Source organism: Rhodococcus sp. 15-649-2-2 (genome assembly GCF_002258645.1).
GTDB lineage: Bacteria > Actinomycetota > Actinomycetes > Mycobacteriales > Mycobacteriaceae > Rhodococcoides.
Map to the genome: position 1 here is coordinate 1 of NZ_NPFM01000022.1, position 228,630 is coordinate 228,630.

Consider the following 228,630-nt stretch of genomic DNA (forward strand, 5'->3'; position numbering starts at 1 on the left):
CAGTCCGTCCTGCGGTAACCAACCCGCGTATATGAGAGTTGACGACGCGTCGAACACTACGACACGCTCACCTCCCACTCGCATCGATCACCATCCCGGCAACAGGAAGCGGTGGCACACACGACGGTGCGTGCCACCGCTTCACCATGCCGTCGTTGACAGGCCGACCTCCATATGAGAGCGGCTGCGTCGCACGTGCGCGGTCACTCGTACTCTGCTACGAGTTACCGCGCACATGGATTACGCGACGAGTGAGCAGCCCTCGGGGGTCTGCTGATTCTGGTTCTGTTGGGTCGCGGGAATCGTGTACTGCCCGCCTTCGAGTGTGAGCTCGATGCCGGAGTCGGTGACGGTCAGCGACGTCGGGGTCATGTCCAACGGATACGCCTGCAGGCTGTCGGTCAGCACTCCGACGACGGAGTCGACCAGGTCGGTGGGGATACCGAGACCCAGGATCGACGCGTCGACGGTCTGAAAGTCGACCCTGCCGTCGGCGACCTGCGGCTTGACGGTCAGCTTCGCCAGCGCACCGACGGCGAATTCGAGGGTGCCCGCCGATGCATCCGAGGTGACGCCCGAGACGATCGCGCCGATGCCCTGGCTCTGCAGGGTGCGGGTGATGCCGTCGGTGGACCACGAGATATCCGCACTCGAGCTGCCGATGGTGCCGCCGGAATCCGCGGACTGGGTGAGGTTCAGATCCCGTGCCTCGGCGTGGACGACCATGCCCTCGGCCGGCCCGAATCGCGCGTCGTCGCTGTCGACGGTGACCGACGAGACCTTCTTGTCCACCAAGGACAGCAGAACCGGCTTGAGGCCGAGACCGACCTCGACCTGGCTGCCGAGCTCGGATTCGAGCTGGCCGGCGAGGCACGATTTGATCTGTTGACGCACGAACAACTCGCCACCGATGACGGCGACGAGGAGGACTACAACGACGGAGACTGCAATCAACGGCACGCTGCTGCGCTTGGCTGTGGAGGACATTCCCGGCAGTCTTCCCGATGATTCTGAGCAAGCTCTGTGAAACTCGCCGAAGAGATGTCTCCGGTACCAAAGTTTGTGATCTGTAACACATTTTGCCGTACGCTTGCGGCATGGGTACGACAGGACCGAGTGTGCAGGAACTGCACTCGCTCGCCACTCGTCAAGACGGCTATTTCACCGCCGAGCAGGCCGGTGAGCTCGGCTTCGATTCGGCAATGGTGCGCGTCAACCTGGCGACGAACACGTGGACCCGCGTCGAGCGCAACTTGTTCCGACTGGGCCAATGGCCGCACAGCGAGCTCGAGGTGTTCGCGATGTGGTGCGCCTGGTTCGGAGGCGAGGCAGTGATCTCGCACCAGAGCGCCGCCGAGTTGCACGGATTCGGTCACCTGCACCCGCAGTTCGTGCACCTGTGCGCGTTCGGGGACCTACGCCTGAGCGATACCCGACTTGCGGTTCACCGTCTGCGGCTCGAGCCTCGTGACGTCGAATCGGCCGGCACGTTCAACATCACCACGCCGGTGCGGACGGTGCTCGATCTCGCTGCCGGCGGAATCTCGCAACTGACCCTCGACGAGGTGGTGTGCGACGCCGTGGCGATCGGTCGCGTCGACCCGCAAGCGCTGTACTCCGAGGCCGGCAGCAGCACCGATCGAGTGGCCGAACGCGTCGAACTGGCCTTGTCTGCCTGCACGTGATCACCGGCCCGCGTGCACGATCCGGGTACGGGTGACGGCAAAACCTGCGCGCTCGAAGGCAGAACGCATGGGGGCATTGACCACATCGGTTGTTCCGACGATGCGGGATTGCCCGTCGTCGTGGTGCATCCGGACCATCTGTGACAGCAGATCGTCGACATACCCCTGACCGCGATGCTCGGGAAGCACTCCGAGATAGCTGATGGCCGCGTCGTAGGCATTTCTCGTCGGCACCACGAAGCCCACAGTCGTGCCATCGGGTCGGCTCGCGATCTGCCAGGCCTCGCGTCGCCCCGGTAGGGAACCGTAGAAGGCGAGATCGTCTTCCGCGAGTGCGGCTACTCCGTGTTCGGCAACCATGGCGCGGGTATGGGAGTCGAGGCTTCCGGCTGCGACGGCCTCGAACACTGCGAGGAACTGCGCATCGGTGCCCGCCGAGAAGTGCAGACGAGTCGAGGCCTCGGGCACTGGATCGTCAGCGGTTCGGGCGAAGGAAACGCGTTCGGTCGTGCGGGTGAAACCACCCCGGTGCGCGGCTGATTTGCGCCACGCCAATGCCGACGGTAACGAGTCGGCTCTCCAATTGTTCACCGCCACATCGACATTGAATTCGAGATCGGCGGTGTGCTCGAAGGCCGCGCGAGCGCTGCTGATCAGGGCAGCGCCGACGTCGGCCGGTCGCTTCTCGGCACGCACGACCGACAAGCAGTCGAGGGTGACGGGGCTGCTTGCGCCCGGACGGCCCCACCACACAGCGCGCCCGACCGGACGTCCCGCGCGTTCGGCAAGCCAGGTCCACTCGTATCGGTAATTGCCCGACGCCATACCCTCGTGGAGACGAGCGCGATCGACCCAGTCGACCGGATCTGTGCTCGACCATTGCTCGAGCTTCGAAAGGTCTTCGGGCGCGCACGGTCTGACCGTGAGGGGTAGATCGTTCATCTCGGCGCAACCGTCGCCCAGGGCACCGTGAGCACGTTGTCTCGCATGCGGCGGCGGGGGAGAGTGATCGGAAGCCCCTGTTCGGCAAGTACTCTCAGAGCTGCGCGCCAGCGCAGGCGGGGGCCGAAAGGGGCCAGTGGCGCCGAGACCGACCACGCTCGATCGGCTCGCTGCAGCAGATCGTGGATCAGCTCGCCCTCGATGTTGCGGTGTATCAACACCTTCGGGAGTCGCTCCGCGATGTCCGACGGCATCTCGACATCGAACGGATCCCAGGCCAGAGTCAGAGACCGCGGGCCTTCGGCGTCGAGCAATACCCACGCGCAGCGTCGACCCAACTCGTCGCAGGTACCGTCCACCAGCAGGCCGCCGGGTGCCAGGCGAGACTGAATGCGTTGCCAGGCAGCAGGAACCGCGTCCTCGGGATATTGCCGCAGTACGTTGAACGCACGCACCAGGTTCGGGCGCAGACCGGCCAACTCGAATCCGCCACGGGCGAACTCCACGCCGTCGCTCCCCGGAACGACGCGGGCGGGGTCGATTTCCAGACCGGTGACTCGGAGATCGGGCCTGACGGTGCGCAGTCTGCCCGCGAGTTCGAGAGTCGTGTTCGGCATCGCCCCGTACCCGAGGTCGACGACGAGGGGATCCGGTGATTCGCGCAGGACGCGTCGAACATCGGCATCGTGCATGAGCCATCGGTCGCTGCGACGCAACCGATTGATGCCGGTGGTGCCGCGGGTGATGACGCCTTCAGGCCCCTTCAGTGGGCTAGGCGTTCTTTTCGAGCCAGTCGGCGGTCACTTCGCCTTCACCGCGCCACAGGTCGATGAGGTTGACCAGCATGAGCTGCTCGAGCTTGCCGCCGATGAACGGCAGGAACACCTTGGCCTCCGAGGAGGTGCGTAGGGTCGAACCGCCGTTGGTGGGGAAGAGCGACGTGGTGCCCTTCAACGAACCCGGACCGGCCGGAATCGACGCGTCGTAGTGGCCCGCGGTGACTTCCTCGTACGCGTCGAAGTGCACGTTGCGGGTGATGACCATGTCTTTCTTCATCACCGTCTGCGCGATGTCGGGCAGTTCGGTGCGCGGGATGACGTGGTGCATCACGATGTCGATTCCGGCGTCGGACACCTCGAAGCTCTTCAGCTCGTTCTCCGAGTACTTACGCATCTCCTCGATGCGCGCGTCCCAGTGATCGCGACTGGACAGCGCTGCATAGACCTGCTGCGTCGAGTGGGTGAACCGGGCGGAGTAGTTCATTCGGCGAGCCATAGTGCGCCAGGCTAGCTGTTCGCCTGTGCGGCGATCCAGTTACCGGTGAAGTCCTGCTCGTTGTCGATGAGCGAGAGCACCTGCTCGCTGATCATCGATTCGATCTTCCCGCCGAAGATGGGGACCTTGACCTCGGTGGTGCCGGCCAGTGCGACGGTCGTCGTATCGCCTTTACCGTCGAGAGTGGTGGTGCCGGTGATGCGAGCCGGTGCCCCCTCCACGGTGGCTCCGAACGTGCCCGCGGCGTGGGTGCCGTCGAACGGTCCCCAGCTCTCGGTGCGTTCGATGATGAGGTCGCCCTTCTTGAAGGCGGTCACCGCGGACGGCAACTCCTCTTCGGGGACGGACTGGGTCATGACGACGTCGATGGTGCCGTCGCCGACGGTGACGCTCTTCAGGCTGGCACCGGGGCCGCCGATCTGCTCGATGCGGTCCTTCCAGTACTGCTCGGATGTCAGTGCGGCGTGGACCTTGTCGGCGGAGGCGGGCACAGTCGAGCTGTGCTCAATGGGGCGAGGCATCCCCGCAGGTTACCGGGTGACTCCAGCGCTCGTGCGCGACCGGTAGCGTGAGAGTCCGTGCCTACTGCAATTTCGGAGCTCACCACTATTCGAGTGGGCGGCCCGGCCCGTGAATTCTGTGTCGCGACGACCGGTGACGAGTTGGTTTCGCTGGTGCGCGACGCGGATCGGGCCGGAACCGACGTGCTGGTCGTCGGCGGTGGATCCAACCTGGTCGTCGGAGATGACGGGTTCGACGGTCGGGTGATTCAGGTGACCGGCTCGCGGCTGGACATCGACGGCGAGATCGTGACCGTCGATGCGGGCGTCGAGTGGGATGCCGTCGTGCAGGCGACGATCGATGCAGGTCTGTCCGGGATGGAAGCGCTGTCGGGCATTCCCGGAACCACCGGCGCGACGCCGATCCAGAACGTCGGCGCATACGGCGCGTCGACGTCGGAGCTGTTGCACAGTCTCACCGTCTACGACCGGCAGACCGAGGAGACGGCGGTGTGGACGCCGGCGCAGTGCGGTTTCGGTACGCACCGGTCGTCGGTGTTCAAGCGATCCTCGCGGTACGTGATTCTGGACGTGACGTTCGCGCTGAAGAAGACGACCGAGTCTCTACCGGTGCGCTACGCGGCACTGTCGGAGCGTCTCGACGTGCAGATCGGCGACGTCGTACCGGTGCCGGACGTACGCGGCGCCGTACTGGCTCTGCGCGGCGAGCGGGGGATGGTGCTCGACGCGAGCGATCACGACACGTGGAGTGTCGGATCGTTCTTCCTCAACCCGGTACTGCCCGAGGTGCCCGAGGCCGCTGCGCACGCGCCCAGCTTTCCCGACCCAGCGGGAACCAAGATCCCGGCTGCCTGGCTGATCCAGAACGCAGGCTTCCCGCGCGGCTACGGCACCGCATTCGGGCGTGGCACCGCGGCATTGTCGTCGAAACACGTGTTGGCCATCACCAACAGAGGCGGGGCGACCGCGTCGGACATCATGGCGCTCGCCGCGCACGTGCGAGACGGTGTGCAGGAGAAGTTCGGCGTCACGCTCACTCCCGAGTGTGACCTCGTCAACTGCGCGCTGGGTTAGAGCCGCCCGAAACGGCGCATACGATGGAGCTTTGAAAAGCCCGGCTCGTAGGAGGTAAATCAGTGCAGGTCACCAGCGTGGGACATGCGGGATTCCATATTCGGACCGACGCCGGGAGCATCCTGTGCGATCCGTGGGTGAACCCGTCGTTCTACGCATCGTGGTTCCCGTTCCCCGACAACTCGGGCCTGGACTGGGACGAGTTGGGTGATTGCGATTACCTGTACGTCTCGCACCTGCACAAGGACCACTTCGATCCACGGAACCTGGCCGAGCACGTCAACAAGGACGCGACCGTGCTGCTGCCGGACTACCCGGTGCTCGACCTCAAGCACGAGCTCGAGAAGCTCGGCTTCCACAAGTTCTACGAGACGACGGACTCGGTCAAACACACGATCTCCGGCCCCAAGGGCGATCTCGACATCATGATCATCGCGCTGCGTGCACCAGCCGACGGTCCGATCGGCGACTCGGGCTTGGTCGTCTCCGACGGAAAGACCGTGGCGTTCAACATGAACGACGCACGGCCGGTGGACCTGGACGTGATGACCGAGAACTTCGGCCCCGTCGATGTGCACATGCTGCAGTACTCGGGCGCGATCTGGTACCCGATGGTCTACGACATGGTCTCGCGGGCGAAGAAGAACTTCGGCATCCAGAAGCGTCAGCGGCAGATGGATCGAGCGCGCCAGTACATCGAACAGGTCGGCTCCACCTGGGTGATTCCGTCGGCCGGCCCGCCGTGTTTCCTCGACGACGATCTGCGCTTCCTCAACGACGTCTACGGCGACCCGGCCAACGTGTTCCCGGACCAGATGGTGTTTCTCGAGCAGATGCGCCTGCACGGGCACGACAAGGGTCTGTTGATGATGCCGGGCACCGCCGCAACGTTCGACGGTTCCGAGCTGCTCTCGCACGAGCACCCCATTCCCACCGCCGAGGCGGAGGCCATCTTCACCACCGGCAAGGGCGAGTACATCGAGGCCTACGCCCAGCGTCAGGCATCGGTCATCGCGGCCGAGAAAGCCGGCTGGGCTCCGGCCGAGGGCGAGCCGCTGCTCGAGCCGTTGCGGGGGCTGTTCGAGCCGATCATGGCGCAGACGGACCTGATCTGCGACGGCATCGGCTACCCCGTCGGGATCACGATGGGCGACGAAACCGTCGTGCTGGACTTTCCGAAAAGAATTGTGCGAGAGCCGATCTCGGACGAGAAGTTCCGCTACAGCTTCACCATTCCGCCGGAACTGGTCCGCACCGCAGTGCGTGATGAGGAGCCCGATTGGGTGAACTCGATCTTCCTGTCCACCCGTTTCCGGGCCCGACGCGTCGGCGGTTACAACGAATTCCTGTACACGTTCTTCAAATGCCTCACCGACGAACGCATCGCCTATGCCGACGGCTGGTTCTCCGAGGCACACGACGACACCGCCACGATCACGATGGGCGGCTACGAGATCCAACGTCGCTGCCCACACCTGAAAGCGGACCTGACGAAGTTCGGCATCGTCGAGGGCAAGAAGCTCACCTGCAACCTGCACGGTTGGGACTGGAACCTCGAAACCGGCCGCTGCCTGACGTCGAAGGGCCACGAGCTCCGCACGCAGAAGCTCTGACTCTGCTGTGAGACTGCCCCCAAAATGACCCGGAAAAGTGGGGCAGTTCGCAGACGCAGGTACGTTGGATAACGTGCATGAGCAGGTAGAACAGACAAAACGGACGCGCGCGGTGTGGTTGATCGCCGTGCTCGTCGCCTTGGTGGCGTTGGTGGCAGGTTGCACCGTCGGATCCGGTGACGGAGGCTCGGGAGCTGCAGCCCCCACCACCGAGGCCGCGCCCGTTGCGAAGGTCACCGCGAACCCGGCCGACGGTGCCGTGGACATCAGCCCCGTCGCGCCCATCTCGGTCTCCGTGACCGACGGAACGCTCACCGAGGTTGCGCTGACGAACCCCGAGGGCAAGGTCGTCCAGGGCGCACTCTCACCGGACAAGACCTCGTACGCCGTCACCGAACCGTTGGGGTACGGCGTCGAGTACACGTGGTCCGGCTCGGCAGTCGGCGGCGACAACAAGACCGTGCCCATCGAGGGTGCGTTCACCACCGTCGAACCGGACAGCCGAACCTCGGTGAGCACCAACATCGGCGACGGCCAGGAAGTCGGCATCGCCGCGCCGATCATCCTGCAGTTCGACTCGGCGATCGAGGACAAGGCGGCCGTCGAGAAGGCGTTGACGGTGACCACCAACCCGCCGACTCCCGGCGCATGGGCATGGTTCCCCGACGACAACGGCTCGCGCGTCCACTGGCGTCCCACCAACTACTGGGCTCCCGGCACGACGGTGTCGGTGGTCGCGAAGCTCTACGGCGTGAACTACGGCGACGGCGCGTACGGAGCCGACGACGTCACCTTGAATTTCAGTATCGGACGCAGCCAGGTGGTCGTCGCCGACGCCACCAGCCACCGCATGCAGGTGGTCCGCGACGGCGCGACGATCATGGACATCCCCGTCAGCTACGGCGAGGGCAACGAGGACCGCAACGTCACTCGCAGCGGGATCCACGTCGTCACCGAGAAGCACGAGGATTTCCTGATGTCCAACCCGCCGTTCTACGAGAACGTGCGCGAACGCTGGGCCGTGCGCATCTCCAACAACGGTGAGTTCATCCACGCCAACCCGCTGACCACCGGCGTGCAGGGCGCGTCCAACGTCACCAACGGGTGTATCAACCTCTCCACCGAGGACGCGCAGCAGTACTTCGGGACAGCGATGTACGGCGATCCGGTGGAGGTCACCGGCACCCGTATCGACTTGTCCGCAGCCGACGGTGACCTGTACGACTGGGCCATCGACTGGCCGACCTGGGAGTCGATGTCGGCGCTTCCTGCCGGCGGAGCAGCCGCAACCACGACCCCCGCGACCACGGCACCTGCAACGACAACGGCACCCGCGCCCGCTGGGTAGAGCGCTACGCGCACGTGCATGGAAACTCGTAGCGCACTACGAGTTTCCATGCACATGGGCTACTTACGGGAGAAGCGCCCCGGGCCGGCCTGATCGCGCGGCTTGATGATGATCTGATCGAGGTTGACGTGCGACGGGCGCGAGGCCACGAAGCCGATCACCTCCGCGATGTCGCTCGCCACCAACGGCGTGATGCCCTGGTAGACGGCGTCGGCCTTGGCGGCGTCACCGTCGAAGCGGACGAGCGAGAATTCGGTCTCCACGGCGCCGGGCGCAACCTCGGTCAACCGCACCGGCTTACCCAGCAGTTCGCCGCGTAGCGTCCGATGCAGCACGGCCTGAGCGTGTTTGGCGGAGGTGTACCCCGAGCCGTTGTCGTACGCCTCGAACGCAGCAACCGAGGTGATCGTGACGATGAGGCCGTCGCCGGAGTCGATCAGCTTGGGCAGCAACGATTTCGTGACCCGTAGCGTGCCGAGGACGTTGGTCTCCCACATCCAGCGCCAGTCGTCGAGGTCGGCGTCGATCACCGGAGCCAATCCCTTTGCGCCGCCTGCATTGTTGACCAGGACGTCGACGCGGGGGATCACCGCGGCGAAGGCCGCAACCGAATCCTCGTCCGTGACATCGAGTTCCAGAGCCGTACCGCCGATGTCCGACGCCAACTCCTCGAGCCGGTCGAGTCTGCGGGCACCGATCACCACGTGGAATCCGTCGGCGGCGAGTTGGCGGGCGGTGGCCGCGCCGATGCCGGAACTCGCTCCGGTGACGACGGCGATTCGGGTATCGGGTGCGATGTGTTCGGGCGAGGTCATGGGGAAATTCTAGTTCGGGAGAAACAGCGCTTCTGGACGGGCCCGATTGGACAATCGGGCTTCGAGTGCTAATTTTGGACTCATGTCCGCCAGCGAGACCACCGCGATGCGGGTCACCTATGTGACCGCGTCCCTCGGTTCTCGCTTGCCGCTCCCTCGGGAACTGTGTTGTCTCGGCCAAGGAACCTGTCTCTAGCCTTTTTGCGCTACGGGCAGTCGATTCGCGTGTCGTGGTCTTTCGTGACCACCGTGCTCGCCCCTTGACCTGCATCACTTCGCACCGTCGTCGTTGTTCATTTCGCGACGACGGTCTCCACTGCTGAGGATCCACGACGGATGTCCGTAACCACGCTGCACCACCATCACGCTCGCCCCGCTCTGCGCTCGCCCGGACGGGTCACCGCTCCCGCATCGCGCGTCCAACTCGTCGCACCCGATCTGCGGATCGTCGACAGCCCCGTGGCGTCGGTGCTGCGAGTGGCCTGCGTCGAAGGGCCCATCTCGCGCGACAGCGCAGCTCGCACAACAGGATTGAGTATCGCCACCGTCAATCGGCAGGTATCGGCTCTGCTCGGTGCCGGGCTGTTGCGCGAGCGTGCGGACCTGACGGCATCGGGAGCGATCGGACGGCCCCGGGTGCCGTTCGAGGTCAACCACGAACCGTTTTCGACGATCGGCATCCACATCGGTGCCGTCGTCACCGGCATCACCGTCAGCGACTTGCGCGGGCGCATCCTCGGCGCCGTCGAAATCCCCACGCCAGGTGGATCCCCCGACGCGGCGCTGGCTTCCGTCACCCGCAGCGCCGGTGCCTTTGCCGGACGCTGGCACCGCCGCACACCGCTGTGGGTCGGCGTAGCCATCGGCGGCCGTGTCGACACCGCGAACGGCACCGTCGACCACCCGCGACTGGGGTGGGAGAACGGCCGCGTCGCCGGCATCATCGGCGGCGGACTCGGCCTTCCCATCTCGGTGTCCGGGCACGTCGAGGCGATGGCAGCCTCGGAATTGTTGCTAGCACCTCGACTGTCGGACACCGCGGCAGCGCAGAGCACGAGCGGAACCTCTCTTTACTTCTACGCTCGCGAGACCGCAGGCATGGCTCTGACGATCGACGGCCGCGTCCACACCCCGGCGAGCGGCCCCGGGTCCATCGCCCACCTGCCCACCGGGTCGTCGGCGCTGTGCGGATGCGGTAATCGAGGCTGCCTCGAGGCCTCCGTCAGTGATCGAGCGGTGGTCGCTGCTGCCGTCGACCGCAAAATCATTCCGAGCGTAGCCCGCGGAGCGACCGATGTCTCTGTGAGCGTAGCCCGCGGAGCGACCAATGTCGCTGCGCCGCAGCCACATCCGAGTATCGCCGCGGTGTACCAGGCAGCGCAGGGCGGTTCGGAGGCGGCGCGCGAACTGCTGGTCGAGCGCGCTCGAATACTGGGTCGGACGGTGGCGCTGCTGCGCGACATGTTCAATCCGGATCGCGTCGTACTCGGGGGCCAGGCGTTCACCGCGTACCCGGCCGGAATCCCGCACGTGGGCGAGGCATTCACCGCGCATTCGACGCTGGCACGCCGGGATATTCGCGTCACCGGATTCGGCGACCGGGTGCAGGAATACGCCGCGACGGTGGTCTCTCTCAGCTCCCTGTACTCCGATCCGCTCGCGTCGATGCGCAGAGCTGCCGCGTAGGTTCACCTACCATGAGCACCCCTGCAGCAGGACCGGTTCGCCAGGCCACCGGGATCGACGGAGCCAATATCGTCTACCGCGTCAGCGGTGACCCCGAGGCGAGACCACTGGTTCTGCTGCACGGGTGGGCGCAGAGCTCGGCGTGCTGGGGCGAGGGACTGTTGGCGAACTTGGCCGAGCGGTACCGCGTTGTCGCCGTCGACCTGCGGGGTCACGGCTACTCCGACGCCCCCGCGGCGGGGTACGACGACTCGAAGATCTGGGCCGGGGACGTCGAGGCGGTGCTTGCTGCAGAGGGCATCACCGCCGACGCAGTGCTCCTGGGCTGGTCCTACGGCGGTCTGGTCATCTGTGACTACCTCGCCGAACACGGCACGGGCGCGGTGGCGGGCATCGTGCTCGTCGGCGCGATCACCAGCATCGGCAGGGGAGAGGCAGGCGGACGCGTGGGGACGGCCATGCGGGCGGCGATCCCCGGTGCGATGGCCGAGGAGCCCCGCGTAGCCATCAAGGCGCTCGGTAGCTTCGGCAACGCATTGACCGGGCCGGTGGAAGGAAAGGGGACGGAAGCACAAGCGCTGTTCGGGTTGACCCTGTCCACCCGGCCGCGAGTGCGCGCCGCCCTGTTCGATCGTGCCGTCGGGCACGACGACCTGCTCCGCAGCCTCGATGTGCCGGCATTCGTGCTGCACGGCACCGCGGACACCGTCGTCGACGTCTCCGCCGGGCGTCATGCAGCGGAGCTGATACCCACGGCCGTGGCGTCGTACTGGGAGGGCGTGGATCACGGACCGTTCGTGGCCGATCCGCAGCGCTTCCTCACCGAGGTGACCGAGTTTCTCGACAGCCTGGGTCGTTCCGCAGGCTGCACTCCCGGATGGTCTGAGTCTGCCCGGTCGTCTGAAGGGGTAGTTATCGAGACGTAATGTGGAGGCGTGCACACTGAGGGAGTGACTGGACACCAGCTGAGCAGGGTCGCTGTGTTGTCCTTGCATACGTCCCCACTGGCGCAGCCCGGAACGGGTGACGCGGGTGGCATGAACGTCTACGTGTTGCAGAGCGCCAAAGAGCTGGCCAAGCGGGGTGTGGAGGTCGAGATCTTCACCCGGGCCACGGCGTCCACCGATGCTCCCGTCGTCGAGGCAGCACCCGGAGTGCTGGTCCGCAACATCGTCGCCGGCCCGTTCGAGGGGCTGGACAAACACGACCTGCCCACCCAGCTGTGCGCGTTCGCGGCCGGGGTTCTGCGTGAGGAAGCCCGGCACGAGCCCGGGTACTACGACCTGGTGCACTCGCACTACTGGCTCTCGGGTCAGGTGGGCTGGCTCGCGCGCGATCGCTGGGGAGTGCCGCTGGTACACACCGCGCACACCCTCGCCGCTGTCAAGAACGCCTCGTTGGCGCATGGTGACTCACCGGAGCCTGCGGCGCGCCAGATCGGCGAGCAGCAAGTGGTGGCCGAGGCAGACCGGCTGATCGCCAACACAACCGAGGAAGCGAAGTCCCTCGTCGAGATCTACGGGGCTTCGCAGGACTCGATCGACGTGGTTGCGCCGGGAGCCGATCTGGCGCAATACAATCCGGGGGACAAGCTCGCGGCCCGCACCGAGCTGGGTCTGAACCCCGACGAGTCGATCGTCGCATTCGTCGGACGCATCCAACCGCTCAAGGCTCCGGACGTGCTCATCGCCGCGGCCGCCGAAGTGCTGCAGCGAGATCCGTCGTCGCCACTACGGGTCCTCATCGTCGGCGGGCCGTCGGGCAGCGGGTTGGATCGACCCGACAGCCTCATCGATCTGGCCGAGAGTCTCGGGATCACCCCGCGGGTGACGTTCATGCCGCCGCAACCGTCGTCGCGTCTGGCCCAGATCTACCGCGCCGCGGATGTCGTTGCGGTGCCGAGTTACAACGAATCGTTCGGGCTGGTCGCGATCGAAGCCCAGGCGTGCGGAACGCCGGTGTTGGCAGCCGATGTGGGCGGTCTCGGCGTGGCCGTGCGATCGGGCGAGACCGGCCGTCTGGTGCAGGGCCACCGCACCGAGGACTGGGCCGATGCGCTCGCGTCCATGCTCTCGGATCGAACTGCATTGGCGGACATGGCAAGTGCGGCACCTCGGCATGCCGAAAACTTCTCGTGGGAGCACACCGCGGACGGTCTCATCGAGAGTTACCGTCAGGCCAAATTCCATTTCGACCGCGGTGAGGCACCGAGCGAGTTCTCGCCGCGACGGGTCCGAGGATTGTCGAAACTACGCAGATCAGGAGCTGTGACTGCATGAGCGAGACCGCCGAACTGATCGACCGGGTCCTGAAGGATCGCGAACTGGACTACACGCGGCGCGGCGAGGTGTTCACCGTCGAACTGCCCGGGGAACGCAAACTGAAGACGACGACGATGTTGACCGTCGGACATCACGGGGTGCGCATCGAGGCGTTCGTCTGCCGCAAGCCCGACGAGAACTTCGAGGGCGTCTACAAGTACCTGCTGCGTCGAAACCGTCGGCTGTACGGGGTGCACTACACCATCGACAAGGTCGGCGATATCTACCTCGTCGGCCGAATGTCGTTGCGGGCTGTCGACGGTGACGAACTCGATCGGATCTTCGGTCAGACCCTCGAGGCCGCCGACGGCGACTTCAACGTGCTGCTCGAACTGGGATTCGCGGAGTCCATCAAACGTGAATGGGCATGGCGGGTCTCGCGTGGCGAATCGTTGGCGAACCTGAAGGCGTTCGAGCATCTGGTGGGAGCAGACAAGGCCGAGCAAGCGTAACTCGCTCGAAATGGGTCGGTGTGGCTGCCCGTAACGTCCGGTTCATAGCCTGACTCTCATGACCAGGCCCGAGGACGCCCGCCCGCCGGTGCTGCAGATGTTCGGTTACGGTCTGCAACACATTCTCTCGATGTTCGGTGGCGTCATTGCCGTACCGATCATCGTCGGTGGAGCGGCCGGGCTGTCCGGTGCCGACCAAGCCCTGCTGATTTCGTGCGCGCTGTTCGTCAGTGGCGTGGCCACCGTGCTGCAGACCATCGGTATCCCGTTCTTCGGCTCGCAACTGCCGCTGGTGCAGGGCATTTCGTTTGCTTCGGTATCGACGGTGCTGACGATCATCGGCAGTGCGGAAGACGGCCGAACCGGATTGCGCACGGTCCTCGGTGCCGTGCTGGTGGCCGCGCTGATCGGGTTGGCCATCGCGCCGTTCTTCTCGAAGATCATTCGCTTCTTTCCGCCGCTGGTGACCGGCAGCATCATCACCGTCATCGGACTGTCGCTGATGCCGGTCGCCGCGCGGTGGATCACCGGCCAGGAGATGGTGGGCGGTGCCCCGAACCCGAACTACCTCGACCCCGCCAATATCGGGCTGGCGATGTTCACCCTCCTCGCCGTGCTGGTGATGACCAAGATTCCTGGCCTGTCGAGGCTGTCGATTCTGCTCGGACTCGTCGTCGGCACCATCGCAGCACTGATCGTCGGCAAGACCGACTTCGACGGTGTCGGTGACGCGTCCGTGGCGGCCGTACCGACGCCGTTCGCGTTCGGGTCACCGATCTTCGCCGTCGGTGCGATCGTCTCGATGACCATCGTGATCCTGGTGATCATGGTCGAGACCACGGCCGACATCCTCGCCGTCGGTGAGGTCGTCGGAACCGACGTCGACTCCAAGCGCGTCGGTGACGGACTGCGCGCCGACATGGTGTCCTCTGCCGTCGCCCCGATCTTCAACACGTTCCCGGCGACGGCCTTCGCGCAGAACGTGGGTCTGGTGGCGATGACCGGCATCAAGAGCCGCTTCGTCGTGGCGGTGGGTGGCGGCGTGCTTGCGCTGCTGGGCCTTTCGCCGGTTCTTGCCGCAGTCGTCGGTGTCGTCCCGCTGCCGGTACTCGGAGGGGCAGGCATCGCTCTGTTCGGAACCGTCGCCGCCAGCGGCATCCGGACCCTCGGCAAGGTGAACTACGACAACAACTCCAATGTGGTCATCGTGGCGGTGACCTTGGCGTTCGGCCTCATTCCCGTTGTCGCGAGCGACTTCTGGGACGAATTTCCGGACTGGTTCGTCACCATCTTCCATTCCGGAATCAGTGCCGCCAGCATCGTGGCGGTGGTCCTCAACGTATTCTTCAACGTATTCAGACCCGGTACGCCGCCGAACCCATCGGTGGTGGCAGCGGGGCCGGCAGTGATGGTGCGTGAGGACGAAGCACGAATACTCCGCGAAGGCGGCAGCTTGCCCGACAAGGCCGAGCCCAACAAGGCTGTGCCGAACAAGGCTGCATCCGATAAGGACACCTGAGTGAAATCCTGCGCACCCTCGCCCGCGCGAGTAGCGTCCCGAACCAGACGAAGCACATCTAAATTGGAGGACATCTTGTCATTCGTTACCCGCACGAGTACGCGGAAGGCAGCACTCGGCGGCGTCGCGTCGCTCGGTGCCATCGCCCTGATCGCAGGCTGTGGATCCGCTCCCGAGGACGAAGGATCGAGTGGAGGCGGATCCGGTGACTTCCTGCCCTGCATGGTTTCCGACAGCGGCGGATTCGACGACAAGTCGTTCAACCAGCTCGGGTTCGAGGGTTTGACCGAAGCCTCCCAGGAGCTCGGCGTCGAGCCGCGCACCGTCGAGTCCGCGTCGCCCACCGACTACGCCCCCAACATCAACAACCTCGTCGATCAGGGCTGCAACCTCATCGTCACCGTCGGATTCGATCTTGCCGACGCCACCAAGGTGGCAGCCGAGGCCAACTCCGACATCGACTTCGCGATCATCGACGACTCGACGATCGACCTGCCGAACGTCAAGCCGCTGACCTACGACGCCTCGCAGTCGGCTTTCCTCGCCGGATACGCGGCCGCGAGCTACAGCACCACCGGAGTGGTCGGCACGTTCGGCGGCTCCCAGCTGCCGACCGTCACCATCTTCATGGACGGCTTCGCCGACGGCGTGAACTACTTCAACGAGCAGAAGGGCAAGGCGGTCCGCGTCATCGGCTGGGACGTGCCCTCGCAGAACGGCTCGTTCACCGGTGGATTCACCGCCAACGAAGTTGCCAAGAACACCGCTCAGGGTCTGATCGACCAGAACGCCGACGTCATCTTCCCGGTCGGTGGACCCATCTATCAGAGTGCGGCGCAGGCCATTCGGGACTCCTCGCGTCCGGTTGCCCTCATCGGTGCCGACGCCGACGTCTTCGAATCCGACCCGTCGGTCGGCGACCTGTTGCTCACCTCTGTGACCAAGGGCCTCAAGACCAGCGTCGACGAGGTGGTGGCCAACTCCGGTGCAGACAAGTTCGACAACGCTCCCTACGTGGGCACCCTGGAGAACGACGGCGTCGGCATCGCACCGTTCCACGACTTCGAGTCCAAGGTCGACCCCGCACTGCAGGGCGAGCTGGATACGATCAAGGCCGGCATCGTCGACGGGTCCATCACCGTCGAGTCGCCGTCGGCACCCAAGTAGCAGCAAGCGGTCGTAAAGGGATATGAAGCTCGAACTTCGCGGTATCACCAAACGATTCGGCTCGTTGATCGCCAACGACCACATCGATCTGAGCGTCGAATCCGGCGAGATCCACTGTCTCCTCGGCGAGAACGGTGCAGGCAAGTCCACGTTGATGAACGTGCTCAGTGGCCTGTATCGCGCCGAGGAGGGCCAGATACTGCTCGACGACGTCGAGCAGAACTTCGCCGGTCCGGGCGAGGCGATGACTGCCGGGATCGGCATGGTGCATCAGCACTTCATGCTGATTCCGGTGTTCACCGTCGCCGAGAACATCGTGCTCGGCAACGAAACCACCTCGCTCGGTGGACGACTCGATCTCGTGGCAGCACGAAAGCTGGTACGAGAGATCTCCGCGAGGTTCGGCTTCGATCTCGATCCCGATGCTCTCGTCGACGACCTACCCGTCGGCGTGCAGCAGCGGGTGGAGATCGTCAAAGCGCTCTCTCGTGAGGCCAAGGTGCTCGTGTTCGACGAGCCGACGGCCGTCCTGACGCCACAGGAAACCGACGATCTGATGCGGATCATGAGGGAGCTCGCGGCGTCGGGCACCACCATCGTCTTCATCACCCACAAGTTGCGCGAAGTACGCGAAGTGGCAGACAAGATCACCGTCATCCGGCTCGGCAAGGTGGTCGGTGAAGCGAAACCGACCGCCTCCAACACCGAACTTGCGGCCATGATGGTGGGACGCGATGTGCAGCTGACGGTCTCGAAGGATCCGGCGTCTCCGGGAGAGCCGGCGCTGGTCATCGAGAATCTGTCGGTGTTCGACGCCCAGGGCAACAAGACCGTCGTCGACGTCAGCCTCGAGGTCGCGGCAGGGGAGATCCTCGCCGTCGCCGGAGTGCAGGGCAACGGGCAGACCGAATTCGTCGAGGCTCTACTCGGGTTGCAGGACAACGTGTCCGGAAAGATCAGTCTCGACGGTCGCTCGCTGGTCGGATCGACGGTGCAGGACGTGCTCGACGCCGGTGTCGGCTTCGTGCCGGAGGACCGTACCGTCGACGGTTTGGTGGGCGAGTTCTCGATTGCGGAGAATCTGATGCTCGACCGCTCGAACAGCATGCCGTTCGTGCGGCGCGGAGCGGTGCAGCGCGACTATCTGGAGAAGTTCGCATCGGAGAAGCTGAGCGAATTCGATGTGCGGGCACCGGGAATCGGGACCGCCGTCGGACGCCTGTCCGGTGGTAACCAGCAGAAGGTGGTGCTCGCACGCGAACTGAGCCGCGATCTGCGGCTGTTCGTCGCGGCCCAGCCGACTCGCGGAATCGACGTCGGATCCATCGAATTCGTGCACAAGCGCATCGTCGCCACTCGGGATTCGGGGATTCCGGTCATCGTGGTCTCGAGCGAACTGGATGAGGTCGCCGCACTGGCCGACCGCATCGCCGTCATGTATCGAGGAGCAATCGTGGGAATCGTCCCCGGGGATACGTCCCGCGAAACACTCGGATTGATGATGGGCGGTGAGCGTGGTGAGTGAGACCCAGCAGCCCCCGGCAGCTCCGCCGCCTCCGACACCTCCGCAGCCGTCCGCGTCACATGTAGTGCTCCGGCAGATCTTCACCGGCAGTGCCATCATCTCGGTTCTCGCCGTACTGCTCGCGCTGATCGTCGGTGCCGTGCTCATCGCCGCCACCAACACCGGCGTCCAGGAGTCGGCAGGCTACTTCTTCTCGCGTCCCTCGGACATGCTGAAGGCCATCTGGGATTCCGTTGCCGGCGCGTACTCATCGTTGTTCCAGGGCTCGGTGTACAACTTCCGTCGGCCCGGATTCGAGAACGGCATCCGGCCACTGACCGAGACTCTGACGTTCGCCACTCCTTTGATCGTCGCGGGACTCGGTGTGGCCCTTGCCTTCCGCGTCGGCATGTTCAACATCGGTGGACGAGGCCAGATGCTCATCGCCGCCGCGTGTGCGGGCTGGGTCGGATTCGGGGTGAGCCTGCCGGCCGGACTGCACCTGCTGGTCGCCGTCGTCGCGGGTGTACTCGGCGGCGCGGTATGGGGCGGAATCGCCGGATTCCTCAAGGCGCGCACCGGCGCTCACGAGGTGATCGTCACCATCATGCTCAACTACATCGCGTTCTACCTCGTCGCGTACCTACTTCGTACCCCCGGTGCCCTGCAGGCTCCGGGATCCAACAATCCCAAGACCGCTCCTATCGCGTCGACCGCGGTGTTCCCCAAGCTGTTCGGCGACCGATACAGCCTGCACCTCGGTTTCGTTCTGGTGATCCTCGTGACCGTTGCGGTGTGGTGGCTGCTCGAGCGATCCAGCCTCGGATTCCGCTTCCGGGCAGTGGGGGAGAACCCACACGCCTCACGGGTGGCCGGTATGAACGTCAACCGGATCTACCTCTACGCCATGATCATGTCCGGTGCGCTCGTCGGCCTTGCCGGAGTGGCCCAAGTGCTGGGCACCGTTACCACCGGCTTCAGCGCCGACATCGATGCCGGAATCGGATTCGACGCCATCACAGTCGCACTGCTCGGCCGATCGAAACCGTGGGGCGTGTTCTTCGCGGGAATCCTGTTCGGCGCGTTCAAAGCCGGCGGGTTCGCCATGCAGGCGGCCGAGGGCGTACCGATCGACATCGTGCTCGTCGTGCAATCGGTGATCGTGCTGTTCATCGCTGCGCCGCCACTGGTGCGAGCGGTGTTCCGATTGCCCAAACCAGGCGAAGAAAAACTGGCGAAGGCCGAGACCGCGAAGGTGGGTGCACTGTGACCGCCCCCGTCGTCGCCCCCGCCGAGGCAATACTCGGTCGCAGCTGGAAGGTGCCGTCGATCCTCGGGGTCGTGACGTTGCTCGCTCTGGTGCTGTTCGTTGTCAAGAAAGGTTCGGGCACAAGCACATTCGCATTGGCATCGGAGGGCGACTTCTTCGCACTGCCGGCCGTGGGTGTGCCGTCGTACGGCACCGGTCTGATCGTGGTCGTGTTGCTGGCCGTCATCACCGGCTACGCGGCGCTGCTGGCCTCGCGCTACCGCTCGACGCCTCTGTGGGTGCTCGCCGTGTTCGCGGTGTTGTTCGTGTTCGGCTTTCTCGCGTGGGCAGCCGACGGTGAGACCATTCCGGTGCCCGGATTGCTCATCGGCGCAGTCGCTCTGAGCACACCGCTGATCTTCGGCGCGATGGGCGGGGTGATCTCCGAGCGGGTCGGTGTCATCAACATCGCCATCGAAGGTCAGTTGCTTGCAGGCGCCTTCGTCAGTGCCGTCGTCGCGTCGATCACCGGATCGACCTACGTGGCGCTGCTCGCGGCTCTGGTGGCCGGCGCACTGACCGCCTCGCTGCTGGCAGTGTTCTCGATTCGCTACTTCGTCAATCAGGTCATCGTGGGTGTGGTGCTCAACGTCCTGGTCGTCGGACTGACCAGCTTCCTGTACTCGGTGGTTCTCACAAAGAACGCCGAGACGCTCAATTCGCCACCGCGCTTCGCGCGCATCGACATTCCGGTGCTCTCGCAGATTCCGATCGTCGGGCCGGTGCTGTTTCGACAGACGCTGATCGTGTACCTGATGTATATCGCCGTGGCGCTCGTGTTCTTCGGCCTGTTCCACACCAAGTGGGGTCTGCGACTGCGCGCCGTCGGTGAGCATCCGCAAGCCGCCGACACCGTCGGAATCAACGTTGCTCGAACGCGATTCTGGAACGTCTGCCTCGCCGGTGCCATTGCCGGACTCGGCGGTGCGTACTTCACGCTCGGTTCCGTCGGAGCCTTCGGCAAGGAAATGACTGCCGGTGCCGGCTACATCGCACTCGCCGCGGTCATCTTCGGGCGGTGGGATCCCGTGCGCGCGACGTTGGCCGCACTGCTGTTCGGATTCGCGTCGAATCTGCAGAACGTGCTGGGCATCATCGGGTCTCCGGTGCCGAGCGAATTCATGTTGATGCTGCCCTACGTGGTGACCATCTTCGCCGTCGCCGGGCTGGTGGGCCACGTGCGAGGACCGGCAGCAGCGGGCAAACCGTATGCGTCCCGAAGTTAGCGGACGCCCTACCTGACTCAGCGGTAGGGTCGCTGTCCGATGTGACCGCTTTCACTGTAAGGTTCGATCATTGTTGCCGCAGTTTTTCGAAGGAGAGCCATGAGCTTCCGCAGTCCCTTTCCCGACGTCGAGATCCCGAATCTGAGCGTCTACGACTTCCTGTTCGGGTCGATCGCCGAGTCCGATCTGGACAAGCCTGCTCTCATCGACGGCACGTCGGGTGACGTCACCACTTACAAGACCCTGATCGGCCAAGTCGACGCCATTGCAGGTGCGCTCGCTGCGCGCGGGCTCGAGGTCGGTGACGTCGTCGGACTGCATTCGCCGAACGTCCCCGCGTTCGCGTCGGTGCTGCACGGCATCCTGCGCGCAGGCGGAACGGCGACGACGATCAACGCTCTGTACACGGCCGAGGACATCGCCAAGCAGCTCACCGGATCCGGCGCGAAGTTCCTGTTCACCGTCTCGCCGCTGTACCCGCAGGCGAAGGCGGCCGCGGACAAGGTCGGCATCGATGCCGATCACGTCATCGTGCTGGACGGTGCCGAGGGGCATCCGAATCTGCGCGATCTGCTGACCCAGGGCGCGCCTGCCCCCGAGGTCTCGTTCGATCCGGCCACGCATGTTGCGGTGCTGCCGTACTCCTCCGGTACGACGGGTGTGCCGAAGGGCGTCATCCTCACGCACCGCAATCTTGTCGCGAACGTCGCACAGATGGAACCGCGGGTGGGCATCGACAGCGACGACGCGATCCTGGCGCTGCTGCCGTTCTTCCACATCTACGGCCTGACGGTATTGCTCAACATCGCGCTGAAGCTGCGCGCGCACCTGGTGACGATGCCGAAGTTCGACCTCGTCGAATTCCTGCGCATCATCCAGGATCAGAAGCTGACGTACCTGTTCATCGCACCGCCGGTGGCCGTCGCGCTCGCCAAGCACCCGATGATCGACCAGTACGACCTCTCCAGCGTCCACACCATCTTCTCGGGTGCCGCACCGCTGGACGAGGAGCTCGGCAAGGCCGTCGCCAAGCGCTTGAACACGCGGGTGCGCCAGGGCTACGGCATGAGTGAGCTCAGCCCAGTCAGCCACGCCATCCCGTTCGACCGCGACGACATGCCGCTGAGCTCGGTGGGCCAGCCCCTGGCCAACACCGAGAACAAGCTCGTCGACCCGGCCACGGGCGACGAAATCGAGCTTCCCACAGAGGGATTGAGCCAGCCGGGCGAGCTGTGGGTCAAGGGACCGAACGTGATGGTCGGGTACCTGAACAACCCCTCCGCCACCGCCGAGACCCTCGACTCCGACGGTTACCTGCACACCGGTGACATCGCTGTCGCGGACCACGAAGGCGTCGTCTACATCGTCGACCGCCTCAAGGAACTGATCAAGTACAAGGGTTACCAGGTGCCGCCGGCCGAGCTCGAGGCCCTGCTGCTCACGCACGAGGAAATCGCCGACGCTGCCGTCATCGGTGTGCTCGACGACGAGGGCGAGGAAATCCCCAAGGCGTTCGTCGTGCGCCAGCAGGGTGCCACGATCGATGAGGACGGCATCATCGCGTTCGTCGCCGAGCGCGTCTCCCCGCACAAGAAGGTTCGACGCGTCGAATTCATCGACACCGTTCCGAAGTCTGCGGCAGGCAAGATTCTCCGTAAGGACTTGCGGGCGTCGGAAGCTGCAGGCAAGTAGCTCGATCTTCTGCACGACCCAGCGCACCCTCCACCGTGTTCGACGGTGGAGGGTGCGTCTGTATTCGGGTCAGGCCGGCGCGCTCATCGAGTGCCGCCGGTTGGCACGTAGGTAGTCGTCGACGGTGATCAGCGGGGGACGGTCGACCGAGGACAGCGGTGCCACACTCATCGAGACCTGAGGTCCCGTGGTCGAAAAGGTGGTGAATCCGGCGCCGGAATCGCCGAGACCGAGCCGCGAGAACATCGTGGCGATGATCTGTCGACTCATGACGGCCAACTCGGAGGTCGGCCGATTTCGATGGCGGCGCGTTCCGAGTCCGATCTGCCCGATCGTGCCCGCACCCGAGCGGTGATACGTGTCGAGCAGCAGTCCGATCTCGACGCCGTAACCGGGGGCGAAGGGCAGAGTTTCCAGCAATCGGCGAGTGGCGGCGTACTCGCCGCCCAGCGGCTGGAAGACGCCGGCCAGTTCGGGACGAAGTGCGGTCAGCAGGGGCCGCACCGTCAACTGCGTGACGCGTCCGCCACCATCCTCGTCGGTGCTGTCACCGATCGTCAGAGGGCGACGGTAGAAGCCTTTGACCAGTTCGACACCCTCGTGCATGAGCAGCGGGCCGACGAGCGACGGCACGAAGTGCGAGCCCGGATCGACCAGATCCGAGTCGACGAACACCACGATGTCACCCGAGGTGGCCGCTACTCCTCGCCACAGGACTTCTCCCTTTCCGCCGGCGACGTGAAGGGCTGGGAGCACCTCTTCCCTGGAGACGACCGTGGCCCCGGCCGCGCGCGCCCGGACAGCCGTGCGGTCGGTCGAGCCCGAATCGAGCACGACCACTTCGTCGATGAGACTTCCCAGATGGGGAGTCATCGAGGCAATCACGTCCGCGACGGTGTCTTCCTCGTCGAGGGCAGGGAGGACGACCGAGACCGTTCGGCCGCGTTTGGCCGCGATGATGTCGGCGAGCGGCCAGGGTGAACGGGCCCAGGTGGCGGCAATAGCAGGAGTGCCCATGGTGTCGGTTCGGCTCATCGAGTTTCCTTCGTCATCGCTGGAAGTCACGGCTCAGGAGGTGGTCGGCAGTCCCATCGACGGCGCGATCACCGACCACGAGTCGTGTAGGTCTTGTTGCCAATAGGCCCACGAATGGGTTCCGTTGGGTCGGAAGTTGTAGGTGGCGGGGATGTTCAACTCCTGCAGGCGCTGCTGCATCTGGTGCGAGCACGAATCGGTGGTCGCCTCGATGACGGCACCGACGGCAAGCTGCTGGGCGAGCTTGCCGTAGTCACTACCGATGCCGGGTCCGCCGGGCACATCGAACGCGCCGGGCGCTCCCGTTCCGCTCGAGATGTACACCGCGACACCACGCAGGCCTTCGGCGTTGACGTACGGGTCGTTGGCAATCCAGTCGGCACTGCCTGCAGGCCCCCACATGTTCGCGGTGGATCCACCGCCGCGCGCTTCGACCACGGATCGGACGTACATCTCGCCCACCGGGTCGCTCGTACGGGCACATCCGCTGTACGAGGCCACGGATCGGTAGACGGAGGGATGGGCGATGGCCAGCTGCAGAACCGACGTCCCGGCCATCGAGATACCGGCGACGGAATTGACGCCGTTGCTGTCGAGCAGTGAGTTCATCAACGGCGGCAGTTCGACACCGAGAAACGTGGACCACTTGTTGCGGCCCAGCACCGGGTCGTCGTGCAACCAGTCGGTGTAGTAACTTGCAGCGCCACCCCGTGGGACCACCACGTTGACGTTCTTGTCACCGAAGAAACCGGCGATGTCGGTCTGATCGAACCAGCTGCTGCCGCCGTCTCCGCCGGCTGCACCGTTGAGCAGATAGAGGGTGGGCGCACCGGGTGTCTCCGCCCGAAAGATGTCGACGACGACGTCGCGGTCCATTGCCGCGGAATGCACGTGCACGACGTCCCGGCGTTCCCCGATGCCTTCTACTCCGACGACCGACGATGCTGTCTCGGCAGATGCCACTGCTGCTGTGCCCGACGTGAGAACAAGGACGGTCGCGAGCACACTCAGGGCCGAAACGGTCGCATCACGCAGGCGGTATCGGTCGATCATCTACCGTTCCTGACATCGTGGGGGCAGCGCGGAGCCTGGTTGTCGGTCAGCGCGATGAGTGTCCGACGTTAGATCGAATGTCTGGCCCCCACCACAATCTTGACGATCCTTCAGTTCTGACACAGATATCTCGCGCATCGTTGTCGATTTTCCAAAATGCCGGGCCGTGGGGTGTTCTCCGTCTCGCTCGAATGGTGCACTGGCTCCTCCGACGCACCGCACTGTGCTGCGTCGTATCTCTCCCCTTCGAAAGGTTGTGTCGTGGTTGCATTCGGACTCATCGACGAGTGGAAGCCCGCTCCAGGACCACTCACCACGTGGTCGCCTACCGACGCCTCACGGGACGCTGCCGCAGCGGCACCCGTCCATCCGGCACGTCCGTCCCACATCCAGCAGGCGTACCTCGAGGCCGCGTTCCGAAACCGAGGATCGTCCTTTCGCTTCTCCAGACTGTGCCTCGTCACGTTCCGCATCGAAGGAAAGTTGGACAGCGCAGCAATGGGGCAAGCGTTCAATACGTTTGTCAAGCGGCATGATTCGTTCTCGAGCTGGTTCGAGACCACGTCGGTCGGATCGGTGCGCCACGTCGTCGACGTCGACGACATCGTGCTCGAGCCGACTGCCTACGGTGTGCCCTCGAGTGCCGCCGATATCCGCACGCACGTGCAGGACACCACCCCGGGGCCGGAGAGTTGGAACTGCTTCTCCTTCGGGACGATCGAGCACGACGATCATTTTGTGGTGTACGCGGCGGTCGATCACCTCGACACCGACGGCATTTCGCAGGCGCTGACGTACTACGAGTTGCGACAGCTCTATCGCAACGCGGTGACGGGGGAGTCCGATGGACTGTTCACCCCGGGCAGCTACATCGAGTACTGCCGGCGCGAGCGCAGCGAGAGCGACACCACGACTCTGGAGTCCGCGGCCGTCCGGACCTGGATCGATCTGGTCACGGACAACGGCGGCGATCTTCCGACATTCCCACTTCCGCTGGGACGCAACAGTATCGACTACACGAGGACGTCGCACAATTCGTTTCCGCTGTTCGACGGTGCGAAGGCGCAGGCCGTCGACGACGCATGTGCCGGAGTGGGAGCAAAATTCATCGGAGGCATCTTCGCCGCGGCAGCCCTGGCGGAATACGAACTGGCCGGCCGAAGCAGCTACCTGGGCCTGACGCCCAAGAGCACTCGAACTCTGCCGGGCGAATTCGCCTCGATCGGTTGGTTCTCGAGCCTCGTTCCCGTGCAGTTCGAGTTGGGCACGCAGCCGACGTTTCTCACCTTGGCAGTCCTTGCTCAGCAGGCATTCGATTCCGGGAAGCTGCTGGCGAACACGTCCTACCATCGAGTCCTCGAACTGGTCGGCCCGGAACACGGAATCACCACACAACCGGGGTGGACCGCGCCGATGATCTCGTACGTCGACGTCCGAAAGCTGCCCGGTGAAGCCGAACTCGACGCGGCCGGGGCCGGGCTGTACGGCAACCGTGGAAGCTCGGAGGAAGTCTTCATGTGGGTCAACCGATTCGAAGATCACACCGGCGTGGAATTTCTGTACCCGGGAACGGACGAGGCCGATCGCTCGATCGATCTCTACTTCGCCAAGATCTCCGAGATCTTCACTGCTGTGGTCGAATCGGGCGACTACGTACCGCAGCTCCCCGATGCGAGTACGTTCGCGCACGAGCTTCCGGACGTCAGCAGGGTATGACACGCCGACGCAGCGGCTCGTGGATGACGCTGTGCGCCTGTTTGCTGGCGGTGACGATGCAGATGATCGACGTCACGGCCGTGACCGTTGCGCTGCCCACGATCGCCCTGGACCTCGACGGGACAGGTGCACAGCAAGTCTGGGTACCAGCGGCGTATCTACTGGCATTTGCGTGCGCGCTCCTCACGATGGCGAGAGCAGGTGAGGTATTCGGGCGTAGAAACACGTTCGTCGTCGGCACTGCGATGTTCGCGTCGACGTCGGTGTTGTGTGCGTACGCGCCCACCATCGAACTACTGATCCTCTGTCGCGTCCTGCAGGGAATTGCGGGTGCCGCCATGTCCGCTCAGACCGTGGCCATCGTGACCGCAACCTACTCCGGGGCGCGGCGCACCACTGCGTTCGCCTTGTACGGCGGCACGGCAGGGCTCGCAGGTCTGGCCGGACCGGTCATCGGCGCGGTCCTGCTTCACCTCGATATCCTCGGAACAGGTTGGCGCGCAATATTTTTGATCAACGTTCCGATCTCGGTGGCGGCAATCGTCCTCGCCCGGCGGTATGTCTCCGCCGGCTCGGGGCACGTGCTGTCGGGTGGCCTGTTCGATCCGATCGGGGTTGCCCTGTGGTCGATCGGTGCTGTGTCGATCGTGTACCCCATCATGACCAGCGCGAGTCCGATGGCCGCAGTACCCGCATTCGGCATCGGCCTGGTTCTGTTGGCCGTCTTCGCGATGTGGGAACGGCGCAGGAGCGCGGCGGGTGCACACGTCATGGTCGATACCCGCATTTTCGTCGAGCGTGGGTTCACCTGTGGGTGCGTCGTCTCGGCGCTGGTGTACGGCACCTTCACTGCATTCGTTCTGACGATGTCGGTGACGCTGCAGACCGGACTGGGCGACAGCGCGTCGACGGTGGGAGTGATCACGATCCCCTTCGCCATCGGGGCTGTTGTCGCGTCGCTGGCCGCGCCGATAGCGTTCCACCGCTGGGACTCTCGCGTAGTGGCGGTAGGTGCGGCCACGATGGGAGCGGCGCTGTTCGTCCTCGGTGCCGCCGTGGATCACTTCGATCGGCCCGGCTTTCCGTGGCCGATGACCATCCCACTGGTTCTGGTCGGGGTCGGCCTGGGATCGGTGATCGCGCCGCTGCAGAGCACCATCGTCGCCGGTGTGAGCCCGGATGCCATCGGCTCCGCGTCGGGGATCCTGCCGACGGTCCAACAAGTCGGGTCGGCGGTGGGTACCGCGGCCGCCGGTGCCGTGTATTTCGCGATGCTTCCCGCGCTGCCGGTGGCGTCGGATCATCTGGCCTCGCAGCAGAACGTGCTGTTCGGACTGGCAGCGACGATGGCCGTGGCCACCGCTGTCGCGATGGCACTGCCACGAGGCGATCGAGCGGCCGCCGAATGCGTGCGAGAGCCGTTGACGGCACCCCAGCGGTCACCATGACCGGCAGGCCCCGAACGACAAATGCCGATCCGAAAATCGACCTGAGACTTCCCCGGTCCGACGAATGGCCCGGGCCCAATGAAAATCGAGAAGAGCTTTCATCATGCGCCGCACCCTCTTGACCCTGACGACCGCCGTCGGGCTGATGTCGATGCTGTTCGTCACTGCACCACACGCGTCGGCCGCGCCGACCGATCCGACACCGGTGCCCGGCACGCTCTATGCGGCTGCGGCGGACCTGACCGGTAAGAACAACGGTGACGTCGTGGCGAACAGGCGGTTCTCGAGTCCTCTGTACCCGGGTGCCGACATCTGGCAGATCCAGTATCGATCGTCCGACTCCCGAGGAGACGCGATCGCTGCTGTGACAACCGTTCTCGCGCCGGCGAACCGCGCACCCGGTGGGCCACTGCTGTCGTATCAGCCGTTCGTCAACGCGCTCGGGTTGCAGTGCGCGCCGTCGGAATCGCTGTTCGGGGCCGATCCGACGACCGGTGTTCAGGAGCGTGAATTTCTCAACCTGGCCCTGATGCGTGGCTGGTCGGTCGCAGTCCCGGACCACCTCGGTCCCAAAAGTGCTTATGGCGCAGCCAAGCTCGGCGGTCAGATCACACTCGACGGAATTCGCGCCGCGCAGCGGGTTCCCGAGCTCGGACTGTCGGCCAGTCCGGTAGGAATGGCCGGGTATTCGGGTGGTGGAATGGCGACGGCGTGGGCTGCCGCGCTCGCTCCGAGCTATGCACCCGAGCTGAACATCGTCGGTGCCGCAGCCGGAGGGGTGCCGGCCGATCTGGACAACATCGCTCGCGCGTTGGGTTTCCAGCCGCATCAGGCATTCGGGCTCGCGTTTGCCGCGGCCATCGGACTCGAACGCGAGTACCCCGACCGTCTACCGATCACGGCTCAGCTCAATCCCACCGGTCTGGCGTTGAAGGATCAGGTCTCGAATGCGTGCACACCGGTGATCCTTGCTACCGGAGCCTTCAAGAGCGCACTGGCGGTCTCGACCACTACGTCCTTGGTGGACAGTCCGGAGGCGCAGCAGATCATCGACGAAAACAGTTTGGTGAAGTATGCGGGAGTTCCCACGGCACCCACGCTGCTGTGGGGAAGCGACAACGACCCCTTGATCCCCATCGGTGCTCTGCGCGACACTGCCGCACGGTACTGCGCGAACGGGGCGACTCTGCAGTTCGACGTCGTTCATGCCCCGCAGCACATTCAGGCGGCATTCGAGGGTCTTCCCGCTGCGCTCACATTCCTGGACAACAGGTTTCGAGGTGTCGCACCGCCGACGAACTGCGTCCGATGAAGCTGTTCTCGACCGTCGTCGGTGTCACCGCGACCGCTCTGGTCGTGGCCACGGCACCCGCTCATGCAGCGGACCTTCCGGTGCTGGCCCCGCAATCGTTCGGCGACTTCTCGGTGCAGACCCGATATTTCGACGTCGCGGTTGGTCCTGAGCGGGATCAGCACTGCACTGTCGTGGGCGACATCTATGTTCCAACTGGTCTCGGACCGGACAACCGGGCTCCGGCCATCCTGACCAGCAACGGTTTCGGCGGATCCAAGGACGATCAAGCGGGCGCCGCAGCGAGATTCGCGACCCACGGCTACGTAGTTCTGTCTTACTCCGCCTTGGGTTTCGGTGGCTCGACGTGCAAGATCTATTTCGCCGATCCCGATTACGACGGTATGGCGGCGTCGGACCTCATCGGCTACCTTGCCGGCGACAGCGAAGGCGTGTTCACCGACGCCGCTCTCTCTGTCGAAGCTCCCGTTCTGGACGTCGTTCGCCTCGATGCTCCGCAGGATCCCCGCGTCGGCTATCTCGGTGGTTCCTATGCCGGTGCAACGGGATTGGCGGCAGCATCGGTGGATTCGCGACTGGATACCGTCGCGTCGATGATCACGTGGAACGATCTGGCTCGCTCGCTGGCACCGGACGGAGCCGGACGCAGGTCGGTCGGCCCCGTCAAGAGCGTGTTCGGTTCGGCTTTTCTGGCGGCCGGTGCCGTCCTGACCGGTCCCGGAGGGTACGCAGCCGATCCGGCGCGGGCACAGGGATGCCCGAACTATGCCCAATGGGTGTGCGACGCCGCGTCCGCCTTCGCTGCCAATCGCGAACCGGACCCGGGAACTCTGGCGGCGATGCGTCACGTCTCACCCGTGGACTATCTCGATCGAGTCGATGTCCCGGTTCTGCTCACGCAAGGCCAGAAGGATTCACTGTTCAGCCTCGACGAGGCAGCAGCCACGTTCGAGACTCTGCGGGCGCGCGGAGTGGAAACGTCCATGGTCTGGCACTCGTGGGGACACAACGATCGGAAGGGCTATCCGGGGGAGTTCGACATCAAGGCCCCCGATCCGTTCAATCAGCACGAAGCGGCGCTGGTGGGCAATTGGCTCGACCGACACCTCAAGGATCGTGACGTCGACCCAGGGCCGGCATTCGCCTACTTCCGAGATTGGGTGCCCTACACCGGCGTCGCGTCGCCGGCCTACGAGGAATCGGACACATTTCCTGTCGGCACCAGGCGCACATTCGACGTGGTAGACGGCACGCTGTCCGAGAATGTTGCCTCGAACAATGCATGGACACAGACGATTCGGGATGCGGGATCGCCGATGCCCACCACGCTGGGGCTTCCGAACATCGCCGCGGAGGTTCCAGTGCCTCGGGTCTCGCTACCCGGTTCGGCCGTGACCTGGACAACCGCGCCGCTGGCCGAACCGGTCGACGTCGTCGGGCCACCGGAGCTGTCCATCAGTCCCACGGTGTCCGGGCCTGCGACGGTCTTCGTCACCGTGCTCGACGTCGCACCGAACGGTGTGCGGAGTCCGATTCACGGGCTCGTCGCACCCGCCGTCCTCACCGAATCCTCCGACCCGGTGACGATCTCGCTGCCCAGCATCGTCCATCGATTCGACCGCGGCCACCGCATCGGAGTCGACATCACCGCTTCCGACCCGTCCTTCGCCGGTGGACCCGGCCCGGCGGACGTCACCTTCTCCTCGACGGATCCGATCAACCAGTTCTCTCTACCCATAGTGCCCATGAAAACAGTGCCGTGACACTTCGATTTGCTTACTCCGAAAGGCTCACCGTGATCCGAAAATTCTTTGCCCTGGGGTCCATTCTGGTGGCACTCTGCGCTTCCTTGTTCGCCACGGGGACAACAGCTTCGGCGGCTCCTGCGCCGACGATCCCCGATCCGGACGTCTTCTACGCGGCACCGGCGGACATAGCCGATCACGCGCCGGGTGACATCCTCGCCAGCCGTCGGGCCGACGCATGGATGTATCCCAACACCGATATCTGGCAACTCAAGTACCGGTCGACCAACTCCGCAGGTGCTCCCGTCGCCGCGGTGACCACCGTGCTGATGCCCCGAGGTAGAGGTGCGGGCACGCCGCTCGTGTCGTATCAGGCAGTGATCAATGCTCTGGGTGTGAAATGTGCACCGTCGCATGGTCTTTTCACGTACGAGATCGGTGAAGCTCCGAGCCTGTACCTCGGGATGGTCGCCCGCGGTTGGGCGGTTGCGGTGCCGGATTACCTCGGACCGAACGGTGCTTACGGCGCTGCCGAATACGAAGGCCGTTTGACGCTGGACGGGGTTCGCGCCGTGCAGAACTTCGAGCAGCTGCCGTTGAAGGAGAGTCCGGTCGCTCTGCTGGGCTACTCCGGCGGTGCGCTGGCAACATCGTGGGCCGGTGCCATGGCACCCACCTACGCCCCCGAGCTGAACATCGTCGCCACCGTGCAGGGCGGTATTCCTGCCGACCTCGAACTGATCGCAAAGAACCTGGGTTACAGCCCGATTCCGCACCCCGCGTTCGGAATGGCGCTGGCCGCATCGCTCGGACTCGAACGTGAATACCCGACCGAGTTCCCCGTCTCGGAGAACCTGAATGCGGCAGGCCTGGCGTTGCGAGATCAGGTGAGTAACCAGTGCAGGCGTCCGATCATCATCGGCGGAGCGTTCAAGAGCGCGCGGGATCTGTCGAACGTCGACATCGCATCGCTGCCGTCCGCGCAGGCGGTGTTGAAGAAGAACAGTCTGGTCGACTACGAAGGCGTTCCGACGGCACCGGTGTACATGTGGCAGGGAATCAACGACTTCATCACCCCGTTCGCGCCGGTGAAAGAAACCGTCGATCGCTACTGCGCAGCCGGTGCGACCGTTCAGTTCCGGGCGTACCCGTTCGCGGAGCATTTCAGCGGATCGCTCGTCGGACTGCCCGAGGCCTACGCCTACGTGGACGCACGATTCCGAGGTGAGCCGGCACCGTCGAACTGCGCCTGATTCTTGTCTCGGTAGTGACCTCACACCTCTTTTGACGACCGCAGTCGTCAGTAGGGGTGTGAGGTCGTCGTGGAACCGAGCCGACGTTCGCCGCGTCCAAGGGGTGAGGTGGGTTCGACGAGGGGAGTGGCGGCGTGATGCGGTGGTGGGTGACAGGCGTGGTCGGGGTGATGGTTCTGGTCGCCGGATGTGGCAATTCGACGTCGGGAGCGCCGGTGGCGGATTCGCCGACGTCGGTGGTTGCTGCGCCTGTGTCGAGTGAGCCGTGGGATCCATGCACCATCCCGAACAGTGCCATCGTGGCCGCGGGATTGGATGTGGGGAGCAAGAGCACGAACCTGTTCGGGGATGCGCCGCTGTCCAACGACTGGAAGACGTGTATCTGGACGGACCCTGATCCTGGGTCGTGGTACTTCCTGGGCGTGTTTTCCTCGGCTCACAACCTCGGGTATGTAGAAGCGAACGACCAGTTCGGCAGCTTCACTGGTGCTGACGAAGACGGTTTCGTGCAATTTCGACGTACCGCGAAGTACGACGAGGTCAGTTGCGGCATCGCTTACGAAGTTACCGGGGGAATCGTGTACTTCATTCTCGACGGAAGGGCTGGGCGCGAGCCGATGGGTGATCCGTGTTCGGAAATCGGTCGGGTCACGAAATCGTTGCAGACCAGCCTGCCTACGCGGGCACGGTAGACAGAAAGGCTGCGGTTCGATGGCTTCTGGAAACGGCAATCTGTTCGAGTCGATGCAGTATTGGCGGGACCTCTCGGAGCGCGCTGAGGCAGGGTTGATGGAAATTCCTGCGGGCGTTGCATCTCGGTGCGACCAGGTCTGCGCGGACTACATCGACCACCTGGCAGGAATGCTGGGAAAAACGAAATTTCTTGTCGATCTGGACGCATATGGCACCCTTCCGTCGGCTCGATTGTTGGGTGCGAAGTTCAAGCGACTGGCCGATGGCGAACAAGGGTCGGCGGCTGCTGTGATCAGGCAGCACATCGAGGTCATCGAAGTGATGCGCTCGGTGTTTCGTCGCTATTTCGTCGACACCGAAGCGGTCGATCAGAGTGTGGGAGCTCGGATCGGCGGTATCGGAGCGGGTCTGGGGGAGTAGGTCCGCAACCTCACACCCTTTCTCTCGACCTCGCACCCCGGCTGTGCCCTGAATCCCGGCGCGCGGTCGGCAAAAAGGGTGTGAGGTCTCGCAAATAGTCGCGCCGTACCGTTGAACATGCCCGAAATGTCCGTAAAGGCAACCACAGCAACACAATCGAGACAACGTTCGCGAATGGGATGACTTAGTCTGCGAGCGTGAATCTCTCCACTGCACGTCTGGTGCCGATGCGACCGCGTGATCCCCAGGAGCCGCACCGGGCCGCGAGTCCGCTCGAATTGTTCTTCGACCTCGTGTTCGTGGTGGCCGTGAGTATCGCGGCAGTGCAGCTCCACCATGCACTCACCGAGAACCACCTTGCCGACGGTCTTCTGAGCTATGCGCTCGTGTTCTTCGCGATCTGGTGGGCATGGATGAACTTCACCTGGTTCGCCACGTCGTTCGACACCGACGACTGGCTGTATCGCGCGTTGACCGTCGTGCAGATGGCCGGCGTACTGGTGCTCGCCGCGGGGATCGAATCGGCGTTCGTGGACAAGAATTTCGCGATCGTGGTACTCGGCTACGTCGTGATGCGCGTGGCGATGGTGACCCAGTGGGTTCGAGCATCTCGGTCGAGTGAGTACAAGAAGACCGCACTGTCGTACGCGATAGGCATTGCGGGAGTGCAGGTTCTGTGGATTCTCTGGATGGTGCTGCTCGACGGTACGGCCGCTGTCATCATGTTCTTCGTGCTGGCGGCTGCCGAGATGTCGGTTCCGGTGATCGCCGAACGCAGCGGCTCGACGCCGTGGCATCCGCATCACATCACCGAGCGCTACGGGCTGTTCACGCTGATACTGCTCGGCGAAAGTCTGCTCGCATCGGCCAACGCCATCATCGAGGCGCTGCACGACGAGACTGCCCTGGCACCGTTGATCTCCATTTCCGTCCTCACACTCGTCGTCACCGCGAGTCTGTGGTGGATCTACTTCTGGCCGCCGCATCACCGGGCAATCGGAAAGTTCGGCAACTCGCTGATCTACGGCTACGCGCACTACTTCATCTTTGCGGCCGCCGGCGCGTTCTCGGCCGGCATCGAGGTCGAGATCGACGTGCTCACCGAACACAGCAAGCTCGGCGACGTCGCCGCGTCGTTCACCGTCACGGTGCCGATTGCGATATTCGTCCTCGGAGTGTGGCTGATCGCGATTCGTTCCAACGCGGATCGCGTCGTCAACATCGCGGTTCCGGTGGGCGCCCTACTCGTGTTGTTCGACCCGATCATTCCCATCCCGATCACCCTCACCGCCGCGGTCATGATCGTCGTCGTCGGCGTGCTCGTCGCACGCGGGCCACGACCCCCAGCGCTAGGTCGTTCCGCAGGCTCCACTCCCCAGCGTCCCGCATGAGAAACTGACCACATGAGTATCGGAACCCTGATTCTGCTCCGTCACGGCGAGAGCGAATGGAACGCGTCCAATCAGTTCACCGGTTGGGTCGACGTGCGACTGACCGAGAAGGGTGAGGCCGAGGGCAAGCGTGCCGGTCAGCTCCTTGCCGAGGCCGGAGTGCTGCCCGACCTGCTCTACACCTCGCTGCTGCGTCGCGCGATCAGCACCGCCAACCTCGCGCTCGACGCGGCCGACCGCCACTGGATTCCTGTCGTTCGCGACTGGCGACTGAACGAGCGGCACTACGGCGCGCTGCAGGGCTTGAACAAGGCCGAGACCAAGGACAAGTACGGCAACGAGCAGTTCATGCTGTGGCGTCGTAGCTACGACACCCCGCCGCCCGCCATCGAGGTCGGCAGCGAGTTCAGCCAGGATGCCGATCCCCGCTACGCCGATCTGGACAGCGTTCCGCTGACCGAATGCCTCGCAGATGTGGTCGAGCGGCTGATCCCGTACTTCGAGGAGACCATCGTCGCCGACCTGAAGGCAGGCAAGACCGTGCTCGTCGCCGCGCACGGCAACTCGCTGCGTGCGCTCGTGAAGTACCTCGACGAGATCTCCGACGCGGATATCGCCGAACTGAACATTCCCACCGGTATCCCGTTGCAGTACGACCTCACCGAGGTCGACGGCAAATTGAAGCCCACCAACCCCGGCGGCACCTACCTCGATCCGGAAGCAGCGGCCGCGGGTGCCGCCGCCGTGGCAAATCAGGGCGGTAAGTAACTCCATCGCGCACAAACCGGCAGTTTGTCGAAACTGCAGGTGAACGAACGAAGAACACTGCCGACGAGGACTATGACGACCAGGGAAATGCCTGCACCCTGCGTATGTGAGCTGTCCATCGAACGTACGATTCCGGTGTGAGTGTTGCATCGGCCGTACTACTGGCAATTGCCGCGGCCTTCGTGGGATACCTCGTCGGCGGTGTTCTCATCCCGTACCTCAACACTCGACACTCGGAGCGTCGCCGCGCCACGTCCGGCCTGACGATGTCGCAGGTACTGGACCTGATCGTGCTCGCGTCGGAGAGCGGCATCGCCGTCGTCGATCAGTTTCACGACGTCGTGCTGTCGAATCCACGGGCCGAGGAGCTCGGTTTGGTGCGTAACCGTTCGATCGACGAGCGCGCCTGGGCTGCGGCGACGAAAGTACTGTCCGACGGCCATCCCGTCGAAGTCGATCTCAGCTCCAAGGCTCCGCGACCGGGCCGCGACAAGATCGCCGTCCGATGCGTCGCGCGCCTGCTCAGCAAGGAAGACAAGCGCTTCGTCGTGCTCTTCGCCGACGACGATTCCGAGCAGGTGCGGATGGAAGCGACGCGTCGCGACTTCGTGGCCAACGTCAGTCACGAACTCAAGACACCCGTCGGTGCGATGAGCCTGCTGGCCGAGGCGCTGCTCGAGTCCGCGGACGATCCGGATTCCGTTCGGCATTTCGGCGGCAAGGTCGTCGCCGAATCCAAACGTCTGGGCAACATGGTGACCGAGCTGATCGCGCTCTCGCGATTGCAAGGGGCCGAGAAGCTACCCGACCTCGAGGTCGTCGACGTCGACACCGTCGTCAACGAGGCGATGGACCGCTCCAAGCTCGCCGCCGAGAACGCCGGCATTTCCGTCACCACCGATCACCCGAGCGGACTCGAAGTACTCGGCGACCAAGCTCTACTGGTGACGGCGCTCGCCAACCTCATCCAGAACGCGATCGCGTACTCGTCCAACGGATCGCCCGTCTCGGTCAGCCGGGCACTACGCGGCTCGCAGGTCGCATTCGCGGTCACCGACCGAGGCATCGGCATCGCCAAAGGCGACCAGGAACGCGTCTTCGAACGATTCTTCCGCGTCGACAAAGCTCGGTCGCGGGCCACCGGCGGCACAGGCCTCGGCCTGGCCATCGCCAAACACGTCGCAGCCAACCACAACGGCAGCATCTCGTTGTGGAGCAAGCTGGGCACCGGATCCACCTTCACCCTCCAGATCCCCGCGTACTTCGAAGAAGAAGACGACGCTGCGGTTACAGAAAGAGAGAATCAGTGACCAACGTCCTGATCGTGGAAGACGAAGAGTCGTTGGCCGATCCACTGGCCTTCCTGCTCCGCAAAGAAGGGTTCGAGGCCACCGTCGTGGGCGACGGACCGTCGGCTCTGGCCGAGTTCGATCGCGCCGGAGCGGACATCGTGCTGCTCGATCTCATGCTCCCCGGGATGAGCGGCACCGACGTGTGCAAGCAATTGCGTTCGCGCTCAGGTGTTCCCGTCATCATGGTGACCGCACGCGACAGCGAGATCGACAAGGTGGTCGGCCTCGAACTGGGAGCAGACGACTACGTCACCAAGCCCTATTCGGCACGCGAGCTCATCGCCCGCATCCGCGCGGTACTGCGTCGGGGCTCCGACGCCGAGGTCGACGGCGGAGTCGACACCGGAGTGCTCGAGGCCGGCCCGGTGCGCATGGACGTCGAACGCCATGTGGTGATGGTGGGATCCGAGCAGATCACGTTGCCGCTCAAGGAATTCGACCTGCTCGAGTACCTGCTGCGCAATTCCGGTCGAGTGCTCACCCGCGGACAGTTGATCGACCGGGTGTGGGGAGCCGACTACGTGGGCGACACCAAGACACTGGACGTGCACGTGAAGCGATTGCGCTCCAAGATCGAGGCGGACCCGGCCAAGCCGGAACACCTCGTGACCGTGCGCGGGTTGGGTTACAAGCTCGAGGGGTAGTGCCTGCGGCATGTGCGCGGAAACTCGTAGTGGGCTACGAGGTTCCGCTCACATGCGGCGCAGCAGCTCTATCGACGCTGAGCCTCACGAGTGGCCGGGTGTACGGCGATCAGACCAAGGCCACGGCGACGCTTGCACAGTGACGCCAATTCGTCGTACGCGGCTTTGCCGAGCAGCTCGGTCAATTCGGGCTTGTAGGACTCGAACACCTGCTTCGCGCCGACGTGGGCGTCGGGTGAGCCGGAGCAGTACCAGTGCAGATCGAGACCGCCTTCGCCCCAGCCGCGGCGGTCGTATTCGCCGATGGTGGTCTTGAGAATCTCCGAGCCGTCCGGCCGCGTCACCCAGTCCTGGGTGCGCCGGATCGGCAGCTGCCAGCACACATCGGGCTTGACCTCGAGCGGCTCGATGCCCTTGCGCAGCGCCATCGAGTGCAGCGCGCACCCGATGCCGCCCTCGAAGCCGGGACGGTTCTGGAAGATGCACGCACCCTTGTAGCGGCGCGTACGCAGCGACTGCTCGTCGTCGAGATCGTCGTATTCGACGTATCCCTTCTTGCCCAGACCCTTGTCCATGAGCTGCCAGTCCTGCGGGGTGAGCAACTTCACCGACTCGTCGAGCTTGCGCTTGTCGTCGTCGTCGGACAGGAATGCGCCGTGCGAGCAGCACCCGTCGTCGGGCCTGCCCTCGACGGTTCCCTGGCATGCCGGAGTGCCGAAGACGCAGGTCCAGTTGGACAGGAGCCACGTCAGATCGGCGGCGATGAGGTGTTCCGAATTGTCTGGATCTGGGAATTCGACCCATTCTCGTGGGAAATCCATCTCGACCTCTGCAGCGAACGGTGGCTGCTCACGACCTGCTGTCACAAACGACGACGCTAGACCCAGTACCGTGGACCTGTGCGATTAGGGGTGCTCGACGTCGGTAGCAACACGGTGCATCTACTTGTCGTGGACGCCCACCGCGGCGCTCACCCCACCCCGATGAGCTCGAGCAAAGCAACGTTGCGCCTCTCCGAGAACACCGATGCGCACGGAAACATCACCCCTGCGGGCGCGGATCGCCTCGTGAACGAGGTTCGTGAGTTCGCAGCCATCGCGAAACGTTCGGGTTGCAGTGAACTGATGGCATTTGCCACCTCGGCGGTGCGTGACGCTTACAACTCGGAGGACGTGCTCGCTCGAGTACTCACCGAAACCGGAGTTTCTCTGCAGACATTGTCCGGCGTCGACGAGGCGCGGCTGACATTTCTCGCGGTTCGACGCTGGTACGGCTGGAGCGCCGGGCGCATCCTCGGACTCGACATCGGCGGCGGATCGCTCGAACTGGCCAGCGGAAGCGACGAGAATCCGGACGTCGCATTCTCCCTGCAACTCGGTGCCGGTCGCCTCACCCGCGATTGGCTCGACGAGGATCCACCGGGCAAGCGTCGTATCGCGGTTCTCCGGGATTGGCTGGATGCGGAATTGGCGACCCCCGCCAAGGAGTTGCTCGCGGCCGGCGACGCCGACCGGGCCGTGGGAACGTCGAAGACATTCCGTTCGTTGGCTCGCTTGACCGGTGCCGCGCCCTCCGCGGCCGGTCCCAGAGTGACGCGGACGCTCACTGCGAGCGGCTTGAGGCAACTCATAGCCTTCATATCGCGGATGACGGCCGCCGACCGTGCAGAATTGGAAGGCGTCAGCGCCGACAGGTCGCCACAACTGGTGGCCGGGGCATTGGTAGCGGAGGCGAGCATGCGGGCATTGTCGGTGGAGTCACTCGAGATCTGCCCGTGGGCGCTGAGGGAAGGTTTGATTTTGAGGAAGCTGGACACCGAAACCGACGGCGATCTGGTGGGGAGTTCGAGATGAGCGAGAACAATCCAGAAGACACCGGGCAGATCTCGGTTGCCGAGCTGTTGGCCCGAAACGGCCAGCAGACGAACCTGAGCACCGGTGGACGCCGTCGCCGAGGCGTCAAGGGCGGTATCTCCGTCGCCGAGCTCACCGGTGAAATCCCGGTCGTCCGGGACGAGCCGGGCAGCCGTAGCGCCCCGGTGGTCGACGCGCCCGCCCCGCCTCCGGCCGACCGTGACACGCCGGCCACCGGCCGAGTCGAGGCCGACGACGATCGCGTGACGCCCGACGACGCGCCCGCATTCCTGTCCTCGCGGCCACAACCGGCCCGGCCGCAGAGCGCTCGCCCGACCGCGTTCCAGCCGGTGGCCAGGCGCGAGAAGCAGCAGCCCGAGCCCGAACTGCTGTCCGGCTCCACCACGGTGGCCGGTGACCTGCTCAACCGGTCGCACGACGACACCGAGCGCGGTCATCGTCCGGCTGCGCCGACGACGCCACCGGATCGTCAGCCGTATGGATCCACCGCGGCCGAACAGGGGCGGAACCGCAAGCCCGCAGGATTCACCGCGCCGCGCCAGGTCGAGGTGGCCGAGCCGAACACCGACGTCACTCCGCGAGCAGCGGTGATCGACGTCGACGACGTCGCCAAAACCGCGGTGTCTGCGCGCATTGCGCGCCCGGACGACACGGAATCCACCCCGACGGGCAAGGTCGCTTCGACCGAGGAACCTGCGACATCCGCTCCCACAAAGGCCGTCGATCTCGTCGAGCCGGATGCAGAGCGCGACGCCGAGGACAACACTGCTGCGGCACCGGAAACCGAGACCGACGCGAGCCCCGCGACCCGATCCGGCCGCCGTGCTTCGGCCGCCAAGGGCAAGGGCGGTGCCGTTCGGCAGTGGCTCGTGCTCGTGGGTCAGGCAGTGGTGGCCGTCGTCGTCGGCGCATTGCTGTTCAAGGGCTTCGAGCAACTGTGGGACGTGTTGCCATGGGTCGCCCTGGTGCTGTCGGTGCTGGTGATCGTCGGTCTCGTGGCAGTGGTGAGAATTCTCCGGCGCACCGATGATCTGATATCGATCGTCATCGCGATCGCCGTGGGTGTGTTCGTGACGCTCGGTCCGCTCGCCTTCCAGCTCAGTACCGGCTGAGCTGGAACCACGATGGCTGCGCAGCGAATACACGTCGGGCTGTCCACGGCATCGGTGTACCCGCAGAACACGGAGGCGGCGTTTCGTTACGCAGCCGAACTCGGGTACGACGGCGTGGAACTGATGGTGTGGGCCGAGTCGGTCAGCCAGGACGTCGACGCGGTGGCCGCGCTCTCTCGGGAGTACTCGATGCCGGTTCAGGCCATCCATGCGCCGTGTCTGCTGATCTCGCAGCGGGTGTGGGGATCGGATCCGATTGCCAAACTGGCCCGATCGGTCGAGGTGGCCGAGAAACTCGGGTCGGCTACGGTCGTCGTGCATCCGCCGTTCCGCTGGCAACGCAAGTACAGCGAGGGCTTCGCCGATCAGGTAGCGGAACTGGAAGCGAACTCGCACGTGGTGGTTGCAGTCGAGAACATGTTTCCGATGCGTGCCGACAGGTTCTTCGGACGCAAGGAGAAATCGGCGCAGCGACTGGAACGACGAGGCGGCCCGGGCGCCGCCCTGTCGGCGTTCTCCCCGTCGTACGACCCGACGGACGTCGGCCACGGTCATTACACCCTCGACCTCTCGCATACGGCCACCGCGGGCTCCGACGCCCTCGAGATGCTCGATCGGATGGGCGAGGGCATCGCGCACCTGCATTTGGCCGACGGCCGAGGCGCGTCCGTCGACGAGCATCTGATCCCCGGGCACGGCAGTCAGCCGTGCGTGGAGGTGTGCACCGAACTGGTGCGCCGCGGCTTCGACGGTCAGGCAGTGATCGAGATCAACACGCAGAACGCGCGGACGGTGCCCGAGCGTTCGTCCATGCTCGACCAAGCCCTGCAGTTCGCCCGCGCACACCTGTCCTGAGGCCGCCGGTAAGTTGTCGGGAATGAGTTCTGCCAGCCCCTTCAAGGCCGCCACCACCCTGACCGCGCTCGAGGTCGCCGCCGACACTGCGTCGTTCGCGGGCGCGATCGACTCCACCTGGACCATCGGTCCGAAGGTGCACGGCGGCGCGATGCTCGCCGTCTGCGCGGCAGCAGCGCGCAGGCATATCGTCCTGACCGACCCGGTGCAGGCCGAGATTCAGCCGCTCGCGGTGAGCGTCAGCTACCTGGCCGCTCCCGATCCCGGCGAGGTTGCGCTGTCGACAGTGGTGCGTAAACGTGGTCGGCAGGTCTCCCACGTCGACGTCGAACTCACCCAGGCCGGACGCGTTGCCGTGCGGGCGGTGGTGACCCTGGGTCGTCCCGACTCCGACGAACCCCACCACGAGACGCCGACGTCGCTGGCGTCGATGGCCGTCGAACCTCCCGCCGAGACGCTCGCGGTGGCTGGGGATCATCCGATGGCGTCCATCGTGCACGTCGCGAAGGGCTGCGAGATGCGTATCGACGAGTCCTCGGCGTCGTTCCTGACCGGCGCGCAGGGCGAGGCGGAGATCAGATTGTGGGTGCGTCCCTTCGCGGGCGACGAGGCCGACATCGACACCGCGGTGTTGTTCGCATTGATGACCGGAGACATCTCGGCTCCGGTGACCATGAACCGCGGAATGTTCGGTTGGGCACCGACCGTGCAGTTGACGACCTACCTGCGGCGCCGTCCGGCACCGGGGTGGCTGCGCGTGGCGGCGACCAGCACCGTCATCGGCAGCACCTGGTTCGAGGAGGACCACGTGGTGCTGGATTCGACCGGTGCCGTCGTGGTGCAGAGCAGACAGTTGGCGATGGTGCCGCGCTCGAACTGACATGGCAGGCTTGGCCGCATGACGAGAATTGCAGTGATCGGCGGCGGACGGATCGGCGAGGCGTTGATTGCGGGACTCCTCGAGTCCGGCCACGCAGTGCGCGATCTGGTGGTCGCCGAGAAGTCAGAGGCCCGTGCGAAGGAGATCGCGAAGGAATTCGGTGTCCTGACCACCACCGTCGGCGACGCGTCCGAGGGGGCCGACGTGATCGTGCTGGCGGTCAAGCCGGCCGACGTCGACACCGCACTGACCGAGATCACCAAGATCGAGCTCGACGGTGATCGGGAACAACTCATCGTCTCACTGGCCGCAGGCGTTCCCACCGCGAAGTTCGAGCCCAAGCTCCCCGCCGGTTTCCCTGTCGTTCGGGTCATGCCCAACACCCCGATGCTGGTGGGGGAGGGTGTCAGTGTGTTGGCTCCGGGCAAGTACGCCCGCGCCGAGCATCTCGAACTGGTGCGTTCCATCCTCTCGGCCGTCGGCAAGGTCGTGGTGGTCAAGGAACATCAGCTCGACGCCGTGACGGCCGTATCCGGGTCGGGTCCGGCCTATTTCTTCCTGGTGGCCGAGGCCATGATCGACGCGGGAGTGGGTCTGGGACTGACGCGCGACGTGGCGTCTGCGCTCGTGATTCAGACGATGGTGGGGGCCGGGGCGATGCTTGATCGCTCCGACGAGAGTGCGAACGAGCTCAGATACGCCGTGACCTCGCCGGGCGGTACGACGGCCGCAGCAGTGCGAGAATTGGAACGAAATGGCCTCCGAGCAGCGTTTTTCGATGCTCTCGGTGCCGCGAATGCCCGATCCATTGAGATGGGCATCACAGCAGATTGAAAAATCTTTTCCCCACTCCCGTCGCAGTAACCCCATCTGTCCCTATAGGCTCGGGGCAGCACGTGCGTGTCTGTTCGGCAGGAGGGGAAGCCTGCCGCATGAGACGTGCCGGAGGTATGTGGATTGATGGCGTCTATAAACAAGCCGTCCAAGGGTTCGTCCCCGGATGGTCAACCGGCTCTGGCCGGAACGCAGTTCCTCACTGTCGCTGAAGTGGCGACGCTGATGAGGGTTTCGAAAATGACCGTGTACCGGCTGGTACACGGCGGAGAATTGCCCGCTGTACGAGTGGGTCGATCTTTTCGTGTGCACGCCAAGGCGGTTCACGACTATCTCGAGACCTCGTACTTCGACGCAGGCTAGTAGTGCACGCGGGGCCGGTTTCGTAAGTGCCGGTTCGGACCGGTAGGATTGGCGCTCGTCGTGCCAGCCAGCCGGTGTGCAGCCGTGGGCGAGTACGTGGCCCCAGCGCCAGCTCGGTGACCAAGGCTTTTGGCTCGAAGCCCTCAGGGCTTGGTTGTCAGGTAGGCGTACGCAAACGGCGTGCGCGAAAACGCTAGAGAAGAACGTGAGGACACCCGCATGGGTTCAGTGATCAAGAAGCGTCGCAAGCGCATGTCGAAGAAGAAGCACCGCAAGCTGCTTCGTCGTACCCGCGTGCAGCGCAGGAAACTCGGCAAGTAGTTCTGCCGGCATAGCTTTCACCAGGAGGCCCGTCACCATCGGTGGCGGGCCTCCTGGCGTTCGAACGTTGGCTTCGCTTCTCACCCTCGCGTCTGCCCACCGATCCAGTAGGCTTTGGACCGGAGCCGATGTTGGGGGTGCGCAGTGAGTCCGAGCGATCGTGGTGTTGCCGCGCCCCGAGTGGTCCTGGTGACCGGAGCGAGTCGTTTTCTCGGCGGATACCTCGTCACCAGACTGGCCCAGAACCCGCAGATCGAACGGGTGATCGCCGTCGACGCGCTGTCGCCGAGCAAGGATCTGCTCCGACGCATGGGCCGCGCCGAGTTCGTCCGTGCCGACATCCGAAACCCGTTGATCGGCAAAGTGATCCGTAATGCCGGCGTGGATACCGTCGTGCATGCCGCCACCGTGGCCAAACCTCCCAAATCCGGCGGCCGCGCCACGATGAAAGACCTCAACGTCATCGGCGCGATGCAGCTGTTCGCGGTGTGCCAGAAATCTCCGACGGTGGAGAAGGTGGTGCTGCGTTCGTCCTCCTCGGTGTACGGCTGCAGCGCGAAGGACCCGGTGAAGTTCACCGAGGAGATGAGCGCCCGACGCCCACCGAGCGGTGCGTACGCGCGGGACACCATCGACATCGAGGGATACGTTCGCGGACTCGGCCGTCGACGACCCGACATCGCCGTGTCGATCCTCCGCATGGCACCGCTGATCGGTCCGCGATTGAACGGCACCATCTCGCGGTACATGACCTCGCCGCTGATCCCGAGCATCATCGGCCGCGATGCCCGTATGCAGTTGTTGCACGAGGAAGACGCCCTCGCCGCGCTCGAGCGCGCCACCATCGGTGGTCCGGCGGGCACGTTCAACATAGGGGCCGACGGCACGATCATGCTGTCGCAGGCGATCCGCCGTGCCGGGCGCGTCCAGGTGCCGGTTCCGTTTCCACTGTTCAAAAGTGTCGGCCGCGCTCTCATGGGCGGCATGATGCGGGAATTCACCACCGAACAACTCGACTACTTCCACTTCGGGTGCGGCCTCGACACCACCCGCATGCGTTCGGTCCTGGGCTTCGAGCCGCGGTGGACTACGGTTCAGGCATTCGACGACTTCGTCCGCGGTGCCGCGCTGCGCCCGGTCATCAGGACCGAGTGGGTGGACGGCATCGAGAATCGACTGCTCTCGGCTGTCGACACCGGAGCATCCACGGCGCGCGCACTGGCATCACTGCGTAGCTCGGAAACAGTGCGAAGTTCGGGAGGGACGGGTGAGTGAAGTGGCCAAAGTGATTCCATTGCACGGTGGCCGCTCGGTCCGCGCGTCGCAGGGTTCGCGCGAACGGCACCCCTCCGCCTACACCGAGCCGCGTGAGCCGACGCCGCTGCTCGACCCTACCCCCGCCGTCGCGCCCCCCTCGGCTGCGATCCCGACTCCGTTGCTCTCGATGATCGACGACACCAAGACCGCCGTCGTGGACCAGATCTCCTCGGTTGCCGAGTTCGTGCGCAGGCGTCTGGCCGGCGATTACAGCGTGGACGAGTTCGGTTACGACCCGCACTTCGCCGACGCCATCTGGCTTCCGTTGCTGCGGCCGCTGTTCGACAAGTGGTTCCGCGTCGAAGTCAAAGGCATCGAGAACATTCCGTCCGACGGCGGTGCCCTCGTCGTCGCCAACCACGCGGGTGTCATCCCGGTCGATGCGCTGATGGCGTCGGTCGCGGTGCGCGACCACCATCCGGCGCACCGTCCACTACGAATGTTGGCCGCCGACATGGCTTTCGAGATGCCCGGCGTCGGCACCATCGCCCGCAAGGCCGGGCACACGCTGGCGTGCAACCCCGATGCCGAGCGCCTGCTGCGCACCGGCGAACTCGCAGCGGTGTTCCCCGAGGGCTTCAAGGGCATCGGCAAGCCGTTCAGTGAGCGCTACAAGCTGCAGCGATTCGGCCGTGGCGGGTTCGTCTCGGCGGCTCTGCGAACGGGTGCACCGATCATCCCGTGCTCCATTGTCGGCTCGGAGGAGATCTACCCGAAGATCGGCGACATCGCGCCACTGGCTCGACTGATGGGCATGCCGTACTTTCCGGTCACGCCGTTCTTCCCGCACTTCGGCCCGCTCGGCCTGATCCCGCTGCCGTCCAAGTGGTACATCGAGTTCGGTAAGCCGATTCCTACCGACTCGTACGACGCCACCGCGTTCGAGGATCCGATGGTGCTCTTCGAGTTGACCGACCACGTCCGCGAAACCATTCAGCACACGCTGTACCGACTGCTGGCCAAGAGACGCAACGTCTTCCTGGGGTGAACGCACGGGTTATCCTGTGCCAGTGCACATTCGCGACACCACCACCGAAGATCTGCCCGAGATTCTCGACATCCACAACGATGCCGTCGCCAACACGACTGCCATCTGGGACGAGGAACAGGTCGACCTCGCCGATCGCACGGCCTGGTTCGACGGTCGCCTCGCCGCGGGATACCCCGTCCTCACCGCCGAGGTCGACGGCCGGGTGGCCGGATACGCGTCGTACGGGCAGTGGCGGGTCAAGAGCGGTTACCGGCACTCGGTGGAGCACTCGGTGTACATCCACCGGGATTTCTATCGCCGTGGCCTGGCCAGTGCGCTGCTGAGCGAGTTGATCGAGCGGGCCAGGGCAGGCGACGTGCACGTGCTGGTGGGGTTCATCGAGTCCGAGAACACCACCTCGATCGCGCTGCACCAGAAATTCGGCTTCGCGACCGTCGGGCAGATGCCGGAGGTGGGCGTCAAGTTCGGCCGATGGCTCGATCTGACCCTGATGCAGCTGACGCTCTGAGCGCCCTGCCCGGGTGGGTCAGCCCTTGCGACGGCCGACCACGGCAGCGAGTCCGCCGCCCACTGCGCCCAAGGCCAACGCTGTCGGGACGCCGATCTTGGCGGCCTTGCGTCCGGTGCGGTAGTCGCGAATTTCCCAGCCCCGGTTCTTGGCCAGCTCACGCAGGTCCGTATCAGGATTGATCGCCACGGCGGTCCCGACGAGCGAGAGCATCGGGACATCGTTGTGGCTGTCCGAGTACGCGGTGCACCGCTTGAGGTTGAGGCCTTCACGCACAGCCAGTGAGCGCACTGCGTGCGCCTTGCCGATGCCGTGCAGGATGTCTCCGACGAGGCGGCCGGTGAACACCCCGTCCTTGCTCTCGGCGACGGTTCCCAGTGCCCCGGTGAGCCCGAGCCGCTTGGCGATGATCTGAGCCAGTTCCAGGGGAGTGGCGGTGACCAGCCACACCTGCTGGCCGGCGTCGAGGTGCATCTGCGCGAGAGCACGAGTACCGGCCCAGATCTTGTCGGCAATGACCTCGTCGTAGATCTCTTCGCCGAGCATGGTCAGTTCGGAGGTGGGGCGGCCCTTGATGAACGAGAGCGCCTTTTCTCGGCCGCTGGCCACGTCCTCGCTGTTCTCCTTGCCGCTGACCCTGAATTTCACTTGCTGCCAAGCGAATTGAGCCAAGTCGCCACTGGTGAAGTATTTGCGAGCAGCCAGCCCGCGAGCGAAATGGATGATCGATGCGCCCTGGACCATGGTGTTGTCCACGTCGAAGAAGGCCGCAGCGGTGAGATCCCGCGGAATCGCGCCCTCGGACTCGATCTGCAACGCGAGCGCGGCGTCGGCGCTGGCCTGGCCGGCCACGTTGGCGCGGACTTCTGCATCGGACGGACCGAAGGGGTTGCGAATCCTGCGAATACGCCGCTTGAACTGTTTGTCCCCGCGCGGATCCTCGGTGTCGACCATGTCGATATCGGGCGTGGCCTCGATCGGCAGGTCGGTTCCCCCGTCACTCACTTCGGTCCTCCTCCCACTCGAGTACTCGATGCAGCCCAGTCGGTCTACCCGCGCAGCACGGTCGGTTACGCAAGCAGCCCACTCGGCTACCCACGCAGCCTAGTCGTGGGTCCGACAGGGCCGACGGGGGACAAGCGAAGCCGGCCGTGAGGGCGGGCCGGCGGGGTGGCTGTCTGTGACGTTCGTCTCCATTGCGGACGTGTCACAGTGGACGGATGCAGACGACTCCCCCCGGCGTGGCTCTTCTCACCCGTGCAGGCTGCCATTCGTGCACCCACGCGCTCGAGGTGTTGAGCGAGGTGTGCCGCGAGTTCGACGTGGCCGTCACGGTCGTCGACGTCGACGAGGCGGCGACGAAATCGCCTGACCTGCGTGCGGAGTACGGGGACCGAGTGCCGGTGGTGCTGCTCGACGGCATCGAGCACAGCTACTGGGAGGTGGACGTGCCCCGATTGCGGGCCGATCTGGCTCGGGCAGGGCACCCTAAGAACGTGTGATTCGTCTCCGTGTGCAGGTGAAGGCCGGTGTGCGCAACTTTGTTCATTCGTTCACAAGCAGTTACCGTGGTGTGAACAGCATTCGTGAAATAGACACGAACGCAGGATCAGCGTGAAGACCGGCATCGACGCCGTTCGGACGAGGAGCCCCAGACGTGACCGAAGAGCGCCCGTCGCCCAGCGGCGTAGAGCGGGTCATCCCTCAGGCTACGGTCACCCGTCTGGCGACCTACCTGCGGGTCCTCTCGATCCTCGCAGACGAGGGCGTTCTCATCGTCTCCAGTGAAGAACTGGCCACCGCAGCAGGTGTCGGATCGGCAAAACTGCGCAAGGATCTCTCCTTTCTCGGCCCCAACGGCGTTCGCGGTGTCGGCTACGACGTCGCACGGCTGCGCGCCAAGATCGAGAGCGCGCTCGGACTCGATCGCGGCCACCGCGTCGTACTGGCGGGAGTCGGCAATCTGGGACAGGCGCTGGCCGGGTACGGCGGATTCGCGCGGCGCGGCTTCACGATGGTCGGCCTCTTCGACCGCGACCCGGCGCGTGTGGGCACCGACGTCGACGGACTGACCGTCCGGCACGTCGACGAGCTCGACAAGGCCTGCCGTGAACTCGAGGCGACCATCGGCGTCATCGCCACCCCCGACGACGCCGTGCACGTCGTCGCCGAAAAGCTCGTAGCAGGCGGCGTCGAGTGCATTCTGAGCTTCTCGCCGATGGTGCTCGACGTTCCCGAACACGTCGAAGTGCGGCGCGTGGACCTGGCGGTGGAGATGCAGGTGCTCTCCTTCAACAGCTCCCGCAACGTGTCCGAACCGGCAGGCGTGACCTCGCCGACCGTCGTCACTGCGCCTCGGCCGCAGCCGGTCTCGCCGCCTCCACTCACGTCCACGGCACGTCTCGGCCGCAGTCACGGCCCACGCATCGCCGGTAATCCAAGCCCAGTCAACAGTTCGACAAGAAACGGATCGGTGATTGCACCGTGAGTGTCCTTCTCGTCGGGATATCGCACCGTAGCGCTCCCGTCGCAGTCCTCGAGCGTGTCGCCATCCCGGACACCGATCGCCCGAAACTGACCGACAAACTGATGGCCAGCGGAAGCATCTCCGAGGTCATGGTGGTGTCCACGTGCAATCGTGTCGAGATCTATGCCGTCGTCGACGCCTTCCACGGCGCACTGACCGCCGTCGGCGAGGTACTCGGTGAACATTCCGGACTCGAGATCGCGGACCTGACCAAGCACGCCTACGTGCGCTACAGCGAGGCCGCCGTCGAGCATCTGTTCGCAGTGGCCAGCGGCCTGGACTCGATGGTCATCGGCGAGCAGCAGATCCTCGGCCAGATCCGGTCGGCGTACGCCGCCTCGAACGGCCAGCAGGCCTCCGGCCGGGTGATGCACGAACTGGCTCAGCAGGCGCTGCGCGTCGGTAAGCGGGTACACAGCGAAACCGGGATCGACGCCGCCGGAGCCTCGGTGGTCTCGGTGGCCCTCGATCGCGCCGCCGAGACGTTCGGCGGTTCCCTCGCCGGTCGCAAGGCCGTCGTCCTCGGAGCCGGAGCCATGGGCGGCCTCGCCGTCGCACACCTCGGCCGCGCCGGAATCGGCGGCCTCACCGTCGTCAACCGCACCCGCGAGCGGGCCGACCACCTGGCCGAGAACGCCGTCTCGAACGGAATCCCGGCAACCTCGGTCGCCCTCGAGAATCTGCCCGCCGCGGTGGCCGAGGCCGACATCCTCATCACCTGTACCGGTGCGGTGGGGGCCGTGGTCTCCATCGCCGATGCTCACCTCGCCCTCGTCGGCCGCGACGCCGAGCACCCCCTGGTGATCTGCGACCTCGGACTGCCCCGCGACGTCGACGCCGCAGTGGCGCAGCTGCCGGGTATCACCGTCTTCGACATGGAGTCGCTTCAGCGCGATCCCGCAGCCGGTGCGGCGGCGAACGACGCGTCGGCGGCTCGCGAGATCGTCTCCAGTGAACTCTCGGGTTACCTTGCGGGACAACGGCTTGCCGAGGTCACCCCCACCGTCACCGCACTGCGTCAGCGCGCTGCCGAAGTGGTCGAGGGGGAGTTGTTGCGCCTCGAGTCGCGGCTGCCCGGGCTCGATTCGCCGCAGCGCGACGAGGTGGCCCGCACCGTGCGCCGTGTCGTCGACAAGTTGCTGCACTCGCCGACGGTGCGCGTCAAGCAGCTCGCCAGCACGCCGGGTGGGGATTCCTACGCCGCTGCGCTGCGGGAGTTGTTCGAGCTGAGCCCCGGTTCGGTCGACGCGGTGGCGACGCCGATGGAGATCGGCGCGCTGGAGCTGGTCGACGACTTCACCGCCAGCCGTACCGATCTGCGCTCGGACTCTCACCCCGGCGGCACCGCCGGTCAGGAGCGATCGGAGTGAACGACATCGTCAAGATCGGTACTCGCGGAAGCCTTCTCGCGACCACTCAGGCCGACACCGTGCGCGTGGCTCTCGCCGCGGCAGGGGTCGAGGCCGAACTGGTGATCGTCAAGACCGCGGGCGATCTGTCTGCTGCACCCGTACAGACGATCGGCGTCGGTGTCTTCACCGCAGCGCTGCGCGAGGCACTCGCCGACGGCACCGTCGACATCGCCGTGCACTCCTACAAGGATCTGCCGACAGCCGCCGACGACCGGTTCGTCATCGCGGCCATCCCGGCCCGTGAGGATCCCCGAGACGCCCTGGTGGCCCGCGACGGGCTGGTACTGGGTGAGCTGCCCGCAGACGCGAAGGTCGGTACCTCGGCACCCCGCCGGATTGCTCAATTGCGCGCTCTCGGACAGGGATTGGATGTCCGGCCACTGCGAGGCAATCTCGACACCAGGATCGGGAAGGTGGCCTCGGGCGAGCTCGACGCCGTCATCGTCGCCCGCGCCGGACTGGCTCGCATCGGCCGACTCGACGTCGTGACCGAAGCACTCGATCCGGTGCAGCTGCTGCCGGCACCCGCCCAAGGTGCACTGGCTGTCGAATGCCGCACCGGCGACACCGATCTCGCGGCGGCCATCGCCAAACTCGACGACGCACACGCGCGTGCCGCGGTGGCAGCCGAACGTGGACTGCTGGCCGAACTCGAAGCCGGCTGCACCGCTCCGGTCGGCGCGATCGCCGAGGTCGTCGAATCCATCGACGAGGACGGCCGCATCTTCGACGAACTGTCGTTGCGTGGCTGCGTGGCCGCGATCGACGGCAGCGACACCATCCGCGCGTCGATCGTCGGATCACCCGACCGCGCCGAGGAGCTGGGCCGAGAATTGGCCCGCGAACTGCTCGATCTCGGTGCCCGCGAACTCGTTTCAGTCACCGAACCAGCGCAGGCCGGTTCTCACGCACAGGGTGGATCTCATGTCTAGGGCCATAACGGCACCCGTCCGCGGACGCGCCAAACGCACGGCGACCCGTCCGGTCGTACGGAGAGAGTCGATCGCCACCGCTCGACTGATTCCGAAACGGGGCACGGCAACCCCGATAGAACTGCAGTACCCACACAAGACAGCACTGGAGAACAACCGATGAGCCCAGTCCGCAAGAACACCAACGGACGGATCCTGTTCGTGGGATCCGGGCCGGGTGACCCGGCTCTGCTCACGGTCCGGGCACGTGAAGTGCTCGGAGCGGCCGAGCTCGCATTCACCGATCCCGATGTCGACAAGGGCGTCACCGCGCTCGTCGGTGCCGATGTCCCTCGGGACGCGGAGACGGGCGAGAACGGTGTCGAGGTTCGTCCGGCGCTCGGCGAGCCCGCCGAGGTCGCCAAAACGCTTCTCGCCGAGGCCAAGAACGGCCACGACGTCGTTCGCCTGGTCTCCGGAGATCCGCTCACCACCGATTCGGTGATCGCCGAGGTCAGCGCCGTCGCTCGGACGCACGTGCCCTTCGAGGTGCTCCCCGGCCTGCCCGCCGGATCCGCGGTGCCCAGCTACGCCGGTATGGCACTGGGCTCGGGCCACACCGAGGCCGACGTCCGCGGTGAGGTCGACTGGGCAGCGCTCGCTGCTGCTCCCGGCCCGCTGGTGCTGCACGCGACGTCGGGTCACCTAGCCGAAACCGCCAGTGCCCTCGTAGAACACGGCCTGGCACCGCAGACGCCCGCGGCCATCACCGTTCGTGGCACCACCCGTCAGCAGCGCACCGTCGAGGCAACACTGGCGACTCTGAACGACGCCGGATCCGAGCTCGTCGGATCGCTCGTCGTCACCGTCGGCAAGGTCGTCTCCGGCCGAAACAAGATGTCCTGGTGGGAGTCTCGCGCACTGTACGGCTGGACCGTGCTGGTGCCGCGTACCAAGGACCAGGCCGGTGAAATGAGCGACCGCCTCGTCACGCACGGGGCCATCCCCATCGAAGTTCCGACCATCGCCGTCGAGCCCCCGCGCAGCCCGGCCCAGATGGAACGGTCCGTCAAGGGCCTGGTCGACGGCCGCTACCAGTGGGTCGTCTTCACCTCCACCAATGCCGTCCGGGCAGTGTGGGAGAAGTTCGAGGAGTTCGGGTTGGACGCCCGCGCGTTCTCCGGCGTCAAGATCGCGTGCGTCGGTGAGGCAACCGCGGCGAAGGTGCGCTCGTTCGGCATCAATCCCGAGCTCGTGCCGTCGGGGGAGCAGAGCTCGCTCGGACTGCTCGAGGACTTCCCGCCGTACGACGAGGTGTTCGACCCGGTCAACCGAGTTCTGTTGCCGCGTGCCGACATCGCGACCGAAACGCTCGCCGAAGGGTTGCGCGAACGCGGCTGGGAGATCGACGACGTCACCGCGTACCGCACTGTTCGGGCAGCGCCGCCCCCCGCCGAGACCCGCGAGATGATCAAGACCGGCGGATTCGACGCAGTGTGCTTCACGTCGAGCTCCACCGTCCGGAACCTGGTCGGCATCGCCGGAAAGCCGCACGCCCGCACACTCGTTGCGTGCATCGGCCCCAAGACCGCGGAGACGGCCGTCGAGTTCGGTCTGCGCGTGGACGTGCAGCCCGAGTCGGCTCAGGTCGGACCGCTGGTCGAGGCGCTCGCCGAGCACGCAGCTCGCCTGCGCGCCGAGGGTGCACTGCCCCCGCCGCGCAAGAAGTCACGTAGGCGCTGACGCGCCTGAAGTCCGCGCCTGTGCGTACTCGCCAGGAGTACGCACAGGCGCGCACGAGCCGGAACGAAGTGAGGCAGGTTCAGCTGTGTTCCCCACCGATCGTCCCCGACGCCTGCGCCGTACCCCGGCGCTGCGTCGGCTGGTAGCCGAAACGTCCTTGGAGCCACGGCATCTGATACTGCCGATGTTCGTGGCCGACGGCATCTCCGAGCCGCGGGAGATCAGCTCGATGCCCGGGGTGTTCCAGCACACGCTGGACTCGCTGAGCGCTGCAGCCGAGGATGCCGTGACGGCAGGCGTCGGTGGCGTCATGCTGTTCGGTGTGCCGAAAACCGAGGACAAGGACGAAACCGGCTCGGGGGCAATCGATCCGAACGGAATCCTGAACCGTGGACTGGCTCGACTCAAGACCGACCTCGGAGATTCGACGGTCATCATGGCCGACACGTGTCTTGACGAGTTCACGTCGCACGGCCACTGCGGGGTGCTGGGGGAGAACGGCTCGATCGACAACGACGCCACCCTGCTGCGCTACGTCGACATGGCCGTCGCGCAGGCGGATGCGGGTGCTCATTTGCTCGGACCCAGCGGAATGATGGACGGACAGGTCGGTGCGATCCGCGCCGGACTGGACGCGGCCGGTCACGTCGAGGTGGGGCAGCTGGCATATTCCGCGAAGTACGCTTCGGCCTTCTACGGACCCTTCCGGGAAGCCGTCGGCTCGTCGCTGCAGGGCGATCGTCGGACGTATCAGCAGGACGCGCGGAACCGCCGAGAGGCCACTCACGAGGTGGAGCTCGATCTTGCCGAGGGTGCCGACATGGTGATGGTCAAGCCGGCCATGTCGTACCTCGACATACTCCGCGATGTGGCCGAGATGTCGCCGGTTCCGGTTGCGGCGTATCAGATCTCGGGGGAATATGCCATGATCACCGCCGCTGCTCAGAACGGGTGGATCGATCGCGATGCGGCGGTGCTGGAATCGCTCGTCGGAATTCGGCGTGCGGGTGCCGATGTCGTACTGACCTACTGGGCAACCGAAGTGGCGGGCTGGCTGTGAACGATTTTCCACCGGGAAACAACCCCGACAGCAACACGCCCAACAATCCACCGTCGCAACCGGATTGGCAGCGCTGGGAGCTTGAGCACGGGTTCCCGCAATCGGCTCCGGAGCTGGAGCCGACTCCACGACCGGCACCGGTCGACGTGGAGACGGCTCGCCATCTGTGGTGGGGAGTGGCGCTGATCGGCGCTCTCTCGGCGCTGTACTCGGTATGGACGTTGTTCGGGGCGCGTGAGGAATTTGCGCAGTCTCTGCTCGACGAACTCGCGGCGCAGGACGCGGCAGCGGACATGACCGTCGAGTCCACGCAGTCGATGGTGACGGTGATGCTGGTCGTCACCATATTCGTCGTGATCGGTTTCGGGGCGCTGTTCCTGTTCTGGGTCAAGCGGATGCGCGCGGGCAAGATGTGGGCCCGGATGCTGCTGACCGTCATCGGATCGTTCATCGTGTTCACCACGATTCTCGATCTGTTCGCCATGGCATCGACGGCGGGGGCGATGAACATCGTGATGGGCGTGATCGGTATCGGCCAGGGTGTACTTGCCGCCGGGGCGATCTACCTGATGCATCGTCGTGAATCCAACGAATACTTCGTCGCGTCCAGACGGCGGTAGTTGCCGGAACTCGGAAGTTTCGGGCGTGTTCTCGGCTGTGATCTCTACTGTGTGACTAGCATCACTCTCGATATCTTTTCGAGTGATCGGATCCGACATGGCAGAGAACACCCCTGCAGTAGCGAGCGTGACCCAGCCGGCAGCCGACCGCGAGCCCTGTCCCCAGGAGAGCGGCCGTCCCGGTTGGGCGCTGCTGGGGTTGCTTCTCGCCGTCTCGGCCGCGATCGCAATCATGGCGCTGGGAATCTCTGCAGGCTGAGCGCGCTGGGCCCGTACGGAATTTCTGCCGCCGGAACCCTTTCCCACCCCTCGGTGGCAGGATGTCTGGCGTGAGCGCAGACACCGACGCATCGATCGTCCGTCCCCGGGTGGTCTCGGCCGCCTACTGGCTGTGGCTGGCCTCGGCTGTGTTGCTGATCGTCGTCTGCATGATCGCCCTGACGCTCCCCGCCGATCAGATTCGTGCCTCGTTCAGCTCGGAAGCACAGGGTAATTCGTTCCTCGCCGTCTTCCGCGGCCTCGGCGTGATCTCCGGAGTGGTCGGATTGGCCGTCGGGCTGATGTCGAGCCACGTCCGCGGCGGTGACCGCAGATTTCGACGCGCTCTGGTAGCGCTGTCGGGAGTTGCCGCTCTGCTGCTGATCTTCGCGGCACTGGTGTTCCCGTTCGTTCCGCTGGTGATCACCATCGGCCTTGTTCTCGCGGCCGTTCTCGTCTACCGACCGTCGGCGCGGGAGTGGTTTCATCGTGAGCAGTGAGATGTCGGCGGGCGAGACCGTGCTGTTCCACGAACCCGGTGGTCGATGGCGCATGTTGGCTTGGGGGCCTGCGTTCTGCCTCGTGGTACTCGCCGTCGAGCTCGCGTCCGGTCCGGTGATCCACTGGTTCGCACTCGTGCTGTTCTCGCTGATCCTCGTCGGTCTCACCTACGTTCAGCTGCGCGCCGCTCGCATGCACGTCAGCGTCGAACTCACCACCCGAGCGCTGCGTCAGGGCACGGAGACGGTGGACGTCGCCGATATCGAAGACATCTTTCCTCCGGCCGAGTACGCCGACGACGAGTACGAGCCCAAGAGGTGGGAGACAGCGCGAGTGCTCGGGGAGCTTTCGGGTGTGCCGCGGAAGCGCCACGGCATCGGGCTACGGCTGGTGGGCGGCGGGCTGGTTCAGGCCTGGGCCAAGGACGACGACGGGTTGCGTGCGGCCCTCGAAACGGCCAAACGGGAGTACCTGTGAGGAAGTCCGTCGGCTCGGTGGAGATCGTGGTTGCGCTGCTGGCGGGGATCGGAGCCGTGGCGTGCTGGAACATGGGTGTGCGGACCACCGAGTTCCCCGCGGTTCCCGACGTGTCTCCGGCATATCAGGGGACGTTCTACTCGGGGTCCTGGATCGCGCTGGCCGCCCTCGCCGTCATCGTCGCGGGGTTGCTGATCGTCGATGGTGTGCGCCGAGTCCGGACGGAGGAGCCACCCCCTACCCGGTAGGGGTATAGTGAACCTATGAGCAGCTACAGCGCCGAGCAGGACGACCTGCTGAAGCGATTGCGTCGTATAGAGGGTCAAGTGGCCGGGATATCCCGCATGGTCGCCGACGACCGATACTGCATCGACGTTCTCACCCAGGTCTCTGCCGTAACCAAAGCGCTGCAGTCGGTCTCGTTGAAGCTGCTCGATGCCCATCTCGCCGGCTGCGTCGTGGAGGCCGCGAGGCAGGGCGGGCCGGAAGCAGACGCGAAAGTGAAAGAAGCGTCCGAGGCCATCGCGCGCCTCGTGCGCTCCTGACGACAGAAGGGGAGTCGACGATGCAGACGACATATTCGGTCGAGGGCATGACGTGCGCACACTGTGCCGCGTCGGTGAAGGAAGAAGTCTCCGAGATCGCGGGGGTCACCGGTGTCGATGTCGACGTGGATTCCGGTGCGGTCGTGGTGAGCAGCGATTCGACGCTCGATACCGCGACCGTGGACGCCGCGGTCGTCGAAGCCGGGTATCGACTGGTGTCCTGAACACGACTGCGCTCCGTCGGTGGTTCGGAAGTCGCGAAAACGGTGATACCGGAAAAATGGGACTCATCGAAAATCGTCAGGAGGGCTCGTGAAGAAGCCCGTCACCGGCGCAGTGGTCACCGCCATGAGCATCGCCCTGATAGCGGCCTGTTCGGTGGACACCACCGAGCGGGACAGCACTGCAGAGTCGACCGAGTCGTCCGGGACTTCGTCGTCGCAGGGCTCTTCTTCCGAAGCTGCTCCCTCCCCGGCCGCGCCTGCCGGGCCGCTGCCGAACCTGTCGGTCACCACCGTGCTAGACGGCCTCGACAAACCATGGGACGTGGTGGTTGCTCCCGATGGCACGGTGCTGACCGGAGAGCGTTCCGGCCGGTTCGTCATCCGCGACTCCGGAGGAGTCCAGCGTGAACTGAACGCGGACCTCGGTGATCTCTACGCCGCCGGTGAGACCGGGCTGATGGGTATCGCACTGGCGGTGGATTTCGAGTCCTCTCGAACCGTGCTCACCTGCCAGGGGCTCCGAGGTAGCGGGGGGAACAGCATTGCCGTCGTGTCGTGGACCGTCGATCCGGGGTGGACAGCCCTGACGAGAACCGGCACTCTCGTCGACGACATTCCCGTCGCCGACGGCGGGCGTCACGGTGGCTGCCGCATCCTGGCTCATCCCGACGGCACGCTGTACATCGGCACCGGGGACACTGCGAGCCCCAGTGTTCCACAGGATCGAAACTCGCTGGGCGGCAAGGTGTTACACGTCAACGCAGACGGCGCCGCCGCAGCCGACGCACCGGATCGCATCTTCACTCTCGGTCATCGCAATGTGCAGGGACTGGCGATCCGTCCCGAAACCGATCAGATCTTCGAGGTCGAGCAGGGGACGAGCCGAGACGACGAGCTGAATCTGTTGGTGCCGGGCGGCAACTACGGTTATCGCCCCGATCGGCGCCCGTCGGTCTACGACGAATCGGTCCCCATGACCGACCCCGATCGGGTTCCCGGTGCCCTGCCCGCAGTGTGGAGTTCGGGTGATCCGACGATCGCGACCCCCGACGTCACGTTCACCGAGGGTGAGCAGTGGGGCTCGTGGAACGGTGCCGCGGTGATCTCGAGTCAGCAGGGCGAGAAGCTCGTTTTCCTTGCACTGTCGGAGGACGGAACCGAGTACGTCGCCGAGGCGGAGGCGCTGGACGGCAGCTACGGCAGGCTGCGTTCGCTCACCCCCTTCGGAAGCGACGGTGGTTTCCTGCTCACCACCGACAACGGATCCGACGATCAGGTACTGCTCGTCACGCCCGAGGTCGGCTGAACCGAGGTTGCCGTCACTGTGCGTGGCCTGGGATTGCTGTGGACTCTTGGTGCTGCAGGGAAACGAATTGCGTCGTGAGTCGGCAAGCATCCTGGCGAGTGTGTTTAAGATCATGTGATATCGGTCATATCGGGCCGGTCACCGATCGTCGTCAGGAGTGTGGATGAACAAGCTGGTGTCCAGTTCCGGAGTACTCGCCGCCAGCGTCGTCCTGACGCTTACCGGTTCGACGGTCGCAACGGCACAGGCCGATCCGCTGCCCGATCTGACGGTCACCGAGGTGCTCACTGGACTCGCGAAACCGTGGGATGCGGTGGTCGCGCCGGATGGGACGGTGCTGACCGGTGAGCGTGCCGGACGGTTCGTGATCCGCGACGTGGGCGGTGACACGCGCGAGCTCGCCGCGGACCTCGACGATCTGTACGCCTCCGGCGAGACCGGCCTTATGGGCATTGCTCTGGCGACAGATTTCGGGACTTCGAGAACCATCTACACGTGCCAGGGCGTACAGGGCGGCGGAAGCGGGACCGGTAGCGCCGGAACCGGCAGCTCGGGTGGTGGCAGCGACAACCACATCGCGGTGCTCTCGTGGACCGTCGACCCGGGGTGGACGGCGCTCACGCGCACCGGCACCCTCGTCGACGACATTCCCGTCGCCGACGGCGGTCGTCACGGCGGCTGCCGAATTCTGGCTCATCCCGACGGCACCCTGTACGTCGGCACCGGAGACACTGCAACGCCGACGGTTCCGCAGGATCGAAACTCGTTGGGCGGCAAGGTTCTGCACATCAACGCCGACGGTTCGGCAGCCGCGGGTTCGCCGGGTCGTATCTTCACTCTGGGGCATCGGAACGTGCAGGGGCTGGCGATTCGTCCCGGCACCGGTCAGCTCTACGAGGTCGAGCAGGGCACGACCCGAGACGACGAGCTGAACCTCCTGGTGCCCGGCGGCAACTACGGGTACCGCCCTGATCGACTCCCGTTCATCTACGACGAGTCGGTACCGATGACCGATCCGACCCGCGTGCCCGGTGCGCGCGCCGCAGTGTGGAGCTCGGGCAGCCCCACCATCGCGACGCCCGGTCTCACTTTCGCGAACGGTGCGGGATGGGGCTCCTGGAACGGTGCCGCGGTGGTGTCGAGTCAGCAGGGCGAGAAGCTCGTGTTCCTGAAGCTGTCCGAGGACGGCACCGAATACGTCGACGAGGCGGACGCGCTGGAGGGCGAGTACGGACGCCTGCGTTCGCTCACCAGCTTCGGCAACGACGGAGCTTTTCTGCTCACGACCGACAACGGGTCCGACGACAAGGTTCTGCTCGTCACTCCCGCTGCCGGCTGATGTGTGGCCCCGAGGTCGTCGAGACGGTTCACCGAAAACTAGGCCGTAGGGCGTTGTTCGGATCGTTGGGCGCGGCTGCACTGACGGTCGCGGCAAGCGGGGCGGTGCGTGCCGAACCCGTTGTCGCCGCGGCTGTTCCGGCCGGCCGACTGGTCGACCTGACGCATACCCTGAGCCCCACGTTTCCGGTGTGGCCGGGCAGCGAACCGTTCTCGATGCGCCCGGTCGCGGCCTACGAGCTCGGTGGGTTCCTGGTGAACAAACTCTCGTACTGGGAGCACACCGGCACGCACATCGATGCCCCTGCGCACCGTGTTCGCGGAGGGGCGACGGCCGACGTGCTGCCCTTGGACGATCTGATCGCCCCACTCGTCGTCGTGGACATTTCGGCGCGGGCCGAGGCCGATCCGGAAGCTGTGGTGACACCCGAGGACATCGACCGGTGGGAGCGTGAGCACGGCCGAATACCCGATCGAGCGTTGGTCGCGATGCACAGTCGGTGGCAGACCCGACTTGCCGAGCGTGCCGCGCCCGGCTTCGGCGCAGGCGCGGCACAGATGCTGGTGCGCGAGCGCAACATCGTCGGAATCGGGGTCGACACACTGAGCCTCGACCGGATGAACGACCGCGAATACCCCGCGCACACAGCCGTTCTCGGGGCGGGCCGGTATGGAGTCGAAGCGCTGGCGAATCTCGATGCGGTGCCCCCGGCAGGGGCGACGGTCGTCGTCGGCGCACCCAAGCACGCCGGCGCGACCGGTGGCCCCTGCCGAGTTTTCGCGATCGTCCCCTAGTCGGTTCGGTCTCCTGGCTCCGATCCCGTCATGCGTCAGTGCGCGTGACTGGGATTGGCCGCCGGCTCTTCCTCGGTTCCCGCTCCCGGCTCGCCGAGCATTGCCGCACCGACCAACGCGTCGGGCACACCGAAACCGTCGACGAGCAACTCCGCGTGCGGACGCAGTGTGCGGCAGCGCTCGTTGATGGCGCGGGTGACGGCCTTGGACCGCTCGGTGGACAGGTAGCGGTGCTCGATGAACCAGGCCTTGTCCTTCTCGATCACCGAGAGGGCATACAGATCGCATACCTCGTGCAGCAGATCCTGGGTGGCCGAGTCCTCACACGATTCGATGCCGGCGATGAAGGCCTCGAAGATGATGCGATCGATGTGCGCGCTCGCAGCGTGCAGCACGTGATCCTGCACCGCATTGAACGCCTCGAACGGGCTGGTCTCCTTGGACTTGGACTGCAACCGGCGAGCGACGGTGGAGAGCAGGTACTCCTCGCGATCCTCGAACATCTTGACCTGGGTGCCGCGGTTGAACAGCGAGCCCTCTTCCTCGTTGTCCTGGCGGCGGTCCAGGATGGTCTGCATGATCGCTTGCGCTGCAGTGCGTTTGACCACTCGGTCGCCGACCATATCGGCGGCGAACTTGACCCACTCGACCGGACTCATGGACTTGACGTCGTCGGCGTACGCGGTGAGCAGTTCCTTGGCCACCAGCTGGGTGAGCACATGGTTGTCGCCCTCGAACGTGGTGAACACGTCCGTGTCGGCCTTGAGCGAGATGAGCCGGTTCTCGGCGAGATAGCCTGCGCCGCCGCATGCTTCGCGGGCTTCCTGAATCGCGGCGGTCGCATGCCAGGTGTTCGCCGCCTTGAGGCCGGCTGCACGTGACTCGAGCTCGCGCTGCTCCTCGGCGTCGGGGCTGTCCGCGGTCTGCAACTCGTGCATCTTCGACACGAGTTCGTTCTGTGCGAATTGCAGGGCGTAGGACTTTGCGATGAGCGGGAACAGTCGACGCTGATGCACCAGGTAGTCCATGATCAGAACTTCCTGATCGGAATCGGGTGCAGCGAACTGCCTGCGCTGCAATGCGTATCGCGTCGCGATGTCGAGAGCGACCCGCGCGGCAGCGGCGGCACTGCCGCCGACCGTGACGCGGCCACGGATCAACGTGCCGAGCATCGTGAAGAACCGTCGGGACTTGTTCTCGATGGGGGAGGTGTACGTACCGTCGTCGGACACATCGGCGTACTTGTTGAGCAGGTTGTCTCGCGGGATCCGGACGTGATCGAACATGATGCGGCCGTTGTCCACTCCGGGCAGGCCGCCCTTGTACTGGCAGTCCGAAGTGGTGACACCGGGCAGGTCGTCGCCGTTCTCGTCACGCAGTGGCACGAAGAAGCAGTGCACACCATGGCTTTCGGGCTCCTGGCCCGGTCCGGCGGTGATGAGCTGGGCGAACACAGCGGCGACGGTCGCAGTCTCGGCGGCACCGCCGATGTAGTCCTTGCGTGAGGACGGCGTAGGGGAGTTGACGACGAATTCGTCCGTCTTCGGGTCGTAGGTGGCCGTGGTCTCGAGCGACTGCACGTCGCTGCCGTGTCCGGTCTCGGTCATGGCGAAACAACCGAGCAGTTCGAGGTTGATGATCTTCGGGACGTATGCCTCGTGGTGACGTTCGGTGCCGAGATTTTCGATGGCACCACCGAACAGTCCCCACTGGACGCCGGCCTTGACCATCAGAGACAAGTCGCTCATCGCGAGCATCTCGATCATCGTCACTGCAGCGCCGACATCCCCGGTACCGCCGTGTTCCTTCTTGAAGCCGTTGTCGGCCGCACCGGCGGCGGCGAGGAGCTTGAGTTGCTCGAGTGCTTTGGTGCGGGCGATGACGGTGTTCGGCGTGTAGTGCGGTCGGAACTCGTCGCGCGCGAGCTGCGTGCGCGCCTCGTTCTTCACATCTCGCCAGCGGCCGTCCAGAGTGTTCCGAAGGTGATCCGTTGTGGTTGCCATACTCGACGGTAACCTTTTGCCGCCGCGCGTGAGGGCCGGAAAGTCAGACCGGCCAGACGAATTCTCTGAACACCGCTCTGCAGGTGCGCCAGAAGCCCGTTTTCGCGTACGGACCGTCGTGGAACAGCGACGCACAGTTGTCCTCCAGAGCCCGGTTGACCAGGGGGCTGAAGTCGGTGAATTCGCTGACCAGGAACTCTTTGAAGCCCGTAGGCCACGCGTGCTGGGCTGGTTCGTGTTGTGCCTCCACGACCGCGAGTGTAATGCAGCAGTAACACCGATGTTACAAATCACACCTACTTGAGTAGCGCGAACGCCTCCTGAGCAACGAGGAACGCGTAGCTGGACGGGATCAGATCGATCGCACCCTCGGCCTGAAATTGTTCGGTGACGATCCAGTCCTGACCGGACGCATCGGTGGCCAGGAATGCGCCGGCGAGGTCACCGGGTGCACTGCCGCCCTTGAAGCCCGAATACGGCCACAGTGCGGCGTCGAGCTGCACACCCGGGGTGATCGCCAGGATCCGGCGGTTCTCCTCCGCTGCCGGACCCGATGCCAGGTAGCCCATTGCCGCACAGACGTCCTGCGCATTGGCGAACCACTCGACGCCGTCGGCCGACGCCGGATTGTCGAGGAAGTTCTCGAAGTCGATCTCGAGCGGCCGCGAGTCCGCTCGGGCTAGCAGCTCGACCCGGCCGTCCGGGTCCGCACCGGACCACTCGGCCCGCATGTTCGGATCGCCGAATCCGATGACGAAGAACTGCCGGGTGTCCATCATCGGCGTCATGACCGACGGATCGTGATGCCCCATGACAGCGAGCTGGCGTTCGACGCGGTCGCGGCCGAGTCGTTCCATCAACAGATCTGTTGCGGTGTTGTCGGACAACGAGATCATCTTCTCGGCGGCCTCCCGAACCGACACCGCGGTGCCGTCGGGCAGATTCTGCAACTCGCCGGACGGCGCGCTCTTGGTCGCATCGCGAACGGTGAGCTGTTCGTCCCATCGGACAGTGCCCGCCTCGATCTCGTCGGTGAGCGCGCCGAGGACGTACAACTTGAACACCGACCCCAGCGGCAGCACTGCGTCCGCGTTGGTGGAATAGACGGCCTCGCAGTCACCACCATTGAGACGAGACGCACTGTAGGAGTACTTCGGAGCCACCTTCGACAGCGCCGCATCGAGGTCGTCGAACGACGAGATCTCGGGGGTGTCGGGTCTGGCCAGGAATCCGTCGAGCTTGCCATCGGCACCGATCGAGGTGGAAATCGTGGCCGGGACGTCGGCGGTGGTGAAACGCAGGACGCCGGTATCAGGGCCGGCCTCGAAGCCCGTGGCCACGTTCGGTGCACCGGCGCGCAATTGTTCGAGTGGGGTGACGAGTCCGCCCAGCGGGGCCACGGCCTCGGCCAACTCGGGGCCGACGACGGCCTCCACTTCGGTGGGATCGGGTGCGTTCTCGCCGTTGATCCACTGCAGAATTCGGTCGTTGAGCGCACCGATGGGAGTCGAGGTGTCGACGACGAAGGCCGGTGCCGTTGTGGTGGAGGTGGCCGCAGGCGTTTCGGCCGTGCCGCCGCAGGCGGAGAGTGTCAGAGTCGACGCGAGGGCAACGACTGCAAGTCTCGTCGTGGTGCGCGGCATCATCATGCTGCGATGCTAACGGATTCGGACATTTCGCCTTCGGGGGCGACGCGGCCGTCGCTCGAGGAGCGCTGTGGCAGGGTGCTGTGGCGTGTTGACTTCCGAGGACGTTCGTCGAATCGATTCCGACCACCTGTGGCACCCCTACAGCCGGTTCCCGGCGACCGCGACACCGCTTGTGGTCGAGAGTGCGTCCGGGGTGCGGCTCAGCCTGGCCGACGGCCGGGAACTGATCGACGGGATGAGTTCGTGGTGGGCGGCGGTGCACGGCTACCGGCACCCGGTGCTCGACGCCGCCGCGCACGATCAGCTGGGCCGGATGAGTCACGTGATGTTCGGCGGACTGACGCACGCTCCGGCGGCGAGATTGGCCGAGCTGCTGGTCGAGATCACCCCCGCAGGGCTCGACAAGGTGTTCCTCGCGGATTCCGGATCGGTCTCGGTCGAGGTCGCGGTGAAGATGGCGTTGCAGTACTGGCGGGCCCGTGGAGAGGACGGGCGCACGCGGTTGTTGACCTGGCGCGGCGGCTATCACGGCGACACGTTCGCTCCGATGAGCGTGTGCGATCCGGACGGTGGGATGCACACGCTGTGGACCGACGTGCTCGCGAAACAGGTGTTCGCACCGGCTCCACCCACGGAGTTCGACGAGTCCTACGTCGCCGAGTTCGAGCAGGTGCTCTCGGTGCACGCGAGCGAGCTGGCGGCGATCATCGTCGAACCGATCGTGCAGGGTGCAGGCGGTATGCGATTCCACGACGCGCAATACCTGGTCGAGCTGCGTCGCCTCGCCGACGAGTACGGCGTACTGCTGATCTTCGACGAGATCGCGACCGGTTTCGGCCGGACCGGGGAGTTGTTCGCCGCCGATCATTCCGGTGTTGCGCCGGACATCATGTGTGTGGGAAAGGCCTTGACCGGCGGTTATCTGACCCTGGCGGCGACGCTGTGCACCACCGAGGTGGCCACGACGGTCTCGGGCGGTGAGGCCGGTGGCCTGATGCACGGGCCGACGTTCATGGGCAATCCGCTCGCGTGCGCGATCGCGGTGGCCTCGGTGGAACTGTTGCTCTCGCGCGATTGGCGCGCCGAGGTCGCGGGTGTGACATCGGGTCTGACAGAGGGGTTGGCACCTGCTCGTTCGCTGCCGGGCGTCGCCGACGTCCGGGTGCTGGGCGGGATCGGGGTGATCGAGATGCACACTCCGGTGGACATGGCACGGGCGACCGCTGCGGCCGTCGACGCGGGAGTGTGGCTGCGGCCGTTCGGTCGCCTCGTCTACGCGATGCCGCCGTACATCTGCACCGGCGAGGACGTCACGGCCATCGCCGGGGCCATGCTGGCGGTGGCCCGAAGCCATACTTGAACAGCGTTCAAGTATGGTGCTGCCATGACCGCACTGGAGTGGCTCGACGCCGCCGCGCGCATCCGACGCGAGGCCGGACTCGAGCGCGTCGTCGTTGCCCGCACAGCCGAGGACGTAGTTCTCGATCTGGCGTCGAACGACTATCTCGGTCTGGCCCGACATCCAGCTGTCATCGACGGTGCCTGCGCTGCCGTGCGCCGATGGGGCGGCGGATCCACCGGATCGCGGCTCGTGACCGGCACGACGACGGCACACGAGCAACTGGAGGACGAACTCGCCGATTTTGTCGGTGCCGACGCCGGGCTGGTGTTCTCCTCCGGCTACACCGCCAACCTGGGCGTCGTGACCGCGCTGGCGGGACGTGACGCGCTGGTGATCTCCGACGCCGCGTCGCACGCATCGCTGATCGACGCTTGTCGACTGTCCCGGGCACGGGTTGCTGTCGCGCACCACTGCGATCCCGAGCACGTCGACCGACTGCTGCGGGAGCGCACCGAGACGCGGGCTCTGGTGGTGACCGATTCGGTGTTCAGCGCCGACGGCGACCTCGCGCCGCTGGCCGAGTTGTACGCGGTGTGCAGGCGACGCGACGCCGTACTCGTCGTCGACGAGGCGCACGGGCTGGGCGTTCGTGGAGCCGGCGGACGCGGGGCCGTCCACGACGCCGGCCTGGCCGGTGCGCCCGATCTGGTCGTTACCGCGACGCTGTCCAAGGCACTCGGGTCGCAGGGTGGCGTCGTACTCGGCCCGGCCGCCGTCCGCAACGAGGTGCTGCACGGCGCGCGCACCTTCGTCTTCGACACCGGGCTCGCCCCGGCATCGGTGGGCGCAGCATCGGCCGCTCTGGAAATTCTGCGCACCGAACCCGATCGAGTGGCTGCGATCGGTGTTCGGGCAACACAACTGGCCTCTGCGGCAGGAGTGGAACCGACTGCATCGGCGGTCGTTCCGGTGATACTCGGTGATGCCGAGCGTGCCGTCCGCGCTGCCGGGGACTGTCTCGAGCTCGGCGTGCGCGTCGGGTGCTTTCGGCCGCCGTCGGTTCCTCCGAACGCATCTCGGCTGCGATTGACCGCCCGCGCTGACCTCACCGATGCCGACATCGACCGTGCCGCAGCGGTTCTGGCGACGGTATTGAATGCTGCAGTATTGAATTCGGGGCTCTCGAATGCGGCGGTGCCGGGATGACCGTGCTGCTCGTCACCGGAACGTCGACCGGCGTCGGCAAAACCGTGGTGACCGCAGCGCTCGCGGCCGCGGCTCGGGCGCACGGACGGACGGTGGCGGTATGCAAACCGGCGCAGACCGGAGTGGGGGACGACTGCCCGGAAGAGTCGGATATCGATGTGGTGGAGCGTCTTTCGGGAGTTCGCGGAATCGAGCTGGCGCGGTACCCCGAGCCACTCGCACCTGATGTCGCGGCCCGCCGGTCCGGTCGGCCGATGCTCGAACTCACCGCCGTTGTCGACGCGGTTCTCGCACTCGACGAGACCCACGACCTCGTCCTGGTCGAGGGTGCGGGCGGAGTAGCGGTGCGTTTGGGTGCCGCAGGGTTCACCGCGCTCGACATCGCCGCAGCCGTCGGCGCATCGGTGCTGATCGTGGCAGGGGCGGAGCTGGGGACGCTCAATCACAGCGCGCTGACCGTCGCAGCTGTGCATGCAGCGGGCGTGACGTGTTCCGGCCTGGTCATCGGGTCGTGGTCGACCGAACCGAGTCTGGCGGCGCGGGTCAACCTGGAGGAGTTGCCGCTCGTGACGGGTGTCGAGCTGATCGCATCAGTGCCCGGCGGTGCAGGCCTGTTGGACGAGAAGGAATTCGGTGCGCTCGCCCGCACGATGTTCGGCGAGTTTACTGATTCGTTACTCGGGTAACCGACGGGGAACGTCTGCCGTTTCGGCATTCGAAACAGATCGGGAGTTCCAATTATGAGTACCGCAGTGTGGATCATCGTTGCAGTAGTCGTCGTAGTGTTGGTCGTTGCCGTCGCCCTGGTCGTGGCGCGCAAAGGCAAGGAGCGAAAGAGGCTGGAAGCGAACGATATTCGCGAGAAGGCAGCCGATCAAGCGGCCATCGTCGAAGAGCGTGAACTGCTCGCTCGCGAAAGCGAGGCCAAGGCGCGTCGGGCGCAGGCCGAGGCCGACGTCAAAGCTGCCGAGGCGGAGAAACTTGCACAGCAGGCCCAGTCACACCAGGGAGTTGCGGCAGCATCGCGCGACGAGGTCGACTCGGAGTTCGAGCGCGCGAATCGGATCGACCCGGACGTGAAGAACGGCCGGACCATGACAAACGACCGCAACGTGCGAGATGACCGGACTCTCGCAGATGACCGTGACGCCGCGGGCGACCGCAATGCGACAGGCGATCGCAACATCGTCGGCGACCGCAATGGAACAGATGCCCGGGGCATAGCCGGCGACCGCAATGTGACGGACGACCGCAACGTCACAGACCACCGGAACTTCGTGGTCGATCCGGACGTGCCCCCGACGGCACCCCGGCACGAGCGGAACTAGTCGGTCGAATTGTGGGGTAGCTCGAGCTCGACGACCTCGTGCTCGCCGAGGTTCGGCCGCTCGTTGGTGATCTTGGCCTTGGCGTAAGCCATCAGATTCGAGACCTTCGACCCTGGGGTCGACCAGTACTCCGCACCCTCGGCGGCCACGTGTATCAGTGCCACCTCGCGTGAATCGGGATTCTTCTCGAACCACGTGGCCGCCCGGGTGTTCCACAGTTCCTCGGCCTTCGTTCGGTTCTCGACCACGGCCGCGGTGCCGGACAGGGACACCCAGCCTTCGCCGGACTGGAACGAAACGTTGACCGTCGGATTCGCCGCGATGTCGGCCACCTTGCGCGAGTCGTGTGCGGCGAAGAACCACAGGTCGCCGTCGAACTCGGCTTCCTGCAGCGCCATCGGACGCGAGATGAGGTGGCCGTCTCCACCGACGGTGGTGAACATGCAGAGTCCGGCGTCGGACATCAGTTCGGCGACTTTGGTGACCCCGTCCGCGGAGCTATCGGTGTGTGTTCTGTCGGTGTTCGTCATCGAAACCAACTACCCGGTGCGTAGCGCACTCAACCGTTAAGGTGACAAAACGGACACGAGTGTCGGGAGGCTGCGTATGGGAAAAAATGTCGACAAGAACGATCGGCTGGACCTGCGCGTGAGCAACGACGAACGTGAGGTCGTCGTGAACACACTCGGCCTGGCGATGGGCGAGGGCCGCTTGACCTTGGTCGAGTACGAACAACGCCTCGACGCGGTGTGGGCGTCGAGAACTCGCGGCGACTTGGCCGAGGTCGTTCGCGACTTGCCGGACGCAGAGAAATCGAAGGCACACGAATCGAAAGCAAGGGACGTCGCCCACACTACGAGCAAGTGGCGTGAGTATCTGGACGAGTGGCGATGGTGGTTCGGTGGTGCCGTCGTCATGAACGGAATCTGGGCCGTCCAGTGGATCTCCGACGGCGAGCCGACCGCTTATTGGCCTCTGTGGCCCCTCGGCATCTGGGGCATCATCCTGATTGCGATGGTGTTCGTGCCCGAGGACAACAAAACCGACGACTGAGGCTGTCAGGCGAGCTCATTATTACGCCCTGTAGTTGGTGATTTCGCCGAACCTGGGACACTGGAAGTCGTGACTGCTCCTCTCGGCGACGACGCCCCCGTATCGGCCCAACTTTTCGCTCGCGCGAGCACGGTGATTCCCGGTGGCGTCAACTCGCCGGTGCGGGCCTTCGCATCGGTCGGCGGAACCCCACGGTTCATCACGCAGGCCAGCGGATACACGATGACCGACGCCGACGGGAAGTCCTACGTGGACCTCATCTCGTCCTGGGGTCCGATGATCCACGGGCACGCTCACCCGGCCATCGTCGAAGCCGTCCAGAAGGCCGCGGCAACCGGCCTGTCGTTCGGCGCACCCACCGAGCGCGAAATCGAGCTCGCCGAAGAAATCGTCCGTCGAGTCGGCCCGGTCGACCAGGTTCGCCTTGTGAATTCGGGCACAGAGGCCACCATGAGCGCGGTGCGTCTGGCTCGCGGATTCACCGGCCGCACCAAGATCCTGAAGTTCTCCGGCTGCTACCACGGCCACGTCGATGCGCTGCTCGCCGACGCCGGTTCGGGTCTGGCGACCTTCGGGCTCCCGACTTCTCCGGGAGTCACCGGCGCACAGGCGTCGGACACCATCGTCGTTCCCTACAACGACCTCGCCGCCGTGTCCGCCGCTTTCGAGGCCAACGCCGGCCAGATCGCCTGCATCATCACCGAGGCCGCCGCAGGCAACATGGGCGCGATTGCCCCGGTCACCGGCTTCAACGAAGGTTTGCGCCGTCTTGCGACCGAGCACGGCGCGCTGCTGATCATGGACGAGGTGATGACCGGGTTCCGCGTCAGCGCCGCCGGTTGGTACGGCATCGACGGTGTCGCGGGCGATCTGTACACCTTCGGCAAGGTCATGTCCGGTGGACTGCCCGCTGCCGCATTCGGTGGCCGAGCAGACATCATGGCCTACCTCGCGCCGGCCGGACCGGTGTACCAGGCGGGCACGCTCAGCGGTAACCCCGTTGCCGTCGCCGCCGGCCTGACAAGCCTGCAATTGGCCGACGCAGCCGTCTACGAGAAGCTGCAGGCGAACTCGCAGCGGCTCGGAACGCTGCTCGGCGACGCCCTCACCGCCGAAGGCGTCACCCATCAGGTGCAGTTCGCGGGCACTATGGTGAGTGTGTTCTTCGCCGATGGACCCGTCACCGATTACGCGCAGGCCAAGGCCGCGCAGACATGGCGATACCCGGCGTTCTTCCACGCTTTCCTCTCGCGCGGTGTCTACCCGCCGCCGAGCGCATTCGAGGCCTGGTTCGTCTCGGCCGCGCTCGACGACCGAGCCTTCGAGATCATCGCCGACGCAGCCCCCGCCGCCGCGAAAGCCGCAGCAGCTGCTTCCGCACCACTGTGACGTCTACACAGAACTGACTCCCCACCCGACTAGCGAGAAACAGGACCCCGACGTGACCGAGGCCCCCGCAACACATCCGCACTCGACGACGCGCACCATCGTGCACGTCCTCCGGCACGGCGAGGTGCACAACCCCAAGGGCATCCTCTACGGGCGGCTGCCCGGCTTCAAGCTCTCGGTCACCGGTCAGGCACAGGCCAAGTCGGTGGCGGACGCTCTCGCCGGCCACGACATCACCCACGTCGTTGCATCGCCGCTCCTGCGCGCCCAGGAGACCGCCGGACCCATCGCGGCGGCTCACGGCCTTACCATCGCCGAGGACGAGAACCTCATCGAGGCCGGGAACGAATTCGAGGGGCTGCGCGTCGCCGTCGGTGACGGTGCGCTGCGTCGGCCACGACACTGGTGGAAACTGCGCGATCCGTTCACGCCGTCCTGGGGCGAGCCGTACCTGCAGATCGCGCACCGCATGCTCGCCGCCGTCAACGCAGCCCGCGTCGCGGCCGTCGGGCACGAGGCCGTCTGCGTCAGCCACCAACTCCCGGTGTGGACGCTTCGCCGCTTCCTGCAGGGCGACCGGCTCTGGCACGACCCGCGCAATCGCCAATGCGGACTCGCGTCGCTGACGTCGCTCGTCTACGAGGGCGATCAGCTCGTCGACCTCGTCTACTCCGAGCCAGCGGGAGCGTCCGACCCGAGGATCTCCGGTGCGTAGATTGGTGCTCGCGGTTGCCGCGGTGGCCCTCGTCGCCGGCTGTTCGACCGGCACCGACGCGGTTGCTCAGGGGGGTACCTTCCAATTCGTCTCGCCGGGCGGGAAGACCGACATCTTCTACGATCCGCCGTCCGAGCGCGGTGCCCTCGGCGAACTGTCCGGGCCCGACCTGATGACCGAGGGCAAGACGACCTCGCTGTCGGACTACGACGGTGACGTCGTCGTGCTCAACGTCTGGGGACAGTGGTGCGGTCCGTGCCGCGGTGAAGCCGACGATCTCGAGAAGGTCTACGAGGCCACCAAGGCCTCCGGTGTCGAATTCCTCGGCATCAACGTGCGCGACGAATCACAAACCGCCGCACAAGATTTCGTCGTCAGCAACAACGTCACCTACTCCTCGATCTACGACCCGCCGATGCGCACGCTCACTGCACTCGGCGGCGTTCCCACCTCCGTCATCCCGACCACCGTCGTGCTCGACCGGCAGCATCGTGTCGCCGCAGTGTTCCTGCGTGAACTGCTCGCCGAGGACCTGCAGCCCGTCGTCGAACGGATAGCAGCCGAGGAGCCAGTGCAGCCGTGACAGAGACGATGTATCTCGCCGGGATAGGCGCGAGTTTTCAGGAAGCTGCGGCCTCCGGGCCGCTGATCCTGGCTCTCGGTGCCTGCGTCCTGGCCGGACTCGTCTCCTTCGCATCACCGTGCGTCGTTCCACTGGTACCGGGATACCTGTCTTACCTCGCCGGAGTCGTCGGAGCCGACGCGCCGGCCGTGAGTGCCGACGAGGCCGCCGTCAAGACGAAGGTGCGGAGCGGACGGGTTCGAGTAGCCGGTGCGGCGGGGCTGTTCGTACTCGGGTTCACCGTGGTGTTCGTCCTCGCCACCGCGTCGGTGTTCGGCGCAATATCGGTGCTGGCGATCAACCGTGAGCTGCTCATGCGCATCGGCGGCGTCGTCACCATCGCCATGGGACTGGTATTCGTCGGCCTGATCCCCGCACTGCAGCGCGATGTGCGCTTCGAGCCGAAGCAGATCGGTTCACTGGCCGGCGCTCCGCTGCTAGGAGGCGTGTTCGCACTCGGGTGGACCCCGTGCCTCGGGCCGACACTCGCAGGCGTCATCTCGCTCGCCGCAGGCACCGACGGTGCGACGGCAGCGCGCGGCGTCACCCTCATCGTGGCGTACTGCCTCGGTCTGGGATTGCCGTTCGTGATCCTCGCGTTCGGTTCGGTCAGCGCGCTTCGAGGCGTCGGCTGGCTACGTACACACGCACGACAGATACAGGTGTTCGGCGGAATCATGTTGATAGCGGTAGGAATTGCACTGGTCACCGGTGCCTGGGATCAGTTCGTCGGTTGGGTACGCGACGCCTTCGTCTCCGATGTGGTGTTGCCGATATGACCACCGACGTCGAAGAGCGCACCGAGGCGTCGCCGCCCCACAAGCAGTCGGTGCTGGGCAGGGGAGTGGCCCTGATTCGCAACACCTGGCGCGGTCTGACCAGCATGCGCACCGCGCTGGTGCTGCTGTTCCTGCTGGCGTTCGCCGCAGTGCCCGGTGCCCTGGTGCCGCAGCGCAGCCTCAACGCGGGCAAGGTCGATCAATACATCGCCGACCGGCCGACCCTCGGCCCGATCATGGACAAGTTCGAGCTGTTCGACGTCTTCGGCAGCTTCTGGTTCACCGCCATCTACGCACTGTTGTTCGTCTCGTTGATCGGATGCATCCTGCCGCGGTGCATCGAGCACGCAAAGCAGTTGCGTACCAAGCCTGTTCGCGCTCCGCGCAACCTCTCGCGGCTGCCGCACCACAGTCGGTACGACGTCGACGGCACACCCGAGGACATTGCCGGGCAGGTGCGTGCTCAGCTGCGCGGCTGGCGCGTTGCTCAGCGAACCGAGGACGGCGGAGCAGTGACGCTCTCGGCGGAGAAGGGGTACGTCCGTGAACTCGGCAACCTCGTCTTCCACCTCTCTCTCGTCGGGCTGTTGGCCGCGATCGCCATGGGCAAACTGCTCGGCTACGAGGGCAACCGCATCGTGATCGCCGACGACGGCCCCGGGTTCTGCACCTCGACCCCCGCGAACTACGACTCGTTCCGCGCAGGCAATCTCGTCGACGGCACAGACCTCGAGCCACTGTGTGTGCGCGTCAAGGACTTTCAGGCCGACTACCTCGACAACGGCCAGGCCGAGATGTTCACCTCCAACATCGAATACCAGGCCGGCGACGACCTGACGAACAACGTGTGGCGCGACGATCAGCTTCAGGTCAACCACCCGTTGCGCGTCTCAGGCGACCGCGTCTACCTGCAGGGCCACGGCTATGCACCGACCTTCACCGTGACGTTCCCGAACGGTGAGACCCGTACCGACACCATCCAGTGGCAACCGACGGACGCCACGACCTTCCTGTCCAGTGGCGTGCTGCGAGTCGACCCGCCCGGCGGTTTGTATCCCGACGCACTGGACCGCCGGAAGAACCAGATCGCCATCGAGGGACTGTTCGCGCCGACGGCGTCGTTCCACGGCAGCCTGCTGTCGTCGAGCTTCCCTGCGATGAACGACCCCGCCGTCGCGATCGACATCTACAAGGGCGACACCGGCCTCGACACCGGATTGCCGCAGTCCATCTTCTCGCTCGACCAGGAAATGATCGCCCAGGGTCGGCTGGTCAAGCAGGATCGCGTCAACCTGATGCCGGGAGAATCCGCGACGCTCAGCGACGGCACCGTCGTCACGTTCGATGGGGCGAAGGAGTTCGTCAACCTTCAGGTCTCGCACGACCCGGCTCAGACCTGGGTGCTCGTCTTCGCACTCACGATGATGGGCGGGCTGCTCGTCTCACTGGTGATCAAGCGTCGCAGAATCTGGGTCCGGCTCACCGCCGACGCCCAGGCACGACGTACTGTAGTAGACCTCGGCGGACTTGCACGCACCGATCAGGCGGGGTGGGGCGAAGAGTTCGACCGCCTGTGCACCCGCCTGCTCGGCGACACCTCGAAACAGGAGAACTGACCGATGCCGATCAACGAGACCCTCTCGCAGTACAGCGACTGGTCGTTCGAATCAGCGTTCACCATCTACGTGCTCGCATTCGTTCTGCTCATCGCTCAGTACGCGTCGGCCAAGGCCACGGCTGCTCAGGCCAAGGAACTGGTCGGCGCAGGTGCCCCGGTGGTCGAGACCCGGCCGGGTCGCGTCGCGGAAGCGCCGAAGCGCCCGCTCTCCGACCGCCTGGCAGGCATGGGCTTCGCGTTGCTTGCGCCGGCCCTCATCCTGCACATCACCGCGGTGGTGCTGCGTGGGTTCGCCACGCACCGCTTCCCGCTCGGCAACATGTACGAGTTCGTCACCATGGCCACCGCAGCCGCGGCCTTGACCTCCGTCATCGTCCTGCGTAAGAAGACGATGCGTCCGATGCTGGTGTTCGTTCTCGCACCGATCATCGTGCTGATGTTCTTCGCCGCCACCAAGCTCTACGCCGACGCCGCCCCGGTCGTCCCGGCACTGCGGTCCTACTGGCTGCCCATTCACGTCACCATCGTCAGCGTCGGTAGCGGCATCCTGCTGGTTTCCGGCGTCGCTTCCCTGCTGTTCCTACTGCGAATCAAGCAGCCACTGGGAGAGGAAAGCATCGGGTTCTGGGGCAAGTTCGCCTCCAAGTTGCCCGACGCCCAAGCCCTCGACCGACTCGCATACAAGACGACCATCGTCGCCTTCCCGCTCTTCGGAGCAGGCGTCATCCTCGGCGCGATCTGGGCCGAGGCCGCATGGGGACGCTTCTGGGGCTGGGATCCCAAAGAAACGATGTCGTTCATCACCTGGATCATCTACGCCGCCTACCTGCACGCCCGCGCCACCTCCGGCTGGCGCAACACCCGCGCCGCGTGGATCAACGTGGCCGGATTCACCGCCATGCTGTTCAACCTCTTCATCATCAACATGGTGGTCTCGGGCCTGCACAGCTACGCGGGTCTGAACTAGCACTCGGCCGCTGCGCAGGCCGTTCAGCTGGTAGCGTCCGATCCGGCTCGATGGGGGAGACATCCGAGCCGGATCGAAGGATGTAGGACGCGAACTGGGGGGAATCGGTCATGGCCGATCGGCACGAGAACAATTGGCAACCCGTCCGACCATTGGACGACGACCCGCCGGACGACCGAGATCCGGAGCCTGCGGTTGCCGTCGAAACCACACCGGTGTCCGACGCGAAGCCTGCGGTTCCACGGGAACCATTCCGCTCGACCCCCATCACCATGCCGCCCGAAAGCGTGGACAACCTACCGGTAGCGCCACACGAGGTCACGCCCACGTCTGGTCCGCCACCGGTTTCGGTGGACCCTGCGATGGTGGCGCAAGACGCTCCCGAGTCGACCGACATCGGTGGTGAATCAGAGAGCGCGACAGTTGCTGCGGCCGATGGACCTGATGCGGTCAAGGATTCCGGTGGGGTGGCGGTGCTCGCCGATTCGGTGGCGGTGCTTGGCGATGAGGTGGACAGGGTCACTGCGAGCGGGACGTCTACGAAGACTCCCGTAGCCTCCGCTGAGCAGGCGACTTCTGCGCTGCAGAGCACCGTGGCCCCATCTCCCGAGGCGAAGCCGATCGAGAGTCCGCCTACGGCGCCGGTGCCATCGGGGCCACCGCCACCTCAGCAGTGGATGCCGCAGACTTATGGAGCGCCGCAGAACCCTTGGGCACCGCAGAACAACTGGGCACCGCAAAACAACTGGGCTCCGCAGAACAACGGGACGCAGCCCCATGGGCCGATGGTGCCTCCGGGTCAGGGTGCGCCGCAGGGTGAAAAGAATCCGCAGAACCAGTGGCCAGGTCCGGCCGGTCCGTGGCCCCACCTTCCGCATCCGCAATCCGTCGCACAGCACCAGCCGCAGCAGCGCGGCGCAGTCGACGCGCATGGTCTGGGTCCCCAGGCAGCGGCGGTCGGTCAGAGCCTGTCGGGTGATCGTCTGACCGTGCAGCCGGTCTCCTCGCACGATCTCGGCAACTCGTTGCTCGTTCGATCGGCGAATGTGCCACCGGTTTCCGGGTGGCGTCGGGCGCTGTACGTGATGTCCGGCGGCCACATCGATGTCGGTAACAGCGCCGCCCAGCAGCGTCGGCTCGAGCTGACCGCACAGGTGGATCGGACGCTCGTGGGGTGCTATCGCGTCGCGGTGCTCTCACTGAAGGGCGGTGTCGGCAAGACGACCACCACCGCCACGCTCGGGTCGACGTTCGCCGACATCCGAGGTGATCGAGTGATCGCGATCGATGCGAACCCCGACCGCGGAACTCTGGGGCAGAAGGTTCCTTGCGAAACAACTGCAACCGTTCGAAACTTGTTGCGTGACATGGATTCTCTGGATCGCTACAGCGACGTCCGTGCCTACACGTCGCAGAATGCCAACCGATTGGAGGTGTTGGCGTCCGATTCGGATCCGGCAGCGTCGGAGGCGTTCAGCGGCGAAGATTACGACCGCGCGGTCGACATGTTGGAGAAGTTCTACAGCATCGTGATCACGGATTGTGGAACCGGTTTGATGCATTCGGCCATGGAGAGCATTCTCGAAGGCACCGACACTCTGGTGGTCGTCAGCTCGGCGTCGGTAGACGGTGCACGGAGCGCGTCGGCGACGTTGGACTGGCTCGATGCTCACGGGTATCGATCATTGGTGGCCACGTCGGTGGCCGTGGTCAACGGGGTTCGGCCCAGAGCGGGAAAAGTCGATTTGCAGAAGGTCATCGAGCACTTCGAGCAACGATGCGCCCATGTACGGACGATTCCGTTCGACCCGCATCTCGAAGAAGGTGCGGAAATCGAGCTGGATCGTCTTCGTGGACGAACCCGCACCGCGCTTCTGGAAGTGGCGGCAGCGGTAGCGGCCGGATTTCCCGACTCGCCCACCGCTTCTCGCCCCGATTGAGAAGCTGCCGAACCCTACTCGGTCGGTTCGGTGCCGGCCTCGGTTCCGTCTTTCCCGCCGCGGCGAGCTTCACGATTGATTCGCCACAGAAAATCGGGATCGTCATCTGGTCCGACTGTGCGGGTGGGTGCAGCACCTGCGCTGGGTCCGAAGGCCTTCCAGAACAGAACCACCACTGCCACCAAGCCGATCAACGCCAATAGATAGATCACGACGCACCTCCTACTACGAGGGTAGCCGCGATGCAACAACCTCCGCACCCGTCGAGGGTCGAAGATTCCTGAGAATGTTCGATGAGTTCGTGCGGGTGCGGAGTCTGCGGGTACTTCGGTATCGCGTCCGATTCAGTGGTGTACGCCGGCTTCGGTCGTCAGAGAGGTCAGCAGCTGCATGACCTCGGTCTCACGGAACCGACGGTGTCCACCGGGAGTGCGGAGCGATCCGAGGCGTCCGGCGTGTGCCCAGCGAGTCACGGTCTTGGGGTCGACGTGAAAAAGCGCGGCTACCTGACCCGGCGTGAGCAGTGAGTCCTGAGCCTTCTGGAATGTGGGTGCGCTCATCTGTCGTGTCCTCCTACGATGCGGTTCGGTGCATTTGCGTCGAACCGGAGATATCGGTCTGCTGCGTTCGGAACCCATGGTTGCACTCGAACCCCTAGGTACTCGACTGATACAAGGTTGGTAAAGGGGAGGTAATGGACAAATCGGTCACTGCGGGGGCGGGTCGGAATGCCCGGTGAGACCGGTAACCTGGAGGCCGTGAGTGAAGCGACGAATGCCGACAGTAGCGAACCGACCAGCGGAAATGTCGTCCCGGGTAGGTCGGCCAAGAAGTCCCTCGCCGTGAACCTCGGCGTCTACACCTTTGCGCGACTGGCCCTCGTCATCGTGATCGCTGCCGTCATCGTGGGCGTCGGTTTACTGTTCGGCGTGGAGGTTCCGGTTCTCGTCGCCGCGATTTTCGCTGTGCTCATCTCATTGCCTCTGTCGCTGCTCCTGTTCAAGAAGATGCGGATCCGCGTCAATGAATCCATCGCGGCAGTCGACGAGGACCGGCGCACCGCGCGTGCGGACCTGCAGTCGAAACTGCGCGGTGAAGACGGCAAGAAGTGACTTCATCGGTCGATCACTCGGGATCACGGACCTGGGTCGACAATGCCGTCCGGCTGATCGAGGCCGATTCGCAGCGCAGCGCCGACACGCACCTGTTGCGTTACCCCCTTCCTGCAGCGTGGGGGATTTCGCTCTACCTCAAAGACGAGTCCACGCACATCACCGGCAGCTTGAAGCATCGGCTGGCTCGGTCGCTGTTCCTCTATGCGATCTGCAACGGGTGGGTCACCGAGCGTACGACGGTGATCGAGGCATCGTCGGGCTCCACCGCCGTCAGTGAGGCATATTTCGCTCGACTGCTGGGCCTGAAGTTCGTCGCAGTGATGCCGCGCAGCACCAGCCCGGCCAAGGTTGCGCTCATCGAGTCTCATGGTGGGAGTTGCCATTTCGTCGATCGGCCGGGCGAGATGTACACCGAGGCGCACAGGCTCGCAGCCGAACCCGACTGCCACTACATGGACCAGTTCACCCATGCCGAGCGAGCTACCGACTGGCGCGGCAACAACAACATCGCGGAGTCGATCTTCGATCAACTCCGGCTGGAGGAATGCCCCATTCCCGACTGGGTGGTGGTGGGCGCGGGGACCGGTGGAACCAGCGCCACGATCGGCCGGTACATCCGATATCGCAGGCACGCAACGCAACTGGCTGTGGTGGACCCAGAGAATTCGGCGTTCATCGGTGGCTACGAGACCGGGGACGCGGGATTCGAGACCGGCTTGTCCTCCCGCATCGAGGGCATCGGACGACCGCGCGTCGAACCGTCGTTCGTCGGCCAGGTGATCGACAGAATGATCGCTGTTCCCGATGCCGCGTCGGTCGCCGCCGCGAGATTCACCTCGGAGGCACTCGGAAAGCGGGTGGGCGGATCGACGGGCACCAACATCTGGGGAGCCTTCGGATTGATCTCGGAGATGATCGCCGCAGGCCGACGCGGCAGCGTGGTGACGTTGCTGTGTGACGGTGGAGATCGGTACTCGCAGACATACTTCGACGACACCTGGGTCGCGGACCAGGGCATGAATCTCGAAGAATCGACCGCCGCTCTCGAAAAGTTCATTCGTACCGGGGCATTCTGACTGGGCCCCGTTGGCCGACCTACCTGCTCACAATCAACGACGCCACCGCAGTTGCAGCGGCTACCGTGCCGACAGCCGGCCACGCACCGATTTTCTTCGCAAGCGGGTGCGAAGCGCCGAACGCGACGAGGTAGGTCCCGAGCAGTGCGCCGGCGCGAGCCGAGCCCGAGGATTTCTGCCACTGCGCTGTGCACGCCACGCCGACTGCCGCTAGGACTGCTCCGCCGAGTTGCCGATTGCCCGATTTCCGGGCAACAGCGAAGCCGCCGAGCAAGCCACCGGCGGCCAGGACGGAGGTGGTGATCGAGCGTCGAGCATCGTGGTCAGCCATGTTCGTCACCCTAGCCGGGCCTGGACTCGCAGACTCCGGGCCAGGTGGTCTCGCTGCTCGATCACCAAGCGCCGTAGCGCTGCCGGTGCCCACTCGTGGTCGGCGAGCCACGAGTCTGCGGTGTCGGTAGACGATTGCTGCGGAAAGAGGCGAACGACGATTCGCCGTGCGATCTCGATACTGCGTGAGGTCCACAACGACGAGATGGACTCGAAGTATCGGTCGTCGTAGGGCGCAGTGAGGTCCGGTCGGTGACCAGCCCCGAACCCGGTGATGAAGGCGTCGAGCACATCGTTGGAGATGTCCTCGCGTTCGGTGACGGCGGCCCACGCCCTCGCCTTGACGGCGGCGTCGGGGATCGCCGTCGACGCCGCAGTATGAGCGGTGCGTCCCGACAGGGTGTCGTCCGAGGCCAGTTCGCCATCGAGGTCGTGGGAAGTCGCGTGGCCGGTGGCGGCGAGTGCCAGCCAGAATGCCCAGCGGAGATCAGGATCGAGTCGCAGCCCCGCGATGGTGCGAGTGCCATCGAGCAGTGAGCGCAAATCCTCCGCCAGGAGGTCGTCCAGCTGCGCGGTCGATGCGACCGCACGCGCCCACACCAACTGTGCGTCGCTCCCGGGTTCGCTCGACTGCAGTTGCGTCCACGACGCATTCAGCCATTGCCGGGTGGGTTCGTCCCGCCGATCGTCACCGAGATAGTGCCCGAGCGTGAATGCCACGTTGGCCGTCACCGCGGAGAGAAGGCCGATCTTGGGCTCGTTGGGCGCAAATCTGGTTGCGACATCGATGTATTCGCGCGCAGAGAGCTCAGCGTCCCGGGTGGAGTTCCACAGCGCGGACCACACGAGCCCTCGCGCGAGCGGGTCGACGATGCGGTCGAGGTAAGCCTGCACGGTGGCGGTGGAGCGCTCGTCGAATCGGATCTTGGCGTAGGTCAGATCGTCGTCGTTGAGCAGGACCAGTGCGGCATCTTCGAAGTCGACCGGTGTTCGCGCTTCTGTGATGTCGAGTTCCCGGCGGTGGGTTCTCGTCAGATTCCCGTCCTCGTTCAGATCGTAGAGTCCGACGGCGATGCGGTGCGGCCGCGGATCCGTCTGCTCGATGGCATCACCTGTAAAGGACAGTGTGGACACGCCGGTGGTCTGCAGCCACGCGGCCGCCCAGGTGTCGAGATCGCGTCCGCTGGCGGTGGACATCTCGCTCAACAGGTCCGTCAGAGTCGTGTTACCGAAGGCATGGGTGCGAAAGTAGTTGCGGGAGGAAGCGAAGAAGGCGTCGGCCCCGACGAATGCCCCCAATTGCTTGAGCACGCTCGCGCCCTTGGCGTAGGTGATGCCGTCGAAGTTGAGCTTGGCGGCCTCGAGATCGGTGATGTCGGCAACGATCGGATGAGTGGTGGGGAGTTGATCCTGCAGATAGGCCCACGCTTTTCGGCGGTTCGCGAAACTGACCCAGGCATCGGTGAATCGGGTGGCCTCGGCCGATGCGTACGCACCCATGTAGTCCGCGAACGACTCCTTGAGCCACAGATCGTCCCACCACTGCATCGTGACGAGGTCGCCGAACCACATGTGTGCCATCTCGTGCAAGATCGTGTTGGCGCGAGCCTCGTACTGGGCTTCGGTTGCCGCCGAACGGAATACGTACGATTCGGTGAACGTGACGAGCCCGGGGTTCTCCATCGCACCGAGGTTGTACTCGGGGACGAAGATCTGGTCGTACTTACCGAACGGGTACGGATAGTCGAACTTGTCGTGGAAGAAGTCCAGGCCCCGCTTCGTGATGTCGAAGATGTCCTCGGCGTCGAAATGCTCGGCGAGTGAGGCTCGGCAATATGCGCCGAGAGGAACGGTCAGATCGCCTCGCGTCCATGATGATTCGACGCCGTGATACGGGCCGGCCGCAACCGCGGTGATGTAGGTCGATATGGGCAGGGTCGGGGCAAAGGTGGTGACTGTGTCGTCGGTGACCCCCGCGCGGTTGGACAAGACCGTCCACGCCGATGGTGCCGTGACCGTCAGCGTGAACGAGGCCTTGAGGTCCGGTTGCTCGAAGTTTGCGAACACCCGGCGAGCATCGGCCGGCTCGTACTGGGTGTAGAGGTAGACGCAGTCGTCTACCGGGTCGACGAAGCGGTGCAGTCCTTCCCCCGACCTGCTGTATCGCCCGCGTGCACGTATCCGAACGATGTTGTGCTCGGTGAGTCCGACCAGTTGGATGCGAGCGCCGTCGTAATCGACCTGAGCGTCGGTGCCGTTGACGGTGACCTCGTCGACAGCGGCACCGATGAAGTCGACCCATGTCGCTGCGGTGGTGGCGTCGAATTCGATGGTCGTGACCGTCTCGAAGGTATCGACATCCATGTCCTCGGCTCGCAGGAGATCCAGATGGACGAGATACTTCACCCCGTCGATGTGTCGCGATCGCCTGCGAGTTTCGGTCCGGGTCAGATTTGCGGTGCTCACCGAACCAACCCTAGGTGATTCGTTTTCACAGGGCGGGTGGGGTGAAGTAGTGATTTCCGAGTGGATCGACGATATGTAGGACTCCTTCCGGGAGTAGTTCGGTGCGCCACAGCTTCCGCGTTTTGAGGTTGTGGTGGAGCCGGCAGCGCGGACCGATGTTCGTGAGAATCGTCCAGCCGCCTTTCTCGGGTTGTTGTCGGTCGAATTCGACGATGTGGTCGAGGTCGCATCGTTCCGAAGGCACGTTGCAGCCAGGATGGAGGCAGTACGGCTGTTCGGCACGAACTCGCGCCGCGAGAGATCGACTGGGCGTGTAGCTCAGTGCACCCGGAGGCGGGAGTTTCATGCCCCCGTGGCCGTCGGGATACAAGGCGTGGACGCCGATGGGGTCGTGCCCGACGATGCCACGCCACCGTTCGATCAGCGTTCCTCCGCCCGGCCGCGATCGGGACACTGTGTCGGGCGGCACTGTGTCGGGCGGCGGTGTGTCGGGCACCGGTGTGCCTGGCGCGGGTGGTGGTGCGGCCGGTGGCATCGTGTCCGAAGTGGGACTCGAACTGTCGCTGGATGTTTCACCGGTTGCGTCGAAATTCGTGTCCGAGGGCTCGGTTGTCTCCGGACTCGGACCACCGGTCTCGTGGGTATCAGGGGCCTCCGGATCCGCCGCATCCCCGCGAGACACCTGGCATGTGGGGCACTCACACAGCAGTGCCTCGCTGCGCATCAATGCAGTCTGGGCGTCGCCTCGACGCTGGTCGTCCGAACGCGGATCCTCCGGGTGCAGACGCGTGACCTCGGCGTCGATCCGCGAAAGCTGTTCGTCGGCTTCGCCGTCGGTCATCATGGTGGTCAGGCTCGACAGTCCCCGTGCACGGCGACGAAGACGGATTCGCTTCTCGGTGCGAGCGGCACGCTTGCGCACCGCGCGGTCCCAGTCGGCGTCGGCCTCGATGAGCAGTCGGTCGATCTCGCGGCCCAAGGTGCTCGGAGCCATCTCCCGGGCGGCTTTGAGAATTTCGGGCTCGAGAGCGACGACCGTCTCCGGCCGAGCATGAAGCAGATGATCGTGGATCGTCCTGACTCGCTCCAGGTCGAGCGCACCGTCGATGAAACCCTGACGCACGAGAGGGCGCAGTTGACGCCACATCTGCAGCTTGTTGTTCACAGCGGCGAAGGTGGATGACAGAGCCGCCGCCAGTTCGCAGATCGCCGAGCTGAACAGATCTTTCTCGGTCACCCCGGTGTCCCACGGTGATGCGCATGCCGTTCGATTTCGGACATAGTGGTCCATGAGGGCGAGTTCCGACGCGACGGCAGCGTTGATCCTCCGACGCGCGCCCAGAACGTCGGCGAGCGCGGAATGTTCGTCCGTCGTCCACGCCGCTTTTCGTAGCCCCATGTCACCCCCCAGCGACCGAAGATCGAACACGTATTCGACCTCGTTGCCACGAGCGTAAACCAGGGCACCGACACATTCCCCGGCCCTGTTGGAAGGCCCTCAGAGCGCGCCGACGGCGCGAGTCACATCGAGTTCGAGGAGGTAGTGATTGATGGCGATCGCTGCCTTCGATCCTGCTGCTGCCGAATTGATCAGCTGGGCGGGAGAATCCGAGACGTTCCCTGCAGTCCACAGGCCGTCGACACTGGTGAGTCCGGTCGGGTCGGTAGCGACCCAGCCGTCGTCGAGGCGGGAGCATCCGATCGGAGTCAGCAGCATGTCGTTCGGGACGAACGTCGGGCCGACGAACACGACTGTTCGAGGAACGACGGTCCCGTCGGACAGCTCGATGCCGACGACGCGACCATCCCGCACGACGACTCGGGCAACGGGCGCGTCGACGATGTCGACGGACCGAGCGTCGAGTCGGAGGCGTTCGTCGTCGCTCAGTTCGATGCCGTTGGTGAAGAAGACGACGTCCTCCGACCACTGTCGAATCAAAGACGCCTGATGGACCGTGAACGGCCGGTTGGGACCGCCGACAACGGCAATGGGCTGATCCCGTACTTCGTAGCCGTGGCAGTACGGGCAATGCAGAACCCCCGAACCCCACTGCTCTCGGACGCCGGGGATGTCGGGTAGTTCGTCGCGAAGCCCGGTGGCCACCAATACCGATCGGGAAGTCAGGACCGTGCCATCACCGAGGTGAATCTCGAAGCCGTTCTCGATTCGAGTTACGTTGCCCTGCAGTATCTCTCCGTCGTACCGGAGAACCTCCTGGCGTCCGGCCTCACGCAAGTCCCCAGGTGAGGAACCGTCGCGGGAGAGAAAGTTGTGAACATGGTCGGCAGGAGCGTTGCGCGGCTCTCCGGCGTCGACGACGATCACCCGCCGGCGTGCCCGCGCCAAAAGGGTTGCGGCACTGAGCCCGGCCGGTCCGCCGCCTACGACTACGGTGTCGTATGTCAAGAGCACTCCTCGAAGTCGATGGGCTGGAGTGCGAACGTAGCAGAACTGTCAACTGGTTAACAATATTGGTGGTGACGATGACCGATGACTCGCTCCGCGAGCTGACCTGCGCACGGTGGACCGAGTTCAATCCGGAACTGGACACTTCGCCGATGCAGGTGGTGGCCCAGATCAAACGAATCGTCGCGCTGCTCGATCTGGCCGTCGAGCCGATATATGCCGCCGCCGATGTCTCCGTCGCCGAGGTGGAGTTGATGGTGCCCCTTCGTTATGCAGTCGAGCAGGTGACCGCGGTGCGGTTGGCGGAGTTGCTCGGAATGACTCGCGCCGGGGTGAGCAAGGCACTCGCCAAACTCGAACGCCGCGGATTCGTGGATCGAGTGCCCAGCGCCGAAGATCGACGGTCTGCTTCGATCACCCTGACCGATCGGGGAAAGGGCGTTGTCGACGAGGTCTTTCCTCGCGAACTCGATGCTCACGGACGTCTGTTCGACGCATTGGGTGCGCAGCGGACACTTGTTCTCGAGTCCCTGACCGCTCTCGCCGAGTCGATGGAGGACGGTGTGTCATCGCTGTGACGGCTCGGTCGACCTGCTCGAGGGCTACGCTCGCGGGCAGGTGCGGGAGCGAGCTCGGAGGAGCGCACGATGAATACATTTCAGAAGTCGGCGGCAGCGTTCAACAGGGTTTTCATGGTCGTGATGAAGGCACCCGTGCTCGACAGGGTGCTCGGACGGTCGATGGGCATCCTGACCTACACCGGCCGAAAGTCCGGCAAGAAGATCTCACTGCCGCTGGCTATCACCCGGAAAGGTGATCACCTGAAAGTCAGGGTGGCGATGCCGGACAAGAAGAACTGGTGGCGAAACTTCACGAACGACGGCGGTCGCGTCGACGTCGATCTCGGCGGCGTTCGGTACACAGGCCTCGCGACGGCGACTCGCGACGATCGCGGGCGAGTGTTCGTCGACATCGCCGTGGATCACTGAGCGCCGCCCGAACTCTGTGCCGGATCTGCCGGACTCCCCTGTCAATCAAGGTTGACAGAAGTCGGTCTGTCAACCTACATTGACGAGCATGACCGAAGCCACTGCACTTGCAGCCGCAGCCGCCAGTCCCGATCCGGGGGAGGGGCTGCGTGCGGTAGCGGCTCTTCGACGGTTGCTCGAGCGGCTGGAAGCCGTTCAGGTTCGCACCGCCCGCAATCAGGGATGGTCGTGGCAGGCGATAGCGGACTCGCTGGGCGTCAGTAGGCAGGCGGTCCACAAGAAGCACGGCGGAAAAGGAAGGTAGACAATCATGTTCGAGCGATTCACCACGTCCGCCAGAGCAGTCGTGCTGGGTGCCCAGGGGCAAGCGCGGGCACTGCACTCGCCACGTATCGAGCCCACCCATCTGTTCCTCGGTGCGCTCGCGGTCGCCGAAGAGCCGCTGAAGAACGCGCTCGCCGAGGCCGGATTCACCGTCGATGGCGTACGCGCGGACGCGCAGTCTCAGGATGCGCGTGCGCTGAGCTCACTCGGGATCGACCTGGACGCCGTCCTGACGACCGTCGACGCCGCCCTGGGTTCGCACGCCGTCGACGGGGCGCAAGCGGACGGCCTGAATCACATACCGTTCGCGCCGTCGGCCAAGGAAGTATTGAAGCTGTCGCTGAAGGAAGCCGTCGAACGACACGATCGCAAGATCGGCGTCGAACATGTACTTCTCGGTTTGGTTCGAGGTGCCGATCCATGGTTCACCGAACTGGTGCAGCGGCATTGTTCGCTCGATGAACTGCGATCGACGGTCCTGCTCGTTCGGACGCCGTAGCCGCCCGACGCCGCGAACCCTACGATGGCGGCCATGAACTTTCTGATTCGGCTCGTGATCAACGCTGTTGCCATTTGGGTCGCCAAGGAATTCGTCGACGGGATCACCGTCACCAGTTCGGGTCGCGGTGACGGGTGGGACATCGTGGTGCTGCTCGGTATCGCAGCCGTGCTCACGATCGTCAACGCGTTCATCAAGCCGATGGTCAAGCTGCTCTCGCTGCCGTTGCTGATTCTGACTCTCGGACTGTTCACTCTCGTGATCAATGCGCTGATGCTGCTGTTGACGGGCTGGTTGTCGTCGCAGACCGGCTACGGCCTCGAGATCGTGGGATTCGCCGCTGCGTTCTGGGGCGCGATCATCATCTCGATCGTGAACTTCCTGCTCGGCGCGTTCGTGCCCGACAAGCGTTAGGCGAAGGCCAACGCAACACCGGTGCTCGCGCCCCAGACGAGCATCGCCAAGCCCGAATCGCGCAGTGCGGGAATCAGTTCGAACCCGTGCGCACCCTTGCGTACCGGGGAGTTCGCGCGAGCAGCGAAGGGGAGCGCCAGCAGGCCCACCAGGGCCCACGGAGTTCGGGCAATCAGAACCACCGTCATCGCGAACGGCACCACCAGCAATGCGAGATGCAGGTAGCGAGTGCGGGTGTCGCCCAATCGCACTGCAAGCGTGAGCTTTCCGGATTCGGTATCGGTGGGGATGTCCCGCAGGTTGTTGGCGACGAGTACGGCGCTCGAGAACGATCCGACGGCCACCGCGGCCAACACTCCGGCCCAATCTATCTGCTCTGCCTGCACGAACTGCGTGCCGAGAACCGCGACGAGTCCGAAGAACACGAATACCGCGATCTCGCCGAATCCGCTGTAGCCGTACGGCTTCGAGCCGCCGGTGTAATACCAGGCACCGGCTATGCAGACCAGGCCTACGATGACCAACCACCAGGCACTGGTGGCAGCCAACGCCAATCCGGCCACGGCTCCGATGGCGAAACAGCCGATGGCGGCCCTCTTGACCGCGCCTGCGGAGGCCGCCTTGGAACCGACCAGGCGCAAGGGCCCGACTCGATCGTCGTCGGTGCCGCGGATTCCGTCCGAATAGTCGTTGGCGAAATTGACGCCGACGATCAGGGCCAGCGAGACGATCAAGGCCAGCAGCGCCTTCCACCACACCCCGGCGTCCAGGGACACGGCTGCACCGGTACCGACCAGGACGGGAGCGATCGCGTTCGGGAGTGTGCGCGGTCGCGCGCCTTCGATCCATTGCGCAGTGGTGGCCATGAGCGACGATCCTTCCGTATCCGCTCGACGGACGAGAACGCGGCCGGTCAGAACGGCAGGCGCGGCAACACCGGTAGTGGGATGACGGGCATCTGGACGCCGGGAATCTGTGGCAGCGGCACCGTCGGTGCCGGCGCAGGTACCGGTGGGTTGTAGTGCGGTTGGTACTGAACATAGGGTGCCGGGTCGGCAGCAGGCGGCGGCGCGGAAGTCGTCGTCGGGGCAGGCGGCGGGACGTCGGGTGTGGGTGCCGTCGTCGAGGTCGTCGTAGTGCCGGCCACAGGCGATGTGGTCTGCGAAACGCGCTCGCCCACGCTGGCGGGGGTACTCAGCGGTTGGTCTCCCTCGCTGGACCCGATAGCGGTGAACAGCCCGATGGCCGCGATGACGCCCGCGATCGGCAGCGCGATCATTCCCAGCCGGGTCAGTGCCGGTCGGTGTGAGACGAGGGGCGGCACATGGGCCGCGTCCACGTGGGTGGCGTGCACAGCCGCTCCGCCGGCGACCACCAGCTCCGGCCGATCCGGGACGATGACCGGCAGCTGCAGAAAGCGTTCCAGCGTGGCCCGGACCAACGGAACATTGGAGGTTCCACCGATGGCGACGACGGCATCGGGATAGAACTCGGCTTCGAGACCGAGTTGGCGTACCGTCGCGGCGGCCTGCTCGGTGGAGCGCGCAATCGACAACTCGAAGATGTGCCGCTCGAGGAGGACGTGCTCCCCGTCGGGTGTGCTGGTGGTCTGGTGCGTGGACAGCGCTTCCTTGATTCCTCGGCAGAAGGCCGTCAGTGCACTCTCTTCGTCGGGAGACTGCGGCGGTCGCACGATGCCGAGACCGAGGATGTGCTCGCGGACGACAGCGTCGAACGCGCTACCGCTGATGGCGGTGGTGCGCGTCGAACCGTAGGAGCGGCCGGATTCGACGTCCACGATGTCGATGCCGACGCCTGTGTCTCCGGCGTCGAACAGTGCGATCGTTCGGTGGTGTGACGGCAGTCCGGGCCGCAGGTATTCCAGTGCCGCGCCGGTTTCGTCGATGAGGTGCACGTCGGAGACGTACTCCTCGGCCAGGGCGGCGGCAATCTGTGCCCGCTCCACGGGGGTGCGGTGGGCGACGCCCAGGGACTGCGGTGCGTCGGGCCGATCGACGATGCCGCGGACCACGCGCGCGACGTCCTCGGCGGAGGGGGAGAGCTGCCAGTCGTCGAACGGGGTGCCGTCGCTCCAGGTGCCGTCTTCGGTGGTCCGGGCCGTGCGGATGCCGCACGTGCCCAGTGACACACCCACGGACGAACGCATCGCTTCTCCGGCCTCTCCGATTCGATGACGGGGATCAGGTGTAAATTGCGCGCCCTCGAGTCAGGCGACGAGGTCACTCTACCGTCTCACGGTTTGGTTAGGGTCTCAAAACAATCCAAACGTCAATTCGAAGCGTTCGGCCCAGCGGCCTACGATCTGAGGACAGTGCCCCACGACATCGCGTATCCCGAGACGACGCACCTCACGGCCGAACTTCCGGTGGTGGGGATCCTCGGCGTCGTGACGACCGTGGTCGACGGCAGTCCCGTGCCGGTATCGGGTACCCGGGCGCAGGCCCTGCTGGTGGCGTTGGCGCTGGATCCGGGGCGGGCGCGGTCCTCGCAGGGGCTCATCGAGGAGGTGTGGCCCGGCGAGCCTCCCCGATCACCGAAGAATGCTCTGCAGACACAGATCTCTCGACTGCGATCGGCGCTGCCCAGCGGCGCTCTCGAGAGTGGGCCCGGGGGATATCGGTTGGTTCTGAATGCCGAGGACATCGATCTCGGCCGGGCCCGTGCTCTGACCCGCGGCGCAGAGGGCCACCTCGCTCAGGGGCACTTCCAGGATGCACTCGACCTGGTCGTCGAAGCCCTCGGTCTGTGGCGCGGTGAGCCCATCGACTCCGTTCGGGTCGAGGCCGACGCGGTTGGGATGGCTCTGAAGTCGCTGCAGGTCGCGGCCCTCCTGGGTCTGAGAAGATACGGCGACGCTCTGCCGCATGCGCAGGCCCGCGCGGCCGAGGATCCAGCCGACGAGCGTGCTGCCGCCGACCTCATGCGCGCGCTGCACGGTGTGGGCCGACCCAACGACGCGCTGACGGTGTTCGCGGACTTGCGCAACTATCTGGCCCAGCGGTTGGGAACGGATCCCTCGCCCGCGACGACCGCACTGAATGCCGAAATTCTCGGTCACGACGCGCCGAAGGTGCTGCAGACCATCGGGCTTCGTGCCGCACCCAATGCCTTGATCGGTCGAGGTGACGACATCGTTGCGATCGAGGAGTTGCTGCACACTTCTCGCGTCACCACCGTCCTCGGTCCTGGCGGCGCGGGCAAGACGCGCATCGCACATGCCCTGGGTCATCGAGCTGCCGATTCGATGCCGGTGGCGTTCGTCGAATTGGCATCGCTGCGCAGTGGCGAGGACGTCGCCTCGGCGATCGGAGCCACCCTCGGATTGACCGAGGCGGATTACACTGTCGGCAGTCTTCAGGTCGCCCGGGTGCACTCGATTCACGAGCGTCTGGTCGACGTCTTCTCGACTCGCCGAGGTTTGTTGATCCTCGACAACTGCGAGCACGTGATCGGCGAGGTGGCTGCAGTCGTGGACGAGCTCGTGGCTGCGACGGATCTGGTGACGGTATTGGCGACCTCCCGTTCGCCGATGGGGTCGACGGCCGAATCGGTGTTTCCGCTGCCCTCTCTCGGCATGCTCGGCCCGAATTCGCCTGCTACAGAGCTCTTTTGCGTCAGAGCTCGTGCAGTTCGCCCGTCCGTGCGACTCGATCCCGGCGCTGTCGCGGCCCTGTGTCACACCTTGGACGGCCTGCCCCTTGCCATCGAGTTGGCCGCAGCGCGAGTGAAGTCGATGAGTGTGGAGGACATCGGCACGCGGTTGCACAAACGATTCGCGCTGCTGCGATCGACGGACCGAACCCGTCCGGAACGACATCGAACGTTGCACGCGGTCATCGACTGGAGTTGGAATCTGCTCGACGGCACAGAGCAGGCAACTCTTCGCCGGCTCTGTCGCTTTCCTGCGGGCTTCGATCTCGACGCCGCGCGAACGGTGGCGGAATGGTCCGAGGTCGAGGATGTTTCGTTTGCGCTCGACGGTCTGGTGAACCAGTCCATGCTCACCGTTGCCGAGACGTCTACGGGCGTGCGTTACCACATGCTCGAGACCGTCCGCGAGTACGGCGAGGAGCAATTGGACGCGAGCGGGGAGGAAGAGCAGGTCGCACTACGCCTGCGAGCCTGGTCGACTGCGGTGTCGACGAGGATTTCCGCAGGCTATGCCGGCGGGCGTCCGGCCGAGATGGTTCTGCTGCTCGAGGCGGAGCACGACAACCTGCTCTCCATGATGAGACATTCTTTCGCACATGATGTTTCGGGGCACGTCTGCACTCTCTTCTCGGTACTGGGCTACTTCTGGGCCATGCGCGGCGCGCATTCCGAGGTGCTGAACTGGGCCGACAGGGTGCAGAGCAGTATCCGCCGCGGGATCGCAGAAACACCCGACGACAACGCCGTCATGTGCATGCTGGTTCTGGCGGCGCATTTCGCCTACGGACGACAACTGCGCCGGGTAGCCCGAGTTCGAGTCGATCTACGAAATCTGTTGCGCCACAGAACCGACATCGCACCGGGGTTGCGGTTCAATGCCGAGGTGCTCGTGCACCACATCGGAGGGCGAGGGTTGGCCAGAAAACTGGCTCTTGCCACGCGCTCCGAATACGGCGACGTTCGCTGCAACGCGTACGTGGTTCGCGCGATGCTCGCTCAGAATTCGGGGCGATTGCACGAGTCGATTCGAGACGGTGAGCGCGCTCTCGGCATCGCGCGTAGTCGTGGTGATCTGTGGGCAGTGGGGTCCACCTCGCAAACACTTGCCAGCTCCTACGGTCTGGCAGGCGATCAAGCCACGGCCGCCGAGTACTACCGAACCTCCGCCGATGTCATGTGGACGATGCATGCCTACGAGGAGAGCATGCAAACCCGAACCTTCCTGGCAATGGCCCTGATCGGAGCGGGTCGGGTGGACGAGGGGCGGGCGCTGGTGGAGGAATTGGCGTCGGGAGGTATGGCGCAGGACTGGAGCCCGGGCAATTCCGGTGACACCGCTGATCCGGGGCCTGCCCACGATTCCGGCGCTCGGTGGGATCGTGCGCAGCAGCAGTCGACGTCCGCGTCGTTGACTGCGGCACGGGCAGCGGCGGACGTGGAAGACGGTCACGTCGAACGAGGTTTGGCGCAATTTCGGGAAGCATTGGCCATCGGGGGCTGGCCATCGCAGGACGCGAGCGATCCGTTCATGACGATTCTGGTGTGCGCGGCCGTCGGAGCGCATGTATTGCACGGTCGTGCGGCGGAGATGCGCGAAGCGGTGGGGGAGCTGGTGCGCACGCCGTGGAATGCGTTGGTGCCTGGCGGTTTCTACGATATTCCGATGCTCGGCGCTGTTGCGTGCGCAGTGGGTTCGTTCGAGGTGCAGTGCGGGGACCGCGAACGTGGAGTTCGGTTGCTGGCCGCGTCGGACCGGGCGGTGGGTCGCCAGGATTTTCCGTCGATGCGCATCGATCGGCACGTGGCCGCAGCCCGCGCGATTGTCGGTGACCCTACGGTCGACGCCGGTATCGCGCGGGCTGCTGGTATCACCAGACATGCTGCACTGCAGGAGATCTTGAGTTCGCTACCCGTGTCCTAGGCCTTGCGCATGTACGACTTGACGGTCAGTGGGGCGAAGACGGCGACGATGACCACGGCTCCGACGAGTGAGTACACGACGTGAATACCGAAGTGCCCGTTGTTCGCCAGCTCTCGGACCGCCGTCACCAGGTGTGAGACGGGGTTGACGTCGGCGAAAGCCCTCAGCCAGCTCGGCATCGTGGAGGTGTCGACGAAGGCGTTGGACAGGAACGTCAGCGGGAACAGCACCAGCATCGAGATGCCCTGGACCGAGGAGGCTTTGCTCATCAAGGTGCCCAGCAGTGCGAATATCCAGCTGATCGCCCAGGCGCAGAACATCACCAGCAGGACGGCTCCGGCGAGGCCGAGAAATCCTCCGGCCGGGTGGTAACCCATCGCGAACCCGGTGAGGAAACAGACGACCGCCGCGATGAGGTAGCGGATGACGTCGGCCATCAATGCTCCTGCAAGCGGCGAGATTCGGGCGATCGGCAGAGACCGGAATCGGTCGAAGACGCCCTTGTCCATATCTTCTCGCAGCTGTGTGCCGGTGACGACGGAACCGGTGATCACCGTTTGCACCAGGATTCCGGGCACGATCATCGGCAGGTAGGACGTGACGTCCCCGGCCACCGCGCCGCCGAAGATGTAGCTGAACATCAGGGTGAAGATCACCGGTAGCAGCACCACATCGGTGAGTTGTTCGGGATTGTGTCGGAGCTTGAGCAGCCCGCGATATCCCATGGTGGCGGACTGGGCGGCGGTACGGGCCAGGCCGATGTGGCGGACGACCGGACGGTCGGCGGGGTCGATGTACGTCGAAGTTTGCGGAGTGAGAGTGGTGGTCATGCTGCGTCCTCGTCTGCGCTCTTGCCGGTGAGGGTCAGGAATACCTCGTCCAGGCTGGGTTTGGTGACGGTGATTTCGCTGACGTCGATGCCGAAGTCGCGCAGTCGAATCAAGATGTCAGGGGTCATCGATGTGTCGGTCATGGGTGCAGTCAGACGAGCAGACGCGGGGCTGACCGACACGTCGGTGCCCAGTTGCCTCGCAACCAGAGCTCGGGCGTCGTCGATCTGGTTTCGGTCCGCGAGAGTCAGGGACAGCGCCGAGGTGCCCACTGAGGACTTGAGCCCGTCAGCGGTGTCGTCGGCGATCACGCGGCCGTGATCGATGACGGCGATGCGATCGCACAGTTGGTCGGCCTCGTCGAGGTACTGAGTTGTCAGTAGAACGGTCGAGCCCGCCGCGACGAGCCGACGAATGGTGTCCCACATCTGGGCTCGGGTGCGGGGGTCGAGCCCGGTGGTCGGCTCGTCGAGGAACAGCAGCGGCGGTGCCGAGATCAGGCTCGCGGCCAGATCGAGGCGCCGCCGCATGCCACCGGAGAACAACTTCAACGGTCGCGACGCTGCGTCCGTCAACTCGAATTCCTCGAGGAGTTCGACGGCTTTGGCTTTGCTGTCGCGTCGACTCAGGCCGAGAAGCCGGGAGAAGACGACGAGATTCTCGGTCGCGGTGAGATCCTCGTCCACCGATGCGTACTGACCGGTGACGCCGACGAGCGACCGGACCGCGGTGGCGTCGGCGACGACGTCTCGGCCGAAAACTCGGGCCGAGCCGCCGTCGGGTCGAAGGAGGGTGGCGAGCATGCGGACCGTTGTGGTCTTGCCCGCGCCGTTGGGGCCGAGGACTCCGTAGACCGCCCCGGTGGGGACGGTCAGGCTGACACCGTCGACCGCGCACTGCTTACCGAATGTCTTGACGAGGCCGTCGGCCTCGATAGCTGGTGTGGTCATGGGACAACAATCGCCCCGACCGCTTGCACGACGCGTACGTCGCGCTTGCGTCACCTTTCATGTGCCGCGTGGTGTCACCTCGTGCGTGGTGTCACCTCTTGCGGGGTGTCACAGTGGCAGCGAGGTCTCCGTCAGGCCGACGCCACCGGTCCCGCGCAACTTCCTGAACCATTCGGTGCCGAAGGCGGTGGTGAGTTGTTCGATGGGCATCTGCAGAAACGGACCGAAATCGCCGACCTGGGTCTCGTGCGCTTCCATGGCTGCTCGCTTCGCCGCGATCACGCTGGACACGTCGACCACCGTGGTGATCTCGGTTTCCGGCAGTCCGAACGTCTCCATGTCCGGCGGTGACGCCTCCTCGCCCCAGTGGGGATTTGCCTCCATCAGTCGGCGCATGTGATCGCGGTTGGTCGTGGTTTCGTACACGTACCTGGTCTCGGCGATCTCGGTGGCGCGCTTGCCGACCACGTGCACCTGGATGTGGTCCGGGTGGCCGTATCCACCGTTCGGGTCGTAGATGGTGACGACGTCGGCCTGCTCTTCGAGCAGCACGTCGGCCAATCGCCCAGCCGCGGTGTCGACGTCGACGTTGCAGAAGGCCTCCGGGTTGGCATTTTCCGGAGTGCCCGCCATGCCGGAATCGGCGTAGTGCAACCGAACGATGCGGTCCACTCCCAGGACGGCGGCCGAACGATCCAGCTCGATGCGTCGGCGCTCTGCCAGTGTCTCGCCGTCGGTGAGGATCCCGTCCGGAAACTCTCCGAGGGCACCGTCGGTTGCCGTGACGAGAACGACGCGATGGCCGGCATCGGCAGCCAGACGCATCACCCCGCCGGTGCCGAACACTTCGTCGTCGGGATGTGCATGGAAGCAGACCAGAACACTCATGCGTTGAATGCTTGCACGTCGAAGTGGGTGCAGCCCAGTCGGCGGGCCAATACGATCGTCGGGTGACCACACAGCGGTCGGCCGCGATACGTTCGTACTGGCGGGATTCACGAGCGGATCGGTACTGCCGCGCACTACATCCCGTCGGGATCTTCTTCGCGCTCGTGTTCTACGCGCTGTCGATGACTCCGTCCCTGCTGCCCCGTGCGTGGTACCTGCAGGCGGTGGCCACCGGTATCAGTGTCGCGATCGGTTACGGCGTGGGATGCCTCATTGCCTGGGTGATCCGGCTCTGCGGAGTGTCACCGGACTGGTCGCAGCAGTGGCGTCGACGTGGGTGGTGGGCGCTGGCCGTGGCTGCGGTGGTGGTGATTCCGCTGTTCCTGATCCTCGGATCCTGGTGGCAGCAGATCGTCCGCAAGCTGGTCGGCGTGGAAGACCCCGGCCGGCCGCTCTACGTTGCGGTGCTGCTGCTCTCGTTGCTGGTAGCGGTGGCGGTGCTTGCTCTCGGCCGCCTGCTGCGCAGAGCGACTCGTGCGTTGACGCGCTGGGGCAAGCAGTACGTTCCGAGGCCGGTGGCGAGGATCGCCAGCGTGATCGTGGTTGCGCTGCTGGTGGTCTTCGCTGTCAATGGCGCATTGATTCGGGGAATTGTGGCCGTCGCGGAGAAGTCCGCATCGACTGCCGATCGCGGCAACCACGATGGGGTGGAAAAGCCTACGGCCGCCGAACTTTCGGGTTCGGATGCCTCGAACGAGGAATGGGATTCGCTGGGGCAGGAGGGTCGACGGTTCGTCGTCTCGGGAGCATCGCCCGACGAGATCAGCGACTTCACCGGAAGACCTGCAGTGCAACCGATCCGCGCGTACGCCGGAGTCGAGTCGGCCGACACCGTCGAGGGCGTCGCAGAGCGCGTGGTGGCCGAACTCGAACGTACCGGCGCATTCTCGCGGGCCGTGCTCGGTGTAGCGACCACCACCGGACGTGGGTGGGTCAACGAATCCGTGGCCGGCCCCCTCGAGTATCTGTACGACGGTAATTCGGCAATTGCGTCCATGCAGTACTCGTTCCTGCCGAGCCCGATGGCATTTCTGGCCGACCGCCAGACCCCGCAGGATGCCGGACGAGCCCTCTTCGAGGCGATCTACGCGGTGTGGAGCGAACTTCCGGAAGATTCGCGCCCCAAGTTGGTGCTGTTCGGCGAGAGCCTCGGTGCCTACGGCGGGCAGGATGCATTCAGCGGTGCCCAGGACATGATCGCGCGCATCGACGGTGCCCTGTGGGTCGGCAACCCGAACTTCACACCTCAATGGGCCCGCATAACCGGTGGACGCGACGCCGGTTCCCGCGAGATCCTGCCTGTCATCGACAGCGGCGAACACGTCCGTTTCGCCGGGTCTTCCGGTGACCTCGACATCGGCGGGCCGTGGGAGGAGCCGCGAATCGTCTACTGGCAGCACGCATCCGACCCCATAGTGTGGTGGTCACCCGATCTGATCCTGGGCCGACCCGATTGGCTGAACGAACCGCGTGGCACCGACGTCGACCCTGGAGTGCAGTGGTTCCCGTTCGTCACGTTCTGGCAGTTGACCTTCGATCAGGTCTTCTCCACCGACGTCGACGACGGTCATGGCCACAGCTACGGAGCCGACGCGGTGCGGATGTGGGCCGACATCCTCGATCCGCCCGGCTGGACGGACGCAGACGTGGAGCGACTGTACGAGAAAATGGCGGGTTGAGCTGATCGTCCGCTGCCCCTGACCATGCCGCTGCCCCTGCCCCTGCCCCGGCCCCCGATCGAGCGCAAACGCGCGCGCGTTTGCCAGACGCGCGCGAGTTCGCTACCTCGGCGCCATCTATTTCGCGCGCACCTGGCGAATGCGCTCGCGTTCGTGCGTGAGACAGTGACTCATGTCGCCCAACGATGAGCCCTGTTCGGGCACCGACCTGTCGACAGTTCTCGAGCTCGAGCGAGAGTTGCAGACCCCAGAATGTCGACGCAACCGCGGGCGGCTGGTCAGTCTGCTCGCCGACGACTTCACCGAAGTGGGAGCCTCGGGCGCGGTGTGGGACAAGGCGTCGATCCTCGACCTGCTGGACACCGAAGATTCCGTCGAGATCGAGGTGCTCGAACCGGTTGGGCGATCAATCAGTACGGATTTGGTTCTGGTGCACTGGATTTCGCGACAGTCGGGCATGCGGACGCGTCGAACCTCGCTGTGGCGTCGCATCGAATCGGGATGGGAATTGGTGCACCATCAAGGCACGCCGCTGAACTGACCGCCGCAAACGCGCTCGCGTTTGCCGAACGCGCGCGGGTTTGCCGAATGCGCGCGGGTTCGCCAACTATCTCGCGCGCACCTGACAAACGCGCTCGCGTTTGCGCCCGAACGAGCCGAGCAGCGGCCCGCTCAGCGCTTCCCCAGCATTGCCCGCAATTCTGCGCGGTTCAATTTTCCCGGGCCTCGGGTCGGCAGTGATTCGACCAGAAACAATTCACGTGGCGCGGCCGTGATGTCCAACGTCGATGCGACGTGAGAGCGTAACTCCGCCAACGTGACCTGCGCTGAGGCGACCACCGCGACCACCACTTTCTGGCCGAGGCGCTCGTCCGGCAATCCGACGACCGCGCACTCTCGGACTGCGGGATGCGTTGCCAGCGCCGCTTCGACGACCTGCGGTACGACGGTCAAGCCACCCGTCGAGATGGCCTCGTCGAGTCGGCCGGTAATGCTCAATACCCCGTCGACCATTGTTCCCGCGTCGTCCGTGCGGAACCATCCCGGCTCGGCGAACGCCGGGTGATCGGGTAACCCGCGATATCCCGAGGCCAGGGTTCTTCCGCCCAACACGACCCTGCCCTCGTCGATGCGCACCACCGTGTTGCGTAACGGAACTCCGTCGTAGACGCAGCCGCCTGCGGTTTCGCTCATGCCGTACGTCCGAACCAAGCGGATCCCTGCGGCATGTGCCTTCTCCCGCAACGGAATCGGCGTTGCCGCGCCGCCCAGTAACACGGCATCGAGCGAGGCCAACGCAGCCACGGCCTCGGGGTTCTCGAATGCCTTCACCAACTGGCCGGGAACCAGTGACGTGTAGCGCAGGGGACCCGACATCCGGCCCACCGACTCGATCAGGGCGACCGGGTCGAATCCGTGGGACACATCCATGATCACCGGCGAGGTTCCGGCGAGCACGCTGCGCAGCAAGACCTGCATCCCGGCGATGTGGTGTGCGGGCAGCGCCAGCAGCCACGAGCCAGGCCCGCCGAGCCGCTCCTCGGTGGCCGTCGCCGACGCGACCAGAGCGGATGCAGACAGCATGGCGCCCTTGGGTATTCCCGTTGTGCCCGACGTTGCGACGACCAGTGCGACGCCGTCCTCGATAGGTGTGCCGGGTGCCAACGCGTCGTGCAGGCGTCGGATCTCGCGCGGGTCGTCGGCGGGGACGGGAAGTACGGCCGGTCCGTCACCGGCCAGCACACGGCTCAGCCGCGGCAGGATGTCTGCCGCGGCTGGTCCGGTCGGTATGGGAACGCTCTCGAGCACACGTGCGAGGTTAGTCCTCGCGGCGGAGCGTGAACGGGTCGGCCAGTGGCCAGCCACCGGCGGCGAGGTTCGCGCGTACCCGGTTGACGTCCTCTTCCCGGGGCATCTCGTTGGTGACCTTGGTGATGGTGACGGAAATACCTGCTTTGTCGGCAGGCAGCTGACCGTCGGCGATGAGGGCATCCATCACCGACTGCACTTCGTCATCGGACAGTCGCCGATTCAGAAGAGCAAGGAGGGGAACGTAATCCGCTTCGGGTACCCCGTCGGGATACCCACCGCGAAGCCACCCGACGATCGAGTGGAGGAACGACGGGACCGACATGGACTTACAGGGCCGCCGGATCCGCGAGCGGCCAGCCACCGGCTGCCAGCCGCGCCGAGACACGAGAGATGTCCTCGGCCGTCGGCTCGGCGTCGATCTGTTCGCGGATGTACGTCGCGATCTCGTCGTGCGAGATGGCACCGTCGTCGAGTGCGCCGTTGGCGGGAGAGACCAGTTCGAGAACGATCTCCTGCACCTGAACGTCGGTGAGTGCGGCGCGGCGCAGGAGCGCAACGAGCGGGAAGCGGTCCTTGGGCGGAACGCCCTCGGGATATCCGGCTCGGAGCCATTCGAGCACCGAGGCCGGAAATGCGGTCTTGGTGGAGTCGGTCATGAGAGCTGTACCCCTTCTCGGGTGTCAGAAGACGGAGATGCCGAATGTGCTGTCGAGGAAGTTCTTCATGATGAAGAGGATTCCGGCCACGATCGCGACGACGACCACTGCGAAACAGAGGACGGCCGCGGCAGTGGCGACGGCCGGCCGGGCCACCCGGGTGGTGCCTGCGGCGGTGGCCTCGTCCGAGGGCTCACCGACCGAGAGTGCCTTGAGTCCGAAAGCGAAGATCGCGGGCAGTCCGGCACCGAGCAGGAGTCCGACGAGAACTACCTGCCAGAGCGAATCGAGCGTGTGCTTGAGGGTTTCCATGGTGTCTTCAGACCTTCGCGGGGGAGTCGGCTTCGGTGGCGGCGGGAACGAGTCCGCCGTCCCACTCGGCGTTCACGTTGTCCGGATCGACGGGTTCGCGGCGCGAGCGGATGTACATGACAGTGGCCAGGCCGACGAGGATGGCGAAGACCACGAGGATGCCGGGCAGACCGCCGATCGTGTGTGCGAGCAGCCAGCATGCGGCACCGACCACTCCGGCGAGCGGAAGGGTGATGACCCAGGCGACGGCCATGCGGCCTGCGACGTTCCATCGCACTGCGGCACCGGGCTTGCCGAGTCCCGATCCGAGGATCGAGCCGGTGGCAACCTGGGTGGTCGAGAGCGGGAGGCCGAGGTGGCTCGACGTCAGAATGATTGCTGCAGAGGATGATTCGGCGGCCATGCCCTGCGGAGATGCGATCTCGACCAGGCCCTTGCCCAGGGTGCGGATGACGCGCCAGCCGCCGAGGTAGGTGCCCAACGCGATGGCGAGTGCACAGGTGACCTTGACCCACAGGGGCATCTCGGCATCGGGTGAGACGGTGCCGTAGGCAACGAGCGCCAGGAAGATCACGCCCATCGTCTTCTGGGCGTCGTTGGTGCCGTGCGCGAGCGAGACGAGCGAGGCCGAACCGATCTGGCCCCAGCGGAATCCGCGCTCCTTCGACTTCTCGGGAACTGCGTCGGTGATGCGGTAGATGACCCAGGTTCCGACGGTGGCCACGAGTCCGGCGACGATGGGGGCGAGCACGGCGGGCAAGACGATCTTGCTCCACACCCCGTCCCATACGACACCGCTGGTTCCCAGCCCCGCCATGGTGGCACCGATGAGGCCGCCGAACAGTGCGTGCGAGCTGCTCGACGGGATGCCGAGCAGCCAGGTGGCGAGGTTCCACAGGATGCCGCCGACGAGGCCGGCGAAGATGATGGTCAGCAGGGCTTGGCCGCCGGTGTCGCCGAGGTTGACGATGCCTTTCGCGACGGTGGCAGCCACCTCTACGGACAGGAAGGCGCCGACCAGGTTGAGGACGGCAGACAGGGTGACCGCGACTTTAGGCTTCAGTGCCCCCGTCGCGATCGACGTCGCCATGGCGTTGGCGGTGTCGTGGAAACCGTTGGTGAAGTCGAAGGCCAATGCCGTCACGACCACCACGAGAAGTACGAGGAATTCAGCGCTCACGGTGGAAAGTGTGGGACATGAACGTTGTTTCGCGGAAATTTCTTGCGAAGTGTTCTTCTTGGGCGCTGTGAAGTCGCCCGCAGTTCACCTCCCGTTCACCTTTTTGCCTTATATGTCCAATTTCGACGTGTCGCAGCACACGGCGGTCGTCGCCTCGAACCGAGCCGTTGTGGAACAGTGGAAACCGTGAAGGGATCGAGCATGGACGACGCGGTGTCGGCCGCTCTGTCGTATTTCGATTCCGTCGATCCCGCGCTCGCTGCCGATGCGCGTCTGGGGTGGGACGGTCTGGTCGGCGTGTCTCCGCCTGCGGGCCCGACTCAACATTCTGTGCAGTCCTTTCTCTGGGTCTATCTGCGGCACGCCGCGGAGGGTCCCGATCGCGGCGTCGACATCGCTCGCGCGCTCGGCGAGTTGCTCGACCGCCTCGGCCGCGTCGGATACGCAGACATCGCGCGCAGCGCGGTCACCGAGGAGCTCGTCCGAACACCCGACGACGCGGCCTGGTTGCAGAAGTACCGCGCGGCCACCGATCAGTCGGGCATCGGTGCCCTCGACACAGAACTGGTCACCTGGCAGGACGCCCCCACCGGCATCGAGCGGGTCATCGTCGAAAAGATCGGCGAGACACTGGAAGTGGCGACCATCGCCGGCGAGTTCGAACCGTCGAGGCCGGGTGGTAGACCACTCGGTGCCAACGCGCGGGCCATGCGGCGACGCGGCGTCACCGACGCGGTGTTGACCTCCGATCGCGGGAGGGACCACTCCGAGGCCGTTCTGCTGGAGCAACTGCTCGACCACCGCATCGAACTCTGGAGTGGTTACAGCGCACCGCGGGCAGAGCTCTATCTGGGGCTGCGCGACGCGCTGCACGATGCCGTCGAGCCGATGTACGGCTGCGTTCGCAGGCTGGAGACCTTCATCGGATGCATCGGCGACGGTGTCGCCTTGACCGATGCCGGCTACTTGCCCGACGAGTTGGTGGCAACCATCGCGAACACCGTTTTTCCTCCGAACGAGCGTCCCTCCCGTATCGGTCGTGAACTCGACACGGAGAAGATTCTCGTGCTCCGACGCCTGCTCATGCGGGTGCGTCTGCTGCGTCGATCCGCCGGACGGTTGGTGCCCACCGCCCGCACCCGGCAGCTCAGCTCCGACGGGCTGTGGCGTGTGCTCACCGGCGGCATCGTCGGCACTGGATATCACCCGGACACGATCGCCGCGGAGGTGATTCTTGCTCGCATGATCGTCGGTCAGGACGTCTCTGACGTGGAGACGAGCGCCGACGACCTGGCGCGACTGTTGCGTGCCGAAGGATGGACCCATGCAGGCGAGGCTCCGTCTCCCGAGCATGCCGAACCCCTGGCCAGGACCTTGGTGGCCGAGCTGAGCGCACTCGGAGCAGTCGAGTTCTCGGAAGGCGATCGTACGTCCGGATCGCACACTGCCGGATCGGTCGCGACCGAAGAAGGCAAGCGGCTCGCAGCTGCGGTACTGCGGCACCGTCTTCTTCACACGCGCTATCCGTCGTTGTGACCACTCCGAGTTGGGCTATCGGTCGAATCTGCCGAACTCGCCCGGTTAAGCTCACGTGGATCCGGTTCCAGAACGGGCCCGGTCTTGGGTGAGGAGATGCCGGTGGACGGTGAGGTCGCGGACACCGCGCGCTCCCAGTCTCGCCGACAGAGCGACTCCGCTCGTCGATATCTCGATTTCGAGGCGACCACTCCAGCGTTGCGTTCGACGGTCGAATTCGCCGCTCGCAGCGTCGGATTCGCCATCGCCCAGCTCAACGTGCTCGACGAAGACACTCAGTACACGCTGGTCAACGTGGGCGGGCCGCCGGTGTCCACCGTCGACCGAGCCGACACGCTGTGCGACGACGTGGTGCGAACCGGGGACCCCGCAGTCGTCGCGCTCGGGCGCGTGCACGCCACCACCCGGCAGCGCGCCATCCTCGACGACAACGGCATCGCGTCCTACGCCTCCGTTCCGTTGCGCGGTCGAGAAGGTCTGGTCATCGGCACCCTGTGCCTGCTCGATCGCACGCCGCGATCACTCTCGGGTGAGCAGATGCAGGAACTCGAACAGTTCGCGTCGGTGCTCGAGGAGCAACTCGATCTGCATCGCCGCGTCGGATCCGGCGTCATCCGCTTGGGCAGCGACAACGACATCGCCGACTCCATTGCCGACGGTCACATCGTGCCCTGGTTCCAGTCGATCGTGGATCTGCGGACCGAGGAGATCGTCGGCTTCGAGGCGTTGGCGCGCTGGCACCACCCCACCCGTGGGATGGTGGTACCGGCGGATTTCGTCCCGTTCGCCGAGGCCAGCGAACTGATCATCGACGTCGACCTCAGTGTGCTCACCCAGGCCGCCGCCGAGATGAAGAAGTGGCACGTCCACCGTCCCGACCTTCGGCTGACAGTCAACATTTCCGGACGCCACCTCGCCCACCCCGACGGCGTCAGCCACCTCGAACGCGCCATCGCGTCGTCCGGAGTGTCCCCGTCGTCGATCTCGCTCGAACTCACCGAAACCACCGCCGTGACACCGGGCCCGTTGCTGCGCCGGCACATCGACGACGTGCATCGGCTGGGCTTCCGGGTGCTGCTCGACGATTTCGGTTCGGGCTGGTCCTCGCTCGAACGGTTGGTGACATTGCAGCCCGACGGCATCAAGATCGACGGTCACCTGACACGGTTCGTCGATACCGTCGCCGGACGGGCGATGATCAGGTCGCTGGCCGGAGTCGCGAAGGACCTCGATCTGACGATGATCGTCGAAGGCATCGAAAGCCGCGAACAGGCCGACGCTGCACTCGAACTCGGGTGCACCCTGGCACAGGGGTACCTGTGGTCGCGGCCGCAGTCGGCGCAGTCGGTTCTTCGTACGATCGCCGACAGCGTGGGCAGCGGTTAGCGGTTGTCTCGTCGTAGCGGGTGATCCTGCGGGATCTGCACCAGCACGATTCGAATCCCGTCCGGATCCTCGATCCACATTTCGATCAGGCCCCACGGTTCCGTTCGCGCCTCGCGCACGATCGGAATCCCCGCTGATTCCAATTCCTCGGTTGCCGAATCGATGTCGCGTACTTGCAGCCACAGCGCGCCGGAGAACGTTCCTGGCTCGTCGCCGCGATGATGCGACGCGATCTCGAGCAAACCCTGGCCCACGAACAACACCGTGCCGCCGGGATACTCCCGAAACACGGCAAGAGAGAGGCCATCGCGATAGAACTCGAGGGTCTTCCGATAGTCGGCCGGCCGCAGAATTGTCCGAGAAGCGAGGATGTCCACCCCGCATGGATACCACGCTCACGTGTGGTCGTTCCGGATCATGGTCGTTCCGCGGGCTCCACTCGGCGGGTTCGACTCACAGCACGCTCTTGATCACCCGATCGCCGCCCGCAGCCTTGGCCTCGTACATCATCGAGTCCGCCACCCGTGTTGCGCGCGTGACGAGGTCGACGTCCTGATCCCACAGCGCCGAATCCCAGTACACGATGGCTGCCCCGATGCTGACGGTCACCGAGACGGAGTCGGCCGGGTCGCGTAGGGCTCGGCGCACTCCGTGGATCAGCGCGTCGATGTGCAATCGCGACGTCGACACCACGGCGAGGTACTCCTCACCGCCGGTGCGGGCGAGCACCCCGTACTCGCCGAGGTGGGATCCGAGCCGCTCGGCGACGCGCACGATGACCGCGTCTCCTTCCTCGTGCCCGTAGCGGTCGTTGACGGCTTTGAAGCGGTCGATGTCCACCACCAGCACGGCCACGCACCGATCCTGGTCCCGCCCGAGCAGCCACACGTCGTCCACCGCCGCATCGAGTCCGCGTCGATTGAGCAGCCCGGTGAGCGGATCGAGAAACGAACTTCGAGCGTCCTCGGTAAGGGCGGCCACCAGCAGATGCGAGGTCAGCGGAACCCCGGCGATCGCCAACAGCACCACGTTGGTGCGGAAGATCAACGATGCGATGTCCACGTCGTCGGCAGCGTGGGTCGCCACTGCAGCCGCGACAGTGCACGCCACTGCGAAGAACAAATGGGCCACCAGCCAGCGCGGGCTGAGGAAGAACGTGCAGAAGGTGCCGATCACGGCGAACAGTGCGCACGTGAGAATGGCGTCCACGATCGGGTTGATCAGGAGCGCGGACGCTGTGCCCAGGTCGGCGAATACGGCGAAGGCCACCACCCCCAATCGGCCGGGGAACGGCCTGGTGATCCACGCCGCCGCAACCACCACGACCAGGACGAGCAAGACGGCTTTCCAGCCGATCGCGACGACGCTCCGCGAGGTGCCGACGGAAAAGAGAGACACCACCGCAAGAGCGCCGTAGTTCAGCGTCAGGACGGCCATCACCCAGCGGATGAGTCGTCCGGTGGGACGCGAGTTCTGAAAATCCGCCATCCAGGCGTAGTCGAACGGCTGCAGAAACCAACGCACGAGTGCGTTCCGAGAGCCGCCTGGGGAGTTCACGAGCGGGTCAGAAATAACGAGGGAACGGTGACCAGTCGGGCTCGCGCTTCTCCAGGAACGAATCGCGCCCCTCCACGGCCTCGTCCGTCATGTACGCCAGGCGAGTCGCTTCACCGGCGAACAACTGCTGGCCCACCAGGCCGTCGTCCTGCAGGTTGAACGCATACTTGAGCATCCGTTGCGCCTGGGGGGACTTCGCGTTGATCTTCGCGGCCCACTCGATGGCCGTGTTCTCGAGCTCGGCGTGATCGACCACCTTGTTCACCGCGCCCATGCGGTGCATCTCCTCGGCCGAGTACGTCTCGCCGAGGAAGAATATCTCTCGGGCGAACTTCTGACCGACCATCTTGGCCAGGTACGCGCTGCCGTAGCCACCGTCGAAGCTGCCGACATCGGCGTCGGTCTGCTTGAACCGAGCGTGCTCGCGGCTCGCCAGCGTCAGATCGCACACCACGTGCAGGCTGTGGCCCCCGCCCGCTGCCCAGCCGTTGACCAGACAGATGACGACCTTGGGCATGAATCTGATCAACCGCTGTACTTCCAGGATGTGCAGGCGGCCGGCGCGAGCCTTGTCGACCGTCTCGGCCGTTTCACCGTCCGCATACTGGTAACCACTTCGTCCACGAATGCGCTGATCTCCGCCGGAGCAGAAGGCCCAGCCGCCGTCCTTGCTGCTCGGCCCGTTTCCGGTGAGCAGCACCGTTCCCACGTCGGAGCTCACCCGTGCGTGCTCGAGCGCGCGGTAGAGCTCGTCGACAGTGTGCGGCCGAAACGCGTTTCGAATCTCGGGACGATCGAACGCAACTCGCACGGTCGCATCCGACACGTGCCGGTGATACGTGATGTCGGTCAGATCTTCGAAACCGGGAACGGGGAGCCACAGCTCGGGAGTGAAGGTCACGGGCGTCAGCTTAACGGTGGCCGGGGTTGCATCCGTGCCGACCGGTCGGTGCAGCTAGCGTGCAGTCATGACCGATCCGAAGCAGCTCGACCGCGATTACGACCATCACGGAGGCTTCCCGCGTTTCGTGCCGGCGAAGGTGGGCCCGGAATACGGGCAGCTGCTCGAGGCCTTGCGCACGGTGCAGGACCTCGCGGTGTCCACCTCGCTGCCTGCCGAGGTCGCCGAGACAGCTGCAGGCAAGGCCCGAGAACTGATCGAACTATTGACGCCGCACGTGGTGGCCGAGGGCCGTCAGACGGCCGGGCGAGTTCCGCGTCTGCCGGGCCGAGGCTCGCTGTTGCTGATGCCCTGGATCATCGAAAAGATCGACGCCGACGGCGTCCGCAGCCGGGGCATGTTCCGGCGTTTCCATCTCGGTGGTAACTCCGCCGCGCACGGCGGCACGCTGCCACTGCTGTTCGACGACCTCTTCGGCCTGATCCAGCACGCCTACGGCAGACCCATCAGCCGGACGGCGTACCTGCACATCAACTACCGCAAGGTGACGCCGCTGAACACCGAGCTGGTCGTCGAGGGTGCAGTGGACAGGGTGGAGGGGCGTAAGACGTTCATCAACGCTCGGCTCACCGATCTGGACGGCAACCTGTTGGCCGACTGTGAGGCGTTGATGGTGCAGTTGCTTCCGGGGCAGCAATGATCCCGGCGGTCGACGATCTGCTCGACGGCGCACACGTGCTCTCGATGCCGATGCGGACGAAGTTCCGCGGCATCACCACCCGCGAGGTGATGTTGATTCAGGGGCCCGCCGGATGGGGTGAGTTCTCGCCGTTCACCGAGTACGACGACGGCGAATCGGCTCCGTGGTTGGCGTCGGCGATCGAGGCTGCGTGGGAGGGCCATCCGAGCCCGCTGCGTCGACGCATCCCGGTGAACGCGACGGTTCCTGCGGTGCCTGCCTCCGAGGTGGCGTCGGTGCTGAGTCGGTCTCCCGGGGCCGAGACGGCGAAGGTGAAGGTGGCCGAGAAAGGGCAGACCCTCGCCGACGACGTCGCTCGCGTCCGTGCAGTGCGCGAGCTGGTGCCGCGGGTCCGAATCGACGCCAACGGCGGCTGGACCGTCGACGAGGCGGTGACTGCGCTGGCGGCCCTGACAGCCGACGGTCCCCTCGAGTACGCCGAGCAACCGTGTGCCACCGTTGCCGAGCTCGTCGAACTGCGGCGTCGAACACCGGGGATACGGGTGGCCGCCGACGAGAGCATCCGCCGAGCCGAGGACCCGATGAGGGTCGTGCGGGCAGGCGGAGCCGACATCGCGGTGCTGAAGGTCGCTCCGCTGGGCGGGATGCGGGCGGTGCTCGAACTGGCCGGCGAACTGGGGGAGTACGGCGTGCCGGTGGTGGTGTCGAGTGCGCTCGATTCCGCGGTCGGTATCTCGGCCGGGTTGGCCGCAGCCGCTGCGCTGCCGCATCTCGAATTCGCGTGCGGATTGGGGACGGGCAGCCTGTTCGTCCGTGACGTCGCCCCGGCACCGGACGTGGTCGACGGAACGTATCCGGTGCGCAGCGCCGAACCGGATGCGCAGGCCCTGATCGAACTCGGTGCCGACGCCGAGCGCACGCAGTGGTGGATCGATCGAGTTCGGCGCTGCCACGCCCTTCTGCGGTAGTCTTGCGCCCGGTCCGCGTTGGGCCGCTACACATCTGGGAGGAACTTCGAAGTGGTTGCTGCACTGAAGGATTCGCTGCTCGACGAGTCGAAGGCCGACGCGCTGCGCGTCGATGTCCTGGCGCTGATCGACGCCGAGGTTGCGGACAAGAAGGGCGCGAGCGGGCTCGCGGTCAAGGGGGGATACGGCGCAGTGAAGAAGGTCGGGCCGTCGTACATCGACAGCGCGGTCTCGGCTCTGTGGCCCGATTTCGTGGACAAGCTCGACCCGTTCTGGCAGTCGTACAACGCTGCCCCGCAGGGCACGTTCGGTGAGTACCTCGCCGCGAACGGCGACGCCGCATCCGACGCATTGCTCTCGGTCACCGATGCGCGCATCGAGGAAACCGACAAGTCCGTCGTCAAGAAGTTCTACGGCAGCCTGCGTGGCTCGGCCAAGAAGAACGTCACCGAGGCACTGCCTCGGGTGGGTGACCTGGTCACCAAGCACGCCTGAGCGGCTTCGCCGCATGTGAGCGTGGAGCCCTCGGGTCGTTCCGCGGGCTCCACTCCCACCTCGTACCCTGCTACGAGTTTCTGATCACATGCGCGTAGCGCTCAACCGCTCCCAATCGGCCTCGGTCTGATCTGCATACAGCCGCGCGAATCGGCCGAGAGCGACGTCGAGCTCATCGGAATCGCCGGTGTATCCCGAGATCATCGACGCGCCGCTGGTGCGGGCATGTCCCTTGGCCAGGAGGCGCCCCACCACCCGCGCGTAGTCCACCAGGGCCGGTGCATCGATCGACGAGAGATCGATCGTCCCCTTCATGTTGCGGAACTGCCGCACGTAGTACTGCCGGCCGGCGATAGTGGTCCAGCCCAGCAGTGGATCGCTCACCGTCTGCAGATCCTGTTGGTACTCCACGACTCGTTGTCCCTGATGGTCGTGCCACGCCGATTCGCCGTGCACGTACGGTGCGAGCACCGACCGTCTGGCCTGCTTGAGCTGCAGAAACACCACATCGTCCTCGCTGGTGCCCTCGAGTAGCGCGACGTACGCCCGAAGCCCGACACTGCCGACTCCGACGACTCGGTGCGCGACGTCGATCAACGTGTATCCCCCCAGCACCCGACGCCAATGCGGGGTGAGGGTGAGCAGGTATTCGTCCAGCCCGACGGCGAGGAGCTCTTCGTCCTTCGCCGAGATGCGTGTGGTGATCGGCGGCTCCTCGACGATCCTGCGCTTGCCCTCGTGCTCCTCGGTGAATCGAGGTAACACGCGGTCACTGGTGCGCCGACGCGCTTTCTTGGTGGCGCGCTTGATCTCCTTGCGCAACGATCCGGCGGTGGCGTCCCGTTGCAGTTTCTCTGCCGTCAGACGCTGGAACGAGCGCGACATCAGCGGCTCGTCCGCCAGCCTGGCCACCTCGATCCGATACGAGGACACACAGGCGGTGACGGCATCGCGGCACTGATCCTCGCTGCGTCCGTTCTGCCGCCCGGCCACCCAGATGCTCGCGGCGAGGCGTCGTAGATCCCACTCCCAGGCTCCCGGATGCGCTTCGTCGAAATCGTTGAGGTCGATGACGAGGTCACGTTCCGGCGAGGCGTAGAAGCCGAAATTGCCGAGGTGGGCGTCGCCGCTGATCACCGGGTTGATTCCGGTCGAGGGCAGCATCGCGACGTCCCGAGCCATGACGATGGCCGTTCCGCGCAGAAATCCGTAGGGGGATTCGACCATCCGCTCGAGGCGGGTGGGAATCAACCATTCGATGCGGCCTTGGTGCGAGTATTCGATCTGCTTGACCGGGTCGGGGCGATCCGGCGGCGCTGTCCACTCCCCGAGTGAGGCGATCGGCACCTTCTCGCGCAGGCGTCGACCCAGCTCGTACCGCTCGGCCCGGGGGAGCGGCCGAGCGCGCAGTGATGCGTACGGTGCGCCGTCGACCCCTACCGAGTCGGTGACGACGGTGTGACCTTTTACGGAGCCGGACATGTGAGATCACACTAATCGAGCGCTACGGGGCGGCTTTACCGAACTTCCAGTATCCGGTGAAGCAGATCTGCGACTTGGGCACGGAACGCTCGTTCACCAGGTATCGGCGCAGGCCCGTCGCCAGTCCCTGTTCGCCTGCCACATAGACGACGGGATGTCCGTCGGGCAGCTCGGCCTTCTGCACCGCGGCCAACGCTGCGTCACCGGGCTTGGCGTGAGGATTGGGGCGCACGATCCATTGGATCTCGACGCCTGCCTGCATGTCCTGCTTCTGAATGTCGGCCTCGGTGGGAACTTCGATGAAGGCCTTGACCCGAACGTCCTCCGATGACGACCGCAGAATGCCGAGAACGGCCGGGGCCGCGCTCTCGTCGCCGACGAGCAACTGCCAGCTCGATCGTCCGTCGTCGGTGTAGATGCGACCTTCGTCGAGAATCGCGACCCGGTCGCCCGGAGCGGCCTTCTGCGCCCACACCGACGCCGGGCCACTGCCGCCACCAGATCCGCCGGCCCCACTCCCGTGCACCACGAAGTCCACATCCAGCTCCGGGCCGTCGCCGTGCTTGCCCTGTCCCGCAGCCCGGTACCGGCTGATGGTGTAGTTGCGAACCACCGGCTTGGTGTCCTTGGAGAACGCCAGATACTGCGCGTACCAGAGCATCGAGGTGGTGCTGGGGATGCGCGGCTCGTCCTGGCCCGGCTGCGGCAGAAACAGGCGAAACCAATGGTCGTAGCCCATGTATCGGAAGTTCGACAACGAATCGCCGCCGAGGGTGACCCGGATGAAGCTGGGGCTGATTCGGTCGCTCTCGAGCACGGTGAGGCGGTAGAAAGCGGGCTTGTCGGGCTTGAGGTACTTGCTCATGTCGCAGAGGTTAGCCGACCCTAATCACTGATGGGGTTGCGTCGATGTCTCAGTCGGGCCGGCCGCGCCGGTACCGCTGGACCACCTTGGCTCCGACGGGCACCGCGAACAACATCATGAACACCCGGATGACCTGGGCAGCCACGACGAACGTCACGTTCGCGCCGGTCGAGGCCGCGATGGCAAGTACCGCGTAGACCCCGCCCGGCGTGGTCGCGAGGTAGCCCTCGTACCCGCTCGTTCCGGTTGCCGACGCCAACCACAATCCGAGCATCGCGCAGCCGACCGTGACGGCGATGATCAACATCAGCGATGCGGGCAGCACCCGTGAGATCGACTTGAGGCTGGCGACGGTGAAGCGCAGCCCGGCCTGCCAGCCGATCACGATGTACGCCGCCCACAGCAACAGCGTCGGGACGGATGCGTCGAACGAGACGCCGAGTACATCGGCGAGCGTGGCCATGATCAGAGGGCCGAGCAGGGCGGGGGCGGGCAGCCGGATCGCGCGAGCCAGCACCACGCCGATGACGCCGCAGATCAGGACGAACGTGAGATCGATCCAGAGCGCCTCGTGCACGTCGGCGGTGACCGTCGATTGTCCGGGCTGGGCGCGAAACACCAGGGTTGCGACCAGCGGCAACGTAGTGGTCACCAGCACGACGCGGAGGTACTGCACCACCGCCACGACTCGTTCGTCGCCGCCGAGCTCCTGCGTGATCGCCACCAGTCCCGACGCTCCGCCCGCGACGAGGGCCAGAGAACCGGTCAGCGAATCGATATCTTTGCGAAGTCCGAGCAGCGCTCCTGCCGCGATCGACAGCAGCAGGGTGCCGATGCACGCCAGCAGTACCGGCAGCCACGTATCGCCCAGCGAGCTCAGGGTCTCACGCTGCACCAGTGTCCCGATTTCGACGCCGAGTATCGCCTGCGCCGCCATCCCGAGTCGGCGCGGCAGCGGGGCTCGTTCGGTGCCCGTTGTCGGAGCCCAACCGGCTAATGCGAACACCACGGCCACCAACAACGCAACGAACAATGCCGCCGACGGCACACCGAGTGCATCGGCTCCGACGGTCAGTCCGACCGTGACGGCTATCAGCAGCAGCCAGCGAATCAAGAAGGTCGCTCGATCTCACGAACCTCGGGCGGCAATCCCCACTCGGTACGGCCGAGGCGACTGAGCGGGGCAATGGTCTCGAACTCGGGGAGTCCGTCCTCGGCGAGGAATTCGGGTCGTACCGACAGCGCGACGACGGTGCCCATGACGACGAAGCAGTTGCCCACCTCGACGACGCGATGCAACGTCGCCTCGATGGCGATCGGTGCGGCCGCCACTCGCGGCGGCGTCACGATCGCACTGGGCTCGCTCTCGATGCCGACCGCCTCGAACTCGCTGACGCCGTGATCGAAGCTCGCCGAGCTGTCGTTGACCTGATCGACCAACGGTGCCGTCGCCAGATTGACGACGAACTCACCGGTGGCCTCGATGTTGCGCAGGCTGTCCTTTCGGCTCACCGACGTGAACTGCACGACCGGCGGCTCCACCGAGGAGACCGTGAAGAAGCTGTAGGGCGCGAGGTTCGCCACACCGTCGGCGGACACGGTGGACACCCACGCGATGGGCCTGGGCACCACCGATGCAGTCAGGAGCTGGTAGAAGCGACGTGGGGTGACCTCATCGGGTCGGAAGACTGTACGCACCCCTCAATACTGTCAAAGCCCGGTTGCGGCGGCCGACCGGAGCATCTGACACTCTGGAAACCGTGAACCCGTCCACTGCTCAGGCCACTGCTGTCGTCGACGAACTGGCGCGCAGCGGGATCGAAGACGTCGTGCTCTGCCCCGGCTCGCGGAACGCCCCGCTGGCGTTCGCGTTGCAGGAAGCCGACGTGGCCGGACGTCTGCGGTTGCACATGCGGATCGACGAGCGCACCGCCGGATTTCTGGCCATCGGATTGAGCCTGGGCAGCGGCCAGCCCGTCCCTGTGGTGATGACGTCGGGAACGGCGGTGGCGAACCTCGGACCCGCCGTACTCGAAGCGAACTACGCCCGCATCCCGTTGATCGTCATCAGTGCCAACCGGCCCTACGAGATGCTCGGTACCGGAGCCAACCAGACCATCGAGCAGCTCGGCCTGTTCGGATCCCAGGTTCGCGCGACCATCAGCCTCGGGCTCGCCGAGGAGGGGCCGAAACAGAACAGTCAGTGGCGCAGCGCGGTCTCGCGAGTCATCGCTGCGGCGCGCGGCGCTCGCTCGGGCAACGCCGGGCCCGTGCACTTCGATATTCCACTGCGTGAACCTCTGGTTCCCGCCCTCGGCGATCCGGGGGCGCGGCCCGAAGGGCGTCCCGACGGGATGCCGTGGACGTCGACCACCCAGGCGACGCTGGACGTGCCGGTCGAGCTGGACCTGACAATCGACACCGTGGTCGTATCCGGGCACGGCGGCGCCGTTCGTCCTGAGCTTGCCGGCTTGCCGACCGTCGCCGAGCCGACCGCGCCGCTGCACGGAATTGCGTTGCACCCCTTGGCTCTGGCGCAGTTGAAACCGCGTCAGGCCGTCATCACCGGTCGTCCGACACTGCACCGCCAGGTCTCGGCGCTGCTTGCCGACCCCGCCGTCGACGTCATCGCGCTCACCACCGGACCGCGTTGGCCCGACGTCTCGGGCAACGTGTTGGCCACCGGCACCCGAGCGGTCACCACCGGTGCGCCCGACCCCGCCTGGATCGCCCGTTGCGCCACCCTGTCCGACAGGGCCGAACTGGCTGTGCACGAACAACTTCGAGAGCATCCCAAGCCGACGGGGCTGCACGTGGCCGACGTCGTGATGTCTGCGCTGCAGCCCGGCGATCAGCTGGTGCTCGGAGCTTCCAACCCCGTGCGCGACGCAGCACTCGTCTCGACCCCGATCCCGGGCGTGAAGGTCCTCTCCAATCGTGGCGTTGCAGGCATCGACGGCACCGTCTCGACGGCCATCGGTGCCGCGATGGCCGGAAAGCGGCGCACCATAGCGCTTCTCGGGGACCTGACGTTTCTGCACGACGCAGCGGGCATGCTCATCGGAACCGGCGAGCCGCGTCCCGACGATCTGACGATCGTCGTCGCCAACGACGACGGCGGCGGTATCTTCGAGCTGCTCGAGCAGGGGGATCCGCAGTATGCGGGCGTGTTCGAGCGAGTATTCGGTACGCCACACGGAATGGATCTCGGAGCGTTGTGCGCGGCCTACCGTGTGGAGCATCGCTTGGTCGATTTGTCCGAGCTGGAAACCGAACTCACCGCGCACGCCGCGGGAGTCAGGGTGTTGGAAGTGACCACGGAGCGATCGGGATTGCGGGACCTGCACGCGGCAATTCGCGCCCGGTTGTAGTAGGGGCGAGAGAGCGTGCCCGATCGGATGTTCGAGCATCCCCGGCTGACGGCCATCTACGATGCGCTCGAAGGCGATCGCTCCGATCTGGACGTGTACGTGTCTGCGGCCCAGGATGTCGATGCTCGCGATGTGCTCGATATCGGTTGCGGAACAGGGGCTTTGGCGCTGCTCCTGGCCTCTCGTGGGATAGCGGTGACCGCACTCGATCCGGCGGCCGGATCACTGGAGGTGGCCCGACGCAAACCGGGTGCCGAACAGATTCGGTGGGTTCAGGGGTACGCCGGGGACCTACCGGCACTCCAGGTCGATCTGGTGACGATGACGGGCAACGTCGCGCAGGCCATCGTCGACGACGACGACTGGTCGCTCACGCTGGCGCGAATCCACGATGCACTGCGTCCGGACGGATGTCTGGTGTTCGAGACTCGCATACCTGTTCGCACGGCCTGGACCGAGTGGAACAGACGAGACTCCTTCGCAGTGCGCGAGATTCCGGGTGTGGGCCGGGTGGAGAGCTGGCTCGAGACCACCGAGGTGAACGGGCCTGTGGTGAGTTTTCGGTGGACGTACGTCTTCGTCAGTGACGGTGAAGTTCTGACGTCGGATTCGACGCTGCGGTTCCGCGAGCGCGACGAGGTGGAGAGCGCCCTCGTCGAGCACGGGTTCACGATCCGCGAGGTCCGCGATGCTCCCGACCGGCCGGGTCGAGAGATGATCTTCTACGCCCGCAAGGCATCGGCATCGGCTAGCTCTGTTGCGCCGCAACCCATTCGAGAGTTTCGCCGGTTTCCTGATCGATCATGTCCTTGATCATCTTGTTGATCAGGTCCTCGATCTTGCCGCCGACGAGTGGAATCTTCACCGTCGATTCGCCCTTGACGACCAACTTCGCACCGGTTCCGTCGGGTCGAAGAGACAGCGTGCCGTTCACCTTCGCCGGTAGACCGGTGGTGCCGCCGATCAGCGTTCCCTCGGCGTGGTCGCCCTCGAGCGGACCCCAATGATCGGTGCGGGAGACGATCAGCTTGCCCTTGATGACCTTCGTGACGAATCCGGGGAGTTCGGAGGTGCCGACCTCTTCGGTGATGTCGACCGTCAGACCGCCGTCGGGGTGCTTGGTCATCTCGTACCCGTCCGTCTTCTTCGCCTTGGCGAAGCGGGCTGCCCACTGGTCCTCGCTGGTGAGTGCGGCGTGCACTTCAGCGGGAGGATTGGGCGATTCGACGGTGAATTCGAAGCTGCGAGACATGAGAGCAGACGCTACCCGAGCCGAGCCCGATCGGCTGCGAAGTAATCTGTCGAAGTGACCGACACAGCCCGAGGCAGCCGAACCCTGCGCAGGACCCGGCTCGTCGTGCTCGTGGTCGCCACTTCGATTTCGGTGCTGGCGGTGTTGCTGGTGGTCGGAGCCTGGCGAAACGACGTCACCATCGATTCCGACAAGGGCACCGCCACCGCCGAAGTACTGTCGGCAGGCAAGCTGCGGTCCGCCGTCAGCTTCATCACTCCGGACGGCGTGACGCACAACCCGGCGCTCGGCGTCCTGTATCCCACCAACCTCGTCGCGGGCCAACGCATCGAGGTCGAGTACTACAAGGCCGATCCCGACGACGTCGAATTGCTGGTGCGGGTCGCAGGCCGTGACGCCACCGTCGCCATCGTTCCGGCCGGATCGGTCATCGTCGTCACATGGTTGATAGCCGGGCCTGTGTTGTTCTGGCTCCGTCGCAAGGAGGCAAAGTATGCGTAACGCCAAGCAGTGGGGCATCGCCGCTCTCGCCGCGGTGGCCGGGTTCGCGTTGGTGAATTTCGGCAACATCTCGTCGTCGATCGTCGTGATGGTGCTTGCCGTGGTGTTCCTACTCGTTCTGACGACTCCGGTGCTGTATCCGCGTTCTCTGTCCGACGACGCCTCGCGAGAGCTCGCGGCAGAGAAGTCGGTGCCGTTGATCTACTGGCGCCCGGGCTGCATCTTCTGCCTGCGACTGCGGGTGGCGCTGCTGCTACGCGGGAAGAAAGCAGTGTGGACGAGCATCCGCCAGGATCCTGCTGCGGCAGCGCGGGTTCGGTCGGTCAACGACGGCAACGAGACGGTCCCGACGGTGTTCGCCGCGTCCGAGCACCGCACCAACCCCGATCCGTCGTGGGTGCTCACGCAATTCGTGTGACGTTGGCCCACACGTAACGTTGTCCATACCTGGTCGACGGCGAGGCCGCCCACACTGAGGATCGTGCGAGTAGCCATCGTTGCGGAATCGTTCTTACCCAACATGAACGGCGTCACCCACTCGGTGATCCGTGTCCTCGAACACCTCGACAAGACCGGGCACGATGCCATCGTCATCGCCCCGGACAATCCGTCCGGCCCGAAGGCTGCGACGTGGCACGACAACGTTCCGGTGCATCGGGTGCCGTCCGTGATGGTTCCGAAGGTGAGCTCGTTGCCCGTCGGGGTCCCCGGACTCGGCATGGTGTCGGCATTGCGCGAGTTCGCCCCCGACGTCGTGCATCTGGCCTCGCCGTTCCTGCTCGGGGCCGGTGGCCTGGCCGCCGCCAACCGATTGGACGTGCCCGCAGTTGCCGTCTATCAGACCGATGTCGCCGGTTTCGCCGCGAGTTACGGCCTGGGCCTGACGTCCAAGGCGGCGTGGCGCTGGACCAGGAGACTGCACCGCGGGGCGGCCCGCACCCTGGCACCGTCCACCTCCGCCGTCGACGCTCTGGAGCTGCACGGCATCCCGCGCGTCCATCGTTGGGCCAGGGGAGTGGACGCCGTCCGCTTCGCACCCTCTGCCAAGTCGCAGACGCTCAGGAGCCAGTGGGGAGCAGGCGAGAAGCTGATCGTCGGCTTCGTCGGCAGGCTCGCCCCGGAGAAGCATGTCGAGCGGCTCGCCGTCCTCGCCGGAGACCCGTCGATCCAGCTGGTGATCGTCGGCGGCGGACCCGACACTGCAGCGCTGCAGAAATTGATGCCCACCGCGATCTTCACCGGTCAACTCGGTGGCGTCGAACTCGCGCAGGCGTACGCCAGTTTCGACGTCTTCGTGCATCCCGGCGAACACGAAACCTTCTGCCAGGCAGTGCAGGAAGCACTTGCCAGCGGAGTGCCCGTCATCGGACCCGACGCCGGCGGCCCGCGCGATCTGATCTCGCATTGCCGCAACGGCTATCTGCTGCCGGTCGAGAGGTTCACCGAGCTACTGCCCAGCGCCGTCGGAGCACTGGCCGAACCCGTCGCCCGCGCCCGCTTCGGCGACGCCGCTCGTAAATCGGTTCTGCACCGCACCTGGCCGGCCATCTGCGACGAGCTGATCTCTCATTACTACGACGTGCAAGGCATCACAGCGCCGCGGGTGCAGAAGATTGCTTGAGTAGTCTGGACCTCGTGGCCCAGACATCACGCGCAACCCTGGCAAAAGAGCCCCACGAGGTGGCGTCGATGTTCGACGGCGTCGCCCGTCGATACGACATCACCAACACGGTTCTGTCGTTCGGTCAGGACCGCAGTTGGCGCAAGCTCACGCGTCGAGCGTTGGCTCTCGAACCCGGAGAGCGGGTACTCGACCTTGCAGCAGGTACCGGGGTCTCGACCGTCGAGCTCGGCCGCAGTGGAGCGTGGTGCGTGGCCACCGACTTCTCCAAGGGCATGTTGCAGGCGGGATTGCAACGCGGCGTTCCGATGGTAGCGGGTGACGCGATGGCGCTGCCCTACGCCGACGCCAGCTTCGATGCGGCCACCATCTCGTTCGGCCTCCGCAATGTCTCGGACTTCGACGCCGGACTGCGCGAGATCGCCCGGGTCACCAAACCCGGTGGACGCCTTGTGGTGTCGGAGTTCTCCACCCCGGTGTTCGGCCCGTTCCGCACCGTGTACATGGAGTACCTGATGAAGGCGCTTCCGAAAGTCGCTCGTGCAGTGAGCAGTAACCCCGATGCCTACGTCTACCTGGCCGAGTCCATCCGTGCCTGGCCCACGCAGGAACAGTTGGCGCAGCGCATCGCCGATGCCGGGTGGACGGATGTGCAGTGGCGCAACCTCACCGGTGGAATCGTGGCGCTGCACAAGGCGACTCGACCGTAGAGCGGTTCACGAAAAGGGCGGTCGCGAATCGATTTTGAGTGAACCGGTTCCCGATGCCCGCCAGGTGCGGGCGACGAGGTCGCTGTCGGCCTCGGTGATCAGGTTGCCCATGCAGCGGACGGCAACTTTCATCAGTGCGCGCGACCGCATGCCCACCGGTCCCGCTGCGGGCAGGAACCTCGGCACGGTCAACAAACCGGCGAGGCGTCGCGCAATGGAGAACGCCTGTCCGTAGTGCTCGCGCAGCAGGCTCGGCCAGGCGTCGGTGAGGTCGGGGTGATCGAGCAGGTCGATCACCATGCGGCCGCCCTCGAGTCCGTAGTCGATGCCCTCGCCGTTGAGCGGGTTCACGCACGCTGCGGCGTCGCCGATGATGGCCCAGTTGGTGCCCGCGACTCCGGAGACGGCACCGCCCATCGGGAGCAGCGCCGACGCCACCGCACGCAGTTCGCCTGTCAACGCCCATTCCGGACGCCGCTGCTGGGTGTAGAGGTCGAGTAACGGGCGCAACGCGCCGGGTGCCGGTTTCTTGGCCGTGGCCAGGGTGCCGACGCCGATGTTGATGTTCCCGTCGTTCAGCGGGAAGACCCAGCCGTAGCCGGGCTGCAGAGTGCCTGCGGCATCACGTAATTCGAGGTGCGAGCTGATCCACTCGTCGTCGCTGCGTCCCGAGGTGATGTACGCGCGAGCCGCGACGCCGAAGGCGGTGTCCCGATGCCACTGCCGCCCGAGTTGCTTGCCCAGGGTGGAGCGGACGCCGTCGGCAACGATCAGTGTGCGGCAGGAGATCTCGTGGGTGCCTGTGGCGGTCTGCAACGTCACCGACCGGACGGAGTTTCCCTCTCGGGTGACGGCAACGGCCTTCGACCCCTCGGCCATGACCGCCCCGGATTCGACGGCAACCGCGCGAATTCGATCGTCCAATTCGGTTCGGGGAACGGCACTTCCGACAGTGGGCAGGGATTTGCTCGGCCACTCGAGCTGCAGTTCCTGGCCGAATCCGCTCAACCGCAGACCGCGATTGCGTGCCTTGCCGCGCACCCATTCGCCCAGGCCGAGCTGATCGAGTTCGGCGACGGCGCGAGGCGTCAGGCCGTCGCCGCAGGTCTTGTCGCGAGGAAAGACGGCTGCGTCGACGAGGACGACGTCGCGGCCGGATCGCGCTGCCCACGCCGCCGCGGACGATCCTGCAGGGCCCGCGCCCACGACCAGAACGTCGGTCGTGGTGGGTGGGGCCGGCTGGGGAGTGCTCACGTACTCCAGTATCCGGATTTACACGAACGGGTGCGTCGAGGGCCTCCGGTTAACGGCGTGTGAACGCTTGTTTCATAGATCCAGAATCTATGGACGGATCGTTCACGACGGGTCTAGCGTCTCTCACGTGCACCGACCGATCCTCCTACTCGACTTCGACGGCACCGTCTGCCTCGGCGACGACCCCGTGCGGGCGTACGCCGACGCTGTCGCCGACGGCCTCGACACGGCCTCTGCCGAAACACTGCGCGCCGGGTTGACGGCTTTCCTCGAGACCGGTGCGGGGGAGTACCTCGACGGCTACTCCGCCGTCCAGCACCTGTCGATGGGCGTCGATGCTGCCACCCTTGCCGCGGCGTACGCGCACTCCCGCGAACGCCTGGCGGCGGGCGAGCTCGAGGTGTGGGCTCCCGCCGGGCTCGCGGCATTCCTCGGCCGTGTGTCCGCCGAGGTCGTGCTGGCTACCAATGCCCCACAGCGCGGCGTGATGGAAACCCTCGAGCGTCTCGGTCTGACCGGGCGCATGGACCGTGTGTTCACCGATGCAGGTAAGCCCGAGAAAATGCCCGAGCTGGTGGAGTCGCTACTGGACACGCGGCCACCGCATCTACTGGCCAGCGTCGGCGACATCTGGCGCAACGATCTCGACGCGCCGCATCGTCGCGGCGCCGTCACCGCCTACATCGACCGTCACGGTCATCCTCGGCCGGAGGCGACGTTCTGCGCCTCGACGTTTCAGGCCATGTACGACGAACTCCTCGAATGGTCCACCGATCCAGCAGCATTCGCACTCACCCATGAAGGACAGTCATGAGAATTCGTACGCCCTTGCTCGCGGTGGTTGCCACCGGACTGCTCACTGCCTCGCTCGCCGGGTGCGGTGCCCGCGACGAGTCCACCACCGAGTCCTCGGCTGCGTCGCCCTGCACCGGGTCCAGCGCTGCAGACGCTGCCGACCCGTCCGAGCTGACGCTCGCACTCGTCCCCTCGGGGGATGCCGACAAGCTCGTCGAAACCGTCAAGCCACTGCAGGACGCACTGACCGAGCGCCTCGGCATCCCCGTCCGCGGCGTCATCACTCAGGACTACCAGGCGGCGGTGGAGGCCATCGGTGCGAACCAGGCGCAGATCGGCATGCTGCCACCGCTGCAGATGGTGCAGGCCTGCAACAAGTACGGTGCCGAGCCGGCTCTGCAGACGGTGCGTAAGGGCAAGACCACGTACGCGGCGCAGTTCTACACCAACAACCCCGACAAGTACTGCGACGACGCACCCGTCACGGGAGCCAACGGCCTGCTGTACTGCAACGGAACCGAAGGTGGCACGGGCCCAGCAGGACTCGACTCGCTGAGCAAGATGAAGGATGCCAAGACCGTCATGCTGCAGTCAGCGTCCTCGGCCGGATTCGTCTTCCCCTCCGCCGCGCTGAAGGCGGTGGGCATCGACTCCACCACCGACCTCGACCTGACGCAGGTCACCTCGCACCCGGCGGCGGTGCTGTCGGTGAACAACGGCGACGACGAGGTGGGTGTGTCGTTCTGGGACGCCCGCGAAACCGTCGTGAAGGACACCCCTGATGTGGCGAAGAATCTGGTGGTCTTCGCGCTGACCAACGAGATCCCCAACGACGGTGTCTCGATCAGCAGTTCGCTCAGCCCTGATCTACAGCAGCGCATCTCGGACGCGATGGAGGATTACGCGTCCACCCCCGAGGGCGTCGAGGCTCTGACGGCGATCTACCAGATCACCGGACTCGACAAGGCCGATCCCGCTGCGCTCCAGCAGGCGCAGACCGAGGCGGACTCCATCGGCCTGGGGAACTGATTCGGATGAGCGGCGACAGCATCGCATTCGACGACGTCTCGGTCACCTATGCGGGCGGCCACACCGCGCTCGACGGCGTGACGCTGGAGATTCCAGCGGGCCAGATGGTTGCTGTCGTCGGGTTGTCGGGCGCAGGAAAGTCCACGCTGATTCGCACCATCAACGGCCTCGTTCCAGCCACCTCCGGCACCGTGACCGTCGGTGATCGTGCTGTGAACAGCTTGAGCAACAAAGGTTTACGAGATCTGCGCGGCGACATCGGCATGATCTTCCAGGGCTTCAACCTCGCCAAGCGCACCAGCGTGTTGAACAACGTGATGATGGGCCGGCTGCACAGCTCGCCGATGTGGCGAACACTGCTCGGTGCGTGGTCCGCAGAAGACACCGAATTGGGAATGCAGGCGCTCGAACGAGTCGAGATCGTCGGCAAGGCTTATCAGAAGGCGTCGTCGCTCTCCGGCGGTCAGCAGCAACGGGTAGCCATCGCGCGAGCATTGGCGCAGCAGCCGCGGGTGATCCTCGCGGACGAACCGGTGGCCTCGCTCGATCCGCCGACCTCGCACGTCGTCATGCGGGATCTGCAGCGCATCAACGCCGAGCTCGGCATCACCGTCGTCGTCAACCTGCACTTCCTCGATCTGGCCAGGCGCTACGGCGACAGGTTGATCGGACTGCGCGACGGCAAGGTCGTGTTCGACGGCCATGGCCGGGACGCCGACGAAGCGGTGTTCGAGAGTATCTACGGTCGCTCGCTGACCGCCGAGGACGTGCTGGAAGCCAAGGCCGAACTGTGAGTGCGCCGCTGGCAACTCGCCCGGTCAAGCCGCGGTCGGCCTGGAAAACCGTTGTGGCATTCGCCATTATCGCTGTCATCACGGTCTGGGCCGGGATCGGTGTCGGTGCCGACCTCGGCGACATCATCGACAACTGGGGCAACGCGACCGGCAAACTCGTGCAGCTGATGCAGCCCGACTACTGGTTCTTCCCCGAAACCGTCGACGCGATCCTCGAGACGCTGCAGATGGCCGTCATCGCGACGGCGATCGGAGCCGCGATCTCCTTTCCGCTCAGTTTTGCGGCCTCACATGTCACCAACCCGAATCGACCGTTGCTGACGGTCGTGCGCGGAATCATGAATGTCGTTCGCGCCGTACCTGATCTGTTGTACGCGGCGGTGTTGGTCGCGGTGGTCGGGACCGGAGCGTTGTCGGGAATTCTGGCGCTGATCGTGTTCAACGTCGGCATCATCGTCAAGCTCGTCTCCGAGGCACTCGACTCCGTCGATCGCGGTCCGCAGGAAGCGGCCCTCGCTGCCGGAGGCACCTGGATTGCGGCCGATCGCAGTGCTGTTGCGCCGCAGATCTTTCCGGCGTTCGTCTCGCAGAGTCTCTACACGTTGGAGCTGAACGTCCGAGCCTCGGCGGTCATCGGACTCGTCGGCGCAGGTGGCCTCGGCATGCTCATCGACAACGTCCGTACCTTCTACAAGTACCACCAGCTCAGCCTCATCATCCTCGAGATTCTCGTCATCGTCCTGGCGCTGGAACTGATCTCGTCCTGGGCCCGTCGAAAGTTGGTCGGATGAGCGTCATCGACCGCACCACCCGCGTCACCCCGGCTCGGCCGCGCAAACCACGCAACCCCCTGCGCACCGCGGTGTGGGTCGGCATCGTCGCACTGTTCGCACTGTCGTTGTACGGCATCGAGATTCGCTGGGACAGGCTGCTGGAGCTACCGCAGAACCTGGTGCGCTACGCGGGGCTGATGTTCGTCCCGCCGGACGTCTCCGCGCTGGGCAAGGCCGTCTCGGCCACCATCGAGTCGGTGCAGATGGCGTGGTTCGGAACGGTGCTCGGCATAGTCGTGTCGTTTCCGCTGAGCTTCCTCGCGGCCGCGAACATCGGTCCGCTCTGGCTGCGATGGCCGCTGCGCGTGGTGTTCGCCGTCATCAGGGCGGTGCCCGAGGTGGTCATCGCGATTCTCATCCTCTCGGTCACCGGGCTCACCGCGTTCACCGGAGCCCTCGCCATTGCCATCGGCTCGGTGGGCACCCTCGGCAAATGGGGATACGAGGCCATCGAAGGTGCCGAGAAGGGGCCGATCGAAGCGGCTCGGGCCGCAGGTGGTTCGACGGCGCAGATCGTGCGGTGGGGACTGTGGACCGATGTCGCCCCCGAGGTGTTCGCGTTCTGGCTCTATCGCTTCGAGATCAATGTTCGTGCGTCGGCCATCCTGGGTTTGATCGGTGCAGGCGGTATCGGCAGCATGCTGGTCGACAATGTGCAGTACCGGCAGTGGGGTGCTGTGGGCATGCTGCTGATCGTCGTCGTGGTCATCACCGTGATCATCGATCAGATCTCCGGGCGGGTGCGTCGCCGCATTATCGACGGAGGCTGGGGCAGGAGCGCAGCCCGCGGAGCGACCATATCGGGCCGGCAGAGAAAAGGTACGAGCAAGATATGAGCATGGATCTCGCGCCGGGTGGAGTCGTCCCGCACATCAGATCGATCATTCCGTCGTTGCTGCCGGCCGAGCGGGCCGTCGCCGAAGTCTTTCTCGAACGTCCCGCCGATATCGTCGAGATGTCCTCGCAGCAGGTCGCCGATGCAGCAGGCGCGTCGCGGGCCTCGGTGGTGCGCACCTGTCAGAGTCTCGGCTTCGGCGGCTATCAGCAGTTGCGGGTGCTGCTCGCGCGTGACGCGGCGCGCGCGCTGCCCACCCAGGAGCGTTCGGCAGACGGTCCCTTCGCGATCGTCACCGAGACGTTCGCCCACGTCGGTGAGTCCATCGCGGCGATGACGGCTCTGCTCACCGCCGAGGACGTCACGCGCGCCGTGTCCACCCTCGCCGGTGCCGAGTCCATCGTGGTCATCGGGAACGGGCTCTCGGCTGCGCTGGCTGCCGATACCGATGCCCGGATGCGCTCGTTGGGTCTGCGCTCGCACGCTCCCACCGACTCCATCGCCCAGCAGGTTGCCGTTCGGCTTCTCACCGACCGTGATGTCGCCCTGATCATCAGTGGATCGGGCGCGACGAGCGCTTCGACCAAGGCCGCACAGGCTGCTGGGGAGCGAGGGGCAACCGTGGTGTCGGTGACCTCGTTCGCTCGCTCGACTCTCGCGGCCGCGTCGGACATCGCTCTGGTGGTGGGCATGCGAGATCTCAGTTTCCAGCGCGAACTCGCTGTCACCAGCCGGATTCCGCACGTGATCCTGCTGGAGGGACTGATGGCGGCGCTGACCGACGCGTTGGGGGACAGGGCGTCGGCAGCGATGGCCGCGACCCTCGAAGTCATTTCCGGCAACCTGGGTGAGTGAAGCGTCACCTGTGGTCGGTGACACCGTCGCACCGGTGTGCACGCTAGGTTCACTACGGTAGAAGGCGAGCAGCGGCGCTTGAGCTGCTCCCGCCGGCACGTCGACGACAGGACAGGGACCAACATCGTGAGTACAGACGACGCTGCCGTAGCAACGGTCGTTGCCGGAGTCGACCTGGGTGACCCGGAGCTCGCGCGATCCGTCGCCGACGGCCTCGCACGCGTCGAAGAGCTGATGATCAGCGAACTCTCCGATGGAGAAGAGTTCCTGACCGAGGCCGCGCTGCACCTGGCCAAGGCCGGCGGAAAGCGATTCCGGCCCCTGTTCACGGTGCTCACCGGCCAGCTGGGACCGTCACCGACAGACCCCGCGATCGTCACCGCCGCCACGGTCGTCGAACTGGTTCATCTCGCGACGCTCTATCACGACGACGTCATGGACGAGGCGTCGATGCGCCGCGGTGCGGAGAGCGCGAACTCACGCTGGGGCAACAGTGTGGCGATTCTCGCGGGCGACTACCTGTTCGCGCATGCGTCGCGGCTGGTGTCCACACTCGGTCCCGACGCCGTCCGCATCATTGCCGAGACCTTCGCCGAACTCGTCACCGGGCAGATGCGCGAGACGATCGGAGCCAAGGGCACCGAGGATCCCGTCGCGCACTACCTGAAGGTCGTGTGGGAGAAGACCGGATCGCTGATCGCGTCGTGCGGACGCTTCGGCGGAACGTTCAGTGGCGGCGACGCCGAGCACGTGGGACGCCTCGAGCGCCTCGGTGACGCCGTCGGCACCGCCTTCCAGATCTCCGACGACATCATCGACATCTCCTCGGCCACCGAGCAGTCCGGCAAGACCCCCGGCACCGATCTGAGGGAGGGCGTACACACTCTCCCGGTGCTCTTCGCGCTGCGCGAGGAGGGTGCGGACGGCGACCGGCTGCGCGAGATCCTGGCCGGCCCGGTCACCGAGGACGCCTTGGTCACCGAGGCCCTCGAGCTGTTGCAGCGCTCGCCGGGAATGGTCTCGGCCAAGAAGACGCTCGGTGAATACGCAGCTCGGGCCCACGCAGAGCTCGCGCAGCTGCCGCAGGGGCCGGCCAACGATGCACTCGGCCGGTTGGTGAACTACACCGTCGAACGCGTGGGCTGACGACCTGGGCAAGGCCCGGGAACCGCAGCTCGGGGTCTTTTCGTTGAAACGGGTAGTAACACCCGGTACGAGGAGGCACTTCGGACATGAACGGTTATGCGAACGGCGCGAAGACTTTCGGCCTGCTGGTCGGAATGTCTGCACTCATCGTCTTCATCGGATCGCTGTTCGGTAACGCGACCATTCTGGTCGGCTCGATCGTCTTGGCCGTCGGCGTCAACGGCTATGCGTATTTCAACAGCGCGAAGATGGCCTTGCGGTCGATGCATGCGGTGCCGGTGACCGAGATCGAGCAGCCGGCGATGTATCGGATCGTGCGCGAGTTGGCGACGGCCGCTCATCAGCCGATGCCCGCGTTGTACGTGAGCCCGACCAACAATCCCAACGCTTTCGCCACCGGGCGAAACCCGCGCAACGCGGCCGTGTGCTGCACCGAGGGCATTCTGCGGATCCTCGACGAGCGGGAACTACGCGCGGTGCTCGGCCACGAGCTGTCGCACGTCTACAACCGAGACATCCTGATCTCGTCGGTTGCCGGTGCGATGGCGTCGGTCATCTCGGGTCTGGCGAACCTGGCCTTCTTCGCCAACGTCTTCGGCGGACGCGGCAACGGGGGAGCGAACCCGCTCGCGCTGCTGCTGGTGTCGATGCTGGGGCCCATTGCGGCCAGCCTGGTTCGCCTGGCGGTCTCTCGCTCGCGTGAGTACCAGGCCGACCAGTCCGGCGCCGAGCTGACCGGCGATCCTCTGGCGCTGGCGTCGGCGCTCCGCAAGCTCGAGCAGGGTGTGCAGCTGGCCCCGCTGCCGCCCGAGCCGCGGCTGGCGGCGGAGTCACATCTGATGATCGCCAATCCGTTCCGGATCGGTGACAAGGCGGGTGCGCTCTTCGCCACCCACCCGCCGATGGCCGACCGCATCGAGCGACTCGAACGGATGGCCGGCCACCGGCCGTATTGAGCGGCTGCGCCGCATGTGAGCGAAACTTCGACCCCTGCTACGAAGGCCGGAGTGGAGCCTGCGGAACGACTCAGGTGAGAAGCCGCTCTATCGGTAGTTGACGAACTGCAGTGCGATTCCGAAATCCTCGTTCTTGAGCAACTGCTGGATGGCCTGCAGGTCGTCGCGCTTCTTGCTGCTCACGCGCAGCTCGTCGCCCTGGATCTGCGCTTTGACGCCCTTGGGACCGTCGTCGCGGATCTTCTTCGAGATCTTCTTGGCGTTCTCGGTGGTGATGCCCTGTACGAGCTTGCCGGTGACCTTGTAGACCTTGCCCGACGCGGCAGGATCGTTGGTCTCGAAGGCCTTGAGCGAGACGTCGCGTCGAATCAGTTTCTCCTTGAACACGTCCAGGGCAGCTTTGACCTTCTCCTCGGATTCGGACGTGATGACGATGGTCTCGGACTCGCCGCTGCCGGACCATTCGATGCTGGTGTCGGATCCGCGAAAGTCGAACCGGGTCGCCAGCTCCTTCGCGGCCTGTCCCAGAGCGTTGTCCACTTCCTGGCGGTCGACTTTGCTCACTACGTCGAAGGACGAATCAGCCACTTCTCACACTCTCCAGTCGAATCGAAATATTTGATGTGGCGAGGGGGTCGGCTCACATCCTGCAGGGACTTTATCGGCCCGCTACCGACCGTATCCACCCGGTTTGCGTTCCGGGGGGACGTTCGTTGTATTCTTCTCACCGCGCCGAAGAGCAGTACGAGCTTCGATCGCAGCACGGCAGATTGCCCGAGCGGCCAATGGGAGCGGACTGTAAATCCGTCGGCTTATGCCTACGTAGGTTCGAATCCTACATCTGCCACACCTGGAACCCCGGCGAGTGTTTCTCTCGCTGGGGTTTCCATGTGAAGAGGACAAGGATGGGTCGCTGACCACGCAATTTGGTACTGGGCGCTCGGAATGTGTAACCTCTTGAAGGCTTCAGCGCACGGCAACGTGAACTGATCCCGCCCCCTTAGCTCAGTCGGTAGAGCGTTTCCATGGTAAGGAAAAGGTCAACGGTTCGATTCCGTTAGGGGGCTCGCTGGATTGGATTGCTCGACGTCGCGTTCCTCACGTGGGATGGTAGACGATGAGCACCTGAGGCGGTGTAGCTCAGTTGGTAGAGCAAACGACTCATAATCGTTGCGTCGCCGGTTCAAGTCCGGTCACCGCTACACAGTAGGCAAGCACGACCAGTAGCACCCATGAACAGTCCTGATTGACCCAGATCAGATTTACCCGAAAGTAGGCGTCCAGTGGCCTCCTCCACCGATGTGCGGCCCAAGATCACCTTGGCCTGCGAGGTTTGCAAGCACCGCAACTACATCACCAAGAAGAACCGTCGGAACGATCCCGACCGTATCGAGCTGAAGAAGTTCTGCTCCAACTGCGGAACGCACCGGGCTCACCGCGAATCTCGCTAGATTGCACGGCTCGCTGGTTCGCAGTTCCGATCTCTAATCGGCGCCCGGCGTTAGGTCGCATTTTCTTCCCCTAACGGCTCTTGCGTCCAGGGAAGAAAAGGTCTCCACCGTGTCACAAGCTCCACATGACGTCCCGACCATGGATGCGTCCGCACACGCGGCGTCCATGGTCGGTTCTCATTTCCGCGTCGACGACTTCTACGAGGTCGGCCGCGAGAAGATTCGTGAGTATGCGCGTGCCGTCCAAGATTCTCATCCCGCGCACCACGACGAGGACGCAGCGAAGGGCCTCGGTTACGACGGTCTCCTCGCGCCCTTGACCTTCGTTTCGCTGCTCGGCATCATGTCGCAGACCCGGATGTTGCAAGAGGTCATCACCGGTTACGACCCCAGCCAGATTCTGCAGACCGATCAGCGGCTGGAATTCCATCGACCGCTCCAGGTCGGTGACCGGATCTTCTGCGACGTGTATCTCGAATCGTTCCGGCAGATGAGCGGCAGCGACATCATGACCACCAAGAACATCATCACCGACCAGAATGGCGACCTCGTGCAGACCACGTGGACGACCATTGTGGCTCGTACCGGTGGCGAGATCGACGAGAACATCGCTCACGCGGTCAAGGAAGTGATCAGGCATGGCGCTTCGTAGCTTCGACGACGTCTCGGTCGGCGACGACCTGCCCGAGCGGATCGTGTCTCTGACCCGCGGCGACCTGGTGAACTATGCCGGTGTGTCCGGCGATCCCAACCCGATCCACTGGAGCGACGAAGTAGTCGAGATGGCCGGACTGGACAACGTGATCGCGCACGGCATGCTCACGATGGGTCTCGGCGCAGGCTTCGTCACATCGTGGCTCGGCGATCCGGGTGCGGTCATCGAGTACAACGTGCGCTTCTCCACCCCGGTATACGTCTCGGCAGATTCCGCAGCGAAGGTCGAGTTCACCGGCAAGATCAAATCGATGGACGCCGACGCGCGAACTGCGACCGTTGCCATCGTCGCGAAGTCCGCGGGCAAGAAGATTTTCGGGCGAGCGACCGCAACGGTACGTTTGGCCTGAGCATGTCGATCCGGCTGAGGCAGTTCGTGGCCGGGACGACGGGATTTATCTGTTCCGAAGGGTGTGCAGTACACTGAGATTTCTGGGGTAATCCGGCGCTCTGCGCTGCCCGCGTCCTCTTCCTGAGGGTGCGTGGGTCTTCGCGTGAGTCGGATGGACACCAGAGCGGCCGAGAAGTTTCGGCCGAAGGGGCGTAGCTCAATTGGTAGAGCAACGGTCTCCAAAACCGTAGGTTGCAGGTTCAAGTCCTGTCGCCCCTGCCCAAGGTGTCAGCAACTGAGAGGAACGACGTGAGCGAGGAGCGCGGTAAGCGCGACGGTCGATCGGGGGAGTTCGAGGACTCTTCGACCCCAGACGACGTCGTACCTGGCTCCGAGGGCCGTCTCTCCGATGCTGATACGTCCGCCGGTGAAACCGCTGCAGATGCAGTAGTGCCCACCGGTAAACGATCGTCGAGCAGGTCACGCAGCAGTGCCGCGGTGTCGGTGACGAAGGCTCCCACCACGCCGGCGAAAGCCAAGTCCGGCAAGGGACGTTCGGGCAAGACCAAGGCGGACAAGCGTCCCAACGTTTTTCTTCGGCTGCTGCAGTTCTTCCGCGAGGTCGTTGCCGAGCTGCGCAAGGTCATCTGGCCGAACAAGAAGCAGATGGTCACGTACACCACCGTCGTGCTCGTCTTCCTGGCGTTCATGGTCGCGTACATCAGCGGTCTCGACGTGTTGTTCCTCAAGGGCGTCGGCTGGCTGTTCGGCTGACCGACACGGCTGACTTTTCGACGATCGAACCGAGCAGGAAACTAGAGAAAGGGTGCTGACGTGAGCACGCCGCACAACGACGCCACCGAAGTGGCCGCATTCGACGCCGATGTCGAGGCGACCAAGCAGGGCCTCGAAGCGGAGCAGGCCGCTCAGGACCGCGAGACCGACGAAGCAATCAAGGCCGACGTCGCAGCAGCGACCGGCGAGGAAGTTGCCGTCGACGGTGCCGACGCGGCCGATGCCGACGTCACTGCCGAACCCGAGGATCCCGTTGCCGAGATGAAGGCGGCTCTGCGCCGCGCTCCCGGCGACTGGTACGTCATCCACTCGTACGCCGGATACGAGAACAAGGTCAAGGCCAACCTCGAGACCCGTGTGCAGAACCTCGACGTCGGCGACTACATCTTCCAGGTGGAAGTTCCCACCGAAGAGGTCACCGAGATCAAGAACGGTCAGCGCAAGCAGGTCAACCGTAAGGTTCTGCCCGGCTACATCCTGGTCCGCATGGAACTCAACGACGAGTCCTGGGGCGCGGTGCGCAACACCCCCGGTGTCACCGGATTCGTCGGCGCGACGTCGCGTCCGTCACCGTTGACCATCAACGAGGTCGTCAAGTTCCTCATGCCGCAGGAAGGCGCCAAGAAGGACGCGAAAGCGACCGCGGGCGCAAGCGACCAGAGTGGCGACACCACGTCGAAGCCGACCATCGAGGTCGACTTCGAGGTCGGCGAGTCGGTCACCGTCATGGACGGCCCGTTCGCGACCCTCCCCGCCAGCATCAGCGAGGTCAACGCAGAGCAGCAGAAGCTCAAGGTGTTGGTATCGATCTTCGGCCGTGAAACCCCGGTCGAGCTCGGCTTCACCCAGGTCTCCAAGATCTAGAAGCCGCGCGCACAGACTTGCAGTAGCAACCGCAAGAAACCCGAGCGAATACAAGGAAAAAGAAATGCCCCCGAAGAAGAAGAAGCTAGCCGGGATCATCAAGCTTCAGATCCAGGCCGGTGCCGCCAACCCGGCACCGCCCGTCGGCCCCGCATTGGGCCAGCACGGCGTCAACATCATGGAGTTCTGCAAGGCGTACAACGCCGCGACGGAGTCGCAGCGCGGCAACGTCGTGCCGGTCGAGATCTCGGTCTACGAAGACCGCACGTTCGACTTCAAGCTCAAGACTCCTCCCGCTGCCAAGCTGCTGCTCAAGGCTGCAGGCGTGGCAAAGGGCTCCGGCGAGCCGCACAAGACCAAGGTCGCCAAGGTGACCATGGATCAGGTGCGCGAGATCGCCAAGACCAAGCAGGAAGACCTCAACGCCAACGACATCGATCAGGCCGCGAAGATCATCGCCGGCACTGCTCGCTCGATGGGCATCACGGTCGAAGGCTGATTTTCAGCCCTCAGCAGTACCAGCAATACACGTGGGAGAGCCGGCCAGGCTCGTCAACCACACTGAACTCGAACGAAGGACAGCAAGACATGGCAAAGCGCAGCAAGGCCTACCTCGAGCAGGCCGCAAAGATCGACCAGGACAACCTCTACTCGCCTCTCGAAGCCGCAAAGCTGGCCAAGGAGACCGCGTCGAGCAAGTTCGACCCCACCGTCGAGGTTGCAGTGCGACTCGGCGTCGATCCCCGCAAGGCGGATCAGATGGTGCGCGGCACCGTCAACCTTCCCCACGGCACCGGCAAGACCGCTCGGGTTATTGTTTTCGCCGCTGGTGAGAAGGCCGCAGAGGCCGAGGCAGCAGGAGCCGACGTCGTCGGAGCAGAAGATCTGATCGAGCGCATCCAGGGCGGATTCCTGGACTTCGACGCTGCGATCGCCACCCCTGATCAGATGGCCAAGGTCGGCCGCATCGCCCGTGTCCTCGGACCGCGTGGCCTGATGCCGAACCCGAAGACGGGCACGGTCACCAACGACGTGACCAAGGCTGTCAACGACATCAAGGGCGGCAAGATCAACTTCCGCGTCGACAAGCAGGCCAACCTGCACTTCGTCATCGGCAAGGCCTCGTTCGACGAGACCAAGCTGGTGGAGAACTACGGCGCAGCGCTGGACGAGATCCTGCGTGCGAAGCCGTCGTCGGCCAAGGGTCGTTACGTCAAGAAGGTCACCGTTTCGACCACCACCGGACCCGGCGTCCAGGTCGATCCGAACCGTACGCGCAACCTCCTCGAGGACGACGCGAACGCGTAATTCGACAGCTCCGAACCAAGGCCGGTCTCCCTGTGGGAGGCCGGCCTTGGTCGTATGTCTCGCCGAAGATCTAGGCCGCGTTCGCGCGAGCGAAGTTGGCCAGGATGATGCCGCTGATGCGGTCGAGCAACGCTGCCGGTAGATCGTGGGCCATGCCGTCGATCAGCGTCAGTTCGGCACCTGGGACGGCGCGGGCGATGGCCTTGCCGCAGGACGGTCGGACCAGTCTGTCGGCGGTGCCGTGGATGACGGTGGTCGGTGCGGTGATCTTCTTCGCGTAGGGCCGCAAACTTCCGGTGCCGGTGATCGCAGCCATCTGACGTACGACGCCCGACGGGTTGTAGTTGCGCTCGTACATCACCTGCGCGATCTCCAATTGCTCCTCGAGTGGAGTGCGGAATCCGGGAGAGCCGATGGTGGACAGCGTCTTCGCCGAATGCGCGATGATCTGTTCTTTCGTGGCGTCCTTCCCGACGCCACCGAGCAGGGGTAGCAGAGCGCGTGGGTCCGGCGGAGGCAGGAACGGCTCGTTGGTGCTCGAGAAGAGAATGCCAACCGATTCGGTTCGTTCGGGGTAGCTACCGGCGAAGACCTGAGTGATCATCCCGCCCATCGACGCACCGACGACGTGCACGGTGTCGATGCCGAGGTGATCGAGTACTCCGACGGCGTCGGAGGCCATGTCGACGATCGTGTACGGGACGTCCGAGGACATCCCGAGCTCGTGTCGGATCATCCGAAGGATCTGGGATCCCCGCACCTTCTGCCCGGTCATCTTCGTGGACAGTCCGATGTCGCGGTTGTCGATCCGGATCACTCGGTATCCTGCATCGACGAGGCGGGTACAGAAATCCATGGGCCACAACGTCAATTGGGCGGACAGGCCCATGATGAGCAGGACCGCGGGATCCTCGACGGAACCCATGTCCTCGTACGCGATCTCGACGGAGTTCGCCGGCGCGATGCCTTGTTCGATTCTCATGATGTCGTTCCTACCAGCCCGGCTCGCCGAGTATCGGCACCACCAGGTAGCTCGGACTCTCCGGGTCGATGCTGATGTCCTGTTTGCGCAGCCGCGTACGCAGTAGGTCCGGCAAGATCGGGATGAACCGTGGTGTGTCGGTGGCGAATACGTCGACTCGCAGTCGGTGCCGCGTCGCGATGACGGCCTCGGTGGTGAGGATGTCGATGTCGAGAACTATGGGTTCGCCGACGGGCACCGGAAGTAGCGCCGCCTCGGTGAGCGGGTGGTACGGCCGGGTGTAGTCGCCGTTCGGGGCGAACAGCGAACGCTCGTCGTCCACGGCCCGGCGCGAGGCGAGAAGTGCGCCGTTGCTGAGCACCGTCGAAGTCCCGTCCGGAGCGACGTCGCAGATCATGATGGCCCACAACTCTTCCCGAGCGTGGCAGACCACGCGTAGATGCAGGTTCATCGGACCGGACACGACGGCGTCCGACTCGGCCGGACCGGTGGTGAAGGTGACGGCGGCACCTTCGGCGAATCGGTTGTCGTAGGTGAATCCACCACCCAACACGGCCGTCACGCCGGCGAGCACCTGCGTGGTGTCACGCGAGACGACGGCCCGCAACGAGGGCCGCACCGTCACGACGTCGCGGGCTGTGGCCGGTGCGGCGGTGAGGCTGCCGTCGGCGACGGCATGGGCTGCGGTGCCCGAGGGCGCAGCCGACAGGTACAGCCTCCGGGGCTGCGCCTGCGGAGCCGGAAAGCGCCCGTGCGCAGTCCAATTGCCGCCCTGTTGACGCAGCGTGACGGGACCGTAGTTTTCGATCCCGTTGTCGACGTCGCGCAGCCACTTGTCGAACCAGGCTCGCTCGAGCACATCGAGCCGTGGTGGAAATCCGGGCTCGCCGAACCCGATGCCGGGGTTGCCGTGGTACCCGTCGCCGACGAGCAATTGCTTCGATCCACGTTCGAGTGGGAGCCTGTTGTAGATGTCGGGAGCGGATCCACCGAAGATGTCGTGCCAGCAGCCGTACAGGAAGGTCGGTACCGAGATGTCCTCGATGACGGCATCGATGGTGTCGTAGTACTCGTTGTCGTAGATTCGCGGATCCCGGCCTGTGACAAAGCCTTTGGCCAGATCGAACAGATTGGTGGCGGGGGATCGAGCGCGATCGCGGAGCCAGGTGAACGTATCGACTCCGCCGATGGCCGGTGCCCATTTCAACCCGTTGACGGCGGCGAGCCACAGCGGGATGAACGCCGAGGTGGACCCTCCGGTGGCGAAGATTTCACGCACGATGTCCACCGAGCCCTCGACGGCGAAGATCGCGTCGAGCCCGGCGGGTTGCTTGGCCGCGGCCTGCAGGGCATTGATCGCGGAGTACGAGATCCCGGCCATTCCCACCCTGCCGTTGCACCAATACTGGCGTCGGGCCCACTCGATCACCTCGAGCGAGTCGAGTTGTTCCCTGGTGCCCAGCACGTCCCAGGTGCCCGAGGAACTACCGGTGCCGCGGACGTCGACGATCATCTGCACGTACCCGCTGCGCACCAGGTGGCGGTTGACCGAGAGCAGATCGGCCGCCCCGCCTGCAACCACTCGGGTGATTTCGGTGATGCCGTCGAATCTCGTTCCGGTGAGATCGAATGCGGCCGAGAAGGCTCTGATGGAACGGCCGAGAACAGGCGTCTCGAGGATCGTGTCGATTCCCTTGATCAGCAGTTTGTTGTAGGGCGTGAGGTTCAGGACGGTGGGAAAACTGCCCTCCACCGCCTGACCCGCGGCGTCCGCGGGGCGGATGACGTACGCACGCAGCGCCGTGCCGTCGCTCATCGGGATGCGAACGTTCGCCGAGATCGAGACCTTCGGAAAGCGCGGTTGCTCGCGCACTATTTCCGCCCACGCCGCTGCTGCGTCGCCGCCGCTGGGATCGCGCACGGGTTGCAGGAGGGGGTGGGGCTGCACGGCAGTCATGACAGTCGATTAGACCCTCGAACGACCCCATTTGTCCTGAGGAACACCGATCGGTCGTCATCAGCTCCAACAAAACGAGCGTCGTCCTGTGTTTTGTTGGGAACCCTCTCAACATAAGTTGAGCGACGTTATGGGGCGTACCAGACTTTTCCGGTCAGCGAGTCTCGAGCCCGCGGGATTGCTACGTTCTGCCGGTCCGAAGTGACATGGGACACCGATCGTTGCAGGGGAGCACGAATGCACGTAGAAGCACTGTTCGGAGACGGTTCGTTGCGTCCGGTCTGGCCGCACGTGGACGCACTGATCACCAATGAATGCCCGGGGCTTCGCTTCGGCGGAAAGTACGCGGACGTCGTTGCCCTGAGCAACGGTGATCCTACTGCGCTGCGGCCTTACATCGACGAGGAAACCCGCCGCCGGGTAGCGGCGATGGCACCCCCGGTCACCGAGACCGCGCTGGTGTTCGGTGCCAACGGCTTTCTCGGTGCACATCTGATCGGTCGACTGACGCGTGATGCTGCGGTGGAGGTCGTGTACGCCATGGTGCGCCCCACCGAGGTGGAGTCTGCTCTCGAGCGTCTTCAGCGCACGTTCGACCAGTACGAGATCGCGGTGAACACCGACAAGATTCGCATCGTCGAAGGCACCCCGACGGCATTCCGCTTCGGTCTCGACAAGGGTGCCTACTTCGATCTGGCAGCGGGAGTGGGGCAGATCTTCAACTGCGCCAGCTCGACCGACTACACCGAGAGTTATGCCGATCTGCGCGACGACTGGTTCGTCAGCGTGCTGCGCATTCTCGAATTCAGCATCACCTCCACGCGCAAGCACCTCACCTACGTGGGCAGCATCGGCGCTCACCTCTACCAGAAGCCCGAGGATTTCCGCCGCCCGGATTCGTGGTGGTACTCCGGCTACGCGCAGATGAAGTGGGTCAACGCAACGCTTCTCGGGTGGCTCTCGATGTCGGACACCTACTCCGTCACCCTGTGCGAGGCCCCCTACATTCTCGGCAGTACCGAACTCGGCCGTGATCCCGGACGGGTGTACAGCTTCTGGCGCATCATCGAACTGGCCATCGCCGCCGGTGCCATCTGGGACGGCCCGGGAATGAACTACGTTCCGGTGGACGTGATGTGCGACGTCATGGCCGGCAATGCGCTGCGCAGTCATCCTCTGACACGGCTACTGCCGAGCAACCCCACCGGCTACGGACACGACCTCTACGCCGAGCTGCTCGGACTCGACCTGGTGAGCTGGGACGAATTCAAAGAGCGCGTCAGTTCTCGAATTTCGCCTCGATTCGCCGAGACGATGCTGGCCGACAACATCGATCAGCTGATGCGCCTGGTGCACAAGCCCGAGGCCATTCTGCCTGTCGATCACGACATCTCGTGGTGCGATCACCGCCGACTCTTCGAGCTGTACTTCGAGAAGGCGCAGCTCAAGACGCTCACGCCCGCTGTCGCTCACTGACGTGGCGGACGGATTCGAGCCGACTTCGGTACGTCTGCGAGACGTGTCGATGCACCGCGAGGTGACCAATGGTGTTCTCTCGCTCGGCTTCTACGTCGTCTGCGGTCTCATCGGACTCCTGCCCGGCGCAGCGAGAACGAGGGCGGCCGACGCGTTCGTGGGCTGGTCGGAGAGCATCGACGAACAGCGGCACACCTGATGTCGGTCGCTCGATGGGTCGGCGGTATCGCTACGGTGACGGCTCTTCCGTTCGCGACGTTCGTCTACTGGCGCACGCGGTTCTTCTTTCGCGATCCGCATCGCGTACCTCCCGCCGATCCGCGGGCGGTGGTCGCTCCTGCAGACGGCTTCGTCACGTACGTGAAACGGGTGGAGGCAGGCAGTACCGCGTTCGCAGTCAAGAAGGGGCGAACCATTGCCCTCGACGAGATCGCCGGTGTCGCTGCAGCCGACAGCGGATATCTCATCGGCATCTACATGTCCGAATACTCGGTACACCGCAATCGAATTCCCATCTCGGGCACCGTCGGGATGCGCCGGCACCGGTCTGCGGCACCGTTCAACAAATCGATGGCCCGGGTCGGGGCCAATCTGTTGACGCGGCGAACTCCGTACGACGAGGGCTGCGACTATTTGCTCACCAACGAGCGTCTCACCGTTGCGGTCGAGCATGCGTCCGGAGCCGTGGTGACGGTGACGCAGATAGCCGACCTGTGGGTCAACCGCATCGTCGCGCACATCGCGGTAGGCGACACGGTCGAACGCGGCGAGCAGTACGGGATGATCAAATTCGGTTCTCAGTGCGACGTGTTCGTGCCGGACGCACTCGTCGAGAGCATCTCCGCCAGGCCGGGGCAGTACGTGTTCGCGGGGGAGTCCGTCGTAGCTCGCTCGCCGATTTCCGTGTCCGACACACCATCTCGTGAGAAGGAACGATGATCACCGTCGAACAGGTCGTATCAGGAAAAGACTGGAAAGAATTCGAGGCCGTCGCCGATCTGGTGTACCGGGGCGACCCGCACCGACTGCCCGACGAGCCGATGGATCTCGATCGCATTCTGATCTCGCCGCCCGCCGCCATCGCACGAACGCGAGACACGTGTGCCTTCGTCGCCCGTGAGGACGGCGTCGCTGTCGGACGGGTGGTGGCCATTCACGACAAGAGCTTCACCGAGTACACGGGTGAGTCGATCGGATTCTTCGGGTTCTACGAGGCGATCGACGACCACGAGATCGCGGCAGGCCTGCTCGATGCGGCAGCGGCATGGTTGTCCGCGCGCGGGTTGGCCACCGTATCCGGGCCGTTCGGGCCGTCGATGTTCTACAGCGCGGGCATCGTCGTCGACGAAGTACCCGTCCTGCCGCTGGTGGGAATGCCGCACAACCCGCTGTACTACGCCGCTCACTTCGAGAAGTGGGGTCTGGTGGGCATCAAGGACTTCTACAGCTACCTGTTCGACGATCCGTGCGTCATCTACAACCGTCCCGAATACGCCCGGCACATGCAGATTTTCGAGAAGATCAAGGCGCGGTCCGAGGTCACGTTCCGGTCGATGAAGTATCGGACGCTGCGCCGCGACGCACGCATCGTGCGGGACCTCTACAACAAGACGTTCGTGAACTTCTGGGGCTACTCGCCGCTGTCGTTCGTCGAACTGTTCGAGCTGTTGAAGATGATGTTGCCCGTCCTCGATCGCCGCCTCACTCTCTTGGCGGAGTTGAACGGCAAGCCCGTCGGATTCCTGGTGGGAATTCCGGACGTGAATCAGGCCGCGGCCAAGGCGGCGCACCTGAAGTCCAGGTGGTTGCGAGACCTCGTGACGCTCTGGCACGTCAAACGGCCCGGTCGAACCGACGTGATCGACGGGGTCCGTGTGGACATGTTGTTCGTCGATCCCGATTGCCCCGACCGAGCCGTGTCGTCGCTGCTCATCATGGAGATGTCGGTGCGGATGCGCGATCTCGGATTCACCAGGGTCGAGGCCGCGCCGGTACTCGACGACAGTCCCTGGATGAAAGGTTCGGTGCTCACTCGGATGGAGCAATCACCGCACCGGACCTACCGAATCTTCAGCCGCGAGCTCCCGCAGACATGACCGGGTCGGCAGTGCTGGAATCCAGCCGACGCCGGCGCAGTATCGGCGACCGTTGGGGCCGAACGGTCGCGCGACATCGGTGGGCGGTGCTGGCCGTCTGGTTGCTGCTCGCAGTGGGGTCCGCAATTCTGTATCCCGCGCTGCAGAACTCGTTGGTGGGAGCCAACTTCTCCGTACCCGGAACCGAGTCCAGCCGCGCCGACCGACTCGTCGAACAGCACTTCGCGTCGTTCGGGTCCGAACAGCTCGTCGTCACGTTCACCTCCGATACTGTCGACAGCCGGAACCCGGCCTTTCGCGAACGGGTAGGGGAGGTCGTCTCCTCGCTGCGGCAGTCACCGGATGTACTGCGTGTCGTCGATCCTTACGAGAGCGCCGGATTCGTCCCGACGATCTCCGCGGACGGGACGTCGGCGCTGGCGTTCGTCGGCGTCGGCGGCGATCCGCGTGATCGCATCGCCGTGGCCGAACGAATCCAGGAGCTGATCGGTGGCGCATCCCGCGACGGCATCGAGGTGGCGGTCACCGGCTACTCCCCGATGACGGTGGACCTGACGAAGGTCGAATCCGACGACGCCGTGCGCGCGGAAAGCATCGGACTGCCCCTCGCATTCGTGTTGCTGGTCCTGGCCCTGGGTTCGGTGGTCGCCGGCATCGTTCCGCTCGTCACCACCGGAATCGGAGTGCTGGCCGCCTTCGGAGTTTTTGCACTCCTGTCCAACGTCATGACATTCGATGTGCTGGTGACGACGGTGGCGTCGATGTTCGGGCTCGGCCTCGGTATCGACTACGCGCTGTTCATCGTCAGCCGATTCCGCGAGGAGATGGACCGAGCAGTTCCGGGTGAGCCCGATGGCCGTGCCCGCACGGACGCGGCCGTCGGGGCCGCGATGGGAACGGCCGGGCACACGATCGTCATCTCCGGCTTGGTGGTTCTCATCGCCCTCGGTGCGTTGGCCATTGTCGATGTCCCTGCGGTGCAGAGTATTTCGTTCGTCGTCGCTCTGACGGTGGCGTGTGTCGTCATCGTGGCGTGGACTCTGCTGCCCGCCATCCTGGCGGTCCTGGGTTCGAGAATCTCCGGATTGTCGCTCCCACAGCGGTTTCAACCACCGTCGGTCGGCGAACACGCTGCAGCCGTCCCTACGTGGTGGTCGCGATGGGCTCGGCACGTCATCGAACGGCCCTGGCGCTACACCGCCGTCACCGCGGCCGTCTTGTTCGCCTGCCTCGCACCGATCGGTTCCATTCAGTACGGCGTCGATCTCGGAGCCGACGCGCTGAGCGCCGAACCGAGTGGCAGAGCCAACGCGGTACTGACCGACAAGTTCGCTCCCGGCACCATCTCGCCCATCACCATCGTGTTCACCGGCGAGGACGACAGCCCGCTCGATCCGGTCCAGACGGCAACGGTGGCGTCGTTCGCCGACGACGTTCGCTCCGATGGTCGCGTCGAATACGCACTCGCCCAGCAGGACGGTGGTCGAACGCTGCTGATCGTAGTTCCGTCGGTGCCGATCGATTCGACCGACGCTTCCGACCTGGTCACGTCGATCAGATCGCAGGCGCTGCTGGCGGCGGAACGTGACGGGACGAACGTGTCCGTCGGTGGGACCACCGCGTTGGTGGTCGACGCTTCTGCGGAGATATCGAGCAAATTCCTCTGGGTCGTCGCCGCAGTCCTGGCCTTCTCTCTGGTGTATCTGGGCATCGTCTTCCGAAGCGTGGTGATTCCGGTGAAGGCAGTGGCCATGAACGTGCTGGTGACCGGCGCCGCGTTGGGAGCCACGGTGGCGGTGTTCCAGTGGGGGTGGGGTTCGTCGCTGCTCGGATTCGAGAGCCCGGGCTACATTCAGGTGTACCTGCCGGTCACCGTCTTCGCAGTCGTCTTCGGGCTCTCGATGGACTACGAGGTGTTCCTCATCGGACGCATGCGAGAAGTGTTCGTGCGCAACGACGTAACCGGCACCGACACCGACAGGGCCAACGACACTGCGATCGTCGACGGGCTGGAACACACTGCCCGGCCGATCACCGCGGCAGCCGCGATCATGATCGCGGTGTTCGCGAGCTTCCTCACCGCCGACGTACTCGAGCTGCAACAGTTCGGCTTCGCGCTCGCCGTGGCTGTGCTCTTCGATGCCGTGTTGGTTCGGATGATGATGGTGCCCGCGATGATGAAGCTGTTCGGCGCGCGAAACTGGTGGCCCGGTTCGCGGGATCGTCAGGTGGTCGGCAACTGAGCCGACGCCAGCACGGAGCCGTCGGAACTGCGGATCTCGATCTCGGTGACGTCGCCGCGAAGAACGGCTGCATTCATGCGGCACTCGATGGTGACGTCGCTACCGAGAAACGTGCCGGACGTCAGTTCGGTGCCCGACCGATCGACGAGAACGACCTCGTACGGGCCCCGATCGGAGATGCCGTCCATGTCGAGGACGGTCTCGGTGCCCCACGTGTGGGCGACGAGGCCGCCCTCGATGTCCACGTTCGGCACGCTCGTGATGAAGGCGACCTGCTCGTAGGCACCGAGGGTGCCCGGTGGGCCGGTGATCGCCGCAGACGGCTCCGCGGGTTTCGGTCGGAAGGCGTCGACGCCGAGTACGACGCCACTGCCGACCACCAGTCCCACCAGTGCGGCTGCAGCCACCAGAGCGGCAGACCTACGTCGCCCACCGAATCGCGGCGCGTCCTGTTCACGAGGTGACCGCCACGCCGAGTCGCCCGTCGTACCCGTAACTCGCTCGCGCAGGTCGGGCGACGTCGAAAATTCGAGCCACGGTCCGGTCGGACCGCGAGAACCGAGAGTCCCGGTCAGCGCGCGTAGTTCGGCGATGTCGGTGTCGACGGTGGGATCCGACGCTGCGAGCTCGCGCAGTTCTGCGGTCTCGGTGTCGTCGAGGTCGTCGGCGACGGCGGCGGCGATCAGCTCGGCTCGGCGATCGTCTCGGGCGTTCATGCTTCCTCCTGTCCGTCGAGATGGTCTCGGAGCGCCCTCAATGCGTAGAAGGCGCGGGTGCGCAGTGTTCGTACGGCCACTCCCGTCGACTCGGAGAGCTCCGCGTAGGTCGTTCCGGCCAGGTGCACGGCGACGACGACCTGTCGGTGGTCGGGAGAGAGCAGCGCCAGCGCAGCGATGATGCGTAGCCGCTCGTCGACGTCGGGGCTGGTGTCCCGCGAGATCGCAACCGATTGCCGATCGACGTCCTCGATCCGTTCCGACGCCGACTTGGGCATTCTGCGAAGCGACCGTTGGACGTCGACGATGACGTTGCGTTCGATGGCGAACAACCATGTGCGCAGCGATCCTCGACCTGGCTCGAAGCGGGATCGCGCTCGCCACGCGCGAAGGAACGTCTCCTGGACGCAATCCTCGGCGAGCGTTCGGTCGCGTAGTGCATTGACGGCGAAACCGAGCATGGCCGACGCGTGCTCGTCGTACGCGGCAGCGACGTCGAAGTCCAGTTCGATCACGCTCCCGATGCTCATGACAGTGACTACGTCGACGGACGCCCAGGTGTTCATATCCGGGACTGGGATATTTCTTTACCGAGCGTTGAACATCGTGGCATCGACGGTCGTACACCTTTGCACGGGCTCGCCTGCCCGATACTCCCACGGAAGGCACACGAGATGACCACACGCTCGATCACCCGCCCGGCAATGTCCGTCCGCGGCACCGCCGCTGCAGTCGTCGGTGGCACGGCCGCTGCTCTGATGCTGTTCACCGCCGCCCCCGCCGGGGCCGATACCCCTGTTGCCGAACCGGATTCGTTCACCAGCGCCTTCACTGCAATGGCAACCCCCGACCAGGTGCTCAACGGCGAGGGTGTGGCCACTCCAGGTCAGCCGGGCGCAACGGGAACCTTCACGCTGCGTATCAATTCCGACCTCGACATCGTGTGTTACGACATCGCGCTCGACGGCGTCACCGGCGACTACATGAGCCCGGCCAAGACCGCCACGCACCTCCACCAGGCGGCGGCGGGTGCGGCAGGGCCGCCGCGGTTGGCATTCCCGAACCCGACTCCGATCGGTGACGGCCCACGTACCAGTAGTGGCTGCATGCAGGGACCGTTCACCACCGGCCTGACGCCGGCCGGGGCCAGCGCCGACAGCGGTACCGGATTCACCTTGGACCAGATCGAAGCCAACCCGGCCGGCTTCGCGGCCGACACCCACACCGTCGACTTCTCGGCCGGTGCGGTGCGTGGGCAGCTGACCCAGATTCCGGTCGGATCAGTGGCAACCGGAGGTGGCGGCGCGGCACTCGCCGCGGCATCCGATTCGGCGTCCAGTTCGGCAGTCCCCCTTGTCGGCGCGGTAGCCCTCGGCGCAATGGCGATCGCGGGAGTGACATTGGTTGCTCGCCGCAGCGGAACGGCACGCAGCTGAGATACCGGCTTCTGGTTGCCGTGACGGCAGTGGTGGTGGTGACGGGCTGTACCGCCGCACCATCACCACCTGCCGCACCACCACCTGCCGCACCATCACCACCTACCGAGTCGTCGGTACCGGCTGGGCCCGCGCTGGACGCGCCGCCGAGTTCGAGCAACGCACCGGAATCTGGCCCGACGACGGACTCCGTGGGGCAGGCGCCGACGCGGCTCAGCGTCGACGCTATCGATCTCGACGAGCCACTGATCGGCCTCGGTCTCACCGAAGACGGGCAGATGCAGGTGCCGAGCGACTACGACGACGTCGGATGGTTCACCGGCGGCGGCCGACCGGGCGCGATCGGTAGTCCGACGGTGCTTGCCGGGCACGTCGATTCCACGACCGGTCCCGCGGTGTTCGATCGGCTGTCCGAGCTGCGACCGGGAGATGTCGTCACGGTGGCGGACGGGACGGGTGGCCGAGCCGACTACCGCGTCGATCGGATCGGCGACTACGGAAAAGCAGAGTTCCCGACGGCGCTGGTCTTCGGGGCGGTGCCTGCCGACGAGATCCGGCTGATCACGTGCTCGGGTGATTTCGATACGTCCGTGGGGAGCTACGAGCGCAATCTCGTCGTCTACGGTATTCGGCAGTAGGAGGGGTACGGCAGTAGCTCGGCGTTTTGGAGTTGTCGTCGAGGGTGTTGTAGTCTGGTCCACGGTTCGGATCACGAGTGATCGCACTCGAATCCAGATCGCCCAATCAAGTTCTACCCAAGACCGTTGGTCACCGCCTTCTCGAGGATTCGCTTCCGGGAGTTGCGCGGTTGAAGGTCCGAGATCGCTTCGGACGGCCCACGCAGGAGAACGAGGTAGGGAACCTGTATGCAGCCCCCGCGGCTGCCCGCTCGTTCACGCCCCGTGTGCTTCTTGCGCCGGGGCGTTCGTCGTTTTCCGGCCCTCTCGCGATCGACACAACTTCCCACGAGAGGAGGCGAAGTATGGCAAAGCCCGAAAAGGTCTCAGCAGTATCGGAGATCACCGAACAGTTCAAGGGTTCGACGGCTGCCGTCGTCACGGAATACCGTGGCCTGTCGGTGTCCGGTCTGACTCAGCTCCGGCGTGCGCTCGGCGAAGGTGCCACGTACTCCGTCGCCAAGAACACCCTGGTCAAGCGCGCAGCTGCCGAAGCCGGTATCACCGGCCTCGACGATTTGTTCGTCGGACCGACCGCCATTGCATTCATCAAGGGCGAGCCGGTCGACGCTGCGAAGGCCATCAAGGCCTTCGCGAAGGACAACAAGGCCTTGATCGTCAAGGGCGGCTACATGGACGGCGCAACGCTGTCCGTGGACGAGATCAACAAGATCGCAGACCTCGAGTCGCGCGAAATCCTGTTGGCCAAGCTCGCCGGCGCCATGAAGGGCAACTTGTCGAAGGCTGCAGGCCTGTTCAACGCTCCCGCATCGCAGTTCGCGCGTTTGGCGTTCGCGTTGCAGGAGAAGAAGGCTGCCGGCGCACCCGCCGCAGCCGAGGCACCTGCAGAAGCAGAAGCACCGGCGGAAGCTCCCGCCGAAAGCTGATCCGCTGGTATTGGCGAACAGCTCAGCTCCACACCACCAACACCAAGTCGCGGATCAGCGACCAGGTACTTACAGGAAGGACCCGCCACCATGGCGAAGCTCAGCACCGAAGAATTGCTCGACCAGTTCAAGGAGCTCACCCTCCTCGAGCTCAGCGAGTTCGTGAAGGCATTCGAGGAGACCTTCGAGGTCACCGCAGCCGCTCCCGTCGCCGTCGCAGCAGCAGGCGCAGCCGGTGCTCCGGCTGAGGCTGCCGAAGAGCAGGACGAGTTCGACGTCGTCCTCGAGTCGGCCGGCGACAAGAAGATCCAGGTCATCAAGGTCGTCCGTGAGGTCGTCTCCGGCCTCGGCTTGAAGGAAGCCAAGGACCTCGTCGAGAGCGCTCCGAAGGCCATCCTGGAGAAGGTCGCCAAGGACGCAGCCGAGGCTGCCAAGGAGAAGCTGGAAGCTGCCGGCGCAAAGATCTCCGTCAAGTAAGACCACTTCGTTGCAGTCGTACTTCGTGCTCTGATCGCACGAGCGCAGAAGGGGCCGTTCTCACCTCGGTGGGAGCGGCCCCTTTTCTGTGTTTCGAGCCCTGCCCTCTTCTGTGTTCCAGGCGTTGTATCGGGTGCATCGTTGTGATCGATCACTGACTCTGCCGGAACGCGTGACACCCCGATTCGGCCCCTGTTTACTCGACCTCGCCGAAGTCTGAAGCACGTCGAAGGGTTTCGGTTGGGTTCACTTGTGGTGTGTCACAGCATTTCGCCACTGGTACTTGTCACAGTTCTGGCGAGTCGCCGACCGTGCCGCGTGAGATGAGCCACACTGATGCAAGCTCTACAGCCTGACTCGGGGAAGTTCTTACTGGGCGGTAAGCTCCTGTGTCGGTGCGGACACCTGCATGGGATACAGTGACGCAACCCACATCCGGGTCGATGTGTACGAATTGTGGAGGTCAGCGTGGGAGTCGAGGTTTCGGTCGAAGGATTGACCAAGTCTTTCGGGGTACAGAAGATCTGGCAGGACGTGACGTTGACCCTGCCGAAGGGTGAAGTCAGTGCGCTCCTCGGTCCTTCCGGTACCGGCAAGTCGGTCTTCCTGAAGTCCTTGATCGGCCTGCTGCGTCCCGAACAGGGCAAGATTTTCATCGACGGAACCGACATCCTGCAGTGCTCCTCCCGTGAGCTCTACGAGATCAGGAAGCTGTTCGGGGTGCTGTTCCAGGACGGCGCGCTGTTCGGCTCGATGAACCTCTACGACAACGTCGCGTTCCCGCTTCGCGAGCACACGAAGAAGTCCGAGTCCGACATCCGCAAGATCGTCATGGAGAAGCTCGAGCTGACGGGTCTGCTCGGCGCAGAAGACAAGCTGCCCGGCGAGATTTCCGGTGGTATGCGCAAGCGCGCCGGCCTTGCCCGCGCTCTTGTGCTCGATCCCGAGATCATTCTGGTCGACGAGCCCGACTCCGGACTCGATCCCGTTCGTACCACGTACATTTCGCAGACTCTGATCGACATCAACGCCAACATCGATGCCACGATCCTGATCGTCTCGCACAACATCAACCTCGCTCGAACGGTGCCCGACAACATCGGCATGCTCTTTCGTCGTCAGCTGGTCATGTTCGGCCCACGCGAGGTGCTTCTCACCAGTGACGAGCCGGTGGTCAAGCAGTTCCTCAACGGAACGATGATCGGTCCGATCGGCATGTCGGAGGAGAAGGACGAGGCGCAGATGGCGCACGAGCAGGCCCTCGTCGACGCCGGGCACCACGCCGGTGGCGTCGACGACGTGGAAGGCATCGTGCCGCAGATGAAGGCCACCCCCGGCACTCCGGTGCGGCAGGCTGTCGGACGCAGGCAGGAGCGGGTCCGTCAGATCATGCACACGTTGCCGCACAACGCGCAGGTCGCCATCCAGGAGAGCCTCGATACCACCGACCCCGGGCAGCAGTACCCCGCCTACGCCGGGCAGCAGGGGTACGACCAGCAAGGCTACGACCAGCAGGGTTACGACCAGCAGGGCTACAACCAGCAGGGCTACGACCAGCAGGGGTACGACCAGCAGGGGTACGACCAGCAGGGATACGGCGGTCAAGGTCATGATCAACAGGGCTACCAAGCTCCTACGCAAGGTCGGGGTCAATAGCAGACATGGCGGGATCGAAGAAGTCCGCGTTCGCTCCGGCGAACGCCGCTCTGACACAAGCCGGCAATATCGTCGAACTTCTGGTCGAGGTCGTTCGGAACACCTTTCGTAGGCCGTTCCAGTTCCGCGAGTTCATCGAGCAGGCCTGGTTCATCGCCAGCGTGACGATTTTGCCGACTGCGCTCGTCGCCATTCCTTTCGGCGCTGTGGTCTCGCTGCAGACCGGATCGCTCATCAAGCAGCTCGGTGCCGAATCGTTCACCGGTGCAGCCAGCGTGCTCGCGGTCATCCAGCAGGGTTCGCCCCTGGTCACGGCCCTCCTCGTTGCCGGTGCCGCAGGCTCGGCCGTCACCGCCGACCTGGGCTCTCGGACAATTCGCGAGGAGATCGACGCGATGCGTGTTCTGGGTATCGATCCGGTGCATCGCTTGATCGTTCCGCGTGTGCTGGCCATGATCCTCATCGCGCTGTTGCTCAACGGCCTGGTTTCGGTCGTCGGCATCGCGGGTGGCTACTTCTTCAACGTGATCCTGCAGGGCGGTACCCCCGGTGCGTACCTGGCATCGTTCTCGGCGCTGGCGCAGCTTCCGGATCTCTATGTCGCAGAAGCGAAAGCGGCGATCTTCGGTCTCATTGCGGGCATCATCGCCTCGTACAAGGGTCTCAACCCCAATCCCGGACCCAAGGGCGTCGGTGAGGCAGTGAATCAGACCGTGGTCATCACGTTCCTGCTGCTCTTCTTCGCCAACCTCATTCTGACCCTGGTGTACCTCCAGGTCGTTCCAGCGAAGGGAGCGTAACCGCGATGACTATCGCAAGAGGTCGCGGTGACCGCACACTGATGCGCGTCAAGCGCGTCGGCAATGCTCCGCTCAACGTGCTCGATCGCGCAGGCGAGCAGATGTCGTTCTACCTGCGGGCGATCGGGTGGATCCCCAAGACTGCAGTGCATTACAAGAAGGAGGTGCTCCGCCTGCTGGCGGAGGTCACCTTCGGCAGCGGCGCGCTGGCCGTCATCGGTGGCACCATCGGCGTGATCGTGATGATGTCGGGCTTCACCGGCATCGTCGTCGGCCTGCAGGGCTACGCAGCGCTCGAACAGCTCGGTAGCTCCGTGCTCACCGGGTTCCTCTCCGCGTACGTCAACACCCGTGAAATCGCCCCGATCGTCGCGGGCCTGGCGCTCTCGGCAACCGTCGGCTGTGGCTTCACCGCACAGCTCGGTGCCATGCGGATCTCCGAGGAGATCGATGCGCTCGAGGTCATGGCCGTGCCGAGTGTGCCGTTCCTCGTCACCACCCGCATGATCGCCGGCTTCGTCGCGGTCATCCCGCTCTACATCGTCGGTCTGCTTGCGTCCTATGTCGCGTCCAGAGGGATCAGCACGATCTTCAACGGACAGTCCTCGGGGTCGTACGACCACTACTTCAACCTGTTCCTGCCTCCGGAAGATGTGCTGTATTCCTTCCTCAAGGTGCTCATCTTCGCTTTCGTGCTGATCATGATCCACTGCTATTACGGCTATCACGCCTCGGGCGGACCGGCTGGCGTCGGCGTCGCAGTGGGCCGCGCCGTACGTACGGCCATCGTCACGATCGCCGTACTGGACTTCTTCCTGAGCCTCGCCATCTGGGGCACGACCACCACAGTGAGGGTTGCCGGATGATCGACTCGCCGTCGCGACTGCAGCGAGTACTGCTCGGACTTGCATTCTTCCTGGTGCTCATCCTGTTTCTCGGATGGAGCATCACCTCCTACAACAAGACGTTCAAGAGTGTGGTGAACGTGAGCCTCGAAACCGACTCGGTGGGCAACGCCCTGCCGATGAACGCGGACGTCAAGGTGCGCGGAATGATCGTGGGCGAGGTGCGTTCTGCGGCCACCGTCGACGGTGTCGTCACCTCGCAGCTGGCCATCGATCCGGACAAGGCACCGCTGATCCCGTCGAACGCGACGGCTCGGCTGCTTCCGAAGACATTGTTCGGCGAGCGTTACGTCTCGCTGATTGTGCCCGAGAACGATTCGGCGTCGCCGATCACCGACGGCACGGTTCTGCGTCAGGACACGAGCGGAAACGCGATCGAGGTCGGGCAGCTGCTCGACGGCTTGCTCCCGCTGCTGCAGGCGATTCCGCCGCAGGATCTGGCCAATACCCTCGGGTCACTGGCGCAGGGTCTCAGCGGGCGCGGCGAGCAACTGGGGCAGACCATCGACAATCTGACGAACATCGTGTCGGGTCTGAACACGGAGTTGCCGAACATCCAGCAGACCCTCGTCGGTCTCGCAGATTTCTCCCAGACCTATGCCGACGCGGCACCGGAGCTGATCTCGGCTCTGGACAACCTGCGCACGACGGGCAACACCGTCGTCGAGCGTCAGTCCGGTCTCGAAACGCTGTACGGCTCGCTGACGTCGGCCTCGAACGTCACCGCGGACTTCCTGCAGGCGAACTCCGAGAACTTGATCAGCCTGGCGTCGAATTCCCGTGAGGCACTCGAATTGCTTGCCGAGTTCTCACCGACGTTCGGCTGCACGTTCAGCCAGTTCGCCGAAGGAGCCAGGCGCGGCGCGATCGTGCTCGGCGAGGGCGACCCATACCCCGGCATCAACGTCTCCGCATCGTTCGTCAACCCGAAGGGCCGTTACTTGCCGAACCAGGACGAGCCGCGCTTGTTCGACGATCGCGGAGCTACGTGCTTCGAGCCTGCAGCACCCGGCGAGTTCTTCCCGCAGTACCCGGGAGGCTCGATCAACGACGGTTCGTACCAGGTCCCGACTCGTAACCCGGGCCCGCAGGTCATCCCCGGACAGGGCCCACCCAAGTCGGCTCAGAGTTCCATCGTTCCGGCCATCGCGGAATCCGCGGAGCCGGCGAGCTACGAGGGCTCGGACTTCGAACGCGACACTCTCGCCGTGATCTACGGTCAGGCGAGTGGCGTTGCACCGGACAGTATTCCGTCGTGGGCAGCCGCTATCGGCGCTCCGGCATTGAGGGGAGCGGAGGTGAGCGTGAAATGAGAGGCCTTCTCGCGCCGATCATCAAGTTGGTCGTGTTCGCGGTGGTCACGATCATCGCCACGGCCACCCTTGCTTTCACCATCGCCAATTCGAGTGGCGGCGGCGGCACCACGTTCTCGGCAATGTTCACCGACGTCACGTCCCTCAACAAGGGCGACGAAGTGCGTATCGCAGGCGTTCGCGTCGGCCAGGTGGACAACATCGAGATCGCCAACGAGCGCGAAGCGAAAGTGGACTTCACTCTCAGTAGCCGCGACTGGCTGCCGGCAAGCTCGACGGCGACCATCCGTTTCCGAAACCTGGTGGGCCAGCGCTACATCGCCATCGAGCAGGGCTCGGGGGACCAAGGTCAGAAGATCAACGGGGGTGCGACGATCCCGCTGGAGCGGACCAAGCCTGCGGTCAATCTGACTACGCTGTTCGACGGCTTCCGGCCGCTGTTCACCACGCTCAGTGCAGACGACGTCAACAAGCTGTCCTACCAGATCATTCAGGTGTTCCAGGGGGAGTCGGGCACCATCAACGAGCTGGTGACCAACACGGCGAGTCTGACGAACACGGTCGCAGACAAGGATCAGGTCATCGGCCAGGTCATCACCAATCTCAACAACGTTCTGGCGACGGTCAATCAGAACGACGGTCAGCTCGACAGTCTCATCGTCAACACCCAGAAGCTGGTCTCCGGACTGTCGGCCGATCGTGATGTCGTGGGTTCGGCGGTCACGTCGTTGGCCGGTCTGACCAACGCAACGGCCGATCTGCTCGAGCCGACGAGGCCGTCGATCCAGGGATCGGTGACGGCACTGAACACGTTGTCGGAGACCGTCAACCGCCGCAGCGACGACGTCGACAAGGTCCTGGGAATTCTGCCGAACAAGCTGGACAAGCTCATCCGCACGGCCCAGCAGGGATCCTGGTTCACGTTCTACCTCTGCGGCATCGACATCGTTGCCGGACCGGGGTCTTCGCCGAACCTGAACTTGCCGACCGGGCTTCCGACCGTAAACCAGCCGCTTTACACGAACTCGGCAGAGCGCTGCAAAGCTGGGGGGATCAAGCAATGAAATCTCGTCGTAGTCCGGCAACCATCGGTGCGCTGGGAATCGCAATCATCCTGCTCGCCACGATGTCGGTCTTCTTTCTCGACCGACTTCCGATCATCGGTGCAGGCTCGGTGTACACCGCAGAGTTCAGCGAAGCAGCAGGTCTCAAGCCGTCCAACGAGGTCCGTATCGCGGGCGTCAAGGTCGGCAAGGTGACCGATGTGCGTCTCGAGGGCGATCGAGTACTCGTGGACTTCACGGTGCAGGACGCCTGGGTCGGCAACGAGTCACGGGCGGCCATCGCCATCAAGACGCTGCTGGGTCAGAAATACCTGGCCCTCGACCCCAGTGGCCCGGACACGCTGAGCCCCAAGGACACGATTCCACTCGATCGCACCACGTCTCCGTACGACGTCATCGATGCGTTCTCAGCGGCGGCATCGACCATCAACGACATCGACACCGATCAGCTCGCCAACAGCATGCGAACCCTGTCCGAAGCGTTCTCGGAGACTCCCGCGAACATTCGTGCATCCTTGGACGGCGTGACTCGGCTGTCTCAGACGGTGGCAAGCCGCGACGAGGAACTGAAGAAGCTGTTCGCTGCTACCGGTGAGACATCGAAGGTGCTGGCCGACCGCAACGAGCAGTTCAACAAGCTGATCACCGATGCAGGCCCGTTGCTCGAAGAGCTCAACAACCGTCAGCAGGCCATCTCGCAGCTCCTCACCGGCACTCAGCGGGTATCTCAGGAGCTGACCGGTCTGGTCCGCGACAACGAGGCCACCATCAACCCGATGCTGCAGCAGCTCAACGGTGTCATCGAGATCCTGCAGCGCAACAACGACAATCTCGACCGGGCGCTGAAACTGTACGAGCCGTTCATTCGCCTCTACACCAACGTGACCGGTAACGGCCGGTGGCTCGACATCGTCCTGGCCAACCTCACACCCCCCGGAGTTCCGTTGATACCTGGTTACCGCGAGCCCTCGGTCGACAAGTTGGCGGGGAACTGATGACAGACACTCAGGCAGCGCCGCGAAACAAGAACAAGCTCGCGATCATCGCCGTCGTGGTGGTGGTGGCCCTGGTCGTAGCTGTCGCAGGCTGGTGGCTGTTCACCAGGGCCGGAACGACCAAGATCACCGCCTACTTCGACAAGTCGGTCGGCATCTATTCCGGCTCCGAGGTGCGTGTGCTCGGCGTCAAGGTCGGCACCGTCGACTCCGTCACCCCGATGGGCGACGATGTCGAGGTCGTCCTCCGCGTCGACCGGGGCATCGACATTCCGGCCGATGCGAAGGCCGTCCAGGTCACCCCGTCACTCGTCGCCGATCGCTATGTTCAGCTCGCACCCGCGTACACGGGCGGCGACACCATGGCCAGCGGAACGACCATCGGTCGCGATCGCACGGCCACACCTGTCGAGGTCGACGAGCTCTACTCGTCGATCAACGACCTGTCCAAAGCTCTCGGACCCGACGGGGCCAACAAGGACGGCGCGCTCACGGACTTCGTGAACACCGGTGCCGCCAACCTCGAGGGCAACGGTGAAGCGCTGGGCAACAGCATCACTCAGCTCTCGGCGGCCGGTCGGACCCTGAGCGACTCGCGTACCGATGTGTTCGACACGATCAAGAATCTGCAGACCTTCGTCAGTGCTCTGTCCGTGAACGATCAACAGGTGCGCAACTTCAACACCCAGTTGGCCGACCTGACCGGTTTCCTGTCCGGTCAGCGTGAGGATCTCGGTGCTGCGCTGCAGCAACTCTCGGTGTCGCTCGGTGACGTCGCCACGTTCGTCGCGGACAACCGAACCGAACTGACCGACGCGGCCAACGGGCTCGTACAGCCCACTCAAACCCTGGCCGACAACCGTGAGCAGCTGGTGCAGACCTTGACGTTGCTGCCACTGGCGATCAGCAACCTGGTCAATGCGTACGACGCCGAGTCGGGCACGCTCGCCTCGCGCGCCAATCTGCAGAACGAGACCCAGGATCCTCTCGGCACTGTCTGCCGGTTGATCGACCTGGGCAAGTTGGTACCCGGTGATCCTCGCTTCGAGGCTCTGGGAGCGCAGATTCAACCGATCATCGATCAGTGCGCCAACATCACCACCATGATTCAGGCCCCTCTCGCCGACCAGAACCGGATTGTGCTGCCGTTCGGTGTTCTCACCAACGACATCCAGCAGAACCAGTCCGTGCCGGGCACGGTCCCGGGCGTGGTCTCGCCCAAGCTCGGAACCAGCTCGATGCCGGGTCTGGAGCAGTCGTACATCGGAGGTGGGGGACAGTGAGTACCTCTGTGAAGCGGAATCGAGCTCGCGTGAAGCGTTCGTTGTCCCTCGGCGCAGGACTGTGCGTGGTGGCCCTGTCTGCCGGTGCGTGCTCGTCGGCGGGCATCTACGCCATCCCGCTACCGGGTGGTGCCGATGTCGGAGACAACCCGTTCAACCTGACGGTGCAATTCGACGATGTGCTGGACCTCGTCCCGCAGTCGACCGTCAAGGTCGACGGTGTGGCCGTCGGCCGCGTCGACACGATCACGGTTCCGAACGACGGTTGGACCGCCGACGTCAACGTCATCCTGAACTCCGACGTCGACCTGCCGGCCAACGCGATCGCGTCGGTCCAGCAGACCAACCTGCTCGGCGAGAAGTTCGTGCAGCTGTCCGCGCCTCCGGGTGACGAGGAAGCCGCGCGTTTGCAGGACGGTGCCACGATCCCGCTCGATCGAACTCGCCACGCCACCGATATCGAACAGGTCCTCGGTGCGCTCTCGCTGCTGCTCAACGGCGGAGGCGTCGGTCAGCTCTCGCCCATCGTCAAGGAACTGAGTACGGCGTTCGACGGTCGGGAAGGTAAGACCAAAGAGCTTCTGCAGCAGGCGAACACGCTGATCGATGGACTCAATCAGCAGCGTGACGACATCACCCGTGCCATCGACGGTCTCGACACGCTCAGCGGGCGCGTCAACTCGCAGACCGACAAGATCGACGGGGTGCTCAAGGACCTGCCGATCGCCACCGATGTACTCGAGCAGCAGCGACCGCAGCTGACGGAGATGCTCGGTGCGCTCGATCGTCTCGGCTCGGTCGGCACCGACGTGATCAACCGATCCAAGGACGATCTGATCGCAGACCTGCGGGCGCTACGTCCCACGCTGCAGGCACTGGCCGATTCGGCGGACGACGTGGTGACGTCGCTGTCGGTGATCCCCACACTGCCGTTCGCCGACGGCACGGAGAAGATCATCGAGGGCAACTCGGCCAACCTGTTCCTGTCGCTGGACCTGTCGATCGGAACGGCGCTTCGCAACTTCGGTGTGGGCGAGGGAGATCCGGTCTACGTCCAGCCGAAGTACGGCAACACGCTCCCCGTCGTCGATCCGTCCAATCCGTACTACAACGGAAACGGACCGCGTCCGGGCTGGCCCACGATCTCGTTGCTGCCGTTGCCGCCGATCATCCCGTCACCGGTTCCCGGACCGGGTGCACCGAGCGGTCAGGCCGCCGGGGCAGAGCCTGCGCCGCTGACCCCGTTGGCCCCGTTGAATGATCTGCTCGAACAGTTCGGAGTTGGCCAGTGAGATCGAAGCTCGTTCGGTACCAGTTGGTGGTATTCGTCGTGATCGCCCTCGTCGGGTTGATCTTCGTCGGCGGAAAGTACGTTCGTCTGGACAACATGCTCGGGTTCGGGCAGTACAAGGTGGCGCTCAATCTCGCCGATTCCGGTGGAATCTTCACCAACGCGGAGGTCACGTACCGCGGGGTGCCGGTGGGTACCGTCGGTGGCTTGCAGTTGACACCGGACGGTGTCCAGGTGGAGCTCAAGCTCGACAACGGCGGTCCCGACATCCCGTCCGACACGAAGGCCGTCGTGGCGAACAGGTCCGCGATCGGCGAGCAATACGTCGACCTTCAGCCGCAGACCGATCAGGGACCGTTCCTGGTCGACGGTTCTCAGATCGCGGCCGCCGACACCTCGACACCCGTTCCGGTGGAGGACGTGCTGGCCAACACCAACACGTTGGTGAGGTCGGTACCGCTGGAGAACTTGACCAAGGTCGTCAACGAGCTCGGCGTGGCGTTCGACGGCAAGGGCAACGATCTGCAATCGCTCGTCGACTCGCTCGGCAACATCTCCGAGGCGGGCAACGAGGCACTCCCGCAGACGCTGGCATTGGTGCGCGACGCGGTGCCGGTGCTCGACACACAGTCCGAGCAGTCGGATCTGATCCGCGAGTTCAGTACCAGCTTGGATCAGGTGACGGCTCAGCTGAAGTCCAGCGATCCCGACATCCGTCGGCTCATCGACACCGGAACCGCTGCGGGTGATCAGCTCGGTGGTCTGATCACCGATGCCGGTCCGGCCTTGACGACCGACATCAACAACCTTGCGCTGGTCGCCGCTCAGGCCGAGCCGCGGTATCTCGCTCTTCGGCCGTTCCTGACATTCCTGCCTGCGCTCGGTGCCGGCATCTCCACCATCGTCCCGAACGACGGCACGATCCATCAGGGTCTGCTGCTCGAGGTCAACAACCCGCCGCCCTGCACGGTCGGCTACGAGGGCTCGCAGGCGATCCTGGACGAGGAGAAGCGGAAGAACCCGAACTTCGACCCGACCCGAGAGAACTACCCGCTGAACCTCGACGCGAACTGTGCAACGCCACAGGGCAGCGTGACGGGCGTTCGCAGCGCGAACCGAATCGTCTTTGCCGATCCGGACGTGCCGCAGCCGTGGGACCTCAACCCCAAGGTCGATCCCGAGAAGCTCAACCTCAACCCCATCGCCACCCAGTTGGCACCGCTCATCGGCGTCACGCCGAAGTAGCGACATCGGAAGAACTGCTGCTCAGCACTATCGTCGGGCCGAGAGTGGTTCGGCCGGATATTACCGAGTAGTAGGGTGAAATTGTGAACTCGAGCACCGAAGCCCTGGAGTCCCCAGCGACTCCAGGGCAGAACAAGACAGCGAAAATTCTTCTTGCCGTCGTCACGGTGATCGCCGTGGCTGCTCTCGCAGCGGCAGTGTTCTTCGGCTACGGCTGGGGCACGGCGTTGTTCAGCCAGAAGCCGACGGAAGATACTCGCGACTCTGCCCTCACCGGTGCCCAGCAGGCGGCGGTCAACCTGAACACGGTCGACGCCGCCAACATCGATCAGTCGTTCGACAACATGAAGTCGTCCATCACCGGTGACTTGATGCTCAACGACCTCGAGCAGACGCGTTCGGGTATCACCGATCAGGTCCGTCAGTCCGGTGCCAAGAGTGAGGCCGAGGTATTGCATGCCGCGGTGACCGAGCTCAGTACCGACGAGAACACCGCCGAGGCTCTCGTAGTCATCAAGACGACCACGACGTGGCCCGACCGCGTCGAGCGAAGCAAGCTCACGATGCGACTGGCCATGGAAGAGGTCGACGGGGTGTGGAAGACCAACAAGGTCGACCCCATCGGTTCGCGGATCTCGTTGGACAACCCCAACACCAATCCCGTCATCCCGAGCGAACCGGGTGCTACCGACCCGAATGCAGCCGACCCGAATGCGGCTACCCCCAGCGCGGAAGCGACGCCGGCCCCACAGCCGGATTCCGGTGGCAACTGACGTTCCCCGGGCAGTGTCTTTTCCGTCTGTAGTGCAGTGAGTTTCAGTGCAGTGAGTTTCGAAGGAGTTCTGTAGTGCCTCCCCAGCGTCGCAAGATCGTCCCACCCACCACCACCAGCAAGGTGCGCCGCAAGGTGGCCGGCACCGGTAAGCCCGCAGCGTCCGACGCGGGTTCGACCACCGCGGAGGGTTCGGACACGACCGAGACGACCGCGATCACAACGCCGGCACCCAGCACCCCTGCGCCCGACAAGACGGTTGCCGACAAGACGGTCGCCGACAAGACGGTCGCCGACGAGACTGCGGCCGACAAGACCGTTGCCGACAAGACCGTTGCCGACAAGAGCGCGACTTCGAGGCCCTCATTGGCCAAGGCTGCCACCAAGTCCGACGCCACCAAGTCCGACGCCACCGAGAAGGCCGCCACTCCGCTCGACTCAGTGACGTCAGGGGCTTCCGACGCGGACGCGGACCAGGCTGTCACCTCGCGCAAGGCGTCGGGTATCGGTTACAAGCACGTGATCGTCGTCGCGATCATCGCCGTGGTGCTCGGTGCATTCGCTGCTGTTGCGGCGTTCAAGCCGTTCGCCACGATCGACAATGCTGCCTGGGTCGATTCTGCAGCCACCCAGGAAGTCACCTCGGCGGCGACCGACGCGCTTCAGACTCTGTACACGTACAAGGCCGATACGATCGATGCCGATTTCGATGCTGCCCGTGCGGTGCTCAATCAGTCGATGCTAGATGAGTTCAACTCCACCGCGGACACCACCAAATCCGCTGTGGTGCAAACGAAGACGGGAACCGAAGCCATGGTTACCGACATCGGCGTCTCGCGGCTGGAGGACGACAAGGCCGAGTTGATCGCCAACGTGAACATCAGCGCCACGCAGGACGGTGTGGCGTCGGGTAGTGCCGAGGGCCCGCTGACGGTCAACATGGAGAAGGTCGACGGCACCTGGAAGCTGTCGGCCATCGACGACCAGTAGTACCGGTACCCGCTGGCCCCGCTCAGGGATTCGGCCCCGCTCTTCGATTAAGCCCCGTTCGACGCAGAAACTCTGCTCGAGCGGGGCTTTTTCGTGCGTTGTGTACTCATCTGTCGCATGCGCACGACCGGATTACCATCGCGTTTGCGTCCTGGCTTGGGACGAGCCCTGGTTGTTCGGGACAACCATTTCGACGCTCGACAGCCAGGGATGGATCCGATGAAAACGGAGCATGCTGGTCATGACTGACACAACTATCGATCTATCCGTGCTGGAATCGAGGTCCGGTCGCTCGGGCTTCGCCGAGAACGTCAATCCCGAACTGTACCGATTGTTGTCCGCCCTCGATCTGGATCGCGAGTACGTGCGCGGCGACGGGACCGTCTTGTTCGACGCCTCGGGCCGACGTTATCTCGATTTCGCCGGTGCGTACGGGGCACTTCCGTTCGGGCACGGCCCCACGCCGATCTGGCAGGCGATCAACGATGTTCGGTGCAGTGGAGAGGCAATTTTCGTGCAGCCCTCGGTGCTGACGGCAGCAGGCGAACTGGCAGATCGGTTGGGGCGGATCGCACCCGACGGGTTGACGCGAACGACGTTCGTCAACAGTGGTGCCGAGGCCACCGAGGTTGCGCTCAAGCTCGCGCGAGCGCACACCGGACGACTGGGAGTGTTGACCACCGGCAACAGTTTCCACGGCAAGACGCTCGGCGCGCTGTCTGCGACCGGAAACATCAAGTACCAGAGTGGATTCGGGGCACCGGTGGCCGGGTTCGATCACATCGCCTTCGGCGACGCGGATGCACTCGATGCGGCCCTGACGGCCGCGCCGAATCACTATGCGGTCTTTCTCGTGGAACCGATTCAGGGTGAGGGCGGAGTGGTGTGTCCGCCCGACGGCTATCTGCGGCGTGTGCGGGATGTCTGTGATCGGCACGGTGTGCTCCTCGCGTTCGACGAGGTGCAGACCGGGCTCGGCCGGACCGGGCGGATGTTCGCCGCGGAACACGAGGGGGTGGTGCCCGACATTCTGACCGTGGCGAAGGCGCTCGGTGGCGGCATCGTGCCGGTGGGTGCGGTGTTGTGTGCGCCGAAGCTGGTGGACGAGAGCTTCGCACTTCGTCACACGTCGACGTTCGCGGGCAACGCGCTGGCGGCTCGGGTGGGTATCGCAGTCATCGACGAGCTCACCAGGGACGACTGCGCGGTGGTGACGAACGCGGCCGTGCTCGGTCGGGAGTTGACGAAGGATCTCGGTGCGTTGGCCGAGAAGTATCCGTCCGTGGTCACCGACGTTCGCGGACGCGGCTTGTTGCTCGGAATCGAGCTGACTGCGGACGTGAACTTCGTGGGGCGTCAGTCGCTACTGGGTTCGATTGCCGAGCAACACAATCTGACTGCGGTGATCTGCTCCTACCTGCTCAATGTCGAAGGGATCCGGGTTGCTCCTACGCTGTTCGGTACCAGGGTGATTCGGATCGAGCCACCGCTGACGGTGTCGGCGGCGCAGTGTGCACGTCTGGTGGCCGCGTTGGATCGGGCGCTGGGCTACGCGGCGGTAGGGGACCTGGACGGATTGTTCGGGCACCTGCTGGGTCGCCCGACCGTCGGCACCCCACCCTCGCTCACCGCACTACGTCCGGGCCGCACCCCCGATATCGCCGTGCGCTCCACGGATCGCCGGTTCGCGTTCATCGCGCACCCTTTGGATCTGGGGTTCTTCGCCGCCTTCGATCCTGCGCTCGAGGTGTTCGATCATTCCGAACGACAGGATCTGCTTCGCCGGTTCGCTGCATCGACGTCCGAGCTCGACCCCGCGTCGTTCGTCATCGGCAGTGGCCGGGTCGTCGGGGGAGGGGACGCGACGGCACACGGTGACCTGATCGGGATGCCCTACACCTCGGAGCAGTTGCTGCATCTGCCGACCGAGCAGGCGCTGCGGGTGGTGGGCGGTGCCGTCGAACTCGCGATCTCGCGCGGCGCGACGGTAGTGGGGTTGGGCGGCTACTCGTCGGTGATCACCGGGAACGGGTTGGGTCTCGGGGCAACGTCTCGGCCTATCACCACCGGCAACACGTTCACCGCCGCGGCGAGTCTGCGGGCTGTCCGACGCGTGTGCCGCGAACGAGGAATCGACGTCGCGCAGGCCCGGGTGACGATTCTCGGTGCTGCCGGTGCCATCGGGCGCACTATCGGCAAGCAGCTGGCCGGCGAGGTCGGCAGTATCGCTCTGGTCGGTCGGCAGGGTGAGAGCTCGGTCATCGCGCCGAAGTTGTGGGCGGCGGCGCAGGAGATGGTGGCGAGTGCGACGGGCGGATCCGGCTCAGGGGATCTCGCCGGTGCTGCACTCGAGATGCATGGTGACCTGGATGATCTGATCAGGTCCGGGCACATCGAGTTCTTCACCGATCCCGTTGCTGCGGTGCAGGATTCGTTGATCGTGATTGCGGCGACGTCGGCACCGCACGCACTGATCGACCCGACCGATCTGATGGACGGTGCCATCGTCTGCGATGTTGCGCAGCCGCCGAACATCGGCCGCGATGTGCGCGGTGAGCGGCCGGACGTGACGGTGTTCGACGGCGGCATCGTGCGGGTGCCGTCGGGTTCGGATTTCGGTCTGACCTACGGGTTGGCTCCGGGCCTGACGTATGCCTGCATGGCCGAGACGATGCTGATCGCGTTGTCGGGTGAGTTCGACCTCCGCAGCATCGGCACCAGTCTCGACGGAGACAGCGTCGAACGGTTGGGTGAGCTGGCCGACGTCCACGGGTTCGCGCTCGCCGAGGCCACCCGATGGCGCGAAGGTAGTCAGTAGTCGGCTGGGGCCGGAGTTCCCGGAAGTTCGTGGACTCCGGCCCCGTCCTGCCCAGCCCCGTCCTGCCCAGTCCCACTCGGTCGTTTCGGGGTGGGATGGAGCCACCAGTTCGCATTTCCCATCAGCGTGACGAGGGCGGGCACGAGCATCATCCGCACGATGGTGGCGTCGATGACGAGACCGACGATGATGCCGATGCCCACGAGTCGCATCATCGACAATTCGGACAACGAGAAGAACGCGGTGACGCTGATGAGCAGCAGCGCAGCGGCCGTCACGATGCGTCCGGTGCGAGCGGCCCCGATGCGGACTGCGTCTGCGGTGGTGGCTCCGTTGTCGTGTGCCTCGACGATGCGTGAGAGCAGGAAGATCTCGTAGTCGGTGGAGAGGCCGAATACGACGGCCATGACGAGGATGCTCATCGTGGACTGCAAAGGGCCGGCAGTGACGCCGATCGGCCCGCTGCCGTGGCCGTCGTGAAAGATCCAGGTGAGCACACCGAAAGTGGCCGCCAGGCTGACCATCGCCATGGCAATTGCCTTGAGGCTGAGCACGATCGAGCGAAATGCCAGTGTCGTCATCGTGAAAGTGGCCAGCACCATGATGGCCAACATCCACGGAATGGTGGCGTAGATCGCGTCTATGCCGTCCTCGCTCTGCGCGGTGGTGCCGCCCACTCTCAGCGTGGTCCCGGCCGGAGCGGGGATCGATCGAATCGCATCGACTGTCGCCAGTGCGGCCGGGGTGCGATCGGCCGAGGTCATGATGGCATCGACGACGGTCAGATTGTCGGCGCTGCCGCTGGGAAACGCTGCCGCGACTCCGTCCGCGCGGCCGATGGCGTCCGTGACTTCTGCGACCGCGGCAGGACTCGGCGGTGCATCGGTGACCGATTCGACGACGACGGTGACGCCGCTGTTGGCGAGCGTGAATTCGGTGATCAGCTTCTGCGTGGCGATCCGGGCCGGCGAGTCCGGGGGCAGACCGGTGTGGTCGAGGTCGCCCAGAGCTACGCCGGAGATGGGCGCGCTGAGCACGGCCAGCACTCCGATGATGGCACCGGCGACGAGGATGGGCCTGCGCATCACGCGGTCTGCCACCGTGCCCCAGAACTTCTGCGCCCGTGCCTCGCCGCGGTCGATTGCACCCTTGCGCCAGCTCAGCGAATCGATGCGGGGGCCGAGGAGGACGAGTGCGGCGGGGAGGGCGGTCAGCGAGATCACGGCGGCGACGGCCACTGCTGCCATGCCGCCGAAGCCCAGCGAGCGGATCATCGCCTGCGGGAAGATGAGCATTCCGACGAACCCGCAGATCAACAGCAGTGCCGAGAACGCCACGGTTCGGCCGGCGGTGGACATCGTGCGGCGTACCGCGTCCGCCGTTCCGCGCCCGTTGCGCAACTCCTCGCGGAACCGGGTGATCACGAACAGGCTGTAGTCGACGGCCATTCCGAGTCCGACGAGGGACGCGATATTGGTCGCGAACACCGACACTTCGGAGACACTGTTCACTGCTCGCAGCACGGCCAGGGACGCCAGCACGCTCAGTCCGCCGATCACCAACGGAGTTCCTGCGGCGACGAGTCCGCCGAAGACGATCAGGAGCAGAACCAGCAGAATCGGGAAGGTGATGGTCTCGGCTCGCATCAGATCTGCGCGCGCCTGTTCGTTGTACGCGTCGACGACGGCCGAGAATCCACCGAACTGCACGGTCACGCCATCGATCGTCAACTCCTCGCGCAGGTCCTGGTAGGACTTGACGCGCTTGTCCTCGTTGCCGGTCAGCGTCAGCACCGCGAGGGCAGAGTTCCCGTTCGACGATCGCAGGCCCGAAGCAAAGGCGTCGGGCACCGTCCAATAGGTGACGGGATCGCGGGCCAGCACTCCGGCGTCGATACCGGCGAGGCTCGCGCCCACGGTATCGGCTATCTCGTCGACCGTTCGTCCGTCCGTCGGGGTGTAGACCACCGCGATGTCCGCAACGTCGCGGCCGAACCGGGATTCGACGAGAGCGTCGACCTTCGCCGACTCGCTGCCGGGGTCGCTGTACCCACCGAGGCTGAGTTCGTCGACGACGCCCAGGCCCCAGGTTCCGGCGAGCAGAACGGTCGTAATTACGACGGCCAGGACCCAGCGAGCACGGGCAACGAGGAAGTCGACGACGGGCGAACCCCTGGTCACGCGGGACTACCGAAGGCTCGACACCTGCATCCGGCGTCGACCATTACCACCGTAATCATGTTGTCCCCCCGCGAGACGTGATGTGAGTGCTCCGTGAATATGCCTGTGGCACAGAGGAGATCTGTCACGCGGCGAACCCGATCACCTGATGACGCCACCCCCGGTTGCGACAGAAGAAATACAAGCAGAAGCCGCGCTCGATTGCCATAGCGGCGGCGGATTCACTCGGACCTCTTGACGAAGGAAGACGCAGGGTTCACTCTTGTCGTGAAGGAGCACCCCCGTGGTGGCGACCGCACACGATCGTTCACCACAGCTTTCTGTTCGCCGCAGCTGTTCGTCATCGGTTGCAGGCCCGTATGTCGTCCGCTCAGCGGGCGCTCTCGATCGGGTCGCGGCGAGGAAGGTCGACACGCTGCTGCCGACTCGGCGCGCGAACGGACCTCGGGTGCTACTTTTGATGCCCCCGTTGCGCTGTGCGCACATTTGGGGTACCTTTGGACGTTGCGCTGGCTGCCTCCTGTCCACCTCTCGATCGCTGTTACCCGAAAGCACGTTTTCGGGCCGCTGTGATGGGGATTCGGTCTGGTTGCGACCAGCCGAAATTCGCCCCACATATAGCAAACAGATACAGCGGCGGTCGCCATGTCGTGTCAGCTGACAGGTCCTGTCAGTCGACGGAACGGCGCGACCCGCGTGAGGTGCTGGAAGGACGCATCTTGGCAGTCTCTAGCCAGACCAAGGCAGTTGTCGGAACACCGGGAGCCCCGAGGAGGGTTTCGTTCGCGAACATTCGCGAGCCGTTGGAGGTACCCGGTCTCCTCGATGTACAGACGGATTCGTTCGAATGGCTGGTAGGTGCGCAGAGTTGGCGCGACCGTGCCGCCGCCCGCGGAGACAGTGGTGTCTCCGGCGGACTCGAGGACATCCTGACCGAGCTCTCTCCGATCGAGGACTTCTCGGGCTCGATGTCGCTTTCCTTCTCCGACCCACGATTCGACGAGGTCAAGGCCTCGACCGATGAGTGCAAGGACAAGGACATGACGTACGCAGCTCCGCTGTTCGTCACCGCCGAGTTCATCAACAACAACACCGGCGAGATCAAGAGCCAGACGGTCTTCATGGGTGATTTCCCGATGATGACCGACAAGGGCACCTTCATCATCAACGGCACCGAGCGTGTCGTCGTCTCGCAGCTGGTGCGTTCTCCGGGCGTCTACTTCGACCATTCGATCGACAAGACCACCGAGAAGGACCTGCACAGCGTCAAGGTCATTCCCGGCCGTGGTGCTTGGCTCGAGTTCGACGTCGACAAGCGCGACACCGTCGGTGTCCGCATCGACCGCAAGCGTCGCCAGCCCGTCACGGTGCTGCTGAAGGCTCTCGGCTGGTCCACCGAGCAGATCACGGAGCGCTTCGGCTTCTCCGAGATCCTCATGGCCACGCTGGAGAAGGACAACACCGCCGGTACCGACGAGGCTCTCCTCGACATCTACCGCAAGCTGCGTCCGGGCGAGCCGCCGACCAAGGAGTCGGCGCAGACCCTGCTGGAGAACCTGTTCTTCAAGGACAAGCGTTACGACCTCGCTCGCGTGGGTCGCTACAAGATCAACAAGAAGCTCGGCCTCAACTCGGGTCAGCCCATCGTGGCGTCGACCCTCACCGAGGAAGACATCGTCGCGACCATCGAGTACCTGGTGCGTCTGCACGCAGGTGAGACTTCGATGACCGCACCCGAGGGCGTCGAGGTTCCCGTCGAGGTCGACGACATCGACCACTTCGGCAACCGTCGTCTGCGTACCGTGGGCGAGCTCATCCAGAACCAGATCCGCGTGGGCCTGTCCCGCATGGAGCGCGTCGTGCGCGAACGTATGACGACTCAGGACGTCGAGGCGATCACGCCGCAGACCCTGATCAACATCCGTCCCGTCGTCGCTGCGATCAAGGAGTTCTTCGGAACCTCCCAGCTCTCGCAGTTCATGGACCAGAACAACCCGCTGTCGGGTCTGACGCACAAGCGTCGCCTGTCGGCACTGGGACCCGGCGGTCTCTCTCGTGAGCGCGCCGGCCTCGAGGTCCGCGACGTGCACCCCTCGCACTACGGCCGCATGTGCCCCATCGAGACCCCGGAAGGCCCGAACATCGGCCTGATCGGATCGCTCTCGGTGTACGCACGCGTCAACCCGTTCGGCTTCATCGAGACCCCGTACCGCAAGGTCGTCGACGGCAAGGTGACCGACGATGTCGATTACCTGACCGCCGACGAAGAGGATCGCCACACGCTCGCGCAGGCGAACTCTCCGGTCGACGATTCGGGTCACTTCATCGAAGAGAAGATTCTCGTCCGTCGTAAGGGTGGAGAGGTCGAGTTCGTCTCGTCCGACGACATCGACTACATGGACGTCTCGCCTCGTCAGATGGTGTCCGTCGCCACCGCGATGATTCCGTTCCTCGAGCACGACGATGCAAACCGTGCCCTGATGGGCGCGAACATGCAGCGTCAGGCTGTCCCGCTGGTTCGCAGCGAGGCTCCGATCGTCGGTACCGGCATGGAGTTGCGTGCCGCTGTCGACGCCGGTGACGTCGTCATCACCGAGAAGACCGGTGTGGTCGAAGAGGTCTCCGCCGACTACGTCACGGTCATGGCCGACGACGGATCGCGCAAGACCTACCGGATGCGCAAGTTCGCGCGTTCCAACCAGGGCACCTGCGCCAACCAGCGTCCGATCGTGGACGAGGGACAGCGCGTGGAGTCCGGCCAGGTCCTCGCCGACGGCCCCTGCACCGAGAACGGTGAGATGGCACTCGGCAAGAACCTGCTGCTGGCGATCATGCCGTGGGAGGGCCACAACTACGAGGACGCGATCATCCTGTCGCAGCGCCTCGTGGAAGAGGACGTTCTCACCTCGATCCACATCGAGGAGCACGAGATCGATGCTCGCGACACCAAGCTCGGTGCCGAAGAGATCACTCGCGACATCCCGAACGTCTCCGACGAGGTCCTCGCAGACCTCGACGAGCGCGGCATCATCCGTATCGGTGCCGAGGTTCGTGACGGCGACGTGCTGGTCGGAAAGGTCACGCCGAAGGGCGAGACCGAGCTGACCCCCGAAGAGCGCCTGCTGCGCGCCATCTTCGGTGAGAAGGCTCGCGAAGTTCGCGACACCTCGCTCAAGGTTCCGCACGGCGAGAACGGAAAGGTCATCGGCATCCGCGTCTTCTCGCGCGACGACGACGACGATCTGCCTCCCGGCGTCAACGAGCTGGTCCGCGTCTACGTGGCTCAGAAGCGAAAGATCCAGGACGGCGACAAGCTCGCCGGCCGTCACGGCAACAAGGGCGTCATCGGCAAGATCCTCCCGCAGGAGGACATGCCGTTCCTGCCCGACGGCACCCCGATCGACATCATCCTCAACACCCACGGTGTTCCGCGTCGTATGAACATCGGTCAGGTCCTCGAGACCCACCTGGGTTGGATCGGCAAGACCGGTTGGAACGTGCAGATCGCCGCGGACGGCAGCAAGCCCGATTGGGCCGAACGCCTGCCCGAGGAGATGCTGGCGGCTCCGGCCGACAGCAACATCGCCACCCCGGTGTTCGACGGTGCCAAGGAGAATCAGCTCGCCGGCTTGCTGGAGAGCACGATTCCGAACCGCGACGGCGAGCAGATGGTCGGATCCGACGGAAAGGCCACGTTGTTCGACGGCCGCTCCGGCGAGCCGTTCCCGTACCCGGTGTCGGTGGGCTACATGTACATCATCAAGCTGCACCACTTGGTCGACGACAAGATCCACGCTCGTTCGACCGGGCCGTACTCGATGATCACGCAGCAGCCCCTCGGTGGTAAGGCTCAGTTCGGTGGACAGCGCTTCGGTGAGATGGAGTGCTGGGCCATGCAGGCCTACGGTGCCGCGTACACGCTGCAGGAGCTTCTCACCATCAAGTCGGACGACGTTGTCGGCCGCGTGAAGGTGTACGAGGCGATCGTCAAGGGCGAGAACATCCCGGAGCCCGGTATCCCCGAGTCCTTCAAGGTGCTCCTCAAGGAGCTCCAGTCGCTGTGCCTCAACGTGGAGGTGCTGTCCTCGGACGGTGCTGCCATCACGATGGCCGACGGTGACGACGAAGACCTCGAGCGTGCCGCAGCCAACCTGGGAATCAACCTCTCCCGCAACGAAGCTGCCACGGTCGACGACCTCGCTCAGTAGTTCTGTGGTCTGCCGGATCCGCCCAGTGCGGATCCGGCAGGCGTTTCTCTCATTTGCTCTTCCAGCACAACACCCATAACGGGGAAAGGAAGTTACGTGCTCGACGTCAACTTCTTCGATGAACTTCGCATTGGCCTTGCCACTGCGGACGACATCCGTCAGTGGTCCTACGGCGAGGTCAAGAAGCCGGAGACCATCAACTACCGCACGCTCAAGCCCGAGAAGGACGGCCTCTTCTGCGAGAAGATCTTCGGCCCCACTCGGGACTGGGAGTGCTACTGCGGCAAGTACAAGCGCGTCCGCTTCAAGGGCATCATCTGTGAGCGCTGTGGCGTCGAGGTCACTCGCGCCAAGGTGCGTCGTGAGCGCATGGGCCACATCGAACTGGCCGCTCCGGTCACGCACATCTGGTACTTCAAGGGTGTGCCGTCGCGTCTGGGCTACCTGCTCGACCTGGCTCCGAAGGATCTCGAGAAGATCATCTACTTCGCTGCCTACGTCATCACCACGGTCGACGACGAGCTCCGTCACAACGAGCTCTCGACGCTCGAGGCCGAGATGGAGGTCGAGAAGAAGGCCGTCGCAGATCAGCGTGACGCCGATCTCGAGGCTCGTGCGCAGAAGCTCGAAGCCGACATCGCCGAGCTCGAAGCCGAGGGTGCCAAGTCCGACGTGCGTCGCAAGGTCAAGGACGGCGGCGAGCGCGAGATGCGTCAGCTCCGTGACCGCGCGCAGCGTGAGCTCGATCGTCTCGAAGAGATCTGGACCACGTTCACCAAGCTTGCTCCCAAGCAGCTCATCGTCGACGAGCTCATCTACCGCGAGCTCATCGACCGGTACGGCGAGTACTTCACCGGTGCCATGGGTGCCGAGTCGATCCAAAAGCTCATGCAGACCTTCGACATCGATGCCGAGGCGGAATCTCTTCGCGAGACCATCCGCAGTGGCAAGGGTCAGAAGAAGCTGCGCGCGCTCAAGCGTCTGAAGGTCGTCGCTGCATTCCAGGCGGGCCGTAACTCGCCGATGGGCATGGTCCTGGACGCTGTCCCGGTCATCCCACCGGAGCTTCGTCCGATGGTGCAGCTCGACGGTGGCCGTTTCGCGACGTCCGACCTCAACGACCTGTACCGCCGCGTCATCAACCGCAACAACCGCCTCAAGCGTCTGATCGATCTCGGTGCACCCGAGATCATCGTCAACAACGAGAAGCGGATGCTGCAGGAGTCGGTCGACGCCCTGTTCGACAACGGTCGTCGTGGACGTCCGGTCACCGGACCGGGCAACCGTCCGCTGAAGTCGCTCTCCGACTTGCTCAAGGGCAAGCAGGGTCGATTCCGTCAGAACCTCCTCGGCAAGCGCGTCGACTACTCGGGCCGTTCGGTCATCGTCGTCGGCCCGCAGCTCAAGCTGCACCAGTGCGGTCTGCCGAAGCTGATGGCTCTCGAGCTGTTCAAGCCGTTCGTGATGAAGCGTCTGGTGGATCTGAACCACGCGCAGAACATCAAGTCGGCCAAGCGCATGGTCGAGCGTCAGCGTCCGCAGGTGTGGGACGTTCTCGAAGAGGTCATCGCCGAGCATCCCGTGCTGCTGAACCGTGCACCCACCCTGCACCGGTTGGGCATCCAGGCGTTCGAGCCGCAGCTCGTCGAGGGCAAGGCCATCCAGCTGCACCCGCTCGTGTGTGAGGCGTTCAACGCCGACTTCGACGGTGACCAGATGGCTGTCCACCTCCCGCTGTCCGCCGAGGCTCAGGCCGAGGCACGCGTGTTGATGCTGTCGTCGAACAACATCCTCTCGCCGGCATCGGGCCGTCCGCTCGCCATGCCGCGTCTGGACATGGTGACGGGTCTTTACCACCTGACGCGTCTCGATGCCGGTGCTGTCGGCGAGCGCGCCGACGCCAAGACCGATCACGCAGAGTTCGGGGCGTACTCCTCCCCGGCCGAGGCGCAGATGGCCGTCGACCGTGGATCGCTCACGGTGCAGTCGCAGATTCGGGTTCGTCTCACCACGCAGCGCCCGCCGCGTGAGATCGAGAACGAGCTGTTCCCCGAGGGCTGGAACCGCGGCGAGGCATGGACCGCGGAAACCACTCTGGGACGCGTGCTCTTCAACGAGCTGCTTCCGGCGGACTACCCGTTCGTCAACGAGCAGATGCCGAAGAAGCGTCAGTCGACCATCATCAACGATCTCGCCGAGCGTTACCCGATGATCGTCGTCGCGCAGACCGTCGACAAGCTCAAGGACGCAGGCTTCTACTGGGCCACGCGTTCGGGTGTCACCATCTCGATCTCCGACGTCCTCGTGCCGCCGGAGAAGCCGCAGATCATGGAGACCTTCGAGGCTCAGGCCGATCAGATCGAGAAGAAGTACCAGCGTGGCGCACTCGACAAGGTCGAGCGCAACTCCGCACTGGTCAAGATCTGGCAGGACGCAACCGAGCAGGTCGGTAAGGCCATGGAGGCCCACTTCCCCGACGACAACCCGATCCCGATGATCGTGAAGTCCGGCGCAGCCGGAAACATGACTCAGGTTCGCTCGCTCGCCGGCATGAAGGGCTTGGTGACCAACCCGAAGGGTGAGTTCATCCCGCGTCCGATCAAGTCTTCCTTCAAGGAAGGCCTTACGGTCCTCGAGTACTTCATCAACACGCACGGTGCTCGTAAGGGTCTGGCCGACACGGCGCTTCGTACCGCCGACTCGGGCTACCTGACGCGTCGTCTGGTCGACGTCTCGCAGGACGTCATCGTTCGGGAAACCGACTGTGGCACCGAGCGCGGCATCGTCACGACGATCGCCGAGAAGACCGCCGACGGCAAGATGATCCGCGACGCTCACGTCGAGACCAGCACGTACGCCCGCACCTTGGCGAACGACGCTGTCGACGAGAACGGCACGGTCATCGTCGCTCGCGGACACGATCTCGGTGACCCGGCCATCGACGCGCTGCTCGCTGCGGGCATCACGTCGGTCAAGGTTCGCTCGGTGCTCACCTGCACCACCGGAACCGGCGTCTGCGCCACTTGCTACGGCCGCTCGATGGCCACCGGCAAGCTGGTCGACATCGGTGAGGCCGTCGGTATCGTTGCCGCACAGTCCATCGGTGAGCCCGGAACCCAGCTGACCATGCGTACCTTCCACCAGGGTGGTGTCGCCGGAGATGACATCACCGGTGGTCTGCCTCGCGTGCAGGAGCTGTTCGAGGCACGTGTGCCGAAGGGCAAGGCTCCGATCGCGGACGTGTCGGGACGCATCCAGCTCGAGGACGGCGATCGTTTCTACAAGATCACCATCGTCCCGGACGATGGCGGCGAAGAGGTTGTCTACGACAAGCTCTCCAAGCGTCAGCGTCTGCGCGTTTTCAAGCACGACGACGGCACCGAGCGCCTTCTGGCGGACGGTGACCACGTCGAGGTCGGCCAGCAGCTCATGGAAGGTGCTGCCGATCCGCACGAGGTTCTGCGTGTGATGGGTCCCCGTCAGGTGCAGATCCACCTCGTCAACGAGGTCCAGGAGGTGTACCGGTCGCAGGGTGTGTCGATTCACGACAAGCACATCGAGACGATCGTGCGCCAGATGCTCCGTCGCGTGACGATCATCGACAGCGGCTCCACCGAATTCCTGCCCGGTTCACTCACCGAGCGCAGCGAATTCGAGTCGAGCAACCGTCGTGTCGTCTCCGAGGGTGGCGAGCCCGCAGCCGGACGTCCGGTCTTGATGGGTATCACCAAGGCGTCGCTGGCCACCGACTCGTGGCTGTCGGCAGCGTCCTTCCAGGAGACCACTCGTGTGCTCACCGATGCGGCGATCAACTGCCGCAGCGACAAGCTCATAGGTCTCAAGGAGAACGTCATCATCGGTAAGCTCATCCCGGCTGGTACCGGCATCAACCGGTACCGGAACATCACGGTGCAGCCGACCGAAGAGGCGCGTGCCGCGGCATACGCGGTGCCGTCGTACGACGATCAGTACTACAGCCCGGACGGCTTCGGCCAGGGAACCGGCGCTGCAGTGCCGCTCGACGACTACGGATTCTCCAACGAATACCGCTAGAGCGACTTCGTCGCACGTGAGCGGCTGAGTTGTGGGTCGTTCCGCAGGCTCCACTCCTGCCTCGTAGCCCACTACGAGTTTCCGCTCACGACGACGTAGCCAGCAGACAAAGCCCCGCATCGACTTCGGTCGGTGCGGGGCTTTGTTGTTGTGACTCTGGGAGCGATGAGTTTTCGATGCGCCTCGAGTCGTTACCGGTATGACCAACCAAACATCCAGCTCTATCGTGAACATCGGCGTGGCCATGTTCTCCGTGGCCGATCAGGATGCGGCTCTCGATTTCTACTCACGTGTGCTCGGGTTCGAGGTCCGCGGTGATTCGCGTTTCGGCCCCGAGGGCGAGTACCGGTGGCTGGAGGTGGCACCGCCCGGTTCGACCGCGCGGCTCGCCCTCAACCCGCCGATGGGAGGCACGCCCGGCGGTGGGTCCATCGGTGTCGAGACAGCTGATGTCGCGTCCGAGCATGCGCGGCTCAGCGCACTCGGCGGCGTCGATCTCGACGACTTGATGGAAGAAGTGGACGGCGTACCGCCCATGTTTGCGCTGCGAGATCCCGACGGCAACTCGGTGTGGGTCGTACAAGCCTGACGGGTCAGCCGGGCTGTTTCTGATCAACGAACGTGTACAGCTCGGCGATCGTGCCGTCCTTGACGACGGCGAAGTCCTGGCCGGTGACGACGGCCGGGGCGTCGGGTGGTGAGAGTGCCCAGGAGATGCGGGCAACGTCGCCCAGCGCGGCGGGTTCGACGGTGACGGAGAAGGACAGGCCTGCGGAGTCCGCGAGGAGTGCGGTGATCGCGTCGATGACGGCTTCGCGTCCGGTCGCGGTGTTCTCGGCGTCGTAGAACACCGCGTCCGGGTGGTACATAGCTTCGATCAGCTCGCGTCGTCGTACGGCGTCGGTGGCGTTGAACACCTCGACGACGTTGCGACGTACCAACTCGGTATGAGACGTGCGATCCATTTGTGCCCCTAAGGTTGGTTATCGGGGTCTACTGCGTCTGCACCCCGGATCAAGCATCTCAGAAAGAACATGACATGTCACGTAATCGTTCGACGGCCGACTCTCCCTGGCTGACGCCGTCCCAGGAATCGGCGTGGCGCGCCTACATGGGGCTGTCGCTGCAGATGACCTTCGAGATGAACCGCCAGCTGACCGAGGATCACGGTCTATCCCTGGCCGACTACTCGGTGCTCGTCGCGCTGGCGGACAGTCCCGATGGACGTCGCCGGGTGACCGACCTGGCCGCCGAGATCGGCTGGGAGCGCAGCAGGGCCTCTCACCACCTCGCCCGGATGTCCGCACGAGGGCTGACCGATCGCACGGTCTCGACTACCGACGCGCGCGCCACCGATGCAGTTCTCACCGAAGCAGGCAGGGCAGCTCTGGACGCGTCGGCAGCGGGTCACGTCGACGTGGTGCGTCGATTGTTCTTCGACGGGCTTGCACCCGACGAAGTCTCCACTCTCGAATCGATTCTCACGCGTCTGCGTGACCACATCCGAATCAACGGGACACTGCCTCAACCGCAGTGACTGCCCCGACCGCAGCGACGACCTCCACCTCGGACTACGACAACGTCGTTCATCCGTGGTGACAGACAGCCTCGAGGTCTATGCCGTTGAGGTCCCGCACGAAAGATCCGTAGTACGTCGCGTGGTATTCGGGCTGTAGTCCTGGAGGTCGGAGTTCGATCGCTCCTGCCGACAGCGCTGCGGTGTGGAAGGCATCGACCGTCGCGCGGTCCGGGGCACTGAACGCGAGATGGGTGTGCGGTCCGACAGCCGACCCCGGGGCGTCGACGATCCAGAAGAAGGGCTTCACTTCCTCCCAACCGAAGGCGATCATGGCGAGCTGGTTCGCCTCGGGGGTGTGCGGTACTCGCATGATCTCGGTGATCCCGAGCGGTGCGAGTGCAGCGCCGTAGAACTCGGCGCTGGCGGCGAGATCGGCGACGCCGATGTTGAGGTGGTCGATTTGGGATCCTGTGCGGTCGGTGTTCGTCATGACTGTGAGCTTCGTCGAGATCGCGGACGGCTTCGGTCCTGAATCGGATGGATCCGCCCCGCACCTATGCCCGCTGCGATCGCGCCGCCGCTGCCACGCCGATCAGTGCCACGGCTGCGAAGGTGAACAGCAGCAACTGAGCCGATCGCAGCGTCGACGATTCCCCGAGGTTCACCAGCACTCCCGCAAGGGCTGCGCCGAAAGCGTTGGCTATCAGTTGGACGGTATTGATGGCGGCCGAGGCTCGTGCGCCTTCGCCCGGTTCGGTGACCGATGTCATGGCACCCACCGCCAGGTGCGGCCATGCGATTCCTATTCCTACTCCCGCAATGATCAGGCCCACCACCCACACGGTGATCAGGCCGGTACCTGCTCGATCGGTGAGAAACGTTGCCATGGTGCACAATCCGACAGCGACGAGTATCGGTCCGCCGATGACGATGCGTCGTACGATGTGCGGAGCCGTGGCCGACGCGCTCGGTATCTCGCCGAGAGTCCAGCCCAATGCCAGTGCGGCTCCGAGGAATCCGGCCGCCAACGGTGCCAATCCGGCAAGTCGTTGGCCGAACAGTGGGATGAACGTTTCCACTGTCGATGCAACGGCGAGGACGACGATGGTCAGGTACACCCATTTCAGGGACGACGCGCTGAAGGTCGACGGCGGGAGGACGCCGTACCGTGCGCGACGGTCCGCTGCGACGAAGGCGATCAGCAGCAGCACTCCTGCCGCAACCATGGCTGCAGTGATCGCGAGACTCGGCATCACGCCGGCCACGCTCACCAGCAGTGCGGCCGTGGTCAGCAGGGTCAGCGACCATGTCGGTACCGGGCTGGAGTCGGTGGGCTCGCTGGTGTGGGCGGGAAGCGCCTTGGGGACGAGGGTGGCCACCGCGAGTGCTGCGACGACGAGCACCCCGAAAGCCCACCGCCAGGCTTCGAATTGAGCGAATATGCCACCGATCGCCGGGCCTGCGAACGTTCCCACGCCCCACATGGCGGAGACCAGCGCAGCTCCGCGAGTCCAGAGATGCTGCGGCAGAGCTGCATTGATGACGGCGTAACCGAGTCCGGCCAGTAGTCCACCTCCCGAACCCTGGATCGTACGGCCCACCAGTAGGAGTTCCATCGTGGGGCTGACGGCGCACACAACGGTTCCGAGAGCGAAGATCGTCAGGCCGATGAGGTATGCACCGCGAGGTCCGCGGGCAGCCAGAACATTGCTGACCAGCATCGAGGAGATGACCGACGCAATCAGGAAAACCGTTGCGGTCCAGGCGTAGTAGCGTTGGCCGCCGATCTCGTCGATGGCCGTGGGCAGCAGGCTCGTGGTGAGATAGACGTTCGTGGCGTACAGCGCTACGCCGCCGGCGAGGACAGTTGCGGTGCCGACGTAGCGGGCGCTGAGCAACTGTCGCCAGGTTCCGGTCGTGGGTTCGGTGGAGGGGTACATGATGACGAAGGTTAGAATCTGAAGTGCACTTCAGGTCAAATCGATGGACTCGCTGGGAGGCAGCATGATCCGGATCAGCGATGAGTTGCTCTCGATCGGTGAGGTCGCGGCCAGAACCGGTGCCGCGGTGTCCGCGGTCCGGTACTACGAGACCCTCGGGCTCGTTCCCGCCGAGCGGACGGCCGGCAACGTACGAAAGTTCCCCCGTCACGCGATTCGGCGGATCTCGCTGATTCAGGTGGCGGTGCGGTTCGGAATACCGCTTTCCGAGGTGGCCGAGGTCTTTGCGTCCCTGCCGTCGGGCCGCACCCCGAACAAACGTGACTGGGCAAAGATCTCGGCGGCATGGAACCAGAGGCTGGAGGATCGCAAGCAGTCGATTGCGCGGATGCAGGAGGAACTGACCGGCTGCATCGGTTGTGGATGTCTTTCGCTCAGCAAGTGCACCTTGCTCAACCCCGGCGACGAGCTGGGCAAGGCGGGCCCAGGAGCTCGACGCATCTGAAGGCCGCATCGTGTTCACCTCTGTGTCGAGTCGATGACGGGCGCAGTTTGCCCGGGCACGACAGTCTCGACCAATGGTGAGACGGGGTAATGAGATTCGGATCGGTCAGGACATCTCCTTGCGGGCGGGGGCCACGCGCCGACAGTTTCTGACGTGGAGTGCGTTGGTAGGGGCGCTCGCCTTCACTCCTGGACTCGCGGGAACCACGGCGCACGCACAGTCCGTCGTGACCCCCGACTACCCCTTCCGTCTCGGCGTGGCCTCCGGGGATCCATTGCCCGATTCGGTGGTGCTGTGGACCAGGCTCGCCACCGATCCCTTTGCGCCGGTGGGCGGAATGACGCCTGGCGTGGTGCCGGTGCGGTGGCAGATTGCGGCCGACGAGCAATTCGCACACATGAGCCGTGAGGGCATCGAGCTCGCCACCGAGTTCGACGGCTGGTCGATTCACGTCGACGTCCGCGGGCTGGAGCCGGCCCGCGAATACTTCTATCGCTTCCTCGTCGGCCCACACGCGAGCCCGGTCGGACGTACCAAAACTGCGCCGGCAGTGGGTCAGTCGCTGAGCAAGCTCGATTTCGCCTGGGCGTCGTGCCAGAAATGGGAGGACGGGTTCTTCGGCGCTTACCAGGACTTGGCGGCCTCGAATCTCGACGTGGTGTTCTTTCTGGGCGACTACATATACGAGTACGCGATCAAGGACGAGGGTGCACGAAAGGGCGAGCCACGTACCGAGTCGGCGGCTCGAGAAACCATGGTGCTCAGCGACTATCGCGACCGATACGCGATGTACAAGGCAGACCAGAACCTGGCTGCCGCGCATGCGTCGGCACCGTTCGTCTCGACGTTCGACGACCATGAAGTGGACAACAACTGGGCCTCGCAGATCAGTCAGGACGACGACGATCCGCGAGAGTTCCTGTTGCGCAGAGCCGATGCGTTCAAGGCGTGGTGGGAGAACACTCCGGTGCGCGCAAATCTGAAGCCCGTCGGCCCGGACATGAAGGTCTATCGACGGTTCTCGTTCGGTGATCTGGTGGACTTCTCGGTACTGGACACCCGGCAGTACCGCAGCGATCAGGCGCACGGAGACGGCGAGCATGCTCAGGATGCCGAGACGGCCGATCCGTCGCGCACCATCACCGGTGCGGCACAGGAACAATGGATCCTCGACGGGTTCGCGTCACCGTCGAAGTGGAACTTTCTGGCGCACCAGACTGTTATCGCCGACCTTGCTCGGGGACAGGGCAACGATCGCAAGGTCGGCATGGATCCATGGAGCGGGTACGAGGCCTCGCGTCATCGCATTCTCGACGGAGCCAGGGATCGCGGCACGAAGAACGTGGCGTCGATCGTCGGTGACATTCACCGCACGATCGTGTCGGAACTGCGTCGCGATTACCAGGATCAAGTGTCGCCGATCCAAGGTGTCGAGATCGCGACCACATCCATAGCGTCGGGCAAGGACGGTGCCGATGTCGACTCCACCGGAGCCGCCATCGCCGACGGTTCGCCGCATGTGAAGTACGGCAACGCTCGTCGGGGCTATCTTCGCAGCACGCTGACCAACACCGAATGGCGTTCGGAGGTAAGGGTTCTCGACCGCGTTACCGAACCGGGCGCATCGGTGCGAACCGCAGCAACGGTCACCGTCCCCGAAGGCCGCCCCGACATTCAGCTGAGCTAGCGCCCGTTCTCAGCGCCCGTCGGCGATGATCTGTGCGACGTTGCGTTCGGCCAGTGCGGTGATGGTCAATGACGGGTTGGCCGCTCCGGTGCTTCCCGGGATCAGTGCACCGTCGACGACGTAGAGACCGGGGTGACCCTTCACGCGGCCGTAGTCGTCGGTGGCGTCGCCCAGTACCGCGCCGCCGAGGGGATGGGCGGTGAAGGTGTCGTCGACGTCACGGGTGAACGGTTCGGCTGCGACGATGGTGCCGCCGGCCTGCGCCATCCGATTCTGCACTGCGCGTAGGGCTTCGACGGTGTCGCGGCTGCCACCCTTGGGCCAGTTCAGGGTCAATTTGTTTGCGGCGGAATCGAATCCGAAGTTTCCGCGCAGTGGGTCGATGGTCATGCCGAGGGATCCGATGAATCCGAGGTTCACGGGAACGCCCGGCACGTACCAGTTCTCGACGGTCAGGGGCAGCCCGGAGTCGTCGACGATGCGGGATGCGCAGGGCGCACCCTGCGGTCCGGCGGACATCGGCCCGAGCGACCGCGTCATCGAGGCGTCGCCGTTGGTACCCCAGCCGGTGCCGACGAACTCGTTGAGATTCGCCAGTGCTCCGGTGGTGCGGGCGCGCATCAGCAGTTCGGTGGTACCGATGGATCCGGCCCCGAGAACGAGGGTGTCGCATGTGACGGTGCGAGTCTCGACGACGTTGCCGAACGGGTCGAGGCGTTCGATCTCGACGCGGTAGCGGCCGCCGGATTCGGTGCCGATCGCCGCGACGCGGTGGCTGTGACAGACGGCCGCGCGTCCGGTGGCCTCTGCCTGGGGGATGTAGTTCTGCGTCAGGTCGTGCTTGGCACCGTTGGAGTTGCCGAACGTGCTCGCGCCGACGGTCGCGGACGGCCGAGACCGGCCGGCGATCTCGTCGCGCACGATGTTCCAGTTCCAGTTGCCGTCGACCGCTTCCGGGGTGAATCCTGCCCGTCGGGCGTGGTCGTCCCAGGTGCGCGAGTGCGCGAAGTTCGGGCTGTTGTACACGTCCTCGGGCATCGCCGACGGCCGGAGCATCGAACGGGCCTTGGGGTACCAGGTGGCGGCCATCTCGTCGTAGCTCAGGCGTCCGCCGAAGGAGAGGTCGAAGAATTTCTTGTCCGGTGCGATGGTCACACCGGTGTACACGATCGAGCCGCCGCCGACGGCCGCTCCGCGCCACACCGAGAGGTTCTCGTAGCGGGTGGTGTCGAGGACTCCGCCGAAGAGGTCGACCGGTCCGACGGGCATGCCGGTGATGTTGGTGAACGAGCTCTGCTGCCACAGACCGCGTCCGTCGGCGGTCATGTCGGCGGTGAAGATCTCGCGCCAGGGGTCTCGTGGCCAGCGCAGTCCGCGCTCGAGCACGGTCACCTGGGTGCCGGCCTGGGCCATACGCAGCGCGGCGGCGCTGGCACCGAATCCGGAGCCGACCACGATGACGGACGAGTGGTCCGGTGGGCGCGGCGGGTCCGCGAACAGTTCGGGAACGAGTGACCGGATTCGGTCGGCACCGAGGGGGAGTGCGCCGGCGGGGGCGGAACCCGGCAGGCCGGCGGAGCTCAGGGCCGGAGCGGCGGCAGCGCCGAGCATTCCGGCAGCGGCCAACCGCAGCAATTGCCTTCGGTTCACGGAAAGTCCCCCTACTTGACTCACGGACAGCGTTGTCGATTCTGTCGTGTTTGCCGCGAGAAAGCGAACGGTTCGGTCGGTCTCGAGGATGCTTCCCAGCTCGGCCTCAGGTTTGCCTGTCAGACTTCCGCTCATGGTTTCGGCTTCGGTGGCTCTGTTGTTGCTTGTCACGGCGGTGGTCGGCATCGCGGCGCACCTCCTCGACTCGCGAGGACAGGGGATGCTCGTGGCCGCTGCGTTGGCACATGTCCTCATGCTCGCCGCCGTGCCCGGCACCGTGGTCGCAGGTTTCGCGTTCGGTTGGTGGGGTGTGGCGGCCGGCGCGGCGATAATGGCGAGCGCCGCCGCAACGCAGATGCCCCTACTGCGGCGAAGATCGACAACGAACTCCGACGCCTCGATTCTGACAGTGCTGCATGCCAACATCTGGCTGGGGCAGGCCGATCTCGACGCGGTGGTCGCGCTGGTCGACGAGCACCGCCCCGATGTGTACACCCTCGTCGAGTTGACGCCCGAGGCGGACGCGCAACTTCGCCCCAGGCTCGCGGGGTCGTTGCCGCATGCGTACGTGAGCGCTGCCGCGGGCGGCGACGGAACCGGCATCTACAGCCGGTTCCCGCTCGTGGACCAGCAGCGCCACGACGGCTTCGTGACCGAGTTGCTCTCGGCGCGAGTGGAGATGCCGGGCCGCCCGCTCGTGTTCGCGGTGCATCCCGTGCCGCCGTGGCCGCGGGAACCGTCCGAATGGGTCCGCGAGCTGGGGCTGCTGCGGCAATTGCTGGCCAAGATTCCCGCAGACGACGGTCCCGTGGTGGTGGCGGGCGATTTCAATGCGACGCAGGATCATCGGCGATATCGAGACCTGCAGGACGGGCGTTTCGTCGATGCCGCGGTGGCCACCGGAGCCGGCATGCTCAGGACGTACCCGGCGCACACCTGGCACCCGTCAGTCATTGCCATCGATCACGTTCTGGTGGCCGACATGGCGGTGCGTTCGGTCGAGGCCGTGACGATTCCCGGCTCCGACCACCGCGGCATCCTGGCTCGGCTGGCCTTCGGTCCCAGTCAGCCCTGATCAGGGCTGCGCGGGCAACTGCTGCACCGACCACTTGTTGCCGTCGGGGTCGGCGAAGTACACGAACGTGCCCCAGCCCTCGTCCTTGGGCGGGTCGATGGTCAGTCCGGCCGTGGTGAGGTGTTCGTAGGCGTCCTGGACGCTCTCCACGACCATCAGGATTCCGGCTCCCTTGCCCGGTTCGGCATCGGTGATGTTCTCGCCGATCGCGATGGAACACGCCGAGCCCGGGGGAGTGAGCTGGACGTACCGGATGCCGTCCCAGGGCCGAGCATCGTGGTCGGCGTTGAAGCCGATCGAGACGTAGAAGTCCTTGGCGCGGTCCACGTCGGTGACGGCGAGGGTGACGAGTTCGATCTTCATGGTGAGGTTCATGAAGCAATGATGAGCGCCATTGCGGACATGTTCGGTCCGCTATGTCGCCTCGTCGAAGAATGTTCCGAGAATTCTTCGTCCGTCCTCGGCGACGCGACCGAGGACCTGTGCGTTCGGTGCCGTTCCCGCAGGCATGTGTGCGTCGAGCATCGTTTGTTCGGCAGGTGTGAGCTCGACGTGGAACTGCAGGCCGAGACCGCTGCCGAACCGGAACGCCTGATTGCGGTAGAGATTCGAGCTCGCGAGGAGCACCGCCCCGGCGGGCAGGTCGAACGTATCGGTATGCCAGTGCACCACCGAGACCGAATCTGCTCCGAAGAGCGATACACCGGCATCGGTAGCGGTGACCTCTCCGGCACCCAGCTCCGCCACAGGACCCCGGTACACCGCACATCCCTGCGAGGCCGCGAGTAGTTGCGCACCGAGACACACCCCGAGCACGGGAATGTTCCGGCGCAGACACTCGGCAATCAGTTCCCGTTCGGTCCGCACGTGAGGGTGAGCGACATCGCCCCACGCGTCCATGGGTCCGCCCATCACGATCAACCCCGTGACCGCATCGGCTGTGGGCAACGAGTCCCCACTTCCCACCGCGGCCACCGTGTACTCGATTCCGCGCTCGGCCATGATCGTCCCGATCAGCGCCGGACCCTCGACATCGACGTGCGTCAACACCCACCAACTCATGACGAGAAATATGCCCGACGCCCCGGCGGTTGTCCTAGCTGTGCTGCTTTCCCTTCTCGACAGATCCCGCACTCGATCCGGTACGGACGACGCCTCGGCGCTGCGTCATACCATCGAACGGGCGGTGCACGCGGAGAAGACAGGGCTGCATCGGTTCTGGGTGGCCGAGCATCACGGTGTACCCGGCATCGCGTCCGGCGCTCCGGCGGTACTGGCTGCGGCGGTGGCGTCGCACACCTCACGCATCCGCGTCGGATCCGGGGGAGTGATGCTGCCCAACCATCAGCCTCTGATCGTTGCCGAGCAATTCCTGATGTTGGAGTCCCTCTTTCCCGGCCGGATCGATCTCGGCGTCGGCCGTTCGCTCGGGTTCACCGAACCGGTACGCGCAGCTCTACGCAGCGCGCACGCCGATACCTTCGATACCGACATCGCCGAATTGCGTTCGTATCTGGACGGTTCGGCATCGGTGACCGCGCGCCCCGTCGCCGCGCCTCCGCCGGTGTTCGTTCTCGCGACCGGTGCCGGCCTCGAGGTTGCCGCCCGCGCCGGTCTTCCGGTCGTCGTCGGTGGACCGGTGTTGCACAAGACCGACCCATTGGCGATGTATCGCAAGAGTTTTCGACCCTCGCCCGCCAATCCTGAACCGTATGTGATCATCTCGCTCGACGTGACGATCACAGCCGATACCGCCGACGCGCGCAGGCTCGCGTTGCCGGAGGCGTGGGCCATGGCCAGGTCGCGGCGAGAGGGTGAATTTCCGGCTCTGGAGCCGGCGTCGGCCATCGACGACTCGCAGTGGACGCCGCGGACGAGGGGCCGCATCGAGGACTCGCTCGCGTCGACGATTCTCGGCACCGCGGGGGAGGTGCGTCCGCGGCTGGAGGAGTTGATCGATCGCACGGGCGCGAACGAGATCATGGCTTCGACATCGACGTACGATCGCGCCGAGTTGTTCGACGCGGACGCCGCTTTCGCTCAGCTCGCCGCTGTCTTGGGTTCAACAGGTGTCGTGGGTTCAACAGGTGCCGTCGGCTGAACCGGTGCCGTCGCCGCCAGGGCTGCCACGAGGTCGCGTTGGACGTCGGTGACTGGCTCGGTGGCGTCGACCACCGCCGAGACCGGTAGTTGCAGTCTTCGGTCGGCCTCGGTGCGGAAGACGAGACCGGTCTTGGGAGTGCTGTCGGCGGTGCTGGCGTACAGAATCGTCCAACACTGCGGATGGTTGAGCAGTTCGGCGCTTGCGGTGTGATCCGATGCGACAGGCGGCCCGAACGTCAGTGGAAGCCCGCTGCGTTTCATCTCGCGTTCGATCACCCGGTGCAGCAGGATCTGTTCGCTGCGTTTGGGCAGCAGTAGCGGGTAGTCGGCGAGTTGGCTCAGGCTCGGATTGTCCTCGCCGGCCAGCGGATGACCCTCGGCGAGCGCAACGACGAGGTCCTCGGTCCACAGTTCGGTCACGTGCAGTCCCGAACGTTCGACGCTGCCGCGGATGAGCGCCACCTGACAGTCTCCGGACGTCACCGCTTCGATCTGTTCTGCGAATCGTTTCAGCACGAAGTCGATCTCGGCGTCGGGATGGTGTTCGCGTACCGAGACGATGGCGGCGATGGCGTTCGCGGCGAAGGTCATGTTTCCGGTGAGGCGTAGTTGGTTTCGGCGGCGCGCCGTCAATGCCAGGGCGGCTTGCTCGAGCTCCACCATGTGCCGCGCGATGGAGACCAATTGTGCTCCCACAACGGTCAATCGAACGACGCGTGAGGTTCGCTCGAACAGCGGCTCGCCGATTTCTCGTTCCAGCTTGCCGATCTGCAGACTGATCGCGGACTGCGAGACGTAGCAGCGCTCGGCGGCACGCGAGAAGTTCAGTTCTTCCCCGACCGCGAGGAAGTACTTCAGCTGTCGCAGTTCCACGCGCGTCTCCAATCATGAGTTCTACTCATGGATGCTATTCCAACTTTCGCGTTGATAGACCACCGAGGTCGGAGTTTCATGGAGGTAGTTCTTCGTTTGGGAAAGGACTTGGGCTCAGAAAGGGATGTGCTGTGAAAACGTACGACGTCGTCATCGTGGGATCGGGATTCGGAGCGTTGGCTGCTGCCAAGTCTCTGGGCAAGGCCGGTGTGACGTTCTCGCTCATCTCCAGCACCACCGAGCACCTCTTTCAGCCGCTGCTCTACCAGGCCGCAACCGGAATGCTCTCGACGGGTGAGATCGCCCCGCCGATCCGACGCATCCTCGCGCAGTACGACTCCGCCGACGTTCGTCTGGGTCGCGTCGTCGACGTCGATCCCGAGGCGCACCAGGTCACCTACATCGGTGCCGGGCAGAGCCACACCATCGGCTTCGGTCGGCTCATCGTCGCAACGGGTGCCACGCAGGCGTACTTCGGTCGCGACGAATTCAAGGACCGCACGTTCGCGCTCAAGACCGTGGACGACGCGATAGCGCTCCGTGAGCAGATCCTGAGCTGCTACGAGACTGCGCACATGACGACCGATCCCGCCGCCCGCAAGGAGCTGTTGAGCTTCGTCGTCGTCGGTGCAGGCGCGACGGGCGTCGAATTGGCCGGCCAGATCAGGGATCTCGCGCACCGCTACTTCGCCGGCTCGTTCCCCGACATCGAACCGGGCGACGTCACGGTCACCCTCGTCGACGGTGTGAAGGAAGTATTGCCCGCATTCGGCGGCAAGCTCAGCGCGTACGCCCGCACGAAGCTCGAGAGGTCGGGCGTCGACGTCGTCACCGGGGCCATGGTCACCGACATCGCCGACGACGTCGTGACGGTGCAGGACGTCGACACCAAGACGTCGCGTACCTACCCGGCCAAGACCGTCATCTGGTCGGCCGGCGTTCAGGCGAGCGAGTTGGCGGCCACGATCGCCGAGCGGACCGGATGCGAAACCGACCGTGCCGGACGCCTTCTCGTACACGAGGATCTGACGGTCGGCTCCGCGAAGGACATCTACGCGATCGGCGACGTGACGTCGTTGAACAAGCTCCCCGGACAGTCACCCGTGGCGATGCAGCAGGGCAGGCACGTCGCGAAGATGATCATCGGGAAGGTCGACGCCGGGACGCCGTTCAAATACACCGACAAGGGCAGCATGTCGATCGTCGGCCGATTCAGTGCTGTGGCACGGCTGTTCGGCAAGGTCGACATGTCCGGGCCCATCGCCTGGCTCATGTGGCTCGCGGTGCACCTGATGTACCTGGTCGGCTTCCGAAACCGCTACGTTGCAGTGGTGTCGTGGATGACCTCGTACATCGGCGACAAGCGACCACACTTCCAGTACACCGACCACTCGGCCTCGCTGGTCGAGCGCGCCGGTGAGGCTGCGGATGACGAGGAACGAAAGGCAGCCTAGCTGTTCACCAGGCCGTTGCGGTAGGCCCAGATAACCACGTGGACTCGGGTGTTGACGTCGAGTTTGCGACAGATGTTCCCGACGTGAGTTTTCACCGTGCTCTGTTCGAGGTGCAGGGCCCGGGCAATCTCGTTGTTGCCCAGGCCCTGCGCCAACAGTTGCACCACTTCCATTTCGCGCAGACTCAGATCATGTTGCGGTGCAACGGAAGTAGGTGGACGCGGGGTGCCCCGGCGGGCGAACTCCGTCATCAGACGCGGAGTCAGGCGGGGTGAGAGCACCGCACCGCCGCCGGCCACGGTGACCACCGCGTCGGCGAGCTCGTCCGGATCGGTGTCCTTGAGCAGAAAGCCGGATGCACCGCTGTCGAGCGCCGCGAACACGTACTCGTCGAGGTCGAACGTGGTGACGACGATGATTCGGATGGTGTCGAACCGCGCCAGAATCTCCCGTGTTGCGGTCAGTCCGTCTCCGTTCGGCATCCTGATGTCCATCAGTACGACGTCGGGGCGAAGGTCCGTAACCTGTTGCACGGCATGCTTTCCCGAGGTTGCGTGTCCGACGACGTGGATGTCGGGATGGCCGGCCAGGAACAGCTCGAATCCCTGTCGAACCACGGGCTGATCGTCGGCGATCAGGACGGTGATCATGCCGGCACCTCGAGCGGCCGGGAGATCTTTCCGTTGACAGGCAGCCGAGCGCGTACGGACCATGCCGTTCCGTCGGCCGACAATCCGGCGTCGAGGGTTCCTCCGAGCAGTGCGGCTCGCTCCTGCATTCCCGGGATGCCGAAACCCTGCCCCGCCGATTCACGCCGGCCGGAGGCGTCCGAGGTGATCGTGTTGCTGACGGTCACCTCGATGACCGACGAACGATCGGATACCTGCACGGTCACATCGCAGTTGGGCGCATGGCGTCGGGCATTGGACAACGCCTCCTGAACGATGCGGTAGCACGTCAATTGCACAGCGCTGTCGGTGTCGCCTGTGTCTCCGGCGGTGTTTACCCCGATGTCTACCGCGATGGACGCGAACGACATTCGTGATTGCTCGATCAGACCGGGGATGTCGGCGATCATCGGCTGCGGTGCGCTGTTGTTCCCATGTCCGTCGTCGGTGGTGCTCGGGCGCAGGATGCCGACGATCTGGCGCAGGCTGTCGAGGGTGCGCTGGCCGTGTCCGATTGCACCGGTGAGCAGTTTGCGTGCCTGCTCGGGGTCGCTCGTGATGAGAGTCTTGGAAGCCTTGGCTTGGATGAGCATTCCGGTCAGGTGGTGGGCAGCGACGTCATGGAGCTCGCGAGCCATGGTTCTTCGTTCGTTGTCGAGTGCCGCATCCAGTTGTTGCCGGTGTTCGAGTTCGGCTCGGTCCAGTGCCGCCTCGTTCTCGAGTTCCTGGGTCCGGTTGCGCGCGATGTACTTTCCGAGGGCGATGAGCACCGTGTAGTTGATGATCAGATTCGCCACCTGCTCGGCCACCACGCCGATCGTTCCACCGGGGCCTGCTGTGGCATCCGGAAAGGACAGACGGGTGTCGACGCTGACGGCGATTTCGAGGATCAGCCCGACTGTGAGGGGTGCGAACAGGCGTAGCCCGGTCACCCGAATTGCCAACGCGGCGATGGCAAACCAGTACAGCGGGGTGAATCCGAGAGTGCGGTCGGGCAGAACCAGAATCAGCGCCACACTGATGGCTACCACCGTCAGATAGGACGTGACGGGAAACGACCGGCGTGCACACGTCACAGCAGTCATAGCGATGATGGCAACGACACTCACCGCGATCAGGGCTGGGCTGCCGACGAGTTCGTCCCTGGTGTCACCGACCATGCCCGTGGAGAGCTGAAACCCGGCATAGACAACGGTGGCAAGCAGCATTTCGATCGGCAGTACGGCGGGATTGAGCGGCCGCCACGCGGGTCTGAACCTGCGCAGCATCGTGGAACCAGCTAGCATCGTGGAACCAGCCGGCACCCGCGAACCTCCCAGCATCAGTGTCGACTCCGTTCTCCTGCAGTATCTTTCGAGCTCGCATCTTTCGAGTCTGTGTTCTTGGAACCCAGCACCCACAGTGGTCCGGTCACGAACCAGAAGAACGTGATGACGCCGAGTGGTTGGATCACGGTCTTCAACGCTGCTGCCTGCTCCGAGTCTGCCACGGTGTATGCGAGTCCGTAGGTGATCGCCAGAGCGATCGCCGCTGCGCACAGCCACTTCACGAATCCTCGGATCTCGTTGCGGTAGGCCTGTGGGCCGCTCTTGGGAGGCTTCACCGGTGCGGGGCCGCCGGCGAATCGGTGCGCGAATCGCACATCGAGCCAAGCCACGGTGGAGTGTGCAAATACGACGGTCCAGCCGAGGTAGATGCCGGCGAGACGGTGGGCGAATTCGACCTCGCCGCCGCGATGTAGATCCAGGGCCACCGCCGCGACGAGGACAAGATCGAGTACCGGGAGGAGGGCGAGCGTGATCGTGCTGGCGCGTCTCATGCGTGCCAGGTAGCGCAGGCACAGTCCGCCGATCACCAGCACCCAGAAGCCGACCTCGCAGACCGCGATCGTGAGCAGAATCGGATTGTTCATGGCCCGATTTCACCGCAGCCGACGTGCGCGCGATACCCCCGCAGTGGCGTCGTAGCTGGTGGTTCGGCCGAAGGTACGACGCTGCGCTCCACCGAAAGTCGTAGCCGAACGCGCTACTGTGGAATCACGCATACAGGACACGTAGGCAATACCAGGGAGTCCGCCATGGCAGGCAAGAAGATCGACAGAGTGCACGCACAGTCCGCGTTGGAGACGGTTCGTGAGAATCCCGGCATCGCATTGATCGCCGCGGCACCTGCACTGGTGGTGCTGGCAGTGGTGTGGTGGCTGCTCGGGTTCCCCGCCGCGTTGATTCTGCTGATCGCAGCAGGCGGTGCCGGCTACCTGTACCTCAGGAACCGCTGACTACCGAAAAACACTGACTTCCGATAAACACTGACTACTGATCAGCGCGCGGGATGCAGAACTCGGTGATCGTGGCCGAGCTTGCTGAGATCCCTGCCCACGTTTTTTCGGTGGTGAGCACTGCTATCGCAGAAGTGGGGAAGCGGTGCCGAACCTCGCGGGCGACGTCGGTGTCGTCGTCTGCTGCCAATTCGAGTGCAGTCCAAGGGATTCCGGGCTCGTGCCCGACGACCAGCAAGGTCGATACCGTCACGTCGTCGAAGTACGTGTCGGCGAGACGGATTTCGTCGATGATCTCGTCTGCGGATCCGCCGTAGATGTCGCGCTCGAAGCGGGTGGGAGCGTCGCCCAGACCGGTGGCGGCCAGGGTTTCGCGAGTGCGCAGGGCCGTCGAACACAGCACTGCGTCGACGCGGCCGACGTGCTCGGCAATCCAGGCTCCGGCAAGTCCCGCCTCGCGTTCGCCGCGCGGTGCCAATGGTCGCTCGTGGTCGGGAACGCCGTCGGGGTAGCCGGATTTGCCGTGCCGCATCAGCACGAGGGTCCTAGAGGTCGCCATGCCGTCCACCGTAAACGGTCAGAGGCGCAGAATCGGGGACAACATTCACCGGTTCTGGGAAGACGAACTTGCGCATTGCCCACCATCGGAACGCGGTCGCCAGCAGTGTGCCGATGATCGAGCCGCTGACGAAGTCGGCGATGTTTTCGGTGAGGAAGGACACGTTCGGGGCGCGCAGATCCAGCATGTAACTGGACACCCACAGCGGTAGCTGGTTGATTGCCAGGCCGGTTCCGGCGACGGCGAAGAACAGCGCCGCCTCGTGGTGCCGGCGACGTCCGCCGCGGGCGGTGAAGGACCATTCCCGGTTGAGGATGTACGACACGATCGTCGCGATCAGCACCGCCAGAACGTTCGCTGTCACCGGCTTGTCCTGCAGAATCGTCCACTTCAGGCCGAAGAACAGTACGACGGTGACGACGAAGGTGATCGCTCCGACGATGAGGAACTTGAGAGCCTCGGCGTGCTTGACGAGGGGCTCGAGCCATCGCTCGGGAACGTGGTCGGTGAGACGGTCGGACACATGCATCCCATCGACGTTACCTCGAGTAACGGATCTGGCCGGATTCGTCGCGGCTGCGAAGACCGGCTAGAGCCGCGTCGTCAGGTAGTACCGCAGCAGTCGGCGCACCTCGTCGGATGGGAGTTGTTCGGGATACGTCACTGCGTGCAGCGTGAGCCCGTCGACGTAGATGTGTAGTTCGGCGACGGCGTTCTCGTCTGCGTCGCTTCCGAACGAGAATTGCGGCGAGTTCGGCAGATCCAGATGGCGTAGGTGCGCCCACGCGAGTCGGCACAGGTACCGGCTCCCGAACCATCCCGCGGTCTTGAGGGCGGCCAACCGGTCGTCGAATCGGGCTCGGGCGATCGCCTCGAGCCATACCGACGCCTCGACGCGGCGGTTCTCGTCGAGTGGGAGCATTTCTTCGAGGACTCGCACAGCGCGCGCCAGTCCGTCACCCTCGGTGGGGTGTGCTTCCAAGCGATGCACGATGCGCTGCGTCATGGCCTCGGCTGCGAACAGCACCAGTTCTCCTTGGTCGGAGAAGTAGTACCGCAGTGATCCGGGGGAGACGCCGGCCTCCGCGGCGACGCTGCGCACGGTCGCCCCGTTCATCCCCGCTCGCTCGATCACGCGCCAGACGGCGGCGACGATCTCCGCTCGGCGAGCTTCGTGGTCGACGATCTTCGGCATCGGTCTGTTCTAGCACGTGTGGATTTTTCCGACACGGATGTGTGAAATAGATGTTATGGTACAGCTGTGTTTTTTAACGTGATCGGGCTGGCGCTGGTGGACAGCATCGGTGTCGGCACGCTCGTCGTCCCGCTGTTGATGATGGTGCGGCCGTCGTTCCGGGTTCGAGGGGTTTTGTTGCACCTGAGCGTGCTGGGGCTGCTGTATCTCGGAGTCGGGATCGCTCTGCTGACGGTGTCCGAGGATCTGAATTTTGGCTTTATGACCCATGCCGTACCCGGAAATGCGTGGGTGCGGATCACTGTGGGTGGTGTCGTTCTGCTCGCGGGGCTCGTCTGCGACCGACGGCGTCGACGCCCGAGTGGTGCGTGGTGGATGCGGGCACCGGCGAGTGCTCGAGGTGTGGTCCTCCTCGCTGTTGCAGTGGGCGCGGTCGAGGTGTCGACGATGCTGCCTTATTCAGCCGCGATCGACGCGGTGGCCGCGTCCGGACGGGGATGGGCATTCTCGGTCTCGATTCTGGCGGTCTACGTACTCATCACCCTGCTACCGGCTCTGGTTCTGCTCACCGTCAGAGTCGCTGCATCGCAAATCGTTTCGTCACTTCTCTGGCGTCTGATGCACCGCGCCGAACGCTGGAGCCAGGACGTGGTGGGAACGGTACTGATCGTCGTGGGTGCGCTGCTGGTCGCAGATGCGGCCGTCGAGATGAACCTGGTGTGACGTCGGCCCCGGTCGACCCGAGGAAAGGATGCGTGATGAGGGCAGGAAAATTTCGGGCAACCGATGCGCGCAGCATCGTCATGATTGTCGTCGGCGCAGTGTTGGCGCTGTTCTTCTGGGACCTGCGGGTGTTCTGGTTCCAGGGCGGCCCACTCGGCTGTGTCCTGATGGTCCTCGCTGTGGTGGACGTATGGGACTCACGGCGCGCCACCGACAGGCGCGGAATTGTCGGGGAGTTACGCGACGACATTTTCGGACGCGAGGATTCGACCGACACGCCGGATCACGATGGTCGACGGTGACCGACGTCGCTGCGACGGTACTGAATTTTCGGCCTCCGCATGATAAACAAGTCCGGGGGTCGACAGCTGTTCGATGACAGGCGATGCGGTGCTGAGTGGATGGTGGTGACCTGGTGGCGAGCAGTCTGAGTGCGAATGCCGCGGCTCATTCGCGTCGACGTGGCTTGACCGCAGTCGGCACGGCCGTGTCGATTCTGGCTCTGGTAGCCGGTTGGGGCGTCGTCTACTTCATCGGTCTGGTGGGTGCGCTGTGGCGTTTCCGCGAGCCGAATGCGCCTGCGCCCGTACTCACACTGTCGGATCAATGGATGGACCTTGCGGTCGGCGTGCTTCAGGTGGCGATTGGGGCGGCGGCGATCGCTGCGGTGTATTTCGTTCGGCGTCGCACGTTGCCCGCGGTATGGCCGATGCGTCGCGGTACTGCGCTCGAGGCGGCGATCACCTGGTGCGCTGCGATCGGTGCTGCGTCGGCATTGCTGCTCGTGCTGTCTCGGATGGATGTGCTCCGCTTCAGCTTCTCGGTTCCGGCGTCGGTCGAATCCGATTGGCTTGCAGTGGTTTCCGCGCTGGCCGTCGGTCTGCGTGAGGAGCCGATCCTGGTGGCGCTTCCGGTGTTGCTGCTCGTGGGCAGGTTGCCGATCTGGGCAATCATGGCGTTGTCGGCGACGATGCGGGGCTTCCTCTATCTGTACTTCGGCGGTGGCGGTTTTCTCTGGGCGCTGTGCTGGGGTGCGGCGGCGGTGTGGGTGTTCTATCGCTACCGACGGCTGTGGGTGTTGATCGCAGTGCACGGTCTGGTGATGAATGTTCAGGTGTTCGATCGAGTGATTCCGTCCGACAATGCCGCAACGATCATGCAGTGGGTCAACATCCTGATCCTGTTCACCGCGCTGTTGTGGTGGCTGACCCCGAGGGCTCTGGAGGCGTTTCTGCCGAACACGGTGGCCGTTCGTTACGGCGATTCGACTGTCGAGACAACGCCGATGGTGGCCGAGGTCGTGCTCAATCCCGAGAAGCTCGATCCGGATACACCCAGAAGAAACCCGCCCGTCAAGCCCTGACCCGTACAACCTTGACCCGTACGAACTAGGTATCCGCGTGCACAGCGGCGCGCGTTCGATCCTGGACGGCCAGGCCGGCGGCGATCATCGGTTCTGTGGACCGCAAGCTGCGGCACAACACGAAGGCACCTTCGAGGCTCGTCAGGCATCCCAGTGCCAGGCTCCGACATACTTCGTTCGGCAAGCCGGTTGCGGTGAACCACTGTGTGAGGCTGTCGATCCAGCCGGTGAACACGGCTTCGGTTGCGAGACGCAATCGTTCGTTGGTACTGGCCACCTCGAGTGCGATGGTCTCGATGGAGCACGCCTCGGTGTAGTCGAGTTCGACCAACATCGTTGCTGCCGAGGCGAAGATCTCGGGTATCCCGTCCACCACATCGGTGACGGCGGCCAACTGACGGCCGACAAGGAGGCCATAGCGCACGCCCTCGGCATGGATGACTTCTTCGCTGATCTGTTCTTTGCCACCGGGGAAGTGGTGATAGATGGACCCGAATGGGGCGTTGGCCGCCGCGGCGATCTGTTTGAGTCCGGTCGCGGTCATCCCTTGACGCCGGTACAGCTCGGCGGTGGCTTCGAGTATTCGCGCGCGAGTGTCGTTGGCCATGAATTGTCCTTGCATCCGAGAAAGGCCCAGAGTACCTTCCGATTCACTAGAACGATCTATCCAGTGGAGGATCTGTGAAGCGAATCGACCTGGCGGCCGGACCGATCGACTACCTCGACACCGGCGGTGACGGTCCGGTGCTCGTCTTCGGGCACGGTCTACTCATGAACGAGACGCAGTGGCGCAAAGTGATCCCACTCCTCGGGGGATATCGCTGCATCGCTCCGACGCTGCCGTTGGGCGGACATCGGAGCGCGATGAAACCGGAGGCCGACCTCACGCAGCGCGGCATCGCCAGGATCATCGCCGACTTCCTCGAGGCGCTGGACCTCGCCGATGTCACGTTGGTGCTCAACGACAGCGGCGGCGGACAATTCATCGTCTCCGACGGTCGCGCCGATCGAGTCGGACGTTTGGTCCTCGCGTCATGTGAGGCCTTCGACAATTTTCCGCCGCTGCCTGCCCGGCCCGCAGCGGCGCTGTGCCGAGTGCCCGGGGGCACTTCGCTGTTCATGCGACTGCTGGCCACGAAGTTCGTTCGACACAACAAGCGCGCATGGGGCGGGCTCAGCAAGCACGGGATCCCCGACGAGGTGCTCGACGACTGGTTCGCGCCTGCAACGCGCAACGCGGAGATCCGCCGCGATTTGCGGAAGTTCGCCACCGGCACACCATCGCGAAAGACGTTGCTGACGTGGGCCTCTCGGCTCTCTGAGTTCGATCGCCCGGTCCTCGTGATCTGGGCGACAGAGGACACGATGATGCCGCTCATCCATGCCTATCGGCTGCGAGAGTTGTTTGCCGATGCACGTCAGGTGCTCATCGACGACTCGTGGACACTCATTCCGGAAGACCAGCCCGAACGGTTCGCGGCTGCCCTGCGAGAGTTCGTCCCGGCCGACCCGACACACGTGACTTCTCGGTGACTCCATGATTGCCGAGGCTGGGATTACGTTGTAGTCGTACCGATCCTGAGCCCGAATGCGCGTGACATTTTCTTGTCGGACCCCTCTCGTAAGATCGAATACATGTTCGATACCGGGGGGTGGGGCGTGGCGGAAACGCCACCGGTCGATGACTGTATTGCGGGGTTTCTCGACGTCATCGCGCTCAACCGCGTCCACGAGAACCTTGCCAGGGCAGGGACCGTACTCGCGTACTGCGACGTACTCGAGATGCGACTGGAGGCTGCCGAAGCCGCCGGTGGCGATCCGGGCGAGACGGTCCGCGGCGCGTTGTGCGACTTGGCCGTGACGATGACCGGCACGCGTCGCGATGCGTCGGTGGTGCACGACGTCGCGGAGCGTCTACATCGAATGCCGTTGACGGCCTTGCGTTTCGTGACCGGAAGCTTCGACTGGTCGACGGTGGTCACCATCACCTCGGTGTTGCATCGCGCCACTGACGAGACCATCTCGAAAATCGAATACGAGGTCTGCGCGGCAGGGGGCAGAATGCGTCCGCAGGCGCTGCGGAACCGAATCTGGCGGTTGTGGATGAAGGCCGATCCGGACGGCGCTGCGCAGGCTCGCGAGACGGCGAAGTCGGAGGAAGTCGGAGTGCGGATCGTGCGAACCGGTCCTGGCGGTATTTCATCGCTCATCGCGAAGATCACGGATCTGGAATCGGCCGAAGCAGATGCACTCATCGTCGAGATCGTCGGCACGGTCTGCAAGGACGATCCGCGGTCGACGGGGATGCTGCGGGCCGCCGGACTGATGGCGTTGCTGCACGGCGAGCATTCGCTCGTCTGTCAGTGCGATCTCGGTGACGAGTGCCCGGTCGCCGGTGCCGCCGACGATCTCCCACCGAGGCGCGGACATCTCCTGCAGATCGTGGTGGCGGTGGAGACGCTGCTGGGACTGTCCGCGGAGCCCGCGACCTTGGCGGACGGCACTCCGATCGATCCCGAGGTGGCGCGCATCGTCGCTGCCGATGCGAAATGGCAGGCAATGCTGACCGAGCTGGTCGACATGCTGAAGCCCGAGCACGGCAGCCCCGACGAGCGCTGCGCGAAGGATAAGAGCCCGAAGGGCGAGAGCCCGAACGACGACGATCCGGATGAAGACACCCCGGATGACGACAGTCCGGACGATGACGGCCGGGACGGCGATGGCCCGGACGCCGATGGCCCGGACGACTACAACCTGGACGACGACGGCCCGAATGATGACGGCCCGGACGACGACGGCGGTTCTGGCGACGATGGGCCCGGCGGTTCTGGCGACGATGGGCCCGGCGGTTCTGGCGACGATGGGCCTGGCGGTTCTGGCGACGATGGGCCTGGCGGTTCTGGCGACGATGGGCCTGGCGGTTCTGGCGACGATGGACCCGGCGGTCCCGACGATGAGGGCGGTGGTTCAACCGGAGGCAACGACTCGGTCGGTCCGTCTCCACCCGGCTTCCGTCTGTTGCGCACAGTGCTGGGCATCGGCCGGGTGCGCAGTGCCGCTCAGCTTCCGCCGATGCGCGGCGTATGCGCCCAAGGTTGTCCGCCGGCCGATCGGATTCTGGGGGAGGAGTCTGTCCGCGATGGGCTTGTCGCACGCTGGCTCGGTTGGATTGCCGAACAGCCCGAGCGTGCGCGCGGGATTTTTCCCGACGGTCATGGCGACGAATGCGTTCCGTCGCGAGCCGCGGTGACCTATCGGCCGAGCGCGCGCGTTGCCGCTGTCGTGCGGGCGGCCTATCGCACGTGCACGTTCCCCAATTGTGACGTGCCCTCGGCCCGGTGCCAGATCGATCATGTGGTCCCGTTCGACAAGGACGATCCGGGGCGTGGCGGCTGGACGATCGTGACCAATCTTCAACCGGTGTGCGTATTTCACCATCAGGCGAAGACCTCGAAAGCGTGGTCGGCCGTGATGCTCGCCGGAGGGGCAATTCTGTGGTCGAACTCTCTCGGTCTACGCGCGGTCACGTTGCCGGAGTTCTCGATCGCGTCGCCTCCTCGACGCCGCCGTCGGCGGAAGAAGTCGGCCGACAATGCGCTGTCCCCGTTCCAACCCACCCGATGGGAGCTCGAATACAGCAGCTCTGCACCGCCGACACTCGCGGATTTCCGTTCCGCGTCATCGGACATTGCACGGAAGAAATTGGCAGAGAAGAGACGTGCCTACCTCGACCACTGCCGCGTCGTACACGTGCGCATTCGACTCGACCGGAGCAGATACGATCCCGCTCCCTTTTGAACAAAAGACCGTCCAGGGTGTGGTCAGAACCGCACACCTGCTACCTTGAACGCCGTTCAAGTCTCTGGGGCAGGTGACCGCCCCACTCCTCGAGGAGCCACCCGTGTCAGATGTCGACAGCAGTACCCGTCCGCCGAGCCGTAAGGTCAGCCGAATGAACGTCTCCGCCCGCGACATGGCGCAGATCGCAGTGTTCGCAGCGCTCATCGCTGCGCTCGGCCTGCCGGGATCGATCACGGTCGGCTTCTCCGGCGTCCCCATCACCTTGCAGACCCTCGGCATCATTCTGTCCGGCGCGATCCTCGGTGCCAGGAAAGGCACTGCTGCGGTCCTGGTGTTTCTCGCGCTGACGATGATCGGCCTCCCATTGCTGGCGGGTGGACGTACCGGTCTGTCTGCGATGGCCGGGCCCACCGTCGGGTACCTCATCGGCTGGACACCGGCAGCATTGCTGATCGGCTGGCTCACCGCCCGCATCCTGCCGAAGTACTCGATCGCGCTCGGTCTTGCGATCAATGCCGTCGGCGGCATCGTGGTGGTGTACGTCTTCGGGATCATCGGCCTGATCCTGCGTACCGACGTCGGAGTCTGGGCTGCGATCACGTCCAACGGCCCGTTCCTGCCCGGTGACATCGCCAAGGTCGTCGTCGCGACCGTGGTCGCCAAGAGCGTGCACCGTGCATACCCGGGCCTGATCAAGGCGTGACTCTCGAGCTGGGAGGTCGAGGCGGCGACAACGGCAGCGTAAATGACCGGGCCGACAACCCGGCCATCGTCTGGTCGGGTCGTACGCTCACCTACGCCGACCTCGACGCAGCCGTCGAGCAATGGCCTCACCTCCCGGTGCACGACGCCTCAGCGCTCGAGCTACCCGAGGCGCTGATCTGCGTTTTTGCGGCGGCGCGGCAGGGAAGTGCGGTGCGAGTCGAGGATCCGGCCACCAGGCCGGATCGTGCGGAGGGGCCGAGTCCCGACGCTTTCCTGCTGGTCGCGACCTCCGGCTCCACCGGACGCCCCAAGCCGCTCGAACGCACTGCCGCGTCGTGGGTCGACAGCTTTCCCGAGTTCACCGAGATCACCGACATCCGCCCCACCGATTCGGTGCTGATCACCGGACCACTGCACGCCACGATGCACCTGTTCGCCGCCGTGCACGCACTGTGGCTGGGGGCCTGCGTCACCGACGACCCGGCCGAGGCCACGGCGGTGCATGCGGTACCTGCGGTGCTTCGCGACACGGTCTGTCGGATGCCCGGTGCGCGGGTGGCGGTCGCAGCTGGTGCCGGACTCGATCTCGCAGCAGCGCAGACGATCTCGGCCATGGGTGTCAGGTTGGTGGAGTACTACGGATCGGCGGAACTGTCGTTGGTGGCGGCACGGGTGACAGGCGAGCACGCGGCACTGCGATTGCTCCGCGATGTCGAGGCGCGTACCGAAGACGGGTATCTGGTCGTCCGTTCGCCGTACTCGGCACTCGGCACCACTGGCTGGTGCGGCGTCGGCGATCTGGCCGAGCTCAGCGGCCGCGAACTGCTCGTCCACGGTCGGGGGGATGCGGCGATCAATGTCGGCGGCACCACCGTCGTCGCAGAGGACGTCGAGCGAATCCTGACCGCACTCGACGGTGTTCGAGCCGCGGCTGCCATCGGATCTCCCCATGCGGTGTTGGGTGAAACGGTCTCTGCCGTAATCGAACTCGACGGATCCCGCGATCTCGACCGCATCCGCGCCGACGCCCGCTCGATCATGACCAAGGAGGCACTGCCGCGACGGTGGACGGTGGTGCAGCAGCTGCCCCGTACCTCGAGCGGCAAAATCGCCCGGAAAGCCCTGCTATGAGTACTCCCGTGATCGTTGCGGCCAAACGAACCGCGATCGGTATCGCTGGTCACGGCTTCGCCGATGTGACCGCCCCGAACCTCGCTGCACCGGTGCTGAAAGCTGTTGCAGCAGAAGTTAGTTCGCTCGGACTCCCGATCGACGACGTGATCCTCGGCAACTGTCTCGGCCCCGGCGGCGACGTTGCGCGTGTGTCGGCCCTGCTCGCGGGACTCGGTGTCGACGTCCCCGGCGTTACCGTCGACCGCCAGTGTGGATCCGGACTCGACGCCGTCATGCAGGCTGCGTCGCGCATCCGCAGTGGCGACGAGACGTTGATTCTCGCTGGTGGCGTCGAATCGGCCAGTACGAGTCCGTGGCGGTTCTGGCCGCCGGTCGACGGCGGCGAACCGGTTCGATACACCCGAGCGCCGTTCGCTCCCGAGGGTTTCGCCGATCCTGACATGGGCGTTGCGGCAGACGATCTCGCGCGAATGCGTGGAATCGACCGGCAGCGGCAGGACGAGTACGCCGCACGGTCCTTCGCACGAGCTGCGGCACACGACTTCTCCGCCGAAATCGTCCCGATCGGAGAGCTGAGCGCAGACGAACGCATCCGCCCCAACATGAGTGCCCAGCGCCTGGGCAGACTGCGTCCCACGTTCACGTCCGACGGCACCGTCACCGCCGGCAATTCCTGCGGAATCTCCGACGGTGCCGCAGTTCTGGCGGTCACCACGGCCGAACGTGCTGCCGGTATGCCGGCACTGCGCATTCTCGGCAGCGCGGTGGCCGGGTCCGATCCGGCACTTCCCGGTCTGGGCCCGGTGCCTGCGATCGAGAAGCTACTCGGGCGCACCGGGGTGTCACTCGACGACATCGGGGTCATCGAGATCACCGAGGCGTTCGCATCGGTGGTGCTCGCGGTCTCGGATGCACTGGGCATCGACGAAGCGCGCATCTGCCCGGACGGTGGGGCCATCGCGATGGGTCACCCGTGGGGCGCATCGGGCGCAATTCTGCTGGTGCGCTTGGCGTCTCGAATGCTGCAACCGAGTGGTCCGGCACTGGGATTGGCGGCCTGCGCCATCGGCGGCGGGCAAGGAATAGCGATGTTGGTGGAGCGAGTGACATGAGCAGCATCAAGTTCGAGAACATTTCCCACTCCTTCGGGGAGCGGCAGGTACTGCATGGCATCGACCTGGAATTCGACGAGCGACGCATCGGCATCATCGGATCGAACGGGTCGGGGAAGTCGACGCTGGCTCGGATGATCAACGGTCTGATCAAGCCCGACTCCGGCCGCGTCACGGTCGACGGCGTCGACGCCGCGAAGAAGGGTGCGCAGGTTCGTAAGAAGGTCGGGTTCGTCTTCACCGACCCCGATTCGCAGATCGTCATGCCGACTGTCGCCGAGGATCTCGCGTTCTCTCTGCGTAAGTCCGGGCTGAGCAAAAAAGAGGTGGCCGACCGCGTCGACGAAATCCTCGTCCGCTTTCGACTGGATCAGCACCGCGATCACCCGGCGCATCTGCTTTCCGGTGGGCAGAAGCAATTGCTCGCGATCGGTGCCGTACTGATCAGGCGGCCGGAGGTGGTTGTTGCGGACGAGCCGACCACGTTGCTCGATCTGCGTAACGGACGCGTCGTCGCTCAGGCTCTGGATTCGATGGATCAGCAAGTCGTCGTTGTGACTCATCAGCTCGCTCTGCTGGACAGCTTCGAGCGTGTCATCGTCATCGATGACGGCCGCGTGGCGTTCGACGGTGCCCCCGCCGCAGCGGTTCCGGCGTATCGGGAGCTGATCGGGTGATCGGTCTCTACCGCCCCGGTACATCGCTGCTGCACCGAATGAGCCCGGGCTGGAAACTGTTGTCGCTCATAGTTGCAATTCTGGCGACCGTGATCTTCGCGCGCACCCCGCTCGAGGTCGGCGTGGTGGCTCTGGTGGTCGCCGCCCTGTTCGCTGTGGCCGGTATTCCGGCAAGAGTCGCTCTGGCGCAACTTCGTCCGGTGCTCTGGATGTTGCTGATCATCGGTGTGTTCCAGATACTGATCACCACGTGGCAACGCGCGGTGGTGGTGTGCGGGGTGCTGGTGATCTCCGTTGCCCTGGCGGCACTGGTCACGCTGACCACCCGGGTGACCGACATGCTCGACACCGTCACGAGAGCACTCGGGCCGATCCGCCGCTTCGGCGTCGACCCGGATCGCATCGGACTGCTCCTGGCCCTTGCCATTCGGTGCATCCCGCTGCTGGCGTCCATCGTCCAAGAGGTGTCCCAGGCTCGCAAAGCCCGCGGATTGCAGTGGTCCATGACGGCTCTGGCAACCCCGGTTCTGGTGCGCGCCCTCCGCACTGCGGATGCGATGGGTGATGCCCTCGTCGCGCGCGGTGTGGACGACGACGGTGAAGACGATGGTGAAGACGAACCACGCGATGACCAGTGAGCTTCTTGCCGCCCGAACAGCGCGGCATTCCGACCGCGAAGACATCGCAATCGTCGATGCGACCGACCGAATCACGTACCGTGAATTCTGGGATCGGGTGACATGCGCGGCGACCGCATTGGCAGGGAAGCGTCGCATCGCGGTACTGCCGACGTCGGACATCGGGTCGCTGGTCGTGGTTCTGGCGGCAATGCATGCCGGTGTGAGTGTCGTTCTGCTGCATCGACATCTGTTGGCTCGAGAATTCGCCGATGTCACGGCGGTGTGTGAGCCCTCGCTGGTTGTCGCGCATCCGCGCCAGCACGCACGAGTGCATCGTTGGGGTGCCGACACAGTGCTGGCACCCGAGGAGCTCACCACCGGCCGTGCCGCGCCGCTCGATCCACCCGCACGCACCGCTGAACTCCTGGTCGGCATCACCTCGGGGACGACCGGACCACCCAAATTGTTCGTTCGAGATCAGGCGTCCTGGGCTGCCACGCTGGACCGGTCCGATGCACTGTTCGAGCTCGGGCCGGGCGATCGAGTGTCTGCATCCGGCACCCTTGATCACACGCACTTTCTCTACGGTGCGTTGCACGGGCTCACCCGCGGTGCGACGGTGGATCTACGGAAGGCGGCGGTCGCTCTCGAAGATGATCCGACACATCTCTATTCGGTACCGACCATTGCCTGGGACATCGCTCGCTCCAACGCCCGGTATCCCTGCGTCCGCGAGGTGCTCTCGTCTGCGGCGCGATGGCCGCAGTCTGCCCGCACGGCATTGGCGACAGTGTTCCCGAACGCAACCATGACGCACTTCTACGGTGCATCGGAACTGAGCTTCGTCTCGTACGACCGTCGAACTCCTGGCGGCACGGGCGTCGAGGCAGCGAGTGTGGAGGGCGCGTTGTTCGGCGGGGTGGAGGTGGAGACCAGGAACGAACTGCTGCACGTGCGCAGCGACATGCTGTTCGACGGTTACCTGAGCCGAGTCGGCGACCACACCACCCTGACGAACGGGCCCGTCGACGGGTGGATGACGGTCGGCGATCGCGGCAGTGTCGACGAGGGTCGACTGACGTTGCTCGGCCGCGGCAGCGAGACGATCGTTCGAGCCGGGCTCACGGTCGAGCTGGCCCCGATCGAGGCGGCACTGTTGTCGATCCCTGGTGTTCTCGATGCCGGAGTTGTCGGCGTTCCCGACGATCGCACCGGCGAGGTGCCGGCAGCGGGAGTGGTTGTAGCCCAGCAGAACTCACCCACAGTGGCGCAGATACGTCGGCGCGTTCGCTCGATGTTGCCGAGCCCGAGCCTGCCCGTGGTGATCGCCGTCGTGGACGCCTTACCGCGCACCCCCCGCGGCAAGCTCGATCATCAGGCCTTGGGTGCCACCTTGGCCACGGTACGCACCGTCGGCTCGCCCGATGCGCCGGTGACAACGAACCAGACGGTCAACGCGCCGCCTTCGTAGCGGTGGCGCAGAGTCACGCGTTCGCCTGCCAGCACAGGGCTCAGGTACTCGATCACGGCGCGGTGCGGCGATGCGGCCAGCGCGGGTACGTCGACCAACAACTCCTCGATCGCATGCCAGTAGGCCGCATTGTTGAGGTGGTTGAAGGGGTCGATATCGGTTGCGCGCAAAGGGAACTGAAGGTCGGTGTGCGATTCCGCGGGCACCGGCTCGGTGAGCCATGCCTTCCATCGCAACCGGTGTTGATCGGTGGTTCGGGCCAGCATTTCCAGTGCGCCGTCGCTGATGCGGGTCGGCATTCCGGTGTCCTTGCTGATGTTGATCCAGAAGCCCTCGGTTTCGATGCGACCACCCTTCGGGGTCGTCAGTGCCACGCGCATGTTCGACCACCGCGTCGACATCGACGAACACCACCGACGCATGTGCACATGGTCCGGAAAGTGGATGGGCTCGAAGACGTCGATGACGGTGCGCCGCACGATCCACATCGGATCGGTCTTGCCCAGCGGCGTGGCATCGAGGTTGTCGGTACCGATGTCCTGCAGGTAGCGGGCGACTCCGTCGAACCGCAGTCGGTTGGTCGGATCGATGTCGCCCGTCCGCACCGGCCAGTTGTTCTCGAAGCCCTCACCGGGCGGCGGCTCCGGTGCCAGCTCGTCGTCGAAGCCGGCCGGTTCCACGCGTGCATTGGTCACGTTCGCACTGTACGCGCGCACCTAGACGATGTGACGGGCGCGCATACCGTCGAACACCGGTGCCACTCGAACCACGTCACCGGTGGTGGGAGCATGCACCATCTGGCCGTTCCCCATGTAGATCGCCACGTGCCCGGGTCCAGCAGGTCCCCAGTTCCCGAACAGCAGATCGCCGGGCTGCGCCAGTTCCATCGGAACCTCGGTGCCGACGTTCCATTGTGTTTCGGAGGTCCGGGGCAGCGTCACCTTCCCGCCCGAGGCCTTGAACAGGGCGTACGACGTCAGACCGGAGCAATCGAATCCACCACCGGACGGACCGTTGATGTTTCCGCCACCCCACACGTAGGGCAGCCCCAGGTAGTCCATCGCCAATTGCACTGCCCGGCCGCCCATTCCGGTGAGGTCGAGCCCCGCGAACGGGGTCAGTATCGAGGCGAACTGCGCCTCGGTCGCCCTGATGCGGGCCACGTACGGCTTGGTCTGTGTCTCGTAATCGACTGTGCCCGAGGGCATACCGCCTGATCGCAGCACCGCTCCCGCGCCCGCGTTGTATCCGGCGAGGGTCAGGTCGAGTGTGTCACCGGAGACCTTGCCCTCTCGCTTCCAGCCGTCGACCTGCCCGTAGATGTCGCACAGCATCGTGCCCGACGCCATTACTGCGTCTCCGACGCTGTTGACGTCGACCACGCCGTTGCCGTCGTAGTCCTTGCCGTAGGTCGCCCACGTGCCCGGCATGAATTGCCCCGGTCCCTGTGCGCCGGTGCTCGAGACAGGCGCCGTCGGACCGTACCGAAAGCCGTTCTCGGCGGCATAGAGTGCGGCGATCGTGGTGCCTTCGACGCCTCCGCAGATGTTGCCTGCTTTCTGCAGCCACGGCACGAAGGCGGTGATGGCTCCCACCGCCCCCAAGCCGATCGGGCCCACATTGATACCGGTGAACGTCACGGGCAGCCCGGGAAAGAGTGCGCGCCGAATGGCCTCGGCCGACGCCATGAACGCCGTCTGGGTGGCGATATCGGCTGCGGTGTACGTGCGGCCGGCGAACTGGACTGCACCGGCACCGAGTGCGGCTGCGGTTGACGAGAGAGCAGTTGACGAGAGAGCAGTTGACGAGAGAGCACTCGGCGAGAAGACGCTGAACGGAAGTGGGGCAGACGGGGAGCCGGCAGCAGGTACAGCCGCAGCGGCAGTGGGGAGGGCAGCCAGTGCATCTTCCGCCGCGGTCGGCACCGCTACATCCTCGGCCGCTTCGATGTCTTCCACCGTTGGAAGGTTCGGGAGCATCGGCTCGACGGCAGTGTGCAGGCCGTCCGCGGCGTCGGACAACGTGCGATCGGCGATGTCGGCGGCAGGCTCGGGCATGGTGCCCAGGAGTTCGGTCCACTGATCGCTCATCGTCTTCGCCTGATCCTCGGCGTTGGCGGCAATTTCTGCGGCCTGATCCGTCACTGCCTGATCGGGAATCGGAGCCGGGGCGTCGGTTCCGGCGACAACACCGGCGGCGGACACGATGACGGCAACGATGACTGCGAATGGATCACCTGCCATGTATCGACTCCTGCTACTCGAACGATCTTCCCCGAGCCAGGAGCTGTGATCAGTCTCACTCGGGTGCTGTACCCATCATGCACGGTGCAGTCGATCGACTCATGAGTTTTGCGAAACTGTCGGAGCGGTGAAACTCAGAGCTGCGAAACTGTCAGAGCAGCGAAACTCAGAGCAACGAGGTCCAGTAGTCCGAGAAGCGGATTCCGATGAGCGCGATGACGATTGCGTACCACACGGCGAGCAGCGTCCACCGCCATTCGAGGAAAAGACGGCCGATCGTGCCACCGTTGTTCGGGCCGGTGCTGATCAGGCGGCTCAGAGCCAGCACGAACAGCGGCATCGTCACGGCCCACACCACCATGCAGTAAGGGCACAGTGCGCCGATCTCGTACAGGCTCTGGACTATCAGCCAATGCACGAACACTTCACCGAGCAGCAGGCCGCCACTCATGCCGAGCCAGAACCAGTGCGGCAGTTCGACGCGGCCGAGCCACAGCACCCCGGCGACGAGCGCAACCGAGAACGCGACGATGCCCAGGATGGGGTTCGGGAAGCCGAAGAGCGCAGCCTGTTTCGTCACCATCACCGATCCGCACGAGAGCACCGGATTCAGGCTGCACGACGGTACGTACGACGCGTCCTCGAGCAACTTGAATCGCTCGATCGTCAGGGTCAGCGCAGCGAGTAGCCCGATCGCGCTGAAGACGGTGAAGACTGCGGCACCGACGCGGGTCCTCATGCTCTGGTACCGGCTGCCGCTCAGTTACCGGCTGCTGCAGCGGCGGAGAGGATGTTCTCCGGAGTCGGGTTGGAGACGTCGGTACCGTTGACGCGCACGCTCGGCGTCCCGTTGATGCCTTCGCCTATGACGGACTGCGTCTGGCTGGTGACCCAATCGGTGTAGCTGCCGTCGGTGATGCACGACGCGGTGGCGGGGGAGTCGGCACCGGCGGAGGTGGCGATCTCGACGAGCTTGTCGTCGGTCAATCCGGTGCCGTTTTCCGCGGGCTGCTCCGCGAACATGGAGTTGTGCCAGTCCATCCAGCTGTCCCGGTCGTTTTCGGCGACGCAGATCGAGGCGCTCGCGGCACGCGTCGAGTACATCGTGCCGTTCGAGAAGCGGTCGAGAATGGAGATGGGTCGGTAGTCCACCGCGACGTTGCCCGCGTCGGCCAGCTGCTGCAACGTCGACCCGCTGATGGACTCGAAGTTCTTGCACGCCGGGCACTGGAAGTCCTCGACGACACTGATGACGGTGGTGGCGTCGGGATTACCGAAGCGGATGGCACCGGTGTCGGTCAACGACGTGGGCGTCAGCTGCTGGCCCGGTGACGAGCTCGTGGCGGGAGATGCCTCACCCGACGTCGAGTTCCTGTTGACGATGAACAAGGCAATTGCTGCAACGAGCGCGATGAGAACCACAGCCACGACGATCTGGATCAGCGTTCGGCGATTCTTGTCGCCGTTCTGCATAGCCCTGATGTCTTTCGATGCCTTGTTGCTGGTGTTCACGGCGACCAGTTTATGCAGGGCAACCTGAGCGTCAGATGAGAGCAGCCAGTCGTTCGATGGCGAAGCGGTATCCGTCGATGCCGAGTCCGGCGATGACGCCACTGGCGATAGGCGACACGAAGGAGTGGTGTCGAAACTCCTCACGGGCGTGCACGTTGGAAATGTGCACCTCGATGATCGGGACCTCCGGGATGACGAGTGCGTCGCGCAGCGCCACCGAGGTGTGCGTCAGTCCACCGGGGTTGATGACGATGCCCGACGCCACCCCGCGGGCCTCGTGGATCCAGTCGATGATGTGACCCTCGTGGTTGGACTGTTCAGCTTTCACGGTGAGTCCGAGGTCGGCGGCGGTCTTCTCGCACAGGGCGACGACATCGGCGAGGGTGGCGTGGCCGTACACCTCGGGCTGCCTGGTGCCGAGCATGTTGAGATTCGGACCGTTGAGTACCAACAGCTGCTTGGCCATGACGTCACTCACTTTCTTGCTCCACGAACTACCGGGTCTGATCATTCCACAGCGTGGTTGACACAATCGTCTCGTGACTACAGGGAGAACCGTGTGGGTGGTGTGGGGCATCGGTGTCTTCGCCTACATCATCGGGGTGCTGCATCGCACGTCGTTCGGAGTCGCTGGTCTCAGTGCGGCGGATCGGTTCTCGGTGTCGCCGTCTCTGCTGTCGTCGTTCGTGGTGTTGCAGGTGATCGTGTATGCGGCGATGCAGATCCCGGCCGGCGTGCTGTTGGATCGGATCGGTTCGCGCAGGATGATCGCCGCGGGCGCGCTGATCATGGCGTCGGCTCAGATCACCCTCGCACTCACCGAGTCGCTCCCGGTCGCGGTGGCCGCTCGCGCGTTCGTCGGCGTGGGCGATGCTCTCACCTTCATTTCGGTCTTGCGGTTGGTGCCGCGCTGGTTCTCCCCGCGGCGGGTGCCGATCGTCTCGCAGCTGACAGGTCTGCTCGGCCAACTCGGTCAGGTGCTCTCGGCGGTCCCGTTCCTGATTCTGTTGAACGGGCCGGGTTGGACGGTCGCATTCGGCAGCGCGGCGGCATTGGGGCTGCTTGCTGTTGTGCTCGTGATCGCGCTGGTTCGAGATCGCCCCGGTGACAGCATCACTCCCGATACCGAGCCCACGTCGCTGCGGCAGACCATCGCGTCCATCGCGGAGGTGTGGCGACGCCCCGGCACCCGCCTCGGCTTCTTCTCCCACATGGGCACCCAGTTCTCGATCACGGTGTTCGCGTTGCTGTGGGGTGTGCCGTATCTGACGTCGGCGCAGGGCCTGTCCGCGTCGACGGCCGGAGCGTTGTTGACGGTGTCGGTTGCGGCCGCGGTGGTGTCGGGCATCGTGGTCGGTCTCCTCACCGGGCGCTACCCGATGCGACGGTCGTGGCTGGTGCTGGCGATCATGATCAGCAATGCCACGATGTGGGCCGTCGTGCTGTCGCTTCCCGGGCCTGCGCCGCTGTGGTTGCTGGTGCTGCTCGTGGTGGTGATCTCGGTGGGAGGTCCGGGTTCGGTGATCGGTTTCGATCTCGCCCGCACGTTCAATCCGAGCGCAAATCTGGGGACGGCTCAGGGGATGGTGAACATCGGCGGGTTCCTGGCGTCGCTGTTGGTGATAGCGGGGATCGGTTGGATTCTCGACGCAATGGGCGGCTACACGTTCGACGGTTTCCGGGTTGCCTTGCTCGTGCAGTTCCCGGTGTGGATCGTCGCGATCACCGGCGTTCTGCTGACGCGCCGCAAGACCAGACGAGTGCTCGCGGCGGAGGGAATTCATCCGCACACGATGCGTGAGGTGCGAGACAGGATTCGTCGCAAATAAACCTTTGCTTAGACAGCTTTCTGCGAGCATGCTGGTGGTCCGAATATCGTTGTAGGACACAAGCAAACGCTACGTAAAGGTGCACTAAAGAGATGGTAACCGAGCGAGAAGTGACTCCCGCCAGCGGCGAGTATTCGCACCGCGAGATCATGACCATTCTGTCGGGCCTGATGATGGGCATGTTCCTTGCTGCCCTCGACCAGACCATCGTGTCGACGTCTGTGCGTACCATCGCCGACGATCTCAACGGGTTCTCGGTTCTGGCCTGGGTGACAACGGCCTACCTCATCACCTCCACGGTCTCGACCCCGCTCTACGGCAAGCTCTCCGATCTGTACGGGCGCAAGCCGTTCTTCATGACGGCCATCTCGATCTTCGTCGTCGGGTCCATGCTGTGCGGCATCGCGACGTCGATGTACGAGCTCGCTGCCTTCCGCGCTATCCAGGGCCTGGGTGCGGGTGGTCTGATGTCGATGGCGCTGGCCATCATCGGGGATATCGTGCCGCCGCGTGAGCGCGCCAAGTACCAGGGCTACTTCCTGGCCGTCTTCGGTACCTCGAGTGTGCTCGGGCCGGTCATCGGTGGGCTGCTCGCCGGGCAGTCGTCGATCCTCGGAATCACCGGCTGGCGTTGGGTTTTCTACATCAACGTGCCGCTCGGCATCATCGCACTCGTCGTCGTGTGGCGGGTGCTGAACCTGCCGGTGTACCGACGCGAAGCGCGCGTCGACTGGTGGGGCGCAGTGCTTCTCAGCGTAGGCCTCGTGCCGCTGCTCATCATCGCCGAGCAGGGTCGTGTGTGGGGCTGGAGCTCGCCACGCGCGTTGCTGTGCTTCGGAATCGGCATCGTCGGCGTCATCGCCTTCGTGCTCGCCGAGATCAAGATGGGCGACGACGCCCTGATCCCCATGCGATTCTTCCGAAACCCGTTGTTCTCGTTGTGTATTGCCGTCAGCGTCATCGCCGGCGCAGCAATGTTCGGTGGCATCTCGCTGCTGCCGCAGTACCTGCAGGTGGTCAAGGGATCCTCGCCCACTCTGGCCGGCTACCAAACCCTGCCGCTCGTGGGTGCACTGATGATCGCGTCGATCGTCTCGGGCCGGATGATCTCGAAGACGGGGCGCTACAAGATCTTTCCGATCGTCGGTACCGCGTTGATGGCGATCGCGATGTTCACGTTCCACTACGTGCACGCCGATACTCCGCTGTGGCAGACCATGGTCGTGATGGGCGTGTTCGGTCTCGGTCTCGGTTCGATGATGCAGCCGCTGACGCTCGCCATCCAGAACGCGATGCCGCCCAAGGACATGGGTGTATCGACCTCTGCCGCAACGTTCTTCCGCCAGATCGGTGCGACGGTGGGTGTGGCGGTGTTCCTGTCGATGCTCTTCACTCAGCTGACCCCGAAGACAGGCGATGCACTGATCGCCGCGAGCTCGACGCCGGCCTTCCAGCAAGCGGTGCAGACCGCGGCAAGCAGTTCCGATCCACTGGAATCCGGGTTCGCCCGGGCCATTGCGTCGGGTGACGCCTCGGTCGCCGGGAGTGCGCTGCAGGACAGCTCGTTCATTCAGAAGCTCGAACCCGCACTTGCCGAACCGTTCCGGATCGGCTTCTCGGATGCCATGGACTACGTGTTCCTGGCCGTGTCGATCCTGATGGTCATCGGGTTCGTGCTGGTGCTGTTCCTGAAAGAGGTGCCGTTGCGCACGATGTCGGGGCTGGCCGCAGCTCAGCAGCAGCGAGACGAGGAGAAGGCGAACGAGACCGGGCCTGTGCTGTAAGTGCGGTGACTTCGGATGCGGTGAACTTGCGTGCCCGTCGCCGAACTGGCCATCGGGCCGGAAACCACGCATGGGTTGTGGGTGGAGAAGTCCGCGCTGTGCAACGCGATCCTGCTCGACCTATTCACCAGCGACGCGGCGCAGACCTTCGCGTCGATGCGGCGGCGTGACAGGGAGGGTTCACAGCAACCTCGCAGGCTGCTCCCAGCCGGGCCGACGGTCCATCGCACACTCTCGTAGTCGACAACTTCGACGAACAGGATTTGCGATGACTGCCCAAATCGACCGACCGGCCGCGATACCCCCGTCGCACGCCCGCCAGCCGTCCTGGCAGGACACGTGGTGGTATCGCCGCCGGCACCTGCTCGGGCTGCTGATTCTGCTCGCGGCCACCGCAACCCTGTATTTGTGGAACCTGACCGCAAGTGGTTACGCGAACACGTTCTACGCCGCGGCGGTGCAGGCAGGCACCAAGGACTGGACGGCGTGGTTCTTCGGATCACTCGATTCCGAGAACTTCATTACCGTGGACAAGCCACCGGCCGCACTGTGGGTGATGGGACTGTCGGCCCGTCTGTTCGGGTTCTCGAGCTTCAGCTTGCTTCTTCCACAAGCCTTGATGGGTGTCGCCGCAGTGGCGACGGTGTATGCCGCGGTCAAGCGGGTCGCGAATCCCACTGCCGGCTTGCTCGCCGGCTTCACTCTGGCGTCCGTTCCTGCCGCCGCGCTGATGTTCGACTTCGACAATCCCGACGCGTTGCTGGTGCTGCTCATGACTCTCGGCGGCTACTTCGTCGTGCGCTCTCTGCAGACATCGGCCGGTCGACGGGCCGCGGTGTGGCTGGCCATCGCCGGCGTGGCGCTCGGGTTCGCGTTCCTGACGAAGATGTTGCAGGGGCTGCTGGTGTTGCCGGCGTTCGGTCTCACATATCTGGTTGCTGGACAGGCACAATTGCGAGCAAGACTGCTGCATCTGGTCGGTGCGTTCGCGGCATTGGTCGCCGCCGCCGGCTGGTGGGTGGTGACGGTTCAGCTGTGGCCGGAAAGTGCGCGCCCGTACATCGGCGGGTCCACCGACAACACCGTGATGGATCTGGTGCTCGGCTACAACGGGCTCGGTCGTATCTTCGGTAACACCGGTGGAGGCGGCATGGAGGCTCCAGCCGGAATGAGCGCGGGGGCAGCGGGATCGAGCTTCGGAGGGTCGACCGGCCTGGACCGCCTGTTCGGCAGTGAAATGGGAATCCAGATTTCGTGGCTGATCCCTGCTGCTCTGGTGGCGCTGGTCTTCGGTCTGATTGCTCGTGGTCGAGCGCCGCGGACCGACCTGCTGCGTGCGTCCCTGATTCTGTGGGGCGGTTGGTTCTTGGTGACGGCGCTGATCTTCAGCTATATGTCCGGCACAATCCACCCGTACTACACGGTCGCGCTCGCCCCTGCACTTGCGGGCATGATCGGAACCGGCGGCTACGCACTGTGGCTTCGACGCGAATCCATTTGGGGCAGAGCGGGTATGGCGGCGATGATGATTGCGGCCAGCACCTGGAGTTGGGTGCTGCTGCACCGCAACGCGGATTGGCTGCCGGCGTTGAAGTGGATTCTGTTGACGGGAACCATCGTTGCGGCCGTGATGATTCTGCTCGCCGGGCGGTACCGAAAGCTCACTGCCGCTGCGTTGATCCTCGGAGCCGTGGCCGGTCTCGGCGGTGGCGCTTCCTATGCGATCGCCACGACGACGAATGCGCACAGTGGATCGGTTCCGACCGCGGGCCCGACAGGTGCTGTCGCCGACGGCGGTATGGGGGGCATGGATGGCGGAATGCCGCCCGGCGGAATGCCGGACGGTGCTGCGGCTGACGGTGCTGCGGCTGACGGTGCTGCGGCTGACGGTGCTGCGATGCCGGACGGTGCTGCGGCTGATGGTGCGATGCCGGGTGCTCCTGCAGCTGATGGTGCAGCGGACGCGCCTGCCGGTGCGGCGGATCTGCCGGCCGGATTCGGCGCCGGTGATGCCGGCACAGGTGGCACGGGCAGCACGGGCGGTATGGCCGGTATGGGCGGCATGGGCGGTGAGTCCAACGAGGAGTTGACGGCTCTGCTCGAGTCCACGACCACGAGGTGGTCCGCTGCGGTGAACGGTTCGATGTCTGCAGCCGGATACGAGCTGGCGTCGGATACGGCAGTGATGGCGATCGGTGGATGGAGCGGCGATCCTGCCCCGACTCTCGACGAGTTCATCGACTACGTGTCCAACCACGAAGTGGCGTACTATGTCTCGGGCGGAATGGGTCGTGGGGGAATGGGCGGCGACTCGGAGAGTACGTCCTCGCAGATCCAGGAATGGGTCGAGGCGAACTTCACCGCCAGCACCGTCGGTAGCGCGACGGTGTACGACCTCAGTACTTACACGGGCTGACGCCGCGACACCCGACAGAGAAGGCGCACAGTCGTTCCACCGCAGACATATCGACTGCGGTGGAACTTCTGTATGCGATCCTCTGGTACCCGTCAAAAGGGTGGAGAATCGTCGTCGGGTGCTGCCATCGGTACCGGATTCGGTTGCGGTTCGGCACGTTCGAGGGTGGCTGTATCAGGCTCGAGCGCTTGGCCTTTGGGTCTGCGATGGACGGACGGCAGGTGGCTCAGGTCTGCGAGTTGGGTGGTGCCGGGAACCGTGATCGCTGTGGTGCCGCCGTTCGAGACCCAGAACTCGACGCCGTCGGCGAGCATCACCGGTGTCCACAGCCCCATGGTCTTGAGGCTGTGATGGTAGCGGCACAGACAGTGCAGGTTGGTGTCGATGGTCCAGCCACCGGTCGCAGGATCGCGATGAAAATACGGCACGACGTGGTCGATCTCGCACTGCTGAGCCGCGACATCGCAGCCCGGGTGCCGACAAGTGCGGTCGCGGTATCGAACACGTTCTGCGAGTGCGGTACTGGGCCGATAGACGAGCGCTCCGGGTGGCGGCAGCACGAGACCGCCGTGACCGTCCGGATGCAGCGCGAGCCCGAGGGTGGGATTGGCGGCGATTGCCGCTTCGAGTTCTGCAACAAAGGTGTATGTGCCGCGATACGGAGTGGCGACACAGCTGTTCCGCGGTGGACGCGCGGAAGTCTGGGATCTGGGCGGGCAAGGAATTGCGGCTCCGTCTCGGCGACGTCCGCGCCCCAGCGGATGAAACACTACATGCGACTTGCTGCCCTCGGAACTGCTGCTTCTCGTTTTGCCTACCTTGGATCCTCGGGGCTTCTTCTGGCCATTTTTCGATCCGCTGTCGGCGCTGCTTTCGGCACCCTTGTCTTCGGTACCTGCGCCACTCTCGGAGTCGAGGTCGATCGATGACTCCAGATCTTCGCCGTAACCAAGCTTCTCCGCCAGATTGCGGGCTTCGGTGAGGAGGATCTGCCAGTGCGCGTTGTCGGCGAGCTCTCGGGCGTACTCGGCATCGATGGTGCCGTGGCCGGCCAGGTGAGCAGGATTGGAGAGCAGACCTGCGAGAGTGGCGAGGTCGACCGTGATCACCGTCAGTGGTGTGCGTCGATCGCGACGCACGGTATCGGCCGTGCACGGATTGTCGTCATCGGGTTCGCACAGGCACGCCATCGACGACTCCTGCTGTAGTAAAGCGACATACGCTGCGGCACGCTTCTGCCCTCGGTTTCGCGGATCACGTCGGCACACGGTCGCAGCCATCTCGTTGATCAACTGCCAGGCGGCCGCGGCGTCGGCGGCGGTGAGATCGGCTTTGAGCGTCGAGAGCACGTCCTTGTCGGTGTAGGTGACGTTGGTATGCCGTTCCAGGTCCTTGCGTAAAGCGGCCGCTTGCTCGGGTGCGATGCGGTACATGATCGACCAGGTCTCGGTCGCGAGCGGTCCGGGCGACAGGCGTCGGGCAGCCAGTAGAACCTCGCCTTGGACGGCGGCAGCCGCGTCCTGTGTCAGGTTGTGGGTACAGCGGTAGATCGCGCGGACGCGAGGCAGATCGAGTTCGCCGGCCTCGAACGCAGCTGCGACCGCAGGAAGCCGGAGCCGCAGGTCCATGCCGATCTCGGCGTACGTGTTCGCGACGGACTTCGAGCAACCCAGAACGTGCGCGATCTCGGAAGCCGCATAGTTGCCCGCGTCCTGAACGACATCACCGACGAGCACGTTCTGGTGGATGCACGAATCCCAGATGGCTGCGGCCACAGCTACTTTCCGTGCACATGCCTGATTCTCCAGCGTCGCGACATCTCGAATCTCGGTGAGAGAAACAGCCTCGATGTACGGCTTCGATTGCGGCCCGAGATAAGCCGCGAATCGACTGCGCGTAGATGTGGTCACTGTGTTTTCGCCCCCCCCGGCGGATCGTCCAACAAGACATAGAACGTATGTTCGATGTTACCGATACGCGGACTGGCCGTCAACCCCAATCAGGTTGCAGTGAATAAGAATTGGACATCGAATGTCCATACACCCGCCCACCGACAATACTGTTTGACCCTGACGCCGCGTCAGGCTTCAGGATGGTTGACATGACCGAGAACCACCCCGCCTTCGATGTGAGCCCCGTGCCGATTCCGGGCCCGGACGCCACCGCACCCCCACTGTTTCGTGGCCTGTACGGAATGCCCATGTTCGTCACCATCCCCACCGCAAATCTCGCGCAGTCAACCGAATTCTGGATCGAAGCCCTGGGCTTCTTCGAGCTCTTCGCGATCCCAGGTCGATTGGTTCACCTGCGCCGCTGGGCGTTCCAAGATGTTCTGCTTGTACCCGCGGACCGATCGGTCCCTCTGCCCGAGATGACTGTGAGCTTCGCCTGTGTTCTCGACCAGCTCGACGCCGTATTCGAAGCCTGCACACAAATTCGACCCGGCTCGGTTACCGGGCCGCACACTCGACCATGGAATTCCGTCGAGCTCGAGATCCACACTCCGGAGAATGTGCGGGTCATCATGACAGCGGCACGGCCGTACGATCCGGACAGCGCAGAAGCTGCAACCCTCCGAGCAGTAGGCATCGAACCGACGGAACACAGCGGGTCATGAGTTCACACGAGTACGAATCGCTCCAGTACCACCTGAGTGTCGTTGTTCACCGAGAAATGTGGATCGCCCAGTTCCTCGCGGACCTCGGCCGAGTGCCAGAATTTTTCGTGTCCTGCTCGCCACTGCGCCACATCGGCGTAACCCTCACCCTCGTCGAGGGCGTGTTGCAGCGAAACATCCTTCAGTGCAACGACATCGACGGCAATGGTTTCGATGGTTCCGACCACGACTCCCGCCGAATCCACCACCGCGCCGCGTTCGCCGACTCGCGGCAGCTCTTCGTCGGTGTACTGCACCAGCAGGCTTGCCGTGCTGGTCTTCGCACCGGACAGCACGGCTGCAACCAGCTTGTCCCGAAGGGGACCCGGGTAGGCGAACTCGACAATCGGTAGATCGGTCACACACCCATCATATTTCGAGGTCGGCCCACACCAGTCGGTGGTCCGAGGGGTGCTCGGCCTGATTGGGCCAGTACACCTGCGAATCGACCACCGTCAGATCGTCCGACGGCAGTACGTAGTCCACCCGAAGGTCACCGGGAGTCGGGTCGGCGAAATCGGCTGTGTCCGTACCGTGTTCAGCCGAGGTAGGTGCAGGATCCTGGACCCGCGGAAGGTCGAGTACCTGCGCGATGGCACCCGCAACCGAATCTCCGTCGACCGGATCGCTGTTCTGGTCACCCAGCATGACGAACGACGCTCCTTCTTCGAGTCCGCCGCGCACGCCCTTGTCGTCGTACAGGTAATCCGCGCCCGAGATGTAGTCGGCACTGAGCCGGATCTCGTCGTGATTGCGTTTGCCGTTGCGGTTCTCGGGACCATCGAAGGACGGGGGAGTGGGGTGCGAGGCCAGTACGTGCAGCGTCTTGCCGTTCACGTCGATCGGCACGTCCCAATGCGATTTGCTGGACAGCCGCAGAGCGTCGGACACCTCTCCGTAGTAGTCGCGCGGCAGTAGTGAATCCGGCATGTCCTTCCACAGGAAGTTCTGGAACGTGCGTACCGATTCGGTGTCGATCGGATACTTCGAGTACACGACCATGCCGTACTGACCTGGGAATTGCCCGAAACCCCAGGCATCGCCCGGACCGCCGAGCGCGCCGTCCATGTCCAGGTCGAGTCCCGAGTCGACGCCGGTGTTCACGGGCGCAGTGAAGGAGTACGGGTACTGCTTGTCCAGATAGTTGTCGTTGAACAGCCTCACCGCATCGTCACCCGAGTAATCGAACTCGTTGACCAACAACATATCCGGCGAGTTCGCGGAGATCACATCGGCCGCCGCGCGGGCCTGAGCATTCTCGCCCTGCAGGTCGGTCACCAATTGCCCGGCCGCGGATCGATTGAGACTGGCGTTGAACGTCGCGACCCGAATGCTCGACGGTTCCTCGGGGGCCGGGTCCGCAGCGGTTGGATTCACAGAGGAGCAACCCGCGGCCATGAAAGCGAGGGTAACGGTGACGGCTGCGAGTCTCGACATTTTCACAGTCGTCACCGTAGGGACGGCAAGCGAACGTAAGGTTACGAATTAACAAGCAAGCGTGCTTGCTTTTTTCTCGTGCCTTTGTGAAGCTGGACCCATGGCAGACCTCGACACACTCGTCGGCGACCTCCGTGCCGAGGGCGACGACCTCGATGCGCTCGTCGCAGAATTGACATCAGAGCAGTGGGCGGCACCGACACCGGCCGAGGGCTGGACGATCGCACACCAGATCGCACATCTGTCCTGGACCGACCACGTGGCCGAGCGCACCACGTCCGCGGCATCGGGCGATACCGCGGCCAAGGAGGAGTTCGCTCTCACTCTGAAGACAGCGTGGGAGAACCCCACCGGTTTCGTCGACGAGGCTGCGGAGGAAGAAGCCCGCAATCCCGAACTACTGAGCATTTGGCGTACCCGACGCCACGCCATGACCGATGCTCTGGTCCAGGTGCCGCCCGGAATCAAGATCGACTGGTTCGGACCGCCGATGAGTGCCGCGTCCATGGCGACCGCGCGGCTGATGGAGACCTGGGCCCACGGCCAGGATGTCGCCGACGCACTGGGCGTCTCCCGCCTGCCCACCGACCGAATCCGCGGCGTCGCTCATATCGGTGTGCGTACGAGAGATTTCGCCTACGCGGTCAATGAGCAGACCCCTCCTGCCGATCCGTTCCGCATCGAGCTCACCGCGCCCTCGGGTGAGCTGTGGTCCTGGGGCCCCGAAGACGCCGCCCAACGCGTGAGCGGATCGGCGCTCGACTTCTGCCTCCTCGTGACCCAGCGCGCTCATCGCGACAACCTCGACATCAGTGCCGAGGGACCAGACGCCGCGCACTGGCTCACCATCGCCCAAGCCTTCGCAGGCCCTCCAGGATCGGGACGAGAGAAAGCATGACCGTACGAATCGGCAACTGTTCGGGCTTCTACGGAGACCGCCTGTCGGCCATGCGCGAGATGCTCGAGGGCGGCGAACTCGACTACCTCACCGGTGATTACCTCGCCGAGCTCACGATGCTCATCCTCGGCCGCGACCGGATGAAGGATGCGACCCGTGGCTACGCCAAAACCTTTCTGCGCCAGGCCGAGGACTGCCTGGGGCTGGCACTGGACAAAGGTGTCAAGATCGTCGCCAACGCCGGTGGTCTGAATCCACGTGGCTTGGCCGAGGCGCTGGAGAAGCTCGACTCCGGCGCCAAAATCGCGTACGTCGATGGCGACGACCTTCTCGGCAGGGCGGCCGAACTAGGCCTCGGCAACCCGCTGACCGCAAATGCCTACCTCGGCGCGTGGGGCATCGTGGAATGCCTGAACTCCGGTGCCGACGTCGTGGTCACCGGGCGCGTCACCGATGCCAGCGTGATCGTGGGACCCGCTGCGGCGCACTTCGGTTGGACGCCGACCGATTTCGACGCCCTGGCCGGTGCCGTGATCGCCGGACATGTCATCGAGTGCGGAACTCAGGCGACGGGCGGGAACTACTCGTTCTTCACCGAAATCGCAGACATGTCTCGTCCCGGATTCCCCATCGCCGAGATCGAGTCCGACGGGTCGTCCGTCATCACCAAGCACGAGGGCACCGGTGGGGCTGTCAGCGTCGGCACAGTGACCGCTCAGCTGCTGTACGAAATCACCGGCGGCCGCTACGCGAACCCCGACGTCACCGCACGGATCGACTCAGCGATCCTCACGCAGGAATCCAGCGATCGGGTGTCCATCACCGGCGTGACCGGCGAAGCGCCGCCGCCCACCTACAAGGTCTCGCTCAATGCGCTCGGCGGCTTCCGCAACGAATTCACGATGGTGCTCACCGGCCTCGACATCGAGGCCAAAGCGGCACTGGCACAACGTCAATTCGAGTCCTGGCTCGCGGCCCGTCCCACCGAGTTGGACTGGACCCTGGTACGTACCGACAAGCCGGACGCCGAGACGGAAGAGACGGCCAGCGCCTTGCTGCGCTGCGTGGCCCGCGACAGCAACCCCGACGCCGTCGGACGTCAGTTCTCTGCGGTTGCAGTCGAACTCGCACTGGCCAGCTACCCCGGATTCTCGGTGACCGCACCGCCGGGAAACGGAGCGCCGTACGGAGTGTTCACGGCAGGTTTCGTCGACGCGGCCCAGGTGCCGCACCTTGCGCATCTCGCCGACGGCACCGAAAGCGCCATCGCACCGTCGACGGACACGCGGGCGCTGGAACCCCTCGATGAACCGACGCTCCCGGCACCGAGAGCCGACGAAGCGACCATCCGGCTACCACTCGGAACCATCGCCGCGGCCCGGAGCGGCGACAAGGGCGGCAATGCCAACGTCGGAGTCTGGGTCCGCACCGACGACGAATTCTCCTGGCTCGTCCACACATTGACGGTCGAGGCCCTGAAGAAGATGTTGCCCGAGGCCGACAAGCTCACCGTCACCCGGCACGTGCTGCCGAATCTGCGGGCAGTGAACTTCGTCATCGAGGGCATCCTCGGCCGAGGCGTGGCATCGCAGGCCAGGTTCGATCCACAGGCCAAGGGGCTCGGTGAATGGCTGCGGTCGCGGCACATCGACATTCCCGAAACGATTGCTTACAAAGGAGAACTCGGATGAGTATCTGGACGACGCCCGAGCGTCAGCAGCTTCGCAAGACCGTCCGTAGCTTCGTCGAGCAGGACATTGCGCCGCACATGAATCAGTGGGAGACCGACGGCGAGATCCCGCGCGATCTGCACAAGAAGGCGGCAGCTCTCGGTTTGATCGGTGCCGGCTTTCCCGAGGAGGTCGGCGGGGACGGTGGAGATCTGGCCGACGCGGTCGTGATCTGCGAGGAGATGCATCAGGCCGGTGCGTCCGGCGGGCTCTTCGCGTCGCTGTTCACCAGCGGAATCGCGTTGCCCCACTTGGTGGCAGCCGGCGACGCCGACCAGATCGAGAAGTGGGTGCGGCCCACGCTGGCCGGGGAGAAGATCGGATCGCTCGCGATCACCGAGCCGGGCGGTGGTTCCGACGTCGGCCACCTCAGGACGAAGGCTGTGAGGGATGGCGAGCACTACGTCGTCAACGGATCGAAGACGTACATCACCTCGGGGTGCCGAGCCGATTTTGTCGTCACTGCGGTTCGCACCGGTGGCGACGGTGCCGCCGGCGTCTCGCTGCTCGTCATCGAGAAGGGCACACCCGGGTTCGAGGTCACCAGCAAGCTCGACAAGATGGGATGGCGCGCATCCGATACCGCTGAGCTCTCGTTCGTCGACGCTCGCGTGCCGATGAGCAACCTGGTCGGTGCCGAGAACAGTGGCTTCGCGCAGATCGCGCAGGCGTTTCTCACCGAGCGCATCGCCCTCGCCGCCCAGGCCTACGCCAGTGCCCAACGGTGCCTCGATCTGACTCTGCAGTGGGTCCGCGATCGAGAGACGTTCGGAAAGCCGCTCATCGCACGGCAATCCGTACAGAACACCGTCACCGAGATGGCACGGAAGATCGATATCGCCCGCGTATACACCCGCTCCCTCGTCGAGCGGTCCATGCAGGAGAACCAGGACTTCATCGCCGAGGTCTGCTTCGCGAAGAACACCGCCGTCGAATCCGGAGAGTGGGTCGCCAATCAGGCGGTACAACTCTTCGGTGGACTCGGCTACATGCGCGAGAGCGAAGTCGAGCGGCAGTACCGCGACATGCGCATCCTCGGTATCGGCGGCGGGACCACCGAGATTCTCACCGGACTGGCAGCAAAACGATTGGGGTATCAGGCATGAGCGTGCTCAAGTCCACCCTCGACACCGCATCGCAACAGTTCACCGGTGCCACCGAGGCCATGAACACCAAACTCGCCGAGATCGACGCCGAACACGGCAAGGCTCTCCTCGGCGGCGGCGAAAAGTACGTGGCGCGGCACAAGAAGCGCGGCAAGCTACTTGCCCGCGAGCGTATCGAGCTGTTGATCGACGAGGACTCCGCGTTTCTCGAACTCTGCCCACTTGCAGCCTGGGGCAGCGACTTTCCTGTCGGGGCCAGCACCGTCATGGGCATCGGCGTCGTGTGCGGAGTCGAGTGCCTCATCGTCGCCAACGATCCGACGGTCCGCGGTGGAGCCAGCAACCCGTGGACTCTGAAGAAGGGGTTCCGCGGTAACGACATTGCGACCCAGAACCGACTGCCCGTGATCTCCCTGGTCGAATCCGGCGGTGCCGATCTGCCGACCCAGAAGGAGGTGTTCATCCCCGGCGGACGCATGTTCCGCGATCTGACGCAGCTGTCGGCGGCGGGCATTCCCACGATCGCGTTGGTGTTCGGTAACTCCACTGCCGGCGGCGCATACATTCCCGGGATGTCCGATCACGTGGTCATGATCAAGGAACAATCCAAAGTGTTCCTCGCCGGCCCGCCGCTGGTGAAGATGGCCACCGGCGAGGACTCGGACGACGAGTCGCTCGGCGGGGCCGAGATGCACGCCCGAAAGTCCGGTCTCGCAGACTATTTCGCCGTCGACGAACAGGATGCCATCCGTATCGGACGCAGCATCGTCTCCCGGTTGAACTGGAAGAAGAAGGGCCCGGAGCCGCGCGCCGAGATCATCGAGCCGCTGGCCGACCCCGAGGATCTGCTCGGCATCGTCCCCACCGACCTGAAGATCCCGTTCGACCCCCGCGAGGTGATCGCCCGCATCGTCGACGGCTCCGATTTCGACGAGTTCAAGCCCATGTACGGCGGCTCGCTCGTCACCGGATGGGCCGAGCTGCACGGTTATCCCATCGGCATCCTGGCCAATGCACGCGGTGTGCTGTTCAGCGAGGAATCGCAGAAGGCGACGCAGTTCATCCAGCTCGCCAACCGGTCGAACACGCCACTGTTGTTCCTGCACAACACCACCGGTTACATGGTCGGCAAGGAATACGAGGAAGGCGGGATGATCAAGCACGGCTCGATGATGATCAACGCCGTCTCCAACTCGACGGTTCCACACATCTCGATCCTGCTCGGTGCGTCCTACGGTGCCGGTCACTACGGAATGTGCGGCCGCGCCTTCGACCCGCGATTCCTGTTCGCCTGGCCGTCGAGCAAATCCGCCGTCATGGGCGGTGCCCAACTCGCCGGTGTCATCTCCATCGTCGGACGCGCCGCCGCCGAGGCCCGGGGCCAGGCTTTCGACGCGGAGGCCGATGCCGGAATGCGCGCGATGATCGAGGCGCAGATCGAAGCCGAGTCGCTACCCATGTTCCTCTCCGGACGCCTGTACGACGACGGCGTCATCGACCCTCGTGATACCCGCACGGTAGTGGGAATGTGCCTGTCGGCCATCGCCTCTGCCCCGATCGAAGGCACCGCCAACTTCGGTGTCTTCCGGATGTGAAGCCATGACCGTATCGTCCGTCCTCGTAGCCAACCGCGGCGAGATCGCCCGCCGCGTCTTCACCACCTGCCGCGCCGAAGGCATCGACACCGTCGCGGTGTTCTCCGACGCAGACGCCAATTCCCCGCACGTGCGCGAGGCGGACTCCGCTGTGCGCCTACCCGGCAACAGCTCGTCCGAGACCTATCTTCGTGGCGAGCTCGTCATCGCAGCGGCGGTACAGGCCGGGGCCGACGCTGTGCATCCGGGATACGGATTCCTCTCCGAGAACGCGGAATTCGCCCGACAGGTCCTCGACGCCGGTTTGACGTGGATCGGGCCGCCCGTCAAGGCCATCGAGCTGATGGGCTCGAAGGTCGAGTCCAAGAAGATGATGGCCGACGCCGGAGTGCCGGTACTGACGCAGCTCGATCCCGAGTCCGTCACCGAGAACGAACTCCCGGTGCTGATCAAGGCATCCGCTGGTGGCGGTGGTCGCGGCATGCGGATCGTGCGCAGCCTCGACACGCTGCAGTCCGAAATCGAAGCTGCGGGGCGAGAAGCGCTGTCGGCGTTCGGTGACGGAACGGTGTTCGTCGAGCGCTACATCGAGACCGGCCGACACATCGAAGTTCAGGTCATGGCCGACCGGTTCGGCACCGTGTGGACCGTGGGCGAGCGTGAATGCTCGATCCAACGTCGTCACCAGAAGGTCGTCGAAGAAGCGCCGTCACCGCTCGTCGAACGCATCGACGGTATGCGCGAGAAACTCTTCGATGCAGCAACACTCGCCACCGAGGCCATCGGCTACGAAGGTGCGGGCACCGTCGAATTCCTCGCCGACGAGAAGGGCAACTTCTTCTTCCTCGAGATGAACACTCGTCTGCAGGTGGAGCACCCGGTCACCGAATGCACGACCGGACTCGACCTGGTGGCGTTGCAGATCAGGGTCGCCGCGGGGGAGCGGTTGCCCGCCGAGCAGCCGGCGGCGCGCGGACACTCCATCGAAGTTCGCCTGTATGCGGAGGATCCGGCCCAGGACTGGCAGCCGCAGAGCGGTGCCGTACACCGCTTCGAAATCCCTGGCGCGCAGTTCGAGGTTCTCGCGAAGGCTGGAATCAGAGTCGATTCCGGCGTCGAGTCCGGCAGTGTGGTGAGCACGCATTACGACCCGATGCTCGCGAAGGTCATCTCGTTCGCACCGACGCGAGACCAGGCGGCGAATCTGCTGGCGAAAGCGTTGCAGCGAGCCACGATCCACGGACTGAAGACCAACCGAGATCTGCTGGTCAACATCCTGCGGCACCCGTCGTTCCTGGCCGGCGACACCGACACCGCTTTCTTCGATACCCACGGCCTCGATGTGCTGTCGCTACCGATCGCGCAGGGTCGCGGCTTGGAGCTGTCGTCGCTCGCCGCAGCGCTCGCGGACGCGGCGCACAACACGGCGCAGGCACGTGTGAACCGTGGACTGCCCGGCGGCTGGCGCAACCTCCGGTCGCAGCCGCAGCGAAAAACCTACGACGACAGAACGGTCGAATACTCGATCGGACGCAGTGGCCTGACTTCCTCGGTGGGCGGTGTCTCGCTGGACGGCGTCGAACTCGTCGAGTACGCACCCACATCGGTGACGCTCGACGACAACGGAATTCGTCGCATCTTCGAGGTGCACAGCTACGGTTCGGACGTGTTCGTCGATTCTGCGCTCGGGCCGGTCCGTCTGGTCCGGGCGCCGCGGTTCACCGACCCCACCGACGAGGTGGCTGCGGGGTCGCTGCTGGCTCCGATGCCGGGCAGCGTCATCAGAATCGCTGCTGCGCAGGGCGATACCGTCATCGCGGGTCAACCGATCCTGTGGCTCGAGGCGATGAAGATGGAACACACAGTGACCGCACCTGCAGATGGTGTGCTCACCGAATTGAACGTCACAGAAGGTCAGCAGGTCGAAGTCGGTGCTGTTCTTGCCGTGGTCACAGAAAAGGGAGCGGAGCAATCATGAGTTTCATCGAGACCGAAGAGCAGAAGGGGCTGCGCAACGCAGTCTCGTCGCTGGGCAAGCGCTACAACTACATCGACTATGTTCTGCCCAAAGCGCGCAAGGGTGAGCCACTGACCGAACTGTGGAACGAGGCAGGCAAGCTCGGGTTCCTCGGCGTCAATCTGCCCGAGGAATACGGCGGTGGCGGCGCAGGCATCTACGAGCTCGCGCTCGTTCAGGAAGAGCTTGCTGCGCACGGTGCCGGTCTGCTGCTCGTCGTCGTGAGCCCGGCGATCTGCGGCACCATCATCGGCAAGTACGGCACGGCAGATCAGAAGCAGGAGTGGCTCACCGCTCTGGCCGACGGGTCCAAGATCATGGTCTTCGGGATCACCGAGCCCGACGCCGGATCCAACTCGCATCAGATCACCACTACCGCCCGCCGAGATGGCGACGAGTGGATTCTCAAGGGCAACAAGATCTACATCTCCGGTGTCGACCAGGCCGATGCGGTCTTGATCGTCGCGCGGACAGAGGATTCCAAGACCGGCAAGCTCAAGCCGGCCCTGTTCATCGTGCCCACCGACGCTCCGGGACTGCAGAAGACGCAGATGGAGATGGACATCGTCGAGCCCGATCACCAGTTCGTGCTGTTCCTCGACGACGTCCGGCTGCCCGCCGAGGCACTCGTCGGTGAGGCCGATGCCGCTCTGATGCAGCTGTTCGCGGGCCTGAACCCCGAACGCATTCTCGGGGCCGCGATGGCCATCGGCATGGGCCGGTACGCCATCGACGCAGCGGTGAAATATGCCAAGGAGCGCACGGTCTGGAAGACGCCGATCGGTGCGCACCAGGGTCTTTCTCATCCGTTGGCGCAGTGCAAGATCGAGCTCGAGCTCGCCAAGCTGATGATGCAGAAAGCGGCGGTGCTGTACGACTCCGGCGACGATTTCGGAGCGGCCGAGGCTGCGAACATGGCCAAGTACGCTGCCGCCGAGGCCAGCATCAAGGCGCTCGATCAGGCGATCCAGACCCACGGTGGGGCCGGCTTGAGCAGCGAGTACGGATTGGCTGCGATGCTCGGGGCCGCCCGTATCGCCCGTGTGGCTCCGGTGAGCAGGGAGATGATCCTCAACTTCGTGAGCCAGCACTCGCTCGGACTGCCCAGGAGCTACTGATGGCCGTTCTCGTCGAGTCGGGCAAAGACACAGCGTATTTGACGTTGGATTCGCCGCAGAACCGAAACGCGCTGTCGTCAGTGTTGGTCGAGGAGCTGACAGCGGGCCTCATCGCTGCGGCGCACGACGACGACGTCAGAACGATCGTGCTCGGCCACACCGGCACCACGTTCTGTGCCGGAGCCGACCTCCGAGAAGCCGGATCGTCACCGGAGCTGCGCACCCGGCAGATGCTCGACCTGATGCGGTTGATCATCGACACCCCTAAACCCGTCGTCGTGCAGATCGACGGGCATGTGCGCGCAGGTGGAATGGGGCTCGTCGCGGCCTGCGATATTGCGGTCGCCGGACCCCAGAGTTCGTTCGCGCTGACGGAGGTTCGCCTCGGCCTCGCGGCATCGGTCATCTCCGTTGCTGTGCTGCCGCGGCTTTCGTCTCGTGCGGCGAGTCGCTACTTCCTCACCGGGGAGACGTTCGACGGTGCTACCGCCGAGGCGATCGGTCTGGTCACCGTGGCCGACGCCGTTCCCGCGGCAGCGGTGGCCGACTACATGATCATGTTTCGGAAGTGTTCGCCGCAGGGCCTGGCCGAGTCCAAACAGCTCACCACCGCGGCGATCCGACGCGAGATCGACGAGCGAGGGACGGCAGTTGCCGACCAATCGGCCAGGTTGTTTGCATCGGACGAGGCCCGAGAGGGGATGATGTCCTTTCTGGAGAAGAGACCTCCGTCCTGGGCGGTCGAAAAGTAGGTCGAGAAGGAGCAGGGAGATGGTGATGGCGCGCGAACCCAAGCAGGACCGCAGCAGGGTGACGCGCCAGCGACTGCTCGAGGCGACGATCGACTCGCTCGCCGAGCAGGGCTGGGTCGCAACGACGGTCGGTGTCGTCGCCGAGCGCGCCGGGGTCTCGCGCGGTGCGACCCAACACCATTTCCCGACGCGTGAGGACCTCATCACCGGTGCCCTCGAGTACATGTTCGACACTCGTATGGACGACGCGCGGCGCGAAGCACAGGACATTCCGCCGGGGCCGGGGCGGACGAAGCTCGTCGTGGAGCGGCTCGTCGAGTACTACACCGGCCCGATGTTCAAAGCCGCACTGCAGGTGTGGACGGCCGCCTCGGCCGATCCCGAGTTGCGCGATCGAATAGTGCCCCTCGAAGAACGGTTCGGTCGCCGTGCCCACCAGATGGCCGTCGAGAACCTCGGGGTCGACGACAACGACCCCGTGACCCACCGCCTCGTGCAGGCGACGCTCGACCTCGCCCGTGGTCTCGGACTCGCCGATGTCCTCACCGACGACGCGCGTCGACGCGTCGAAATCGTCCGCACGTGGGCCGATGTTCTCGACGCATCGCTGGGCGCGAGGCACTCCGTCGTCGCCGGTTCGGTAGCTGGGTAGAACTCACAGGCTCTGCAGCACCGACGAACCTGTGCTTGAGTCTGGCGGGTGACTTCCGATATCGCACGCGTGCACCGCGGCCACATCTTTCACGTTGCAGGCTCGCCCACCGTGACGGACGCCGCAACCGCGCTGGTGTCGATTCCCGACGGTGCCCTTGTCGTCGGCGACGACGGCATCATCGGGTTCTGCGGTGAGTTCGACTCTCTCCCAAGCCGATTCGCAGACCTGGCGGTTGCCGATCATCGACCGGGGTTTCTGCTGCCTGGATTCGTCGACACCCATATTCACTTTCCGCAGACCTACGCCGGCGATTCCTACGGCGGCGGTCAGCTTCTCGAATGGCTGAACACGTGCATCTTCCCGTCCGAGTCGCGCTTTGCCGATCCCGAGTTCGCCGCGGCGGCGGCCAGGGACTTCTGCGCCGCACGCATCCGAGCGGGCACGACGCAGGCCATGGTGTTCGGATCGGCATTCCCGCACGCGCAGGATTCGCTGTTCTCCGAGACGCGCGAACACGGACTGCGCATCGTCAGTGGCCGCGGCGTCCAGACCACCGGCCCGGCGTCGGCACAGGCGTTGATCACCGGTGAGGACGAGGCGATCCGGCTGGTGTCCGAGGAGATCGAGAAGTGGCACGCCGCCGATACCGGCGACGTCGACACAGCGATGCTGCACGTGGCCGTCGTACCGAGGTTCTCGCTCTCGGTGACGACCGAGACGCTGAGGAATCTCGGCGAGCTCTACGACTCGGTGCGCGATCGCGGCGTCTACTTCCACACGCACCTCAACGAGAACAATCGGCCGGGCACGGGGGAGATCGACGCCACCAAGAATGCCTACGGAGTGCACAGCTACCTCGACACGTACGACGGCAGGTTTCTGCCGGGCTCACAGGTCGGCGGCAAGAGCTTCCTGGGCAGGCGGACCATTCTGGCGCACGCGGTGCACTGCCAGGACGCCGAACTGGAGCGGATGGCCCAGACCGGCACCTCCATCGCGCACTGTCCTACCTCGCAACAGTTTCTGGGCTCGGGCACGATGCCGTGGAAGCGAACCGTCGCCGCGGGAGTGAACATCGCCATCGGCTCCGACTTCGGCGGCGGTGACGAATGGTTGCTACCGCAGGTGCTCGCCGACGCCTTCAAGGTGCACATCTCCGAGGCCGGGGACGACGGGTTGTCGCTGCACCCGGCGGAACTGCTGTTCACCGGGACTCTCGCCGGGGCGCGCGCCCTGGACATGGAGAACCGGATCGGCAATTTCGACACCGGCAAGGAAGCTGATTTTGTCGTCGTCGATCCGTCCGCGTGGCCGCAGTTGGCTTCAGCGATCGACCACGGTGTTCGCGACGACGATGCCGAACTGGCCCGAGACCAGACCCTGTTCGCCCTGCTGCTGGCGATGCGCGAGCCTGCCATCGTCGGCGTGTACGTGCAGGGACGCGCTGTGCACGGCACATGACTGGAACGCCCTCCGATTGATAGGTTCAGTGCGGCGTCGAACTGCTGTAAACGTCGAACTGCAGGATCGGACAACACGCGAAGGACCGCATGAAGCGAGTGGCACTGGTGATCACCGCAGTCGCCGCGCTGGTCGCGGGCTGCGGTGGTTCCGATACCGACGCCGCCAATGCCTCGACCGAGGCAGCGACGACGACCACCGGGGCGTACGAGCCCGGTCCGTTCTTCGGTGAATGCGGCTCGATCACCGACGCCGAGGTGCAATCGGCGTTCGGAGCCGGCCCGTTCTCCCAGATCACCCGCAACTCCGTCGGCTGCCAGTGGGAGACCGTGGTCTTCAGTGGTCCGAGCGTCAGCTTCTCCTGGTACCGAGGCAGCCCGATCGGACGTGAACGCGCAGGCTCCGAGCTGATCGGCCGTCCGGCCAAGGACATCGAGATCGACGGCAACCCCGGGTTCGAGGCCGAGCAGGGCACGCTGTGCGAGATCGGCGTCCAGTTCGGCGACGACTTCTTTCATTGGTCCATCACGTACTCCGACCAACCCGCCGCGCGCCCGCCCTGCGACGTCGGAAACGAGCTCGCACAGCTGACGGTGGAGCGCAAGCAATGACGCGCAGACAAGTGATCGCGGCGGCGTCGACCCTGTTGCTCGTCGCCGGATGCGCCCAGACGGTCGAGGGCACGCCGCGGCCGGCGAGCTTCGCCGGCTCGGGTAGTCAAGAATTCACCAAGTTGTTGACCGAGTGTGATGCCGTCTCCGACGACCAGATCGTGGACGCCACCGGTGCCGAAGACATCGCGCGCGGCTTCTTCGGGGCCATCTGCCGATGGGATCTGATCGGCTCCGCGGGCACGGTGAAGGTGACGTTCAACTGGTTCGAGTCCGGCACCCTCGCTGCCGAGCGGGCCGCCGACGAGAAGATGATGTACACCGTCAGCGACACAGCAGTGCAGGGCCGCAAGGCAATACAGGCCCAGCGTCCGAACGATTCCGCGTCGTGCGGAGTCTCGGCCGGTGCAGATCAGGCGGGCATCTTCGGGTGGTGGGTGCAGTATCAGCCGGATGTCGCGCACCCCGATCCCTGCCAGGCCGCGGCGAAGCTGGCCGACCTCACACTCAACCTGAGCAGATAGGTTGCGTACCGGGCGAAGGGTGTTTTGACCCGAGGCCGCGCCGCCGGGTATCGTTATGGGTCGTGTCCGGCCTGGCCGGACCGTTTGTGTGCCTATGCGAGGTACAGCCGTGCGCACGTTCGATCGAAGAGCGCGCAACCGGCTGGACGTGTGGGGGTATGCGACACACCCGACCGCGGGGTGCAAGAGACCCGCGATAGCAGTACTGGAGCAGCAGCAGTACCGGGTGAGGAGCAGTGTTCTCTTGCTCCAACTGCTAGATCCCTGTTTATCGACACGAAGAAAGCCGGTTTATGCCAACGATCAACCAGCTGGTCCGTAAGGGTCGCACCGACAAGGTTGCGAAACTGAAGACCGCTGCCCTCAAGGGCAGTCCACAGCGCCGTGGCGTGTGCACTCGCGTGTACACCACCACCCCCAAGAAGCCGAACTCCGCTCTCCGTAAGGTCGCGCGTGTTCGCCTGACCTCCTCGGTCGAGGTCACCGCATACATCCCCGGTGAGGGTCACAACCTGCAGGAGCACTCGATGGTGCTTGTTCGCGGCGGTCGTGTGAAGGACCTCCCGGGTGTGCGTTACAAGATCATCCGCGGCTCGCTCGACACCCAGGGTGTCAAGAACCGCAAGCAGGCTCGCAGCCGCTACGGAGCCAAGAAGGAGAAGAGCTGATATGCCACGCAAGGGCCCAGCACCCAAGCGGCCGCTGATCAACGACCCGGTCTACGGATCGCCGTTGGTCACGCAGCTCGTCAACAAGATCCTCCTCGACGGCAAGAAGTCGACCGCAGAGCGCATCGTCTACCAGGCGCTCGAGCAGGCTCGCGAGAAGACCGGCACCGACCCCGTCGTCACGCTCAAGCGTGCACTCGACAACGTCAAGCCGGCCCTCGAGGTTCGCAGCCGTCGCGTCGGTGGTGCCACCTACCAGGTGCCCGTCGAGGTTCGTCCCGGCCGCTCCACCACGCTGGCACTGCGCTGGCTGGTCACGTTCTCGCGCGCTCGTCGTGAGAAGACCATGGTCGAGCGTCTGGCGAACGAGTTGCTCGACGCCAGCAACGGCCTCGGTGCCGCTGTGAAGCGTCGCGAGGACACTCACAAGATGGCCGAAGCCAACAAGGCGTTCGCCCACTACCGCTGGTGATCTCCTCGCTCGGGCGGTATTCGGAACTATCCGATACCGCCGGAGCGTTGATCAGCTCAGGCAATACCTCTTCCAACACCAAGGCGGGTTAACTCGTGGCACAGGACGTGCTGACCGACCTCAACAAGGTCCGCAACATCGGCATCATGGCCCACATCGATGCCGGCAAGACCACCACTACCGAACGCATCCTCTTCTACACCGGTATCTCCTACAAGATCGGTGAAGTTCACGATGGCGCAGCCACCATGGACTGGATGGAGCAGGAGCAGGAGCGTGGCATCACGATCACCTCTGCTGCCACGACGTGCTTCTGGAACGACAACCAGATCAACATCATCGACACCCCCGGTCACGTCGACTTCACCGTCGAGGTGGAGCGTTCGCTCCGCGTCCTCGACGGCGCTGTCGCAGTGTTCGACGGCAAAGAAGGTGTCGAGCCGCAGTCCGAGCAGGTCTGGCGTCAGGCCGACAAGTACGACGTGCCGCGCATCTGCTTCGTCAACAAGATGGACAAGCTCGGCGCGGACTTCTACTACACCGTGCAGACCATCATCGATCGTCTCGGTGCCAAGCCGCTGGTCATCCAGCTGCCGATCGGCGCAGAGAACGACTTCGAGGGCGTCATCGACCTCGTGCAGATGAAGGCTCTCGTGTGGAGCGGCGAGACCAAGCTCGGCGAGAAGTACGAGATCCAGGAGATCCCGGAAAACCTCAAGGAGCGCGCGGACGAGTACCGCACCATGCTGCTCGAGACCGTGGCCGAGTCCGACGAAGCGCTTCTGGAGAAGCACTTCGGTGGCGAAGAGCTCACGATCGACGAGATCAAGGGCGCCATCCGCAAGATGACGGTCAACAGCGAGCTGTACCCGATCCTGTGTGGATCCGCGTTCAAGAACAAGGGCGTTCAGCCCATGCTCGACGCGGTCATCGACTACCTCCCGTCTCCCCTCGACGTTGCCGAGACCATCGGACACGCCGTCGGCGACGAGGAGAAGGAGATCACTCGCAAGCCGTCCGCAGACGAGCCGTTCGCAGCTCTCGCGTTCAAGATCGCGACGCACCCCTTCTTCGGCAAGCTGACCTACGTCCGGGTGTACTCGGGCAAGGTCGACTCCGGCGCTCAGGTCATCAACTCGACCAAGGGCAAGAAGGAGCGTCTGGGCAAGCTCTTCCAGATGCACTCCAACAAGGAGAACGCGATCGCGACCGCGTCTGCCGGTCACATCTACGCCGTCATCGGCCTCAAGGACACCACGACGGGTGACACGCTCTGCGATCCGCAGAACCAGATCATCCTCGAGTCCATGAGCTTCCCGGACCCGGTCATCCAGGTGTCGATCGAGCCGAAGACCAAGTCCGACCAGGAGAAGCTGGGAACAGCCATCCAGAAGCTCGCCGAAGAGGATCCCACCTTCTCGGTGAAGCTGGACGAGGACACCGGCCAGACCGTCATCGGCGGCATGGGCGAGCTGCACCTCGACATCCTCGTCGACCGCATGCGTCGCGAGTTCAAGGTCGAGGCCAACGTCGGCAAGCCGCAGGTCGCGTACCGCGAGACCATCCGCAAGACGGTCGAGAAGCACGACTACACGCACAAGAAGCAGACCGGTGGCTCCGGCCAGTTCGCGAAGGTCATCATCAAGCTCGAGCCTTTCGAGGGCGAAGACGGCGCGACCTACGAGTTCGAGAACAAGGTCAGCGGTGGTCGTGTGCCCAGGGAGTACATCCCCTCGGTCGACGCAGGTGCTCAGGACGCCATGCAGTACGGTGTTCTCGCCGGATACCCGCTGGTCAACGTCAAGGTCACACTGCTCGACGGTGCGTACCACGATGTCGACTCGTCGGAAATGGCCTTCAAGGTCGCCGGCTCACAAGCGTTCAAGGAAGCCGCCCGTAAGGCCAGCCCCGTCATTCTCGAACCCGTCATGGCCGTCGAGGTCATCACGCCCGAGGATTACATGGGTGAGGTCATCGGCGACCTGAACTCCCGCCGTGGTCAGATCCAGGCCATGGAGGAACGCAGCGGTGCCCGTATCGTCAAGGCACTGGTTCCGCTGTCGGAGATGTTCGGCTACATCGGAGACCTTCGGTCGAAGACGCAGGGCCGCGCTAACTACTCCATGGTCTTCGATTCGTACGCAGAAGTTCCCGCGAACGTAGCGAAGGAAATCATCGCGAAGGTCAACGGAGAGTAATTCTCTTCGTTTGCTGGACCACGCTCGACCTGTAATAAGTAACAACACATACGCGTGCTTGCCCCGCAG

228 protein-coding genes and 4 tRNA genes are annotated in these 228,630 nt (G+C 64.7%); 165 read left to right on the plus strand and 67 right to left on the minus strand.

What is annotated here, in order from left to right; genetic code table 11:
• Positions 1 to 240: 240 nt before the first annotated feature.
• On the minus strand, positions 241 to 987 hold the full coding sequence (locus tag CH305_RS13905; RefSeq protein ID WP_032380347.1) for a DUF2993 domain-containing protein: 747 nt from the start codon (positions 985 to 987) through the stop codon (positions 241 to 243).
• A gap of 110 nt (positions 988 to 1,097) precedes the next feature.
• On the opposite strand from CH305_RS13905, the gene CH305_RS13910 reads away from it, so the two are divergent.
• Positions 1,098 to 1,685, plus strand: coding sequence for a hypothetical protein (locus CH305_RS13910; protein WP_032380348.1), 588 nt, complete (start codon positions 1,098 to 1,100; stop codon positions 1,683 to 1,685).
• Here CH305_RS13910 and CH305_RS13915 read toward each other — a convergent pair whose 3' ends face one another.
• The 4 genes from CH305_RS13915 to CH305_RS13930 all read right to left on the minus strand — a co-directional run bounded on the left by CH305_RS13915 (position 1,686) and on the right by CH305_RS13930 (position 4,423).
• Positions 1,686 to 2,627, minus strand: coding sequence for an N-acetyltransferase (locus tag CH305_RS13915; protein WP_094704007.1), 942 nt, complete (start codon positions 2,625 to 2,627; stop codon positions 1,686 to 1,688). It lies immediately after the preceding gene.
• A complete protein-coding gene (locus CH305_RS13920; RefSeq protein WP_256983744.1) occupies positions 2,624 to 3,319 on the minus strand; it encodes a class I SAM-dependent methyltransferase in 696 nt (231 codons plus the stop codon). The genes CH305_RS13915 and CH305_RS13920 overlap by 4 nt, the downstream gene beginning before the upstream one ends.
• A gap of 79 nt (positions 3,320 to 3,398) precedes the next feature.
• Positions 3,399 to 3,902 carry a DUF2505 domain-containing protein gene (locus CH305_RS13925; protein ID WP_032380350.1) on the minus strand — a complete coding sequence of 168 codons (504 nt, stop codon included), beginning with the start codon at positions 3,900 to 3,902 and terminating at the stop codon, positions 3,399 to 3,401.
• An 11-nt stretch (positions 3,903 to 3,913) separates the two neighbouring features.
• On the minus strand, positions 3,914 to 4,423 hold the full coding sequence (locus CH305_RS13930; RefSeq protein ID WP_032401840.1) for a DUF2505 domain-containing protein: 510 nt from the start codon (positions 4,421 to 4,423) through the stop codon (positions 3,914 to 3,916).
• A gap of 57 nt (positions 4,424 to 4,480) precedes the next feature.
• On the opposite strand from CH305_RS13930, the gene CH305_RS13935 reads away from it, so the two are divergent.
• The 3 genes from CH305_RS13935 (at position 4,481) to CH305_RS13945 (ending at position 8,458) form a co-directional block, all read left to right on the plus strand.
• Positions 4,481 to 5,497 carry a UDP-N-acetylmuramate dehydrogenase gene (locus tag CH305_RS13935; RefSeq protein WP_094704009.1) on the plus strand — a complete coding sequence of 339 codons (1,017 nt, stop codon included), beginning with the start codon at positions 4,481 to 4,483 and terminating at the stop codon, positions 5,495 to 5,497.
• A 62-nt stretch (positions 5,498 to 5,559) separates the two neighbouring features.
• A complete protein-coding gene (locus tag CH305_RS13940; protein WP_094704010.1) occupies positions 5,560 to 7,110 on the plus strand; it encodes an MBL fold metallo-hydrolase in 1,551 nt (516 codons plus the stop codon).
• A 73-nt stretch (positions 7,111 to 7,183) separates the two neighbouring features.
• A complete protein-coding gene (locus tag CH305_RS13945) occupies positions 7,184 to 8,458 on the plus strand; it encodes an Ig-like domain-containing protein (protein ID WP_218828590.1) in 1,275 nt (424 codons plus the stop codon).
• Positions 8,459 to 8,517: 59 nt separating this feature from the next.
• On the opposite strand, the gene CH305_RS13950 is transcribed toward CH305_RS13945, so the two are convergent.
• Positions 8,518 to 9,273: an SDR family NAD(P)-dependent oxidoreductase gene (locus CH305_RS13950; RefSeq protein WP_032380354.1), complete on the minus strand. Its 756-nt coding sequence runs from the start codon at positions 9,271 to 9,273 to the stop codon at positions 8,518 to 8,520.
• A gap of 336 nt (positions 9,274 to 9,609) precedes the next feature.
• Between CH305_RS13950 and CH305_RS13955 the strand changes: the two genes are divergently transcribed.
• The 10 genes from CH305_RS13955 (at position 9,610) to CH305_RS14000 (ending at position 22,149) form a co-directional block, all read left to right on the plus strand.
• The gene (locus CH305_RS13955; RefSeq protein ID WP_179278287.1) at positions 9,610 to 10,959 is read left to right on the plus strand and encodes an ROK family protein; all 1,350 of its coding nucleotides are present in this window, start codon (positions 9,610 to 9,612) and stop codon (positions 10,957 to 10,959) included.
• A gap of 11 nt (positions 10,960 to 10,970) precedes the next feature.
• Complete coding sequence (locus CH305_RS13960; protein ID WP_256983746.1) at positions 10,971 to 11,885, plus strand: alpha/beta fold hydrolase; 915 nt, start codon at positions 10,971 to 10,973, stop codon at positions 11,883 to 11,885.
• A gap of 24 nt (positions 11,886 to 11,909) precedes the next feature.
• Entirely contained in the window at positions 11,910 to 13,238 is a 1,329-nt protein-coding gene (gene mshA, locus CH305_RS13965; RefSeq protein ID WP_256983747.1) for a D-inositol-3-phosphate glycosyltransferase, read from the plus strand.
• Complete coding sequence (locus tag CH305_RS13970) at positions 13,235 to 13,732, plus strand: YbjN domain-containing protein (protein WP_032380356.1); 498 nt, start codon at positions 13,235 to 13,237, stop codon at positions 13,730 to 13,732. The genes mshA and CH305_RS13970 overlap by 4 nt, the downstream gene beginning before the upstream one ends.
• A 58-nt stretch (positions 13,733 to 13,790) precedes the next feature.
• The gene (locus tag CH305_RS13975; RefSeq protein WP_094704011.1) at positions 13,791 to 15,251 is read left to right on the plus strand and encodes a nucleobase:cation symporter-2 family protein; all 1,461 of its coding nucleotides are present in this window, start codon (positions 13,791 to 13,793) and stop codon (positions 15,249 to 15,251) included.
• A gap of 75 nt (positions 15,252 to 15,326) precedes the next feature.
• A complete protein-coding gene (locus CH305_RS13980; protein WP_230592351.1) occupies positions 15,327 to 16,418 on the plus strand; it encodes a BMP family protein in 1,092 nt (363 codons plus the stop codon).
• A gap of 22 nt (positions 16,419 to 16,440) precedes the next feature.
• On the plus strand, positions 16,441 to 17,943 hold the full coding sequence (locus CH305_RS13985; RefSeq protein ID WP_094704012.1) for an ABC transporter ATP-binding protein: 1,503 nt from the start codon (positions 16,441 to 16,443) through the stop codon (positions 17,941 to 17,943).
• Positions 17,936 to 19,192, plus strand: a complete 1,257-nt coding sequence (locus CH305_RS13990; RefSeq protein ID WP_080734315.1) for an ABC transporter permease — start codon at positions 17,936 to 17,938, stop codon at positions 19,190 to 19,192. Before CH305_RS13985 ends, CH305_RS13990 begins: the two co-directional genes overlap by 8 nt.
• Positions 19,189 to 20,457 (plus strand): ABC transporter permease, encoded by a 1,269-nt coding sequence (locus tag CH305_RS13995; RefSeq protein WP_094704013.1) that lies wholly within the window; start codon positions 19,189 to 19,191, stop codon positions 20,455 to 20,457. Before CH305_RS13990 ends, CH305_RS13995 begins: the two co-directional genes overlap by 4 nt.
• Positions 20,458 to 20,556: 99 nt before the next feature.
• Positions 20,557 to 22,149: a 4-coumarate--CoA ligase family protein gene (locus CH305_RS14000; RefSeq protein ID WP_094704014.1), complete on the plus strand. Its 1,593-nt coding sequence runs from the start codon at positions 20,557 to 20,559 to the stop codon at positions 22,147 to 22,149.
• 69 nt (positions 22,150 to 22,218) lie between these two features.
• Here CH305_RS14000 and CH305_RS14005 read toward each other — a convergent pair whose 3' ends face one another.
• Both CH305_RS14005 and CH305_RS14010 read right to left on the minus strand, forming a co-directional pair.
• The gene (locus CH305_RS14005; RefSeq protein WP_094704155.1) at positions 22,219 to 23,184 is read right to left on the minus strand and encodes a glucosyl-3-phosphoglycerate synthase; all 966 of its coding nucleotides are present in this window, start codon (positions 23,182 to 23,184) and stop codon (positions 22,219 to 22,221) included.
• A gap of 33 nt (positions 23,185 to 23,217) precedes the next feature.
• The gene (locus CH305_RS14010; RefSeq protein WP_094704015.1) at positions 23,218 to 24,237 is read right to left on the minus strand and encodes an alpha/beta hydrolase family protein; all 1,020 of its coding nucleotides are present in this window, start codon (positions 24,235 to 24,237) and stop codon (positions 23,218 to 23,220) included.
• Positions 24,238 to 24,498: 261 nt separating this feature from the next.
• On the opposite strand from CH305_RS14010, the gene CH305_RS14015 reads away from it, so the two are divergent.
• From CH305_RS14015 to CH305_RS14065, 11 genes are all read left to right on the plus strand, one after another.
• Positions 24,499 to 25,953, plus strand: a complete 1,455-nt coding sequence (locus CH305_RS14015; RefSeq protein ID WP_094704016.1) for a condensation domain-containing protein — start codon at positions 24,499 to 24,501, stop codon at positions 25,951 to 25,953.
• Positions 25,950 to 27,401 (plus strand): MFS transporter, encoded by a 1,452-nt coding sequence (locus CH305_RS14020; protein ID WP_080734300.1) that lies wholly within the window; start codon positions 25,950 to 25,952, stop codon positions 27,399 to 27,401. Before CH305_RS14015 ends, CH305_RS14020 begins: the two co-directional genes overlap by 4 nt.
• Positions 27,402 to 27,504: 103 nt before the next feature.
• Positions 27,505 to 28,713 (plus strand): lipase family protein, encoded by a 1,209-nt coding sequence (locus CH305_RS14025; RefSeq protein ID WP_032380364.1) that lies wholly within the window; start codon positions 27,505 to 27,507, stop codon positions 28,711 to 28,713.
• Entirely contained in the window at positions 28,710 to 30,476 is a 1,767-nt protein-coding gene (locus CH305_RS14030; RefSeq protein WP_094704017.1) for a CocE/NonD family hydrolase, read from the plus strand. The genes CH305_RS14025 and CH305_RS14030 overlap by 4 nt, the downstream gene beginning before the upstream one ends.
• A 53-nt stretch (positions 30,477 to 30,529) precedes the next feature.
• Positions 30,530 to 31,711: a lipase family protein gene (locus CH305_RS14035; RefSeq protein WP_080737165.1), complete on the plus strand. Its 1,182-nt coding sequence runs from the start codon at positions 30,530 to 30,532 to the stop codon at positions 31,709 to 31,711.
• A 137-nt stretch (positions 31,712 to 31,848) separates the two neighbouring features.
• Complete coding sequence (locus CH305_RS14040; protein ID WP_094704018.1) at positions 31,849 to 32,403, plus strand: DUF3558 domain-containing protein; 555 nt, start codon at positions 31,849 to 31,851, stop codon at positions 32,401 to 32,403.
• 19 nt (positions 32,404 to 32,422) lie between these two features.
• Complete coding sequence (locus CH305_RS14045; protein ID WP_094704019.1) at positions 32,423 to 32,824, plus strand: hypothetical protein; 402 nt, start codon at positions 32,423 to 32,425, stop codon at positions 32,822 to 32,824.
• 227 nt (positions 32,825 to 33,051) lie between these two features.
• Complete coding sequence (locus CH305_RS14050) at positions 33,052 to 34,215, plus strand: low temperature requirement protein A (RefSeq protein ID WP_094704156.1); 1,164 nt, start codon at positions 33,052 to 33,054, stop codon at positions 34,213 to 34,215.
• 12 nt (positions 34,216 to 34,227) lie between these two features.
• Entirely contained in the window at positions 34,228 to 34,983 is a 756-nt protein-coding gene (locus CH305_RS14055; RefSeq protein ID WP_032380367.1) for a phosphoglyceromutase, read from the plus strand.
• Between the two features lie 137 nt (positions 34,984 to 35,120).
• A complete protein-coding gene (locus tag CH305_RS14060) occupies positions 35,121 to 36,293 on the plus strand; it encodes a cell wall metabolism sensor histidine kinase WalK (RefSeq protein WP_032401855.1) in 1,173 nt (390 codons plus the stop codon).
• Positions 36,290 to 36,979: a response regulator transcription factor gene (locus tag CH305_RS14065; protein ID WP_032380369.1), complete on the plus strand. Its 690-nt coding sequence runs from the start codon at positions 36,290 to 36,292 to the stop codon at positions 36,977 to 36,979. Before CH305_RS14060 ends, CH305_RS14065 begins: the two co-directional genes overlap by 4 nt.
• Positions 36,980 to 37,047: 68 nt before the next feature.
• Here CH305_RS14065 and CH305_RS14070 read toward each other — a convergent pair whose 3' ends face one another.
• A complete protein-coding gene (locus CH305_RS14070) occupies positions 37,048 to 37,800 on the minus strand; it encodes a hypothetical protein (RefSeq protein WP_052058698.1) in 753 nt (250 codons plus the stop codon).
• A gap of 78 nt (positions 37,801 to 37,878) precedes the next feature.
• On the opposite strand from CH305_RS14070, the gene CH305_RS14075 reads away from it, so the two are divergent.
• The 10 genes from CH305_RS14075 to CH305_RS14120 all read left to right on the plus strand — a co-directional run bounded on the left by CH305_RS14075 (position 37,879) and on the right by CH305_RS14120 (position 46,034).
• On the plus strand, positions 37,879 to 38,832 hold the full coding sequence (locus CH305_RS14075) for a Ppx/GppA phosphatase family protein (protein ID WP_179278289.1): 954 nt from the start codon (positions 37,879 to 37,881) through the stop codon (positions 38,830 to 38,832).
• Positions 38,829 to 39,965 carry a hypothetical protein gene (locus tag CH305_RS14080; protein WP_032401857.1) on the plus strand — a complete coding sequence of 379 codons (1,137 nt, stop codon included), beginning with the start codon at positions 38,829 to 38,831 and terminating at the stop codon, positions 39,963 to 39,965. The genes CH305_RS14075 and CH305_RS14080 overlap by 4 nt, the downstream gene beginning before the upstream one ends.
• Before the next feature lie 12 nt (positions 39,966 to 39,977).
• Positions 39,978 to 40,820: a sugar phosphate isomerase/epimerase gene (locus tag CH305_RS14085; protein ID WP_094704021.1), complete on the plus strand. Its 843-nt coding sequence runs from the start codon at positions 39,978 to 39,980 to the stop codon at positions 40,818 to 40,820.
• A gap of 22 nt (positions 40,821 to 40,842) precedes the next feature.
• Positions 40,843 to 41,700, plus strand: coding sequence for a thioesterase family protein (locus CH305_RS14090; RefSeq protein WP_094704022.1), 858 nt, complete (start codon positions 40,843 to 40,845; stop codon positions 41,698 to 41,700).
• Between the two features lie 18 nt (positions 41,701 to 41,718).
• Positions 41,719 to 42,534, plus strand: a complete 816-nt coding sequence (gene proC, locus CH305_RS14095) for a pyrroline-5-carboxylate reductase (protein WP_032401860.1) — start codon at positions 41,719 to 41,721, stop codon at positions 42,532 to 42,534.
• A 126-nt stretch (positions 42,535 to 42,660) separates the two neighbouring features.
• Positions 42,661 to 42,897 carry a helix-turn-helix domain-containing protein gene (locus CH305_RS14100; protein WP_008713658.1) on the plus strand — a complete coding sequence of 79 codons (237 nt, stop codon included), beginning with the start codon at positions 42,661 to 42,663 and terminating at the stop codon, positions 42,895 to 42,897.
• Positions 42,898 to 43,116: 219 nt separating this feature from the next.
• Positions 43,117 to 43,218, plus strand: coding sequence for a 30S ribosomal protein bS22 (locus tag CH305_RS14105; RefSeq protein ID WP_003402602.1), 102 nt, complete (start codon positions 43,117 to 43,119; stop codon positions 43,216 to 43,218).
• A 144-nt stretch (positions 43,219 to 43,362) separates the two neighbouring features.
• The gene (locus CH305_RS14110; RefSeq protein WP_170944728.1) at positions 43,363 to 44,493 is read left to right on the plus strand and encodes an NAD-dependent epimerase/dehydratase family protein; all 1,131 of its coding nucleotides are present in this window, start codon (positions 43,363 to 43,365) and stop codon (positions 44,491 to 44,493) included.
• A complete protein-coding gene (locus CH305_RS14115) occupies positions 44,486 to 45,523 on the plus strand; it encodes a lysophospholipid acyltransferase family protein (protein WP_094704023.1) in 1,038 nt (345 codons plus the stop codon). Before CH305_RS14110 ends, CH305_RS14115 begins: the two co-directional genes overlap by 8 nt.
• A gap of 22 nt (positions 45,524 to 45,545) precedes the next feature.
• Positions 45,546 to 46,034 (plus strand): GNAT family N-acetyltransferase, encoded by a 489-nt coding sequence (locus CH305_RS14120; RefSeq protein ID WP_037153764.1) that lies wholly within the window; start codon positions 45,546 to 45,548, stop codon positions 46,032 to 46,034.
• 18 nt (positions 46,035 to 46,052) lie between these two features.
• Here CH305_RS14120 and CH305_RS14125 read toward each other — a convergent pair whose 3' ends face one another.
• Positions 46,053 to 46,988: an HAD family phosphatase gene (locus CH305_RS14125; protein WP_052058697.1), complete on the minus strand. Its 936-nt coding sequence runs from the start codon at positions 46,986 to 46,988 to the stop codon at positions 46,053 to 46,055.
• A 266-nt stretch (positions 46,989 to 47,254) separates the two neighbouring features.
• Here CH305_RS14125 and CH305_RS14130 point away from each other — a divergent pair, with 266 nt between their 5' ends.
• The 17 genes from CH305_RS14130 (at position 47,255) to CH305_RS14200 (ending at position 59,751) form a co-directional block, all read left to right on the plus strand.
• Positions 47,255 to 47,536 carry a glutaredoxin family protein gene (locus CH305_RS14130; RefSeq protein WP_032401864.1) on the plus strand — a complete coding sequence of 94 codons (282 nt, stop codon included), beginning with the start codon at positions 47,255 to 47,257 and terminating at the stop codon, positions 47,534 to 47,536.
• A 155-nt stretch (positions 47,537 to 47,691) separates the two neighbouring features.
• On the plus strand, positions 47,692 to 48,522 hold the full coding sequence (locus tag CH305_RS14135; protein WP_032401865.1) for a redox-sensing transcriptional repressor Rex: 831 nt from the start codon (positions 47,692 to 47,694) through the stop codon (positions 48,520 to 48,522).
• Positions 48,519 to 49,931 (plus strand): glutamyl-tRNA reductase, encoded by a 1,413-nt coding sequence (locus CH305_RS14140; RefSeq protein ID WP_094704024.1) that lies wholly within the window; start codon positions 48,519 to 48,521, stop codon positions 49,929 to 49,931. Before CH305_RS14135 ends, CH305_RS14140 begins: the two co-directional genes overlap by 4 nt.
• 5 nt (positions 49,932 to 49,936) lie before the next feature.
• The gene (hemC, locus tag CH305_RS14145; protein WP_094704157.1) at positions 49,937 to 50,905 is read left to right on the plus strand and encodes a hydroxymethylbilane synthase; all 969 of its coding nucleotides are present in this window, start codon (positions 49,937 to 49,939) and stop codon (positions 50,903 to 50,905) included.
• On the plus strand, positions 50,898 to 51,068 hold the full coding sequence (locus CH305_RS29045; RefSeq protein WP_155289207.1) for a hypothetical protein: 171 nt from the start codon (positions 50,898 to 50,900) through the stop codon (positions 51,066 to 51,068). The genes hemC and CH305_RS29045 overlap by 8 nt, the downstream gene beginning before the upstream one ends.
• Positions 51,065 to 52,627 carry a bifunctional uroporphyrinogen-III C-methyltransferase/uroporphyrinogen-III synthase gene (locus CH305_RS14150; protein WP_032401867.1) on the plus strand — a complete coding sequence of 521 codons (1,563 nt, stop codon included), beginning with the start codon at positions 51,065 to 51,067 and terminating at the stop codon, positions 52,625 to 52,627. Before CH305_RS29045 ends, CH305_RS14150 begins: the two co-directional genes overlap by 4 nt.
• An 85-nt stretch (positions 52,628 to 52,712) precedes the next feature.
• Entirely contained in the window at positions 52,713 to 53,687 is a 975-nt protein-coding gene (gene hemB, locus CH305_RS14155) for a porphobilinogen synthase (RefSeq protein ID WP_037153761.1), read from the plus strand.
• A complete protein-coding gene (locus tag CH305_RS14160; RefSeq protein ID WP_052058678.1) occupies positions 53,684 to 54,307 on the plus strand; it encodes a hypothetical protein in 624 nt (207 codons plus the stop codon). Before hemB ends, CH305_RS14160 begins: the two co-directional genes overlap by 4 nt.
• 97 nt (positions 54,308 to 54,404) lie before the next feature.
• On the plus strand, positions 54,405 to 54,566 hold the full coding sequence (locus CH305_RS29050; RefSeq protein ID WP_165430230.1) for a hypothetical protein: 162 nt from the start codon (positions 54,405 to 54,407) through the stop codon (positions 54,564 to 54,566).
• A 70-nt stretch (positions 54,567 to 54,636) separates the two neighbouring features.
• Positions 54,637 to 55,065 (plus strand): hypothetical protein, encoded by a 429-nt coding sequence (locus CH305_RS14165; protein WP_052077425.1) that lies wholly within the window; start codon positions 54,637 to 54,639, stop codon positions 55,063 to 55,065.
• Position 55,066: 1 nt separating this feature from the next.
• Positions 55,067 to 55,543, plus strand: a complete 477-nt coding sequence (locus CH305_RS14170) for a hypothetical protein (protein WP_032401870.1) — start codon at positions 55,067 to 55,069, stop codon at positions 55,541 to 55,543.
• Positions 55,540 to 55,791, plus strand: coding sequence for a hypothetical protein (locus CH305_RS14175; protein ID WP_256983749.1), 252 nt, complete (start codon positions 55,540 to 55,542; stop codon positions 55,789 to 55,791). Before CH305_RS14170 ends, CH305_RS14175 begins: the two co-directional genes overlap by 4 nt.
• 15 nt (positions 55,792 to 55,806) lie before the next feature.
• Complete coding sequence (locus tag CH305_RS14180) at positions 55,807 to 56,088, plus strand: metal-sensitive transcriptional regulator (RefSeq protein WP_032380388.1); 282 nt, start codon at positions 55,807 to 55,809, stop codon at positions 56,086 to 56,088.
• A 20-nt stretch (positions 56,089 to 56,108) separates the two neighbouring features.
• Complete coding sequence (locus tag CH305_RS14185; RefSeq protein ID WP_032401872.1) at positions 56,109 to 56,312, plus strand: heavy-metal-associated domain-containing protein; 204 nt, start codon at positions 56,109 to 56,111, stop codon at positions 56,310 to 56,312.
• Positions 56,313 to 56,400: 88 nt separating this feature from the next.
• Positions 56,401 to 57,618 carry a sorbosone dehydrogenase family protein gene (locus CH305_RS14190; protein ID WP_230592353.1) on the plus strand — a complete coding sequence of 406 codons (1,218 nt, stop codon included), beginning with the start codon at positions 56,401 to 56,403 and terminating at the stop codon, positions 57,616 to 57,618.
• A gap of 163 nt (positions 57,619 to 57,781) precedes the next feature.
• On the plus strand, positions 57,782 to 58,957 hold the full coding sequence (locus tag CH305_RS14195) for a sorbosone dehydrogenase family protein (protein ID WP_032401873.1): 1,176 nt from the start codon (positions 57,782 to 57,784) through the stop codon (positions 58,955 to 58,957).
• Complete coding sequence (locus CH305_RS14200) at positions 58,957 to 59,751, plus strand: cyclase family protein (protein ID WP_037153751.1); 795 nt, start codon at positions 58,957 to 58,959, stop codon at positions 59,749 to 59,751. The genes CH305_RS14195 and CH305_RS14200 overlap by 1 nt, the downstream gene beginning before the upstream one ends.
• Before the next feature lie 35 nt (positions 59,752 to 59,786).
• Here CH305_RS14200 and CH305_RS14205 read toward each other — a convergent pair whose 3' ends face one another.
• Genes CH305_RS14205 through CH305_RS14215 form a run of 3 tightly spaced genes read right to left on the minus strand, consistent with a single transcriptional unit; the run spans position 59,787 to position 63,403 of the window.
• Positions 59,787 to 61,754 (minus strand): acyl-CoA dehydrogenase, encoded by a 1,968-nt coding sequence (locus CH305_RS14205; protein WP_037153748.1) that lies wholly within the window; start codon positions 61,752 to 61,754, stop codon positions 59,787 to 59,789.
• A gap of 43 nt (positions 61,755 to 61,797) precedes the next feature.
• Positions 61,798 to 62,004, minus strand: coding sequence for a hypothetical protein (locus CH305_RS14210; RefSeq protein WP_032401876.1), 207 nt, complete (start codon positions 62,002 to 62,004; stop codon positions 61,798 to 61,800).
• Positions 62,005 to 62,050: 46 nt separating this feature from the next.
• Positions 62,051 to 63,403 (minus strand): serine hydrolase, encoded by a 1,353-nt coding sequence (locus CH305_RS14215; protein WP_094704025.1) that lies wholly within the window; start codon positions 63,401 to 63,403, stop codon positions 62,051 to 62,053.
• A gap of 88 nt (positions 63,404 to 63,491) precedes the next feature.
• Between CH305_RS14215 and CH305_RS14220 the strand changes: the two genes are divergently transcribed.
• From CH305_RS14220 to CH305_RS14235, 4 genes are read left to right on the plus strand one after another with little or no spacing between them, the layout of a single operon-like run.
• Positions 63,492 to 64,763: an adenosylmethionine--8-amino-7-oxononanoate transaminase gene (locus CH305_RS14220; RefSeq protein WP_373454563.1), complete on the plus strand. Its 1,272-nt coding sequence runs from the start codon at positions 63,492 to 63,494 to the stop codon at positions 64,761 to 64,763.
• Between the two features lie 24 nt (positions 64,764 to 64,787).
• Positions 64,788 to 65,951 carry an 8-amino-7-oxononanoate synthase gene (locus CH305_RS14225; protein ID WP_094704027.1) on the plus strand — a complete coding sequence of 388 codons (1,164 nt, stop codon included), beginning with the start codon at positions 64,788 to 64,790 and terminating at the stop codon, positions 65,949 to 65,951.
• Positions 65,948 to 66,637 carry a dethiobiotin synthase gene (gene bioD, locus CH305_RS14230; RefSeq protein ID WP_094704028.1) on the plus strand — a complete coding sequence of 230 codons (690 nt, stop codon included), beginning with the start codon at positions 65,948 to 65,950 and terminating at the stop codon, positions 66,635 to 66,637. Before CH305_RS14225 ends, bioD begins: the two co-directional genes overlap by 4 nt.
• Positions 66,638 to 66,691: 54 nt before the next feature.
• On the plus strand, positions 66,692 to 67,279 hold the full coding sequence (locus tag CH305_RS14235; protein WP_094704029.1) for a hypothetical protein: 588 nt from the start codon (positions 66,692 to 66,694) through the stop codon (positions 67,277 to 67,279).
• Here the strand turns inward: CH305_RS14235 and CH305_RS14240 are convergent.
• Positions 67,276 to 67,809, minus strand: a complete 534-nt coding sequence (locus CH305_RS14240) for a pyridoxamine 5'-phosphate oxidase family protein (protein WP_032401880.1) — start codon at positions 67,807 to 67,809, stop codon at positions 67,276 to 67,278. The two genes, CH305_RS14235 and CH305_RS14240, sit on opposite strands and share 4 nt — an antisense overlap.
• Positions 67,810 to 67,885: 76 nt before the next feature.
• Between CH305_RS14240 and CH305_RS14245 the strand changes: the two genes are divergently transcribed.
• The 8 genes from CH305_RS14245 (at position 67,886) to CH305_RS14280 (ending at position 76,362) form a co-directional block, all read left to right on the plus strand.
• The gene (locus CH305_RS14245; RefSeq protein WP_094704030.1) at positions 67,886 to 68,332 is read left to right on the plus strand and encodes a DUF1707 domain-containing protein; all 447 of its coding nucleotides are present in this window, start codon (positions 67,886 to 67,888) and stop codon (positions 68,330 to 68,332) included.
• A 69-nt stretch (positions 68,333 to 68,401) separates the two neighbouring features.
• Positions 68,402 to 69,721, plus strand: coding sequence for a glutamate-1-semialdehyde 2,1-aminomutase (hemL, locus tag CH305_RS14250; protein WP_032401882.1), 1,320 nt, complete (start codon positions 68,402 to 68,404; stop codon positions 69,719 to 69,721).
• A 52-nt stretch (positions 69,722 to 69,773) separates the two neighbouring features.
• On the plus strand, positions 69,774 to 70,436 hold the full coding sequence (locus tag CH305_RS14255) for a histidine phosphatase family protein (protein WP_032401883.1): 663 nt from the start codon (positions 69,774 to 69,776) through the stop codon (positions 70,434 to 70,436).
• Positions 70,429 to 71,019, plus strand: a complete 591-nt coding sequence (locus tag CH305_RS14260; RefSeq protein ID WP_094704031.1) for a TlpA disulfide reductase family protein — start codon at positions 70,429 to 70,431, stop codon at positions 71,017 to 71,019. The genes CH305_RS14255 and CH305_RS14260 overlap by 8 nt, the downstream gene beginning before the upstream one ends.
• Before the next feature lie 8 nt (positions 71,020 to 71,027).
• Entirely contained in the window at positions 71,028 to 71,837 is an 810-nt protein-coding gene (locus CH305_RS14265) for a cytochrome c biogenesis CcdA family protein (protein ID WP_032402103.1), read from the plus strand.
• The gene (locus tag CH305_RS14270; RefSeq protein ID WP_094704032.1) at positions 71,834 to 73,453 is read left to right on the plus strand and encodes a cytochrome c biogenesis protein ResB; all 1,620 of its coding nucleotides are present in this window, start codon (positions 71,834 to 71,836) and stop codon (positions 73,451 to 73,453) included. The genes CH305_RS14265 and CH305_RS14270 overlap by 4 nt, the downstream gene beginning before the upstream one ends.
• Before the next feature lie 3 nt (positions 73,454 to 73,456).
• Entirely contained in the window at positions 73,457 to 74,422 is a 966-nt protein-coding gene (ccsB, locus tag CH305_RS14275; RefSeq protein ID WP_037153733.1) for a c-type cytochrome biogenesis protein CcsB, read from the plus strand.
• A 677-nt stretch (positions 74,423 to 75,099) separates the two neighbouring features.
• Positions 75,100 to 76,362: a MinD/ParA family protein gene (locus tag CH305_RS14280; protein ID WP_094704159.1), complete on the plus strand. Its 1,263-nt coding sequence runs from the start codon at positions 75,100 to 75,102 to the stop codon at positions 76,360 to 76,362.
• 14 nt (positions 76,363 to 76,376) lie between these two features.
• Here the strand turns inward: CH305_RS14280 and CH305_RS14285 are convergent, their stop codons facing one another.
• Positions 76,377 to 76,574: a hypothetical protein gene (locus CH305_RS14285; protein ID WP_032380405.1), complete on the minus strand. Its 198-nt coding sequence runs from the start codon at positions 76,572 to 76,574 to the stop codon at positions 76,377 to 76,379.
• A 132-nt stretch (positions 76,575 to 76,706) separates the two neighbouring features.
• Positions 76,707 to 76,922 carry a BldC family transcriptional regulator gene (locus tag CH305_RS14290; protein WP_032380406.1) on the minus strand — a complete coding sequence of 72 codons (216 nt, stop codon included), beginning with the start codon at positions 76,920 to 76,922 and terminating at the stop codon, positions 76,707 to 76,709.
• A 168-nt stretch (positions 76,923 to 77,090) separates the two neighbouring features.
• On the opposite strand from CH305_RS14290, the gene CH305_RS14295 reads away from it, so the two are divergent.
• Together CH305_RS14295 and CH305_RS14300 are read left to right on the plus strand one after the other, a co-directional pair.
• A complete protein-coding gene (locus CH305_RS14295; protein ID WP_080734516.1) occupies positions 77,091 to 77,474 on the plus strand; it encodes a DUF4229 domain-containing protein in 384 nt (127 codons plus the stop codon).
• Positions 77,471 to 78,553 carry a PLP-dependent cysteine synthase family protein gene (locus CH305_RS14300; RefSeq protein ID WP_094704033.1) on the plus strand — a complete coding sequence of 361 codons (1,083 nt, stop codon included), beginning with the start codon at positions 77,471 to 77,473 and terminating at the stop codon, positions 78,551 to 78,553. The genes CH305_RS14295 and CH305_RS14300 overlap by 4 nt, the downstream gene beginning before the upstream one ends.
• A 19-nt stretch (positions 78,554 to 78,572) precedes the next feature.
• On the opposite strand, the gene CH305_RS14305 is transcribed toward CH305_RS14300, so the two are convergent.
• The 4 genes from CH305_RS14305 to CH305_RS14320 form a co-directional block, all read right to left on the minus strand.
• Complete coding sequence (locus tag CH305_RS14305; protein WP_094704034.1) at positions 78,573 to 78,884, minus strand: hypothetical protein; 312 nt, start codon at positions 78,882 to 78,884, stop codon at positions 78,573 to 78,575.
• 5 nt (positions 78,885 to 78,889) lie between these two features.
• Positions 78,890 to 81,349 carry an aminopeptidase N gene (gene pepN, locus CH305_RS14310; RefSeq protein WP_094704035.1) on the minus strand — a complete coding sequence of 820 codons (2,460 nt, stop codon included), beginning with the start codon at positions 81,347 to 81,349 and terminating at the stop codon, positions 78,890 to 78,892.
• Between the two features lie 25 nt (positions 81,350 to 81,374).
• Complete coding sequence (locus CH305_RS14315; protein WP_094704036.1) at positions 81,375 to 82,778, minus strand: HNH endonuclease signature motif containing protein; 1,404 nt, start codon at positions 82,776 to 82,778, stop codon at positions 81,375 to 81,377.
• Between the two features lie 69 nt (positions 82,779 to 82,847).
• The gene (locus CH305_RS14320; RefSeq protein WP_094704160.1) at positions 82,848 to 83,756 is read right to left on the minus strand and encodes an NAD(P)/FAD-dependent oxidoreductase; all 909 of its coding nucleotides are present in this window, start codon (positions 83,754 to 83,756) and stop codon (positions 82,848 to 82,850) included.
• A 77-nt stretch (positions 83,757 to 83,833) separates the two neighbouring features.
• On the opposite strand from CH305_RS14320, the gene CH305_RS14325 reads away from it, so the two are divergent.
• From CH305_RS14325 to CH305_RS14345, 5 genes are all read left to right on the plus strand, one after another.
• On the plus strand, positions 83,834 to 84,334 hold the full coding sequence (locus CH305_RS14325; RefSeq protein WP_052058693.1) for a MarR family winged helix-turn-helix transcriptional regulator: 501 nt from the start codon (positions 83,834 to 83,836) through the stop codon (positions 84,332 to 84,334).
• A gap of 69 nt (positions 84,335 to 84,403) precedes the next feature.
• Entirely contained in the window at positions 84,404 to 84,745 is a 342-nt protein-coding gene (locus tag CH305_RS14330) for a nitroreductase/quinone reductase family protein (protein WP_037153719.1), read from the plus strand.
• An 88-nt stretch (positions 84,746 to 84,833) separates the two neighbouring features.
• Positions 84,834 to 85,049, plus strand: coding sequence for a helix-turn-helix domain-containing protein (locus CH305_RS14335; protein ID WP_032401893.1), 216 nt, complete (start codon positions 84,834 to 84,836; stop codon positions 85,047 to 85,049).
• Between the two features lie 6 nt (positions 85,050 to 85,055).
• Positions 85,056 to 85,568, plus strand: coding sequence for a Clp protease N-terminal domain-containing protein (locus tag CH305_RS14340; protein ID WP_094704037.1), 513 nt, complete (start codon positions 85,056 to 85,058; stop codon positions 85,566 to 85,568).
• A gap of 33 nt (positions 85,569 to 85,601) precedes the next feature.
• Positions 85,602 to 85,982, plus strand: coding sequence for a phage holin family protein (locus CH305_RS14345; protein ID WP_032380413.1), 381 nt, complete (start codon positions 85,602 to 85,604; stop codon positions 85,980 to 85,982).
• Here the strand turns inward: CH305_RS14345 and CH305_RS14350 are convergent.
• Together CH305_RS14350 and CH305_RS14355 are read right to left on the minus strand one after the other, a co-directional pair.
• A complete protein-coding gene (locus CH305_RS14350) occupies positions 85,979 to 86,848 on the minus strand; it encodes a 1,4-dihydroxy-2-naphthoate polyprenyltransferase (protein ID WP_037153715.1) in 870 nt (289 codons plus the stop codon). The genes CH305_RS14345 and CH305_RS14350 overlap by 4 nt on opposite strands.
• A 47-nt stretch (positions 86,849 to 86,895) precedes the next feature.
• On the minus strand, positions 86,896 to 88,149 hold the full coding sequence (locus CH305_RS14355) for an Hsp70 family protein (RefSeq protein ID WP_094704038.1): 1,254 nt from the start codon (positions 88,147 to 88,149) through the stop codon (positions 86,896 to 86,898).
• Positions 88,150 to 88,314: 165 nt separating this feature from the next.
• Between CH305_RS14355 and CH305_RS14360 the strand changes: the two genes are divergently transcribed.
• Positions 88,315 to 91,575: a BTAD domain-containing putative transcriptional regulator gene (locus CH305_RS14360; protein WP_256983750.1), complete on the plus strand. Its 3,261-nt coding sequence runs from the start codon at positions 88,315 to 88,317 to the stop codon at positions 91,573 to 91,575.
• On the opposite strand, the gene CH305_RS14365 is transcribed toward CH305_RS14360, so the two are convergent.
• The 3 genes from CH305_RS14365 to CH305_RS14375 form a co-directional block, all read right to left on the minus strand.
• Complete coding sequence (locus CH305_RS14365; RefSeq protein ID WP_094704040.1) at positions 91,572 to 92,405, minus strand: ABC transporter permease; 834 nt, start codon at positions 92,403 to 92,405, stop codon at positions 91,572 to 91,574. The two genes, CH305_RS14360 and CH305_RS14365, sit on opposite strands and share 4 nt — an antisense overlap.
• Positions 92,402 to 93,355, minus strand: coding sequence for an ATP-binding cassette domain-containing protein (locus tag CH305_RS14370; protein WP_094704041.1), 954 nt, complete (start codon positions 93,353 to 93,355; stop codon positions 92,402 to 92,404). The genes CH305_RS14365 and CH305_RS14370 overlap by 4 nt, the downstream gene beginning before the upstream one ends.
• 108 nt (positions 93,356 to 93,463) lie before the next feature.
• Positions 93,464 to 94,243, minus strand: coding sequence for a PIG-L family deacetylase (locus tag CH305_RS14375; protein WP_032401899.1), 780 nt, complete (start codon positions 94,241 to 94,243; stop codon positions 93,464 to 93,466).
• 86 nt (positions 94,244 to 94,329) lie between these two features.
• On the opposite strand from CH305_RS14375, the gene CH305_RS14380 reads away from it, so the two are divergent.
• Positions 94,330 to 95,982, plus strand: a complete 1,653-nt coding sequence (locus CH305_RS14380; protein WP_373454564.1) for an alpha/beta hydrolase — start codon at positions 94,330 to 94,332, stop codon at positions 95,980 to 95,982.
• A 172-nt stretch (positions 95,983 to 96,154) separates the two neighbouring features.
• Positions 96,155 to 96,523, plus strand: coding sequence for a DUF4440 domain-containing protein (locus tag CH305_RS14385; protein ID WP_094704042.1), 369 nt, complete (start codon positions 96,155 to 96,157; stop codon positions 96,521 to 96,523).
• Between the two features lie 131 nt (positions 96,524 to 96,654).
• Here the strand turns inward: CH305_RS14385 and menE are convergent, their stop codons facing one another.
• The 5 genes from menE to CH305_RS14410 are packed head-to-tail and all read right to left on the minus strand — an operon-like array spanning position 96,655 to position 99,942.
• Positions 96,655 to 97,791, minus strand: coding sequence for an o-succinylbenzoate--CoA ligase (gene menE, locus CH305_RS14390; RefSeq protein ID WP_094704043.1), 1,137 nt, complete (start codon positions 97,789 to 97,791; stop codon positions 96,655 to 96,657).
• A 10-nt stretch (positions 97,792 to 97,801) separates the two neighbouring features.
• Positions 97,802 to 98,116 carry a DUF3349 domain-containing protein gene (locus tag CH305_RS14395; protein WP_032380420.1) on the minus strand — a complete coding sequence of 105 codons (315 nt, stop codon included), beginning with the start codon at positions 98,114 to 98,116 and terminating at the stop codon, positions 97,802 to 97,804.
• Positions 98,117 to 98,120: 4 nt separating this feature from the next.
• Entirely contained in the window at positions 98,121 to 98,450 is a 330-nt protein-coding gene (locus tag CH305_RS14400) for a DUF3349 domain-containing protein (protein ID WP_037153701.1), read from the minus strand.
• A 24-nt stretch (positions 98,451 to 98,474) separates the two neighbouring features.
• Positions 98,475 to 98,762 carry a hypothetical protein gene (locus CH305_RS14405; RefSeq protein ID WP_032380422.1) on the minus strand — a complete coding sequence of 96 codons (288 nt, stop codon included), beginning with the start codon at positions 98,760 to 98,762 and terminating at the stop codon, positions 98,475 to 98,477.
• Positions 98,763 to 98,769: 7 nt separating this feature from the next.
• The gene (locus CH305_RS14410) at positions 98,770 to 99,942 is read right to left on the minus strand and encodes an inorganic phosphate transporter (RefSeq protein ID WP_094704044.1); all 1,173 of its coding nucleotides are present in this window, start codon (positions 99,940 to 99,942) and stop codon (positions 98,770 to 98,772) included.
• A 186-nt stretch (positions 99,943 to 100,128) separates the two neighbouring features.
• Here CH305_RS14410 and CH305_RS14415 point away from each other — a divergent pair, with 186 nt between their 5' ends.
• The gene (locus CH305_RS14415; protein ID WP_037153889.1) at positions 100,129 to 101,478 is read left to right on the plus strand and encodes a hypothetical protein; all 1,350 of its coding nucleotides are present in this window, start codon (positions 100,129 to 100,131) and stop codon (positions 101,476 to 101,478) included.
• Positions 101,479 to 101,580: 102 nt separating this feature from the next.
• Positions 101,581 to 102,864, plus strand: a complete 1,284-nt coding sequence (locus CH305_RS14420; protein WP_242459141.1) for an EAL domain-containing protein — start codon at positions 101,581 to 101,583, stop codon at positions 102,862 to 102,864.
• Here the strand turns inward: CH305_RS14420 and CH305_RS14425 are convergent.
• From CH305_RS14425 to CH305_RS14435, 3 genes are all read right to left on the minus strand, one after another.
• The gene (locus CH305_RS14425; RefSeq protein ID WP_032380425.1) at positions 102,861 to 103,241 is read right to left on the minus strand and encodes a VOC family protein; all 381 of its coding nucleotides are present in this window, start codon (positions 103,239 to 103,241) and stop codon (positions 102,861 to 102,863) included. The two genes, CH305_RS14420 and CH305_RS14425, sit on opposite strands and share 4 nt — an antisense overlap.
• A 76-nt stretch (positions 103,242 to 103,317) precedes the next feature.
• Positions 103,318 to 104,388 (minus strand): diguanylate cyclase, encoded by a 1,071-nt coding sequence (locus tag CH305_RS14430; RefSeq protein WP_256983755.1) that lies wholly within the window; start codon positions 104,386 to 104,388, stop codon positions 103,318 to 103,320.
• A gap of 40 nt (positions 104,389 to 104,428) precedes the next feature.
• Positions 104,429 to 105,322, minus strand: a complete 894-nt coding sequence (locus CH305_RS14435; RefSeq protein ID WP_032401906.1) for a 1,4-dihydroxy-2-naphthoyl-CoA synthase — start codon at positions 105,320 to 105,322, stop codon at positions 104,429 to 104,431.
• Positions 105,323 to 105,389: 67 nt separating this feature from the next.
• Between CH305_RS14435 and CH305_RS14440 the strand changes: the two genes are divergently transcribed.
• Genes CH305_RS14440 through CH305_RS14450 form a run of 3 tightly spaced genes read left to right on the plus strand, consistent with a single transcriptional unit; the run spans position 105,390 to position 107,485 of the window.
• Positions 105,390 to 106,022 (plus strand): PaaI family thioesterase, encoded by a 633-nt coding sequence (locus CH305_RS14440; RefSeq protein ID WP_037153693.1) that lies wholly within the window; start codon positions 105,390 to 105,392, stop codon positions 106,020 to 106,022.
• A complete protein-coding gene (locus CH305_RS14445; protein WP_094704045.1) occupies positions 106,019 to 106,990 on the plus strand; it encodes an o-succinylbenzoate synthase in 972 nt (323 codons plus the stop codon). The genes CH305_RS14440 and CH305_RS14445 overlap by 4 nt, the downstream gene beginning before the upstream one ends.
• Positions 106,991 to 107,041: 51 nt before the next feature.
• On the plus strand, positions 107,042 to 107,485 hold the full coding sequence (locus CH305_RS14450; RefSeq protein WP_032380429.1) for a hypothetical protein: 444 nt from the start codon (positions 107,042 to 107,044) through the stop codon (positions 107,483 to 107,485).
• A gap of 84 nt (positions 107,486 to 107,569) precedes the next feature.
• On the opposite strand, the gene CH305_RS14455 is transcribed toward CH305_RS14450, so the two are convergent.
• The 4 genes from CH305_RS14455 to CH305_RS14470 are packed head-to-tail and all read right to left on the minus strand — an operon-like array spanning position 107,570 to position 111,530.
• The gene (locus CH305_RS14455) at positions 107,570 to 108,967 is read right to left on the minus strand and encodes a DUF2252 domain-containing protein (protein WP_032380430.1); all 1,398 of its coding nucleotides are present in this window, start codon (positions 108,965 to 108,967) and stop codon (positions 107,570 to 107,572) included.
• A gap of 22 nt (positions 108,968 to 108,989) precedes the next feature.
• The gene (locus tag CH305_RS14460) at positions 108,990 to 109,832 is read right to left on the minus strand and encodes a siderophore-interacting protein (protein WP_094704046.1); all 843 of its coding nucleotides are present in this window, start codon (positions 109,830 to 109,832) and stop codon (positions 108,990 to 108,992) included.
• Between the two features lie 49 nt (positions 109,833 to 109,881).
• Positions 109,882 to 110,946, minus strand: a complete 1,065-nt coding sequence (locus CH305_RS14465) for an AbrB family transcriptional regulator (RefSeq protein WP_032401910.1) — start codon at positions 110,944 to 110,946, stop codon at positions 109,882 to 109,884.
• Positions 110,943 to 111,530 carry a flavin reductase family protein gene (locus CH305_RS14470; protein WP_032401911.1) on the minus strand — a complete coding sequence of 196 codons (588 nt, stop codon included), beginning with the start codon at positions 111,528 to 111,530 and terminating at the stop codon, positions 110,943 to 110,945. Before CH305_RS14470 ends, CH305_RS14465 begins: the two co-directional genes overlap by 4 nt.
• 62 nt (positions 111,531 to 111,592) lie before the next feature.
• Here CH305_RS14470 and menD point away from each other — a divergent pair, with 62 nt between their 5' ends.
• The gene (menD, locus tag CH305_RS14475) at positions 111,593 to 113,203 is read left to right on the plus strand and encodes a 2-succinyl-5-enolpyruvyl-6-hydroxy-3-cyclohexene-1-carboxylic-acid synthase (protein ID WP_094704047.1); all 1,611 of its coding nucleotides are present in this window, start codon (positions 111,593 to 111,595) and stop codon (positions 113,201 to 113,203) included.
• A gap of 15 nt (positions 113,204 to 113,218) precedes the next feature.
• Entirely contained in the window at positions 113,219 to 114,016 is a 798-nt protein-coding gene (locus tag CH305_RS14480) for a bifunctional 2-polyprenyl-6-hydroxyphenol methylase/3-demethylubiquinol 3-O-methyltransferase UbiG (protein ID WP_094704048.1), read from the plus strand.
• Here CH305_RS14480 and CH305_RS14485 read toward each other — a convergent pair.
• Complete coding sequence (locus CH305_RS14485) at positions 113,952 to 114,455, minus strand: DUF2505 domain-containing protein (protein ID WP_094704049.1); 504 nt, start codon at positions 114,453 to 114,455, stop codon at positions 113,952 to 113,954. The genes CH305_RS14480 and CH305_RS14485 overlap by 65 nt on opposite strands.
• A gap of 54 nt (positions 114,456 to 114,509) precedes the next feature.
• Between CH305_RS14485 and CH305_RS14490 the strand changes: the two genes are divergently transcribed.
• The 4 genes from CH305_RS14490 to CH305_RS14505 all read left to right on the plus strand — a co-directional run bounded on the left by CH305_RS14490 (position 114,510) and on the right by CH305_RS14505 (position 117,287).
• Positions 114,510 to 114,956: a DUF3592 domain-containing protein gene (locus CH305_RS14490; protein ID WP_052058672.1), complete on the plus strand. Its 447-nt coding sequence runs from the start codon at positions 114,510 to 114,512 to the stop codon at positions 114,954 to 114,956.
• Positions 114,949 to 115,374 carry a glutaredoxin domain-containing protein gene (locus CH305_RS14495; RefSeq protein ID WP_094704050.1) on the plus strand — a complete coding sequence of 142 codons (426 nt, stop codon included), beginning with the start codon at positions 114,949 to 114,951 and terminating at the stop codon, positions 115,372 to 115,374. Before CH305_RS14490 ends, CH305_RS14495 begins: the two co-directional genes overlap by 8 nt.
• Positions 115,375 to 115,437: 63 nt before the next feature.
• A complete protein-coding gene (locus CH305_RS14500; protein WP_179278290.1) occupies positions 115,438 to 116,577 on the plus strand; it encodes a glycosyltransferase family 1 protein in 1,140 nt (379 codons plus the stop codon).
• Between the two features lie 14 nt (positions 116,578 to 116,591).
• Complete coding sequence (locus CH305_RS14505; protein WP_052058671.1) at positions 116,592 to 117,287, plus strand: demethylmenaquinone methyltransferase; 696 nt, start codon at positions 116,592 to 116,594, stop codon at positions 117,285 to 117,287.
• Between the two features lie 6 nt (positions 117,288 to 117,293).
• Here CH305_RS14505 and CH305_RS14510 read toward each other — a convergent pair whose 3' ends face one another.
• The gene (locus tag CH305_RS14510) at positions 117,294 to 118,541 is read right to left on the minus strand and encodes a geranylgeranyl reductase family protein (RefSeq protein WP_094704051.1); all 1,248 of its coding nucleotides are present in this window, start codon (positions 118,539 to 118,541) and stop codon (positions 117,294 to 117,296) included.
• Between the two features lie 127 nt (positions 118,542 to 118,668).
• On the opposite strand from CH305_RS14510, the gene CH305_RS14515 reads away from it, so the two are divergent.
• From CH305_RS14515 to htpX, 8 genes are all read left to right on the plus strand, one after another.
• Positions 118,669 to 119,355: an HAD family hydrolase gene (locus CH305_RS14515; protein WP_052077431.1), complete on the plus strand. Its 687-nt coding sequence runs from the start codon at positions 118,669 to 118,671 to the stop codon at positions 119,353 to 119,355.
• The gene (gene phnD, locus CH305_RS14520) at positions 119,352 to 120,365 is read left to right on the plus strand and encodes a phosphate/phosphite/phosphonate ABC transporter substrate-binding protein (protein WP_094704052.1); all 1,014 of its coding nucleotides are present in this window, start codon (positions 119,352 to 119,354) and stop codon (positions 120,363 to 120,365) included. Before CH305_RS14515 ends, phnD begins: the two co-directional genes overlap by 4 nt.
• A gap of 5 nt (positions 120,366 to 120,370) precedes the next feature.
• On the plus strand, positions 120,371 to 121,159 hold the full coding sequence (gene phnC / locus CH305_RS14525) for a phosphonate ABC transporter ATP-binding protein (protein WP_052058668.1): 789 nt from the start codon (positions 120,371 to 120,373) through the stop codon (positions 121,157 to 121,159).
• Positions 121,160 to 121,212: 53 nt separating this feature from the next.
• Entirely contained in the window at positions 121,213 to 121,950 is a 738-nt protein-coding gene (phnE, locus tag CH305_RS14530; protein WP_218828592.1) for a phosphonate ABC transporter, permease protein PhnE, read from the plus strand.
• The gene (phnE, locus tag CH305_RS14535; protein WP_094704053.1) at positions 121,947 to 122,828 is read left to right on the plus strand and encodes a phosphonate ABC transporter, permease protein PhnE; all 882 of its coding nucleotides are present in this window, start codon (positions 121,947 to 121,949) and stop codon (positions 122,826 to 122,828) included. The genes phnE (CH305_RS14530) and phnE (CH305_RS14535) overlap by 4 nt, the downstream gene beginning before the upstream one ends.
• Positions 122,825 to 123,682: a MurR/RpiR family transcriptional regulator gene (locus CH305_RS14540; RefSeq protein ID WP_094704054.1), complete on the plus strand. Its 858-nt coding sequence runs from the start codon at positions 122,825 to 122,827 to the stop codon at positions 123,680 to 123,682. The genes phnE (CH305_RS14535) and CH305_RS14540 overlap by 4 nt, the downstream gene beginning before the upstream one ends.
• A 126-nt stretch (positions 123,683 to 123,808) precedes the next feature.
• Positions 123,809 to 124,828, plus strand: a complete 1,020-nt coding sequence (locus CH305_RS14545) for a polyprenyl synthetase family protein (protein WP_032380443.1) — start codon at positions 123,809 to 123,811, stop codon at positions 124,826 to 124,828.
• Positions 124,829 to 124,914: 86 nt separating this feature from the next.
• Complete coding sequence (htpX, locus tag CH305_RS14550; RefSeq protein ID WP_032401921.1) at positions 124,915 to 125,784, plus strand: zinc metalloprotease HtpX; 870 nt, start codon at positions 124,915 to 124,917, stop codon at positions 125,782 to 125,784.
• 87 nt (positions 125,785 to 125,871) lie between these two features.
• Here the strand turns inward: htpX and CH305_RS14555 are convergent, their stop codons facing one another.
• Positions 125,872 to 126,372, minus strand: a complete 501-nt coding sequence (locus CH305_RS14555; protein WP_032401922.1) for a YajQ family cyclic di-GMP-binding protein — start codon at positions 126,370 to 126,372, stop codon at positions 125,872 to 125,874.
• A 176-nt stretch (positions 126,373 to 126,548) separates the two neighbouring features.
• Between CH305_RS14555 and CH305_RS14560 the strand changes: the two genes are divergently transcribed.
• The 11 genes from CH305_RS14560 to rplA all read left to right on the plus strand — a co-directional run bounded on the left by CH305_RS14560 (position 126,549) and on the right by rplA (position 131,247).
• Positions 126,549 to 126,631: transfer RNA gene (locus CH305_RS14560), tRNA-Tyr, on the plus strand.
• Positions 126,632 to 126,778: 147 nt separating this feature from the next.
• A tRNA-Thr gene (locus CH305_RS14565) sits at positions 126,779 to 126,851 on the plus strand.
• Positions 126,852 to 126,913: 62 nt separating this feature from the next.
• Positions 126,914 to 126,986 (plus strand) — tRNA-Met (locus CH305_RS14570).
• Positions 126,987 to 127,067: 81 nt separating this feature from the next.
• Positions 127,068 to 127,235, plus strand: coding sequence for a 50S ribosomal protein L33 (gene rpmG / locus CH305_RS14575; protein ID WP_027498281.1), 168 nt, complete (start codon positions 127,068 to 127,070; stop codon positions 127,233 to 127,235).
• Positions 127,236 to 127,374: 139 nt separating this feature from the next.
• Positions 127,375 to 127,887 (plus strand): (3R)-hydroxyacyl-ACP dehydratase subunit HadA, encoded by a 513-nt coding sequence (hadA, locus tag CH305_RS14580; RefSeq protein ID WP_052058666.1) that lies wholly within the window; start codon positions 127,375 to 127,377, stop codon positions 127,885 to 127,887.
• Positions 127,874 to 128,299, plus strand: coding sequence for a (3R)-hydroxyacyl-ACP dehydratase subunit HadB (hadB, locus tag CH305_RS14585; protein ID WP_032380446.1), 426 nt, complete (start codon positions 127,874 to 127,876; stop codon positions 128,297 to 128,299). The genes hadA and hadB overlap by 14 nt, the downstream gene beginning before the upstream one ends.
• 187 nt (positions 128,300 to 128,486) lie before the next feature.
• A tRNA-Trp gene (locus CH305_RS14590) sits at positions 128,487 to 128,559 on the plus strand.
• 30 nt (positions 128,560 to 128,589) lie between these two features.
• Entirely contained in the window at positions 128,590 to 129,054 is a 465-nt protein-coding gene (gene secE / locus CH305_RS14595) for a preprotein translocase subunit SecE (protein ID WP_037153882.1), read from the plus strand.
• Between the two features lie 60 nt (positions 129,055 to 129,114).
• Positions 129,115 to 129,939 carry a transcription termination/antitermination protein NusG gene (gene nusG, locus CH305_RS14600; protein WP_032401923.1) on the plus strand — a complete coding sequence of 275 codons (825 nt, stop codon included), beginning with the start codon at positions 129,115 to 129,117 and terminating at the stop codon, positions 129,937 to 129,939.
• 64 nt (positions 129,940 to 130,003) lie between these two features.
• Positions 130,004 to 130,438: a 50S ribosomal protein L11 gene (rplK, locus tag CH305_RS14605; RefSeq protein WP_008713829.1), complete on the plus strand. Its 435-nt coding sequence runs from the start codon at positions 130,004 to 130,006 to the stop codon at positions 130,436 to 130,438.
• Between the two features lie 89 nt (positions 130,439 to 130,527).
• Entirely contained in the window at positions 130,528 to 131,247 is a 720-nt protein-coding gene (gene rplA, locus CH305_RS14610; protein ID WP_027498276.1) for a 50S ribosomal protein L1, read from the plus strand.
• Between the two features lie 70 nt (positions 131,248 to 131,317).
• Here rplA and CH305_RS14615 read toward each other — a convergent pair whose 3' ends face one another.
• Entirely contained in the window at positions 131,318 to 132,229 is a 912-nt protein-coding gene (locus CH305_RS14615; protein WP_032380448.1) for an alpha/beta fold hydrolase, read from the minus strand.
• Positions 132,230 to 132,239: 10 nt separating this feature from the next.
• A complete protein-coding gene (locus tag CH305_RS14620; RefSeq protein ID WP_094704055.1) occupies positions 132,240 to 134,186 on the minus strand; it encodes a CocE/NonD family hydrolase in 1,947 nt (648 codons plus the stop codon).
• 237 nt (positions 134,187 to 134,423) lie between these two features.
• Here CH305_RS14620 and CH305_RS14625 point away from each other — a divergent pair, with 237 nt between their 5' ends.
• Genes CH305_RS14625 through CH305_RS14645 form a run of 5 tightly spaced genes read left to right on the plus strand, consistent with a single transcriptional unit; the run spans position 134,424 to position 140,001 of the window.
• Complete coding sequence (locus CH305_RS14625) at positions 134,424 to 135,662, plus strand: SDR family oxidoreductase (RefSeq protein ID WP_094704056.1); 1,239 nt, start codon at positions 134,424 to 134,426, stop codon at positions 135,660 to 135,662.
• Between the two features lies 1 nt (position 135,663).
• On the plus strand, positions 135,664 to 135,861 hold the full coding sequence (locus CH305_RS14630) for a hypothetical protein (protein ID WP_032380451.1): 198 nt from the start codon (positions 135,664 to 135,666) through the stop codon (positions 135,859 to 135,861).
• Positions 135,861 to 136,601 (plus strand): phosphatidylserine decarboxylase, encoded by a 741-nt coding sequence (locus tag CH305_RS14635; protein ID WP_094704057.1) that lies wholly within the window; start codon positions 135,861 to 135,863, stop codon positions 136,599 to 136,601. Before CH305_RS14630 ends, CH305_RS14635 begins: the two co-directional genes overlap by 1 nt.
• Positions 136,598 to 137,758 (plus strand): hypothetical protein, encoded by a 1,161-nt coding sequence (locus CH305_RS14640; protein ID WP_094704058.1) that lies wholly within the window; start codon positions 136,598 to 136,600, stop codon positions 137,756 to 137,758. The genes CH305_RS14635 and CH305_RS14640 overlap by 4 nt, the downstream gene beginning before the upstream one ends.
• Positions 137,755 to 140,001, plus strand: coding sequence for an MMPL family transporter (locus CH305_RS14645; protein WP_094704059.1), 2,247 nt, complete (start codon positions 137,755 to 137,757; stop codon positions 139,999 to 140,001). Before CH305_RS14640 ends, CH305_RS14645 begins: the two co-directional genes overlap by 4 nt.
• Here the strand turns inward: CH305_RS14645 and CH305_RS14650 are convergent.
• Positions 139,983 to 140,717, minus strand: a complete 735-nt coding sequence (locus tag CH305_RS14650) for a hypothetical protein (RefSeq protein WP_094704060.1) — start codon at positions 140,715 to 140,717, stop codon at positions 139,983 to 139,985. The two genes, CH305_RS14645 and CH305_RS14650, sit on opposite strands and share 19 nt — an antisense overlap.
• Complete coding sequence (locus CH305_RS14655) at positions 140,714 to 141,247, minus strand: RNA polymerase sigma factor (protein ID WP_256983760.1); 534 nt, start codon at positions 141,245 to 141,247, stop codon at positions 140,714 to 140,716. The genes CH305_RS14650 and CH305_RS14655 overlap by 4 nt, the downstream gene beginning before the upstream one ends.
• Positions 141,248 to 141,391: 144 nt before the next feature.
• Between CH305_RS14655 and CH305_RS14660 the strand changes: the two genes are divergently transcribed.
• The 16 genes from CH305_RS14660 (at position 141,392) to CH305_RS14735 (ending at position 159,326) form a co-directional block, all read left to right on the plus strand.
• Complete coding sequence (locus tag CH305_RS14660; RefSeq protein WP_094704062.1) at positions 141,392 to 142,153, plus strand: CHRD domain-containing protein; 762 nt, start codon at positions 141,392 to 141,394, stop codon at positions 142,151 to 142,153.
• 191 nt (positions 142,154 to 142,344) lie between these two features.
• A complete protein-coding gene (locus tag CH305_RS14665) occupies positions 142,345 to 142,791 on the plus strand; it encodes a class F sortase (RefSeq protein WP_256983762.1) in 447 nt (148 codons plus the stop codon).
• A gap of 344 nt (positions 142,792 to 143,135) precedes the next feature.
• Positions 143,136 to 143,717, plus strand: coding sequence for a 50S ribosomal protein L10 (rplJ, locus tag CH305_RS14670; protein WP_032380459.1), 582 nt, complete (start codon positions 143,136 to 143,138; stop codon positions 143,715 to 143,717).
• Positions 143,718 to 143,807: 90 nt separating this feature from the next.
• Positions 143,808 to 144,194 carry a 50S ribosomal protein L7/L12 gene (gene rplL, locus CH305_RS14675; protein ID WP_032380460.1) on the plus strand — a complete coding sequence of 129 codons (387 nt, stop codon included), beginning with the start codon at positions 143,808 to 143,810 and terminating at the stop codon, positions 144,192 to 144,194.
• Between the two features lie 468 nt (positions 144,195 to 144,662).
• Positions 144,663 to 145,850 carry an ATP-binding cassette domain-containing protein gene (locus CH305_RS14680; protein ID WP_179278291.1) on the plus strand — a complete coding sequence of 396 codons (1,188 nt, stop codon included), beginning with the start codon at positions 144,663 to 144,665 and terminating at the stop codon, positions 145,848 to 145,850.
• A gap of 5 nt (positions 145,851 to 145,855) precedes the next feature.
• Positions 145,856 to 146,650 carry an ABC transporter permease gene (locus CH305_RS14685; protein WP_032401934.1) on the plus strand — a complete coding sequence of 265 codons (795 nt, stop codon included), beginning with the start codon at positions 145,856 to 145,858 and terminating at the stop codon, positions 146,648 to 146,650.
• A 5-nt stretch (positions 146,651 to 146,655) separates the two neighbouring features.
• Positions 146,656 to 147,516 (plus strand): ABC transporter permease, encoded by an 861-nt coding sequence (locus tag CH305_RS14690; RefSeq protein ID WP_032365270.1) that lies wholly within the window; start codon positions 146,656 to 146,658, stop codon positions 147,514 to 147,516.
• On the plus strand, positions 147,513 to 148,868 hold the full coding sequence (locus CH305_RS14695) for an MCE family protein (RefSeq protein WP_094609532.1): 1,356 nt from the start codon (positions 147,513 to 147,515) through the stop codon (positions 148,866 to 148,868). Before CH305_RS14690 ends, CH305_RS14695 begins: the two co-directional genes overlap by 4 nt.
• On the plus strand, positions 148,865 to 149,932 hold the full coding sequence (locus CH305_RS14700) for an MCE family protein (protein WP_094609533.1): 1,068 nt from the start codon (positions 148,865 to 148,867) through the stop codon (positions 149,930 to 149,932). Before CH305_RS14695 ends, CH305_RS14700 begins: the two co-directional genes overlap by 4 nt.
• Entirely contained in the window at positions 149,929 to 150,927 is a 999-nt protein-coding gene (locus CH305_RS14705) for an MCE family protein (protein WP_094609534.1), read from the plus strand. The genes CH305_RS14700 and CH305_RS14705 overlap by 4 nt, the downstream gene beginning before the upstream one ends.
• Complete coding sequence (locus CH305_RS14710; protein WP_032380466.1) at positions 150,927 to 152,210, plus strand: MCE family protein; 1,284 nt, start codon at positions 150,927 to 150,929, stop codon at positions 152,208 to 152,210. Before CH305_RS14705 ends, CH305_RS14710 begins: the two co-directional genes overlap by 1 nt.
• A gap of 29 nt (positions 152,211 to 152,239) precedes the next feature.
• Entirely contained in the window at positions 152,240 to 153,502 is a 1,263-nt protein-coding gene (locus tag CH305_RS14715; RefSeq protein ID WP_094609535.1) for an MCE family protein, read from the plus strand.
• On the plus strand, positions 153,499 to 154,746 hold the full coding sequence (locus tag CH305_RS14720; protein WP_032401938.1) for an MCE family protein: 1,248 nt from the start codon (positions 153,499 to 153,501) through the stop codon (positions 154,744 to 154,746). The genes CH305_RS14715 and CH305_RS14720 overlap by 4 nt, the downstream gene beginning before the upstream one ends.
• An 83-nt stretch (positions 154,747 to 154,829) precedes the next feature.
• On the plus strand, positions 154,830 to 155,519 hold the full coding sequence (locus CH305_RS14725; protein WP_032380469.1) for a hypothetical protein: 690 nt from the start codon (positions 154,830 to 154,832) through the stop codon (positions 155,517 to 155,519).
• 74 nt (positions 155,520 to 155,593) lie between these two features.
• Positions 155,594 to 156,508, plus strand: coding sequence for a hypothetical protein (locus CH305_RS14730; protein WP_094704064.1), 915 nt, complete (start codon positions 155,594 to 155,596; stop codon positions 156,506 to 156,508).
• A 241-nt stretch (positions 156,509 to 156,749) separates the two neighbouring features.
• Positions 156,750 to 159,326, plus strand: coding sequence for an aminotransferase class III-fold pyridoxal phosphate-dependent enzyme (locus tag CH305_RS14735; RefSeq protein ID WP_094704165.1), 2,577 nt, complete (start codon positions 156,750 to 156,752; stop codon positions 159,324 to 159,326).
• Here the strand turns inward: CH305_RS14735 and CH305_RS14740 are convergent.
• A complete protein-coding gene (locus CH305_RS14740; protein WP_094704065.1) occupies positions 159,320 to 161,506 on the minus strand; it encodes an MMPL family transporter in 2,187 nt (728 codons plus the stop codon). The two genes, CH305_RS14735 and CH305_RS14740, sit on opposite strands and share 7 nt — an antisense overlap.
• A gap of 701 nt (positions 161,507 to 162,207) precedes the next feature.
• Between CH305_RS14740 and rpoB the strand changes: the two genes are divergently transcribed.
• From rpoB to CH305_RS14755, 3 genes are all read left to right on the plus strand, one after another.
• Entirely contained in the window at positions 162,208 to 165,714 is a 3,507-nt protein-coding gene (rpoB, locus tag CH305_RS14745) for a DNA-directed RNA polymerase subunit beta (protein WP_032380471.1), read from the plus strand.
• Positions 165,715 to 165,810: 96 nt separating this feature from the next.
• Positions 165,811 to 169,767 carry a DNA-directed RNA polymerase subunit beta' gene (locus tag CH305_RS14750; protein ID WP_032401941.1) on the plus strand — a complete coding sequence of 1,319 codons (3,957 nt, stop codon included), beginning with the start codon at positions 165,811 to 165,813 and terminating at the stop codon, positions 169,765 to 169,767.
• Between the two features lie 199 nt (positions 169,768 to 169,966).
• Complete coding sequence (locus tag CH305_RS14755; RefSeq protein WP_032401942.1) at positions 169,967 to 170,356, plus strand: VOC family protein; 390 nt, start codon at positions 169,967 to 169,969, stop codon at positions 170,354 to 170,356.
• 4 nt (positions 170,357 to 170,360) lie between these two features.
• Here the strand turns inward: CH305_RS14755 and CH305_RS14760 are convergent, their stop codons facing one another.
• Positions 170,361 to 170,732, minus strand: a complete 372-nt coding sequence (locus tag CH305_RS14760; RefSeq protein ID WP_094704066.1) for a nuclear transport factor 2 family protein — start codon at positions 170,730 to 170,732, stop codon at positions 170,361 to 170,363.
• 74 nt (positions 170,733 to 170,806) lie between these two features.
• On the opposite strand from CH305_RS14760, the gene CH305_RS14765 reads away from it, so the two are divergent.
• Positions 170,807 to 171,304, plus strand: coding sequence for a MarR family winged helix-turn-helix transcriptional regulator (locus CH305_RS14765; protein ID WP_032401944.1), 498 nt, complete (start codon positions 170,807 to 170,809; stop codon positions 171,302 to 171,304).
• Positions 171,305 to 171,353: 49 nt separating this feature from the next.
• On the opposite strand, the gene CH305_RS14770 is transcribed toward CH305_RS14765, so the two are convergent.
• On the minus strand, positions 171,354 to 171,776 hold the full coding sequence (locus CH305_RS14770; protein ID WP_094609540.1) for a VOC family protein: 423 nt from the start codon (positions 171,774 to 171,776) through the stop codon (positions 171,354 to 171,356).
• Positions 171,777 to 171,840: 64 nt separating this feature from the next.
• Positions 171,841 to 173,226 carry an MFS transporter gene (locus CH305_RS14775; protein WP_094704067.1) on the minus strand — a complete coding sequence of 462 codons (1,386 nt, stop codon included), beginning with the start codon at positions 173,224 to 173,226 and terminating at the stop codon, positions 171,841 to 171,843.
• A 67-nt stretch (positions 173,227 to 173,293) separates the two neighbouring features.
• On the opposite strand from CH305_RS14775, the gene soxR reads away from it, so the two are divergent.
• Both soxR and CH305_RS14785 read left to right on the plus strand, forming a co-directional pair.
• Positions 173,294 to 173,731, plus strand: coding sequence for a redox-sensitive transcriptional activator SoxR (gene soxR, locus CH305_RS14780; RefSeq protein ID WP_179278300.1), 438 nt, complete (start codon positions 173,294 to 173,296; stop codon positions 173,729 to 173,731).
• Positions 173,732 to 173,804: 73 nt separating this feature from the next.
• Positions 173,805 to 175,418 (plus strand): alkaline phosphatase, encoded by a 1,614-nt coding sequence (locus CH305_RS14785; protein WP_094704068.1) that lies wholly within the window; start codon positions 173,805 to 173,807, stop codon positions 175,416 to 175,418.
• A 9-nt stretch (positions 175,419 to 175,427) separates the two neighbouring features.
• On the opposite strand, the gene CH305_RS14790 is transcribed toward CH305_RS14785, so the two are convergent.
• On the minus strand, positions 175,428 to 177,068 hold the full coding sequence (locus CH305_RS14790) for a GMC oxidoreductase (protein WP_094704069.1): 1,641 nt from the start codon (positions 177,066 to 177,068) through the stop codon (positions 175,428 to 175,430).
• Positions 177,069 to 177,201: 133 nt separating this feature from the next.
• Between CH305_RS14790 and CH305_RS14795 the strand changes: the two genes are divergently transcribed.
• A complete protein-coding gene (locus tag CH305_RS14795) occupies positions 177,202 to 178,143 on the plus strand; it encodes an endonuclease/exonuclease/phosphatase family protein (RefSeq protein WP_179278293.1) in 942 nt (313 codons plus the stop codon).
• Here CH305_RS14795 and CH305_RS14800 read toward each other — a convergent pair whose 3' ends face one another.
• Together CH305_RS14800 and CH305_RS14805 are read right to left on the minus strand one after the other, a co-directional pair.
• Positions 178,144 to 178,518, minus strand: a complete 375-nt coding sequence (locus CH305_RS14800; RefSeq protein WP_094704071.1) for a VOC family protein — start codon at positions 178,516 to 178,518, stop codon at positions 178,144 to 178,146.
• Between the two features lie 39 nt (positions 178,519 to 178,557).
• Entirely contained in the window at positions 178,558 to 179,205 is a 648-nt protein-coding gene (locus CH305_RS14805; RefSeq protein ID WP_094704072.1) for a type 1 glutamine amidotransferase, read from the minus strand.
• Here CH305_RS14805 and CH305_RS14810 point away from each other — a divergent pair.
• On the plus strand, positions 179,204 to 180,244 hold the full coding sequence (locus CH305_RS14810; protein WP_373454561.1) for an MsnO8 family LLM class oxidoreductase: 1,041 nt from the start codon (positions 179,204 to 179,206) through the stop codon (positions 180,242 to 180,244). The two genes, CH305_RS14805 and CH305_RS14810, sit on opposite strands and share 2 nt — an antisense overlap.
• Here CH305_RS14810 and CH305_RS14815 read toward each other — a convergent pair.
• On the minus strand, positions 180,184 to 181,119 hold the full coding sequence (locus CH305_RS14815; RefSeq protein ID WP_094704074.1) for a LysR substrate-binding domain-containing protein: 936 nt from the start codon (positions 181,117 to 181,119) through the stop codon (positions 180,184 to 180,186). The genes CH305_RS14810 and CH305_RS14815 overlap by 61 nt on opposite strands.
• A gap of 131 nt (positions 181,120 to 181,250) precedes the next feature.
• Here CH305_RS14815 and CH305_RS14820 point away from each other — a divergent pair, with 131 nt between their 5' ends.
• Positions 181,251 to 182,573 (plus strand): NAD(P)/FAD-dependent oxidoreductase, encoded by a 1,323-nt coding sequence (locus CH305_RS14820; protein WP_094704075.1) that lies wholly within the window; start codon positions 181,251 to 181,253, stop codon positions 182,571 to 182,573.
• On the opposite strand, the gene CH305_RS14825 is transcribed toward CH305_RS14820, so the two are convergent.
• The 3 genes from CH305_RS14825 to CH305_RS14835 are packed head-to-tail and all read right to left on the minus strand — an operon-like array spanning position 182,570 to position 185,153.
• Positions 182,570 to 183,223, minus strand: coding sequence for a response regulator transcription factor (locus tag CH305_RS14825; protein ID WP_094704076.1), 654 nt, complete (start codon positions 183,221 to 183,223; stop codon positions 182,570 to 182,572). The two genes, CH305_RS14820 and CH305_RS14825, sit on opposite strands and share 4 nt — an antisense overlap.
• Positions 183,220 to 184,509, minus strand: a complete 1,290-nt coding sequence (locus CH305_RS14830) for a histidine kinase (RefSeq protein WP_179278294.1) — start codon at positions 184,507 to 184,509, stop codon at positions 183,220 to 183,222. Before CH305_RS14830 ends, CH305_RS14825 begins: the two co-directional genes overlap by 4 nt.
• 53 nt (positions 184,510 to 184,562) lie before the next feature.
• Positions 184,563 to 185,153: a hypothetical protein gene (locus tag CH305_RS14835; RefSeq protein WP_094704078.1), complete on the minus strand. Its 591-nt coding sequence runs from the start codon at positions 185,151 to 185,153 to the stop codon at positions 184,563 to 184,565.
• Positions 185,154 to 185,318: 165 nt separating this feature from the next.
• Here CH305_RS14835 and CH305_RS14840 point away from each other — a divergent pair, with 165 nt between their 5' ends.
• A complete protein-coding gene (locus CH305_RS14840) occupies positions 185,319 to 185,519 on the plus strand; it encodes a membrane protein (RefSeq protein ID WP_027498199.1) in 201 nt (66 codons plus the stop codon).
• 34 nt (positions 185,520 to 185,553) lie between these two features.
• Here the strand turns inward: CH305_RS14840 and CH305_RS14845 are convergent, their stop codons facing one another.
• The 3 genes from CH305_RS14845 to CH305_RS14855 are packed head-to-tail and all read right to left on the minus strand — an operon-like array spanning position 185,554 to position 187,273.
• Positions 185,554 to 186,078 (minus strand): histidine phosphatase family protein, encoded by a 525-nt coding sequence (locus CH305_RS14845; RefSeq protein WP_094704166.1) that lies wholly within the window; start codon positions 186,076 to 186,078, stop codon positions 185,554 to 185,556.
• Positions 186,065 to 186,607, minus strand: coding sequence for a GtrA family protein (locus tag CH305_RS14850; RefSeq protein WP_032380483.1), 543 nt, complete (start codon positions 186,605 to 186,607; stop codon positions 186,065 to 186,067). The genes CH305_RS14845 and CH305_RS14850 overlap by 14 nt, the downstream gene beginning before the upstream one ends.
• 60 nt (positions 186,608 to 186,667) lie before the next feature.
• Positions 186,668 to 187,273: a TetR/AcrR family transcriptional regulator gene (locus CH305_RS14855; RefSeq protein ID WP_094704079.1), complete on the minus strand. Its 606-nt coding sequence runs from the start codon at positions 187,271 to 187,273 to the stop codon at positions 186,668 to 186,670.
• Between the two features lie 66 nt (positions 187,274 to 187,339).
• On the opposite strand from CH305_RS14855, the gene CH305_RS14860 reads away from it, so the two are divergent.
• From CH305_RS14860 to CH305_RS14870, 3 genes are all read left to right on the plus strand, one after another.
• Positions 187,340 to 187,996: a GAP family protein gene (locus CH305_RS14860; RefSeq protein ID WP_094704080.1), complete on the plus strand. Its 657-nt coding sequence runs from the start codon at positions 187,340 to 187,342 to the stop codon at positions 187,994 to 187,996.
• A 35-nt stretch (positions 187,997 to 188,031) separates the two neighbouring features.
• Complete coding sequence (locus CH305_RS14865; protein WP_094704081.1) at positions 188,032 to 188,298, plus strand: hypothetical protein; 267 nt, start codon at positions 188,032 to 188,034, stop codon at positions 188,296 to 188,298.
• Between the two features lie 113 nt (positions 188,299 to 188,411).
• Complete coding sequence (locus CH305_RS14870) at positions 188,412 to 189,359, plus strand: CPBP family intramembrane glutamic endopeptidase (RefSeq protein WP_179278295.1); 948 nt, start codon at positions 188,412 to 188,414, stop codon at positions 189,357 to 189,359.
• A gap of 25 nt (positions 189,360 to 189,384) precedes the next feature.
• On the opposite strand, the gene CH305_RS14875 is transcribed toward CH305_RS14870, so the two are convergent.
• Positions 189,385 to 189,966 (minus strand): TetR/AcrR family transcriptional regulator, encoded by a 582-nt coding sequence (locus CH305_RS14875; RefSeq protein WP_032402125.1) that lies wholly within the window; start codon positions 189,964 to 189,966, stop codon positions 189,385 to 189,387.
• Between the two features lie 74 nt (positions 189,967 to 190,040).
• Between CH305_RS14875 and CH305_RS14880 the strand changes: the two genes are divergently transcribed.
• The 8 genes from CH305_RS14880 to CH305_RS14915 all read left to right on the plus strand — a co-directional run bounded on the left by CH305_RS14880 (position 190,041) and on the right by CH305_RS14915 (position 198,879).
• Entirely contained in the window at positions 190,041 to 190,892 is an 852-nt protein-coding gene (locus tag CH305_RS14880) for an alpha/beta fold hydrolase (protein ID WP_094704082.1), read from the plus strand.
• 102 nt (positions 190,893 to 190,994) lie between these two features.
• The gene (locus tag CH305_RS14885; protein WP_094704083.1) at positions 190,995 to 193,157 is read left to right on the plus strand and encodes an HNH endonuclease signature motif containing protein; all 2,163 of its coding nucleotides are present in this window, start codon (positions 190,995 to 190,997) and stop codon (positions 193,155 to 193,157) included.
• 154 nt (positions 193,158 to 193,311) lie between these two features.
• Entirely contained in the window at positions 193,312 to 193,863 is a 552-nt protein-coding gene (locus CH305_RS14890) for a biotin transporter BioY (RefSeq protein WP_179278296.1), read from the plus strand.
• The gene (locus tag CH305_RS14895; protein WP_094704084.1) at positions 193,860 to 194,996 is read left to right on the plus strand and encodes an AMP-binding protein; all 1,137 of its coding nucleotides are present in this window, start codon (positions 193,860 to 193,862) and stop codon (positions 194,994 to 194,996) included. Before CH305_RS14890 ends, CH305_RS14895 begins: the two co-directional genes overlap by 4 nt.
• Positions 194,993 to 196,111, plus strand: coding sequence for a thiolase family protein (locus CH305_RS14900; protein WP_094704085.1), 1,119 nt, complete (start codon positions 194,993 to 194,995; stop codon positions 196,109 to 196,111). The genes CH305_RS14895 and CH305_RS14900 overlap by 4 nt, the downstream gene beginning before the upstream one ends.
• The gene (locus CH305_RS14905; protein WP_094704086.1) at positions 196,108 to 196,788 is read left to right on the plus strand and encodes an energy-coupling factor ABC transporter ATP-binding protein; all 681 of its coding nucleotides are present in this window, start codon (positions 196,108 to 196,110) and stop codon (positions 196,786 to 196,788) included. The genes CH305_RS14900 and CH305_RS14905 overlap by 4 nt, the downstream gene beginning before the upstream one ends.
• Complete coding sequence (locus tag CH305_RS14910) at positions 196,785 to 197,426, plus strand: energy-coupling factor transporter transmembrane protein EcfT (protein ID WP_094704087.1); 642 nt, start codon at positions 196,785 to 196,787, stop codon at positions 197,424 to 197,426. Before CH305_RS14905 ends, CH305_RS14910 begins: the two co-directional genes overlap by 4 nt.
• The gene (locus tag CH305_RS14915; RefSeq protein ID WP_256983766.1) at positions 197,395 to 198,879 is read left to right on the plus strand and encodes an AMP-binding protein; all 1,485 of its coding nucleotides are present in this window, start codon (positions 197,395 to 197,397) and stop codon (positions 198,877 to 198,879) included. The genes CH305_RS14910 and CH305_RS14915 overlap by 32 nt, the downstream gene beginning before the upstream one ends.
• Here the strand turns inward: CH305_RS14915 and CH305_RS14920 are convergent.
• From CH305_RS14920 to aroQ, 5 genes are all read right to left on the minus strand, one after another.
• On the minus strand, positions 198,783 to 199,574 hold the full coding sequence (locus CH305_RS14920; protein WP_080737168.1) for an acyl-ACP thioesterase domain-containing protein: 792 nt from the start codon (positions 199,572 to 199,574) through the stop codon (positions 198,783 to 198,785). The two genes, CH305_RS14915 and CH305_RS14920, sit on opposite strands and share 97 nt — an antisense overlap.
• A 21-nt stretch (positions 199,575 to 199,595) precedes the next feature.
• Positions 199,596 to 201,122, minus strand: a complete 1,527-nt coding sequence (locus CH305_RS14925; RefSeq protein ID WP_094704088.1) for an NlpC/P60 family protein — start codon at positions 201,120 to 201,122, stop codon at positions 199,596 to 199,598.
• Between the two features lie 166 nt (positions 201,123 to 201,288).
• Positions 201,289 to 201,861, minus strand: a complete 573-nt coding sequence (locus tag CH305_RS14930) for a vitamin K epoxide reductase family protein (protein ID WP_037153576.1) — start codon at positions 201,859 to 201,861, stop codon at positions 201,289 to 201,291.
• A gap of 20 nt (positions 201,862 to 201,881) precedes the next feature.
• Positions 201,882 to 202,634, minus strand: a complete 753-nt coding sequence (locus CH305_RS14935; protein WP_242640202.1) for a thioredoxin domain-containing protein — start codon at positions 202,632 to 202,634, stop codon at positions 201,882 to 201,884.
• A 31-nt stretch (positions 202,635 to 202,665) separates the two neighbouring features.
• A complete protein-coding gene (gene aroQ / locus CH305_RS14940; RefSeq protein ID WP_179278302.1) occupies positions 202,666 to 203,100 on the minus strand; it encodes a type II 3-dehydroquinate dehydratase in 435 nt (144 codons plus the stop codon).
• 91 nt (positions 203,101 to 203,191) lie between these two features.
• On the opposite strand from aroQ, the gene CH305_RS14945 reads away from it, so the two are divergent.
• The 4 genes from CH305_RS14945 (at position 203,192) to CH305_RS14960 (ending at position 208,663) form a co-directional block, all read left to right on the plus strand.
• Positions 203,192 to 204,463 carry an MFS transporter gene (locus tag CH305_RS14945; RefSeq protein WP_179278303.1) on the plus strand — a complete coding sequence of 424 codons (1,272 nt, stop codon included), beginning with the start codon at positions 203,192 to 203,194 and terminating at the stop codon, positions 204,461 to 204,463.
• Between the two features lie 92 nt (positions 204,464 to 204,555).
• Positions 204,556 to 206,247, plus strand: a complete 1,692-nt coding sequence (locus CH305_RS14950) for an MDR family MFS transporter (RefSeq protein ID WP_037153574.1) — start codon at positions 204,556 to 204,558, stop codon at positions 206,245 to 206,247.
• Between the two features lie 30 nt (positions 206,248 to 206,277).
• Positions 206,278 to 206,487, plus strand: coding sequence for a hypothetical protein (locus CH305_RS14955; protein ID WP_094704090.1), 210 nt, complete (start codon positions 206,278 to 206,280; stop codon positions 206,485 to 206,487).
• 28 nt (positions 206,488 to 206,515) lie between these two features.
• Positions 206,516 to 208,663 carry a glycosyltransferase family 39 protein gene (locus CH305_RS14960; RefSeq protein WP_179278297.1) on the plus strand — a complete coding sequence of 716 codons (2,148 nt, stop codon included), beginning with the start codon at positions 206,516 to 206,518 and terminating at the stop codon, positions 208,661 to 208,663.
• Positions 208,664 to 208,755: 92 nt separating this feature from the next.
• Here the strand turns inward: CH305_RS14960 and CH305_RS14965 are convergent, their stop codons facing one another.
• Complete coding sequence (locus tag CH305_RS14965) at positions 208,756 to 210,573, minus strand: HNH endonuclease signature motif containing protein (RefSeq protein ID WP_094704091.1); 1,818 nt, start codon at positions 210,571 to 210,573, stop codon at positions 208,756 to 208,758.
• A 191-nt stretch (positions 210,574 to 210,764) separates the two neighbouring features.
• Here CH305_RS14965 and CH305_RS14970 point away from each other — a divergent pair, with 191 nt between their 5' ends.
• On the plus strand, positions 210,765 to 211,280 hold the full coding sequence (locus tag CH305_RS14970; RefSeq protein WP_094609566.1) for a VOC family protein: 516 nt from the start codon (positions 210,765 to 210,767) through the stop codon (positions 211,278 to 211,280).
• A gap of 2 nt (positions 211,281 to 211,282) precedes the next feature.
• Here the strand turns inward: CH305_RS14970 and CH305_RS14975 are convergent, their stop codons facing one another.
• Both CH305_RS14975 and CH305_RS14980 read right to left on the minus strand, forming a co-directional pair.
• Entirely contained in the window at positions 211,283 to 211,681 is a 399-nt protein-coding gene (locus CH305_RS14975) for an ASCH domain-containing protein (protein ID WP_094609567.1), read from the minus strand.
• A gap of 7 nt (positions 211,682 to 211,688) precedes the next feature.
• On the minus strand, positions 211,689 to 212,756 hold the full coding sequence (locus CH305_RS14980) for an endonuclease/exonuclease/phosphatase family protein (protein ID WP_094704172.1): 1,068 nt from the start codon (positions 212,754 to 212,756) through the stop codon (positions 211,689 to 211,691).
• 100 nt (positions 212,757 to 212,856) lie between these two features.
• Here CH305_RS14980 and CH305_RS14985 point away from each other — a divergent pair, with 100 nt between their 5' ends.
• The 14 genes from CH305_RS14985 to fusA all read left to right on the plus strand — a co-directional run bounded on the left by CH305_RS14985 (position 212,857) and on the right by fusA (position 228,561).
• Positions 212,857 to 213,654 (plus strand): TIGR03084 family metal-binding protein, encoded by a 798-nt coding sequence (locus tag CH305_RS14985; RefSeq protein ID WP_094704092.1) that lies wholly within the window; start codon positions 212,857 to 212,859, stop codon positions 213,652 to 213,654.
• Positions 213,651 to 215,345 (plus strand): acyclic terpene utilization AtuA family protein, encoded by a 1,695-nt coding sequence (locus CH305_RS14990; protein ID WP_094704093.1) that lies wholly within the window; start codon positions 213,651 to 213,653, stop codon positions 215,343 to 215,345. The genes CH305_RS14985 and CH305_RS14990 overlap by 4 nt, the downstream gene beginning before the upstream one ends.
• A complete protein-coding gene (locus tag CH305_RS14995) occupies positions 215,342 to 216,490 on the plus strand; it encodes an acyl-CoA dehydrogenase family protein (protein WP_094704094.1) in 1,149 nt (382 codons plus the stop codon). Before CH305_RS14990 ends, CH305_RS14995 begins: the two co-directional genes overlap by 4 nt.
• The gene (locus CH305_RS15000) at positions 216,487 to 218,085 is read left to right on the plus strand and encodes an acyl-CoA carboxylase subunit beta (RefSeq protein WP_094704095.1); all 1,599 of its coding nucleotides are present in this window, start codon (positions 216,487 to 216,489) and stop codon (positions 218,083 to 218,085) included. Before CH305_RS14995 ends, CH305_RS15000 begins: the two co-directional genes overlap by 4 nt.
• 4 nt (positions 218,086 to 218,089) lie before the next feature.
• Positions 218,090 to 220,063: a biotin carboxylase N-terminal domain-containing protein gene (locus CH305_RS15005; RefSeq protein WP_094704096.1), complete on the plus strand. Its 1,974-nt coding sequence runs from the start codon at positions 218,090 to 218,092 to the stop codon at positions 220,061 to 220,063.
• Positions 220,060 to 221,220: an acyl-CoA dehydrogenase family protein gene (locus CH305_RS15010; RefSeq protein WP_032401976.1), complete on the plus strand. Its 1,161-nt coding sequence runs from the start codon at positions 220,060 to 220,062 to the stop codon at positions 221,218 to 221,220. The genes CH305_RS15005 and CH305_RS15010 overlap by 4 nt, the downstream gene beginning before the upstream one ends.
• Positions 221,220 to 221,972, plus strand: a complete 753-nt coding sequence (locus tag CH305_RS15015) for an enoyl-CoA hydratase family protein (protein WP_094704097.1) — start codon at positions 221,220 to 221,222, stop codon at positions 221,970 to 221,972. The genes CH305_RS15010 and CH305_RS15015 overlap by 1 nt, the downstream gene beginning before the upstream one ends.
• Positions 221,973 to 221,997: 25 nt before the next feature.
• Positions 221,998 to 222,624: a TetR/AcrR family transcriptional regulator gene (locus CH305_RS15020; protein WP_032380839.1), complete on the plus strand. Its 627-nt coding sequence runs from the start codon at positions 221,998 to 222,000 to the stop codon at positions 222,622 to 222,624.
• A 60-nt stretch (positions 222,625 to 222,684) separates the two neighbouring features.
• The gene (locus tag CH305_RS15025; protein ID WP_094704173.1) at positions 222,685 to 224,088 is read left to right on the plus strand and encodes a guanine deaminase; all 1,404 of its coding nucleotides are present in this window, start codon (positions 222,685 to 222,687) and stop codon (positions 224,086 to 224,088) included.
• A gap of 89 nt (positions 224,089 to 224,177) precedes the next feature.
• Positions 224,178 to 224,699: a DUF3558 domain-containing protein gene (locus CH305_RS15030; RefSeq protein ID WP_094704098.1), complete on the plus strand. Its 522-nt coding sequence runs from the start codon at positions 224,178 to 224,180 to the stop codon at positions 224,697 to 224,699.
• The gene (locus CH305_RS15035) at positions 224,696 to 225,223 is read left to right on the plus strand and encodes a DUF3558 domain-containing protein (protein WP_094704099.1); all 528 of its coding nucleotides are present in this window, start codon (positions 224,696 to 224,698) and stop codon (positions 225,221 to 225,223) included. Before CH305_RS15030 ends, CH305_RS15035 begins: the two co-directional genes overlap by 4 nt.
• Before the next feature lie 293 nt (positions 225,224 to 225,516).
• Positions 225,517 to 225,891, plus strand: coding sequence for a 30S ribosomal protein S12 (rpsL, locus tag CH305_RS15040; protein ID WP_008714048.1), 375 nt, complete (start codon positions 225,517 to 225,519; stop codon positions 225,889 to 225,891).
• Position 225,892: 1 nt separating this feature from the next.
• Entirely contained in the window at positions 225,893 to 226,363 is a 471-nt protein-coding gene (gene rpsG, locus CH305_RS15045) for a 30S ribosomal protein S7 (RefSeq protein WP_003941856.1), read from the plus strand.
• Between the two features lie 95 nt (positions 226,364 to 226,458).
• Positions 226,459 to 228,561: an elongation factor G gene (gene fusA, locus CH305_RS15050; protein ID WP_032380505.1), complete on the plus strand. Its 2,103-nt coding sequence runs from the start codon at positions 226,459 to 226,461 to the stop codon at positions 228,559 to 228,561.
• Positions 228,562 to 228,630 lie beyond the last annotated feature (69 nt).

Excerpts from the sequence above, each read along its gene's own strand:
- CH305_RS14215 (WP_094704025.1), bottom strand. The coding sequence starts at position 63,403 with ATGATGATGCCGCGCACCACGACGAGACTTGCAGTCGTTGCCCTCGCG.
- CH305_RS14800 (WP_094704071.1), bottom strand. The coding sequence starts at position 178,518 with ATGAACCTCACCATGAAGATCGAACTCGTCACCCTCGCCGTCACCGAC.
- CH305_RS14460 (WP_094704046.1), bottom strand. The coding sequence starts at position 109,832 with ATGAGCAAGTACCTCAAGCCCGACAAGCCCGCTTTCTACCGCCTCACC.
- CH305_RS14485 (WP_094704049.1), bottom strand. The coding sequence starts at position 114,455 with ATGTCTCGCAGCTTCGAATTCACCGTCGAATCGCCCAATCCTCCCGCT.
- CH305_RS14540 (WP_094704054.1), top strand. The coding sequence starts at position 122,825 with ATGAGCATGGATCTCGCGCCGGGTGGAGTCGTCCCGCACATCAGATCG.
- CH305_RS14695 (WP_094609532.1), top strand. The coding sequence starts at position 147,513 with ATGATCGACTCGCCGTCGCGACTGCAGCGAGTACTGCTCGGACTTGCA.
- CH305_RS14440 (WP_037153693.1), top strand. The coding sequence starts at position 105,390 with ATGACCGATCCGAAGCAGCTCGACCGCGATTACGACCATCACGGAGGC.
- CH305_RS15020 (WP_032380839.1), top strand. The coding sequence starts at position 221,998 with ATGGCGCGCGAACCCAAGCAGGACCGCAGCAGGGTGACGCGCCAGCGA.
- CH305_RS14835 (WP_094704078.1), bottom strand. The coding sequence starts at position 185,153 with ATGAACAATCCGATTCTGCTCACGATCGCGGTCTGCGAGGTCGGCTTC.
- CH305_RS14690 (WP_032365270.1), top strand. The coding sequence starts at position 146,656 with ATGACTATCGCAAGAGGTCGCGGTGACCGCACACTGATGCGCGTCAAG.
- CH305_RS14495 (WP_094704050.1), top strand. The coding sequence starts at position 114,949 with ATGCGTAACGCCAAGCAGTGGGGCATCGCCGCTCTCGCCGCGGTGGCC.
- CH305_RS13955 (WP_179278287.1), top strand. The coding sequence starts at position 9,610 with ATGTCCGTAACCACGCTGCACCACCATCACGCTCGCCCCGCTCTGCGC.
- CH305_RS13975 (WP_094704011.1), top strand. The coding sequence starts at position 13,791 with ATGACCAGGCCCGAGGACGCCCGCCCGCCGGTGCTGCAGATGTTCGGT.
- CH305_RS15035 (WP_094704099.1), top strand. The coding sequence starts at position 224,696 with ATGACGCGCAGACAAGTGATCGCGGCGGCGTCGACCCTGTTGCTCGTC.
- CH305_RS14405 (WP_032380422.1), bottom strand. The coding sequence starts at position 98,762 with ATGGAAACCCTCAAGCACACGCTCGATTCGCTCTGGCAGGTAGTTCTC.
- CH305_RS14915 (WP_256983766.1), top strand. The coding sequence starts at position 197,395 with ATGGTGAAGACGAACCACGCGATGACCAGTGAGCTTCTTGCCGCCCGA.
- CH305_RS14620 (WP_094704055.1), bottom strand. The coding sequence starts at position 134,186 with ATGACTGCCGTGCAGCCCCACCCCCTCCTGCAACCCGTGCGCGATCCC.
- CH305_RS14905 (WP_094704086.1), top strand. The coding sequence starts at position 196,108 with ATGAGCAGCATCAAGTTCGAGAACATTTCCCACTCCTTCGGGGAGCGG.
- CH305_RS14960 (WP_179278297.1), top strand. The coding sequence starts at position 206,516 with ATGACTGCCCAAATCGACCGACCGGCCGCGATACCCCCGTCGCACGCC.
- rplA (WP_027498276.1), top strand. The coding sequence starts at position 130,528 with ATGGCAAAGCGCAGCAAGGCCTACCTCGAGCAGGCCGCAAAGATCGAC.
- CH305_RS14295 (WP_080734516.1), top strand. The coding sequence starts at position 77,091 with ATGCCCGGTGAGACCGGTAACCTGGAGGCCGTGAGTGAAGCGACGAAT.
- CH305_RS14345 (WP_032380413.1), top strand. The coding sequence starts at position 85,602 with ATGAACTTTCTGATTCGGCTCGTGATCAACGCTGTTGCCATTTGGGTC.
- CH305_RS14150 (WP_032401867.1), top strand. The coding sequence starts at position 51,065 with ATGAGCCCAGTCCGCAAGAACACCAACGGACGGATCCTGTTCGTGGGA.
- CH305_RS14050 (WP_094704156.1), top strand. The coding sequence starts at position 33,052 with ATGCGACCGCGTGATCCCCAGGAGCCGCACCGGGCCGCGAGTCCGCTC.
- CH305_RS13910 (WP_032380348.1), top strand. The coding sequence starts at position 1,098 with ATGGGTACGACAGGACCGAGTGTGCAGGAACTGCACTCGCTCGCCACT.
- CH305_RS29045 (WP_155289207.1), top strand. The coding sequence starts at position 50,898 with ATGTCTAGGGCCATAACGGCACCCGTCCGCGGACGCGCCAAACGCACG.
- CH305_RS13960 (WP_256983746.1), top strand. The coding sequence starts at position 10,971 with ATGAGCACCCCTGCAGCAGGACCGGTTCGCCAGGCCACCGGGATCGAC.
- CH305_RS15005 (WP_094704096.1), top strand. The coding sequence starts at position 218,090 with ATGACCGTATCGTCCGTCCTCGTAGCCAACCGCGGCGAGATCGCCCGC.
- CH305_RS14760 (WP_094704066.1), bottom strand. The coding sequence starts at position 170,732 with ATGGATCGCACGTCTCATACCGAGTTGGTACGTCGCAACGTCGTCGAG.
- CH305_RS14170 (WP_032401870.1), top strand. The coding sequence starts at position 55,067 with ATGTCGGCGGGCGAGACCGTGCTGTTCCACGAACCCGGTGGTCGATGG.
- CH305_RS14925 (WP_094704088.1), bottom strand. The coding sequence starts at position 201,122 with ATGGCAGGTGATCCATTCGCAGTCATCGTTGCCGTCATCGTGTCCGCC.
- hadA (WP_052058666.1), top strand. The coding sequence starts at position 127,375 with ATGGATGCGTCCGCACACGCGGCGTCCATGGTCGGTTCTCATTTCCGC.
- CH305_RS14635 (WP_094704057.1), top strand. The coding sequence starts at position 135,861 with ATGTCGGTCGCTCGATGGGTCGGCGGTATCGCTACGGTGACGGCTCTT.
- CH305_RS14890 (WP_179278296.1), top strand. The coding sequence starts at position 193,312 with ATGAACGTCTCCGCCCGCGACATGGCGCAGATCGCAGTGTTCGCAGCG.
- CH305_RS14130 (WP_032401864.1), top strand. The coding sequence starts at position 47,255 with ATGCAGACGACTCCCCCCGGCGTGGCTCTTCTCACCCGTGCAGGCTGC.
- CH305_RS14070 (WP_052058698.1), bottom strand. The coding sequence starts at position 37,800 with ATGGATTTCCCACGAGAATGGGTCGAATTCCCAGATCCAGACAATTCG.
- CH305_RS14830 (WP_179278294.1), bottom strand. The coding sequence starts at position 184,509 with ATGCTGCGCAGGTTCAGACCCGCGTGGCGGCCGCTCAATCCCGCCGTA.
- CH305_RS14280 (WP_094704159.1), top strand. The coding sequence starts at position 75,100 with ATGCCGCAGACTTATGGAGCGCCGCAGAACCCTTGGGCACCGCAGAAC.
- CH305_RS13970 (WP_032380356.1), top strand. The coding sequence starts at position 13,235 with ATGAGCGAGACCGCCGAACTGATCGACCGGGTCCTGAAGGATCGCGAA.
- CH305_RS15010 (WP_032401976.1), top strand. The coding sequence starts at position 220,060 with ATGAGTTTCATCGAGACCGAAGAGCAGAAGGGGCTGCGCAACGCAGTC.
- CH305_RS14755 (WP_032401942.1), top strand. The coding sequence starts at position 169,967 with ATGACCAACCAAACATCCAGCTCTATCGTGAACATCGGCGTGGCCATG.
- CH305_RS14400 (WP_037153701.1), bottom strand. The coding sequence starts at position 98,450 with ATGACCGACTCCACCAAGACCGCATTTCCGGCCTCGGTGCTCGAATGG.
- ccsB (WP_037153733.1), top strand. The coding sequence starts at position 73,457 with ATGCCGATCAACGAGACCCTCTCGCAGTACAGCGACTGGTCGTTCGAA.
- CH305_RS14040 (WP_094704018.1), top strand. The coding sequence starts at position 31,849 with ATGCGGTGGTGGGTGACAGGCGTGGTCGGGGTGATGGTTCTGGTCGCC.
- CH305_RS15015 (WP_094704097.1), top strand. The coding sequence starts at position 221,220 with ATGGCCGTTCTCGTCGAGTCGGGCAAAGACACAGCGTATTTGACGTTG.
- CH305_RS14645 (WP_094704059.1), top strand. The coding sequence starts at position 137,755 with ATGACCGGGTCGGCAGTGCTGGAATCCAGCCGACGCCGGCGCAGTATC.
- CH305_RS14200 (WP_037153751.1), top strand. The coding sequence starts at position 58,957 with ATGTGTGGCCCCGAGGTCGTCGAGACGGTTCACCGAAAACTAGGCCGT.
- rpsL (WP_008714048.1), top strand. The coding sequence starts at position 225,517 with ATGCCAACGATCAACCAGCTGGTCCGTAAGGGTCGCACCGACAAGGTT.
- CH305_RS14265 (WP_032402103.1), top strand. The coding sequence starts at position 71,028 with ATGTATCTCGCCGGGATAGGCGCGAGTTTTCAGGAAGCTGCGGCCTCC.
- CH305_RS14855 (WP_094704079.1), bottom strand. The coding sequence starts at position 187,273 with ATGCCGAAGATCGTCGACCACGAAGCTCGCCGAGCGGAGATCGTCGCC.
- CH305_RS14865 (WP_094704081.1), top strand. The coding sequence starts at position 188,032 with ATGAGGGCAGGAAAATTTCGGGCAACCGATGCGCGCAGCATCGTCATG.
- CH305_RS13950 (WP_032380354.1), bottom strand. The coding sequence starts at position 9,273 with ATGACCTCGCCCGAACACATCGCACCCGATACCCGAATCGCCGTCGTC.
- hadB (WP_032380446.1), top strand. The coding sequence starts at position 127,874 with ATGGCGCTTCGTAGCTTCGACGACGTCTCGGTCGGCGACGACCTGCCC.
- CH305_RS14005 (WP_094704155.1), bottom strand. The coding sequence starts at position 23,184 with ATGAGCCGAACCGACACCATGGGCACTCCTGCTATTGCCGCCACCTGG.
- CH305_RS13920 (WP_256983744.1), bottom strand. The coding sequence starts at position 3,319 with ATGCACGATGCCGATGTTCGACGCGTCCTGCGCGAATCACCGGATCCC.
- CH305_RS14350 (WP_037153715.1), bottom strand. The coding sequence starts at position 86,848 with ATGGCCACCACTGCGCAATGGATCGAAGGCGCGCGACCGCGCACACTC.
- htpX (WP_032401921.1), top strand. The coding sequence starts at position 124,915 with ATGAACGGTTATGCGAACGGCGCGAAGACTTTCGGCCTGCTGGTCGGA.
- CH305_RS14640 (WP_094704058.1), top strand. The coding sequence starts at position 136,598 with ATGATCACCGTCGAACAGGTCGTATCAGGAAAAGACTGGAAAGAATTC.
- proC (WP_032401860.1), top strand. The coding sequence starts at position 41,719 with ATGACGAGAATTGCAGTGATCGGCGGCGGACGGATCGGCGAGGCGTTG.
- CH305_RS14100 (WP_008713658.1), top strand. The coding sequence starts at position 42,661 with ATGGCGTCTATAAACAAGCCGTCCAAGGGTTCGTCCCCGGATGGTCAA.
- CH305_RS14710 (WP_032380466.1), top strand. The coding sequence starts at position 150,927 with ATGACAGACACTCAGGCAGCGCCGCGAAACAAGAACAAGCTCGCGATC.
- CH305_RS14875 (WP_032402125.1), bottom strand. The coding sequence starts at position 189,966 with ATGGCCAACGACACTCGCGCGCGAATACTCGAAGCCACCGCCGAGCTG.
- CH305_RS14810 (WP_373454561.1), top strand. The coding sequence starts at position 179,204 with ATGACGAGAAATATGCCCGACGCCCCGGCGGTTGTCCTAGCTGTGCTG.
- CH305_RS14985 (WP_094704092.1), top strand. The coding sequence starts at position 212,857 with ATGGCAGACCTCGACACACTCGTCGGCGACCTCCGTGCCGAGGGCGAC.
- CH305_RS13925 (WP_032380350.1), bottom strand. The coding sequence starts at position 3,902 with ATGGCTCGCCGAATGAACTACTCCGCCCGGTTCACCCACTCGACGCAG.
- CH305_RS14655 (WP_256983760.1), bottom strand. The coding sequence starts at position 141,247 with ATGAGCATCGGGAGCGTGATCGAACTGGACTTCGACGTCGCTGCCGCG.
- CH305_RS14365 (WP_094704040.1), bottom strand. The coding sequence starts at position 92,405 with ATGACCACCACTCTCACTCCGCAAACTTCGACGTACATCGACCCCGCC.
- CH305_RS14290 (WP_032380406.1), bottom strand. The coding sequence starts at position 76,922 with ATGAGCGCACCCACATTCCAGAAGGCTCAGGACTCACTGCTCACGCCG.
- CH305_RS14900 (WP_094704085.1), top strand. The coding sequence starts at position 194,993 with ATGAGTACTCCCGTGATCGTTGCGGCCAAACGAACCGCGATCGGTATC.
- rplK (WP_008713829.1), top strand. The coding sequence starts at position 130,004 with ATGCCCCCGAAGAAGAAGAAGCTAGCCGGGATCATCAAGCTTCAGATC.
- CH305_RS14825 (WP_094704076.1), bottom strand. The coding sequence starts at position 183,223 with ATGATCACCGTCCTGATCGCCGACGATCAGCCCGTGGTTCGACAGGGA.
- CH305_RS14455 (WP_032380430.1), bottom strand. The coding sequence starts at position 108,967 with ATGTCCGGCTCCGTAAAAGGTCACACCGTCGTCACCGACTCGGTAGGG.
- CH305_RS14010 (WP_094704015.1), bottom strand. The coding sequence starts at position 24,237 with ATGATCGACCGATACCGCCTGCGTGATGCGACCGTTTCGGCCCTGAGT.
- CH305_RS14845 (WP_094704166.1), bottom strand. The coding sequence starts at position 186,078 with ATGGCGACCTCTAGGACCCTCGTGCTGATGCGGCACGGCAAATCCGGC.
- CH305_RS14445 (WP_094704045.1), top strand. The coding sequence starts at position 106,019 with ATGATCCCGGCGGTCGACGATCTGCTCGACGGCGCACACGTGCTCTCG.
- CH305_RS14025 (WP_032380364.1), top strand. The coding sequence starts at position 27,505 with ATGCGCCGCACCCTCTTGACCCTGACGACCGCCGTCGGGCTGATGTCG.
- CH305_RS14235 (WP_094704029.1), top strand. The coding sequence starts at position 66,692 with ATGAGTACCGCAGTGTGGATCATCGTTGCAGTAGTCGTCGTAGTGTTG.
- CH305_RS14335 (WP_032401893.1), top strand. The coding sequence starts at position 84,834 with ATGACCGAAGCCACTGCACTTGCAGCCGCAGCCGCCAGTCCCGATCCG.
- CH305_RS14195 (WP_032401873.1), top strand. The coding sequence starts at position 57,782 with ATGAACAAGCTGGTGTCCAGTTCCGGAGTACTCGCCGCCAGCGTCGTC.
- CH305_RS14950 (WP_037153574.1), top strand. The coding sequence starts at position 204,556 with ATGGTAACCGAGCGAGAAGTGACTCCCGCCAGCGGCGAGTATTCGCAC.
- CH305_RS14660 (WP_094704062.1), top strand. The coding sequence starts at position 141,392 with ATGACCACACGCTCGATCACCCGCCCGGCAATGTCCGTCCGCGGCACC.
- CH305_RS14090 (WP_094704022.1), top strand. The coding sequence starts at position 40,843 with ATGAGTTCTGCCAGCCCCTTCAAGGCCGCCACCACCCTGACCGCGCTC.
- CH305_RS14080 (WP_032401857.1), top strand. The coding sequence starts at position 38,829 with ATGAGCGAGAACAATCCAGAAGACACCGGGCAGATCTCGGTTGCCGAG.
- CH305_RS14355 (WP_094704038.1), bottom strand. The coding sequence starts at position 88,149 with ATGCGTTCGTCCGTGGGTGTGTCACTGGGCACGTGCGGCATCCGCACG.
- CH305_RS14840 (WP_027498199.1), top strand. The coding sequence starts at position 185,319 with ATGGCAGGCAAGAAGATCGACAGAGTGCACGCACAGTCCGCGTTGGAG.
- CH305_RS14270 (WP_094704032.1), top strand. The coding sequence starts at position 71,834 with ATGACCACCGACGTCGAAGAGCGCACCGAGGCGTCGCCGCCCCACAAG.
- CH305_RS14305 (WP_094704034.1), bottom strand. The coding sequence starts at position 78,884 with ATGGCTGACCACGATGCTCGACGCTCGATCACCACCTCCGTCCTGGCC.
- CH305_RS14370 (WP_094704041.1), bottom strand. The coding sequence starts at position 93,355 with ATGACCACACCAGCTATCGAGGCCGACGGCCTCGTCAAGACATTCGGT.
- CH305_RS14770 (WP_094609540.1), bottom strand. The coding sequence starts at position 171,776 with ATGACGAACACCGACCGCACAGGATCCCAAATCGACCACCTCAACATC.
- CH305_RS14970 (WP_094609566.1), top strand. The coding sequence starts at position 210,765 with ATGACCGAGAACCACCCCGCCTTCGATGTGAGCCCCGTGCCGATTCCG.
- CH305_RS14125 (WP_052058697.1), bottom strand. The coding sequence starts at position 46,988 with ATGGTCGACACCGAGGATCCGCGCGGGGACAAACAGTTCAAGCGGCGT.
- CH305_RS13985 (WP_094704012.1), top strand. The coding sequence starts at position 16,441 with ATGAAGCTCGAACTTCGCGGTATCACCAAACGATTCGGCTCGTTGATC.
- CH305_RS14330 (WP_037153719.1), top strand. The coding sequence starts at position 84,404 with ATGAATACATTTCAGAAGTCGGCGGCAGCGTTCAACAGGGTTTTCATG.
- CH305_RS14775 (WP_094704067.1), bottom strand. The coding sequence starts at position 173,226 with ATGTACCCCTCCACCGAACCCACGACCGGAACCTGGCGACAGTTGCTC.
- CH305_RS14055 (WP_032380367.1), top strand. The coding sequence starts at position 34,228 with ATGAGTATCGGAACCCTGATTCTGCTCCGTCACGGCGAGAGCGAATGG.
- CH305_RS15030 (WP_094704098.1), top strand. The coding sequence starts at position 224,178 with ATGAAGCGAGTGGCACTGGTGATCACCGCAGTCGCCGCGCTGGTCGCG.
- CH305_RS14030 (WP_094704017.1), top strand. The coding sequence starts at position 28,710 with ATGAAGCTGTTCTCGACCGTCGTCGGTGTCACCGCGACCGCTCTGGTC.
- CH305_RS13915 (WP_094704007.1), bottom strand. The coding sequence starts at position 2,627 with ATGAACGATCTACCCCTCACGGTCAGACCGTGCGCGCCCGAAGACCTT.
- CH305_RS14240 (WP_032401880.1), bottom strand. The coding sequence starts at position 67,809 with ATGACGAACACCGACAGAACACACACCGATAGCTCCGCGGACGGGGTC.
- CH305_RS14735 (WP_094704165.1), top strand. The coding sequence starts at position 156,750 with ATGACTGACACAACTATCGATCTATCCGTGCTGGAATCGAGGTCCGGT.
- CH305_RS14685 (WP_032401934.1), top strand. The coding sequence starts at position 145,856 with ATGGCGGGATCGAAGAAGTCCGCGTTCGCTCCGGCGAACGCCGCTCTG.
- CH305_RS14205 (WP_037153748.1), bottom strand. The coding sequence starts at position 61,754 with ATGGCAACCACAACGGATCACCTTCGGAACACTCTGGACGGCCGCTGG.
- phnD (WP_094704052.1), top strand. The coding sequence starts at position 119,352 with ATGAGAATTCGTACGCCCTTGCTCGCGGTGGTTGCCACCGGACTGCTC.
- CH305_RS14385 (WP_094704042.1), top strand. The coding sequence starts at position 96,155 with ATGTCGCCCAACGATGAGCCCTGTTCGGGCACCGACCTGTCGACAGTT.
- CH305_RS14395 (WP_032380420.1), bottom strand. The coding sequence starts at position 98,116 with ATGTCGGTCCCGTCGTTCCTCCACTCGATCGTCGGGTGGCTTCGCGGT.
- CH305_RS14625 (WP_094704056.1), top strand. The coding sequence starts at position 134,424 with ATGCACGTAGAAGCACTGTTCGGAGACGGTTCGTTGCGTCCGGTCTGG.
- CH305_RS14700 (WP_094609533.1), top strand. The coding sequence starts at position 148,865 with ATGAGAGGCCTTCTCGCGCCGATCATCAAGTTGGTCGTGTTCGCGGTG.
- CH305_RS14805 (WP_094704072.1), bottom strand. The coding sequence starts at position 179,205 with ATGAGTTGGTGGGTGTTGACGCACGTCGATGTCGAGGGTCCGGCGCTG.
- CH305_RS13930 (WP_032401840.1), bottom strand. The coding sequence starts at position 4,423 with ATGCCTCGCCCCATTGAGCACAGCTCGACTGTGCCCGCCTCCGCCGAC.
- CH305_RS14340 (WP_094704037.1), top strand. The coding sequence starts at position 85,056 with ATGTTCGAGCGATTCACCACGTCCGCCAGAGCAGTCGTGCTGGGTGCC.
- CH305_RS14765 (WP_032401944.1), top strand. The coding sequence starts at position 170,807 with ATGTCACGTAATCGTTCGACGGCCGACTCTCCCTGGCTGACGCCGTCC.
- CH305_RS14045 (WP_094704019.1), top strand. The coding sequence starts at position 32,423 with ATGGCTTCTGGAAACGGCAATCTGTTCGAGTCGATGCAGTATTGGCGG.
- CH305_RS14245 (WP_094704030.1), top strand. The coding sequence starts at position 67,886 with ATGGGAAAAAATGTCGACAAGAACGATCGGCTGGACCTGCGCGTGAGC.
- CH305_RS14180 (WP_032380388.1), top strand. The coding sequence starts at position 55,807 with ATGAGCAGCTACAGCGCCGAGCAGGACGACCTGCTGAAGCGATTGCGT.
- phnE (WP_094704053.1), top strand. The coding sequence starts at position 121,947 with ATGAGCGTCATCGACCGCACCACCCGCGTCACCCCGGCTCGGCCGCGC.
- CH305_RS14085 (WP_094704021.1), top strand. The coding sequence starts at position 39,978 with ATGGCTGCGCAGCGAATACACGTCGGGCTGTCCACGGCATCGGTGTAC.
- CH305_RS14785 (WP_094704068.1), top strand. The coding sequence starts at position 173,805 with ATGGTGAGACGGGGTAATGAGATTCGGATCGGTCAGGACATCTCCTTG.
- aroQ (WP_179278302.1), bottom strand. The coding sequence starts at position 203,100 with ATGGCCAAGCAGCTGTTGGTACTCAACGGTCCGAATCTCAACATGCTC.
- rplJ (WP_032380459.1), top strand. The coding sequence starts at position 143,136 with ATGGCAAAGCCCGAAAAGGTCTCAGCAGTATCGGAGATCACCGAACAG.
- CH305_RS29050 (WP_165430230.1), top strand. The coding sequence starts at position 54,405 with ATGGCAGAGAACACCCCTGCAGTAGCGAGCGTGACCCAGCCGGCAGCC.
- bioD (WP_094704028.1), top strand. The coding sequence starts at position 65,948 with ATGACCGTGCTGCTCGTCACCGGAACGTCGACCGGCGTCGGCAAAACC.
- CH305_RS13905 (WP_032380347.1), bottom strand. The coding sequence starts at position 987 with ATGTCCTCCACAGCCAAGCGCAGCAGCGTGCCGTTGATTGCAGTCTCC.
- CH305_RS14615 (WP_032380448.1), bottom strand. The coding sequence starts at position 132,229 with ATGAGAATCGAACAAGGCATCGCGCCGGCGAACTCCGTCGAGATCGCG.
- CH305_RS14930 (WP_037153576.1), bottom strand. The coding sequence starts at position 201,861 with ATGAGGACCCGCGTCGGTGCCGCAGTCTTCACCGTCTTCAGCGCGATC.
- rpsG (WP_003941856.1), top strand. The coding sequence starts at position 225,893 with ATGCCACGCAAGGGCCCAGCACCCAAGCGGCCGCTGATCAACGACCCG.
- CH305_RS14980 (WP_094704172.1), bottom strand. The coding sequence starts at position 212,756 with ATGTCGAGACTCGCAGCCGTCACCGTTACCCTCGCTTTCATGGCCGCG.
- rplL (WP_032380460.1), top strand. The coding sequence starts at position 143,808 with ATGGCGAAGCTCAGCACCGAAGAATTGCTCGACCAGTTCAAGGAGCTC.
- CH305_RS14850 (WP_032380483.1), bottom strand. The coding sequence starts at position 186,607 with ATGCATGTGTCCGACCGTCTCACCGACCACGTTCCCGAGCGATGGCTC.
- CH305_RS14105 (WP_003402602.1), top strand. The coding sequence starts at position 43,117 with ATGGGTTCAGTGATCAAGAAGCGTCGCAAGCGCATGTCGAAGAAGAAG.
- CH305_RS14995 (WP_094704094.1), top strand. The coding sequence starts at position 215,342 with ATGAGTATCTGGACGACGCCCGAGCGTCAGCAGCTTCGCAAGACCGTC.
- CH305_RS14705 (WP_094609534.1), top strand. The coding sequence starts at position 149,929 with ATGAAATCTCGTCGTAGTCCGGCAACCATCGGTGCGCTGGGAATCGCA.
- CH305_RS14185 (WP_032401872.1), top strand. The coding sequence starts at position 56,109 with ATGCAGACGACATATTCGGTCGAGGGCATGACGTGCGCACACTGTGCC.
- CH305_RS14000 (WP_094704014.1), top strand. The coding sequence starts at position 20,557 with ATGAGCTTCCGCAGTCCCTTTCCCGACGTCGAGATCCCGAATCTGAGC.
- CH305_RS14795 (WP_179278293.1), top strand. The coding sequence starts at position 177,202 with ATGGTTTCGGCTTCGGTGGCTCTGTTGTTGCTTGTCACGGCGGTGGTC.
- CH305_RS14885 (WP_094704083.1), top strand. The coding sequence starts at position 190,995 with ATGTTCGATACCGGGGGGTGGGGCGTGGCGGAAACGCCACCGGTCGAT.
- CH305_RS14020 (WP_080734300.1), top strand. The coding sequence starts at position 25,950 with ATGACACGCCGACGCAGCGGCTCGTGGATGACGCTGTGCGCCTGTTTG.
- CH305_RS14325 (WP_052058693.1), top strand. The coding sequence starts at position 83,834 with ATGACCGATGACTCGCTCCGCGAGCTGACCTGCGCACGGTGGACCGAG.
- phnC (WP_052058668.1), top strand. The coding sequence starts at position 120,371 with ATGAGCGGCGACAGCATCGCATTCGACGACGTCTCGGTCACCTATGCG.
- CH305_RS14375 (WP_032401899.1), bottom strand. The coding sequence starts at position 94,243 with ATGAGTGTTCTGGTCTGCTTCCATGCACATCCCGACGACGAAGTGTTC.
- CH305_RS15000 (WP_094704095.1), top strand. The coding sequence starts at position 216,487 with ATGAGCGTGCTCAAGTCCACCCTCGACACCGCATCGCAACAGTTCACC.
- CH305_RS14225 (WP_094704027.1), top strand. The coding sequence starts at position 64,788 with ATGACCGCACTGGAGTGGCTCGACGCCGCCGCGCGCATCCGACGCGAG.
- CH305_RS14990 (WP_094704093.1), top strand. The coding sequence starts at position 213,651 with ATGACCGTACGAATCGGCAACTGTTCGGGCTTCTACGGAGACCGCCTG.
- CH305_RS14650 (WP_094704060.1), bottom strand. The coding sequence starts at position 140,717 with ATGAACGCCCGAGACGATCGCCGAGCCGAGCTGATCGCCGCCGCCGTC.